Source organism: Pseudomonas sp. Root562 (assembly GCF_001427125.1).
GTDB lineage: Bacteria > Pseudomonadota > Gammaproteobacteria > Pseudomonadales > Pseudomonadaceae > Aquipseudomonas.
The window spans coordinates 56,665-281,773 of the sequence record NZ_LMGK01000024.1; the positions used below are offsets into that span (position 1 = coordinate 56,665).

General features: G+C 59.5%; 217 protein-coding genes, 6 tRNA genes, 1 pseudogene and 1 riboswitch (1 of these 225 cut by a window edge). Of the genes and pseudogenes, 104 read left to right on the forward strand and 120 right to left on the reverse strand.

Going from position 1 to position 225,109, the window contains the following annotated elements; translation table 11 throughout:
* The 3 genes from ASD60_RS21740 to ASD60_RS21750 all read right to left on the reverse strand — a co-directional run.
* Positions 1 to 355 carry the start of an ABC transporter ATP-binding protein gene (locus ASD60_RS21740; protein WP_056855954.1) on the reverse strand. It extends 578 nt beyond the left edge of the window, so the window shows 355 of its 933 coding nt (coding positions 1-355); it begins with the start codon at positions 353 to 355; its stop codon lies beyond the left edge, outside the window.
* Between the two features lie 132 nt (positions 356 to 487).
* Complete coding sequence (locus tag ASD60_RS21745; protein ID WP_056855955.1) at positions 488 to 1,111, reverse strand: glutathione S-transferase family protein; 624 nt, start codon at positions 1,109 to 1,111, stop codon at positions 488 to 490.
* 43 nt (positions 1,112 to 1,154) lie between these two features.
* Positions 1,155 to 1,814, reverse strand: a complete 660-nt coding sequence (locus tag ASD60_RS21750; RefSeq protein ID WP_056855956.1) for a transglutaminase-like domain-containing protein — start codon at positions 1,812 to 1,814, stop codon at positions 1,155 to 1,157.
* Between the two features lie 247 nt (positions 1,815 to 2,061).
* On the opposite strand from ASD60_RS21750, the gene ASD60_RS21755 reads away from it, so the two are divergent.
* Positions 2,062 to 4,509, forward strand: coding sequence for an acyl-CoA dehydrogenase (locus tag ASD60_RS21755; protein WP_056855957.1), 2,448 nt, complete (start codon positions 2,062 to 2,064; stop codon positions 4,507 to 4,509).
* An 83-nt stretch (positions 4,510 to 4,592) separates the two neighbouring features.
* Positions 4,593 to 5,000 (forward strand): PA2817 family protein, encoded by a 408-nt coding sequence (locus tag ASD60_RS21760; protein WP_007972361.1) that lies wholly within the window; start codon positions 4,593 to 4,595, stop codon positions 4,998 to 5,000.
* 78 nt (positions 5,001 to 5,078) lie between these two features.
* Here the strand turns inward: ASD60_RS21760 and ASD60_RS21765 are convergent, their stop codons facing one another.
* Positions 5,079 to 6,077, reverse strand: a complete 999-nt coding sequence (locus tag ASD60_RS21765; protein WP_056855958.1) for a LysR family transcriptional regulator — start codon at positions 6,075 to 6,077, stop codon at positions 5,079 to 5,081.
* 91 nt (positions 6,078 to 6,168) lie between these two features.
* On the opposite strand from ASD60_RS21765, the gene ASD60_RS21770 reads away from it, so the two are divergent.
* The 3 genes from ASD60_RS21770 to ASD60_RS21780 all read left to right on the forward strand — a co-directional run bounded on the left by ASD60_RS21770 (position 6,169) and on the right by ASD60_RS21780 (position 8,299).
* Complete coding sequence (locus tag ASD60_RS21770; protein ID WP_056855959.1) at positions 6,169 to 6,795, forward strand: hypothetical protein; 627 nt, start codon at positions 6,169 to 6,171, stop codon at positions 6,793 to 6,795.
* Positions 6,796 to 6,888: 93 nt separating this feature from the next.
* Positions 6,889 to 7,659, forward strand: a complete 771-nt coding sequence (locus ASD60_RS21775) for a 2OG-Fe(II) oxygenase (protein WP_056855960.1) — start codon at positions 6,889 to 6,891, stop codon at positions 7,657 to 7,659.
* A gap of 1 nt (position 7,660) precedes the next feature.
* The gene (locus ASD60_RS21780; RefSeq protein ID WP_056855961.1) at positions 7,661 to 8,299 is read left to right on the forward strand and encodes a LysE family translocator; all 639 of its coding nucleotides are present in this window, start codon (positions 7,661 to 7,663) and stop codon (positions 8,297 to 8,299) included.
* Positions 8,300 to 8,414: 115 nt separating this feature from the next.
* Here ASD60_RS21780 and ASD60_RS21785 read toward each other — a convergent pair whose 3' ends face one another.
* The 5 genes from ASD60_RS21785 to ASD60_RS21805 form a co-directional block, all read right to left on the reverse strand.
* A complete protein-coding gene (locus ASD60_RS21785; protein ID WP_056855962.1) occupies positions 8,415 to 9,314 on the reverse strand; it encodes a hypothetical protein in 900 nt (299 codons plus the stop codon).
* 329 nt (positions 9,315 to 9,643) lie between these two features.
* Positions 9,644 to 9,719: transfer RNA gene (locus tag ASD60_RS21790), tRNA-Gly, on the reverse strand.
* Between the two features lie 3 nt (positions 9,720 to 9,722).
* A tRNA-Glu gene (locus ASD60_RS21795) sits at positions 9,723 to 9,798 on the reverse strand.
* Between the two features lie 104 nt (positions 9,799 to 9,902).
* Positions 9,903 to 9,978 (reverse strand) — tRNA-Gly (locus tag ASD60_RS21800).
* Positions 9,979 to 9,980: 2 nt separating this feature from the next.
* Positions 9,981 to 10,056: transfer RNA gene (locus tag ASD60_RS21805), tRNA-Glu, on the reverse strand.
* Positions 10,057 to 10,442: 386 nt separating this feature from the next.
* Between ASD60_RS21805 and ASD60_RS21810 the strand changes: the two genes are divergently transcribed.
* Positions 10,443 to 11,201: a hypothetical protein gene (locus tag ASD60_RS21810; protein WP_056855963.1), complete on the forward strand. Its 759-nt coding sequence runs from the start codon at positions 10,443 to 10,445 to the stop codon at positions 11,199 to 11,201.
* 161 nt (positions 11,202 to 11,362) lie between these two features.
* Here ASD60_RS21810 and ASD60_RS29950 read toward each other — a convergent pair whose 3' ends face one another.
* The 4 genes and pseudogenes from ASD60_RS29950 to ASD60_RS21825 all read right to left on the reverse strand — a co-directional run bounded on the left by ASD60_RS29950 (position 11,363) and on the right by ASD60_RS21825 (position 15,760).
* Positions 11,363 to 12,244, reverse strand: a complete 882-nt coding sequence (locus ASD60_RS29950; protein ID WP_442966022.1) for a methyl-accepting chemotaxis protein — start codon at positions 12,242 to 12,244, stop codon at positions 11,363 to 11,365.
* A pseudogene (locus tag ASD60_RS29955) lies at positions 12,221 to 13,327 on the reverse strand (HAMP domain-containing protein); the annotation flags it as partial. The gene ASD60_RS29950 and the pseudogene ASD60_RS29955, both read right to left, overlap by 24 nt.
* A 108-nt stretch (positions 13,328 to 13,435) precedes the next feature.
* Positions 13,436 to 14,818, reverse strand: a complete 1,383-nt coding sequence (locus ASD60_RS21820; RefSeq protein WP_056855965.1) for an aminotransferase-like domain-containing protein — start codon at positions 14,816 to 14,818, stop codon at positions 13,436 to 13,438.
* A 180-nt stretch (positions 14,819 to 14,998) separates the two neighbouring features.
* Positions 14,999 to 15,760 (reverse strand): SDR family oxidoreductase, encoded by a 762-nt coding sequence (locus tag ASD60_RS21825; RefSeq protein WP_056855966.1) that lies wholly within the window; start codon positions 15,758 to 15,760, stop codon positions 14,999 to 15,001.
* Between the two features lie 235 nt (positions 15,761 to 15,995).
* On the opposite strand from ASD60_RS21825, the gene ASD60_RS21830 reads away from it, so the two are divergent.
* The gene (locus ASD60_RS21830) at positions 15,996 to 17,000 is read left to right on the forward strand and encodes an NADP-dependent oxidoreductase (protein ID WP_056855967.1); all 1,005 of its coding nucleotides are present in this window, start codon (positions 15,996 to 15,998) and stop codon (positions 16,998 to 17,000) included.
* 130 nt (positions 17,001 to 17,130) lie between these two features.
* Here ASD60_RS21830 and pyrF read toward each other — a convergent pair whose 3' ends face one another.
* The 4 genes from pyrF to aceK form a co-directional block, all read right to left on the reverse strand.
* Positions 17,131 to 17,829, reverse strand: a complete 699-nt coding sequence (pyrF, locus tag ASD60_RS21835; protein WP_130931720.1) for an orotidine-5'-phosphate decarboxylase — start codon at positions 17,827 to 17,829, stop codon at positions 17,131 to 17,133.
* Between the two features lie 265 nt (positions 17,830 to 18,094).
* Positions 18,095 to 19,216 carry a beta-ketoacyl-ACP synthase III gene (locus tag ASD60_RS21840; protein ID WP_056855968.1) on the reverse strand — a complete coding sequence of 374 codons (1,122 nt, stop codon included), beginning with the start codon at positions 19,214 to 19,216 and terminating at the stop codon, positions 18,095 to 18,097.
* Positions 19,217 to 19,577: 361 nt separating this feature from the next.
* The gene (gene hrpA / locus ASD60_RS21845; protein ID WP_056855969.1) at positions 19,578 to 23,489 is read right to left on the reverse strand and encodes an ATP-dependent RNA helicase HrpA; all 3,912 of its coding nucleotides are present in this window, start codon (positions 23,487 to 23,489) and stop codon (positions 19,578 to 19,580) included.
* Between the two features lie 230 nt (positions 23,490 to 23,719).
* Positions 23,720 to 25,438, reverse strand: coding sequence for a bifunctional isocitrate dehydrogenase kinase/phosphatase (gene aceK / locus ASD60_RS21850; protein ID WP_056855970.1), 1,719 nt, complete (start codon positions 25,436 to 25,438; stop codon positions 23,720 to 23,722).
* 179 nt (positions 25,439 to 25,617) lie between these two features.
* Here aceK and ASD60_RS21855 point away from each other — a divergent pair, with 179 nt between their 5' ends.
* Positions 25,618 to 26,526 (forward strand): DMT family transporter, encoded by a 909-nt coding sequence (locus tag ASD60_RS21855; protein WP_056855971.1) that lies wholly within the window; start codon positions 25,618 to 25,620, stop codon positions 26,524 to 26,526.
* 131 nt (positions 26,527 to 26,657) lie between these two features.
* On the opposite strand, the gene ASD60_RS21860 is transcribed toward ASD60_RS21855, so the two are convergent.
* The 4 genes from ASD60_RS21860 to ASD60_RS21875 form a co-directional block, all read right to left on the reverse strand.
* Positions 26,658 to 28,238: an aldehyde dehydrogenase (NADP(+)) gene (locus tag ASD60_RS21860; RefSeq protein ID WP_056855972.1), complete on the reverse strand. Its 1,581-nt coding sequence runs from the start codon at positions 28,236 to 28,238 to the stop codon at positions 26,658 to 26,660.
* Positions 28,239 to 28,388: 150 nt separating this feature from the next.
* Complete coding sequence (gene araD1, locus ASD60_RS21865) at positions 28,389 to 29,384, reverse strand: AraD1 family protein (RefSeq protein ID WP_056855973.1); 996 nt, start codon at positions 29,382 to 29,384, stop codon at positions 28,389 to 28,391.
* Between the two features lie 53 nt (positions 29,385 to 29,437).
* On the reverse strand, positions 29,438 to 30,613 hold the full coding sequence (locus ASD60_RS21870; RefSeq protein WP_056855974.1) for an L-rhamnonate dehydratase: 1,176 nt from the start codon (positions 30,611 to 30,613) through the stop codon (positions 29,438 to 29,440).
* 326 nt (positions 30,614 to 30,939) lie between these two features.
* A complete protein-coding gene (locus ASD60_RS21875; RefSeq protein WP_056855975.1) occupies positions 30,940 to 31,944 on the reverse strand; it encodes a 4-hydroxythreonine-4-phosphate dehydrogenase PdxA in 1,005 nt (334 codons plus the stop codon).
* Positions 31,945 to 32,321: 377 nt separating this feature from the next.
* Between ASD60_RS21875 and ASD60_RS21880 the strand changes: the two genes are divergently transcribed.
* From ASD60_RS21880 to ASD60_RS29205, 6 genes are all read left to right on the forward strand, one after another.
* Entirely contained in the window at positions 32,322 to 33,338 is a 1,017-nt protein-coding gene (locus tag ASD60_RS21880) for a Bug family tripartite tricarboxylate transporter substrate binding protein (RefSeq protein WP_056855976.1), read from the forward strand.
* A gap of 52 nt (positions 33,339 to 33,390) precedes the next feature.
* Positions 33,391 to 33,924: a tripartite tricarboxylate transporter TctB family protein gene (locus ASD60_RS21885; protein WP_056855977.1), complete on the forward strand. Its 534-nt coding sequence runs from the start codon at positions 33,391 to 33,393 to the stop codon at positions 33,922 to 33,924.
* Positions 33,921 to 35,450: a tripartite tricarboxylate transporter permease gene (locus ASD60_RS21890; RefSeq protein WP_056855978.1), complete on the forward strand. Its 1,530-nt coding sequence runs from the start codon at positions 33,921 to 33,923 to the stop codon at positions 35,448 to 35,450. Before ASD60_RS21885 ends, ASD60_RS21890 begins: the two co-directional genes overlap by 4 nt.
* 69 nt (positions 35,451 to 35,519) lie before the next feature.
* Positions 35,520 to 36,461 carry a LysR family transcriptional regulator gene (locus tag ASD60_RS21895; protein ID WP_056855979.1) on the forward strand — a complete coding sequence of 314 codons (942 nt, stop codon included), beginning with the start codon at positions 35,520 to 35,522 and terminating at the stop codon, positions 36,459 to 36,461.
* Positions 36,462 to 36,620: 159 nt separating this feature from the next.
* Positions 36,621 to 37,166, forward strand: coding sequence for a hypothetical protein (locus tag ASD60_RS21900; protein WP_056855980.1), 546 nt, complete (start codon positions 36,621 to 36,623; stop codon positions 37,164 to 37,166).
* Between the two features lie 35 nt (positions 37,167 to 37,201).
* Positions 37,202 to 37,378: a hypothetical protein gene (locus ASD60_RS29205; protein ID WP_177336597.1), complete on the forward strand. Its 177-nt coding sequence runs from the start codon at positions 37,202 to 37,204 to the stop codon at positions 37,376 to 37,378.
* 39 nt (positions 37,379 to 37,417) lie between these two features.
* On the opposite strand, the gene ASD60_RS21905 is transcribed toward ASD60_RS29205, so the two are convergent.
* A complete protein-coding gene (locus ASD60_RS21905; protein ID WP_056855981.1) occupies positions 37,418 to 38,356 on the reverse strand; it encodes an aspartyl/asparaginyl beta-hydroxylase domain-containing protein in 939 nt (312 codons plus the stop codon).
* A 231-nt stretch (positions 38,357 to 38,587) separates the two neighbouring features.
* Entirely contained in the window at positions 38,588 to 39,562 is a 975-nt protein-coding gene (gene cysK / locus ASD60_RS21910; protein WP_056855982.1) for a cysteine synthase A, read from the reverse strand.
* Positions 39,563 to 39,660: 98 nt separating this feature from the next.
* Here cysK and ASD60_RS21915 point away from each other — a divergent pair, with 98 nt between their 5' ends.
* The gene (locus ASD60_RS21915; RefSeq protein ID WP_442966017.1) at positions 39,661 to 40,767 is read left to right on the forward strand and encodes a DUF748 domain-containing protein; all 1,107 of its coding nucleotides are present in this window, start codon (positions 39,661 to 39,663) and stop codon (positions 40,765 to 40,767) included.
* On the opposite strand, the gene ASD60_RS21920 is transcribed toward ASD60_RS21915, so the two are convergent.
* On the reverse strand, positions 40,764 to 41,264 hold the full coding sequence (locus tag ASD60_RS21920; protein WP_056855984.1) for a DUF2442 domain-containing protein: 501 nt from the start codon (positions 41,262 to 41,264) through the stop codon (positions 40,764 to 40,766). The genes ASD60_RS21915 and ASD60_RS21920 overlap by 4 nt on opposite strands.
* Positions 41,252 to 41,482 (reverse strand): DUF4160 domain-containing protein, encoded by a 231-nt coding sequence (locus tag ASD60_RS21925; RefSeq protein WP_056855985.1) that lies wholly within the window; start codon positions 41,480 to 41,482, stop codon positions 41,252 to 41,254. The genes ASD60_RS21920 and ASD60_RS21925 overlap by 13 nt, the downstream gene beginning before the upstream one ends.
* 203 nt (positions 41,483 to 41,685) lie before the next feature.
* Here ASD60_RS21925 and ASD60_RS21930 point away from each other — a divergent pair, with 203 nt between their 5' ends.
* Together ASD60_RS21930 and ASD60_RS21935 are read left to right on the forward strand one after the other, a co-directional pair.
* Entirely contained in the window at positions 41,686 to 42,531 is an 846-nt protein-coding gene (locus tag ASD60_RS21930) for an AAA family ATPase (protein WP_056855986.1), read from the forward strand.
* Between the two features lie 24 nt (positions 42,532 to 42,555).
* The gene (locus tag ASD60_RS21935) at positions 42,556 to 43,734 is read left to right on the forward strand and encodes a vWA domain-containing protein (RefSeq protein ID WP_056855987.1); all 1,179 of its coding nucleotides are present in this window, start codon (positions 42,556 to 42,558) and stop codon (positions 43,732 to 43,734) included.
* Positions 43,735 to 43,852: 118 nt separating this feature from the next.
* On the opposite strand, the gene ASD60_RS21940 is transcribed toward ASD60_RS21935, so the two are convergent.
* The 4 genes from ASD60_RS21940 to ASD60_RS21955 all read right to left on the reverse strand — a co-directional run bounded on the left by ASD60_RS21940 (position 43,853) and on the right by ASD60_RS21955 (position 47,589).
* A complete protein-coding gene (locus ASD60_RS21940) occupies positions 43,853 to 44,779 on the reverse strand; it encodes a biotin-dependent carboxyltransferase family protein (protein ID WP_056855988.1) in 927 nt (308 codons plus the stop codon).
* Entirely contained in the window at positions 44,776 to 45,480 is a 705-nt protein-coding gene (locus ASD60_RS21945) for a 5-oxoprolinase subunit B family protein (protein ID WP_056855989.1), read from the reverse strand. Before ASD60_RS21945 ends, ASD60_RS21940 begins: the two co-directional genes overlap by 4 nt.
* Positions 45,477 to 46,229, reverse strand: coding sequence for a 5-oxoprolinase subunit PxpA (locus ASD60_RS21950; RefSeq protein WP_056855990.1), 753 nt, complete (start codon positions 46,227 to 46,229; stop codon positions 45,477 to 45,479). Before ASD60_RS21950 ends, ASD60_RS21945 begins: the two co-directional genes overlap by 4 nt.
* Positions 46,230 to 46,302: 73 nt before the next feature.
* Positions 46,303 to 47,589, reverse strand: a complete 1,287-nt coding sequence (locus ASD60_RS21955) for an MFS transporter (RefSeq protein ID WP_056855991.1) — start codon at positions 47,587 to 47,589, stop codon at positions 46,303 to 46,305.
* Positions 47,590 to 47,735: 146 nt separating this feature from the next.
* Here ASD60_RS21955 and ASD60_RS21960 point away from each other — a divergent pair, with 146 nt between their 5' ends.
* Positions 47,736 to 48,653 carry a LysR family transcriptional regulator gene (locus tag ASD60_RS21960; protein WP_056855992.1) on the forward strand — a complete coding sequence of 306 codons (918 nt, stop codon included), beginning with the start codon at positions 47,736 to 47,738 and terminating at the stop codon, positions 48,651 to 48,653.
* Positions 48,654 to 48,763: 110 nt separating this feature from the next.
* On the opposite strand, the gene ASD60_RS21965 is transcribed toward ASD60_RS21960, so the two are convergent.
* Genes ASD60_RS21965 through ASD60_RS21975 form a run of 3 tightly spaced genes read right to left on the reverse strand, consistent with a single transcriptional unit; the run spans position 48,764 to position 50,630 of the window.
* Entirely contained in the window at positions 48,764 to 49,306 is a 543-nt protein-coding gene (locus ASD60_RS21965; protein WP_056855993.1) for a DUF2937 family protein, read from the reverse strand.
* Between the two features lie 13 nt (positions 49,307 to 49,319).
* Positions 49,320 to 50,096 carry a class II glutamine amidotransferase gene (locus ASD60_RS21970; protein WP_056855994.1) on the reverse strand — a complete coding sequence of 259 codons (777 nt, stop codon included), beginning with the start codon at positions 50,094 to 50,096 and terminating at the stop codon, positions 49,320 to 49,322.
* A gap of 33 nt (positions 50,097 to 50,129) precedes the next feature.
* Positions 50,130 to 50,630 carry a hypothetical protein gene (locus tag ASD60_RS21975; protein ID WP_056855995.1) on the reverse strand — a complete coding sequence of 167 codons (501 nt, stop codon included), beginning with the start codon at positions 50,628 to 50,630 and terminating at the stop codon, positions 50,130 to 50,132.
* Positions 50,631 to 50,730: 100 nt separating this feature from the next.
* On the opposite strand from ASD60_RS21975, the gene ASD60_RS21980 reads away from it, so the two are divergent.
* Positions 50,731 to 52,785 (forward strand): S9 family peptidase, encoded by a 2,055-nt coding sequence (locus tag ASD60_RS21980; RefSeq protein WP_056855996.1) that lies wholly within the window; start codon positions 50,731 to 50,733, stop codon positions 52,783 to 52,785.
* A 202-nt stretch (positions 52,786 to 52,987) separates the two neighbouring features.
* Positions 52,988 to 53,461, forward strand: a complete 474-nt coding sequence (locus ASD60_RS21985; protein WP_056855997.1) for a cyclic nucleotide-binding domain-containing protein — start codon at positions 52,988 to 52,990, stop codon at positions 53,459 to 53,461.
* Here ASD60_RS21985 and ASD60_RS21990 read toward each other — a convergent pair.
* Positions 53,458 to 53,748 carry a hypothetical protein gene (locus tag ASD60_RS21990; protein WP_056855998.1) on the reverse strand — a complete coding sequence of 97 codons (291 nt, stop codon included), beginning with the start codon at positions 53,746 to 53,748 and terminating at the stop codon, positions 53,458 to 53,460. The genes ASD60_RS21985 and ASD60_RS21990 overlap by 4 nt on opposite strands.
* Positions 53,749 to 53,843: 95 nt before the next feature.
* Between ASD60_RS21990 and ASD60_RS21995 the strand changes: the two genes are divergently transcribed.
* The 4 genes from ASD60_RS21995 (at position 53,844) to ASD60_RS22010 (ending at position 56,072) form a co-directional block, all read left to right on the forward strand.
* Entirely contained in the window at positions 53,844 to 54,530 is a 687-nt protein-coding gene (locus ASD60_RS21995; RefSeq protein WP_056856304.1) for a spermidine synthase, read from the forward strand.
* Positions 54,531 to 54,579: 49 nt separating this feature from the next.
* A complete protein-coding gene (locus ASD60_RS22000) occupies positions 54,580 to 54,951 on the forward strand; it encodes a YajD family HNH nuclease (protein WP_007944009.1) in 372 nt (123 codons plus the stop codon).
* Between the two features lie 186 nt (positions 54,952 to 55,137).
* Positions 55,138 to 55,608: an RNA methyltransferase gene (locus ASD60_RS22005; RefSeq protein ID WP_056855999.1), complete on the forward strand. Its 471-nt coding sequence runs from the start codon at positions 55,138 to 55,140 to the stop codon at positions 55,606 to 55,608.
* A 92-nt stretch (positions 55,609 to 55,700) separates the two neighbouring features.
* On the forward strand, positions 55,701 to 56,072 hold the full coding sequence (locus ASD60_RS22010; protein ID WP_056856000.1) for a YgaP family membrane protein: 372 nt from the start codon (positions 55,701 to 55,703) through the stop codon (positions 56,070 to 56,072).
* A 78-nt stretch (positions 56,073 to 56,150) separates the two neighbouring features.
* Here ASD60_RS22010 and ASD60_RS22015 read toward each other — a convergent pair whose 3' ends face one another.
* The gene (locus ASD60_RS22015; protein ID WP_056856001.1) at positions 56,151 to 57,380 is read right to left on the reverse strand and encodes a hypothetical protein; all 1,230 of its coding nucleotides are present in this window, start codon (positions 57,378 to 57,380) and stop codon (positions 56,151 to 56,153) included.
* Between the two features lie 37 nt (positions 57,381 to 57,417).
* Positions 57,418 to 57,867: a YcgN family cysteine cluster protein gene (locus ASD60_RS22020; protein ID WP_056856002.1), complete on the reverse strand. Its 450-nt coding sequence runs from the start codon at positions 57,865 to 57,867 to the stop codon at positions 57,418 to 57,420.
* 164 nt (positions 57,868 to 58,031) lie between these two features.
* On the opposite strand from ASD60_RS22020, the gene ASD60_RS22025 reads away from it, so the two are divergent.
* A complete protein-coding gene (locus tag ASD60_RS22025; protein ID WP_056856003.1) occupies positions 58,032 to 58,625 on the forward strand; it encodes a nitroreductase family protein in 594 nt (197 codons plus the stop codon).
* A 137-nt stretch (positions 58,626 to 58,762) separates the two neighbouring features.
* Here the strand turns inward: ASD60_RS22025 and ASD60_RS22030 are convergent, their stop codons facing one another.
* The 12 genes from ASD60_RS22030 to dapA all read right to left on the reverse strand — a co-directional run bounded on the left by ASD60_RS22030 (position 58,763) and on the right by dapA (position 68,966).
* The gene (locus ASD60_RS22030; protein WP_056856004.1) at positions 58,763 to 59,695 is read right to left on the reverse strand and encodes a D-2-hydroxyacid dehydrogenase; all 933 of its coding nucleotides are present in this window, start codon (positions 59,693 to 59,695) and stop codon (positions 58,763 to 58,765) included.
* Between the two features lie 120 nt (positions 59,696 to 59,815).
* Positions 59,816 to 60,109, reverse strand: coding sequence for a YcgL domain-containing protein (locus ASD60_RS22035; RefSeq protein ID WP_053155806.1), 294 nt, complete (start codon positions 60,107 to 60,109; stop codon positions 59,816 to 59,818).
* Positions 60,106 to 61,239 carry a ribonuclease D gene (rnd, locus tag ASD60_RS22040; protein WP_056856005.1) on the reverse strand — a complete coding sequence of 378 codons (1,134 nt, stop codon included), beginning with the start codon at positions 61,237 to 61,239 and terminating at the stop codon, positions 60,106 to 60,108. Before rnd ends, ASD60_RS22035 begins: the two co-directional genes overlap by 4 nt.
* A gap of 175 nt (positions 61,240 to 61,414) precedes the next feature.
* Positions 61,415 to 63,064, reverse strand: a complete 1,650-nt coding sequence (locus ASD60_RS22045) for a phosphoethanolamine transferase (RefSeq protein WP_056856006.1) — start codon at positions 63,062 to 63,064, stop codon at positions 61,415 to 61,417.
* Between the two features lie 256 nt (positions 63,065 to 63,320).
* Positions 63,321 to 63,686: a 5-carboxymethyl-2-hydroxymuconate Delta-isomerase gene (locus tag ASD60_RS22050; RefSeq protein ID WP_056856007.1), complete on the reverse strand. Its 366-nt coding sequence runs from the start codon at positions 63,684 to 63,686 to the stop codon at positions 63,321 to 63,323.
* Positions 63,687 to 63,743: 57 nt separating this feature from the next.
* Positions 63,744 to 64,670 carry a LysR substrate-binding domain-containing protein gene (locus ASD60_RS22055; RefSeq protein WP_056856008.1) on the reverse strand — a complete coding sequence of 309 codons (927 nt, stop codon included), beginning with the start codon at positions 64,668 to 64,670 and terminating at the stop codon, positions 63,744 to 63,746.
* Positions 64,671 to 64,769: 99 nt separating this feature from the next.
* Positions 64,770 to 64,967 carry a YegP family protein gene (locus ASD60_RS22060; RefSeq protein ID WP_056856009.1) on the reverse strand — a complete coding sequence of 66 codons (198 nt, stop codon included), beginning with the start codon at positions 64,965 to 64,967 and terminating at the stop codon, positions 64,770 to 64,772.
* Between the two features lie 309 nt (positions 64,968 to 65,276).
* A tRNA-Ser gene (locus ASD60_RS22065) sits at positions 65,277 to 65,366 on the reverse strand.
* Positions 65,367 to 65,449: 83 nt separating this feature from the next.
* A complete protein-coding gene (gene purC, locus ASD60_RS22070) occupies positions 65,450 to 66,163 on the reverse strand; it encodes a phosphoribosylaminoimidazolesuccinocarboxamide synthase (RefSeq protein ID WP_047526793.1) in 714 nt (237 codons plus the stop codon).
* Positions 66,164 to 66,191: 28 nt separating this feature from the next.
* Positions 66,192 to 66,950 carry an MBL fold metallo-hydrolase gene (locus tag ASD60_RS22075; protein ID WP_056856010.1) on the reverse strand — a complete coding sequence of 253 codons (759 nt, stop codon included), beginning with the start codon at positions 66,948 to 66,950 and terminating at the stop codon, positions 66,192 to 66,194.
* A 4-nt stretch (positions 66,951 to 66,954) separates the two neighbouring features.
* A complete protein-coding gene (gene bamC, locus ASD60_RS22080) occupies positions 66,955 to 68,070 on the reverse strand; it encodes an outer membrane protein assembly factor BamC (protein ID WP_056856011.1) in 1,116 nt (371 codons plus the stop codon).
* 17 nt (positions 68,071 to 68,087) lie between these two features.
* Complete coding sequence (gene dapA, locus ASD60_RS22085; protein WP_056856012.1) at positions 68,088 to 68,966, reverse strand: 4-hydroxy-tetrahydrodipicolinate synthase; 879 nt, start codon at positions 68,964 to 68,966, stop codon at positions 68,088 to 68,090.
* Between the two features lie 328 nt (positions 68,967 to 69,294).
* Between dapA and ASD60_RS22090 the strand changes: the two genes are divergently transcribed.
* Together ASD60_RS22090 and ASD60_RS22095 are read left to right on the forward strand one after the other, a co-directional pair.
* Complete coding sequence (locus ASD60_RS22090) at positions 69,295 to 69,855, forward strand: glycine cleavage system protein R (RefSeq protein WP_056856013.1); 561 nt, start codon at positions 69,295 to 69,297, stop codon at positions 69,853 to 69,855.
* Positions 69,856 to 69,866: 11 nt separating this feature from the next.
* Entirely contained in the window at positions 69,867 to 70,340 is a 474-nt protein-coding gene (locus ASD60_RS22095; RefSeq protein ID WP_056856014.1) for a peroxiredoxin, read from the forward strand.
* Positions 70,341 to 70,447: 107 nt separating this feature from the next.
* Here the strand turns inward: ASD60_RS22095 and ASD60_RS22100 are convergent, their stop codons facing one another.
* Positions 70,448 to 71,518, reverse strand: a complete 1,071-nt coding sequence (locus tag ASD60_RS22100) for an AI-2E family transporter (protein ID WP_056856015.1) — start codon at positions 71,516 to 71,518, stop codon at positions 70,448 to 70,450.
* Between the two features lie 31 nt (positions 71,519 to 71,549).
* Positions 71,550 to 71,789 (reverse strand): sulfurtransferase TusA family protein, encoded by a 240-nt coding sequence (locus tag ASD60_RS22105; protein ID WP_056856016.1) that lies wholly within the window; start codon positions 71,787 to 71,789, stop codon positions 71,550 to 71,552.
* A 98-nt stretch (positions 71,790 to 71,887) separates the two neighbouring features.
* Here ASD60_RS22105 and ASD60_RS22110 point away from each other — a divergent pair, with 98 nt between their 5' ends.
* Positions 71,888 to 73,321, forward strand: a complete 1,434-nt coding sequence (locus tag ASD60_RS22110) for a M48 family metalloprotease (RefSeq protein ID WP_056856017.1) — start codon at positions 71,888 to 71,890, stop codon at positions 73,319 to 73,321.
* Between the two features lie 64 nt (positions 73,322 to 73,385).
* Here ASD60_RS22110 and ASD60_RS22115 read toward each other — a convergent pair whose 3' ends face one another.
* The 4 genes from ASD60_RS22115 to rpoE all read right to left on the reverse strand — a co-directional run bounded on the left by ASD60_RS22115 (position 73,386) and on the right by rpoE (position 77,160).
* Positions 73,386 to 74,813, reverse strand: a complete 1,428-nt coding sequence (locus tag ASD60_RS22115; protein WP_056856018.1) for a DegQ family serine endoprotease — start codon at positions 74,811 to 74,813, stop codon at positions 73,386 to 73,388.
* Between the two features lie 178 nt (positions 74,814 to 74,991).
* Positions 74,992 to 75,951, reverse strand: coding sequence for a MucB/RseB C-terminal domain-containing protein (locus tag ASD60_RS22120; RefSeq protein ID WP_056856019.1), 960 nt, complete (start codon positions 75,949 to 75,951; stop codon positions 74,992 to 74,994).
* Positions 75,952 to 75,959: 8 nt separating this feature from the next.
* Positions 75,960 to 76,547 carry a sigma-E factor negative regulatory protein gene (locus tag ASD60_RS22125; RefSeq protein ID WP_056856020.1) on the reverse strand — a complete coding sequence of 196 codons (588 nt, stop codon included), beginning with the start codon at positions 76,545 to 76,547 and terminating at the stop codon, positions 75,960 to 75,962.
* Between the two features lie 31 nt (positions 76,548 to 76,578).
* Positions 76,579 to 77,160 carry an RNA polymerase sigma factor RpoE gene (gene rpoE / locus ASD60_RS22130; protein ID WP_003172477.1) on the reverse strand — a complete coding sequence of 194 codons (582 nt, stop codon included), beginning with the start codon at positions 77,158 to 77,160 and terminating at the stop codon, positions 76,579 to 76,581.
* A 554-nt stretch (positions 77,161 to 77,714) separates the two neighbouring features.
* Between rpoE and nadB the strand changes: the two genes are divergently transcribed.
* On the forward strand, positions 77,715 to 79,331 hold the full coding sequence (nadB, locus tag ASD60_RS22135) for an L-aspartate oxidase (RefSeq protein ID WP_056856021.1): 1,617 nt from the start codon (positions 77,715 to 77,717) through the stop codon (positions 79,329 to 79,331).
* Here nadB and ASD60_RS28505 read toward each other — a convergent pair.
* Positions 79,300 to 79,752 (reverse strand): protein YgfX, encoded by a 453-nt coding sequence (locus ASD60_RS28505; RefSeq protein ID WP_082557647.1) that lies wholly within the window; start codon positions 79,750 to 79,752, stop codon positions 79,300 to 79,302. The two genes, nadB and ASD60_RS28505, sit on opposite strands and share 32 nt — an antisense overlap.
* Positions 79,736 to 79,990, reverse strand: coding sequence for an FAD assembly factor SdhE (locus ASD60_RS22140; protein WP_056856022.1), 255 nt, complete (start codon positions 79,988 to 79,990; stop codon positions 79,736 to 79,738). The genes ASD60_RS28505 and ASD60_RS22140 overlap by 17 nt, the downstream gene beginning before the upstream one ends.
* Before the next feature lie 150 nt (positions 79,991 to 80,140).
* Here ASD60_RS22140 and ygfZ point away from each other — a divergent pair, with 150 nt between their 5' ends.
* Positions 80,141 to 81,082 carry a CAF17-like 4Fe-4S cluster assembly/insertion protein YgfZ gene (gene ygfZ, locus ASD60_RS22145; protein WP_056856023.1) on the forward strand — a complete coding sequence of 314 codons (942 nt, stop codon included), beginning with the start codon at positions 80,141 to 80,143 and terminating at the stop codon, positions 81,080 to 81,082.
* A gap of 35 nt (positions 81,083 to 81,117) precedes the next feature.
* The gene (locus ASD60_RS22150; protein ID WP_056856024.1) at positions 81,118 to 81,939 is read left to right on the forward strand and encodes an HDOD domain-containing protein; all 822 of its coding nucleotides are present in this window, start codon (positions 81,118 to 81,120) and stop codon (positions 81,937 to 81,939) included.
* An 88-nt stretch (positions 81,940 to 82,027) separates the two neighbouring features.
* Here the strand turns inward: ASD60_RS22150 and ASD60_RS22155 are convergent, their stop codons facing one another.
* Both ASD60_RS22155 and ASD60_RS22160 read right to left on the reverse strand, forming a co-directional pair.
* Complete coding sequence (locus tag ASD60_RS22155; protein ID WP_056856025.1) at positions 82,028 to 83,416, reverse strand: sensor histidine kinase; 1,389 nt, start codon at positions 83,414 to 83,416, stop codon at positions 82,028 to 82,030.
* The gene (locus tag ASD60_RS22160) at positions 83,409 to 84,080 is read right to left on the reverse strand and encodes a response regulator (RefSeq protein ID WP_056856026.1); all 672 of its coding nucleotides are present in this window, start codon (positions 84,078 to 84,080) and stop codon (positions 83,409 to 83,411) included. The genes ASD60_RS22155 and ASD60_RS22160 overlap by 8 nt, the downstream gene beginning before the upstream one ends.
* A gap of 393 nt (positions 84,081 to 84,473) precedes the next feature.
* On the opposite strand from ASD60_RS22160, the gene ASD60_RS22165 reads away from it, so the two are divergent.
* From ASD60_RS22165 to ASD60_RS22180, 4 genes are read left to right on the forward strand one after another with little or no spacing between them, the layout of a single operon-like run.
* Positions 84,474 to 85,451: a Bug family tripartite tricarboxylate transporter substrate binding protein gene (locus ASD60_RS22165; protein ID WP_056856027.1), complete on the forward strand. Its 978-nt coding sequence runs from the start codon at positions 84,474 to 84,476 to the stop codon at positions 85,449 to 85,451.
* Between the two features lie 58 nt (positions 85,452 to 85,509).
* Complete coding sequence (locus ASD60_RS22170) at positions 85,510 to 85,968, forward strand: tripartite tricarboxylate transporter TctB family protein (RefSeq protein ID WP_056856028.1); 459 nt, start codon at positions 85,510 to 85,512, stop codon at positions 85,966 to 85,968.
* Between the two features lies 1 nt (position 85,969).
* Positions 85,970 to 87,484, forward strand: coding sequence for a tripartite tricarboxylate transporter permease (locus tag ASD60_RS22175; RefSeq protein WP_056856029.1), 1,515 nt, complete (start codon positions 85,970 to 85,972; stop codon positions 87,482 to 87,484).
* Positions 87,477 to 88,517: an AbrB family transcriptional regulator gene (locus ASD60_RS22180; protein ID WP_056856030.1), complete on the forward strand. Its 1,041-nt coding sequence runs from the start codon at positions 87,477 to 87,479 to the stop codon at positions 88,515 to 88,517. The genes ASD60_RS22175 and ASD60_RS22180 overlap by 8 nt, the downstream gene beginning before the upstream one ends.
* Positions 88,518 to 88,672: 155 nt before the next feature.
* On the opposite strand, the gene ung is transcribed toward ASD60_RS22180, so the two are convergent.
* Positions 88,673 to 89,365 (reverse strand): uracil-DNA glycosylase, encoded by a 693-nt coding sequence (gene ung, locus ASD60_RS22185; protein WP_056856031.1) that lies wholly within the window; start codon positions 89,363 to 89,365, stop codon positions 88,673 to 88,675.
* Between the two features lie 132 nt (positions 89,366 to 89,497).
* On the opposite strand from ung, the gene ASD60_RS22190 reads away from it, so the two are divergent.
* The gene (locus ASD60_RS22190; protein WP_056856032.1) at positions 89,498 to 90,610 is read left to right on the forward strand and encodes an enoyl-CoA hydratase/isomerase family protein; all 1,113 of its coding nucleotides are present in this window, start codon (positions 89,498 to 89,500) and stop codon (positions 90,608 to 90,610) included.
* Between the two features lie 53 nt (positions 90,611 to 90,663).
* Here ASD60_RS22190 and ASD60_RS22195 read toward each other — a convergent pair whose 3' ends face one another.
* Both ASD60_RS22195 and ASD60_RS22200 read right to left on the reverse strand, forming a co-directional pair.
* Positions 90,664 to 91,158 (reverse strand): hypothetical protein, encoded by a 495-nt coding sequence (locus ASD60_RS22195; protein ID WP_056856033.1) that lies wholly within the window; start codon positions 91,156 to 91,158, stop codon positions 90,664 to 90,666.
* 167 nt (positions 91,159 to 91,325) lie between these two features.
* A complete protein-coding gene (locus ASD60_RS22200) occupies positions 91,326 to 91,571 on the reverse strand; it encodes a hypothetical protein (RefSeq protein WP_056856034.1) in 246 nt (81 codons plus the stop codon).
* Between the two features lie 279 nt (positions 91,572 to 91,850).
* Positions 91,851 to 91,951: riboswitch (guanidine-I (ykkC/yxkD leader) on the forward strand.
* A gap of 61 nt (positions 91,952 to 92,012) precedes the next feature.
* On the opposite strand from ASD60_RS22200, the gene ASD60_RS22205 reads away from it, so the two are divergent.
* The 17 genes from ASD60_RS22205 (at position 92,013) to ASD60_RS22285 (ending at position 108,305) form a co-directional block, all read left to right on the forward strand.
* Positions 92,013 to 93,080, forward strand: a complete 1,068-nt coding sequence (locus ASD60_RS22205; protein ID WP_056856035.1) for a putative urea ABC transporter substrate-binding protein — start codon at positions 92,013 to 92,015, stop codon at positions 93,078 to 93,080.
* A gap of 15 nt (positions 93,081 to 93,095) precedes the next feature.
* Positions 93,096 to 93,911 carry an ABC transporter permease gene (locus ASD60_RS22210; RefSeq protein ID WP_056856036.1) on the forward strand — a complete coding sequence of 272 codons (816 nt, stop codon included), beginning with the start codon at positions 93,096 to 93,098 and terminating at the stop codon, positions 93,909 to 93,911.
* The gene (locus ASD60_RS22215) at positions 93,908 to 94,696 is read left to right on the forward strand and encodes an ABC transporter ATP-binding protein (protein ID WP_056856037.1); all 789 of its coding nucleotides are present in this window, start codon (positions 93,908 to 93,910) and stop codon (positions 94,694 to 94,696) included. The genes ASD60_RS22210 and ASD60_RS22215 overlap by 4 nt, the downstream gene beginning before the upstream one ends.
* Before the next feature lie 12 nt (positions 94,697 to 94,708).
* Positions 94,709 to 95,434: an urea amidolyase associated protein UAAP1 gene (locus tag ASD60_RS22220; protein ID WP_056856038.1), complete on the forward strand. Its 726-nt coding sequence runs from the start codon at positions 94,709 to 94,711 to the stop codon at positions 95,432 to 95,434.
* Between the two features lie 11 nt (positions 95,435 to 95,445).
* Positions 95,446 to 96,087, forward strand: coding sequence for an urea amidolyase associated protein UAAP2 (locus ASD60_RS22225; protein WP_056856039.1), 642 nt, complete (start codon positions 95,446 to 95,448; stop codon positions 96,085 to 96,087).
* Positions 96,088 to 96,367: 280 nt separating this feature from the next.
* Positions 96,368 to 99,967, forward strand: a complete 3,600-nt coding sequence (gene uca / locus ASD60_RS22230; RefSeq protein WP_056856040.1) for an urea carboxylase — start codon at positions 96,368 to 96,370, stop codon at positions 99,965 to 99,967.
* Between the two features lie 25 nt (positions 99,968 to 99,992).
* Positions 99,993 to 101,774 (forward strand): allophanate hydrolase, encoded by a 1,782-nt coding sequence (gene atzF / locus ASD60_RS22235; protein WP_056856041.1) that lies wholly within the window; start codon positions 99,993 to 99,995, stop codon positions 101,772 to 101,774.
* 189 nt (positions 101,775 to 101,963) lie between these two features.
* Positions 101,964 to 103,457 carry a sensor domain-containing diguanylate cyclase gene (locus tag ASD60_RS22240; RefSeq protein ID WP_056856042.1) on the forward strand — a complete coding sequence of 498 codons (1,494 nt, stop codon included), beginning with the start codon at positions 101,964 to 101,966 and terminating at the stop codon, positions 103,455 to 103,457.
* Positions 103,444 to 103,662: a cysteine-rich CWC family protein gene (locus ASD60_RS22245; RefSeq protein WP_056856043.1), complete on the forward strand. Its 219-nt coding sequence runs from the start codon at positions 103,444 to 103,446 to the stop codon at positions 103,660 to 103,662. The genes ASD60_RS22240 and ASD60_RS22245 overlap by 14 nt, the downstream gene beginning before the upstream one ends.
* 33 nt (positions 103,663 to 103,695) lie before the next feature.
* Positions 103,696 to 104,388, forward strand: coding sequence for a pseudouridine synthase (locus tag ASD60_RS22250; protein ID WP_056856044.1), 693 nt, complete (start codon positions 103,696 to 103,698; stop codon positions 104,386 to 104,388).
* A 313-nt stretch (positions 104,389 to 104,701) separates the two neighbouring features.
* A complete protein-coding gene (locus ASD60_RS22255; RefSeq protein ID WP_056856045.1) occupies positions 104,702 to 105,586 on the forward strand; it encodes an alpha/beta fold hydrolase in 885 nt (294 codons plus the stop codon).
* Between the two features lie 158 nt (positions 105,587 to 105,744).
* Positions 105,745 to 105,818 (forward strand) — tRNA-Gly (locus ASD60_RS22260).
* Positions 105,819 to 106,070: 252 nt separating this feature from the next.
* On the forward strand, positions 106,071 to 106,373 hold the full coding sequence (locus ASD60_RS22265) for a type II toxin-antitoxin system HigB family toxin (RefSeq protein WP_056856046.1): 303 nt from the start codon (positions 106,071 to 106,073) through the stop codon (positions 106,371 to 106,373).
* Entirely contained in the window at positions 106,373 to 106,732 is a 360-nt protein-coding gene (locus ASD60_RS22270; RefSeq protein WP_056856047.1) for a helix-turn-helix domain-containing protein, read from the forward strand. The genes ASD60_RS22265 and ASD60_RS22270 overlap by 1 nt, the downstream gene beginning before the upstream one ends.
* Positions 106,733 to 106,985: 253 nt before the next feature.
* Complete coding sequence (locus ASD60_RS22275; RefSeq protein ID WP_056856048.1) at positions 106,986 to 107,165, forward strand: type II toxin-antitoxin system HicA family toxin; 180 nt, start codon at positions 106,986 to 106,988, stop codon at positions 107,163 to 107,165.
* A gap of 38 nt (positions 107,166 to 107,203) precedes the next feature.
* Positions 107,204 to 107,611 carry a type II toxin-antitoxin system HicB family antitoxin gene (locus ASD60_RS22280; RefSeq protein WP_056856049.1) on the forward strand — a complete coding sequence of 136 codons (408 nt, stop codon included), beginning with the start codon at positions 107,204 to 107,206 and terminating at the stop codon, positions 107,609 to 107,611.
* A gap of 424 nt (positions 107,612 to 108,035) precedes the next feature.
* Complete coding sequence (locus tag ASD60_RS22285; protein ID WP_056856050.1) at positions 108,036 to 108,305, forward strand: hypothetical protein; 270 nt, start codon at positions 108,036 to 108,038, stop codon at positions 108,303 to 108,305.
* A gap of 444 nt (positions 108,306 to 108,749) precedes the next feature.
* Here ASD60_RS22285 and tam read toward each other — a convergent pair whose 3' ends face one another.
* The gene (gene tam / locus ASD60_RS22290; RefSeq protein ID WP_056856051.1) at positions 108,750 to 109,520 is read right to left on the reverse strand and encodes a trans-aconitate 2-methyltransferase; all 771 of its coding nucleotides are present in this window, start codon (positions 109,518 to 109,520) and stop codon (positions 108,750 to 108,752) included.
* A 183-nt stretch (positions 109,521 to 109,703) separates the two neighbouring features.
* Between tam and ASD60_RS22295 the strand changes: the two genes are divergently transcribed.
* Complete coding sequence (locus ASD60_RS22295) at positions 109,704 to 110,114, forward strand: low affinity iron permease family protein (RefSeq protein ID WP_056856052.1); 411 nt, start codon at positions 109,704 to 109,706, stop codon at positions 110,112 to 110,114.
* Positions 110,115 to 110,154: 40 nt separating this feature from the next.
* Here ASD60_RS22295 and ASD60_RS22300 read toward each other — a convergent pair whose 3' ends face one another.
* The 4 genes from ASD60_RS22300 to ASD60_RS22310 form a co-directional block, all read right to left on the reverse strand.
* A complete protein-coding gene (locus ASD60_RS22300) occupies positions 110,155 to 110,658 on the reverse strand; it encodes a DUF4142 domain-containing protein (RefSeq protein WP_056856053.1) in 504 nt (167 codons plus the stop codon).
* A gap of 72 nt (positions 110,659 to 110,730) precedes the next feature.
* Positions 110,731 to 110,886, reverse strand: coding sequence for a KGG domain-containing protein (locus tag ASD60_RS28515; protein ID WP_082557648.1), 156 nt, complete (start codon positions 110,884 to 110,886; stop codon positions 110,731 to 110,733).
* Between the two features lie 116 nt (positions 110,887 to 111,002).
* Positions 111,003 to 112,349 (reverse strand): sensor domain-containing protein, encoded by a 1,347-nt coding sequence (locus ASD60_RS22305; RefSeq protein ID WP_056856054.1) that lies wholly within the window; start codon positions 112,347 to 112,349, stop codon positions 111,003 to 111,005.
* 82 nt (positions 112,350 to 112,431) lie between these two features.
* Positions 112,432 to 113,070 (reverse strand): LysE family translocator, encoded by a 639-nt coding sequence (locus ASD60_RS22310; RefSeq protein WP_056856055.1) that lies wholly within the window; start codon positions 113,068 to 113,070, stop codon positions 112,432 to 112,434.
* A gap of 153 nt (positions 113,071 to 113,223) precedes the next feature.
* Here ASD60_RS22310 and ASD60_RS22315 point away from each other — a divergent pair, with 153 nt between their 5' ends.
* Complete coding sequence (locus ASD60_RS22315; protein ID WP_056856056.1) at positions 113,224 to 113,463, forward strand: CopG family ribbon-helix-helix protein; 240 nt, start codon at positions 113,224 to 113,226, stop codon at positions 113,461 to 113,463.
* Complete coding sequence (locus ASD60_RS28520) at positions 113,453 to 113,734, forward strand: type II toxin-antitoxin system RelE/ParE family toxin (protein WP_082557649.1); 282 nt, start codon at positions 113,453 to 113,455, stop codon at positions 113,732 to 113,734. The genes ASD60_RS22315 and ASD60_RS28520 overlap by 11 nt, the downstream gene beginning before the upstream one ends.
* Before the next feature lie 76 nt (positions 113,735 to 113,810).
* Here ASD60_RS28520 and ASD60_RS22320 read toward each other — a convergent pair whose 3' ends face one another.
* The 4 genes from ASD60_RS22320 to ASD60_RS22335 all read right to left on the reverse strand — a co-directional run bounded on the left by ASD60_RS22320 (position 113,811) and on the right by ASD60_RS22335 (position 118,465).
* Positions 113,811 to 115,142, reverse strand: coding sequence for an MFS transporter (locus ASD60_RS22320; RefSeq protein WP_056856057.1), 1,332 nt, complete (start codon positions 115,140 to 115,142; stop codon positions 113,811 to 113,813).
* 76 nt (positions 115,143 to 115,218) lie between these two features.
* A complete protein-coding gene (locus ASD60_RS22325; RefSeq protein ID WP_056856058.1) occupies positions 115,219 to 116,142 on the reverse strand; it encodes a hydroxymethylglutaryl-CoA lyase in 924 nt (307 codons plus the stop codon).
* Complete coding sequence (locus ASD60_RS22330; RefSeq protein ID WP_056856059.1) at positions 116,139 to 117,332, reverse strand: CaiB/BaiF CoA transferase family protein; 1,194 nt, start codon at positions 117,330 to 117,332, stop codon at positions 116,139 to 116,141. The genes ASD60_RS22325 and ASD60_RS22330 overlap by 4 nt, the downstream gene beginning before the upstream one ends.
* 224 nt (positions 117,333 to 117,556) lie before the next feature.
* Positions 117,557 to 118,465, reverse strand: a complete 909-nt coding sequence (locus ASD60_RS22335; RefSeq protein ID WP_056856060.1) for a LysR family transcriptional regulator — start codon at positions 118,463 to 118,465, stop codon at positions 117,557 to 117,559.
* Between the two features lie 154 nt (positions 118,466 to 118,619).
* Here ASD60_RS22335 and ASD60_RS22340 point away from each other — a divergent pair, with 154 nt between their 5' ends.
* A complete protein-coding gene (locus tag ASD60_RS22340; protein ID WP_056856061.1) occupies positions 118,620 to 119,639 on the forward strand; it encodes a DUF4917 family protein in 1,020 nt (339 codons plus the stop codon).
* 148 nt (positions 119,640 to 119,787) lie between these two features.
* Here the strand turns inward: ASD60_RS22340 and ASD60_RS22345 are convergent, their stop codons facing one another.
* Entirely contained in the window at positions 119,788 to 120,330 is a 543-nt protein-coding gene (locus ASD60_RS22345; protein ID WP_056856062.1) for a helix-turn-helix domain-containing protein, read from the reverse strand.
* A 111-nt stretch (positions 120,331 to 120,441) separates the two neighbouring features.
* Between ASD60_RS22345 and ASD60_RS22350 the strand changes: the two genes are divergently transcribed.
* Together ASD60_RS22350 and ASD60_RS22355 are read left to right on the forward strand one after the other, a co-directional pair.
* Positions 120,442 to 121,224, forward strand: a complete 783-nt coding sequence (locus tag ASD60_RS22350; protein ID WP_056856063.1) for an aldolase — start codon at positions 120,442 to 120,444, stop codon at positions 121,222 to 121,224.
* A gap of 31 nt (positions 121,225 to 121,255) precedes the next feature.
* Positions 121,256 to 122,143, forward strand: a complete 888-nt coding sequence (locus ASD60_RS22355) for a dihydrodipicolinate synthase family protein (RefSeq protein WP_056856064.1) — start codon at positions 121,256 to 121,258, stop codon at positions 122,141 to 122,143.
* Positions 122,144 to 122,253: 110 nt separating this feature from the next.
* Here the strand turns inward: ASD60_RS22355 and ASD60_RS22360 are convergent, their stop codons facing one another.
* The 3 genes from ASD60_RS22360 to ASD60_RS22370 form a co-directional block, all read right to left on the reverse strand.
* The gene (locus ASD60_RS22360; protein ID WP_056856065.1) at positions 122,254 to 122,598 is read right to left on the reverse strand and encodes a YegP family protein; all 345 of its coding nucleotides are present in this window, start codon (positions 122,596 to 122,598) and stop codon (positions 122,254 to 122,256) included.
* 177 nt (positions 122,599 to 122,775) lie between these two features.
* The gene (locus tag ASD60_RS22365) at positions 122,776 to 123,081 is read right to left on the reverse strand and encodes a ribbon-helix-helix domain-containing protein (RefSeq protein WP_056856066.1); all 306 of its coding nucleotides are present in this window, start codon (positions 123,079 to 123,081) and stop codon (positions 122,776 to 122,778) included.
* Positions 123,082 to 123,094: 13 nt separating this feature from the next.
* Positions 123,095 to 123,676 (reverse strand): DJ-1/PfpI family protein, encoded by a 582-nt coding sequence (locus ASD60_RS22370; RefSeq protein WP_056856067.1) that lies wholly within the window; start codon positions 123,674 to 123,676, stop codon positions 123,095 to 123,097.
* Positions 123,677 to 123,696: 20 nt separating this feature from the next.
* Between ASD60_RS22370 and ASD60_RS28980 the strand changes: the two genes are divergently transcribed.
* Positions 123,697 to 123,867: a hypothetical protein gene (locus ASD60_RS28980; RefSeq protein ID WP_156386292.1), complete on the forward strand. Its 171-nt coding sequence runs from the start codon at positions 123,697 to 123,699 to the stop codon at positions 123,865 to 123,867.
* A 79-nt stretch (positions 123,868 to 123,946) separates the two neighbouring features.
* Positions 123,947 to 124,837, forward strand: a complete 891-nt coding sequence (locus ASD60_RS22375) for a DMT family transporter (protein ID WP_056856068.1) — start codon at positions 123,947 to 123,949, stop codon at positions 124,835 to 124,837.
* 114 nt (positions 124,838 to 124,951) lie between these two features.
* On the opposite strand, the gene ASD60_RS22380 is transcribed toward ASD60_RS22375, so the two are convergent.
* The 4 genes from ASD60_RS22380 to ASD60_RS22395 form a co-directional block, all read right to left on the reverse strand.
* Positions 124,952 to 126,169 carry a class I SAM-dependent methyltransferase gene (locus ASD60_RS22380; RefSeq protein WP_056856069.1) on the reverse strand — a complete coding sequence of 406 codons (1,218 nt, stop codon included), beginning with the start codon at positions 126,167 to 126,169 and terminating at the stop codon, positions 124,952 to 124,954.
* 105 nt (positions 126,170 to 126,274) lie between these two features.
* Positions 126,275 to 126,892 carry a TPM domain-containing protein gene (locus ASD60_RS22385; RefSeq protein ID WP_056856070.1) on the reverse strand — a complete coding sequence of 206 codons (618 nt, stop codon included), beginning with the start codon at positions 126,890 to 126,892 and terminating at the stop codon, positions 126,275 to 126,277.
* 27 nt (positions 126,893 to 126,919) lie between these two features.
* Entirely contained in the window at positions 126,920 to 127,672 is a 753-nt protein-coding gene (locus tag ASD60_RS22390) for a TPM domain-containing protein (protein WP_056856071.1), read from the reverse strand.
* A 29-nt stretch (positions 127,673 to 127,701) separates the two neighbouring features.
* Complete coding sequence (locus ASD60_RS22395) at positions 127,702 to 128,307, reverse strand: LemA family protein (RefSeq protein WP_056856072.1); 606 nt, start codon at positions 128,305 to 128,307, stop codon at positions 127,702 to 127,704.
* A gap of 234 nt (positions 128,308 to 128,541) precedes the next feature.
* Between ASD60_RS22395 and bglX the strand changes: the two genes are divergently transcribed.
* Positions 128,542 to 130,833: a beta-glucosidase BglX gene (gene bglX / locus ASD60_RS22400; RefSeq protein WP_056856073.1), complete on the forward strand. Its 2,292-nt coding sequence runs from the start codon at positions 128,542 to 128,544 to the stop codon at positions 130,831 to 130,833.
* 501 nt (positions 130,834 to 131,334) lie between these two features.
* Here the strand turns inward: bglX and ASD60_RS22405 are convergent.
* From ASD60_RS22405 to ASD60_RS22445, 9 genes are all read right to left on the reverse strand, one after another.
* A complete protein-coding gene (locus ASD60_RS22405; RefSeq protein ID WP_056856074.1) occupies positions 131,335 to 132,492 on the reverse strand; it encodes a phospholipase D-like domain-containing protein in 1,158 nt (385 codons plus the stop codon).
* A 1-nt stretch (position 132,493) separates the two neighbouring features.
* Entirely contained in the window at positions 132,494 to 133,084 is a 591-nt protein-coding gene (locus ASD60_RS22410) for a YceI family protein (RefSeq protein WP_056856075.1), read from the reverse strand.
* 103 nt (positions 133,085 to 133,187) lie between these two features.
* Positions 133,188 to 133,958 (reverse strand): IclR family transcriptional regulator, encoded by a 771-nt coding sequence (locus ASD60_RS22415; protein ID WP_056856076.1) that lies wholly within the window; start codon positions 133,956 to 133,958, stop codon positions 133,188 to 133,190.
* Positions 133,959 to 134,031: 73 nt separating this feature from the next.
* Positions 134,032 to 135,480 (reverse strand): amidase, encoded by a 1,449-nt coding sequence (locus tag ASD60_RS22420; RefSeq protein WP_269083304.1) that lies wholly within the window; start codon positions 135,478 to 135,480, stop codon positions 134,032 to 134,034.
* A complete protein-coding gene (locus tag ASD60_RS22425) occupies positions 135,477 to 136,787 on the reverse strand; it encodes a citrate-proton symporter (RefSeq protein WP_056856077.1) in 1,311 nt (436 codons plus the stop codon). The genes ASD60_RS22420 and ASD60_RS22425 overlap by 4 nt, the downstream gene beginning before the upstream one ends.
* 81 nt (positions 136,788 to 136,868) lie before the next feature.
* Positions 136,869 to 138,044, reverse strand: coding sequence for a M20 aminoacylase family protein (locus tag ASD60_RS22430; protein ID WP_056856078.1), 1,176 nt, complete (start codon positions 138,042 to 138,044; stop codon positions 136,869 to 136,871).
* Positions 138,045 to 138,378: 334 nt separating this feature from the next.
* Positions 138,379 to 138,702 carry a hypothetical protein gene (locus tag ASD60_RS22435; RefSeq protein WP_056856079.1) on the reverse strand — a complete coding sequence of 108 codons (324 nt, stop codon included), beginning with the start codon at positions 138,700 to 138,702 and terminating at the stop codon, positions 138,379 to 138,381.
* Entirely contained in the window at positions 138,699 to 139,793 is a 1,095-nt protein-coding gene (locus ASD60_RS22440) for a serine hydrolase domain-containing protein (RefSeq protein WP_056856080.1), read from the reverse strand. Before ASD60_RS22440 ends, ASD60_RS22435 begins: the two co-directional genes overlap by 4 nt.
* A gap of 163 nt (positions 139,794 to 139,956) precedes the next feature.
* On the reverse strand, positions 139,957 to 140,835 hold the full coding sequence (locus tag ASD60_RS22445) for an acyl-CoA dehydrogenase family protein (protein ID WP_056856081.1): 879 nt from the start codon (positions 140,833 to 140,835) through the stop codon (positions 139,957 to 139,959).
* A 155-nt stretch (positions 140,836 to 140,990) separates the two neighbouring features.
* Between ASD60_RS22445 and olsB the strand changes: the two genes are divergently transcribed.
* Both olsB and ASD60_RS22455 read left to right on the forward strand, forming a co-directional pair.
* Positions 140,991 to 141,746: an L-ornithine N(alpha)-acyltransferase gene (gene olsB, locus ASD60_RS22450; protein WP_056856082.1), complete on the forward strand. Its 756-nt coding sequence runs from the start codon at positions 140,991 to 140,993 to the stop codon at positions 141,744 to 141,746.
* Entirely contained in the window at positions 141,746 to 142,540 is a 795-nt protein-coding gene (locus ASD60_RS22455) for a lysophospholipid acyltransferase family protein (protein ID WP_056856083.1), read from the forward strand. The genes olsB and ASD60_RS22455 overlap by 1 nt, the downstream gene beginning before the upstream one ends.
* Before the next feature lie 108 nt (positions 142,541 to 142,648).
* Here the strand turns inward: ASD60_RS22455 and ASD60_RS22460 are convergent, their stop codons facing one another.
* On the reverse strand, positions 142,649 to 143,218 hold the full coding sequence (locus ASD60_RS22460) for an acyl carrier protein phosphodiesterase (protein ID WP_056856084.1): 570 nt from the start codon (positions 143,216 to 143,218) through the stop codon (positions 142,649 to 142,651).
* Between the two features lie 169 nt (positions 143,219 to 143,387).
* Here ASD60_RS22460 and ASD60_RS22465 point away from each other — a divergent pair, with 169 nt between their 5' ends.
* The 5 genes from ASD60_RS22465 to ASD60_RS22485 all read left to right on the forward strand — a co-directional run bounded on the left by ASD60_RS22465 (position 143,388) and on the right by ASD60_RS22485 (position 147,727).
* A complete protein-coding gene (locus ASD60_RS22465) occupies positions 143,388 to 143,690 on the forward strand; it encodes an ArsR/SmtB family transcription factor (protein WP_008056907.1) in 303 nt (100 codons plus the stop codon).
* 28 nt (positions 143,691 to 143,718) lie between these two features.
* Positions 143,719 to 144,885, forward strand: a complete 1,167-nt coding sequence (locus ASD60_RS22470; RefSeq protein WP_056856085.1) for an MFS transporter — start codon at positions 143,719 to 143,721, stop codon at positions 144,883 to 144,885.
* A 21-nt stretch (positions 144,886 to 144,906) separates the two neighbouring features.
* Positions 144,907 to 145,956: an alkene reductase gene (locus tag ASD60_RS22475; RefSeq protein WP_056856086.1), complete on the forward strand. Its 1,050-nt coding sequence runs from the start codon at positions 144,907 to 144,909 to the stop codon at positions 145,954 to 145,956.
* Between the two features lie 206 nt (positions 145,957 to 146,162).
* On the forward strand, positions 146,163 to 147,236 hold the full coding sequence (locus tag ASD60_RS22480) for a hypothetical protein (RefSeq protein ID WP_056856087.1): 1,074 nt from the start codon (positions 146,163 to 146,165) through the stop codon (positions 147,234 to 147,236).
* Between the two features lie 50 nt (positions 147,237 to 147,286).
* Positions 147,287 to 147,727: a hypothetical protein gene (locus ASD60_RS22485; protein WP_056856088.1), complete on the forward strand. Its 441-nt coding sequence runs from the start codon at positions 147,287 to 147,289 to the stop codon at positions 147,725 to 147,727.
* 140 nt (positions 147,728 to 147,867) lie between these two features.
* Here ASD60_RS22485 and ASD60_RS22490 read toward each other — a convergent pair whose 3' ends face one another.
* Entirely contained in the window at positions 147,868 to 148,116 is a 249-nt protein-coding gene (locus ASD60_RS22490; RefSeq protein WP_056856306.1) for a hypothetical protein, read from the reverse strand.
* 260 nt (positions 148,117 to 148,376) lie between these two features.
* On the opposite strand from ASD60_RS22490, the gene ASD60_RS22495 reads away from it, so the two are divergent.
* Positions 148,377 to 149,411, forward strand: a complete 1,035-nt coding sequence (locus ASD60_RS22495) for a sensor domain-containing diguanylate cyclase (RefSeq protein ID WP_056856089.1) — start codon at positions 148,377 to 148,379, stop codon at positions 149,409 to 149,411.
* Positions 149,412 to 149,580: 169 nt separating this feature from the next.
* Here the strand turns inward: ASD60_RS22495 and emhR are convergent, their stop codons facing one another.
* On the reverse strand, positions 149,581 to 150,213 hold the full coding sequence (gene emhR, locus ASD60_RS22500; RefSeq protein WP_056856090.1) for an efflux system transcriptional repressor EmhR: 633 nt from the start codon (positions 150,211 to 150,213) through the stop codon (positions 149,581 to 149,583).
* A gap of 266 nt (positions 150,214 to 150,479) precedes the next feature.
* Between emhR and emhA the strand changes: the two genes are divergently transcribed.
* The 4 genes from emhA to ASD60_RS22520 all read left to right on the forward strand — a co-directional run bounded on the left by emhA (position 150,480) and on the right by ASD60_RS22520 (position 157,951).
* The gene (gene emhA, locus ASD60_RS22505; protein ID WP_056856091.1) at positions 150,480 to 151,637 is read left to right on the forward strand and encodes an efflux RND transporter periplasmic adaptor subunit EmhA; all 1,158 of its coding nucleotides are present in this window, start codon (positions 150,480 to 150,482) and stop codon (positions 151,635 to 151,637) included.
* 3 nt (positions 151,638 to 151,640) lie between these two features.
* The gene (gene emhB / locus ASD60_RS22510) at positions 151,641 to 154,802 is read left to right on the forward strand and encodes an efflux RND transporter permease subunit EmhB (RefSeq protein WP_056856092.1); all 3,162 of its coding nucleotides are present in this window, start codon (positions 151,641 to 151,643) and stop codon (positions 154,800 to 154,802) included.
* Complete coding sequence (emhC, locus tag ASD60_RS22515) at positions 154,802 to 156,262, forward strand: efflux RND transporter outer membrane subunit EmhC (RefSeq protein ID WP_056856093.1); 1,461 nt, start codon at positions 154,802 to 154,804, stop codon at positions 156,260 to 156,262. Before emhB ends, emhC begins: the two co-directional genes overlap by 1 nt.
* Before the next feature lie 429 nt (positions 156,263 to 156,691).
* Positions 156,692 to 157,951 carry an OprD family porin gene (locus ASD60_RS22520; protein WP_056856094.1) on the forward strand — a complete coding sequence of 420 codons (1,260 nt, stop codon included), beginning with the start codon at positions 156,692 to 156,694 and terminating at the stop codon, positions 157,949 to 157,951.
* 865 nt (positions 157,952 to 158,816) lie between these two features.
* Here the strand turns inward: ASD60_RS22520 and pcaC are convergent.
* The 9 genes from pcaC to pcaR all read right to left on the reverse strand — a co-directional run bounded on the left by pcaC (position 158,817) and on the right by pcaR (position 167,977).
* On the reverse strand, positions 158,817 to 159,209 hold the full coding sequence (pcaC, locus tag ASD60_RS22525) for a 4-carboxymuconolactone decarboxylase (protein ID WP_056856095.1): 393 nt from the start codon (positions 159,207 to 159,209) through the stop codon (positions 158,817 to 158,819).
* A 10-nt stretch (positions 159,210 to 159,219) separates the two neighbouring features.
* Positions 159,220 to 160,011, reverse strand: coding sequence for a 3-oxoadipate enol-lactonase (gene pcaD, locus ASD60_RS22530; RefSeq protein ID WP_056856096.1), 792 nt, complete (start codon positions 160,009 to 160,011; stop codon positions 159,220 to 159,222).
* A gap of 11 nt (positions 160,012 to 160,022) precedes the next feature.
* Positions 160,023 to 161,387 carry a 3-carboxy-cis,cis-muconate cycloisomerase gene (locus ASD60_RS22535; protein WP_056856097.1) on the reverse strand — a complete coding sequence of 455 codons (1,365 nt, stop codon included), beginning with the start codon at positions 161,385 to 161,387 and terminating at the stop codon, positions 160,023 to 160,025.
* 45 nt (positions 161,388 to 161,432) lie between these two features.
* The gene (locus tag ASD60_RS22540; RefSeq protein ID WP_056856098.1) at positions 161,433 to 162,737 is read right to left on the reverse strand and encodes an MFS family transporter; all 1,305 of its coding nucleotides are present in this window, start codon (positions 162,735 to 162,737) and stop codon (positions 161,433 to 161,435) included.
* 135 nt (positions 162,738 to 162,872) lie between these two features.
* The gene (gene pcaG / locus ASD60_RS22545) at positions 162,873 to 163,439 is read right to left on the reverse strand and encodes a protocatechuate 3,4-dioxygenase subunit alpha (RefSeq protein ID WP_056856099.1); all 567 of its coding nucleotides are present in this window, start codon (positions 163,437 to 163,439) and stop codon (positions 162,873 to 162,875) included.
* Between the two features lies 1 nt (position 163,440).
* Positions 163,441 to 164,145, reverse strand: a complete 705-nt coding sequence (pcaH, locus tag ASD60_RS22550; protein WP_056856100.1) for a protocatechuate 3,4-dioxygenase subunit beta — start codon at positions 164,143 to 164,145, stop codon at positions 163,441 to 163,443.
* Between the two features lie 37 nt (positions 164,146 to 164,182).
* Positions 164,183 to 165,388: a 3-oxoadipyl-CoA thiolase gene (pcaF, locus tag ASD60_RS22555; protein WP_177336598.1), complete on the reverse strand. Its 1,206-nt coding sequence runs from the start codon at positions 165,386 to 165,388 to the stop codon at positions 164,183 to 164,185.
* 274 nt (positions 165,389 to 165,662) lie between these two features.
* Entirely contained in the window at positions 165,663 to 167,009 is a 1,347-nt protein-coding gene (locus tag ASD60_RS22560) for an MFS transporter (RefSeq protein WP_056856102.1), read from the reverse strand.
* Positions 167,010 to 167,134: 125 nt separating this feature from the next.
* The gene (gene pcaR, locus ASD60_RS22565) at positions 167,135 to 167,977 is read right to left on the reverse strand and encodes a pca regulon transcriptional regulator PcaR (protein WP_056856103.1); all 843 of its coding nucleotides are present in this window, start codon (positions 167,975 to 167,977) and stop codon (positions 167,135 to 167,137) included.
* A 676-nt stretch (positions 167,978 to 168,653) separates the two neighbouring features.
* On the opposite strand from pcaR, the gene ASD60_RS22570 reads away from it, so the two are divergent.
* Both ASD60_RS22570 and ASD60_RS22575 read left to right on the forward strand, forming a co-directional pair.
* Positions 168,654 to 168,854: a hypothetical protein gene (locus tag ASD60_RS22570; protein WP_008056863.1), complete on the forward strand. Its 201-nt coding sequence runs from the start codon at positions 168,654 to 168,656 to the stop codon at positions 168,852 to 168,854.
* Positions 168,855 to 169,232: 378 nt separating this feature from the next.
* Positions 169,233 to 170,708 carry an inorganic phosphate transporter gene (locus ASD60_RS22575; RefSeq protein WP_056856104.1) on the forward strand — a complete coding sequence of 492 codons (1,476 nt, stop codon included), beginning with the start codon at positions 169,233 to 169,235 and terminating at the stop codon, positions 170,706 to 170,708.
* Positions 170,709 to 171,053: 345 nt separating this feature from the next.
* Here ASD60_RS22575 and ccoM read toward each other — a convergent pair whose 3' ends face one another.
* From ccoM to ASD60_RS22585, 3 genes are all read right to left on the reverse strand, one after another.
* Positions 171,054 to 171,170 carry a cytochrome c oxidase subunit CcoM gene (gene ccoM, locus ASD60_RS29675; RefSeq protein ID WP_056856105.1) on the reverse strand — a complete coding sequence of 39 codons (117 nt, stop codon included), beginning with the start codon at positions 171,168 to 171,170 and terminating at the stop codon, positions 171,054 to 171,056.
* Between the two features lie 143 nt (positions 171,171 to 171,313).
* A complete protein-coding gene (locus tag ASD60_RS29210) occupies positions 171,314 to 171,475 on the reverse strand; it encodes a hypothetical protein (RefSeq protein WP_008074569.1) in 162 nt (53 codons plus the stop codon).
* A 93-nt stretch (positions 171,476 to 171,568) separates the two neighbouring features.
* Positions 171,569 to 171,910 carry a hypothetical protein gene (locus ASD60_RS22585; protein WP_056856106.1) on the reverse strand — a complete coding sequence of 114 codons (342 nt, stop codon included), beginning with the start codon at positions 171,908 to 171,910 and terminating at the stop codon, positions 171,569 to 171,571.
* 231 nt (positions 171,911 to 172,141) lie between these two features.
* On the opposite strand from ASD60_RS22585, the gene rapA reads away from it, so the two are divergent.
* Complete coding sequence (rapA, locus tag ASD60_RS22590) at positions 172,142 to 174,988, forward strand: RNA polymerase-associated protein RapA (RefSeq protein WP_056856107.1); 2,847 nt, start codon at positions 172,142 to 172,144, stop codon at positions 174,986 to 174,988.
* Between the two features lie 223 nt (positions 174,989 to 175,211).
* Here rapA and ASD60_RS22595 read toward each other — a convergent pair whose 3' ends face one another.
* Complete coding sequence (locus ASD60_RS22595) at positions 175,212 to 176,561, reverse strand: spinster family MFS transporter (RefSeq protein WP_056856108.1); 1,350 nt, start codon at positions 176,559 to 176,561, stop codon at positions 175,212 to 175,214.
* Between the two features lie 292 nt (positions 176,562 to 176,853).
* Between ASD60_RS22595 and ASD60_RS22600 the strand changes: the two genes are divergently transcribed.
* Positions 176,854 to 179,070 carry a putative bifunctional diguanylate cyclase/phosphodiesterase gene (locus ASD60_RS22600; protein WP_330219579.1) on the forward strand — a complete coding sequence of 739 codons (2,217 nt, stop codon included), beginning with the start codon at positions 176,854 to 176,856 and terminating at the stop codon, positions 179,068 to 179,070.
* Here the strand turns inward: ASD60_RS22600 and ASD60_RS22605 are convergent.
* A complete protein-coding gene (locus ASD60_RS22605) occupies positions 179,027 to 179,923 on the reverse strand; it encodes an NAD(P)-dependent oxidoreductase (RefSeq protein WP_177336599.1) in 897 nt (298 codons plus the stop codon). The two genes, ASD60_RS22600 and ASD60_RS22605, sit on opposite strands and share 44 nt — an antisense overlap.
* A 198-nt stretch (positions 179,924 to 180,121) precedes the next feature.
* On the opposite strand from ASD60_RS22605, the gene ASD60_RS22610 reads away from it, so the two are divergent.
* Positions 180,122 to 182,320, forward strand: a complete 2,199-nt coding sequence (locus tag ASD60_RS22610; protein ID WP_056856110.1) for a hypothetical protein — start codon at positions 180,122 to 180,124, stop codon at positions 182,318 to 182,320.
* Between the two features lie 295 nt (positions 182,321 to 182,615).
* Here the strand turns inward: ASD60_RS22610 and ASD60_RS22615 are convergent, their stop codons facing one another.
* A complete protein-coding gene (locus ASD60_RS22615) occupies positions 182,616 to 182,921 on the reverse strand; it encodes a DUF2288 domain-containing protein (RefSeq protein ID WP_056856111.1) in 306 nt (101 codons plus the stop codon).
* Positions 182,922 to 183,271: 350 nt separating this feature from the next.
* Here ASD60_RS22615 and ASD60_RS22620 point away from each other — a divergent pair, with 350 nt between their 5' ends.
* The 5 genes from ASD60_RS22620 (at position 183,272) to ASD60_RS22640 (ending at position 188,275) form a co-directional block, all read left to right on the forward strand.
* On the forward strand, positions 183,272 to 184,399 hold the full coding sequence (locus ASD60_RS22620) for a branched-chain amino acid ABC transporter substrate-binding protein (RefSeq protein ID WP_056856112.1): 1,128 nt from the start codon (positions 183,272 to 183,274) through the stop codon (positions 184,397 to 184,399).
* A 233-nt stretch (positions 184,400 to 184,632) separates the two neighbouring features.
* Positions 184,633 to 185,556, forward strand: a complete 924-nt coding sequence (gene livH / locus ASD60_RS22625; protein ID WP_056856113.1) for a high-affinity branched-chain amino acid ABC transporter permease LivH — start codon at positions 184,633 to 184,635, stop codon at positions 185,554 to 185,556.
* Positions 185,553 to 186,809 carry a high-affinity branched-chain amino acid ABC transporter permease LivM gene (locus ASD60_RS22630; RefSeq protein WP_056856114.1) on the forward strand — a complete coding sequence of 419 codons (1,257 nt, stop codon included), beginning with the start codon at positions 185,553 to 185,555 and terminating at the stop codon, positions 186,807 to 186,809. The genes livH and ASD60_RS22630 overlap by 4 nt, the downstream gene beginning before the upstream one ends.
* On the forward strand, positions 186,806 to 187,573 hold the full coding sequence (livG, locus tag ASD60_RS22635; RefSeq protein ID WP_056856115.1) for a high-affinity branched-chain amino acid ABC transporter ATP-binding protein LivG: 768 nt from the start codon (positions 186,806 to 186,808) through the stop codon (positions 187,571 to 187,573). The genes ASD60_RS22630 and livG overlap by 4 nt, the downstream gene beginning before the upstream one ends.
* The gene (locus tag ASD60_RS22640) at positions 187,574 to 188,275 is read left to right on the forward strand and encodes an ABC transporter ATP-binding protein (RefSeq protein ID WP_034146751.1); all 702 of its coding nucleotides are present in this window, start codon (positions 187,574 to 187,576) and stop codon (positions 188,273 to 188,275) included.
* A 184-nt stretch (positions 188,276 to 188,459) separates the two neighbouring features.
* Here the strand turns inward: ASD60_RS22640 and ASD60_RS22645 are convergent, their stop codons facing one another.
* Complete coding sequence (locus ASD60_RS22645; protein ID WP_056856116.1) at positions 188,460 to 189,371, reverse strand: LysR family transcriptional regulator; 912 nt, start codon at positions 189,369 to 189,371, stop codon at positions 188,460 to 188,462.
* A 106-nt stretch (positions 189,372 to 189,477) separates the two neighbouring features.
* On the opposite strand from ASD60_RS22645, the gene ASD60_RS22650 reads away from it, so the two are divergent.
* On the forward strand, positions 189,478 to 190,077 hold the full coding sequence (locus ASD60_RS22650; RefSeq protein ID WP_056856117.1) for a short chain dehydrogenase: 600 nt from the start codon (positions 189,478 to 189,480) through the stop codon (positions 190,075 to 190,077).
* A gap of 12 nt (positions 190,078 to 190,089) precedes the next feature.
* Here ASD60_RS22650 and ASD60_RS22655 read toward each other — a convergent pair whose 3' ends face one another.
* The gene (locus ASD60_RS22655; protein ID WP_056856308.1) at positions 190,090 to 190,449 is read right to left on the reverse strand and encodes a hypothetical protein; all 360 of its coding nucleotides are present in this window, start codon (positions 190,447 to 190,449) and stop codon (positions 190,090 to 190,092) included.
* A 173-nt stretch (positions 190,450 to 190,622) separates the two neighbouring features.
* Between ASD60_RS22655 and ASD60_RS22660 the strand changes: the two genes are divergently transcribed.
* Both ASD60_RS22660 and ASD60_RS22665 read left to right on the forward strand, forming a co-directional pair.
* On the forward strand, positions 190,623 to 191,288 hold the full coding sequence (locus tag ASD60_RS22660) for a COG3650 family protein (RefSeq protein ID WP_056856118.1): 666 nt from the start codon (positions 190,623 to 190,625) through the stop codon (positions 191,286 to 191,288).
* Positions 191,289 to 191,383: 95 nt separating this feature from the next.
* Entirely contained in the window at positions 191,384 to 192,997 is a 1,614-nt protein-coding gene (locus tag ASD60_RS22665) for an NAD(P)/FAD-dependent oxidoreductase (RefSeq protein WP_056856119.1), read from the forward strand.
* Positions 192,998 to 193,195: 198 nt separating this feature from the next.
* Here ASD60_RS22665 and ASD60_RS22670 read toward each other — a convergent pair whose 3' ends face one another.
* Positions 193,196 to 194,290, reverse strand: a complete 1,095-nt coding sequence (locus ASD60_RS22670; protein WP_056856120.1) for a PLP-dependent cysteine synthase family protein — start codon at positions 194,288 to 194,290, stop codon at positions 193,196 to 193,198.
* A gap of 249 nt (positions 194,291 to 194,539) precedes the next feature.
* On the opposite strand from ASD60_RS22670, the gene nhaA reads away from it, so the two are divergent.
* On the forward strand, positions 194,540 to 195,727 hold the full coding sequence (gene nhaA / locus ASD60_RS22675; RefSeq protein ID WP_056856121.1) for a Na+/H+ antiporter NhaA: 1,188 nt from the start codon (positions 194,540 to 194,542) through the stop codon (positions 195,725 to 195,727).
* A 75-nt stretch (positions 195,728 to 195,802) separates the two neighbouring features.
* Here nhaA and ASD60_RS22680 read toward each other — a convergent pair whose 3' ends face one another.
* Complete coding sequence (locus tag ASD60_RS22680) at positions 195,803 to 196,267, reverse strand: glycine zipper 2TM domain-containing protein (protein WP_056856122.1); 465 nt, start codon at positions 196,265 to 196,267, stop codon at positions 195,803 to 195,805.
* Between the two features lie 169 nt (positions 196,268 to 196,436).
* Here ASD60_RS22680 and ASD60_RS22685 point away from each other — a divergent pair, with 169 nt between their 5' ends.
* Positions 196,437 to 196,673, forward strand: coding sequence for a hypothetical protein (locus ASD60_RS22685; protein ID WP_056856123.1), 237 nt, complete (start codon positions 196,437 to 196,439; stop codon positions 196,671 to 196,673).
* A gap of 5 nt (positions 196,674 to 196,678) precedes the next feature.
* Here ASD60_RS22685 and pdxH read toward each other — a convergent pair whose 3' ends face one another.
* The 5 genes from pdxH to dinG form a co-directional block, all read right to left on the reverse strand.
* Positions 196,679 to 197,326, reverse strand: a complete 648-nt coding sequence (gene pdxH / locus ASD60_RS22690; RefSeq protein ID WP_056856124.1) for a pyridoxamine 5'-phosphate oxidase — start codon at positions 197,324 to 197,326, stop codon at positions 196,679 to 196,681.
* A 24-nt stretch (positions 197,327 to 197,350) separates the two neighbouring features.
* Positions 197,351 to 198,442, reverse strand: a complete 1,092-nt coding sequence (locus ASD60_RS22695; RefSeq protein WP_056856125.1) for an OmpA family protein — start codon at positions 198,440 to 198,442, stop codon at positions 197,351 to 197,353.
* A 114-nt stretch (positions 198,443 to 198,556) separates the two neighbouring features.
* A complete protein-coding gene (locus tag ASD60_RS22700; RefSeq protein WP_056856126.1) occupies positions 198,557 to 199,702 on the reverse strand; it encodes a serine hydrolase domain-containing protein in 1,146 nt (381 codons plus the stop codon).
* Positions 199,703 to 199,934: 232 nt separating this feature from the next.
* Entirely contained in the window at positions 199,935 to 202,436 is a 2,502-nt protein-coding gene (locus ASD60_RS22705; protein WP_056856127.1) for a beta-galactosidase, read from the reverse strand.
* A gap of 95 nt (positions 202,437 to 202,531) precedes the next feature.
* A complete protein-coding gene (gene dinG / locus ASD60_RS22710; RefSeq protein ID WP_056856128.1) occupies positions 202,532 to 204,676 on the reverse strand; it encodes an ATP-dependent DNA helicase DinG in 2,145 nt (714 codons plus the stop codon).
* Between the two features lie 99 nt (positions 204,677 to 204,775).
* On the opposite strand from dinG, the gene ASD60_RS22715 reads away from it, so the two are divergent.
* Entirely contained in the window at positions 204,776 to 205,234 is a 459-nt protein-coding gene (locus ASD60_RS22715) for a CopD family protein (protein ID WP_056856129.1), read from the forward strand.
* A 34-nt stretch (positions 205,235 to 205,268) separates the two neighbouring features.
* Here the strand turns inward: ASD60_RS22715 and ASD60_RS22720 are convergent, their stop codons facing one another.
* The 4 genes from ASD60_RS22720 to ASD60_RS22735 form a co-directional block, all read right to left on the reverse strand.
* Complete coding sequence (locus ASD60_RS22720; RefSeq protein ID WP_056856130.1) at positions 205,269 to 206,027, reverse strand: collagen-like triple helix repeat-containing protein; 759 nt, start codon at positions 206,025 to 206,027, stop codon at positions 205,269 to 205,271.
* Positions 206,020 to 206,298 carry a DUF1145 domain-containing protein gene (locus ASD60_RS22725; RefSeq protein ID WP_056856131.1) on the reverse strand — a complete coding sequence of 93 codons (279 nt, stop codon included), beginning with the start codon at positions 206,296 to 206,298 and terminating at the stop codon, positions 206,020 to 206,022. The genes ASD60_RS22720 and ASD60_RS22725 overlap by 8 nt, the downstream gene beginning before the upstream one ends.
* Positions 206,299 to 206,445: 147 nt before the next feature.
* Positions 206,446 to 207,159: an OmpA family protein gene (locus ASD60_RS22730; protein ID WP_056856132.1), complete on the reverse strand. Its 714-nt coding sequence runs from the start codon at positions 207,157 to 207,159 to the stop codon at positions 206,446 to 206,448.
* An 89-nt stretch (positions 207,160 to 207,248) separates the two neighbouring features.
* Positions 207,249 to 207,944 carry an OmpA family protein gene (locus ASD60_RS22735; protein ID WP_056856133.1) on the reverse strand — a complete coding sequence of 232 codons (696 nt, stop codon included), beginning with the start codon at positions 207,942 to 207,944 and terminating at the stop codon, positions 207,249 to 207,251.
* Positions 207,945 to 208,134: 190 nt separating this feature from the next.
* Between ASD60_RS22735 and ASD60_RS22740 the strand changes: the two genes are divergently transcribed.
* From ASD60_RS22740 to ASD60_RS22755, 4 genes are all read left to right on the forward strand, one after another.
* Positions 208,135 to 208,632 (forward strand): DUF6231 family protein, encoded by a 498-nt coding sequence (locus tag ASD60_RS22740; RefSeq protein WP_056856134.1) that lies wholly within the window; start codon positions 208,135 to 208,137, stop codon positions 208,630 to 208,632.
* Positions 208,633 to 208,636: 4 nt separating this feature from the next.
* On the forward strand, positions 208,637 to 209,113 hold the full coding sequence (locus ASD60_RS22745) for a YchJ family protein (RefSeq protein ID WP_056856135.1): 477 nt from the start codon (positions 208,637 to 208,639) through the stop codon (positions 209,111 to 209,113).
* A 122-nt stretch (positions 209,114 to 209,235) separates the two neighbouring features.
* Complete coding sequence (locus ASD60_RS22750; RefSeq protein WP_056856136.1) at positions 209,236 to 209,730, forward strand: LEA type 2 family protein; 495 nt, start codon at positions 209,236 to 209,238, stop codon at positions 209,728 to 209,730.
* A complete protein-coding gene (locus ASD60_RS22755; protein WP_034146774.1) occupies positions 209,727 to 209,927 on the forward strand; it encodes an SEC-C metal-binding domain-containing protein in 201 nt (66 codons plus the stop codon). The genes ASD60_RS22750 and ASD60_RS22755 overlap by 4 nt, the downstream gene beginning before the upstream one ends.
* A 160-nt stretch (positions 209,928 to 210,087) precedes the next feature.
* Here ASD60_RS22755 and ASD60_RS22760 read toward each other — a convergent pair whose 3' ends face one another.
* A complete protein-coding gene (locus ASD60_RS22760; RefSeq protein ID WP_056856137.1) occupies positions 210,088 to 210,654 on the reverse strand; it encodes a cysteine hydrolase family protein in 567 nt (188 codons plus the stop codon).
* 137 nt (positions 210,655 to 210,791) lie between these two features.
* Between ASD60_RS22760 and ASD60_RS22765 the strand changes: the two genes are divergently transcribed.
* From ASD60_RS22765 to pdeM, 10 genes are all read left to right on the forward strand, one after another.
* The gene (locus ASD60_RS22765) at positions 210,792 to 213,242 is read left to right on the forward strand and encodes a penicillin acylase family protein (protein WP_056856138.1); all 2,451 of its coding nucleotides are present in this window, start codon (positions 210,792 to 210,794) and stop codon (positions 213,240 to 213,242) included.
* A 364-nt stretch (positions 213,243 to 213,606) separates the two neighbouring features.
* Positions 213,607 to 214,641 carry a ligase-associated DNA damage response exonuclease gene (locus tag ASD60_RS22775; RefSeq protein ID WP_056856140.1) on the forward strand — a complete coding sequence of 345 codons (1,035 nt, stop codon included), beginning with the start codon at positions 213,607 to 213,609 and terminating at the stop codon, positions 214,639 to 214,641.
* Entirely contained in the window at positions 214,638 to 216,326 is a 1,689-nt protein-coding gene (locus ASD60_RS22780; RefSeq protein ID WP_056856141.1) for an ATP-dependent DNA ligase, read from the forward strand. Before ASD60_RS22775 ends, ASD60_RS22780 begins: the two co-directional genes overlap by 4 nt.
* A gap of 205 nt (positions 216,327 to 216,531) precedes the next feature.
* Positions 216,532 to 217,314, forward strand: coding sequence for a transporter substrate-binding domain-containing protein (locus ASD60_RS22785; RefSeq protein WP_056856142.1), 783 nt, complete (start codon positions 216,532 to 216,534; stop codon positions 217,312 to 217,314).
* 56 nt (positions 217,315 to 217,370) lie between these two features.
* A complete protein-coding gene (locus tag ASD60_RS22790) occupies positions 217,371 to 218,099 on the forward strand; it encodes an ABC transporter permease (protein ID WP_056856143.1) in 729 nt (242 codons plus the stop codon).
* Positions 218,096 to 218,806 carry an ABC transporter permease gene (locus tag ASD60_RS22795; RefSeq protein WP_056856144.1) on the forward strand — a complete coding sequence of 237 codons (711 nt, stop codon included), beginning with the start codon at positions 218,096 to 218,098 and terminating at the stop codon, positions 218,804 to 218,806. Before ASD60_RS22790 ends, ASD60_RS22795 begins: the two co-directional genes overlap by 4 nt.
* 26 nt (positions 218,807 to 218,832) lie before the next feature.
* Positions 218,833 to 219,951, forward strand: a complete 1,119-nt coding sequence (locus tag ASD60_RS22800; protein WP_056856145.1) for a succinylglutamate desuccinylase/aspartoacylase family protein — start codon at positions 218,833 to 218,835, stop codon at positions 219,949 to 219,951.
* Between the two features lie 13 nt (positions 219,952 to 219,964).
* A complete protein-coding gene (locus ASD60_RS22805) occupies positions 219,965 to 220,729 on the forward strand; it encodes an ABC transporter ATP-binding protein (RefSeq protein WP_056856146.1) in 765 nt (254 codons plus the stop codon).
* A gap of 178 nt (positions 220,730 to 220,907) precedes the next feature.
* Positions 220,908 to 223,394, forward strand: coding sequence for a ligase-associated DNA damage response DEXH box helicase (locus tag ASD60_RS22810; RefSeq protein WP_056856147.1), 2,487 nt, complete (start codon positions 220,908 to 220,910; stop codon positions 223,392 to 223,394).
* Positions 223,394 to 224,053, forward strand: a complete 660-nt coding sequence (gene pdeM, locus ASD60_RS22815) for a ligase-associated DNA damage response endonuclease PdeM (RefSeq protein WP_056856148.1) — start codon at positions 223,394 to 223,396, stop codon at positions 224,051 to 224,053. Before ASD60_RS22810 ends, pdeM begins: the two co-directional genes overlap by 1 nt.
* Before the next feature lie 129 nt (positions 224,054 to 224,182).
* On the opposite strand, the gene ASD60_RS22820 is transcribed toward pdeM, so the two are convergent.
* Positions 224,183 to 224,392 (reverse strand): hypothetical protein, encoded by a 210-nt coding sequence (locus tag ASD60_RS22820; RefSeq protein ID WP_056856149.1) that lies wholly within the window; start codon positions 224,390 to 224,392, stop codon positions 224,183 to 224,185.
* A gap of 105 nt (positions 224,393 to 224,497) precedes the next feature.
* Positions 224,498 to 225,064: a dCTP deaminase gene (gene dcd, locus ASD60_RS22825; RefSeq protein ID WP_007940589.1), complete on the reverse strand. Its 567-nt coding sequence runs from the start codon at positions 225,062 to 225,064 to the stop codon at positions 224,498 to 224,500.
* Positions 225,065 to 225,109 lie beyond the last annotated feature (45 nt).

A 225,109-nucleotide genomic window follows, 5' to 3' on the forward strand; every position in this document is an offset into this window, starting at 1 on the left:
GCTCAGCGCGTTCCTTGGCGACTTTCGACGGGATGCCGTAGTAACCGGCCTGGGTCACGACGATGTCGAAGGTCTTTTCGAACTGGTTGAAGTTGAATTCCTGGGGCACGACGCCAATGCAGCGCTTGAGTTGCGCAGGGTTCTTGTCCAGGTCATGACCGAAGATATTCACCGTGCCACTGGTCTTGTTCACCAGGGTCGAAAGAATGCCGATGGTCGTGGATTTGCCGGCACCGTTGGGGCCGAGCAGAGCGAAAAAGTCACCTTCGGCGACATCCAGATCGATACCACTCAAGGCCTGGAAACCGTTGCCGTAGGTTTTGGTTAGCTGCCGGATGGACAGAGCGGAACTCATATCGGATTACGCACCAAGAAGGGAAGAAAAGGATAAATAAGGGCGAGCGGCGAACAACACAACCACAGTGCACCGCCGCAATGTTGCTTGTCCCCGCCGCACAAGTACAGTCAAGCGTGTCGATAGTAAGTATTAAGTCAACGCAGTCATGACCGCTTTCTGATAGGCCGGACGCTGCTTCAAACGGGCGTACCAGGCCTGAAGATGGGGCAGCGGCGCGCGCTCGATCGGCATCTCGAACCAGGCATAAATGAAACTGCCGAGGGGAATATCGCCCATGCCGATTTCATCGCCGGACAGGTATGGTTTGTTCGCCAGCGCCTGATCGGCCATTGCCAGCAAGCCTTCGCATTCGGTGATCGCCGCCTTGATGGCAGACCAATCCTGCTGCTCTGCGGGAGTGCGCAATACGCCCCAGAACACGGTGCGAAACGGCCCGGCGAAACTGGAGGTGGTCCAGTCCATCCACTTGTCAGCAGTGGCCCGCGCTCGCAGATCGGTTGGATACCACGCGGTGTCGGCCGCATGCCTGGCCATCAGATAACGCACGATGGCGTTCGATTCCCACAACACAAAACCATCGTCCTCAATCACCGGCACACGGCCGTTGGGGTTCATGGCGCGATACTCGGGCGTATCGACAACACCAAAGGCGCCGCCCGCATCGATGGCTTCATACGCCAGCCCCAACTCTTCGGCGGCCCACAACGGCTTTCTGACATTCGATGAATTTTTCCGACCCCAGATCTTCAGCATGACCGCCTCTCGATTGATGAATGCGCAGGCAGCATACGCCGGATCAGGTTCGACTCAAATCGCTCTGCATGTCACCCAGCAACGGCGACAGTTGTTCGCCGAACAGATGCGGATAACACTTTTCCAGGTGCTCGAAAAAGAATGCCTCAGGCACATCGGCAAACTGGCCGTGATCGACGAGGTACTCCATCAGTTTCTCGCCGTCGCGGTTGAACGGATGGAAAACACTGTCATTGATGCCATCGAATTCCAGCGGCGCCACATTGAACAACTCGCAGAGTTTCTGGTTGAACGCCGGGGTCGCCTTGACCCAGCGACCCTGCAGGTAGAACTCGGTGTAGCCGTGCATGGCGAACATGTCGCTCTTGAGCAGCTCGAGCAGGCGCGGCGTCGACAAATGATTGCGCACATCCGCCAGGCCGATCCGCGCCGCAATGCCGCAATGCCGCGCGGCACCGGCCAGCAGCGTGGCTTTGGGCACGCAATAACTCTCCCCGGCCGCCAGGGCGTAACTGCCGCACAAAGTCTGCGGATCGCGACTGAAGGTGTACGGGTTGTAGCGCACGGCCTCGCGCACCGCGTAATAAAGGCTGATCGCCTGCTCAAGCGGGTCGCGACTGCTGCCACGGTGTTTTTCGGCGAACTCCACCACCGAGGGATGGTCACTATCGATGAAGCGGCCGGGGCTTAGGTACTCATGCATGCGACGATCTCCTGGGGAAGCCCCGAGTCTATCGAGAGGTTCAGCACAGAGATAACGACGTTTCGGCCAAATATGAGCGCTTAGCCGCCCGTTAAATGAACGATTTACCAGGCCTGTTGCCAACCGGACCTACAGAAATCATCCGGGATTTCCCACGTTTTCAATCACCTCGCTCCGACCCCCCTGTTTTGCGGATGCCGTCTAAGCTCTGTGGGTTGGCTCGCCCTGGTTTCACGGAGGATTAAATATGCTGCTGTTGTGGATACTGGTTCTGGTTGTCGGGATCGCTTATTTAGCCCACCGTCGCATCGTCCCGCTGCCCGCCATGGGCATCGTGGCTGTCTACCTGCTGGCAATGGGCATCTTCAGCCGCGCGCCGGGCTGGCTGTTGCTGGTTTTCTGGCTTTTGCTCGCTGCGGTCGCTGCGCCGTTACTGCTGCCTGACCTGCGCCGCAAATTCTTCAGCGCGCCGATGTTCAACTGGTTCCAGAAAACCCTGCCGCCCATGTCGCAAACCGAACGCGACGCCATTGAAGCGGGTACGGTGTGGTGGGATGGCGAACTGTTCAGTGGTCGTCCGGACTGGAACAAACTGCTGTCCTACCCCAAGGTACAACTGAGCGAAGAGGAACAGGCCTTCATTGACGGCCCGACCGAAGAACTCTGCGCCATGGTCAGTGACTACCAGATCGGTCAAACCATGGACCTGCCAGCCGAGGCCTGGACGTACATCAAGGAAAACGGTTTCTTCGCCCTGATCATCCCCAAGGAATTTGGGGGCAAAGGCTTCTCGGCGTATGCCCACTCACAAGTGGCGATGAAACTGGCCAGCCACAGTGGCGACCTCGCCTCCACCGTGATGGTCCCCAACTCCCTCGGTCCCGCTGAGTTGCTGCTGCATTACGGCACCGACGAGCAACGTAACCACTACCTGCCACGCCTGGCACGGGGCGACGATATTCCGTGTTTCGCCCTCACCGGCCCAATGGCCGGCTCCGACGCCGGCGGCATGCCCGACACCGGGGTGATCTGCAAAGGTGAGTGGGAAGGCCAGGAAACCCTGGGCCTGCGTCTTAACTGGGAAAAGCGCTACATCACCCTGGGGCCTGTCGCCACCCTGCTCGGCCTCGCCTTCAAGGCTTACGACCCGGACCATCTGCTGGGCGACAAAGAAGACCTGGGCATCAGCCTCGCGCTGATTCCGACCGACATTCCCGGCGTAGAAATCGGTCGTCGTCACCTGCCACTGGGCGCAGCGTTCATGAACGGTCCGAACTCCGGCAAGGACGTTTTCATCCCGCTGGAGTTCCTCATCGGCGGCCAGGAAATGCTCGGCAAAGGCTGGATGATGCTGATGAATTGCCTGTCGGTCGGGCGTTCGATTTCCCTGCCGGCGGTGGGTACCGGCATGGCCAAGTTCACCAGCCTGGTGACAGGCCAGTACGCGCAGATTCGCGAACAGTTCAACGTGCCGATTGCGGCGTTCGAAGGCATTCAGGAATCCATGGCCCGCATCGGCGGCAACGCCTGGATGATGGATGCCGCGCGGATGCTGACGGCCAATGCGGTGGACCTGGGCGAGAAACCTTCGGTGCTGTCGGCGATTCTCAAGTATCACCTCACCGAACGGGGCCGTGAATGCATCAGCCACGCCATGGATGTACACGGCGGCAAGGCGATCATCCAGGGACCGAACAATTACCTCGCGCGCAAATGGTGTGGCGCGCCGATTTTCATTACCGTCGAGGGCGCGAACATTCTTTCGCGCAATCTGATGATCTTCGGTCAGGGGGCCATTCGCTGCCATCCTTTCGTCCTCAAGGAAATGGCCCTGGCCACCCGTGAAGACAAGGATCAGGCACTGGTTGAATTCGATGGCCTGTTGCTCAGGCACATCGGATTTGCCGTCAGCAATGCCGCGAGCACGCTGGTGCTGAATCTCGGGTTCGGCCACCTCGAACATATGCCGGGCGACAGGCTCAGCCAGGGTTATTTCCGCGCTCTCAACCGGCAGGCTGCTGCGTTCGCATTGCTGGCCGATCTCAGCATGATGCTGCTCGGTGGCGAATTGAAACGCCGCGAACGCCTGTCGGCACGCCTGGGCGATGTACTCAGCAACATGTACCTGGCCAGCGCCGCGCTCAAGCGCTACAACGACCTCGACGCGCCGGAACACATGGAGCCGCTGTTTGCCTGGGCCATGGAGGAAAGCCTCGGCCAGGCCGAACGGGCCATGGATGAATTGCTCAACAACTTCCCGAACAAAGTCCTGGCGTGTGTGCTGCGGGTGATCGTGTTCCCGTTCGGTCGTCGCCACAAAGGGCCTTCCGACAAGCTGGGCGCACAGGTTGCTGCGGTTATCGGTCGGGCCAAAGGTGACCCGGCGCTGGAGGAAGTGCTCCTGGGTTGCTACCGCCCGCAATCGCTGGAAGACCCGGTCGGCGCCCTGCAACATGCCTGCAACCTGTCGGGCGCTGCGCAATCCTTGCAGAAAAAACTGCATGTGGCGCTCAAGAGCGGTCAGGTCAAACCGGTCGCAGGCGAGCACGTGATCGATGCAGCGCTGGAGGCCGGCGTGTTGCAACCGGTGGAAGCGCAAGCCCTGCGTGACGCCGAGGCGGCGCGGCGCAAGGTGATCGATGTCGATGACTTCGACAAAGAGGAGCTGGCGATAGCCGCGGGGAAGGTCCGCTGATCAAACCGAGCCGCTACACCATGTAAAAACGGGCGCAGGAGCTTTATACTCCCGCGCCCGTTTTGCTCTTGAGGACTTATCTCGTGTCCAACATCGTTGCCGATCATCTCGTATTGCTCGACCACCTGCGCAGCATCCTGGTCGCCGTAGGTGAGGCCGAACAGGTTCCCGACGAAAGCCATGCCTTGTTCCTGGAGCGCTTCGACGAACTGCTTGCACTGCTGCCGGTCGACCCGATCGAAAGCCAATACCTGGGCCAGGACATCCTGTGCCAGGTGATCACCCGCTACCCGCAAATCGCTCACCTGGTCCCGCGCGACCTGCTGTGGTACTTCGCTGGCGACTGCCTGCACTACATGCCTGATGACGAAATCGATCTGTATCAGGCATTGGAAGAACGTCGCTTCGAAGCCGAACAGAACGACGAGCCGTTTGACTGGAACCAGGAAAAGCAGCTACTGGCGTTGTCCAACCAGGACAGCAAGCACTGATCTGAAAGACGCTGTATGAAAAGGCCCGCATGCTGAACATGCGGGCCTTTTTGTTTTGCCGACAGATCGAGTCTTTACTCAGAACAACCCGTCACTCTCGGGCAGTTCATACTCCGATACCGCCGTACTCAAGCTGCCCGACTTGCCCGGCTTGCCCAACGTCGGCTCTTTCTCCAGGCACTCCACCAGGTAATCGATCAACACCCGAAGCTTGGGCGGCAGGTATCGGGTTGGCGAATGCAGTAACCAGGCGCCGCCGTGGTAGGACGCCAGGAAGGTCCAGTCCGGCAGCACTTGCACCATCAACCCCTTCTCCAGGGCTCGGCGCGCCGTGAAGTAAGGCAGGCTGCCAATGCCGATGTGCTGCAATACCGCGCCAAACCGCACGCCCGTGTGATTGGCGGCATAGCGCCCGCGCACGCCGACAGTGACCAGCTTGTTGCCTTTCTTGAACTTCCACCGCGCATCGCTCGGGGTTTCCCCCAGATAAATGCAACTGTGGTTGAGCAAGTCATGGGGATGAGCCGGTGTTCCATGTTCGGCCAGATACTGCGGTGTCGCGCAGAGCATATGGTCGATCGTCAGCAACTGACGCCCCACCAACCCAGCAGGCGGCCGATCGGTAATGCGTATCGCCAGGTCGACGTGATCGTCGATCAAATCCACCTGACGATCCTCGAGCAACAACTCCACATCCACTTTCGGATAACGGCGCAAGAACTCCGGCATATGCGGATGGATCACGATCCGACCCACCGCTTTCGGCACACTGAGACGCACCACCCCCTCTGGCTCATCGGTGAACTGACCACTGATCTCCATCACTGAACGGGCAGCGTTGACCATCTCCTGGCACCGTTTGAACACCTCTTCCCCGCCGTCGCTCAAACGCAGCTTGCGCGTGGTGCGTTGCAGGAGTCGCGTCGCGAGCGCTTTCTCCAGTCGCGAAATACTGCGGCTGACCGCCGAGGGTGAAGAGCCCAATTGACGTGCCGCTTCGGAGAAGCTGCCGGTCTCGACAACCTTGACGAAAATCGCCATTTCACCAAGAAGAGGCAACGGTAGATTTATGCTCACAACGCAACAGTCCTTTGATGTTTGAACGGATTATCACGCTATTCCACCCTTCATATAATAAAAAACAGAATTTTTTATTCGAGCACGGAACATGACGCTTCGCCTGTTTTTCCATAGTGATGAGCTCAAGGCCAACGTGGAAGTCCTGGACTGCACGCCACACGAGAGCGAATTCGCCGTGGTACTGCGCGCAACACTGTTCCACCCGCAAGGCGGTGGGCAACCCTTCGATACCGGCTGGATTGGCGAAAGCCGAGTGCTGCGCGTAGTCCAGGACCCGGACCGGATCGTCCACTTCGTCGACAGTCCGGTAAAAATCGGTATGACCCAGATCCGGATCGACGAAGAGCGTCGCCATTTCAATACACGCATGCATTCAGCCGGCCACCTGATCGGTCATTTCGTCCAGGCCATGGGCTGGATGCCGATCAAGGCGCATCACTGGCCTGGCGAAGGGCGTGTGCAGTTCAAACCGACGGAATCGGCCCGGGAAGTTGAAGCGCAAACCCTGCAGGGAGGCATCGAGCAGTGGATCGCCCACGACCTGCCGCGCTTGATATCACTGCGCGAAGGCGCCCGGGAAATAGGTTTCGGTGAACTGCCCGCCTACGGTTGCGGCGGCACCCATGTACGTAGCCTCAAGGAATTGGGCACGGTCACGATCGAATCCCTTTCGCAAAAGAAAGGGACGTTATCCGTCCACTACCACGTGGACTGAGCCTTTGGGCGATGGCCCCCAAGCCATTGCCCGACGCCGGGAGGAGCCTGCACTCGCAGGCTTCGTCGACTCTCTGATAGATGGACCTGAGACATGATGCTAGACGTCGAGCGTCTCGATGAGACGTGCATAAAAAAACTGGCCAATGAAGAAGTCCTCGCCATACGCGTAAAAAATTGGCTACCCACGCCGTTGGCGATGCAGATTGGCGACAAGATCCTCGCACCCGGCTTTGAAGGCTATATCAACGCGCCCAGTATCGGCCGTATCGGCATGGCGTTTTACGAGGCGGAAAACCAGCCGCTGTTGATAGAGGATTATTTCGAACGCGCCACCCGCAACATCGCGGAATTACGCAACCGGTGTGCGCCCTACCCGTCGCCGGTCGACACCCTGCGCTGCATGCTCGACGAATCCTGGCCGGCGGGAGCGCACCTGGAAAACCTCTACGGACGCAAGATGTACGTCGGACTCTCCCGCGTGGTGAAACCCGGTGTGTGCTTTCTTGCCCATCACGACATCTTCGCCAAGGACGCCCCGGACAGCTTCCAGGCCAGAAGCCTGGAGGCGCAGTTCGCCTGCAACGTCTACCTGAACATGCCCACCGAAGGCGGTGCTCTGCAGATGTGGGACGACGACATTTCCCCGGAACAATTCGACGAAATGCGCGGCGACAGTTACGGCATCGAACCGGCTTTGCTTGGTACGCCAGCGCTGGAGATTCTCCCCGCTCCCGGGGATTTCATCATGTTCAACTCCCGCCGCATGCACTCAGTGACCCCGGGCGTGGCCGAACCACGCCTGAGTCTTTCATTTTTTGTCGGCTATCGCGGCACTGCTTCCCCCCTGACTTTCTGGAGTTGAGATGCTTTCAAATTACCTGGGTGAATTTCTGGCGCTGGCAATCGTGCACTTTCTCGCCGTGGTCGCCCCCGGTCCGGACTTCGCCGTAACCATCCGCCAAAGCGTACGTTTTGGCCGATGGGTGGGGATCTGCACCGCACTGGGCATCGGCGCCGGCATTTCCGTGCATGTGCTGTATACGGTGCTGGGCGTCGGCGCTTTGATGCACACCACGCCATGGCTGCTCACGGTGGCCAAGGTCGTGGGCGCCGCCTACATCCTGTATCTGGGCGTCAGCCTGATTCGCAGCCAGCCCAGATCCGTACTCGAGGGCGATAAAATCACTGATGAACCGGTTATCCAGCAGACATCGCTGAAGGCCTTCACCACCGGTTTTCTGACCAACGCCACCAACCCGAAGGCCACACTGTTTTTCCTGGCGATTTTCACCACGCTCATCAGCGCCACCACACCACTGAAGATTCAGGCGCTCTACGGGGTGTGGATGTGCCTGGTAAACGCCCTGTGGTTTGTGATCGTGGCGCTGTTCTTTTCCAGCTCCAAGGTCAGACTGCTGTTCATGCGCATGGGCCATTGGTTTGAACGCACCATGGGTGTGGTCCTGATTTTGTTTGCGGGGCGGTTGATGTTGTCGATGTAAACGCGCAGCAACTCCGATCTGGGCTTAGAAGAGTGGCGGCAAGATTCTGCCCCTCTTCGACTCCGTGAACCCTGGACCTCTGGCGAGAAGGCTTACGGTTCGATCCTTAAACTACTCACTCAATCGCAACTTTAGCCTGAGTAGTGGCAATCACCCTGTCGCCATAAGTAGCGTTGCAGACCACATCACAGAGTTTTCCGTCAGTAGACACGGAGGAGAAACAAGCACTGAACAGCAGTTGTTTATCGGCAGAAACCAGCTCGTCTGCCGCTAATGTCACATGTAAAAGCCTAAAGGGAGTAACCCGACCCACCTTATGATCCAGTAGCCGAGACATGACCTGACTCAGACCATACATGACAACTGCCACGGGCCACGTCGGGTAGTCAGGGAAGTGTCCTTCACACCTGGCTGCCGAGAACCCAACACTTTCAGCAGTGATCTCCTGCTCACTCAACGTAAGCACCGACAATGGGAACGCTTCAGCGTATGGAGAACTAACAGAGCTCGAGGTAGTGGGCACTAGATGGTTTGAGAAGAGCTTTTGAAATGTCTTTTCTGACAGCACTTGGTAATCCACGGACAACTCTGCGTACAACTGCCCCTCGATCAACAGCTCGGTTCTTGCGAGCACCCTTTTTCGTGACCTTTCAACGATCTTAGCCCGAGCGGTCATCAACGGAGTTCGTCCATACCTCATGGGGTTGTACCGCAAATCCCAGTGAGCTCGTGAGGCCAAGTAATACACACGCTCTCCTTCAACCTGCGCCAGCGCAGCAGCGCACGACCCCAGGATAGCCAAGTGGCGCCCGGCCTCGGCCGTAGCCAATGGTCCGAGCTCGCTCCCCAGCGGTTGCTCAGGCTTGAAATCCCCCCAGATATCCCACTCGCCAGAGACTTTGTAGAGCGAATCAAATGCAAAATATGGGCGCTGTACTGCAATGCTCGTGGCCATCTGCGCCATGTTGACCGCAGTTCGATCTTTCTGAGTTGGAATCTGGAACACCTGACTCATGGCTGCCTTTCTTCCTATCGGTGATGACAAGAACATTGCTTGACCCTGTGGCACATCTAAACAGTAGGGCAAAACCTACATGACCGAACCTGTCAAAAATTACAGTTCGACTGCAAAGACGACCGACGGCACCAGATTGCGGTCCACCCCTTCCGGGCAGCCCAGGTCTTCGAGCTTGGCCAGCCAACAAGAAATGGAAGTGTCATTGCTTGGCCCCGTTGGGGCCTAGAACAGCGCCAGCCCCCAAAATTTTGAGGGTGGAGTTCTTACCGGAAGAACACGCGCAAACAAAAACGCCGCTCATTGCTGAGCGGCGTTTTTGTTGAATATGGAGCGGGAAACGAGACTCGAACTCGCGACCCCGACCTTGGCAAGGTCGTGCTCTACCAACTGAGCTATTCCCGCAAATGGCGTCCCCTAGGGGACTCGAACCCCTGTTACCGCCGTGAAAGGGCGGTGTCCTAGGCCACTAGACGAAGGGGACACGCTGCCCGGAACACATGGTGTGTGTTTCGGTGCCCAGACCCGCATCCGAAGACTTGGTTCTGGTTTCACTCAGCCCTGCCCGAAAGCAACGCTGTTTAAAATTGGAGCGGGAAACGAGACTCGAACTCGCGACCCCGACCTTGGCAAGGTCGTGCTCTACCAACTGAGCTATTCCCGCATTGGCGTCCCCTAGGGGACTCGAACCCCTGTTACCGCCGTGAAAGGGCGGTGTCCTAGGCCACTAGACGAAGGGGACACACTACAACATTCACTCCCTGCTTCGTTTCGCTGTGTGCTTTACGCTGCAAGTGGCGCGCATTCTATGGATGGATTGAGAGGTCGTCAACCCCCTGATATAAATTTATTTAAATCAATGACTTCGCCCTGCTTTGCGGCACTAATCCGGATTTTCCGCCGCCCGGTGTTTGGCGCCTATATTCTGACACTCGCCAAGGCGTTATAGTCGGCGTCGTCAGTGATGGCAATCCGCCCTATCGATGCCAGCATTCATATAAGAAGACTGCGGCCGATACAGAATGAGCCACATCGACCCAACTCGTCGAGCGGCCCTAGGCGCCTATATGCCAAGCCACTACACTCGCACGCGAACCCTAAAAAGAGGTCTTACCGGTGACACCACTCATGATCACCCTGCTCGTCGTAGCCGGGATCGCATTATTGATCGCCATTGGCTACATCAACCATGTGGTGGAAAACAACAAGCTGGAAAGGGCCCGTACCAAGGTTGAGCTCAATGATCGCCTGCGTCGTTGCGGCGAAATCACCGAGACCTTCCCCGGCCAATTGATGACACCGGCACTCAAGCTGCTGCTGACCCGCCTGGAGCTGAACGTCTGCCAACGTCTGCTGAATCTGGAAAAGACCAGTTCCAACCTCAAGGCAAGGATTGGCGAGCTGGAAACCCTGGTCGCCCAGGGCGAATCGATTCCGGTCAACAACCCGCCGGCGCCGATCCAGACCGAGGCCAAGGCCAAGGACGTACGCTTCCTGCTCGAAGCCTTGCACGGCCAGATTACCCGCGCCGCACAAGACGGTTTCCTGCCGCCTAACGAAGCCAAGCGCTGGATCCGCGAGGTCCGCCATATTCTGGTGCTGCTGCACATCGAGTTCTTCAACAACCTCGGCCAGCACTCGCTGCAACAGAATCAGCCCGGTCAGGCGCGCCTGGCGTTCGAACGTGGCGTGCAGTACCTGCGAAAACAGCAGGAACCGCAGATCTACGCCGAGCAACTGGAATACCTGGAAAAACTCCTGGCCCGTGCCAATGCGCAAGTCATGGACCGCATTGCCCCGGTAGAAGGCGAAGTCAACCAACTGACCGAAGGCCTCAAAGACGTCGAGGCAGATGCGGACTGGAAAAAGAAAGTGATCTACGACTGATCACTCGTTAAAAAAAACAAGCCACCGGGAAGGTGGCTTTTTTTGGGCTGGATATGAGGTGGGCGTACCGCTGCGGGTAACAGGTCGGCTGGCAGGTCGCTATCGCTGCGATGCGGCGACCCGACAAGCCAGCTCCCACAGCGATTGAGGGCGACCAGAAATCAAAGCCTGAAATGCCCCACCATCCCTTTCAACTCAGTCCCCAACTGCGCCAGTTCGATACTGGATGCCGCATTCCCCTGCATCGCCAGCGAAGACTGATCGGCACTGGCACGAATACTCGTGACACTGCGATTGATCTCCTCAGCCACTGAGCTTTGCTCCTCGGCTGCCGCCGCAATCTGTTGGTTCATCTGCTGAATCAAAGAAACTGCCGCGGCAATGCTCCCCAGCGCGCTCTCAGTTTGCAGCGCATCGCTGACCGCCAGCTTCACCAATTCGCCGCTGCTCTGAATCTGCTGCACCGACGTCTGCGCCGCTGCCCGCAAGGCGCTGACCAGCCGCTCGATTTCCTCGGTGGATTGCTGGGTCCGCTTGGCCAGGGCGCGGACTTCGTCGGCCACCACCGCAAAGCCCCTGCCCTGCTCACCGGCACGGGCGGCTTCAATGGCGGCATTGAGCGCCAGCAGGTTGGTCTGTTCAGCCACACTTTTGATAACACTGAGTACCGTGCCGATATTCTGGATTTCCGCACTCAGGCTTTCGATGCTTGAACTGGCTGAATTGGCCGAATCGGCCAGTTGCTCAATCCGCACCATGCTTTGGCGCACCACTTGCTGGCCGCTCTCAACCTTGCCATCCGCCGTTTGCGCAGCCTGTGCCGCCTCCTCTGCGTTACGCGCGACATCGTGAACGGTGGCGGTCATCTGGTTCATCGCCGTGGCGACTTGTTCGGTTTCTTCCTTCTGACTGCTGACTTCAAGATTGGTCTGCTCAGTGACTGCCGACAGCGATTGCGCCGACGATGCCAACTGTTCGATGCCTGCCTGCAAACCGCTGACGATCTGGCTAAGACCCGCGCCCATCTGCTGCATCGCGTGCATCAGTTGGCCAATCTCGTCGCGACGGGTGACTTCGACAGTCCCGCTCAGATCCCCCGAGGCAATCTGCTGCGCCACACGGATAACGCTGCGCAGCGGCTCCACGATCAACCGGGTAATCGCCCAGGCGGCGATCAACCCGACCAGCAGCGCCAGAGCCGAAGAACCGATGATCAGCAGCGAATTCTTTTTCAGTTCCGTTTGCATCGATTGGTCTTCGGCGATGTACGCCTGGTCCACCCGTTCCACCACTTGGCCGGCACGCTCATGCAGTTGCTGATAAACGTTTTTTTCCTGCTCCAGTAAACCGGTGTACTCGGCGAGCTTGTCGTTGAAACTGGCGATATGGCCGGTCACTTCATTGAGAACCGTCTGATATCCCTCATCCTTGACCGTGGTTTTCAATTGCTCGGCCTGGGTCAGTGCTTGACTGGCCTGTTCGATCTTGCCCTGTCCTGCACTGTCGTCGCCCTTGCGGCTCTGGTCCAGGCGTACGCGCGCTTCATTCATGGCCTGGAGCATCAGGCGTGAAACCTGACTGACCTGATTGGCCTGCTCGATAAACTGCGCGCCGTCCTTGCCTTCGGAATCCTTGAGGGTGTAAGCGCCGTCATCGGCAAGCCCCGACTGCAACACATCAAGATTATTGGCAACGCTGGAGACCGACCAACTGGCCATTTCCAATGCCAGATCCTTGGCCTGGCTCAGCGAGACAAACTCGTCAAACGCCTTGCGATACGCCGCCAGGGACTGCTCGACGTCAGTCATCACCGGGACGTTCGCTGCCGACTCAGCCTTGAGCTGATTCGCCAGCGCGATCAGGCCGTCCACGCCTTCACGCAAAGCGTCGGCTGTTTTCGGGTTGCCGTGCAAGGCGTATTCCTGCTCCAGCAGCCGCACTTTGAGCAGACCACTGTTGAGTGATGACATCTGCTTGAGCCCATCGAAGCGCTGGCTGATGGTGTGCAAGGACCACACGCCAATGGCCGCCACCAAGGCAGTCAACAGCAGCACAAGCACAAACCCGCCACCCAGTTTCTTTGCCATACCGAGGTTGGCAAAACGTCCTTGCACGGCCGAAATCATTGCACGTAGTCCCCTGCCATAGTCTATGGATGCAGATTCGCAACGGGCCTGTGTCAACACAAGTCTCTGGCGCCTGAATAATGGCAAAAAGCTACGTCAACGTCGTTTTCAGAACGCTAGAGGTCGATTCACAGCGGTGGCCTGAAAGAATGCCCTGGCTCGCGGATCGCAAGCACAAGCCACATTGATGCGCTGCCAATCACTGGCTTCCCCCGTGGGACTGAATGCCGTCGCGCACGACAACACAACCCCGTGGCGTTGCGCCTCGGCTCGCACCCGGGCGCAGTCCATCGATCGTGAGCGCGCCCAGATGAACAAGCCGGCAGCGGGCTTGCCAAACACCTCCCACTCGGCGTCTTCAAGCAACTGCAAGGCAGCCTGTCGATCAGTGTTCAAGCGCTGTCTTTGGCGCTTCACCAACTTGCGATACGCGCCGCTGGCCAGCAGGCAGGCCAGCACCGATTCACAAAATCGGGATGCACCCATGCTGCTGATCATCTTGACTTCGGCCAGTCGTGCAATCACTTCGGCACTGGCCACCACGAAGCCGACACGCAAAGAACTGCTGAGGGTTTTAGAGTAGCTGCCGACATAAATCACACTGTCATCCATGGCGGCGAGACGCATGCCGGTACCGCTGTGAAGATCGGCGAAGACATCATCTTCGATCAGCATCACCTCCTGTTTTTTTGTCAGCTGCAGTACTCGTTGCGCCACCACAGGGACCAGGCTGCCGCCCGTAGGGTTGTGATGGAAGCTGTTGATGAACATTCCCTGCGGGCGGTGCTCGAGCAGTAGTTGTTCGAGAACGGCGACGTCTGGCCCATGCGGCGTTCGCGGTACCTCGAGCATGCGGATACCGTGCAGCCTGAGCAGATCGAACAACATCGGGTAGCCCGGACTCTCGACCACCACGCAATCCCCCGGCTTGAACAGCGTCCGCACGATCAGATCCAAACCCTGGCTGGCGCCTGCGGTGGTTACGATTCGATTGTCTTCAACATCGATGCCCAGCGGTTTCAGGCACTTGAGGATTTGTTCGCGCAGGGCGGGCAACCCCAAGGGTGAACTGTAGTTGAACAGGCCGGCCATATCGGTGCGGCTGACCTGGCGGATCGCATAACTCAAATCATCCGTCTCGCGCCAACTTTCGGGCAGCCCGCCGTAGCCCAGTTGCAGTTCAGACGAAGCTCCAGGTTTTACTACTGCGCCTTCAAACCACAAGTCATCCTGTCGACCCTGGGCTGCGGGGGCTGGGGCTGCCACAACGAAACCGGCGCCCTGGCGAGACTCCAGCACGCCTTGCACCACCAGACGTTCGCATGCCTCGACGACGCAGGATTGGCTGAGCAGGTTGATTCGCGCGATGCGTCGGACTGGCGGCAAGCGCGCGCCAGGCGCCAACTCATTGCAATGCAGCCAGCAGACCAGTGCGTCGACGATTTGCTGTACGACCGGCACCAATGCCTGTCGATCGATTCTCAATTCCATGAGCAAAAAAACTCCTGTGGATTCTGCCGAAAGCAGTTAATCACAGGAGCTCGTTGCGGGATGTGCGACAACGCCGCCAAAACCCCGGGTTTTAATCATTTGAAACACACTGCCCGGCGTATTCACCAAACGGAAAAAAATCTGTGGAAGTGAGTCTGCTCACTCCCGCAGATTGCGTTTTCAGAACGCCGTGACACCGCCATCCACCGCCAATGAATGCCCCGTGGTGAACGCAGCGCCATCGCTGCACAGGTACAGCACTGCGCTGGCGATTTCCTCAACCTTGCCGATGCGACCTACCGGGTGCATGGCGTTGGCAAACTCGCCTTTCTTCGGGTCGGCTTCGTAAGCGCGGCGGAACATGTCGGTATCGATCACCGCCGGGCATACCGCATTGACGCGGATCTTTTTCTTGGCGTATTCGATGGCGGCGGATTTGGTAAGACCGATCACCGCGTGCTTGGAGGCCGCGTAGATACTCATCTTCGGCGCGGCGCCGAGGCCAGCCACCGAAGCGGTGTTGACGATTGCGCCGCCGCCCTGTGCCAGCAACAACGGCAACTGATACTTCATGCACAGCCAAACGCCTTTGACATTGACGCCCATGATCGCGTCGAACTCCTCGACAGTGCCTTCGGCCAATTTGCCTTTTTCGATCTCGATGCCGGCGTTGTTGAAGGCATAGTCGAGACGGCCGTAGGTATTGATGACTTCATCCATCAGGTTTTTTACTTCGCTTTCAAGGGTGACGTTGCATCGCACGAAGCTCGCTTCACCGCCTGCCGTGCGAATCAGTGCCACCGTTCCTTCGCCGCCCGCCGTGTCCATGTCGGCGACAACCACCTTCAAGCCCTCGGCGGCGAACGCCTGGGCGGTGGCACGGCCGATACCATTGGCGGCGCCCGTCACTACGGCTACCTGACCGGAAAACGTCATGCTCATTGTTATGTCCTCGAAGAGAGTTGGCAGGGGATCGCGTTTTTCCAGTCTAGCCACAGCGGCCCCGGGCAAGGCAGCACTATCAGGTGGCCGGTTGCCTGCCCATGAGTTGCAGTGATGGAACTGCCGTACCAACTATCACTGCACTGGATAAACCTGCATTCGCCGCATCAGCCAAACTTGCGGCATCGCCCACGAAGGTCTATCAACAAGGCTTCATTCATCTTGAGTGCCTGTCATGACATCCCAGACCAATCGCCAGTTCCTGCTCGCCAAACGCCCGGTGGGCGCAGCAACCCGCGAGACATTCACCTATCAGCAAGTACCGGTCGGCGAACCGGCGGCAGGTCAGATCCTGGTCAAGAACGAATACCTGTCCCTGGATCCGGCCATGCGTGGCTGGATGAACGAGGGCAAGTCCTACATTCCGCCGGTGGGGCTCGGCGAGGTGATGCGCGCCTTGGGCGTCGGCAAGGTGGTTGCCTCGAACAATCCGCAGTTCGCCGTCGGCGACTATGTCAACGGCGCGCTGGGCGTGCAGGACTATTTCCTCGGTGAGCCGCGGGGTTTCTACAAGGTCGATCCGCAACTCGCGCCGCTGCCGCGTTACTTGTCGGCGCTGGGCATGACCGGCATGACGGCTTATTTCGCATTGCTGGATGTCGGTGCCCCGAAGGCCGGTGAAACCGTAGTGCTTTCGGGCGCGGCCGGAGCGGTGGGCAGCATTGCCGGGCAAATTGCCAAGATCAAGGGATGCCGTGTGGTCGGCATCGCCGGCGGCGCCGACAAGTGCAAATTTCTGATCGAGGAACTGGGCTTCGACGGCGCCATCGACTACAAGAGCGAAGACGTCGTCGCCGGCCTCAAGCGCGAGTGCCCGAAAGGCGTCGATGTGTATTTCGATAACGTCGGCGGCGATATCCTCGACGCAGTACTCAGTCGCCTGAACATGAAGGCACGCGTGGTGATCTGCGGCGCCATCAGCCAGTACAACAACAAGGAGGCGGTCAAGGGCCCGGCCAACTATCTATCGTTGCTGGTGAACCGCGCGCGCATGGAAGGCTTCGTGGTGATGGATTACGCCGCACAATTCGCCACGGCCGCGCAAGAAATGGCCGGTTGGATGGCCAAGGGGCAACTCAAGAGCAAGGAAGACATTGCCGAGGGACTGGAGACGTTCCCCGAGACGCTGATGAAATTGTTCAGCGGGGAGAATTTCGGCAAGTTGGTTCTGAAGGTTTGACGCTGTAACCGACTCAAAAAAAACCCTGTGGGAGCGGGCTTGCCCGCGATGAGGGTGTGTCAGTCGAAATCAATGTTGACTGACACGCCGCTATCGCGAGCAGGCTCACTCCTACAGGTTTTAGCGGTGTTTAGGCCAATTCAGCAACCACGGCTGCCAACGCCTTGGCCGGATCGGCTGCCTGGCTGATCGGACGGCCGATCACCAGATAGTCGGAGCCGGCGTCCAGCGCCTGACGCGGGGTCAGGATGCGGCGCTGGTCGTCCTGGGCGCTGCCCGCCGGACGAATCCCCGGGGTCACCAGTTGCAGCGACGGGTGCGCCGACTTCAGGGCCTGGGCTTCCAGGGCCGAACACACCAGACCGTCCATCCCGGCTTTTTCCGCCAGTGCGGCCAGGCGCAGCACCTGCTCTTGCGGTTCGATGTCCAGACCGATGCCCGCCAGGTCCTCGCGCTCCATGCTGGTCAACACGGTCACACCGATCAGCAGAGGCTGCGGGCCGCTGCGCTTGTCCAGCACTTCACGGCAGGCCGCCATCATGCGCAGGCCACCGGAGCAATGTACGTTGACCATCCACACGCCCATTTCCGCTGCCGCTTTCACAGCCATGGCTGTGGTGTTGGGAATGTCGTGGAACTTGAGGTCCAGGAACACTTCGAAACCCTTGTCACGCAGGGTGCCGACGATTTCCGAGGCGCAGCTGGTGAAGAGTTCTTTACCGACTTTGACCCGGCACAGTTTCGGGTCCAACTGATCGGCCAGCTTCAGTGCGGCGTCACGGGTAGGGAAATCCAGGGCGACGATGATAGGAGTCTGGCAGGCGGACATGAGTGGGCTCTCAGGCAAGTCGAAATCGGCGCGCATTGTAGCGGAACCAGCGGCGCTGCGGGACCCGATGATCGGTAAATCGTTGATCGCGTTCAGGCAAGCCAGCCATTTTTTGCACAACGCGGCCATGGCGGCGAGTCAATAACGCGTTGGGGTTGTCTTCGCCCCGCAAAAAAAGGCGCAGCGCGAAGACCAACCGAATTTCAGTTGAGGGTTTGTCCTCAACTCTGGATCTCCCCAGAGGTAATCCGGGCAGACCGCTGACTCAGCGTTTGCGCAAAATCACGCTACCGATCGAGTAACCGGCGCCGAACGAGCTGAGTACCGCCAGCGAGCCGGCCGGCAGGTCGTCCTGGTTCTTGTGGAACGAAATCACCGAACCGGCAGAACTGGTGTTGGCGTAGGTATCGAGAATCACCGGCGCTTCCTGTTCAGTGGCATCGCGTCCGAGCAGCTTCTTCACGATCAGGTGGTTCATGCTGAGGTTGGCCTGGTGTAGCCAGAAACGCTTCACATCGCTGACGTTGAGCTGGTTTTCCTGCAGATGCTCACCGATCAGCTCGGCCACCATCGGGCAGACTTCCTTGAATACCTTGCGGCCTTCCTGGACGAACAGTTTGTCCTTGGCACCGATACCCTCTTCCGCTGCGCGGTTGAGGAAGCCGAAGTTGTTGCGGATGTTGTTGGAGAACTTCGTCAGCAGCTTGGTGCTGACGATGTCGAACTGGTACTCGGACGTGGCCAGGTCAGCGCGTTCGATGATCACGGCGGTGGCCGCATCGCCGAAGATGAAGTGACTGTCGCGGTCGCGAAAGTTCAGGTGGCCGGTGCAGACTTCCGGGTTGACCATCAGGATCGCCCGGGCCTGGCCCAGTTGCACGCTGTTGGCGGCCGTCTGGATGCCGAAGGTCGCTGAGGAGCACGCCACGTTCATGTCGAAACCGAAACCCTGGATGCCCAGCGCTTCCTGAACTTCAATGGCAATGGCCGGGTAGGCGCGTTGCAGGTTGGAGCAGGCGACGATCACGCCGTCGATGTCCGCGGCGGTCTTGCCGGCGCGTTGCAAGGCTTGTTCGGCAGCGCCGATGGCCATCTGGCACAGCACCGACCATTCGTCATTGGAGCGTTCCGGCAGGCGTGGTGCCATGCGTTGCGGGTCGAGGATGCCTTCCTTGTCCATGACAAAGCGGCTCTTGATGCCGGAAGCCTTTTCGATGAACGCTGCGCTGGATTCGGTCAAGGCTTCGATTTCGCCGCGTTCGATAGCGTCGGCGTTGTCGGCATTGAATTGAGCCACATAGGTATTGAAAGACTGCACCAGCTCTTCGTTGGAGATGCTGTTGGCCGGGGTGTACAGGCCGGTGCCACTGATGACGACGTTATGCATGGTCGTGTCTCTAATCTGTTCAGGCAGAAAGCATTGGCACCGTCGTACCAATACACAAAGGGTCTATTCCCATCCCGGGGACGCAAACCTGGCATCGCTTTATTCAGGCCTGCCCGCAGCGGCGAAGGCTCAAAACCGCGGGGCCGGCGTTTATAGGCGCGAAGTTTGCCATAAACCTTGGATTTTGGCGCCTTTTTGCTGGATGAACCCTCTGTTACAGCCGCCAGAATAAACCTGTGGGAGCGGCGGTGCGACGTTTCGACTTGCCCGCGATGACGGTGTATCAGGGCACACCGTTGGCGACTGACACGCCTTCTTCGCTGGCAAGCCAGCTCCCACAAGGTATTGCATCCGCCCCGGCCTACGGCTCGACTTGCGCCCACTGCTTGTTCAGGCGTTTGTCGGAGATCGGCACCTTGGTCCCCAATTGCTGGGCGAACAGCGAAACCCGGTATTCCTCGAGCCACCAGCGATACAGCTCGAGCTGCGGATCGCGCTTGCCTTCCTGGGCGTGTTTGTTGGCGCGGGTCTGGTATTGCGTCCACAGGCCGGACAATTCGCCACTCCATACCCGGTCCCGTTGCACCTGGGCGCCGATTTTTTCGAAGCGCTGCTCAATCGCCTTGAGATAGCGCGGCAACTCTTTGAGCCATGGCATCGGTGTTTCGCGGACAAAGCCCGGATACACCAGATGACTCAACTGTTGCTTGATGTCGTTCAGGGCCACGGCCTGTGCCAGGTCGATCTTGCCCTTGAAGCGTTTTTGCAGGCCATGCCAGAGTTTGAGGATTTCCAGCGTCAGCTTCGCCACCCGCTCGGCATGCTCGGTCCAGGCGCCACGCTTGCGCTCGGCCAGCGACGCCAACCCCGCGCCGTCACGGGGCAACGGGTCTTCGCCCTCGAGAATGCAGCTGTCGAGGCTGGCCAGCAGAATGTCTTCCACCAGTGCGTCGACGCGGCCCATGTCGCGGTACAGCAGGCCCAGTTCAGTCAGGCCCGGCAACTTGCCGCGCAGGAACTTCGCCGGTTCGGCCAATTGCTGCAGCAACAACCGCTGCAGTGCGCGACGATGCTGGAACTCGGCTTCGGCCGGGGTCGAGAACCGCCCTTCCTTGACCGTGCCCGCCTCTTCCACCAGCGCCGGGTAGACCGTCATCGACAGCCCGGCGATCTTCTGCTGGGTTTTTTCGGCCACCGCGGCAAACACTTTCGGTTCCACCGGCTGCTGGCTCTTCGCGGTTTGCGGCACCGCCAACGCAGCCTGGCTCGCTTCGGCGAAACGCGCCGTCAGTTCAGCCAGATCGCGACCTTCGCCGAGGAACTTGCCCTGGGCGTCGACGATTTCCAGGTTCATCCGCAGATGGCTTTCGACCTGCTGCGCCGCCTCGCTCCAGGCTTCATCACTGACGCGGGCGCCGGTCATGCGCAGCAGCTCGCGCCCCAATGCCTGCGGCAATGAGCCCTCGGCAAACGTCATGCGCTGCAAGGCTGCCTTGACGAAGTCCGGCACCGGCACGAAATTCTTGCGCAAGGCCTTGGGCAGGTTGCGCACCAGGGCAATGCACTTGGCTTCGATCAGCCCCGGCACCAGCCATTCCAGGCGTTCCGGTGGCAGCATCGGCAACAGCGGCGCCGGTACGCGCAGGGTCACGCCGTCGCGCGGGTGATTCGGTTCGAAGTGGTAACTCAGGGCCAACTCCAGATCGCCGATGTGCAGCGTGTCCGGGTAATGCTGCGCGGTGACTTCACTGGCTTCGCGGGCCAGCACGTCTTCTTCGCGCATGATTAGCAGCTGCGGGTCTTTCTGGCTGTTGATCCGATACCAGCTGTCGAACGTCGCGGTCTGGTGAATTTCCGCCGGCAGCCGCGCATCGTAGAAGGCGTACAGGGTTTCTTCATCGGCGAGAATGTCGCGGCGACGGGCCTTGGCTTCCAGTTCGTCGAGCTGCTCCAGCAGCTGCTTGTTGGCGGTCAGGCACTTGGCTTTCGATTGGATTTCACCGCGCACCAGCGCTTCGCGGATAAACAGCTCACGCGACACCACCGGGTCGACCGGGCCGTAATGCACCGGCCGGCGACCGACCACAATCAGCCCGAACAGGGTGATCTGCTCGAACGCCACGACTTGCCCGCGCTTCTTCTCCCAATGGGGTTCGAAGTGGTTTTTCTTGATCAAATGCCCGGCCAGCGGTTCGATCCAGTCGGCATCGATCTTCGCCACCATTCGTGCGTAAAGCTTGGTGGTTTCCACCAGTTCGGCCGCCATCAGCCATTGCGGGCGTTTTTTGCCAATGCCCGACGACGGGTGAATCCAGAAGCGCCGCTGTCGGGCGCCAAGATAGTCGCCGTCCTCGGTTTTCTGGCCGATCTGGCTTAGCAGGCCAACCAGCACCGCTTTGTGCAGTTTGGGATAGTCCGCCGGCTCTTTGTTGAGACTCAGCTGCATGTCGCGGCAGATCAGGCTCAACTGGCGATGGGAATCTCGCCATTCGCGCAGGCGCAGGTAATTCAGGAAATTCTTGCGGCACCAGTTACGCAGCGGACTGGCGGTCAGCGCCTGGCGCTGTTCTTCGAAACCGCGCCACAGATTGACCAGCCCGGCGAAGTCCGAGTCGGCGTCCTTCCATTGTGCGTGGGCCTGGTCGGCCGCTTGTTGACGCTCTGGCGGCCGCTCGCGCGGGTCCTGGATCGACATGGCGCTGGCGACGATCAACACTTCCTGCAAGCTGCCGAGCTTGGCCGCTTCGAGCAACATGCGCCCCATGCGCGGGTCCACCGGCAATCGCGCCAGTTGACGACCGAGCGGGGTCAGTTGGCTGTTGCGGTCCACCGCCGAGAGCTCTTGCAGCAGGTTGTAGCCGTCGCTGATGGCCTTGCCATCCGGCGGCTCGATAAACGGAAACGCAGTGACCTCGCCGAGGCGCAGGTGCAGCATCTGCAAAATCACCGCCGCGAGGTTGGTACGCAGAATTTCCGGATCGGTAAATTCCGGACGCCCGAGGAAATCTTCTTCGCTGTAGAGCCGTACGCAGATGCCCGGCTCGACCCGTCCGCACCGGCCCTTGCGCTGGTTGGCGCTGGCCTGGGAGATCGCTTCGATGGGCAGACGCTGGACCTTGGCGCGATAACTGTAGCGGCTGATGCGCGCGGTGCCGCTGTCGATCACATAGCGAATGCCCGGCACAGTCAGCGAGGTTTCGGCGACGTTGGTCGCCAGCACCACGCGACGGCCTGGATGCGACTGGAAAATCCGTTGTTGCTCGGCTGGCGACAGCCGCGCGTACAACGGCAAAATCTCGGTGTGCTTGAGCTGGGCCTTGCGCAGCATGTCGGCGGCGTCGCGAATTTCGCGCTCGCCCGGCAGGAACACCAGCACGTCGCCGGGGCTGCGGCGTTCGCTGCGCTCGTAAGCGGCGATTTCGTCGAGAGTCGCGAGAATCGCCTGATCCACAGTCAAGTCGTCCTCGACGCGGTTGCCCTCTTCGTCCTGTTCCAGGGTCAGCGGGCGATACCAGGTGTCCACCGGGAACGTTCGGCCGGAGACTTCAACAATCGGCGCATCATCGAAATGCTTGGAGAAACGCTCAAGATCGATGGTCGCCGAGGTGATAATGACTTTCAGGTCCGGACGGCGCGGCAACAGGGTTTTCAGATAGCCGAGCAGGAAGTCGATGTTGAGGCTGCGTTCGTGGGCCTCGTCGACGATGATCGTGTCGTAGCGTTCCAGGTAGCGGTCGTTCTGGGTTTCCGCCAGCAGGATGCCGTCGGTCATCAGCTTGATCAGGGTATTGGAGTCGCTTTGATCCTCGAAGCGCACCTGATAGCCGACCAGCGCGCCCAACGGTGTGCCCAGTTCTTCGGCGACCCGACTGGCGACACTGCGCGCAGCGATCCGGCGCGGTTGGGTGTGGCCGATCAGGCCGTGTTGGCCGCGACCGATTTCCAGGCAGATTTTCGGCAACTGGGTGGTTTTGCCCGAGCCGGTTTCGCCGGCGATGATCAGCACCTGATGCTTGAGCAGTGCCTCTTTGATTTCGTCGCGTTTGGCGGCGATCGGCAGGCTGTCGTCGTAACGAATCACCGGCAGGCTGGCGCGGCGGGCCAGCACCTGATCACTGGACGCCTGCAGGCGCGCCACCCATTGGGCCAATTTGGCTTCGTCGGGTTTCTTGCGCAGCTCAAGCAACTGCCGCCGCAGCCGGTGGCGGTCGGCGAGCATGGCGTGATCGAGGTTTTTCAGCAGTTTGTCGATGGAGGGCGATTCGTCGGTCATCGGGGATGCAATTCAGTCTTCTAGTGGCGCAGGGCGCGATTGTCGCAGATTTGGCCACTTCTGTGGCGAGAGGGCCTTTGTGGCGAGGGAGCTTGCTCCCGTTCGGCTGCGCAGCAGTCGCTAACAGGCGATCTCGGTAAGTCTGACACTACGCGGCGCCTGGTTTTAGGGGTGCCTCGCACCCCAGCGGGAGCAAGCTCCCTCGCCACAGTGGTCCGAGCCAGCCTGATCTACTCGCTGTCCAGGCCTTTACGCCGATAAGGAAACACGTCGATCACCTTCCCCGCCCGAATGGCCTCTTGCAGGCTTTTCCAGTAATCGGCGTTGTACAACTCGCCATGCAAACGATCGAACAGCTTGCGTTGTCCGGAATCGGCAAACAGAAACGGCGGAAACTCTTCGGGGAAAACATCCAGCGGCCCGATCGAGTACCACGGTTCGGACGCCATTTCGTCTTCCGGGGTCCGCGGTTGCGGGATGTGGCGGAAATTGGCTTCGGTCAGGAAACAGATTTCGTCGTAGTCGTAGAACACCACGCGGCCGTGACGGGTGACGCCGAAGTTTTTCAGCAGCATGTCACCGGGAAAAATGTTCGCCGCCGCCAATTGCTTGATCGCCAGGCCGTAATCTTCCAATGCCTCGTGTACCTGCGCTTCGTTGGCGTTTTCCAGGTACAGGTTCAGCGGGGTCATGCGGCGTTCGGTCCAGCAGTGGCGGATCAGCACCGTGTCGCCTTCCACTGACACCGTCGATGGCGCGACTTCAAGCAACTCTTCCAGGCACGCCGGATCGAACTTGCTCAACGGGAAACGGAAGTCGGCAAACTCCTGGGTATCGGCCATGCGCCCGACGCGGTCGACGCTTTTCACCAGGCGGTACTTTTCGATCACCGTGGCGCGGTCGACGTTTTTCGACGGCGAAAACCGGTCCTTGATGATTTTGAACACGGTGTTGAACCCGGGCAGGGTAAACACGCTCATCACCATGCCGCGTACGCCGGGGGCCATGATGAATTGGTCGTCGGTGTTGGCCAGGTGATTGATCAACGCCCGGTAGAACTCGGACTTGCCGTGCTTGTAGAAACCGATCGAGGTGTACAGCTCGGCGATGTGCTTGCCCGGCAGGATGCGCTTGAGGAAGCCGATGAACTCCGCCGGAACCGGCACATCCACCATGAAGTACGAACGGGTGAACGAGAAGATGATCGACACGTCCGCTTCGTCGGTGATCAGCGCATCGATCTGGATGCCGCGCCCCTCAAGGTGCAGCAGCGGGATTGCCAGCGGCCATTGCTCATCGGCGGTGTAGATGCGCCCGACCAGGTAGGCGCCCTTGTTGCGGTACAGCACCGAGGAAAACAGTTCGACGCTCAGGTCCGGGTCCTTGCACACCCAGTCCGGGAGGTTCTCGCGCAGTTGTGCTTCGAGACGCTTCAGGTCGCCGGGCAAGTCGGCGTATTCCTCGCTGAAACGGTAGTCGGCAAAGATGCTCGCAAGCATCCCGGACAACTGTCCCTGAGGCTTGTAGGTGCGGGTTTGCGCAGCACGAGCCCGGCGCAGGCTTGGCCGGGTGGTGTGGATGAACATGCAGCCATCGCTGATCAGGTCATGGCTGAACAGGCCGCAGAAAATCGAGTTGTACCAGGTTTCGGACAGTTCATCGTCGAAGCGCAAGTCGATCAGACTGATGTAAGCGCTTTTCACCAGTGGCCAGCAACTGACGTCCAGTGTGTCGGGGTCAAAGGCAGTGCGCAGGCGGCCCACCGTTTCACTGACCTTTTCTTCGTACAGGTTGATCCGCGCGGCCGACGCCGCCTGCGCCTCCTGCCACTTGGCCTGTTCGAAGCGCGCCCGGGCGCCGTCGGTGATCTGGCGAAAATGCTCGCGGTAATCGTCAAAGCCATCGAGGATCAAGCGGGCGATGTCGGCGGCTGGCCATTGCTGCGGCATGGTGAGACCTCTGCGGGAATTCGTGAGCCCTGAGCTTAGCCAGTGAAGCGGGTGCAGGAGAAGCGTAATTTTCCGGGCGCCATGGGATTGAGGCGCTTGAGAGTTCTCTGCTCGTTTTCCGGTTGCCATCGATCAGGCGCTCGGCAACACTCTCGTCCCCAACAAGGAAGGAATGTGCTGTGAACCCTGTCGATTTGTTCCGATTACTGTCGCTTGCGGCCATTTGGGGTGCGAGCTTCCTGTTCATGCGCATCATTGCGCCGGTGATCGGCAGCCTTCCTACCGCTTTTTTCCGCGTCTCGATCGCCGCTGCCGGACTGCTGGTGATCCTCGGGCTGATGCGCATCAGTTGGGATTTCAAAGGCAAACTCAAAACCGTGATGCTGCTCGGGGTGATCAACTCCGGCATTCCGGCGACGCTCTATTCGGTGGCCGCGCAGGTGCTTCCGGCCGGCTATTCGTCGATTTTCAATGCCACCACACCGTTGATGGGCGTGCTGATCGGCGGCCTGTTTTTTCATGAAAGGCTCACTGGCGCCAAGCTCGGCGGCGTATTCCTCGGGTTGTTCGGCGTGGGCGTGCTGACCCGTGCCGGTCCAGTGGCGTTCGATATGGAACTGCTGATGGGAGCCGTCGCCTGCCTGCTCGCAACCACTTGCTACGGATTTGCCGGGTTTCTGGCCCGCCGTTGGCTGGATCAGGCCGGCGGTCTGGACAGCCGTTTGTCGGCGCTGGGCAGCATGCTGGGGGCGACGTTGTTCCTGCTGCCGCTATTTGGCTACAGCGTGATCAGCCAACCACCCGCCAGCTGGGGCGGTTGGAGTGTCTGGCTATCATTGCTGGGATTGGGCCTGGGATGCACGGCGTTTGCGTACATCATTTACTTCCGCCTCCTGAGTTCGGTTGGCCCGGTAAAGTCGATGACCACGACCTTCCTGATTCCGCTGTTCGGCGTGTTGTGGGGAGCGTTGTTCCTGGATGAGCCGCTGTCCATGGCGCATGTCTATGGCGGCTTGTTGATTGCGGTGGCGTTGTGGCTGGTGTTGAAGCCCACAGTGATGAAGGGCGCTGTGGTGGCGGCCAAGTAGATTTGTAGTGCGGCTGATGACGCCATCGCTGGCAAGCCAGCTCCCACAGGGTTCAGTGCCAAGCACAAATCATGTGCACGACACCCATCACTGTGGGAGCTGGCTTGCCAGCGATGGCGTCAGTTCAGACACTACAAGGCCGAAGCACTCACCTCCCCATCCACCAGCCGCCGAATCCCCAGCGGATTGCTGTTCTGCAACGCCTCGGGCAACAACGCATCCGGATAATTCTGGAAGCACACCGGTCGCAGGAAGCGGTCGATGGCCAGCGTGCCCACCGACGTGCCCCGCGAGTCGGAAGTCGCCGGATACGGCCCGCCATGCACCATCGCCTCACACACTTCGACCCCGGTCGGATAACCGTTAAGCAGGATCCGCCCGACTTTCTCTTGCAGCATTTCAGCCAGCCAACGGTACTCCAACAACTCGTCCGGCTCGCCGATCAACGTCGCCGTCAATTGCCCGCGCAGGCCGTGCAACGCTGCCGCCAACTGCGCGCGATCTTCAACTTCGATGACGATGGTGGTCGGCCCGAACACCTCCTCCTGCAACAATTCATCGCCCTTGAGCAACAGGCTGACATCGGCCTTGAACACTTGCGGCTGCGCCTGATTGCCCTGTTGCGGCTTGCCGGCCACATGCGTCAGGCCCGGATGTTCGTGCAATTCGCCAAGACCTCGACCGTAACTGGCCAGGGCACCGACGTTGAGCATGGTTTGTGGCGGTTGATGGTTCATGCTCGCGCAGAAGGTTTGCAGAAACAGGCTGAACTGCGGCGAGCGAAGGCCGATGACCAATCCTGGATTGGTGCAGAACTGGCCACAGCCCAGCGTCACTGAAGCGGCCAGTTGTGCGGCGATCTGTTCGCCGCGCACCGCCAATGCTTCGGGCAGCAGGAATACCGGGTTGATGCTCGACATTTCGGCAAACACCGGGATCGGCTGCGGCCGGGTGGCGGCCATATGGCTCAAGGCATTGCCACCCTTGAGCGAACCGGTGAAGCCCACCGCCTGGATCGCCGGATGCTTGACCAGCCATTCGCCGACGCCACCGCCATAAATCATGTTGAACACGCCCGCGGGCATTTCCGTGCGTTCGGCGGCACGGATGATCGCGTCCGCTACCCACTCGGCGGTTGCCATGTGCCCGCTGTGAGCCTTGAACACCACCGGGCAACCGGCGGCGAGCGCCGAAGCGGTGTCACCGCCAGCCGTGGAAAACGCCAGCGGAAAGTTGCTCGCGCCGAACACCGCTACCGGTCCCAGGGCGATGCGGTACTGACGCAGATCCGGGCGTGGCAAGGGCTGGCGATCAGGTAACGCGCGGTCGATGCGCGCGCCGTAGAAATCACCGCGTCGCAACACCTTGGCAAACAGGCGCAACTGGCCGCTGGTTCGCCCGCGCTCACCCTGGATACGTCCGACAGGCAAGGCGGTTTCTCGGCAGACGGTGGCGACGAAGTCATCGCCCAATGCATCGATTTCATCGGCGATTGCATCGAGAAACTTCGCGCGCTTTTCCGCGCTCAGGTTGCGGTAGATCGGGTACGCCGCCGCGGCGGCTTTGGCGGCGGCATCCACTTCGGCTTCCGATGCTTGAAAGAAATGGCCGGGCAAGGGCTCGCCGGTGGTCGCATCGAGGCTTTGCAGTTGCAAGGTGCCGTTGGCGCTGCGACGGCCGCCGATGTAGTTGTGTCCGAGAAGCGTGGTCATAAGAGATTTCCTGAACGATTTGCAGGAACGGGTACGCGACCTGTGGGAGCCGGCTTGCCGGCGATGGCATCCGAAAAATCGGTGCAGGGCTTGAGGGCCAATCGCTGGCAAGCCAGCTTCCGCAGGTTCGTCGGATTTTCCCGATCCTTGTCAGAGGGTGCGCACCTGCCCGATGCCCAACGGCTGGGCACTTTCGCCGATACCGTTGACCAGCGGCGCGCCGAACTCATCGAGGCTGATCTGAAAACGATCCCCGGGCTGGGTCTTCACACCGTCGGCGAATGACAGGGTAGCGGTGCCGAAGTAATGCACATGAACATCGCCGGGACGCAAAAACTGCGCGTATTTGAAGTGATGGAATTCGAGGTTGGCCAGGCTGTGGCACATGTTGTCTTCGCCGCTGAGAAATTCCTTCTCCCAGATCGTTTCGCCATTGCGTTTGATGCGGCTGGTGCCGACCAGGTGCTTGGGCAGCTCCCCAACGCGCAATTCCGGACCGTAGGAGCAACTGCGCAACTTCGAGTGGGCGAGGTACAGGTAATTGCGCCGTTCCATGACGTGGTCGGAGAACTCATTACCCAATGCATAACCGACCCGATACGGCAGGCCATCGTCGCCAATCACGTACAGGCCGGTCAGCTCCGGCTCTTCGCCGGCATCTTCGGCGAACGGCGGCACCGGGAAGTCCGCGCCGGGGCGCACGACAATACTTCCGTCGCCCTTGTAGAACCATTCCGGTTGCGCACCGACCTGCCCCGCTGCGGGCTTGCCGCCCTCAAGGCCCCACTTGAAGATGCGCATGGTGTCGGTCATGCCGGCTTCGACCGCACCGTCGTGCTGGTGCATTTTGTCCCGCGCCGAGGCGCTGCCCAGATGCGTCAGACCGGTGCCGCTGATCAGGCAATGCGCCGGGTCTTCATGGTCCAGTGGTGGCAGGACTTTTCCTTGTTGCAACAGCTGTGCGTAATCCGGGCCCGGCGCTGTACCGCGCGAGGCGACTTCTTCTTGCAGGCTGCGCTTGCCGCGGATCGCTGCAAGTGCCAGTTCACGGGTGTTGCGGGTGCCCTGAAGCACTTGGACTTGTGCCCCGTCGACGAGTCCGACCTGGCGTTCCCCGGCGGCGTTTTCGAATTGAATCAGGCGCATGGTGGCCCTCCAGAAAGTCAGGGTGGGCGCCGCTGAGTGACGGCGCCTGCAGGTCACTCGATGATGTTGAAGTCGCTCAGGTATTCATCGGAGATTTCCAGGCCCAGGCCCGGCTTGTGGTCATCGAGCTGGATGTAGCCGTTGACCGGTTGCGGCTCGCCTTTGAACACGTAGTAGAACAGTTCGTTGCCGACTTCGACGTCGAACACCGGGAAGAACTCGGCCATCGGCGAGGCGGTGGTAGACATGGTCAGGTGATAGTTGTGCATCTGCCCGGCGTGAGGGATCACCGGCACCGACCAGGCTTCGGCCATGGCGTTGATCTTGCGCGCAGCGGTGATGCCGCCGACGCGGTTGGTGTCGTACTGGATCACGTCGACGGCGCGGCGTTCCAGCAAGTCCTTGAAACCGTAGGAGGTGAATTCGTGCTCGCCGCCGGAGATCGGCATGATCCCCATTTTTTTCAGTTCGATGTAGCCTTCGATGTCATCGGCGATCACCGGCTCTTCCAGCCAGCGCGGTTCGAATTCGGCCAGCTTCGGCAACATGCGACGTGCGTATTCCAGGGTCCAGCCCATGTAGCATTCGAGCATGATGTCGACGTCAGGGCCGGCCAGTTGGCGCAGGGCACGCACTTGTTCGATGTTGCGACGCATGCCCGCCGGGCCGTCTTTCGGACCGTAGCCGAAGCGCATCTTCAGCGCGGTGAAACCCTGATTCAGATAGCCTTGGGCTTCTTCGAGGAACAGGTCGAGGTTGTCGTTGGCGTAGAGCTTGGAGGCGTAGGTCCAGATCTTTTCCTTGGTGCGCCCGCCAAGCAACTTGAACACCGGTTTGTTGACGGCTTTGCCCATGATGTCCCAGATGGCGATGTCGATCGCCGAGATCGCCGCCATGCCGATACCTTTGCGCCCCCAGGCGTGGCTCTGGCGGTACATTTTCTGCCAGATGTATTCGTTGTCGAACGGGTCTTCGCCGATGGCGATCGGGGCCAGGTAGGTGTCGATGATTTCCTTGGCCACACGGGGTGCCAGGGCGCAGTTACCGATGCCGACAAGACCGGTGTCGGTCTCGACTTCCACCACCAGCCAGCCGTGGAAACGGAACGAGCCCATGGCGTCGCCGCGCTCGAACAGGATGTCGCTGGCGTTGGTGCAGAAGTGCGCTTGCGGTGGAACGACTTTGCCTTTCCACTCGAATACGCGGGTACGGATCGCTTTGATTTTCATGAATACAGTTCCTTGGGCTGTCGGCTTCTTGTCATTGTCAGTCGTGTGCACAGCGCCTTTTCTGGGAGGGCTCCGGCATTCGATGGGGCGACTTTAGCCAGCGTGCGGGGACTGCGGATAATCACTTATGCGTATCCGGCGATAACCAGGGGTGATCACATAAAGGATTTTGTAGCGAGGAAGGGTTATCGAACCGGCACGCAAAAAACTATGGGAGCGGGCTTGCCCGCGATGGCGTCTGGTCAGTCACATGAGCTGTAACTGACAGACCGCTATCGCGGGCGAGCCCGCTCCCACAGGGAGTTCAGGTTGTTGGAAAAAGTGGATCAGTAGCTGTTGGCGCCCATCCGGCAAGCAATCTCGAACGCCTGGCGCGTGGCGCCGACATTGGCCTTGCCCTGCCCTGCAATATCAAACGCAGTGCCATGGGCCGGAGTGGTGATCGGGATTGGCAAGCCGCCCTGCACCGTCACGCCACGGGAGAAGCCCATCAACTTGATCGCGATCTGGCCCTGGTCGTGGTACATGGTGACAACCGCGTCGAAGGCACTGGCATCGCCCTGTACCTTCAAGAAAATCGTGTCCCCGGGATACGGCCCTTCCGCTGCAATGCCCAGTGCCTGCGCCGAGCGCACCGCCGGGCCGATGATGTCCAGTTCTTCGCGGCCGAACGAGCCGTTGTCGCCGTTGTGCGGGTTCAGGCCGCAAACGCCGATGCGCGGTTTCTCCAGGCCGTTGCGCTTGAGCGCGGTATCGATCAATTGAATCGCTTCCACCACCCGCTCCTGGCTGAGCAGGCCCGAGACCTCGGCCAGGGCCACGTGGGACGTCACCCGTGAAGTCCACAGATTGTCGAGCACGTTGAATTCGCAAAACGGTCCGTGGAAATCCAGCAACTCGGCAAACCAGTGCAATTCGTCGTTGTGCGCCATACCGGCCATGTGCAGTGAGGTCTTGTTCAGGGGGCCGAACAGGATCGCATCGGTAGTCCCCGCTTCGGTCAGGCGCAGGGCCTGTTCCAGCGTGTCGAGGCTGTAGCGACCGCCAATCACACTGGCTTCGCTGCGCGGAAATTCGCCGATCGCGTCGCCGCGAAAGTCGTAAAAAAGTGGCGTCTCATCAACGAACGATAGCTGCTCAAGTGACTCTACCCGGCGATAGGGGAATTCCACGGCGGCGATGCGCATGCCGCGACGCATTTCCGCTTCGTCGGCGATCAGGATCACGTTGGCCTTGTTGCGTACTTCCGGTTCGGCCAGCAGACGTGCAATCAACTCCGGGCCAATGCCCGCTGGGTCTCCGAGAACCATGGCAATTGTGGTTTTTTTCATGCTTCACTCCTCAAGGGTTCAGGCCACGCTGGGACGAGCCATGGCACGAACCTCTTTTATTGTTCTTGTATGGGACATCATTAGCCTCCCACATGCGGCATTGCTGAGTACTATCAAAGGCCTGGTGATAACCGTCTAATCAAAACTTGAAATAAGGCGATAGCCTCGGGTTATGTCATGTGCCGATTCCATTGCGAGCAGGCTCACCCCTGCAATAACTTCAGCCTCGTTTTACAAGCTATAACCCCAGGCTATCGGTGTATGTATTGTTTTGACTAGACGCGGCGACAACACCTTCCCACACTCAGGACCAGGCTTGCGGCTTCACTGCGCAGACAAGTCACTTATAACAAATACAAAAACGAGGCTCTTCCATCATGCGAAATGCATTCGTCCGTCGCACATCCCGTCTGTTTCTTGGCTGCACCCTGGTCGCCGCTGGCGCGCTTCCTGCTCTTGCTCAGGCCGCCTGGCAACCGGACAAGAACGTCGAAATCGTCGTTGCCGGTGGCCCCGGTGGCGGCACCGACCAACTCGGTCGCCTGATACAGTCGATCATCACCACCCACAAGCTGCTCGACGTCAACACCATCGTTCTCAACAAGGGCGGCGGCAACGGTGCCGAAGCGTTCCTCGACATGAAGATGAACAAAGGCGATGCCGAGAAACTGGTGATCGGTACCAACAACATTTACCTGCTGCCGCTGGTGTCCAAGCTCGGCTATCAATGGCAGGAACTGACCCCGATTGCCGCCGTGGCCGAAGATGACTTCATTCTCTGGAGCTACAAAGGCGCGCCGTGGAAAGACGCGAAAGGTTTCTACGAAGCGGCCAAGGCTGATCCATCGAAACTGCGCATGGGTGGCAGCCAGTCCAAGGACGTCGACCAGACCCTGACCCTGCTGCTCAATCAGACCAACAACAGCAAACTGGTGTACATCCCGTTCAAGAGCGGCAGTGAAGCCGCCACCCAACTGGCTGGCAAACACATCGCCGCCAACGTCAACAACCCCAGCGAAAGCATCAGCCAGTGGCGTGGCGATCAGGTAGAACCACTCTGCGTCTTCAGTAAGGAGCGCATGGGCTATACCGAAAAAGTCGCCGGCGACAAATCCTGGGCCGACGTACCGACCTGTCATGAGCAAGGCCTGGGTATCGACCAGTATCGCTTCCCACGCACCGTGTTCATGCCCGGCGATGTCAGCGCTGAACAACGGGCGTTCTATGTCGAGCTGATGCGCAAAGTCACCCAGACTGATGAGTTCAAGGCTTACGTCAAACAGAACGCGCTGGTGCCGACGTTCCTCGAAGGCGAACCGTTGACCGCCTACATCGAAAAAGACACCGCCCGCGTCACTCCGGTGTTCAAGGAAGCCGGCTGGCTGAAAAACTGAAGTTGCCAGGGCCGCTCGCTCAAGGGCGGCCGTCACCTGCTGGAGGTGTTTGATGTCCCATTCTTCGGATTCACCGGCGCTGGTCGGCACCCGTTGGGTCGAACTCGGCCTGACGCTGTTCACCACCCTGATCGGCGCCGTGGTGATGTTCGGCAGTGTCGAACAAGGCATCGGTTGGGGTGATGCCGGCCCCGAGCCGGGTTATTTCCCTTTCTACATCGGCCTGCTGCTGAGCGCCGCCAGCGTCGCCAATGGCGTGTTGACGCTGGTGCGCTGGCACGCCTTGAGCGTGGCCTTCGTCAATCGCGATGCCTTCAAGCAAGTGATGTCGGTGTTTGTACCGATTGCGCTGTTCGTGGCTGCCATGCCGTTCACCGGTATCTACCTGGCATCGGCGGCGTTCATTGCCTGGTTCATGTGGCGTGACAAAGTCCGTGCAAAACCGTACGGCAAATGGATGATCGCCAGCGTGTCCCTCGGCGCGGTACTTGCCAGCTATCTGATTTTCGCGCTGTGGTTCAAGGTCCCGCTGGATGCCGGTCCGATGGGCGACTGGATTGCCCTGGCCGGGAGAAACTTCAAATGAGCGAATTCGATTCCCTGTTGCAAGGCATGAACCTGATCCTGACCCCGGGCCACATTGGCCTGATGGTGGTCGGCGTTTTGCTGGGCATCCTGGTCGGTGTGTTGCCCGGTCTTGGCGCCCCCAACGGCGTGGCACTGTTGCTGCCATTGACCTTCACCATGTCGCCCGTGTCGGCGATCATTCTGCTGTCGTGCATGTATTGGGGCGCGCTGTTTGGCGGCTCGATCACCTCGATCCTGTTCAACATCCCCGGTGAACCCTCATCGGTGGCGACCACCTTCGACGGCTACCCGATGGCCCGTGAAGGCCGCGCTGCCGAAGCGTTGACCGCCGCGTTCAGTTCGGCCCTGATCGGTGCCTTGTGCGGCGTGTTGCTGCTGACGTTCCTGTCGACGAAAATCGCCGCGTTCGCCATGTCCTTCAGCTCACCGGAGTTCTTCGCGGTGTACCTGCTGGCGTTCTGCACTTTCATTGGCATGAGCAAGAACCCGCCACTGAAAACGGTGGTGGCGATGATGATCGGTTTCGCCATGGCGGCCGTGGGCATGGACACCGTTTCGGGCAACCTGCGCCTGACGTTCGACCAGCCGATCCTGATGACCGGGATCAGTTTTGAGGTGGCGGTGATCGGCCTGTTCGGCATCGGCGAAATCCTCTGCACCGTAGAGGAAGGTTTGGTGTTCCGCGGTGAACACGCACGTATTACGCCGATGGTGATCTTGCGCACCTGGGCGAAATTGCCACGCTACTGGTGGACTATTGTGCGCAGCACCCTGGTCGGTTGCTGGATGGGCATCACCCCCGGCGGCCCGACGGCGGCATCGTTCATGAGCTACAGCCTGGCACGGCGCTTTTCGAAGAACCGCGAGAACTTCGGCAAAGGCGAAGTCGAAGGCGTGATCGCCCCGGAAACCGCCGACCACGCCGCCGGCACCAGCGCGCTGCTGCCGATGCTGACCCTGGGGATTCCAGGTTCGGCCACGGCGGCGGTAATGCTCGGCGGCTTGATGATCTGGGGCCTGCACCCCGGGCCGACGCTGTTTGTCGAACAACATGACTTCGTCTGGGGCCTGATCGCCAGCATGTACCTGGGCAACGTGGTCAGCCTGATCGTGGTGTTGGCCACTGTGCCGCTGTTCGCCTCGATCCTGCGCATTCCGTTTTCGATCATCGCGCCGATCATCATCATGGTCTGTGCCATCGGCGCGTACTCGGTGCACAACTCGTTCTTCGACGTCGTACTGATGCTGGGCTTCGGTGCGCTGGGTTACCTGTTCAAGAAACTCGGCTACCCTATTGCGCCGCTGGTGCTGGCGGCGGTTTTGGGAGACAAGGCCGAAGATGCATTCCGTCAGTCGATGCTGTTCTCTGACGGGCAACTGGGGATTTTCTGGTCCAACCCATTGGTCGGCAGCCTGACCACTGCAGCGCTGCTGATGCTGTTCTGGCCGTTGATATCCAAGGCGCTGGGCACGCTGTTGGGCTTGCGCAAATCCCACGTCGCCAAGGCAAAATCGGTGCTGTGACACAGCAAAGCTGGCAACGCCTGACATTTGTTGTCAGGCTTGCCGCAGACTTTTCTGCGAGCGCAGCCCATGACCCGAATTCCTGTTGCCAATGTCATCCATAGTCGACTGCGTCTGCGCCAACTGCGCCTGATGCTGGCGTTACAGGAATTCGGTTCGCTGCGCCGCGCCGCCGATCACATCGGCATGACCCAACCCGCTGCCACCAAAATGCTCCACGAAGCCGAGGACTTGCTCGGTGTCGAGTTGTTCGAACGCCTGCCCCGCGGCATGCGCTCCACCCCGTTCGGGGAAACCGTCATTTACTACGCGCGCATGGTCTTCGCCGAACTCAGCGGCATGCGCGAAGAACTGGTCGCACTTGAATCCGGCAATCTGGGCCGGGTGGCAGTCGGCGCGATCCCGGCACTGGCTTCGGGATTGCTGACACGCACCATCGCGACCTTGAAACAAAGCCATCCACGCTTGTCGATGAGCATTCAGGTCGACACCAGCGACGTGCTGGTGCAGGCGCTGTTGCAGGATCAACTGGACGTCGTATTGGGGCGGATCCCGGTCGGCGCACGTGCCGAAGAACTGTTGTTCGACAGCCTTGGCGAAGAAGCCCTGTGCGTGATCGCCGGTGCGCAAAACCCATTGGCGAAGGAGACGCAACTGAGCTGGGCCGAGTTGCAGAACATGACCTGGGTCTTGCAACAGCACCCGAGCCCGATGCGCGCGATCATCAATCAGGTGTTCCACAATGCCCGGGTCGATATCCCGAGCAGCATCGTCGAAACCACCTCGATCATGACCTTGCTGTCGTTGATTCAACAAACCGACATGCTCGGCGTCACACCACTGTCGGTGGTCGAGGATTATCCCGGCCGCGACCTGCTGGCTGTGTTGCCGATCAAATTCGAAGCACGCTTGCCACCGTATGGATTGATCACACGACGTCATCGCATCCAGTCATCGGCGATGCAGGCGTTCATGAATTCGGTAAGGGCCGAGCATGCGTTGAGCAAATGACGGGCAGAGCAAATGGGGTTGAGCCTGCTCGTGTGAAATCATTGAAGGACACGGTTTGCAATGACTTGGTCAAAAGGCCAGTAACGACAGGTGGGAAGGTACTACCTAGGATTGGGAGCTGTAACGCCCAACGACGGGGAATGGAATGCAAGAGAGCACATGCCAAGGGAAAGGACTCATCTTCGGTATCAGCTGTACAAGTCGCAGGCCAGAAAGCTCGTTGGCGCCAGCATTGCCCAACTGCCACTCGAACTGGAACGGCTCAGCCCTTCCGCTCGCGACTTGTCAAAAGTGCGTTTTGAGCCAATTGACACATCAGCGCTGAAAGCTTTTGAGCAATGGGAAGATCCGCACTTTTCGTGGAATGAAGTCATTGGATGGAAGGCCCGAGAGCCGTTGGCTTTGGATATTGCCATCTGGTTCGGGGAAGAACTGTGCGGGATGTGTATCGCAAACCCGAACAAAAGCAGACATCGAATCCGGATCGTGCGACTGGAGGGACGCCCAGGCGTGTTGCACCCGTTGAAAAAACGTATTGCCGCTCTGTCCCTGACTGTTATCGAACAATATGCCCTGATAATCGGCAGCAGGATTATCGAGGTTCAGGAACCGTTGGCAGGTGCAGTATCGACCTATCAGCGGCTCGGTTTTGAGTTCGATGGCGAAGGGCGACTTGTCAAATCATTGGAGAGCCTTGTATTGTGAAATCTGCTCAAGAAACGACCAATACTGGAGGGTGCATGCGTAAAGTAGCAAAAAAATCCCCCACGCTGAAAAGCTCATCGTCAGCAAAGAACCGGCTCGCAGCTGTTGCACTGACAGCCAGCCAGCGCCAACTGCTGCAGCTCGTCGTTGCAGGTATCGAAGACGAACCGGACGGCGTCCTCGCTGGCGAGTCATTCAGGTTTTCGCAATAAAAAAACCGCTCAGAGAGAGCGGTTTTTTATTGCAGGCAATCACCCGAACAACCAGTACCCCAACACCATCAGCACCACCACCGCCAACACCGGGCGCAGGGCTCGGTAGGCCTTGGGATTACCGCGTTTCCACTGTTTGACTGCCCCGCTGAATGTGTCGCTGAAGCGCTTGCTCCAGGCATACGCCTGATTGATACCGCCTACCCGTTCGTCATCGAGGTTCTGCGGTGCGGTGGCGCGGCCCAGAAAAGCACTGATCGAACGGTTGATGCGGGTCATCAATCGGTTGCTTAACGGTCGCTCGATATCGCAGAACAGGATGACGCGAGTCTTGTCGGTCTCGTTCTTCACCCAATGCACATAAGTCTCGTCGAACATCACGTCCTCACCGTCGCGCCAGGCGTACTCCTGACCGTCGACGAAGATGCGGCAGTCATCGGAGTTCGGGGTGGACAGGCCCAGGTGATAACGCAGGGAACCGGCGAATGGATCACGGTGCGGGTTGAGGTGACTGCCGCCTGGCAGAAGCGCAAACATCGCGCCCTTGACGTTGGGAATGCTGCTGACCAGTTCCACTGTTTTCGGACATAGCAGCTCTGCCGAAGGTAATGGTTTGTCGTACCACTTGAGATAGAAACGCTTCCAGCCTTTCTTGAAGAACGATCCAAATCCGGCGTCGTTGTTTTTCTCCGCAGCGCGGATGTAACCCTCGTCGAACAGGTCCATCGCTTCGTCGCGAATGACTTCCCAGTTGTCCTTGAGACAATCCAGCTCGGGAAACCGGCTGCGGTCCAGATAAGGTTTCGAAGGCACGCTGGAAAACAGATACATCAGGGCGTTATAAGGGGCAAAGAGGGCCGAGTGGTTGACGAACTGGCGCAGGACCGGCAAACGCGCCTTGCCACGTAAATGCACATAGAGGGTACTGCCCAGAAACAGCAGCAACAACGACGCCTTCGCGGCAAAGGAAAAGGTCATCAACAGCTCCTTGGTGACAGACACGTTACACAACGCCATTTACCCGACGTTGCTGCTGGCATGATAAACATGACCAACCAAGGGAAAAACCCGCCGGCCCCGACATTCAGTGTTAACGATTACGCAACAAAGCACTTGTTAACACGCAGGGCCTGAACGCTGGCTGACGACCATCAGCCTCGATGGAGAAGGCCTATGCCCCTTCTCCATCCTCACCCGAACGAAAGCGGTTTACTGCTGGTTCTCCTGGTCGGTAAACAGATCGCTGAACAACATGCTCGACAAGTAGCGCTCCCCAGAGTCCGGCAGGATCACCACGATGGTTTTGCCCTGCATTTCCGGGGTTTCGGCCAACCTCACCGCTACCGCCATCGCCGCACCGCAGGAGATACCGCACAGAATGCCTTCCTCCTGCATCAGACGCAGGGCCATGGCCTTGGACTCTTCGTCGCTGACCAGCTCGACGCGATCAACCATCGACAAGTCGAGGTTCTTCGGCACGAAACCGGCACCAATTCCCTGGATCTTGTGCGGGCTCGGCTTGATTTCCTGACCGGCCATCAACTGAGTGATCACCGGCGAAACGACCGGTTCGACCGCCACCGAGAGAATCGGTTTGCCCTGGGTATTCTTGATATACCGCGACACACCGGTAATGGTTCCACCGGTTCCTACACCTGCCACCAGAACATCCACCGCGCCATCCGTGTCATTCCAGATTTCCGGACCGGTGGTTTTTTCATGGATGGCCGGGTTTGCCGGGTTATCGAATTGTGCCGGCATGAAATACGTGGACGGATCGCTCGCGACGATTTCCCCGGCCTTTTCAATGGCACCCTTCATGCCTTTGGCCGGCTCGGTCAGTACCAGTTCGGCCCCCAGTGCCTTGAGCACCTTGCGGCGTTCGATGCTCATGGATGCCGGCATGGTCAGCATCAGTTTGTAGCCCCGCGCGGCGGCGACAAATGCCAGGCCAATACCGGTGTTACCGGAAGTCGGTTCGACAATGGTCATGCCCGGCTTGAGTTTGCCGGTGCCTTCGGCATCCCAGATCATGTTGGCGCCAATCCGGCATTTGACCGAGTAACCGGGATTTCGCCCTTCGATCTTGGCCAGGATGGTCACACCGCGAGGGGCAATACGGTTGATTTGAACCAGCGGCGTATTGCCGATGGAATGGGCGTTGTCAGCAAAAATACGGCTCATGGCTGGGTCCTTACGACAGCATTGAAATAGGGCATCAAGGTAAGCCTCTTGCCGGTAGGCGTCCAGTCGGGTCGAACGTCCAGACGCCAGTGCAGTCAATGGCTTTAGATCGCCAGAGATTTGCCACTATGAAACGTCGATACAGCTGGCCGCTATGGACCCTCGCCGGCCTTGTTGTGCTGCTGATTGTCCTGCATTTCGCACTGCCCTACCTGGTGCGTGACTACTTGAACGACCGGTTGGCAGACATGGGTGATTATCGCGGCCAGATTACCGACGTGGACCTGGCCTTGTGGCGTGGCGCCTACAAAATCAACGGGCTGAAAATCGTCAAGGTCGATGGCAAGGTACCGGTACCCTTCGTCAATGCGCCGTTGATCGACCTCTCTGTCAGCTGGCACTCGCTCTGGCACGACCATGCGGTCGTCGCCGAAGTCCAGTTCATCAAACCCGAAGTGAACTTCGTCGACGGTGGCGCCAACAAGAAGAACTCTCAGACCGGCCAGGGCACCGACTGGCGGGCGCAGCTGGGCAAACTGTTGCCCATCACCTTGAACGAAGTGCGGATCCGGGACGGCAAAATCAGTTTCCGTAACTTCAATTCAAAACCTCCGGTGAACATGAATGCCACCAATGTCGACGCGAGCATTTTCAACCTGACCAACGTGGTCGACACCGAAGGCAAACGCGACGCACGGTTCGAAGGCAAGGCGTTGCTGCTGGGGCACGCACCGCTTGAAACCACTGCGACCTTCGATCCAATGAGCAATTTCGAGGAGTTTGAATTCCGCATGCGAGCCAGGAAAATCGAGCTCAAACGCATGAATGACTTTGCTTCTGCCTATGGCAAGTTCGACTTCAATGCCGGCCATGGCGATGTGGTGATCGAAGCCGAAGCGAACAAAGGCCGGCTCAAGGGCTACATAAAGCCGCTGTTGCGCGACGTCGATGTATTCAACTGGCAACAAGACGTGGAAAACGAAAAAAAAGGCCTGTTCCGATCAGTCTGGGAAGCGCTGGTGGGCGGTACCGAAACCGTGCTGAAGAATCAGGGTAAAAACCAGTTCGCCACCCGGGTCGAACTCAGCGGCAGCGTGCACCAGCAAGATATCAGCGCTTTCGAAGCGTTTTTGCAGATTTTGCGCAATGGTTTCATCCAGGCATTCAATGCGCGCTACGAGCGATCGAAGCCGGATAGCGATTAACGCTTACGCGTGACGATGTAGCGGCCGTTTTCCTCGGCTGCCCTGGGGCTTTTCGATTGCAGTTGCAAATAATCCCAGCCCAGACACGCCAAAGCCAGAGAACGTGGCACCGCCTCGCGACCGCTGCTGTAGCGGCTGATACTGCGGCTGCTAACTCCCAGTGCCTCGGCGGCCTGATTGAGTGACAAGCCGGTGCGTGCACGCCAGTCGATAAAAATGCGGGTATTTTCATCCGACGCATTTTGCGCGAGAGCATCCAGATACAAGGTATCGGCGCCAATCTGAATGTCCTGCTCGGGCCATTCGACGAACCAGCCGTCATCCCCCAGCACGACCTGTTCAAAAGCACTTCCCAACAGCGGTTGTAGCCCCGCAAAGGCTTGCAGGTCTTGGCTCAAATCCAGAATCAATTGCTGACCGTCAATGAAGGTCAGGGCCATCCGGTAATCCGGCAAAGCCTGAACCGCCGACAATCGTGGTCGTTTCATGGGTAACATTGTTTCCAATCCTCCAGCAATTGCGCCTGATGAGCCCTGACCCATTGCTGCGCCTCCTTGATAATCAGCGGCGGTGCCTTGCCCGCCATCACTTCGATGGTTTCCAGGCTCAACATCACATCCAGCCCGCCACCGACCAGGTGGACGTGAGGTGGCGGATGATCCTTTTCGCGCAACTGAATGCGATAGGTATCTCGAAACCGATATCTGGTAGACATGCATCGCAAGCTATCGCCATTGTGGCGATAGCTCAATACTGGCCAGCCGCCGAGACTGAGTCAAGATGTGACGCCCCATTCAGAGACTGAATAAGCCGTCTGCGTTCACAGTCGACCGGGCAGCGCGTTATAGTCGGGGCTGACTATTTTATTGCGCCCCGCCCTGCCTCTTCAGGTCGGCGTTACCGTTCGAGGATTAGCAGATGAAGTTCGAAGGCACCCAGGCCTACGTCGCCACCGATGACCTGAAGCTGGCGGTCAACGCCGCCATCACCCTGGAGCGGCCATTGCTGGTCAAGGGCGAACCGGGCACCGGCAAGACCATGCTCGCCGAACAACTGGCCGAATCCTTTGGCGCCAAGCTGATCACCTGGCACATCAAATCCACCACCAAGGCTCATCAAGGCCTTTACGAGTACGACGCGGTGAGCCGTCTGCGCGACTCGCAACTGGGCAACGAAAAGGTCCACGACGTCCGTAATTACCTGAAAAAAGGCAAGCTCTGGGAAGCCTTCGAGTCCGACGAACGGGTGATCCTGCTGATCGATGAAATTGACAAGGCCGACATCGAATTCCCTAACGATCTGCTGCAAGAACTCGACAAGATGGAGTTCTACGTTTACGAGATCGACGAGACCATCAAGGCGAAAAAGCGTCCGATCATCATCATTACCTCCAACAACGAAAAAGAGCTGCCGGACGCTTTCCTGCGTCGCTGCTTCTTCCACTACATCGCCTTCCCGGACCGCAGCACCCTGCAGAAAATCGTCGACGTGCACTACCCGGACATCAAGAAAGACCTGGTCAGCGAAGCGCTGGATGTGTTCTTCGATGTGCGCAAGGTGCCGGGGCTGAAGAAGAAGCCATCGACCTCCGAACTGGTGGACTGGTTGAAGCTGCTGATGGCCGACAACATCGGCGAAGCGGTGCTTCGCGAACGCGATCCGACCAAGGCTATCCCGCCGCTGGCCGGTGCCTTGGTAAAGAACGAACAAGACGTGCAATTGCTTGAACGTCTGGCGTTCATGAGTCGTCGCGGCAGCCGCTAAGCACTACTGAACAGGCGTCAACCCATGTTGCTCAATCTCTTCAATGAAATGCGCGCAGCCAAGGTGCCGGTCTCGGTACGCGAGCTGCTTGACTTGATCAACGCGCTGAAACAGCGCGTGACCTTCGCCGACATGGACGAGTTCTACTACTTGTCCCGGGCGATCCTGGTGAAGGACGAAAAGCATTTCGACAAGTTCGACCGGGCCTTCGGTGCTTACTTCAATGGCCTGGAAAAGCTCGACGACCACCTGCAGGCCTTGATTCCGGAAGACTGGCTGCGCAAGGAGTTCGAGCGCTCGCTGACCGATGAAGAGCGCGCCGCGATCCAGTCCCTCGGTGGCCTGGACAAGCTGATCGAAGAGTTCAAGAAACGCCTGGAAGAACAGAAGGAACGCCATGCCGGTGGCAACAAATGGATCGGCACCGGTGGCACCAGCCCGTTCGGTTCCGGTGGTTTCAACCCGGAAGGCATTCGGGTCGGCGACGCCGGCAAGCGCCAGGGCAAGGCGGCCAAGGTCTGGGACCAGCGTGAATACAAGAACCTGGACGATTCGGTCGAGTTGGGCACCCGCAACATCAAGGTCGCCCTGCGAAGGTTGCGCAAGTTCGCTCGCCAGGGCGCGGCAGAAGAGCTGGACATCGATGGCACCATCGACCACACCGCCAAGGACGCGGGGTTGCTGAACATCCAGATGCGACCGGAGCGGCGCAACACCGTCAAGTTGCTGCTGCTGTTCGATATCGGCGGTTCGATGGATGCGCACGTGAAGATCTGCGAAGAGCTGTTCTCGGCCTGCAAGACCGAGTTCAAGCATCTGGAGTACTTCTACTTCCACAACTTCATTTATGAATCGGTGTGGAAGAACAACATGCGCCGCACGTCCGAGCGCACCTCGACCATGGACCTGCTGCACAAGTACGGCGCCGACTACAAAGTGATCTTCATCGGCGACGCCGCCATGGCGCCGTATGAAATCACCCAGGCCGGTGGCAGTGTCGAGCACTGGAACGAAGAAGCCGGTTATGTGTGGATGCAGCGGTTCAAGGAAAAGTACAAGAAACTCATCTGGATCAACCCGTACCCGAAGGACACCTGGGGCTATACCTCATCGACCAATATTGTGCGGGACTTGATCGATGACCAGATGTATCCGCTGACCTTGCGCGGGTTGGAGGAAGGAATGCGGTTTCTTTCCAAGTGATTTGTGTTGCCTGGTCTGACGCCATCGCGGGCAAGCCCGCTCCCACAATGATTTGTGTTGTTCATAAATTTTGTGAACAACGTTCAACCCTGTGGGAGCGGGCTTGCCCGCGATGCTTTTAGCGGCTCAAAAACCGCTGTAAATACTCGACCTGTTCCCGATGCGCCACCTCCTGCACCACCGGCTTCAACCGCACCTGCCCCCCCGGCAGACACTGCGCCAATCGTGCCAGCGCCAACGGCGTCAACGCCCCCAATCGCGGATACCCACCAATGGTCTGCCGGTCATTGAGCAATACAATCGGCTGCCCGTCCGGCGGTACCTGGACCGCCCCCAGCGGAATGCCTTCGGAGATCATCGGTTTGCCCTGGTACTGCAACGCCGTGCCCAACAGGCGAATGCCCATGCGGTCGGCGCGGCTGTCGAGGCTCCATGCGTTGTTGAACGCATCGAACAGGCTTTGTCCGCTGAATTGGCCGATCTGCGCGCCGATGACCAGGTCCAAAGGAGCCTCGAGACTCAGGTCCGGCCGCTGGCCTGCGGTCAATTCCCGCAACAACATCACTGAATTGCCCGAATAGCTCAAACTCGCGCCTTTGGTCAGCGCGTGGCCCATGCCGTCCAGCCCGCCGAGCGCCTCACGGACCACTGTCGCGCTGCTGCCCAACACCTTCGGCGCATCGAACCCGCCCGGTGCGGCCAGATAGGCCCGCGCACCGAGCAATGGCTGAGCGAATTGCAAACGCTGACCTTTGTTCAGCCGGAAACTGCGCCAAGGGGCCAACGCCTCACCATTGATGCGTGCACCGAGGTCCGCTCCGGCCAACGCCAATACACAATCTTCTTCGGCCACAACAGTGAACCCGCCAAGGGTGATTTCAATCACCGCGGCATCCAGCGCGTTACCCAGCAACCAATTGGCCCAGGACATCGAACGCCAATCGGCGGCGCCACCCTGGGTCACGCCCAGATGCCTCACACCGAAACGGCCGGCGTCCTGCAACAGACACAACGGCGTACTCGCCTCAATCGTCAACTGGCTCATGCCTGGGCCTCCAGAGGCGTATCGTCCCCGCCCAGATTGATGAATTCGGCATGACCGACAGCTTCAAAGCGCACCGTATCTCCCGGTTGCATCAGGCTGTAGCCGTCACGGTTGCGGTCGAACAATCGGGCGGGCGTGCGGCCGATCAGATTCCAACCACCCGGCGACACCACCGGATAGGCTGCCGTTTGTCGCTCGGCAATGCCGACACTGCCGGCGGCGACTTTCTTGCGCGGGGTGTTCAGGCGCGGTGCGGCCAGCACCTCTTCCACCAGCCCCATGAAAGCGAAGCCGGGGGCAAAGCCCAAGGCGAACACCTGATACTCACGCTCGCTGTGACGCCGGATCACCTCCTCCACTGCCAAGCCGCTGCGTTGCGACAACAGCCTCAGCTCGGGGCCGACACTCAGGTCGTACCACACCGGCAACACGTGACAGGTGCCACGAGTGCGCGCGTTGGGCGACAGATCGATCAACGCTTCGGCGATCAATTCACGGGCCTGGGCCGGGCTCAATGCTGTCAGGTCGTAATGCACCATCAACGTTGTATAGGACGGCACAAGATCGATCAGATGCCCGGCAAACGCTGCCCGCAGACTTTCGCTGGCGGCGAGCATCCACGGCATGTTGGCTTCTGCGATCTCATCGAACAGACGCACCATCAGGCAATCCAGCGCGACCACTTCCACCCGCAGTTTCATGACGTGCTCTGCTGGTTCAGGGCTTGGCGGATCCGTTGCACCGCGGCCACCGAACTGGCGTTGTCGCCGTGCACGCAGAGGGTGTTGGCCTGCAGGTGCAAGGCGCTGCCGTCGCTGGCGGTGAGGTGTTCGCCACGGGCAATGGTCAGCGCCTGCCCGATGATTTTTTCCGGATCGTGATGCACCGCCCCCGGCAGTTGTCGCGAAACCAGCATGCCGGCGCTGTCGTAGGCACGGTCAGCGAAGGCTTCGAACCACAGGGTCACGCCATATTCATCACCCAGTTGCTGCGCGGCGCTATTGTCCCTGGTGGCCATCAACATCAACGGCAGGTCGCGGTCATAGGACGCCACAGCTTGCAGCACCGCACGCAATTGCGCCGGATTGGCCATCATGTCGTTGTACATCGCACCGTGGGGTTTGACGTAACTGACGCGTCCGCCCTGCGCCCGGCAGATACCATCAAGCGCACCGATCTGGTAATGCACAATATCCTGCAGTTCCTGGGTGGCGTAGGCCATGGAGCGCCGGCCGAACCCCACCAGGTCCTGATAGGCCGGATGGGCGCCGATCTGCACGCCATGGCTGAGCGCGAGGCTGACAGTCTTGCGCATGATGCTCGGATCACCGGCGTGAAAGCCGCAGGCGATGTTGGCGCAATCGATGAAAGGCATGACCTCGGCGTCCAGACCCATGGTCCAGTTACCGAAGCTCTCGCCGATGTCGCAGTTCAATAGCAGGCGGCTCACGGTGAACACTCCTGTAGGCTTTGTTCTTTTTGGCTGCGGGACATATCCGTATGACACGTCCGCAGATTATCAGTTACTGAGCGTCGAGTTGCTTGCCACGGGTTTCCGGCAGGCTCAAGGCTGCAAGGATCACCACGCCATAGGACACTGCCGCAAAGGCGCCGATGCCCACGCTCAGCGGCACGGTCTGGCTGAGCAGACCGATCAGCAGCGGGAACAACGCCGCCAGCGCCCGACCGATGTTGTAGCAAAAGCCCTGGCCGGAACCGCGAATGCGCGTAGGGAACAATTCGGTCAGGAACGCGCCCATGCCACTGAAAATCCCCGAGGCGAAGAACCCCAGCGGAAAGCCCAGCCACAGCATCACGCCGTTGCTGACCGGCAATTGGGTGTAAAGCAAAACGATGGTGAACGAGCCGACAGCGAACAGGATGAAGTTCTTTTTGCGGCCGAGGATGTCGGTCAGGTACGCGCTGATGACATAACCGACGTAGGACCCGACGATCACCATCGCCAGATACCCGCTGGTATTGAGCACGCTCAGACCGCGCTCGTTTTTCAGGAAGGTTGGCAGCCAGGACGTGATTGCGTAATAACCGCCCAGCGCGCCGGTGGTCAGTAACGAAGCGCGAATCGTGGTGAACAGTATGCCCGGAGCGAAGATCTCGTAGAACTTCGACGGATTGCTTGGCTCCTGCCTGGCTTTGGCTTCGCGGTAGATTTCCGGATCTTTCACCAGGCGACGGACGAAAATCACGAAAATCGCCGGCACGATGCCGAGGATGAACAGCGCGCGCCAGGCGTCTTCCGGCGGCAATACAGAGAACAGCAGCGCGTACAGGATCGCGGTCAGGCCCCAGCCCAGCGCCCAGCCCGATTGCACCATGCCCACGGCCTTGCCACGGTCCTTGGCGCGAATCACCTCGCCGATCAGCACCGCGCCCGCGGTCCATTCGCCACCGAAACCGAAGCCCATCAACGTACGGGCAATCAGCAGTTGTTCGTAGTTCTGCGCGAACCCGCAAAGGAAGGTGAAGAAGGCAAACCACAGGACGGTCAGTTGCAACGTTCGCACCCGGCCGATCCGATCGGAGAGAATCCCCGCGACCCAACCACCGATGGCGGACGCAATCAACGTGCTGGTGTGAATCAACCCGGCCTGGCCAGTTGTGATGCCCCACATGGCAATCAGGGTCGGCACCACGAAGCTGAGCATCTGGGTGTCCATGCCATCCAGGCCATAGCCGATCTTGCAGCTCCAGAAGGTGCGGCGTTCCTGCTGATTGATATTGCGATACCAGTCGAAAGGTCCCGGGCGAGCCGTGGCTTTCGCAATGGCGGGGGTGTCGGACGCACTCATGGCAAATCTCCGCGCTGATTTTATTGGTATTGTTCTGAGCCCCGACGACGCCTATCGTGGGAACCGGATGGCCAGATTTTTGTGCGCCCTGCCGTGCTGCGTCCAACTAATAAAAACCTGCCTTAGGCATAAGAAATCTTTATCCCATGAACCTGAAGTTCCTCGAGACCTTTGTCTGGGTCGCCCGACTCAAGAGTTTTCGCCTGACCGCCGACAAGTTGTTCACCACCCAGGCGTCGATTTCCAGTCGCATCGCCGTGCTGGAAAGCGAGCTGGGAGTGAAGTTGTTCCTGCGTGATTCACGCGGCGTGAGCCTGACGCCCGAAGGCTTGAAAGTGCTCGATTACGCCGAGCAAATGATGGACACCATGCAGGCACTCAAGCAGTCGATCGAGACCCGCTCGAGCAAGGCCGGGCGCGTGCGCATCGGCGTGATGGACACCGTGATCCACACGTGGCTCAGCCCGTTGGTGGCGCAGATGACCGATCACTATCCGCTGGTGGAAATCGAGCTGGTGGCCGATACCTCGCTGAACCTCTGCGATCAGCTGCAAAAAGGCTTCCTCGATGTGATCCTGCAGACCGACCTGTTGCGTCAGGAAAGCGTGCGCAGCCTAGAACTGGCGAGCCACCCGATGGGCTGGATCGCTGCCAGTAACTCCCTCTATAACCGCGCGTATTCGGGCATTGCCGACCTGGCGAATGAACGGATCATCACCTACTCGAAGAACTCCCACCCGCATCAGGAAGTGCTTGCCCTGATGCAGGCCAATGGCGTGGCCGCACCGCGACTGAACTGCGTGAATTCAGTGTCGGCAATTACCCGGTTGCTGCGGGACGGTTTTGGAATCGGCGCGTTGCCCCCGGTACTGGTGGCCGAGGAACTGGCGCGCGGAGAACTGACCTTGCTCGACATCGAGCAACGCCCACCGGACTTACAGGTGGTGGTGTCGTGGCGCGTGGGCGTGGAGTGGGCCGAAGAGATTGTGGCGCTGTGTCAGCAGGTGCTGGAGGGGTATGCACAGAAGGTGGGTGAGAATTACATCGTTTTGGCCAGCGGATGATCGTTCCCACGCTCCGCGTGGGAATGCAACCCGGGACGCTCCGCGTCCCATTAGAGCCGAACGCGGAGCGTCCGTTGAGGCATTCCCACGCAGAGCGTGGGAACGATCTGTCAAAGTCCGCGCAAATCCCGCTCTTCAATCGGCCGGCTCTGGCGCAGGCGTTTGCCGCCCAGCACCACCCAGTCGATCAGGCGAAACAGGCACTCGATGCCGAACGACAGCAGCAACGCACCGCTCATGCCCCAGATCATCGCTTCCGGGGTCAGCAGGATCTGGTAGCTGTAGCCATTCCAGGTTTCCTTGCGGATATCCGGATCGGCGGCCAGCACCACTTGCAGGAACCGGATGTACCACGGGCCTTGCATCGCCTGGAACTGTTTATCCAGCGCGACCTGACGGCTCAGCAGGTTGCTCAGGCTGTCGGCATCGCTGCGAAAGATCGGGTCTTCACTGGCGCGGTAATGCGCCACCAGCGCCTGCATATCGCCCTTGAAAAACTGATTGGCGGTGTTCTGGAAGCCGCTCAACCCGGCCTGAGCTTCAATCAGGTGCGCCTCGACCCGCTTGGCGTAATCGTTGATGAACCCCGGCACCTGGACACCGATCAACAGTCCCGCCGCGAACAACACCAGCCGTAGATAACTGAGCAACATGGGTATCGGATCCTTATGAGGTCTGGCCCTGACTGACGCATTCACCGCGTCGCCACAGGCTCCATTGACCCGGTTCGTAACGGGTCCAGGTTTCGTTTTCGGTCAACGGTTCGGTAGCGATCACCGTCACCACGTCGTTGGGAGTGGTTTCAGCCTGGAAGTCGACGATCACATCGACATCCTTCAAGCGTGCCGGGCCAAACGGGGCGCGCCGGGTGATCTGTGCCAGCTTGGTCGAGCAATAACAGAACAACCAGTCGCCATCGCTGAGCAGGCAGTTGAACACGCCTTTGCTACGGTATTCGGCGCACGCAGCCACCAGATCCGGCAGCAGTTCCTCGACCTCGACCGGCTCGGGGAACGCCGCACGCACGCGGTTGAGCAAATCGCAGAACGCCGCTTCGCTGTCGGTATCACCCACGGGGCGATAGAAACTGGCCGTCGGCTGAAAATCCGCCAGTTGGCCGTTATGCGCGAAACACCAGTTGCGGCCCCACAGTTCACGGACGAACGGATGCGTGTTGGACAGGCAGACCTTGCCGACGTTGGCCTGACGAATATGGCCGATCACCACTTCGCTCTTGATCGGGTAGCGCTGCACCAGATTCGCCACTTCCGACTCGCAACTTGCGGCCGGGTCCTGGAACACCCGCAAGCCGCGACCTTCATAGAAGGCGATGCCCCAGCCGTCACGGTGCGGACCGGTGCGCCCGCCGCGCTGCATCAGCCCGGTGAAGCTGAACACGATATCGGTCGGGACATTGGCGCTCATGCCCAATAACTCACACATGCTCGGACTCTCGCTCAATGGCAGGGGGCAAGGTTACAGGCGAGGTTCGACCCGCATGCGCTGGGGATTGCTCGGCACAGGTGGACGGCCGTAACGATCATCGCCAGCACCACCAAAAGGATGCTCCTCTTCTTCCGGATCATCGGCACCGGCGGCGGCTTTGGCGGCGGCAGCCTGTTCCTTGCGAGCGTTTGCTCCACGTTCGATGGCGAAGCGGATTGCCACGAAGACCAGGTAGAGACCGAAGGCGATCATGCCGTACATGAACAGATCGGAGATGGCCCGCCAGGCGTTGTTGCCGACCTTGAACAGCAGGTCCAGAGCGGTAATGGCGATGGCCGGGGCGACTTTTTCCTTCACCGGGTCAATAATCGTCGGGCTGAACAACAGCACCGCCACCAGCAACCGCAGCGGCTCACGCAGCCAGCGCCACATCCAGCGGGTAATGCGCATCCACACCAACAGGCAGCCCAAAGCGGCAAAGGCGTAGAGGCCCCAAGCGATCAGATAGTCGTTCTCGGTCATGGTGTCCATGGCAAGGCAGGCAAAGAGGCGCTTATGATAACGGCTTTTCGCCCGTCAGGCTGCCCCGCTGATGACGTCGACCATTTCGTACACTGTTCGAGAGCCCTTCATGCCCATATCCGCCAACATTTGCGACGCCCCGATCGCCCACAGGGCCGAAGGCGCCGACCCGTATGCCTGGCTGCAGGAGCGCGACACCGATGCGGTGCTCGACTACCTCAAGGCTGAAAACAGCTATCAGCAAGCGCAAACCGCCGATCAGGCCGAACTGCGTGAAACTCTGTTTGAAGAGATCAAGGGACGGATTCTTGAAACCGACCTGTCCCTGCCCTCGCCATGGGGACCATACCTGTATTACACGCGCACCACGGCGGGCGATGAATACGCCCGTCATTACCGCTGCCCACGTCCGGCCGACGACAGCCTGACCCTCGACGAAAGCCGGGAACAACTGCTGCTGGACCCGAACGTGCTGGCCAACGGCGGTTTCTTTTCCCTCGGCGCGTTCAGCATCAGCCCGGACCACCAACGCCTGGCCTACAGTGTCGACTCGACGGGCGATGAAATTTACACGCTGTTCGTGAAGGAATTGTCCGACGGACGTGTCAGCGAACTGGAGTTCCAGGACTGCGACGGCAGCATGACCTGGGCCAACGACAGCCTGACGCTGTTCTTCGGCGAACTGGACGACACCCACCGCCCGCACAAGCTGTACCGCTATCGCCTGGACGGCACGGCGGCCGAAGAAGTGTTCCATGAAACGGATGGCCGCTTCTTCATGCATTGCTACCGCGCCAGCTCTGAACAGCAGTTGCTGCTGTCCGTGGGCAGCAAGACCACCAGCGAAGTCTGGGTGCTCGACGCCAACCAGCCACAACAGGCCTTTGCCTGTATTGCGCCGAGGGTCGAAGACCACGAGTACGACGTCGACCATGGCGCACTCGATGGCCAATGGACCTGGTTCATCCGCACCAACCGCGACGGCATCAACTTCGCGTTGTACACCGCTGTCGATACCGGCGTGGCACCGATCGAGGCCCAATGGCAGCTCCTGATCCCCCACAGTGACACGGTGATGATCGACGGCATGAGCCTCAACGCGAGTGCCATGACCCTGAGCCTGCGTGAAGGTGGCCTGCCCATCATCGAAGTTCACCCGCAGGATTTGCCGAGCTACCGGGTGCAGCTGCCGGACGCGGCGTACAGCCTGCATGTGCAGAACAGCCTGGAGTTCGTCAGTGAACGGATTCGCCTGCGTTATGAAGCGCTGAACCGTCCGGCACAGATCCGCCAATTGCAATTGAGCAACGGCGAACAGCAAGTGCTCAAGCAAACCCCGGTGCTCGGTCCGTTCGATGCCGACGCCTACGTCAGCCAGCGTCTGTGGGCTACCGCCCCCGACGGCACGCAGGTACCGATCAGCCTGGTGATCAAGCGCGAAGCGCTGGGCAAACCGGTGCCACTGTATCTGTACGGCTACGGCGCCTATGGCGAAAGCCTCGACCCTTGGTTCTCCCACGCGCGCCTGAGCTTGCTCGATCGCGGCATGGCGTTTGCCATCGCCCACGTGCGCGGCGGTGGCGAATTGGGTGAAGCCTGGTATCGCGCAGGCAAACAGGAACACAAGCAAAACACCTTCAGCGACTTTATTGCCTGCGCCGAGCACTTGATCGCCAATGGATTCACCCGTGCACCGCAACTGGCGATCAGTGGCGGCAGCGCCGGTGGCCTGTTGATCGGCGCGGTGCTCAATCAACGCCCGGAGCTGTTCGGTGCGGCGATTGCAGAAGTGCCGTTCGTCGACGTGCTCAACACCATGCTCGACCCGGACCTGCCGCTGACCGTCACCGAATACGATGAGTGGGGCAACCCGCAGGAGCCGGATGTCTATGATCGACTCAAGGCCTACGCCCCGTACGAAAACGTCAAGGCGCAAGCCTATCCGGCCATGCTGGTCATCGCCGGGTACAACGACAGTCGCGTGCAATATTGGGAAGCGGCCAAGTGGGTGGCGAAATTGCGCACGATGAAAACCGACACCAACCCCCTGCTGCTCAAGACCGAACTGGGCGCCGGCCATGGTGGAATGAGTGGCCGATACCAGGGATTGCGTGACGTAGCACTCGAATATGCATTTTTGTTCAAGGTTTTGGGCGTTGCCTGAGGAACTTGGCCTGATGAACCGGTCTTAATTCGGGACACCGGAAGCCGACAGAACACCGTCCGCTGTAGGAGCACAGCTTGCTCGCGATGGCGGCGATTCATTCAACATTGATATTGAATGTGGCGGCCTCATCGCGAGCAAGCTTTGCTCCTACAGGGCAATGTGAAACCCGGAACAGACACAACAAAAAAGACCGCACGACATGTCAGAACCGACCTTACTGAACAACGAAATCCGCGACTGGCTGATGGACTGCGGCCTGTTCAATCAGCTGTTGCCAGCCGACTTCGCCGCGGCTTCGGGCTATTTCAGCATCAGCACCATTACCGAGGGCGAAGAGATATTCCACGAGGGTGATGCCGGCACGTTCATGTGCATCATCCACACCGGCCAGGTGGCCGTGCAGAAAACCACCAGTGACGGCCAGCAGGTGACCATCGCCACGTTGCGCAGCGGTCGTTCGTTCGGCGAAATGGCCGTACTTGACGGAGAGCGGCGCTCTGCCAGTTGTGTGGCCGCGAGCAACTGTCAGTTGCTGAACCTGGGCAAGGACTCGCTGGAAAAAATGCTCAACGACGCCCCGAAAATCGCCGCCAAGATCATCCGCGCCCTCGCCGTCTCCCTTTCCAAACGCCTGCGCATGGCTGACGGACAACTGCTTACACAGCAGATCTAACCACCGGGCGACTTGGCTTTCGGCGGGTTTGTCTCAATGCCAGGCAACGGCTGATCCTTGATCGGCGGGCTCGGCCTTTCGATCGGCACCAACGGCGGACCGCCGCTGCCCGGACCCACTTTGGGCAAAGGCGCCGGGCTGATTTGCGGATACGGCGTAGGCGTCGCGGTACCCGGTGAACCGGGCATGGGTGCAGGGCTGACAGGCAGAGATTGCAGCGGTTGGGCCTGCACTGCAGTAATCGAGAGCGCGGCCATGGCAATGACCGTTAGAATGGTGCGCTTCATCAATGGCTCCGTTGGCCTTGTTGTCATTTGCAGGCTACTCCCAACTGCGTCGGTTTGCCTTCCCCTGTGCTGCCATTTTTCCTCAAGTGAGCCCCATGAAACGTTTCGTTCTGCTCGATACCGCCCCCATTCCCGAGAACGGCGGCGCCCTGTGCCTGTTCGAGTATGGCGAGGATTTCGTCATCAAGATCCAGGGCGGCGACGGCGGGCAGTTGATGAACACGCGAATGCACGGATCTGAAGATGCTTTGGCCGAAATCCCTTGCCGCAAGGTCGCCGGTCGTCCGAATTCACGGGTATTGATCGGTGGCCTGGGCATGGGTTTCACCCTTGCCTCGGCACTCAAGCACCTGGGCAAGAGCGCTGAAGTGGTGGTCGCCGAATTGGTACCCGGCGTGGTGGAGTGGAACCGTGGCCCTTTGGGCGAGAAAGCCGGCAACCCGCTACTGGACCCGCGCACTGTCGTGCGCATGGAAGACGTGGCCAAAGTGCTGCAAGCCGAGCCGCAGGGCTTCGACGCGATCATGCTCGACGTCGACAACGGCCCCGAAGGCCTGACCCAGCGGGCCAATAGCTGGCTCTATTCCGCCGGCGGCCTCAGCGCCTGCGCCAAAGCCCTGCGCCCCAAAGGCGTGCTGGCAGTCTGGTCGGCCAGCGCCGACCGGCAGTTTTCCGACAAACTGAAAAAAGCCGGGTTCAAGGCCGAGGAAGTGCAAGTCTTTGCCCACGGCAACAAGGGCACCCGCCATACCATCTGGATTGCCGAGAAGCTCAAGGGCTGAGCTAAACTGGCTGCATAACCGTCATTAGTCTTTCTACAAAGGTGAACCCATGAGTTCGTCCACCCCAACCAACACGTCGAAGCTCGATCGCATCCTCGCCGACAATCAGCGCGACAAGGAAATGGGCTACCGTGACAAAGCCCTGAAGATGTATCCGCACGTGTGCGGGCGCTGCGCCCGTGAGTTCTCCGGCAAGCGCCTGAGCGAACTGACCGTGCACCACCGCGACCACAACCATGACAACAATCCACAGGACGGCTCGAACTGGGAGTTGCTGTGCCTGTACTGCCACGATAACGAGCACTCGCGTTATACCGACCAGCAATACTTCGGCGAAGGTTCGCTGAGCACGCCGAAAATCGCCAAGGCCACGCATAACCCGTTTGCCGCGCTGGCCGGCTTGATGAAGAAAGAAGACTGAAGGTCTTGCACTGATCGTTCCCACGCTCTGCGTGGGAATGCCGCCAGGGACGCTCCGCGTTCCGCTTTTGAATGTGACGCAGAGCGTCACGGGATGCATTCCCACGCGGAGCGTGGGAACGATCACTGACCACCCCTCCCCCAATCCCCGTATAATCGCGCTTTTTTCGCAAAAGGCACCCCGCTCGTGGCAGACAAACGGTACAGCTGCATTGGTTTGTTCAACCCCAAATCACCGGAGAATGTCGGCTCCGTGATGCGCGCCGCTGGCTGCTATGGCGTGGCGTCGGTGTTCTACACCGGCAAGCGTTATGAACGGGCCGCCGATTTCGTCACCGATACCAAGCGCGTCCATTACGACATCCCACTGATCGGCATCGATGACCTGAAGAAAATCCTGCCCCTCAATTGCGTTCCGGTCGCCGTGGAACTGGTCGAGGGCGCCCGTCCGCTGCCCGAGTACACCCACCCGGACCGCGCGCTGTACATCTTCGGCCCGGAAGACGGTTCGCTGGATAAGGAAATTCGCGACTGGTGCGAAGACGTGGTCTACATCCCGACCACCGGCTGCATGAACCTGGCCGCTACGGTCAACGTCGTGCTCTACGACCGCATGGCCAAGGGTCTCAATACTCGTTCGGGACCAAAATTCCGCTGAGTTGCCGCACATTCGATGGAACAAGCGGCACGCCTGCGCAGTCAGCTTAACTATCGATTACTGAAACAATCCTTGCTGCCTGGAGACAGATCATGAGCGAACTCAAACGCGTAGAGCGCATCGAATCCACCCCCTTCCAGAGCCCGTCCGATCAAAACGTTCAGGGCTGGGAACGCATCGGCTCGCTGGCCGGGGGCGTGGTAATGGTCGGCAAGGGACTGCGGCGCGGCGGCATCTTTGGCCTGATCCAGGTGGCTATCGGCGGCGTGGCCCTGGCCCGTGGCATCACCGGCCACAGCTCGGCCAAAAGCCTGCTGGAAAAAAGTCGTCAGGACATGGACAACGTGCGGGCAAGAATCCAGCGTGCCGGTGAAGAGTTGAAGACGCTGAAGGCCAATGCCGAAGCGGCGACCAAAACCGCTACGGTCACCGGCAATGATTCGTTGAAGTCGCCGAAAGCCTGAAAATCACAAGATCGCAGCCTGCCGGCGCACCTGCAAAGCTCATTTGCAGGTGCGCCGGCAGGCTGCGTCTTTTGATCTTTACCGAAGCAACTCGCTATCCAACACCCTGGAAGGCTCACCAAGCACGCTCTCACTGAGCTGCACGAACACCTTGGTATCGATGCTTTCCAGCCGCATCGCTCCGCGCACCACATCATCCAGCGAACGCTTGTTGCGCGTCTTCAGGCGAATCTCGCGGTCCAGATCCTGCAACAACACCACTGCCCTGGCCACTTGCGCCGGATTGACCTGCTCCCCGCGCAATGTCGTGACCTTCTGGCCAGACTTGAGCAGTTTTCCATGCAGGCTCTCGAACCGCTCATCGCTCATGCCGCCGGCGCGGCGCAGCAATTCAATGGCGTAGTACTCGGCAAATCCTTCGCTGATCCAGTCACTGCGCTGTGAGTCATTGATCCGACCGAACACCTGGGCCAGTTCACGCACCAGCGCGCTGCCGCCGCTTTCGCTGACCAGTGGCAGGCGACTGTTGAAGTAGATCGACTCATGCGCCGCCACGCTGCCGCGCCACATCGGATCGTTGGCACCCACAATCAATAACTTGGTGGGGTGCCGAGGAAACACAGCTTGGACTTGCGGCCAGACAAACGTCAGCAGCGTCAGTACATCCATTCGCCGCATGCCCTGGCCTTGCGGTGACGTCACCGTGACTTCGGTTTCACCGAGCCGGGTGCGGCGGCTGCCAAGGTTGCCCGCAAGCATCCAGCCCGTGGGCCGGTCGAACAGACGGGAAACGTTGTCGATGCGGAACTTGTTCTTGCCGATTCGCGGCCAGGCCGTCTCGACGCTTTTCCAGCCATTGGGCAACTCAAACTCAAGGCGTGAAACCAGTTCGATCCCGTCCTGCTGATCAAGCCTGGCGGCGGGCACCAGATCGTCGCCGCGCATCAACGCCCAACTCGGTGTCATGCGTGTATCGAAGCTGGCGCTTTTGCGGCCATGGCTGATACGCACGCGATAGGTCAGGCTGGCCTTGTCCGACGCCGGGCGCCAGATGCCGCGGGCCTGCTTGCCGGGTGTGAGCTGCCATTGACCGTCGGCCTTGAAATCGCTGTAACGGCTGCCGTCGCCGAGGGCGAAATCCAGGCTGCGTACCGCCGAACCCTGGGCCAGGGTCAAGCGCACTTGCGCCTGATCACTGTGCGGCAACAGCAGCACGTGGTAATCCAGATCGACCTTCTTCGCCGCCCACACCGGCGAACTCAATAGCCATATTCCTGCGATCAGCGCCCGCTGCCACCCCACAGCCATACACACTCCTTGGTGAAACCGTTGACTCGCAGTTCGCTTAACCCGCGCGGAAAATCAGGTGATCTTCCCAATCATCTTCCGGCACGCTGCCTTCGGCGAGCATGCGTCCGGACTGGGAAATACGCTCGTGGTGCACTGCGTCGCGATCACCACAGACCAGGTGATGCCAGAGTGGCAAATCCTTGCCTTCGCTGACCAGGCGATAACCGCAGGTCGGTGGCAGCCACTTGAACTCGTCAGCCTTGCCGGGCGTGAGCTGGATGCAATCGGGTACGGAGTCGCGACGGTTCGGGTAATCGGTGCACTGGCAGGTTTTCAAGTCCAGCAGTTTGCAGGCGATGCGCGTGTAATAGACGCTGTTGTCGTCTTCATCTTCAAGCTTTTGCAGGCAGCACAGGCCACAACCGTCGCACAGCGATTCCCATTCCTCTTGATCGAGTTGATCGAGGGTTTTGCGTTTCCAGAACGGTTCTACTTTGGCGGCCATGGTTCGAGCATCGACATCAGGTGATGAAAAGGCCGCCAGTCTAGTGCCCGCAGCCCTGCGGGCCAAGCATTGGCGACTGTCGGTAGAACGCGCTTGTCAGTTTTGGCGGCGCCAAGTAGGGTTTTGCGTCGCCCCGATGTTCAAATGTCACAAGGAATCTCTTGATGAGTGCAAATCCACGCGTTGCCGATTACGCCATTCACCCCCAGTTCACCGATCGCTGGTCGCCCCGCGCCTTTACCGGCGAGGCCATTCCAGAAGAAACCCTGCTGAGCTTCTTCGAAGCCGCCCGCTGGGCACCGTCGGCGTACAACTCGCAGCCTTGGCGCTTTCTTTACGCGCGTCGCGATACGCCAAACTGGGAACGCTATCTGGGCCTGTTGAACGAGTTCAACCGGAGCTGGGCGCAACACGCCTCGGCACTGGTCATCGTGATTTCGAAAACCACTTTCGCGGTACCTGGCGCCACTGAAGAAACCCCAGCGCTGTGGCACACCTTCGACACCGGTTCGGCCTGGGGCCACCTGGCGCTGCAAGCGAGCCTGAGTGGCTGGCACACTCACGGCATGGCCGGTTTCGACCAGGAACTGACCCGCAAGGAGCTGAACATTCCTGAAGGCTATGCCCTGCACGCGGCCGTGGCAGTCGGCAAGCTGGGCGACAAGGCCACCCTGGCCGAGTACCTGCAAGCCCGTGAAGAGCCAAGCCCGCGTCGTCCGTTGAGCGAACTGGCCACTGAAGGCGATTTCTCCCTCTAAATGAGGGCACCGTTGTACCTGTAGGAGCCAGCCTGCTGGCGAAGAATGCCCAGACGCCGCGATCATTCAGACAGGGCACGTTATCGTTCCCGTCCATCGCGAGCAGGCTCGCTCCTACAGTTTTGATCGCACTGGGCTCAATACCCGCGATTGAAATCCACTTCCCCGCGCAATGCCTCGCCCGCCTGATAGGCCCGCAGGTTCTCGACAAACAGTTTGACCATCAACGATGGCGAAGTCGGTGCCGAACTGTGTCCCGTCAGCAACAGACCCCAGGCTGTCCAGAACGGATGGCGCTGCGGCAGTGGCTCCTGGCGGCAGACGTCAATCACCGCACCTGCCAAATGACCTTCTTTCAAGGCTTCCACCAGATCAGCATCGACCACCGCAACGCCACGCCCGACATTGATGAACAGTCCGGTTGGCTTGAACTGCCTGAACAGCGCCGCATCGTAGATATCGTGGGTGTTTGGGGTGTTTGGCAGCAGATTGATTACATAATCCACTTCACCGACCAAGCGCGGCAAATCCGCCATCGTGCCGACTTCGACAAATGGCGCCTGCTCCCGGGCACTGCTGGCAATGCCATACAGTTCAACGCCAAACGGCATCAGGAACTGCGCAACGGTCTGGCCGATGTCACCCGTGCCGACAATCAGCACCTTGCGCCCCGCCAGGCTCTGACCATGGCGACTGTCCCATTTGCGTTCGACCTGGCTGACCAACCGCGCCAGCACTTCGCGCTCATGGCCCAGCATGTAGGTGAGCACATACTCGGCCATCACCTGGCCAAAAATCCCCACGGCGCGGGTCAGGCGGTAGTGCCGCGGCAGGCCGTCCGCCAGCAGCGGCGTAATGCCAGCCCATGTCGATTGCAGCCATTGTGGTTGGTGACCCTGGCGCAGCAAAGTCGCCAGTAAATCAGGCTGGCCGAGCCAGATCGGGCAATCGGCAGCCTGTCGGGCCAGTTCGGCAGAGTCGCCACTGGTCAAGACTTCCAGATCAGGCGCGGCCTCCCGCAACAGGCGGGCGTACACCGGGTGGTCGTGTTCAGCAATCAGAACGCGCATGCATCAAACCTTTCAAAAACAGTGCAGACGGCCGCCGACAGAGCTTCGCCCTGCCAGCGCGACCATCGCCAAAATCATTCCAGTGTTTCATCAAGACTCTGAACAGAGCCTGTCTACCGATCACATAGGGTCGTTGCGTCGCAACAACTCTTCCGGCAAATGTTCGATGTACTCGTCCTCGGCCGGTGGCATTTGCAGGTGGTAACCCTGCTTGTCGAGGTTCTCCAGCACCACCGTGATGTCCTCGCGCGACAGTTTGCGCTCCGGGCTCAACACCAGGTCGAAGGCGTGGATGGCTTTGCCGAAGGCGGCCATCAAGGTTTCCGGTACGCGTTCCAGAGCATCGCTTTTGAGTACATAAAGGTACATTTCATTGCGTTTGGTGCTGCGGTAGATGGAGCAAATACGTTTCAAGGCTGTTCTCCGGCGGTGGCCAGGCTGTCGAGCAGCGCCTGGCCCATCAATTCGCGGCGCCAGCCACGCAGCGAATCAGGCAATTGGTAGGGACCATTGGGGAAGCCGCTTTTGAGCAGCGCTTCCAGGGTTTTCTTGCGCAGCATCAGTTCCGGCGCAATGTTCAGACGCTCGGCTTCAACCTGGCCGATGGCTTTCAGCTGTTTGAGCAGTGCGGCGGCGTCCACTGGCAACGGCTCCGGCACGGCGGGCGGCCATTGATCGGGCGACACACTGCCAGAGCGCTTGATCAGATCAAGCAGAAACTCGCCGTCCTGACGCACGGTACGCGGATGCATGTCTTCGATCTTCGCCAACGCGCCAAGGTTGTCTGGCTGCGTGCGCGCCAGCGGCCACAGCGAATGCTCGCGGATGATGCGATTGCGCGGCAGGTCACGGGCACGGGCTTCTTTTTCGCGCCACGCGCAGAGTTCACGCAGTACCGCGAGTTGAGCGCGGGATAGTTTCCAGGCCAGTTTGGCGTCGCGATAGACCTCGTACGGGTCGATCTCGCGGCGCAGGTTGGCGACCAGTTCGGCACCGTCCTCCAACACCCAGGCATATTTGTCGTCGGAAAGCTTCGGGCGCAGTTTTACGAACACCTCTGCCAGATGTACGGCATCTTCCGCGGCGTAACTGATCTGTGTTTCGGAAAGCGGACGTTGCAACCAGTCGGAACGGGTCTCGCCCTTGGGCAGATCGATGCCGAGCACTTCCTGCACCAGTCGCGAATATCCCATCGAGAACCCAAGGTTCAGGTAAGCGGCGGCCAGTTGCGTATCGAACAGCGACGCCGGCAGGCTGCCGGTCAGGCGCAGCAAGACTTCAAGGTCTTCACTGCACGCATGCACGACTTTGACCACGGCTGAGTTTTCCAGCAACGCGGCCAGAGGTTGCCAGTTATCGATGGTCAGCGGATCAATCAGGTAAGCGCGTTCGCCATCGCCAATCTGCAGCAGACCTGCGATCGGATAAAAGGTGTCGACCCGCATGAATTCGGTGTCGAGGGCAACGAATGGCAACTTTTGCCACTCGGCGCAAAATTGACCGAGGCTATCGTTGTCGCGAATCCAGTGAATATCGATGGCCACACGGCTCTCCCTTGAAGAATGGCCCGCAGTATATATCGCCCCCGGCGATTTCCGCGCATCCACTGAACAAGAGCATCAACGAAAACACCTGGCGTACCCGAAGAATAGCCCGTCAACTCCCATTCGACCTGCCTTGCAGGACATGCAGGCCAAACCATCTCGGATCACGCAACACTCATTTATTCGCCAACACGCCATCGATCACTGCTGCGCGGCATCCGGCAAACATATCCAGATCCTGGTTATAGACTTTGCTGTTGACCTCCAGCAACCCCAGCATCGAGTGGAACAGGTTGTCCTGGCTAAGAGGCTTTTCACGGCTTAGCTGCAGACAATGGGTGTCGACGGAGAATGACTTTTGATAACTGTCGGAGAACCAGGCGAGCATCGCCACATGCTTTTGTTGGTCCGGCGCCAGCATGTACGGCGTGCCGTGGAGGAAAAGGTTGTACTCGCCCAGGGATTCGCCATGGTCCGACAGGTAAAGCATCGCCGTATCGACCTTGTCCTGATTGTTGCGCAGCAAATCGATCAGTGTCGACAGCACATGGTCGGTATACACCAGGGTATTGTCATAGCCATTGACGATACTTTCACGGCTGCAATTGTTCAGCGCATTACTCTCACAAACCGGCGTGAATCGTTCGTACTCTTTCGGGTAGCGCTTGAAGTATTCCGGGCCGTGACTGCCCATCTGGTGCAACACCAGTACCGTGTCTTTATCCAGGTTATCGATGAAATGCTGCAGGCCTTGGAGCAGGATCTCGTCGCGGCACTCACTGTTGGCGCACAACACCGGGTCCTTCAACTTGCTGACATCCTCGAGCGTGACCCGATCACAAGTGCCTTTGCAGCCCGACTGGTTGTCGCGCCAGATCACGTCCAGCCCCGCGCGCTTGAGCACGTCCAACAGCCCCTCTTCGTTCTTCGCCTTGCTCGCGCTGTAATCCTTGCGCCCCATATTGGAAAACATGCACGGCACCGAGACGGCGGTTTCAGTGCCACAGGAATGCACATCGGTAAAGGCGATCAAGCCGGCTTCTTTACTCAGCGTTGGCGTGGTGTCGCGGTCATAGCCGAGGATGCCAAAGTTCTCCGCCCGGGCGCTTTCACCCACCACCAGCACCGTCAGGGATTTGCGGCCATGGGTCTGCCAAACCGGATTTCGCTGGGCGTCTTCGCCCACAGTGGCAAAGGGTTGTCGGGCAGACGCGACCTGCTCACGCAAGTAGCCAAAAGATGCCCCGATGTAGTTGCTGGGCACCACCATCAGTCGCAATTCGTGGTGATTGCGAAACAATGAAGCAAGGCCCTGATAGTTGACCAGTGCCACACCGCCGATGACGGCTAGCGACGCCACACTCACCAGAACTTTACTCAACACTTCACGGTGCCAGCGACGGTAATTGATCGGTGTTTTCCACAACAGCAACGACGGCAATACACCCAACATCAGAATATAAACAAACAACTTTAGTGACAGTAAGTCACGAACTTCCGTGGCATTGGTTTCAGCAAAGTTACGAAACATGCCGGCATCGATCAGTACGCCGTACTGACTCATGAAATAGGCGACGCCAGCGCTAACCATGAACAACAGCATCAAAACCGGCTTCATGACTGGCCGGAACGCCAGCAGAGTCAAGACAATGTTGAAGGCTGCAACGATCATCGCCGCGAAAGCCAAACGCATGACGATGCCCGCACCATCGGCAGCGGTGATTTCAAAAAGATGTTTCCAGAGAACCAGGTTAAATCCGGTTAATAGAAAGGCGCTGGAAATCAGTGTGACCCATTCGGGGCGCACGGCTTTAATTTTCAACATAATGATCGGCGGTTCCTGAAAAGAAGTGCCTGCTGTAAATGTGAAAATTTCATTTACGGCGACAGCACTAACTTTAGGTACACGACTATCAATTTTTTGTGAAAAATTAGCCAACGATTAGTTGGCATGCATGATCATGTAAGAACTTTAAACTTGTTTGAGAATGATTCAGCTCGGGTTCAGGCCAAGGCTCGGCAAGGCAGCTTGTTGCGCGAACAGATCATCAAGGCCTGTGCCGAGCTGTACATCAGAAAACTCAGACGCCGATGGCGGCCTTGGCGTAGGACTCACGATCGATGTCGAGGATTTCCACGCACAGTTGCACTTCAACGCCCGCCGGCCACTCACACAGGTCCTTTACCACCGCCAACAAGCTTTCGGACAACTGTTGTTTGATCTGCGGCGAACGTCCACTCAACACCGCCAGTTTCACATGCACGAAGCCTCGCTCAGCCAGAGCCGTCCCGACCTTGTACGTTTCGACTTTTATTGCGCGACTCTTGATGTCAAATTCGGCACCGAATTGACCGGAAGCCACCAGCGTATTGTTGAGCCGCATCAGCGCCACATCGGCATTCAGATCAGGCAGATTGGCGGTATATTCCAGGTGCAGGTGAGGCATGGCGGGATTCCTGTAGATCAATGGCAAGTACGTACATATAGCACAGCGCTGCCGTGGTTATTGGGGTAGCGACATCAGATCGCGTTCACCCATGAATGCTTCAATTCGTGAGCGCAACCAGCGCTCGGCAGGATCGCTGTCGGCATGACTGAGCCAGACCATGGACAGTTCCAGGGTCGGGGTCTTGAACGGAAACGGCTCCATGAACAACTGACCCGAAGCCGCCATCGCTGCAGCGGTGTAATCCGGCAGGCTGGCAATCAGATCGGTCCCTGCAAGCAAAGCCGGCAACGAACTGTATTGAGGCACCGAGAGCACCACCTGACGCGACCGACCGATCTGCGCCAACCACTCATCTGCGAAACCGCTGACGTTGGCGATATGGGACACCAGCACATGTGGGCGCGAGCAGTATTCATCAACCGTCAATGGCGTATCGCATGCGTCGGCGCGCAATACGCTGGGAGAGATGTGACGCAGCAATTTACGCTTGGCATTGGCGGGCAGGCCGCGAGTCTGGCTGATACCCACCGTAATATCCCCCGACGCCAGCAGGTCTGGAATTCGCCAATAATCAACATTCTGCACAACGAAAACCACCTTCGGCGCCTCCTGGCGCAACGCGCGCAGCAGGGGCGGCAACAGACCGAACTCGACATCGTCGGACATCCCGATCCGAAAGGTCATGGTGCTGTTACCCGGGTCGAAATCGTGGGTCAGGCTCAACGCCACCGATAACGAATCCAGCGCCGGCGACAGATAGCGAAAGATCTCTTCGGCCCGCGCCGTCGGCTCCATGCGATGACCGACGCGAATGAACAAAGGATCATCGAACATCGTACGCAAGCGGTTGAGCGCCGAGCTGATGGTTGGCTGGCCGAGAAACAGCTTCTTCGCCACCTTGGTGACATTACGCTCAAGCATCAGCGACTCAAACACCACCATCAGGTTGATGTCGGCCTTGCGTAGTTCGTTGCGATTCATCCATTGCCCCGGCGCTAAAAAACTGCCGACAGTTTAGGGAGATGTCGCAATCGGCGTCTATATAACGAAGCTGCCCTGATATTGAGCAGCTTCGACACGTCATGCCTGGAGCTGCTTGACCGGCGTCAGGTCAGATGTCCCCTTGATCAAGCTGATTGCATGCACGCAATCAGCTTTGTTGACGTATGCCTCGCCACTGGCGATCGTTTCATGATTCCCTGCCCGCAAACGCCACCTCCACTGACCTTTGCCAGTCAGGATCGAGCCGCGGGTTTGCCTGTAAATCTCAAAATACATAGTTCGCTCCTTGCGATGGCTGATTACAACAGGTCGCTGACCTGTGCATGCCAGAGTAGATGAGGTTTTTTTCGAGGGAAGTCTGGGGGTGTCAGAGAATATTTCGGGAGAAAACGCTGAACCTCGGGGGCGGCCAATGGATTAAGGGAGCGGTAAATTCAGCGACAACAGAGAGTAATTTTTCTCGTAAATCGGCGTATTTTTCTTACATCGAAGCGATGCTCGGTCCGACGATCAATCATCGACAAAAAAACCGGACAAACAAAAAAGCCCCGCAGCTTGTTCAGCTACGGGGCTTTTTCTATGTAATGGCGGAGAGATAGGGATTCGAACCCTAGGTACCGGTGAAGGTACAACGGATTTCGAATCCGTCCCATTCGGCCACTCTGGCATCTCTCCAACGGCGCGCATCATAACAACACTTTTGCCGGAAGCGAACCCCCTGAGCGAAATATTTCTGTGCTATCAGATGCTTGCGTCGATTAAAGCGGTACGCCCAGACGGTTGGCGACTTCTTCGTAGGCTTCGATGACGTCACCCAGGCCCTGACGGAAGCGGTCCTTGTCCATTTTCTTGCCGGTGGCCTTGTCCCACAGGCGGCAGCCGTCCGGACTGAACTCGTCACCCAGGACGATGGTGCCGTCGTGGAAAACGCCGAATTCCAGTTTGAAGTCGACCAGCAGCAGGCCGGCGTCGTCGAACAGTTTGCTCAGGACTTCGTTGACCTTGAGCGACAGTTCTTTCATGCGAACCAGTTGCTCGGCGGTGCCCCAACCGAACGCCACGACGTGGGATTCGTTGATGAACGGGTCGCCCTTGGCGTCGTCTTTCAGGAACAGTTCGAAGGTGTAAGGGTTGAGCTTCATGCCCTCTTCAACACCCAGGCGCTTGACCAGGCTGCCAGCGGCGTAGTTACGCACAACGCATTCAACCGGGATCATGTCCAGTTTCTTCACCAGACACTCATTGTCGCCCAGCAGTTTGTCGAACTGGGTCGGCACACCGGCGGCTTCGAGTTTCTGCATGATGAAGGCATTGAACTTGTTGTTCACCATGCCTTTGCGGTCAAGCTGCTCGATGCGCTTGCCGTCGAACGCCGAAGTGTCGTTACGAAACAGCAGGATCAGACGGTTAGCGTCGTCGGTCTTGTAAACCGACTTGGCTTTGCCGCGGTAGAGTTCTTCACGTTTTTCCATGATGGGCTCCGCTTGCTAAGTAGATGGGCTAGGCGATATGTCGCCAGTCGAGCCCTGAATCTTGATCGGCCAATTGCAGCCAGTCCGGGTCGCACCCGAGGGTATCGACAAAACATTGCCGGGCCAGCTGCGGCAGGTTGTTCTTGCTGCTCAGATGGGCCAGGACCAGGTGTTGCAGGCCTTGCCAGCCCAACTCGGACACCAGGAATGCCGCCTGGTGGTTGTTCAAATGTCCCAGTTCACCGCCTACCCGTTGCTTGAGAAAATACGGGTAGTGACCGCGAGCCAGCATGTCACGGCAATGGTTGGCCTCGATCATCAACGCATCGAGGTCCCGATAACCGTCCAGCACCTTGTCGCAATACGAGCCGAGATCGGTCAACAGGCCGAAGCGCCGCTCACCATCACTGAAAACGTATTGCGTCGGTTCCTGCGCATCGTGGGCCACGGCAATGACACCAATGCTCAAGGCACCGATTTGCAGTTGCTCGCCACCGGCCAGAAGGCCTGCGGGTTCAATCGGTTTGCGCATCCCGCGCAAGGTCCCGCGACTGAGGTAGACAGGCAGATTGTAGCGCCGAGACAGCAAACCCACGCCATGCACGTGGTCGGCATGTTCGTGGGTCACTAGTATCGCGCTCAGCTGCGCAGGGTTCACACCCAGGCGCAGCAGGCGTTTTTCGGTTTCCCGCAGGGAGAAACCACAATCCACCAGCACATACGTTTCAGCGCTGGCTATCAGCGTGCCGTTCCCTTGGCTACCGCTGCCGAGAACGGCAAAACGCATTTGATCAGCCCAGGTTGTCCTGAATGACGCTCAACACTTTGCGCGCGACGTCAGCAGGCGCGACAGTGTTGATGTTTTTCTCGACGGTAACCTGAACGTTTTCGCCAACCTTGCTCAGGCGAACCTGATAACGCTCGGCGCGGGCTTCAACTTCTTCCTTGTTCGGCGCGCTGCCGAACAGGCTGCTGAAGAAGCCAGGCTTGTCGTCTTTCTTCTCGGCTTTTTCGGCCAGGTTGATGTAGTACAGGCCCAGGCTGCGGTTGATGTCCTCAACGCGCCACTCGCCTTGTTCCAGCGCACGACCGACGCTCGACCAGGCACGGTCCAGATCGGTACCGACGTTCAGCACCGGGTTGCCGCTACCGTCTTCGCTGAGGCTGACACGGCTTGGCGCATCGAAATCACGCGAAGCCAGCATGGAGACAGAACCGCCCTTCTCGGAGATGCGGCTCATGCTCGCCAGCATGTCGTCGACCAGTGCAGCATCGAGGCCTGTGTTGACCGAACGGTTGGTGAAAGCGACGTCGGCAGTGCTGCCGGCGGGACGCTCGGCGCTGACCACGTAGACTTCACTGGTATTACGCTGCACGCCCGGCTCGATACGTACCCGTACACGGGTTTCGCTGTCGGTGCTGACACCGGCAGCGCTCAGGCGCTTGGCCATGGCAGCAGACAGTTCGTCGGAACGCTGCCAGGTGGTGGTGAACTCACCGGTTTGCGGGCGCTGTTCATCCAGGCGGAAACCGTTGTCCTGGAAGAACTGAACAGCCACGGGCCAGATTTCGGCCGGAGGGTTCTGCGCCAGGATCGAGCGGGAGTCGCCGCTTTTTTGCAGCGAGTACGGGCTGGCATCGGCAGCGGCCGACAACGGCTGCGGACGAGGCACAACATACTCGCCCTTGGCGGTGTCGTCGGCGACGTTGCGCGGGATCGGCAACAGCGGATCCAGACGCTTGGCGGTGGTGATGTCGGGTGGCAGTTGCATCGGTGCAGTCTGTTGCGCTTCCAGGTAATCACTACCACGGTCACGGAAATAACCTTCCGGGCCCCAGATCCATCCGCAGCCACTGGTGCTGGAGATAATCAAGGCAAGTGCGGAAAGTCCGGCCATTCGCTTCATGCGTAGTACTTCCTCAATTAAACCAGGACGCTGCACTGGCGCAGGGCCGTGCGAAGCGTTTCATGACAAGGTGCGCTCAGCCAGGTCAGCGGCAGGCGAATGCCTTCCTGCATCAGGCCCATTTCAACCAAAGCCCACTTCACCGGAATCGGGTTGGCTTCAATGAACAGGTCTTTGTGCAGAGGCATCAGTTTTTCGTTGATTGCACGGGCGGTCGCGGCGTCGCCCTTGAGAGCGGCTTCGCACAGATCGGCCATTTCGCGCGGAGCGACGTTGGCGGTCACCGAGATGTTGCCCTTGCCGCCCAGCAGGATCAGCTCGACAGCGGTCGGATCATCACCGGACAGGACGATGAAATCCTTGCTGACGCCATCGAGGATGGCTTTGGCGCGTTTCAGATCGCCGGTCGCTTCCTTGATGCCGATGATGTTCGGCACGGTGGACAGGCGGATGACGGTCTCGGCCTGCATGTCGCAGGAAGTGCGGCCAGGAACGTTGTAGAGGATCTGAGGGATGTCGACGGCTTCGGCAATGTGCTTGAAGTGCTGGTACAGGCCTTCCTGGGTCGGCTTGTTGTAGTACGGCACGACCAGCAGGCAGGCGTCGGCGCCGGCCTCTTTGGCGTTACGGGTCAGCTCGACGGCTTCGCGAGTCGAGTTGGCGCCGGTACCGGCAATCACCGGAATGCGACCGTTGACCTGCTTGACCACGGCTTTGATGACGGCAATGTGTTCTTCGACATCAAGGGTTGCCGACTCGCCGGTAGTTCCGACTGCGACAATGGCATGGGTGCCGTTCTCGAGGTGGAAATCCACGAGCTTGCTGAGGCTGGCCCAGTCAAGACGCCCTTGTGCATCCATGGGTGTGACCAGTGCCACCATACTGCCCGCAATCATGAAACCGCTCCTGCCGGAAAAAGAGAGCGGTAATGGTACTGGCGCCAAGATGCTTGTACAAGCGAAGTACTGCGCTGCCGCCATTCCCCTTGGCGTCGCTTTTCGCTACCCTTCAGACTTTGATCGATACTGACAAGCTCGTACATCGGGTTTGAGCCTCCAATTTCGGCATCACAAGCCCCGTCCCAGCGTTGCCACCCTCCGCTCCTGCCATACTGGAGCACGTTGCAGCCTGCGCCCGGAGCTTTCTGAATCCGCATTCGCAGGCTCACTCCCGGCAGAACGAGCCGATAGAAGTACCGACCGCTCATCGCTTTAGGAATGCTGCATGTCCACCCCCACAGTTCGCGAACAATTCCTTGTCATCAGTGCCCTCGGCGCCAACCCCATGGAGCTGACCAACGTCCTGTGCCGTGCCAGCCATGAAAACCGCTGCGCCGTGGTCACCTCCCGCCTGACCCGTCATGGCGAGTGCAGTGCGCTGGTTCTCGAAGTCTCCGGCAGCTGGGATGCCCTGGCACGCCTGGAAGGCAGCCTGCCGGTATTGGCCAAACGGCACGCCTTTACCGTCAACGTGGTACGCAGCGCGGCTCTGGAGAATCGTCCCCAGGCCCTGCCTTATGTTGCTTATGTCAGTTCGGCCTACCGTTCCGACATCATCAACGAGTTGTGCCAGTTCTTCATGGATCACAACGTCGAGCTGGAAAACCTGACCTGCGACACGTATCAGGCACCGCAGACCGGCGGGACCATGCTCAATGCCACATTTACCGTGACGTTGCCGGCCGGCGTGCAAATCAGCTGGCTGCGCGATCAGTTCCTGGACTTCGCCGACGCGCTGAACCTGGATGCCCTGATCGAACCGTGGCGCCCACAGAACCCAATGTAAGGAAGCTTTTCATGGCCGTTGCCATCGACCAACCGGTTGCCGACTTCGAAGCACCCGCCACCAGCGGGCAGACCGTCAGCCTGGCGAACCTCAAAGGCAAGCAAGTGGTGATCTACTTCTATCCAAAGGACAGCACACCGGGCTGCACGACCCAGGGTCAGGGCTTTCGCGATCAACTGCAGGCTTTCAAAGCCGCCAATACCGAAGTGTTCGGGGTTTCTCGCGACAGCCTGAAGTCCCACGAGAACTTCAAGGCGAAGCAGGCGTTCACGTTCGAGCTGATCAGCGACAAGGAAGAAGCGCTTTGCCAGCTGTTCGACGTGATCAAGCTGAAGAAGCTTTACGGCAAGGAATACATGGGCGTGGATCGCAGTACATTCCTGATCGACAAGGATGGCGTCTTGCGTCAGGAATGGCGCGGCGTGAAAGTGCCGGGGCATGTTGATGCCGTGCTGGCTGCCGCTCAGGCGCTGAACAAGGCCTGATACCAAAAAGATCGCAGCCCATGGTCCTGCAAGAATAGAGTTCGTCGCCGTTTCTGCGCATCGAACCCAATCCCGCAGGCTGCGATCTTTTTTCGTTTCACCACAATTTACAGCAGTGGCGCCACGACCGGCTCCTTGCGCGGCCACGCGTCCAGCACCGCCTTGAACAGTGTCGCCAGGGGAATGGCAAAGAACACCCCCCAGAACCCCCACAGCCCGCCAAACAGCAGCACTGCACAGATGATCGCCACTGGGTGCAAGTTGACTGCCTCGGAGAACAGCAGCGGCACCAGTACGTTGCCATCCAGCGTCTGGATGATCCCGTACACCGCCATCAAGTAGATGAATTCATCGCTCCAGCCCCACTGGAACAGTGCAATCAGAAACACCGGCACGGTCACCACCACGGCGCCGACATAAGGCACCACTACCGAAATTCCCACCAGCAATGCCAACAGCGCCGCGTAGTTGAGTTCCAAAACAACGAAGGCGATGTAGGTCACGCCACCGCAAATGAAGATCTCGATGACCTTGCCGCGAATGTAGTTGGCGATCTGTCGGTTCATGTCATGGGCGACCCGGGTGATCAATGCCCGCTCGCGTGGCAAGTAGCCACGCACCCACTGGCCGATCATGGCTCTATCCTTCAGAAAGAAGAACACCAGGATCGGCACCAGGACCAGGTAGATCATGATATTCACGAGCAACGGCAGGCTCGATAGCGAGAACGTCAGTGCCCACTGGCCAAATTTTCCGATCTCGCCCCGCGCCGCTTCGATGGCCCGCAGCACCTGCTCGTCGGATACCAGATGCGGGTAACGCTCGGGCAACAACAACAATAGCGATTGCCACTTGGCGAGCATGCCCGGCAATTCATTGAACAACGTGATCAATTGATGCCAAAGCAGCGGCACGACCACCACGATGAATACCAGCAGCACCCCCATGAACAAGGCAAAAACCAGCCCCACCGCCACCCAGCCCGGCACGCGCATCCGTTCGAGCGCCACCACCAACCCTTGCATCAGGTAGGCCAGCACCATCCCGGCCAACACTGGCGCCAGCATGCCGCCCAGGGTGAGGACCGCGGTGAACGCAAGAAACAGCAGCACCGCCAACACCACTGCTTCTTCATCCGAGAAATAGCGCTGAATCCAGTCGCGTAACACTTTGAACATCAATAATCCTTAAGAACAAATGCCGCAGATTTCAGGCTTTTTTCAACCAGTAACGGTAAACGCCCGCCTCGTCTTCTTCACGAAGCAGCGTATGACCGGCCAATCGGGCAAAGGTGCGAAAGTCGCGCTGCGAGCCCGCATCGGTGGCAATGACCTTGAGTATCGCGCCACTGGCCATCCGATTGAGTTCCATCTTGGCCTTGAGCAACGGCAACGGACAATTCAGGCCGCTGGCGTCCAGCTCAACGTCATGGGCTACAGCATCGATCATTGCATCACTCCGGGTCGGGTAGTCGAGTTGCCTAGAATATCTGGTCGCAGGGCTGGTGTCCGGCTACAGTAAGCTCTTTGTCGACTAAGGCTTTGTGCATGACTTTTTTGCGCCCTACCCTGCTGACGCTCGCTTGCCTGCTCGCCTCACCGGGCTTCGCCGACGACCTGCCGTCACTCGGCGACGCCAGTTCTGCCATTGTCTCGCCGCAGCAGGAATACCAGCTGGGCCGTGCCTGGCTCGCGCTTTTGCGCAGCCAGGTGTCACAACTCAACGACCCGCAACTCAAGGACTACGTCGAATCCAGCGTTTATCGCCTGGTCGAAACCAGCCAGGTCAATGACCGGCGTCTTGAGTTCATCCTGATCAACAGTCCACAACTTAACGCTTTCGCAGCACCCGGCGGCATTGTCGGGGTCAACGGTGGTTTGTTCCTCAACGCCCAGAGCGAAGGCGAATACGCTTCGGTACTGGCGCACGAACTGGCTCACTTGTCGCAGCGCCACTTTGCCCGTGGCGTTGAAGCACAACAACGCATGCAAGTGCCGATGATGGCCGCGCTGCTGGCCGGTATCGTGATTGCCGCAGCCGGTGCCGGTGATGCCGGGATCGCGGCCATTGCGGGTACGCAGGCGGCGGCGATCCAGGAACAACGGCGCTTCTCTCGCCAGAACGAACAGGAAGCCGACCGTATCGGCATCCTCAACCTGGAAAAAGCCGGATACGATCCGCGCTCGATGCCCTCCATGTTTGAGCGCCTGGGGCGGCAGTACCGTTTTGATGCCAAGCCACCGGAATTCCTGCTGACTCACCCGGTTACTGAATCGCGGATCGCGGACACCCGCAACCGCGCCGAACAGGCGCCACAGGGTGGTATCGAAGACACCTTGCGTTATCAATTGATTCGCGCTCGCGTTCAATTGATCTATGAGGAAACGCCAGGTTTGGGTGCCAAGCGCTTCCGTGCCCAGCTGGATGAAAACCCGAAAAGCGATGTTGCTCGCTACGGCCTGGCCATCGCCCAGGTCAAGGGCGGCCAATTGAACGAGGCACGGGAAAATCTCAAGCTGTTGTTGGCCAAGGCGCCAAACGAGATCATCTACAACCTCGCGCAGATTGATCTGGATATCACCAACAATCGGCTGGCCGACGCGCAAACGCGGGTTGACCGGATGCTGACTCAATACCCCGGCAACTATCCACTGAACCAGGTGCGTGTCGATCTGCTGCTGAAACAAAACCGCGCCGCGGACGCCGAAAAAGCGCTGGAAGGCCTGCTCAAGTCACGCCCGGACGATCCGGACGTGTGGTATCAGGTGGCAGAAACGCGCGGCTTGTCGGGCAACATCATCGGCCTGCATCAGGCACGGGCCGAATACTTCGCGCTGGTCGGCGACTACCGCCAGGCCATCCAGCAACTGGACTTCGCCAAGCGCAAGGCTGGCACCAACTTCCCACTGTCGTCACGCATCGATGCCCGCCAGCGAGAGCTGATGGAGCAGGAGCGCATGATCAAGGACATGATGGGATAATTTGAAACCCGCATAAAAAAACCGCCTCTTTCGAGGCGGTTTTTTTGTTCAACCTGCAACCGGTTTATTCAGCCAGTTTGAAGGTGATGAAGCTGGCGCGCCCCTGACGCAATACACGCATCGACACCGAACGATTCTTCGGCAGCGCCTTGGCGATGTCAGTGAATTGCTTGGTGGACTCGATCGCCTGGTTGTTCAGGTGAGTAATGACATCACCCGGTTGCAGACCGATCATCGAGGCAGGACCTTCCTGCACTTCCTTGATCACCACGCCACTTTTGAGGTCGTAGGTTTTCTTCTGCTCCGCGGTCAACTCGACAACCGACACACCCAGGCGATTGCTGCTGCTCTCTGCACCAGACTTCGGCAATGCATCAAGTTCCTTGTCTTCATCAGGAATGGCTCCGACCGTCAGTTCGACGTTCTTGCGCTTACCCTCGCGGATCACTTCCAGATTAGCCTTGGACCCCGATTTCAGTGCACCCACCAGATGCGGCAGATCGGCGGACATGACGATCGGCTGACCGTTCATGCTCAGAATCACATCACCCACCTGCAGCCCACCCTTGGCAGCCGGACCGTCATCCTGGATCTGGGCAACCAGCGCACCGGCCGGTTTTTCCAGGCCGAACGACTCGGCCAGATCCTTGTTCACTTCCTGAATCACTACACCCAACCAGCCACGGCTGACTTTGCCGCCACTTTTGAGCTGATTGGAAACGTCCATGGCCACGTCGATTGGAATCGCGAACGACACGCCCATGAAACCACCGGAACGGGTGTAGATCTGTGAGTTGATGCCAACCACTTCCCCGTTGAGGTTGAACAACGGACCACCGGAGTTGCCCGGGTTGATCGGCACGTCGGTCTGAATGAACGGCACATAGTTTTCATTCGGCAGGCTACGACCGACGGCGCTGACGATGCCTTGAGTGACGGTGTGGTCAAAACCGAACGGCGAACCGATCGCCACAACCCATTGACCGGCCTTCAGATCCTGGGATTTGCCGAGTTTGAGAACCGGCAGATCCTTGCCCTCGATTTTCAGCAACGCCACGTCGGAGCGTGGATCAGTACCGACCAGTTTGGCTTTCATTTCACTGCGATCGGCAAGACGCACAAGAATTTCGTCAGCGTCAGCGATCACATGGTTGTTGGTCAGAATGTAGCCATCTGGCGAGATAATGAAACCCGAACCCAGGGATTGGGCTTCGCGCTGACGATCGCCGCGCGGCGATCGCGGTTGCGGCGGCATGCCGCGCTCGAAGAATTCGCGCAGCATTGGCGGCAAGCCTTCAAGGTCAGGCATCTGCTGGTTCACTTTACGATCCGGCAGCTTCTGCGTGGTACTGATGTTCACGACCGCGGGCGACGCCTGTTCAACCAGTTGCGTAAAGTCAGGCAATTCGACTGCTTGTGCAGCGACCGACTGACCGAGCACCAGCACGGTGGCAAAAATGGAAAGATAAGTCTTCAAGCGTGGTATCGACATACGGCTCCCGTTACGACGAGCATGGTTAAGCGATATGGATCAAGGAACACCGAGAAAGATACGCCGGTATTTTTGTTCCGGGAACAACAAACAAGGCCAGAGCCGAGGGGCTCTGACCTATAAAAAATTCTGGGGGGATTTGCAAACTGAAATGCTCACGAAACATTTCGACTGCAGCTCACTGCTTGGTTGCAGTGGCGTCGTTGCGCATGGACAAGGCTATCCGTTCAGCGGTGCCGACCGGAATTTCACCCACTACCGTAACCATCATTTCACCTTGCGCAGTGGTCAATCGCCGGGATACAGCCACCGTTGGCCCCAATTGAGTGCGGGTATCAGTGACGGCAGCGCCGTTCAATGGCTCAAGGAATACAGAAAAACGCGCCAGACCATCGTCATACATCAGGCTATTGACCTGGGTTTTGGTCTCGGGATCCTTGCGTACCGTGCTGCTGGTCAGCTCGAATCCGGGTGGCAACCAGTCTGAATGCCAGGCCTGGGCTGTCTTCACCGCCGAAGCCTTGTCACTGTCGAGGTTGACCGCCTTACAATCGCTGCCGGGCTGCAAATCGCGATCGGACGGAACATCAGCGGTGTCCAGTTGCGTGAACTGGAATCGCTCAAGCAGGCGCCCCTTGTCATCGAGCAACAACGACTTGAGTGGCAGCCCGGTTTCCTTGTCCAGGTGCAACTCAAAACCGTAGCGGTGCTGGTCGCGAGGCGTCAAAGACACAATTACCGCTGAACGCCCGGCAACACGCGACTTGCCGATAACAGCAAGGTCATACCAATTCTTGAGCTTTTGTGGATCAAGTGCACGAGCGGCGGAATTGGGAGAGTCCCCAAGCCCTGCTATCAGGGTGCCGCTGACACATTGTGTCTGACCATCAACGCGCACAACCTCCTGAGCCGATCCGTCGAGCTGGAGTAAACGCTCGCGGACTCTTCCATCATGGACGCGGTGCCAGATGTTATGGGTAGAAAAACTACCATTACGCTCATAGACGAAGGTACCGAAGAAGCTTTGCTGTTGCTCGGCCTGACCAAGACGGGTCAACCAGTCCTGGGCTTCATCGGCGTGGGCTGGAACAACGAACCAGCCACCGAGCAGAAGCGAAAGTAGAGGTTTGGCGCGCATGATCCTCCTTAACGGTTTTCCAGGCTTGCGGCACGAGCGTAAGGCAGAGCGCTCTCAGTGCCCTTCAATGCAGCCTGTTGAGCATGTTGGCGCAGGTAGCTTGGCAGACGCTGATCGTGCCAGCCTGGCTGACCCTGCAATACGCCGTTGGCCATTGGACCAGTGGCTTCCGAACTCTCATTGTAGCCTGCCAGAACAGCCGGGCCCTTGACTTGAGGAGCGGCCAGATTCTGTTGGCTGGACTGTTGAGCCAGTTCGACACCGGCGATCTCGTCCTGGTTGTACAGGCGAACGCCCGCCAGTACGGCAACCGTTACCGAAGCAGCGACAGCCAGACGACCCAGGCTGCGCCATGGACCACGAGTGGCTTTTGCCGGTACGGCTTCGTCAGCCAGGGCTGCCGAAACGGCCGCAGCAATGTCCAGACGTGGAAGCAGCAGATCCTTGTGCATTGCTGCCCGAGCGATCTGATAACGAGCCCACGTTTCACGAGTTTCAACATCGTCACAGGCACTGAGTACCCGACGCAATTCCAATTCGTCCGCTTCGTTATCCATCACTGCGGACAGCGATTCCTGCAGGGCTTCACGACTCATGGCGTTCCTCTCTTGGCTGTCGCCGCTGTCTTTAGTTTTCCTGCAACAACGGCTGCAGGGCTTTATCGATGGCCTCCCGGGCGCGGAAGATCCGGGAGCGCACGGTGCCCACCGGACATTGCATGACGCTCGCAATGTCCTCGTAACTCAGACCATCGAATTCACGTAAAGTTAAAGCCGTACGCAAATCTTCCGGCAGTTGCTGAATGGTTCGATGGACGGTGCCTTCGATCTCATCCCGCAGCAAAGCCCGTTCTGGCGACTCGAGATCCTTGAGGCCATGATCGCCATCGTAGAACTCTGCATCCTCGGAACTGACATCGCTATCCGGCGGCCGGCGGCCGCGTGAAACCAGATAGTTCTTCGCCGTGTTGATGGCGATGCGGTAAAGCCACGTATAAAACGCGCTGTCTCCGCGAAAATTTCCTAGTGCACGGTAGGCCTTGATAAAGGCTTCCTGTGCCACATCCTGGGCTTCATGGGTGTCGTGCACAAAACGCACGATCAACCCGAGAATTTTGTGCTGGTATTTCAGCACTAGCAGATCGAACGCTCGCTTGTCGCCGCGTTGAACGCGTTCGACCAGCTGCTGATCCTCTTCCTGGGTTAGCATGAACACTCCTCGATAAGCTCGAAGGAGGCTTGCACAACTAAACGTCCGGACTTGCAAACATAGACTCGGGCTTTTCGCAAAAGTTCTCCCCCTCCAGGCAAGTTTCCTGCGGGCTCTGATCGGCACGCACGAAAAACGCAGCGCGAGATTCCCCGGCTGCGCGAATAATCTTGTCATCGGTTTCGCCGGCAAGGATCCAAAGCAGATCCCGCGCTGAAGCCGACACTGTCCCTTGAATCAGGCAACCGTCTATTGATCTTGGGCCTTTGGCAAAAGTTCCAAATATTTATAGCTGCATGAACCGACATTGTGCGACCGTGCGGCGAAAAAGACTGTTAAATCCACGATACAGTTCAGTTGTCGCCAAATCGACCAAAAAAACATCCGACGAAGCGTCAGCTCTTTTCCATCACAGTAGTTTCACAATGCCATATAGGCTCGGCTATTGTGCCGATCCCCCCCTCTATATACTAGTGGGCTGTTCGCGAACCTGACTCGCCTGTCCAGTTGTCCAGCGCCTCCCTGACCCGGGTCGCTTTGAGCGGAATCCTGAAATGAGCCAACAGTTTCAACACGATGTTCTGGTAATTGGCAGCGGTGCTGCCGGCTTGAGCCTGGCGCTGACCTTGCCCGGTCATTTGCGCATCGCTGTCCTGAGCAAAGGCGACCTCGCCAATGGCTCGACATTCTGGGCGCAGGGCGGTGTCGCTGCGGTACTGGATGACACCGATACCGTCGAGTCCCATGTCGATGACACCCTGAATGCCGGCGGCGGCTTGTGTCACGAAGACGCCGTACGCTTCACTGTCGAGCACAGTAAAGAGGCGATTCAATGGCTGATCGACCAAGGCGTACCCTTTACTCGTGATGAGCAATCGACTGTTGAGGACGGCGGATTCGAGTTCCATCTGACCCGCGAAGGTGGACACAGTCATCGACGTATCATCCACGCCGCCGATGCTACCGGTGCGGCGATTTTCAGAACCTTGCTGACCCAGGCCAGGCAACGGCCGAACATTGAACTGCTGGAACAGCGCGTCGCCGTCGATCTGATCACCGAAAAACGCCTGGGCCTTGAAGGCGACCGTTGCCTGGGCGCTTACGTGCTCAATCGTGGTACCGGAGAAGTCGATACCTATGGCGCCCGTTTCGTGATCCTCGCGTCCGGTGGCGCAGCCAAGGTCTACCTCTATACCAGCAACCCCGATGGTGCCTGTGGTGATGGCATTGCCATGGCCTGGCGCTCGGGATGCCGGGTGGCGAACCTGGAGTTCAACCAGTTCCACCCGACTTGTCTGTACCACCCGCAGGCCAAGAGTTTCCTGATCACCGAAGCCCTTCGCGGCGAAGGCGCGCACTTGAAGCTGCCTAATGGCGAACGCTTCATGCAGCGATTCGATCCCCGCGCCGAATTGGCGCCCCGGGACATCGTCGCACGGGCCATCGACCATGAGATGAAACGCCTGGGCATTGACTGCGTATACCTGGACATCAGCCACAAATCAGAAGACTTCATCAAGACGCACTTCCCGACTGTCTACGAGCGTTGCCTGGAGTTTTCCATCGACATCACCAAGCAACCGATCCCGGTGGTTCCGGCCGCGCATTACACTTGCGGCGGCGTTATGGTCGACCAGCAAGGTCGCACCGACGTACCCGGGCTGTACGCGATTGGCGAAACCAGCTTCACCGGCCTGCATGGCGCCAACCGCATGGCCAGCAACTCGCTGCTGGAGTGCTTTGTCTACGCGCGCTCGGCGGCTGCGGACATCATTGAGCAGTTGCCGCAGATTTCTGCCCCCATCGCCCTGCCCGCCTGGGATGCGAGCCAGGTAACGGATTCCGATGAAGACGTGATCATTGCGCACAACTGGGATGAGTTGCGTCGGTTCATGTGGGACTACGTCGGCATTGTGCGCACCAACAAGCGTCTGCAACGGGCCCAGCACCGGGTGCGGTTGCTGCTCGATGAAATCGACGAGTTCTACAGCAACTATAAAGTCAGCCGCGACCTGATCGAGTTGCGCAACCTGGCTCAGGTGGCCGAATTGATGATTCTGTCAGCCATGGAGCGTAAAGAAAGTCGCGGTCTGCATTACACCCTCGACTATCCGAACATGTTGCCAGTGGCGCTGGACACTATTCTGGTGCCGCCCACCTACGCCGACTGAATTTGAGCCGAACCCGCAGGCGTCGGTGTATATCCGCCGCCTGCGAATCCCGGGGTACGCAAATGGCCCGGATCCGTCGCTCACCTTGCAGGCGAAAACGCAGCACCACCACCCAGGGCAGTGCCAAACTATCGGGCCGCAGCTGCACCGATTGCCACCCCGCCGCCCGATTCCATAACTGCCAGCCATCGGCATCGCGACGCAAGCCCAAAAACGCTTGTGGGTGTGTCAGCAGAATCTGGCGTGGCAGTACCCGAATGCCATGGAGCAGGCAGCACAAAGCACCCGACAGACTGGCCCAGAGCGGTAATTCAAGAAGAAGCAACGAACCCAGTGCGAACAACTGGGCAAAAACGTAAGCCGCCAGCAACTGCCGCGAGGCATGCCAGCGGCATTCGAAAGAATTACTTGGGCTGGACACGATCCAGGATCATGCGAACCATGCGCTGAAGCTCCGGATCTTCCGATTCGTTGCGCTCCATGAACCAGCCGAACATGTCCTGATCCTCGCATTCCAGCAAGCGGACGTACAACGCACGATCCACCTCGTTCAGACTTGCGTAAACCTCTTTCACAAACGGCACCAGCAACACGTCAAGTTCAAGCATGCCGCGGCGGCTGTGCCAGTAGAGGCGATTCAGTTCAACATCTTCGACCATGGAGCGCTCCTCAAATAGGCCGCAAGTATACAGCCCCGCGCTTCGCCGAACAGTCGGCTTTGGTCGGGCACCAGCGATCCTTTGTGAACTACCCATTTCGAAGGCGCCCCCTTATCATGTCCTCCAGACTCTTTAACCCTGCGATGACCCATGGCCGATTCTGCTTTTTTCTGCACGCTGTCTCATGAAGGTGTTCTGGCGGTCCGCGGCGCGGACGCCGGCAAGTTCCTGCAAGGCCAATTGACCTGCAACCTCAATTACCTGAGCGACACACAGTCCAGCCTCGGCGCGCGCTGTACCCAGAAAGGCCGGATGCAATCGAGCTTCCGTATCCTGCTCGAAGGTGACGGCGTGTTGCTGGCCATGGCCAGTGAATTGCTGGAACCTCAACTGGCGGACCTGAAAAAATACGCTGTGTTCTCCAAGTCCAAGCTGACTGACGAAAGTGCTGCCTGGATTCGTTTCGGCATCGAGCATGGCGATGCTGCAATAAAGAGCCTCGGACTTGACCTGCCGGCAGAAACCGACAGTGTTGTGCGTCACGACGGTTTGATCGCCATTCGCATTTCACCCGAGCGTGCCGAACTCTGGGTCGCTGCCGATCAAGCCGACAGCATCAAGGGCAAGCTGTCCGCCATGCTGGCCGAAAGCGACTTGAATCAGTGGCTGCTGGGCCAGGTCCGTGCAGGGATCGGCCAGGTCATGCCCGGTACCCGCGAGCTGTTCATTCCGCAGATGCTCAATCTGCAAGCTGTCGGTGGCGTGAGTTTCAAAAAAGGCTGTTACACCGGTCAGGAAATCGTTGCCCGGATGCAGTACCTGGGCAAACTCAAGCGTCGACTCTATCGCGTGAAACTGGATGCCAGCGACCTGCCTGAGCCCGGTACCCAACTGTTCTCCCCAAGTCACAACAGTTCAATCGGTGAAGTGGTGCTGGCAGCCCGTGGCGAAAACCACATTGAACTGTTGGCCGTATTGCAAGCCGAAGCTGCAGAAGGTGGCGATATTCATGTGGGTGCAATTGACGGCCCTGCGCTGCACTTGCTCGACCTGCCTTATCAACTGGACCGTGACCGCGAAATCCAGCGTTGAACGCAGTACTTTTTTGCGACACCTAGAGAAACTAAATGATTGAGCTGGCGGAAAAGGTCCAACAGGATTTGGTTGAGGCCATCGATAACGATGACCTGGTTCTGCCGACATTACCGGAAGTGGCGTTGCAGATTCGCAAGGCCGCTGAAGACCCGGAAATCAGTATCAGCAGTTTGAGCAAAGTCATCGGCCGTGATACGGCGCTGTCGGCGCGCCTGATCAAAGTGGTCAACAGCCCGCTGCTACGCGCAACCCAGGAAGTCACTGATCTGCACACGGCAATCACCCGCCTGGGCATCAACTACAGCAGCAATCTGGCGATTGGCCTGGTCATGGAGCAGATTTTCCATGCCCGCTCCGAGGTGGTGGAACAGAAAATGCGCGATGTCTGGCGCAAGAGCCTGGAAATCGCCGGCGTCAGCTATGCGCTGTGCCGCAGCTACACCCAGCTCAAACCCGATCAGGCAGCCCTTGGCGGACTGGTGCATCAAATCGGTGTGTTGCCGATCCTGACGTATGCCGAAGACCACTACGAACTCTTGTCCGATCCGGTCAGCCTCAACCATGTGATCGAGCGCATTCATCCGCTGCTCGGCGACAAACTTCTGAGGGTCTGGGAGTTTCCGGAATTGCTGGTACAGGTGCCACTGCTGTATCAGAACTTCAAGCGCCAATCAGCCCAGATCGATTATGTCGACTTGGTGCAAGTTGCCAGCCTGTATTGCCACAAAGATACCGATCACCCGATTTCACGCATCGATCCTTTCAGCGTTCCGGCCTTCGTCAAACTCGGGATCGATCCGGACAACAAGGCTATGTGCGCTGATTTGGAAGAAACGCGCTCGATGTTTTATTGAAAGCTGCGCGGGCAAGCCTCACTCCTACACGATTTCCACCGTCTTGCAGGAGCGAGGTTTGCCCGCGAACACTCCAGAACAGATGCCATCACTCCCCGGCAATGAAACTCACCCGAACTTTCAACCCTGCATGCTCACCATCATGCAGGCTGATCTGCGCCAGGTGTGCGCGACAGATCTCGCCGACAATCGCCAGTCCCAAACCTGATCCGGCCACTTGCTGGTTGCGTCGATAAAAACGTTCGAATACTCGCTCGCGCTCAGCCAGCGGTATTCCGGGGCCATCGTCCTCGACTTCCAGTACCGCTGGTGCCGAGACTCTCAAAATAACGTTGCCGCCCGGCGGCGTGTGGGCCAGTGCGTTGTCCACCAGATTGCTCAACAACTCGTTAAGCAGGGTCGGCTCCCCACGCAACCAGACCGGCTCGTCCGCCTCCAGCGCCAGCGCTACGCCGCGTTTGTGGGCCAGCGGCGCCATGGCCATGCCAAGCTCTCGCGCCAATTGACTGAGATCGAGCAATTGCGCGCCGCCCTCGGCAATCGCCCGGGCACCGTTTTCGACCCGCGCCAGCGAGAGCAGTTGGTTAGCCAGATGAGTCAGGCGATCTGTGCCCTGCGCCGCGGTTTCCAGTGTGCTGCGCCAGGTTTGTGGCTCGTCCGAACGCAAGCCCAGCTCAAGCCGCGCCTTGAGCGCCGCCAACGGGGTGCGCAGCTCATGGGCGGCATCGGCAATGAATTGCGCCTGACGCTCGAATTGTCCACGCAGACGTTCGGTAAAGTGATTGAGCGCACGCACCAACGGCCACAATTCGCGTTGCACTTCAACCAGCGGCAACGGCCGCAGATCATCGGGCTGACGCTCCTCGACCGCCGTGCGCAAGCGCTCCAGCGGACGCAGTGCGGCGCTCACCGCGAACCAGACGATCATCAGCGCCCCGACGGCCAACATGCCCAGACGCAGCAAAGTGTCTGCCGCCAGGCTGCGAGCCATGCTTACCCGCGCTTCATCGGTTTCCGCCACGCGGATTTCCGCCATGCCGTTCATGTTAGGTTCGCTGACAGCCTTGAGCAGGCTGACGACCCGCACGTTCTGCCCCCGATACGTCGCGTTATAGAACCGCGCCAGCGCCGGGTAATCATCGGTGCGCGGGGTTCCGGGCGGAGGAGCCGGAAGGTTTTCGTAGCCGGAAATCAGGTTTTGATGGATATCGTTGACCAAATAGAAAATCCGCCCGGCACTGTCGTAGGCGAAGGTGTCGAGGGCCACGTAGGGCACGTCGAGACTCAGAGAGCCATCGCGCTCGGAGAGACCCGCAGCGATGGTCCGCGCCGAGGCCAGCAGCGTTCGGTCATAGGCGGTATCGGCGGCCTCGCGACCGTTCCAGTACGCGCTCAAACCACTGGCCAGCATCAATACCACCAGCAGCAATGCCAGATTCCACAGCAACCGCCAGCGCAGACTGCTGGGTTTATGCATCGCGGCTTTCCAGCAAATAGCCGAGGCCGCGGAAGGTCACGATGGCAACCGGTTGGCCGTCGAGTTTTTTGCGCAAACGGTGCACATAGATTTCGATGGCGTCGGGGCTGGCCTCTTCGTCGAGGCCGAACACCTGGGAGGCCAGTTGCTCCTTGCTCATCACCCGCCCCGGACGGGCGATCAGTGCCTCAAGCACAGCTTGCTCGCGCGAGGTCAGGGTCAGCAGCTCCTCGGCGAGCGTGAAGCGCCGGGTCTCCAGATCGTAGGCCAGCACGCCGCAGCGTTGCAGGCGTTCACCACCCAGCACACTGCGGCGCAGCAGGGCCTTGACCCGCGCTTCGAGCTCGGTCAACTCGAACGGTTTGGCCAGGTAATCATCGGCGCCAAGGTTGAGGCCATGCACCCGATCCTTCACGTCGCTGCGCGCCGTCAGCATCAACACCGGCAGATTCTTGCCCCTTGCGCGCAAGCGTGCGAGGACTTCGAAGCCGTCCATGCGCGGCAATCCGACATCGAGGATCGCCATGGCGTATTCCTCGCTGCCCAACGCCAGATCGGCCGCCACGCCGTCGTGCAGCACATCCACGGTCAAACCGGTGCTCTTGAGCGCCTGGGCGACACTTTCGGCGAGCTGCAGATGGTCTTCGACGAGCAGAACACGCATGGATCTTTTCCTCATTCAGGGATGGTCGACACCATTCTTTGGCGCGGAGTTTACAGCGGCATCCGTCGCTGTGAAGCCTGAACAACCGTGAAAGTCTTCTGAAAGGTTAGCGAAAGGTTGGGCCGTTAGAGTCGGGCGACGGATGGTTTCGTCTGCCTGCCATCCAATCGTGCTTTGAAATGTAGCTCCCGAAAAACGCCTCGATGCGTTTTCGACAATAAGAACAATAACCGAGGTACCCAATCATGTTGTCGAACCAACATCAGGCTTGCACGCCCCGCCCCATCGCTCACTCCCCATCGTATACCTTCGCCAGCGTCGAACCCGGCTGCACGGCGCGTAACTGCCGCACCTGAATCATCCCCAAAAACAAAAACTCCTGTGGAGACAAAAATGAATCGATCAATGCGCCGTCTCGCCCTCGCCGCCAGCTGCATGCTGTTCGCCGGTCAACTGATGGCCGAACCCAAACGTCCGGAATGCATCGCTCCGGCCTCCCCGGGTGGTGGTTTCGACCTGACCTGCAAACTGGCACAGAGCGCGCTGGTCAATGAAAAATTGCTGACCAAGCCCATGCGTGTGACCTACATGCCCGGCGGTGTCGGCGCGGTGGCTTACAACGCGGTGGTCGCCCAACGCCCGGCCGATGCCGGCACGCTGGTGGCATGGTCCAGTGGTTCGCTATTGAACCTGGCACAAGGCAAGTTCGGGCGTTTCGATGAAACCAATGTGCGCTGGCTCGCCGCTGTCGGCACCAGCTACGGTGCCATCGCGGTGAAAAGCGATTCGCCCTACAAGACGCTCGACGATCTGGTGCAGGCTCTAAAGAAAGATCCGAGCAAAGTGGTGATCGGTTCCGGCGGCACCGTGGGCAGCCAGGACTGGATGCAAACCGCGCTGATCGCCAAAGCCGCCGGGATCAACCCGCGTGACCTGCGTTACGTCGCCCTCGAAGGCGGCGGAGAAATCGCCACCGCCCTGCTCGGTGGTCACATCCAGGTCGGCAGCACCGACATCTCCGACTCCATGCCACATATCCAGAGCGGCGACATGCGCCTGCTGGCGGTGTTCTCCGACAAGCGCCTGGACGAGCCGGAAATGAAAGACATTCCTACCGCTCGCGAACAAGGCTACGACATCGTCTGGCCAGTGGTTCGTGGTTTCTACCTGGGGCCGAAAGTCAGCGACGAAGACTACGCCTGGTGGAAGGACTCCTTCGACAAACTGCTCGCTTCACCCGAGTTCGCCAAGCTGCGCGATCAGCGTGAGCTGTTCCCGTTCGCCATGACCGGCCCGGAACTGGACACCTACGTGAAGAAGCAAGTTGCGGACTACAAAGTGCTGGCCAAAGAGTTCGGCCTGATCCAGTGATCGCCTCTGTCTAGTGGCCGCGACTCCGTTTGGCGGAGTCGCGGCACAGGAGTTCCTCATGCTCTTACAACGCATTTTTGCTTCGGTGCTGTTGCTGGTCTGCCTGAGCCTGGTGGCGATGGCCCTACCTTATCAGGCACCTTTTTCCTACGAGCCGATCGGCCCGCGGGCCTTTCCGCTGTTGATGCTCGGGCTGATGGGCCTGGCGCTGGTTTACATGGTGTATCGCCCCTCGCCAATCAAGCACACCGATGAAGATCCGCCGATGGATCGCGAGACCTTGACCAAGATTGCTGTCTGCGTGCTGTTGCTGCTGGTTTTCGCCGGGCTGTTCGAACCCTTGGGCTTCATCCTCAGCAGCATGCTGGTTGGGATTCCGCTGGCCCGCCTGTACGGCGGACGCTGGTTGCCGGGAGCAGTCATCATCAGCTTGATGAGCGTCGGCCTGTACCTGCTGTTCGACAAAGTCATGGACGTGCCACTGCCACTGGGCCTGCTCGACGTTCTGGAGAACTGATATGGATACGCTTGGTTATTTGAGTCACGGCTTCGGTGTCGCGCTAACCCCTTACAACCTGGTGACTGCACTGAGCGGCACATTGATTGGCACCGTTGTCGGTCTGCTTCCCGGCCTGGGTCCGATCAACGGGGTGGCGCTACTGATCCCGATCGCGTTTGCATTGGGTCTGCCACCAGAGTCGGCACTGATCCTTCTGGCGGCGGTTTACCTGGGTTGCGAATATGGCGGTCGGATCAGTTCGATCCTGTTGAACATTCCGGGCGAAGCCTCGACCGTCATGACCACCCTCGATGGCTATCCGATGGCCCGCCAGGGTCTGGCCGGAGTGGCGTTGTCTCTATCGGCATGGAGTTCGTTCATCGGCGCCTTCATCGCCACCTGCGGGATGGTGGTGTTCGCGCCGATGCTGGCGAAGTGGGCGATCGCCTTCGGCCCCGCGGAATACTTCGTGCTGATGGTGTTTGCGATTGTCTGCCTTGGCGGCATGGCGGGTGATCGGCCGCTCAAGACGTTTATCGCGGCGCTGATCGGCCTGTTCCTGTCGACCGTCGGCATTGATGCCAACAGCGGTGTGTACCGGTTCACCGGCGACAACATCCACCTCACCGACGGCATTCAATTCGTGGTGCTGGTGCTGGGTCTGTTCTCCATCAGCGAAATCCTGTTGCTGCTGGAAAAAACCCACCGTGGCCAGGAAGCCTTCCAGGCGACCGGCCGGATGCTGTTCAACTTCAAGGAAGCCGCTTCGGTGTTCTGGGTGAACATGCGTTGCGGGGTGCTCGGCTTCATCATGGGCGTGCTGCCGGGGGCTGGTGCGACGCTGGCCAGCGCCGTGGCCTACATGACCGAGAAACGCATCGCCGGCCCCGGCGGAAAATTCGGTCAAGGCGACAAGCGTGGCCTGGCTGCACCGGAAACCGCCATTGGCGCAGAGGCTTGCGGTGCTCTGGTGCCGATGCTGACGCTTGGCGTTCCCGGCTCGGGCACCACGGCAGTTATGATTGGCGCGCTATCGCTGTACAACATCACGCCCGGCCCGCTGCTGTTTCAGCAGCAACCGGACATCGTCTGGGGCCTGATTGCTTCTTTGTTCATCGCCAACATCATGCTGGTGATCCTGAACATCCCGATGATTCGCATCTTCACCAAAATCCTTGCCGTACCGAACTGGGCGCTGGTGCCGATGATCGCCATCATCACCGCCATTGGCGTGTACGCCGTACACGCCACGACCTTCGATCTGTTCCTGATGATCGGCATCGGTATTTTCGGTTACATCCTGCGCAAGCTGGACTTCCCGTTATCGCCGGTTTTGCTGGGTTTCATCCTCGGTGGTTTGATGGAGCAGAATCTTCGTCGGGCTTTGTCGATTTCCAACGGTTCGCTGGATATTCTCTGGTCGAGCGGTATCACCGTCGGTGTCTGGGGGTTGATCGTGGTCATGTTGCTGGTGCCGATTGTACGCATCTGGCGCAAGCGCTCCGTTGCGCAACGCGCTATCGCCGATGTCTGATCGGTCCCCCTTCAAGCTTTGGTGGGGAACCCCGCTGGTCGGCCTGCTGGGCGGTTATCTCGCCAGCCAGGTCGGCTGGCCTTTGCCGTGGATGGTCGGCTCGTTGCTGGCGATCATCCTCGTGCGCTGCCTGACGCCGTGGCAACTGGCCGAAATCCCTGGCGGACGCAAGTGCGGCCAGTGGATCGTCGGCATCGGTATTGGCCTGCACTTCACCCCGGTGGTGATGGAACAGGTACTGAGTCATTTCGGTTTGATTTTCTTTGGTGCGTTGGTGACCAGCCTGTCGGCCGTGGTCGGTGTCTGGTTGATGCGGCGTACCGGTGAAGATCGCGCCACCGCATTTTTCTCCAGCATGCCGGGCGGCTCCGGGGAGATGGTCAACCTCGGCGCCCGCAACGGCGCAGTGCTCAGCCGTGTTGCGGCGGGACAGAGCCTGCGCGTGCTGGTCGTCGTACTGTGTGTCCCGGCAGCGTTCAAATACCTGATGGGCGACGGTGCGCCGATTTCCCACGCTGGCAGCATCGATTGGCGCTGGCTGGCGACTCTGTTTCCCGCAGGAGCTTTGGCCGCCTGGATTTGGGAGCGCCTGCGTCAACCCAATCCGTGGCTGTTCGGACCGTTGCTGGTCAGTGCGGCGGTGAGTATCGGTTGGGATTTGCACATCGGCTTGCCCAACGGCGGCAGCCAGATCGGCCAATGGTTGATCGGCAGCGGTCTGGGCTGCCACTTCAACCGGCAGTTTTTCCGTCGCGCGCCTTCATTCATGGGCCGGACCTTGATCGGTACGGTGTTGACCATGTTGATCGCCACGGCAGCGGCACTGGGCTTGAGTGCGCTGACCCACCTGGATCTGCGTTCGCTGACGTTGGGCATGATGCCGGGCGGGATTGCCGAAATGAGCCTGACGGCGGAGACCCTGCAATTGTCGGTGCCGCTGGTGACGGCGATGCAGGTGATGCGGTTGTTGTTTGTGTTGTTTCTGGCGGAGCCGTTGTTCAAGTATTGGAACCGAAACCCGGATTCAGACTGATGGACCTGTGGCGAGGGAGCTTGCTCCCGCTGGGCTGCGCAGCAGCCGTAGATCCTGCTTATGCGGTGTGCATATAGAATCTGGATGTAGACAGGGGCTGCTGCGCAGCCCAGCGGGAGCAAGCTTCCTCGCCACAAGGGCCCGTGGGGCAATCATCAAATTGGCGGTAACCGCCACTCGATCGGCGTCTCGCCATTCTGCTCGAGAAACTTGTTGGTTCGGCTGAAGTGCCCGCAACCAAGAAACCCGCGATAGGCCGACAGCGGAGACGGGTGCACCGAGGTCAACACCAGATGTTTGGTGGCGTCGATCAGCTTCTGTTTGCTCTGCGCATGAGCGCCCCACAGCATGAACACCAGGTGCGGCTGCTGCTGGCTGACCACTTCGATGATCCGATCGGTGAAAAACTGCCAGCCCTTGTCCTTGTGCGCATTGGCGTTGGCGCGCTCGACAGTCATGGTGGTGTTGAGCATCAGTACGCCCTGCTCGGCCCAACTCTGTAGATAACCGTGGTTGGGGATGTCGATGTTCAGGTCACGCTTCAACTCTTTGTAGATGTTCACCAGCGAGGGCGGCGCCGGTACGCCCGGTTGCACCGAGAAACACAAACCATGGGCCTGGCCCGGGCCGTGGTACGGGTCCTGGCCGAGAATAACGACTTTGACCTTGTCCAGCGGCGTGGAATTGAGTGCGTTGAAAATCATCGGACCCGGTGGATAGATCTCCTTGCCGGCCGCCCGCTCCTGTTGCAGAAAGTTTCGCAACTCCGTCATGTAAGGCTGGTCGAATTCGGCACGCAGGGCCTCCTTCCAGCTCGGTTCGAGTTTGATACGGTCGTCAGCAGTCATGGTTACATCCGGCAAAAACAATGGGGCGAACCCTAGGAAAGCACACCTCGCTTGTCAATTGATCTGACACAGATCCGGCACTTTCCTACACAGCGATCATACTTAACCCTCAAATTCCCGATCGAGGTCACGATGAATCTGCACTTCGAAGAACTCACCGGCACCGACGGCGCCCGCATCGGCATTGCCACGCTGGATGCCGAAAAGTCGCTGAACGCACTGTCCTTGCCCATGATCAACGCCTTGCGCGACCGACTGGATGCCTGGGCCAAAGAGCCACAAATCGTTTGCGTGCTGCTGCGTGGCAACGGTGCCAAAGCCTTTTGCGCCGGCGGCGAGGTACGCAGCCTGGTAGATGCCTGCCGGGCCCATCCGGGCGAAGTGCCGCCTCTGGCCGCGAACTTCTTCTCAGCGGAATATCGCCTGGACTTCAGCCTGCACACCTATCCAAAACCGTTGATCTGTTGGGGCCATGGTTATGTGCTCGGCGGCGGCATGGGCCTGCTGCAGGGCGCGAGCATTCGTATTGTCACGCCGAGCAGTCGACTGGCCATGCCTGAAATCACCATCGGCCTGTACCCCGACGTAGGCGCCAGTTGGTTCCTGTCCCGCCTGCCGGGCAAGCTCGGATTGTTTCTCGGCCTGACCGGTGCCCACATGAACGCGCGCGATGCGATTGATCTGGACCTGGCCGATCGCTTCCTGCTCGATGAACAGCAGGCAGATTTGATTGAAGGACTGCTGCAATTGAACTGGCAGGAACAGACGCCGATGCAACTCAACAGTCTGCTCAAGGCCTTGCAGCAGGAAGCCGTTGCGCAAATGCCCGAGCCTCAGTGGCTGCCGCGGCGCCAGCGCATCGATGAATTATTGGATGTCAGTGATGTGCGCTGCGCATGGAAGGCGATCAGCCCATTGCGTGATGACGCCGATCCGTTGCTCAGTCGCGCCGCCCGGACCATGAGCGAAGGCTCACCTCTGACCGCTCACCTGGTCTGGGAACAGATCGCCCGCGCCCGACATCTGTCACTGGCCGAAGTCTTTCAGATGGAATACACGCTAAGCCTCAACTGCTGCCGGCATCCGGAGTTCAGCGAAGGCGTACGCGCGCGGTTGATCGACAAGGACCAGAAACCGCACTGGCACTGGCCGGACATCAATAACGTGCCTGAAACGGTGGTGGAAGCGCACTTCCACAAGGCTTGGGAGGGGCGGCATCCGTTGGCGGATCTTTCCCAGTTCTGAACGAACTGTGGGAGCGAACTTGCTCCCACAGATTTTCTCATTAGACGCAATGATCAGCGGTGATTGCCCCGGCCGTCCCGATCACCGCGCCCGTTATGGTCACCTCGACCGCGATAGTTGTCGTTACGCCCGCCATGGCCCCGGTTATTGCTGTCCCAGCCACCACGGTCACGACCGTCCCAACCACCACGGTTGCGGCCATCCCAGCCATGACTCTGATGCGCCCGGTAGTCGGGGCGCGACTGATAGTGGCGCGGCGCCGTCTGGTAGTAGCGCGGTGCGGGTTGGTAGATCCGCGGCTGCGAGTAATAGCGCGGCGTTGGTTTGTAATATCGCGCAGGAGGCGCGTAGTAACGGGCGGGTGGCGAGTAATAACCGCCATTGGAATAGTAACGATCGCCCCCGGCGTAGTAGCCCGGCGCTGGCGAGGTATACACCTCGGAACTGTAGTAGCTGACGCCTCCATCGGAATAAGGCACGCATGCACCCAGGGATAAGCCCGACACAGCAATCAAAAGCACTCGACGCAGCATTTTTAGACAGAGCATAGCGGCCTCCTGGACCGCGAGTGAGCCGCACCAGCGACGCTGGCGGGCGACAGTCAATGATTCGGCGACTGTCGAAAGATCAGACATCGAATTCCGAATCCGGTGCGTCCCAGCAACAAGTTGAAACATCTGCCCGATGAAAGGTTTTTCATCCATTCACGGGCTGATTAGTGGTGACCATGGCGATATCCACCGCCGTAATGCCGAGGCCCGTGCCCGCCCCAGTAGTAATAGCGGTAGCCACCATAGAAGCGCGGACCGCCGTAGTAATAGCGTGGGCCGTAATAGTAGGAATAAGGTGAATAACCAGGGTAGTAATAAGGCGAGGAGTACACGTCGTAGGAGCCGGTGTAGTAATAACAACCGGTCAACCCGAGCCCCAGAATTGCACCGAGCAACAGTCGACGAAACATGGCGGCCTCCTGAAAGACCCACAATCGGAGCAGGCCCGACTGACACCTGTTTTGACTGAAATTCCCTCACCGAGTGCCGGATTGCAGTGACCTTCGGATCAGCGGCCGCCCGCGCCACATCTCAGTGCATCGACGCACCATCTCAAAGCAGCCCGCCCCTCGCGCACTCACCGAAGATGTTGCACGCCCCTACGCTAGAGGCCTTCTACGGACTTGGCACGGGTCTCGCTTTAGCAATCGCGTGCAGGAGTCATCACAGGTTCGCGGCACCACAATTTGCAAATGGCTGACTAGGGTTCCGGCTCGCAAGTGCGAGTGACTGGTCCGAGAGTTGGCGACCTCCAGTTGAGGTTACACGGCGGGACAAAAGCCCGGGAGACAAGCCACCGTTCGCGGTGCCGCGTTGACTCCTGCCCGCCCTTATCAACTGGAGATTCCGAAATGTCCCGACTACGTTTCCCCGCCTTGCTCGCCGCCGCGTTTGCAGCGTTGCTCAGCAGCCAATCCCAGGCCGCCCAGAAAGACCACTTCAGCGTTTGCTGGACGATTTATGCCGGCTGGATGCCCTGGGAATACGCCGGCAGCCAAGGCATCGTCGATAAATGGGCGAAGAAGTACGGCATCAAGATCGATGTGGTGCAGCTCAACGACTACGTCGAATCCATCAACCAGTACACCGCCGGCCAGTTCGACGGCTGCACCATGACCAACATGGATGCGCTGACCATTCCGGCCGCTGGCGGCGTCGACAGCACCGCGCTGATCGTCAGCGATTTCTCCAACGGCAACGACGGCATCGTGCTTAAAGGCGAAGGCAAGAAAGTCGCCGACCTCAAGGGCATGGACGTCAATCTGGTCGAGCTCTCGGTGTCCCACTACCTGCTGGCCCGGGCCCTGGATTCGGTGGATCTCACCGAGAAAGACCTGAAAGTGGTCAACACCTCGGACGCCGATATCTCGGCGGCCTTCAACACCGATCAGGTCAACGCCGTCACCACCTGGAACCCGATGCTCTCGGACATCAAGGCCAAACCTGCGGTGACCGAAGTCTTCAACTCCAGTCAGATCCCCGGGGAAATCATGGACATGATGGTGGTCAACAGCACCACCCTCAAAGACAACCCGGCCTTGGGCAAAGCCCTGACCGGCGCCTGGTTCGAAGTGGTCGAGCTGATGAACGCGAAAAACGCCGCCGGCAAGGCTGCCCTTGAGCACATGGCCAAGGCTTCGGGCACCGACCTTGCGGGTTTCCAGGCGCAACTGGACACCACCAAATTGTTCGCCACCCCGCAAGAAGCCCTGGCCTTCAGCACCAGCAAGCAACTGCCGGAAACCATGCGCAAGGTCGCCGAGTTCTCCTTCCAGCACGGCTTGCTGGGTGAAGGCGCCAAGGACACCAGCGCGGTCGGCATGGCCTTCGCCAATGGCGTGACCAGCGGCGACAAGGGCAACCTCAAGCTGCGTTTCGACCCCAGCTACGTGCAGATGGCCGCCGACGCCAAGTTGTAAAAAGAGGACTTGGCCATGCGCCTGATCAATCGTCACCCGGATCGCCCGAGTCGCCTGTTGCTGGTGATCCTGCCATTCGCCCTGGTGCTGTTCGCCTACTTCATGGGGTCGGCCGAGCGACTGGCGGACAACCCCAATGACAAGCTGCTGCCCAGCGCCGTGCAAATGACCGACGCGGTAAAACGCCTGGCCTTCGCCGCTGACAGCCGCACCGGCGACTACCTGCTGTGGCAAGACACCGCCTCCAGCCTGAGACGACTGGCCATCGGCCTGGGCATCAGCGCCGTGGCCGCGCTGTGCCTGGGCATCGCGGCGGGCACCCTGCCGCTGTTCGGGGCGCCGTTGTCGCCATTGCTGACGGTGTTGTCGATGGTGCCACCGCTGGCGATCCTGCCGATCCTGTTCATCGTTTTCGGCTTGGGCGAGTTGTCGAAAGTGATGCTGATCGTGATCGGCATCACCCCGGCACTGGCCCGGGACCTGGAACAACGCGCCCGGGAAATCCCCGTGGAACTGCTGATCAAGGCCCAGACCCTCGGCGCTTCAACCTGGACCTTGATGCTGCGAGTGGTACTGCCGCAATTGCTGCCACGGCTGCTGATCTCGTTGCGCTTGATGCTCGGTTCGGCGTGGCTGTTCCTGATTGCGGCCGAAGCCATCGCTTCCACCGACGGTCTGGGCTACCGGATTTTCCTGGTGCGCCGCTACCTGGCAATGGACGTGATCCTGCCCTACGTGGTGTGGATTACCCTGCTCGCCTGGCTGATGGACTGGGCTCTGAAACGCCTGACCCAACGCGCTTTCCCCTGGTACGAAGGAGCGCGCGCATGAGCTTCATCACGGTGAAAAATGTCTGGCAGCAATACGCCGATCAGGTGGTGCTCGAAGGCCTGAACCTGAGCGTCAGTGAGGGTGAGTTCTGCACGTTGGTCGGCGCGTCCGGTTGCGGTAAATCGACGTTCCTGCGCTTGCTGCTCGGCCAGGAAAAAGCCAGTCGCGGCGAAATCCTGCTGGATGGCCAGGCCTTGGCCGGTGAGCCGGATGCCAGCCGTGGCGTGGTGTTCCAGCGCTACTCGGTGTTCCCACACTTGAGCGTGCTGGACAACGTCGCTCTCGGCCTCGAACTGCCCCGCTCGCCCTTGCTGGGGCGTTTGTTCGGCAGCGCCAAAAAGGCTGCCCGCGAGCAAGCCGCCGTGCTGTTGCACAAAGTTGGTCTCGGGCACTCGCTGGACAAGTACCCGGCGCAGCTCTCCGGGGGCATGCAGCAACGCCTGGCCATCGCCCAAGCGCTGATCATGAAGCCCCGGGTGTTGCTGCTCGACGAACCCTTCGGCGCACTCGATCCGGGCATCCGCAAAGACATGCACGCCTTGCTGCTGGAGCTGTGGCGGGAAACGCAACTGACCGTGTTCATGGTCACCCACGACCTGAGCGAAGGCTTCAGCCTCGGCACCCGCTTGCTGGTCTTCGACAAGGTCCGCCTCGATCCGCATGCCCCAGGGGCTTATGGCGCCCGCATCACCTACGACATCCCTTTGAACACTGACCGCCGCACCACCCGTGCCGCCGTCGATGCCTTGCCGGTGCAACTGGCAAGCGCGCTTCGAACCGCTTGAGAGGACTTCCGCATGACTGATTCGACCCAACTGTTCCCGCCCTTCGCCGAAGAAATGCTCCCCGGTGGAGGTCATCGCTCCTTCGTCCTGAAGCGCGGCCAACTGCTGCGCCTGACCGACCTTCGCGGCGGCGCCAACGTCAGCCTGACGCTGCTCAACGCCAACGAAAAAACCGAGCGCCTGAACCTGCCCGACAGCCTCAAATGCCAGCACACCACCAAGCTCACCGCCGGTCATTGCCTGTATTCGGACATGGGCCGCGTGCTGGCCGCCATCACCGCCGACACCTGCGGCTGGAGCGACAGTCTCGGCGGCGTCCTCTGTGCTGAAGAAGTCGCGGAAAAATACGGCGCCGGGCGCTACCAGGAACTGCGCAATGGCTTCTTCCGCAACGGCACCGACAACCTGTTGGTGGAACTGGGCAAATGGGGTCTGGGCCTGTCGGACTTGCTGATGACCCTCAACCTGTTCAGCCGCGTCAACGTCGATGACGCCGGGCGCTTCCACTTTGTCGAGGGCAATTCCAGGGCCGGCGATTACATCGAGTTGTACGCACCGATGGACACGCTGGTGGTGCTCACCGCGCTGCAACATCCGATGGACCCTTCGCCCGAGTACGCACCGAAACCACTGAAGCTGAGCTGGATGAACGCCGACGCCAGCGTCGCCGAACATTGCCGCACCTCGCGCCCGGAAAACGAGCGCGGCTTCATCAACACCGACCGTTTATTTGCCTGAGGATCGCTGCCATGTCACTCGCTCTCATCAACACTGAAAAGCAGCCGGAAAACGCGATCTACCGCGCCACCATCCCCGCCGGTGAACCCTGGCTGATGGAGGTCAAGGCCGGCCAGACCTTGCGCATTCTCGACCTCGAAGGCAACCAGGCGGTCGATACTCTGTTCTACAGCGTTGCCAACCCCAGGGAACGCTACGACGTACAGCGCACCCTGCGCCGGCAGAACAGCGTGTACCTGAGTACCGGCAGCGTGCTGTATTCCAACCTCGGCAAGCCGATGCTGACCATCGTCGCCGACACCTGCGGGCGTCATGACACCCTCGGCGGCGCGTGTGCACAAGAGAGCAACACCGTGCGTTACGCCCTGGAAAAACGCTACATGCACAGCTGCCGCGACAACTACCTGCGCGCCTGCGTTCACGATGGACGACTGGGCAAGGGCGACATCGGGCCGAACATCAATTTCTTCATGAATGTACCGGTCACCGCCGACGGCGGGCTGACCTTCGAAGACGGGATTTCCGCACCAGGCAAATACGTCGATCTGCATGCCGAGATGGACGTGATCGTGCTGATCTCCAACTGCCCGCAACTGAACAACCCGTGCAACGCCTACAACCCGACCCCTGCGGAGCTGCTGGTATGGAACTGAAATTTTCGCGGTTGCGCCGTTGGTTGTTTGCCCTGTGCCAGGCCCGTTCCGGGCAATGCCTGAAATCTCCAGACCACCGCTAACACTGTGGGAGCGGGCTTGCCCGCGATGAGGCCAACACACTGCACATTGATGGCGACTGACCCATCGCTATCGCTGGCAAGCCAGCTCCCACAGGAGTCGGTGCTGGTCTGAAGAGAATTGATTCTGCCGCTGGGGACGACCTCGGCGCTTATCGAAAAACTGCGGGACGGCCCGCATCCCCTTCAGGGGTTATGCCATGTTCGAAAAAGTCCTGATCGCCAACCGTGGCGCCATTGCCTGTCGCATCCTGCGTACCCTGCGCGAACTGCACGTCCAGGGCGTTGCCGTGTACTCCGAAGCCGATGCCGCCAGCCTGCACATCCTGCAAGCCGATGAGGCCCACAGCCTCGGCGAAGGTGCCGCCGCCGGCACGTATCTGGCGGTCGACAAAATCCTCGCCATCGCCAAATCCACGGGCGCCACGGCGATCCATCCCGGCTATGGCTTTCTGTCGGAAAACGCTGCGTTCGCCGAAGCCTGCGCAGCCGCCGACATCGCCTTCATCGGCCCGACGCCAGAGCAACTGCGGGTGTTCGGCCTCAAGCACACCGCCCGTGCACTGGCCAGACAACACGGCGTGCCGATGCTCGAAGGCACCGAACTGCTCGACAGCCTCGACGCCGCCCTGCTCGCCGGTGAACAGGTCGGCTACCCGGTGATGCTCAAAAGCACCGCCGGCGGTGGCGGCATCGGCATGCGGGTGTGCCGCAGTGCAGCCGAGTTGAGCGAGTCCTTCGAAGCGGTCAAACGCCTGGGGCAGAACAATTTCAGCGATGCCGGTGTGTTCATCGAGAAGTACATCCAGCGTGCCCGCCACTTGGAAGTGCAAGTGTTCGGCGATGGTTGTGGTGAAGTGATCGCCCTCGGTGTACGTGACTGCTCGGTACAGCGGCGCAACCAGAAAGTCCTCGAAGAAACCCCGGCACCGAACTTGCCGGACGGCATGGCCGATGAACTCTGTGCCGCCGCAATCAAACTGGCCAAAGCAGTGAGTTACCGCAGCGCCGGCACCGTGGAATTCGTCTTCGACAGCGACGCCCAACGCTTCTATTTCCTGGAAGTGAATACTCGCTTGCAGGTAGAGCATGGCGTCACTGAACAGGTGTGGGGCGTCGATCTGGTGCGTTGGATGGTGCAACTGGCGGCCGGTGATTTACCGCCGTTGAGCGAGCTGATGCGCGGCTTGAAACCTGAGGGTCACGCGATCCAGGCGCGGCTGTATGCGGAAGATCCGGGACGGGATTTCCAGCCGAGCCCGGGCTTGCTCACTGCGGTGGATTTCCCTTCGGCCAACGGCATACAACTGCGCATCGACACGTGGGTCGAGGCCGGGTGCGAGATCCCGCCCTACTTCGACCCGATGATCGCCAAGGTCATCAGTTGGGCGCCGACTCGCGAAGAAGCCCGTGCCGATTTGCATCAAGCCCTCGGCGAAAGCCAACTGTATGGCGTGGAGACCAACCGCGATTATCTGCGGCAGATTCTGCTCGATACCCCCTTCGCCAGCGGCCAGCCATGGACCCGTTGCCTGGAAGGCCTGGTTTATCAGGCCAACACTTTCGAAGTCATCAGCGCCGGCACCCAGACCAGTGTCCAGGACTATCCCGGCCGCCTCGGCTACTGGGCTGTCGGCGTACCGCCGTCGGGACCGATGGACAGTCGTGCATTGCGTCTGGGCAACCGCTTGCTGGGCAACGACGAAGGCGCGGCCGCACTGGAAATCACCATGACCGGGCCGCTGCTGCGCTTCAACTGCGAGGCGGTGATCGCCGTGACCGGGGCTGTGATTCCATTGGCGTTGAACGGCGAAAGCGTGCCGATGAACACGGCGTTGCTGATCCCCGCAGGGGCGACTTTGAGTCTCGGCATCATCGCCGGCGCCGGTGCCCGCAGCTACCTGTGCCTGCGCGGCGGCCTGCAAGTGCCGGATTACCTGGGCAGCAAAAGCACCTTCACCCTCGGCCAGTTCGGCGGCCATGGCGGTCGTGCGTTGCGTGCCGGCGACGTGCTGCATGTTCCGGCGCTGAGCGACTTCAGCGTCGGTCGGCAACTGACTGAGGAACTCGTCACCGCGTTGCCAGCCGTGCGACAGATCCGTGTGATCTACGGCCCCCACGGCGCCCCGGAATATTTCACCGAGAACTACATCGAGACCTTCTTCGCTACGCAGTGGGAAGTGCATTTCAATTCCAGCCGCACCGGCGTGCGCCTGATCGGGCCGAAGCCACAATGGGTGCGTGCCGACGGTGGCGAGGCGGGTCTGCACCCGTCGAACATTCACGACAATCCCTACGCCATCGGTGCGGTGGATTTCACCGGGGACATGCCGGTGATCCTCGGCCCGGATGGCCCGAGCCTCGGTGGGTTTGTTTGCCCGGTGACGGTGATCGAGGCCGATCTTTGGCAGTTGGGGCAATTGAAGGCTGGGGACAAGGTGCAGTTTCTACCCGTCGACCTCAAGACCGCCCGTCAATTGGCAACACAGAGCCTTTGTGGCGAGGGAGCAAGCTCGCTCGCCACAGGCCAAGTGCTCCCACAGGGTCTTGTGTCGCCAGTGGTGTTGGATCTTGGTCAGGACGATACCCGACTGGTCGCGCGTTTGTCGGGCGACACGCATTTGCTGCTTGAGATCGGCGCCCCCGAACTCGACCTCGTCCTGCGTTTCCGCGCCCACGCCTTGATGCAGGCGCTGGAAAGCCAAGACTTGCACGGTGTGATCGACCTGACACCCGGCATCCGTTCCCTGCAAATCCACTATCAACCCGAACAACTGCCGCTGTCCGACCTGCTCGGCATCGTCGCCGGTGAATGGGACGCGGTGTGCGCCGCCAAGGACCTGCAAGTGCCGTCACGCATCGTCCATCTGCCGCTGTCCTGGGACGACCCGGCGTGCCAGTTGGCGATCGAGAAGTACATGACCACCGTGCGCAAGGACGCGCCGTGGTGCCCGAGCAATCTGGAGTTCATCCGCCGTATCAACGACCTGCCGAACCTCGATGAAGTGCAACGCACGGTGTTCGACGCCAGCTATCTGGTGATGGGCCTGGGCGACGTTTACCTCGGCGCACCGGTCGCCACCCCGCTCGATCCGCGCCATCGCCTGGTTACCACCAAGTACAACCCGGCCCGTACCTGGACCGCGGAGAACTCGGTGGGTATCGGCGGCGCCTACATGTGCGTTTACGGCATGGAAGGCCCCGGTGGTTATCAGTTCGTCGGGCGCACGTTGCAGATGTGGAACCGCTACCGCGAGGTCGCCGCGTTCGACGGCAAACCGTGGCTGCTGCGCTTCTTCGACCAGATCCGTTTCTACCCGGTCAGCGCCGATGAATTGCTGCGCATTCGCCGGGATTTCCCTCTCGGGCGTTTCGATCTGAACATCGAGCACAGCCAGCTGAACCTGGCGGATTACCAGGCGTTTCTGGCACAGGAAGCCGAGACCATCAACGCTTTTCGCGACCAGCAACAAGCCGCCTTCAATGCCGAACGCGAGCGCTGGATCGCCAGCGGCCAGGCGCATTTCGATAGCGAGGAACTGGCCCCGCAAGTGGTCGAAGACGCACCGCTGGACGATGGCCAACTGAGCGTCGACAGCCACATCGCGGGCAACCTCTGGCAGGTTCAGGTGGAAACCGGCAGCCGTGTCGCAGCCGGCGATGTGCTGGTGATTCTGGAGTCGATGAAGATGGAAATCCCCCTGCTCGCCCCGATGGCCGGCGTGGTGCGCGAGATCCGCGTGCAACCGGGTTCGGCGGTGCGCGCCGGACAGCGCGTCGTGGTGCTGGCACTCGACTGAACCCATTTTGAAAAGGACGCACACCATGAACATCAATCTGCAACTCGACGCCCTGCGCAACGCCTACCGCGACGGCAGCACCACACCTCGGCAATTGCTGCTGAGCCTGCGGGACAAAGCCGCAGCGCTGAACCCGGACTACCACCTGTTCATCCACTTGCTGAGTGTCGAAGAACTGGAACCCTATCTAGCCGCGCTCGACGGTCGAGAAATCGACAGCCTGCCGCTGTACGGCGTGCCGTTCGCGATCAAAGACAATATTGATCTGGCGGGCGTTCCGACCACGGCGGCTTGCCCGGCCTTTGCCTACGTACCGCAACGTTCGGCCACTATCGTCGAACAACTGCTGGCGCTGGGCGCGGTGCCGCTGGGCAAGACCAATCTCGATCAATTCGCTACCGGCCTCAACGGCAGTCGTTCGCCCTATGGCGCGTGCCCGAACAGCGTGTTGCCGGAATATCCGTCGGGCGGTTCCAGTGCCGGTTCTTCGTTGGCAGTAGCGCTCGGTGTCGCGAGTTTTGCCTTGGGCACCGACACCGCAGGCTCCGGACGCGTCCCGGCGGCGCTGAACAATCTGGTCGGGATGAAAGCCACCAAGGGCCTGATCTCCACCGCCGGGGTAGTGCCGGCCTGTCGTACGCTGGACTGCGTGACCACGTTTACCGCGACCGCCCGCGAAGCCAGTCAGTTGCTGGCATTGACCGCCCGACTCGACCCAAGGGATGAGTACAGCCGCAGCAACCCGCTGTGGAATGACGGCTCGGCGTTTGGTGTCGTGCGTCCGTTCTGCTTTGGTGTGCCGCGGGCGCAAGACCTGGAGTTCTTCGGCTGCACCGAGGGGCCGGTGCTGTTCGCCGAGGCCATCGATCAGCTCAAGGCATTGGGCGGTGAAGCCGTTGAGCTCGACCTGTCGCCCTTCCTTGAAGCCGCGCGCCTGTTGTATGAAGGCCCCTGGGTGGCTGAGCGCTACAGCGTGGCCGGCGAGTTGATGGCGCAAAATCCCGAGGCCGTGTTGCCGGTGATCCGCGCCGTGCTGGCCAAGGCCCCGGCTGTCAGTGGCGTGCAAACCTTCCGCGCCCAATACCGTCTGCAAGCGTTGAAAGCCCTGTGCGACAAGGCGCTGGAAAATCTCGACTGCGTGATCACGCCAACCATCGGCCGCCCGGTCAAGCTGGCAGAACTCGCCGCCGAACCAGTCCAGCGTAATTCCGAATTGGGCTACTACACCAATTTCATGAACCTGTTGGACTACGCCGCTGTGGCCGTGCCCAGCGCTTTCATGGGCAACGGTTTGCCTTGGGGTGTGACGCTGTTTGGTCGGGCGTTTACCGATCAATACCTGTTGAGCGTGGCCGCTGGTTTGCAGCGCCAGCAGGGTTTGTCTGCCCCTGCTCCGACATCTGTGGCGCGCAATGATCGTGCGCGGCTGGTGGTCTGCGGTGCACACCTGGACGGGCTGGCGCTGAACTGGCAGCTCAAGCAGCGCGGCGCTCGATGGGTGGAAACGACAACCAGCTCACCCGACTATCAACTCTACGCCCTGGCCGGTGGCCCGCCGTTTCGTCCGGGCATGGTTCGGGTGAAGGAAGGTGGCGTGGCCATCGCCGTCGAAGTGTGGGAATTGCCGAGCAGTGAACTTGGCTCATTCCTGATCGGGATTCCCGCACCGCTGGGATTGGGCAAGGTGCAACTGGCGGATGGTCGCTGGGAGAGCGGGTTTATCTGCGAATCGTATGGACTGGAAGGGGCGGTGAATATCAGCCACCTGGGCGGCTGGCGTGCCTACCTGAAACCCTCGCCTGACTGATCATTCCCACGCTCTGCGTGGGAACGCTCCTGTGACGCTCCGCGTCACCGGGGCGAAGGGACGCGGAGCGTGGGAACGATCAAACCCTCCAACTGTGTGGGAACGACCATTCGCGGCGTACATGGAGCAGTTATTTTCGGCGACAGCCCTTAGAATGTCTGCCATCGGATTACTGACAATGGAATTGCCATGCCGCTCCGCTCGCCGCTGTATTCTCAACGCTGGTTGATACTCACGCTGATCGGGTTGCTGGGCGCAGGTTTCCTGGCCACGTCATTCCTCAGTTACTACGCCTCGCGGGCATCAATCCGCGACAACATCGTCAACACCGAACTGCCGCTGACTTCCGATACGGTGTACTCGGAAATCCAGAAAGACCTTGTCAGACCGATCCTGATTTCCTCGATGATGTCCCGTGACACCTTCATGCGCGACTGGGTGGTCAACGGTGAAAAAGACACCGATCAAATGACCCGTTATCTCAACGAGGTCATGACCCACTACGGCGCCTACACCGCGTTTTTCGTCTCCAACACCAGCCTGACTTACTACCACGCCAAAGGAGTGCTCAAGCAGGTCAAGGCCACCGAACCGCGAGATGCCTGGTATTTTCGGGTGCGTGACATGAAGGATCCCTACGAGATCAACGTCGACCCGGACCTCGCCAACAAGGACAACCTGACCGTCTTCATCAACTACAAAGTCTACGACTACAACAACCGTTTCATCGGTGCCGCCGGTGTCGGGCTCACGGTCGATGCAGTAATAAAACTGATCGACAAGTACCAACAGCATTATCAGCGCAGTGTGTACTTCGTCGACACCTTTGGGCGGCTGGTACTCACCGGTGCCGAAGGGGGTCCGCAAGGCGCCCAGGCCGGGCAGCCTCTGGGCGAACTTGAAAGCATGAAAAACCTGGTCAGCCAGTTGCCCAAGCCCCACAGCGGCAGCTACGAATATTCCGGCCAGGGCCAGGGCCATTTCCTCAACGTGCGGTTCATCCCGGAGCTGAACTGGTATTTGTTCGTCGACAAACTCGAAGACGGTGACCTCAGTGACATCCGTCGCTCGCTGTACCTCAACCTGCTGATTTGCCTGGTGGTCACCCTGAGCGTGCTGACCCTGCTCAACCGGGTGATCAAGCGCTATCAGAGCCGAATCCAGGCCCAGGCCACCCTAGACAGCCTGACCGAGTTGCCCAATCGACGAGGCTTCGATCTGCTGGCTGCACAAGCGATGCACGAAGCTCAGCGCGAACCGAAGCCGCTGACGACGTTGCTGCTGGATCTGGACCACTTCAAGGCACTGAACGACACCTACGGCCACCTTGCCGGCGATCAGGTGCTGATCGGCTTTGCGCGGGATCTGGAAAGCTGTCTGCGGCATTCCGACATTGTCTGCCGCTGGGGCGGTGAAGAATTCATCGTGATGCTCAAGGACACCGACGCTGAGACGGGTCTGAAAATCGCCGAGAAAATTCGCCGGCACGTGGAACAGCAACGTTATGCCTACAACGGCAACGTGCTGCATCTGACAGTCAGCATCGGCCTGACTACCCTGCAAGCCAACGACACCTTGCACACCCTGCTGTCGCGGGCCGATCATGCGATGTATCGGGCCAAACAAAGTGGCCGCAATCGAACCTGCGTGGAAAAGCCTCACCCCCGTTATGAACCAGCCTGATCTGTGCCCCGCTTGCGGCGCCCCCAACGACTGCACCCTGGCCGATCCGCGAACTGCCGATCGGGCGTGTTGGTGTTATGGCGTCAGTATCGACCCGGCGGTGCTCCAGGCACTGCCGGCCGAACTGCGCAACGCTTCATGCCTGTGCCCGCGCTGCGCTGAGGTCGAGGCGCAGTTGCAAGCAGCAGTGCGGCCGATCGAGTAAGATGCGCGGCCCTTTTCTTGCCGACTTTCAAACATGCGCGTCGACCGTTTCCTCAGCAACCTGTCGTGCTTCAACCGTAAGCAAGTGCGCCTGTTGCTGGTGGAAAAACGCGTGCGGGTCGACGGAAAAGTCGTCAGCGATCCACACAGTGAGGTCCGTGAATTCAGCCGCGTTGAAGTCGACAATGACGTACTGCAAGCCGGTAAACCGTTGCGTCACTTCATGCTGCACAAGCCTGCCGGTTGCGTCAGCGCCACCCGCGACTCGCAACACCCGACCGTTCTCGACCTGATCCACGAGCCGGACAAAGACGAGCTGCACATTGCCGGGCGCCTGGACTACAACACCACCGGCCTGATGCTGATCACCAACGACGGCAGCTGGTCACGACGCCTGACCCAACCGCAGACCAAACTGCCGAAGGTCTATTTCGTTGAAACCGAACAGGACATCGGCCCCGAATACGCAATCAAATTCCACGAAGGCCTGTACTTCGCCTTCGAAAACCTCACCACCCAACCCGCCGAACTGGAGCTGCTCGCACCAAAGTGCGCACGCTTGAGCATCGTCGAAGGCCGCTATCACCAAGTCAAGCGTATGTTCGGCCACTTCAACAACAAAGTGCTGCGCCTGCACCGCGAACGCATGGGCCCGCTGGCACTCGACACCTCGCTAAAACCGGGCGAATACCGCGCTTTAAGCGCCGAAGAGATCCAATCGATCTAAGCAGCCTACCGCTCAGCAGAAGTTGTCGAACAATTTACCAGCGGCACTTGCGCAAAGATGTGACCCCTGCTTGAATCAGGACGTCGGCCCGAATTGTGACCGACGAGTCACAACATACTTCTAAGAAACTTTTTGCCGGTAGGGACCCTTGGGTTCCGGCCTCACCCGGCAGACTGCCCGCCAATAACAATACCCGTCGACCGGACTGCACTGGATCGACATGGGCCTCCAAAATTCCAGGCATATGCCTACCTGTCACAAAGCTCGTGCAATCTCTTTTGCGCGCATACCCGCTTGCCAGGAGTCTTATGACATGAGGCCAGAAATCGCTGTGCTGGATATACAGGGTCAGTATCGGGTTTACACGGAGTTCTATCGCGCAGACGCCGCAGAGAAGACCATTATCTTGGTCAACGGCTCGATGGCCACGACTGCGTCGTTTGCACAAACCGTGAAAAACCTCCATCCGCAATTCAATGTGGTCTGCTACGACCAGCCCTACGCGGGCAAATCAAAAGCCCACAACCTGCATGAGAAATTGCTGACCAAGGAAGTCGAAGGGCAGATCCTCCTGGAGCTGATCGACCACTTCGCCGCCGAACACGTGCTGTCGTTTTCCTGGGGTGGCGCCGCGACCCTCGTCGCCCTCGCCCAACGGCCACGGCGCATCGAAAAAGCCGTGATCAGCTCGTTCTCGCCGGAGATCAACGCGCACATGCTCGACTACCTCGAGCGCGGCGTGGATTACCTCGGCAGCCGCGATGGCGACCGGGTCGGCAACCTGGTCAACAGCACCATCGGCAAACACCTGCCGACGTTGTTCAAGCGCTTCAACTACCGGCACGTCAGCAGCCTGGCCGATCACGAATACGGGCAGATGCATTTCCACATCAGCGATCTGTTGCACAGCGACCGCCAGTGCTTTTTCAAAGCGGCAGAGAAAATCAATGTGCCGGTGCTGTTCATGAACGGCGAATGGGACGAATACACCGCCGCCGATGGCGCCCGGTTGTTCGCCAACCACGTGCAACACGCCACCTTCACCACCCTTGAGGCCACCGGCCACTTTCTCGACATGGAACACAAAGCTGCCTGCCGAGACAGCCGCAACGCACTGATTGGGTTCCTGAAGCCGGCGCAGCACGAAAGCCGACCGCGTTACCACTACGTCCAGGACCACCATGCATTGGCCATCTGAAACAGCGTCATCGCGAGCAAGCCCGGTTCCGCAGGAACGAGGCTTGCCCGCGAATGACCGTCTCAGGTCCTTGTAGTGTTTCACCTGCGCTAAAGCCGTATCGCGCAAAGAAAAACTTCATTTCCACACGCACATCTGGTACAAAGTCACCGCTCTGAGCGGGTGTCGTATAATGGCATTACTCCAGCTTCCCAAGCTGATAACGAGGGTTCGATTCCCTTCACCCGCTCCAATCGAATTTTTGGTCTCACGTTGAGAGGGTTTTGACGGGGGATGTAGAGACGGAAAAAACCGGTCCTTTGTGACCGGTTTTTTTGTGGACGCGATTTGGTTCGATTTTCCATAGACGGAAAATTAGCGTTTTTGCGCAAGATCTAAGTTTTGTTAACGTTTTTTTTGTCTTCTAAACGGATTTGGTCCGGAAATCAGAGATTGCATCTCTTTAAAGCGACGACTACCATCTCCCAAAACGGGAGGAAATGCAGTGCGTGTGATTGCGAAAGGGACATTGCGCGAGTTCTGGGAAAGCAGCTCAGCTTATGCTGACTCCGAAACACCACTGGTTGAATGGTATCGGCACATGGAAAAGGCCGTTTACAGCACGCCGCAAGAAGTCAAAGCGGAGCTGAGGACAGCAAGCATCCTCAAAGGTGGCAGGGTTGTATTCAACATCGGCGGAAATAAGTACCGGGTGATCATGGCAATTGATTACCAGCGTCAACTCGGTTTCATACGATTCGTTGGCACCCACGCCCAGTACGATCAGATCAATGCGGAGACCGTATGATGAACATTAAACCCATTCGCAGCCAAGAGGACCTGACCGCGGCATTTGCCCGCGTTGAGCAGCTATGGGGCGCGGAAGTAGGCTCGTCCGATGGCGATGAGCTGGAAATTCTTGCGCTGCTCATCGAAAAGTACGAAGACGAGCATTACCCGATGCCGCCTTCCGATCCAATTGAGGCGATAAAATTTCGCATGGATCAGCAAGGCCTGACGCCTCGTGATCTGGAACCCTTCATCGGTACGAGCGGACGCGTGTCGGAAGTGCTGAATCGCAAGCGTAAACTGAGCCTGTCGATGATCAAGCGCCTTCATGACGGGTTGCGAATCCCTTATGAAAGTCTGCTTGCAGGTGTTGCGTGACAGGGGATGCAGCGCTCAAAACCGGTCCAAATGGCCGGTTTTTTTGTCTCTGGTTTCCCTGCGAGCGTGCCCGCAGTAAATCCTCGCAATACACAAAACACTTAAACCCAGCGTTGCATAATTCCCTTCCCGCAATGGCCTCTTAGACTCACCCTGTCGCCACACCGCCGAACCAGGAAGATTTGGTGGTTATAGTGTTGATTACTTCTTTTCAGTAGGTATAGCAACCACAAACACACCACAGGTAGGTGTTGTGAATAGCAGATTTTTGATAGGTCAGCTCGTTGCGGATGGCTGCTATCTGGTACGGATCAGGGGCAGTCATCATCACTTCAAGCGCCCGATCAAGCCGGGGTTGGTGACGGTTCCTCATGCGAAGAAAGATCTGCTCAAGAAAACGGCCATCAGTATTTTGCAACAGGCGCTGCTTTGATCGAACGGTAGGCGCCGAGTCCTCGGAGGACACTGAACATGCTTTACCCAATTGCCATCTCAATGGGCAACGACGAACACGCGTGGGGCGTTGAAGTCCCCGACATTCCGGGCTGTTTTTCCGCCGGGGAAGATCTGGATGACGCGATGGCGATGGCACGCGAAGCCATCGAAGGTCATTTCGACATACTCGCCGAAGACGGTTCACCCATTCCGCCCGCCAATAAAGTGACCTTGCATGCAGCCGATCCGAAATACGCGGGGTGTGCGTGGGCGCTGGTGGATATTGACGTGACCAAGTACCTGGGCAAGGCACAGAAGCTGAACATCACTCTGCCAGGTTATCTGCTCAACCGGATTGATGAATACGTGCTGCACCATCCGGAAGAGAAAAGCCGTTCGGGGTTTCTGGCGTCGGCAGCGCTCAAGGTGTTGCAGCAGGGCTGAGCTTGTTTCAGCGATGTATCGACCGGCCCTAAGGGCCGTTTTTTTTATGGGCGGGAGTTGCTGAAATCGTGCTTTGAGCAGGCGCTTGGCCGTCTGTTTTGCAGATAAAGCAACGTCCTACAATAGTCTGGGAAATGTCCGTACACTTGCGCATTGCTGTGCCTTTGTCATGAGACCTATAGTCGGTGCGCGCTCAAATGGCGTATCGGGTTTGGCGACTCGATGCAATGGCATAGAAACCTCCGAGGCTTACTCGGAGCGTTTCTTACCGCACTTGGCTGCCTTTTTTTCGGTAGCTGTGCGTGGGAGACCTTCGGGTCTGCCGGTTTGCCATTGTCCGGTTCGCCAACCCGCGTACAGCTACCACCCTTTTGTTTGGCGACGACAGAGTGGTAGGTCTTCCACCTACAATTGGTAATCACTCATGAACGAATTTATGGCTTTAACCAGCAACGCCGACGACCTCCCCACCTTTTACGTCAATACCACCCAACCCTTGCACTCCCTGCTCAGCAGTGCCCGTTATCGAATCGGCGCTGTAACTCAGGTTCTCGAAAACCTCGCAATGCGCGGTGAGATCAGCACCGACTCAGTCATCCTCAGCGATTTCGCATTGTTGTGCTGCATACCTTTGCGCGATGGCTGCGATGTGTTGGATGTCATTGCCCGTCGAATGGATGCAGAACCCTCCTGATTGCATAATGGCCCTGTGCAGGAGCCGGCTCGCTGGCGATAGCATCTTCACGATCGCCATCGCTGGCAAGCCAGCTCCCACAGGTATTGTGCAGACCGGCTCCTACGAAGAGCGATTCAAGCACCGATGATGATGTTGGTTCCGTGCAGCGCTGAAAGCCGCCCGTATATTTTGCGTAAGGATCTTCGTGCGCCAGTAAAGAAGGCGTAGCAAGGCGTTGAGACCGTAAATGGATGTCTTATCCTCTGGGCTCACCCTTCGCATCGAGATCAGCATGGAAAGTTCAGAGTTGGGGATCATGATCATTTCAATGATCGGGTTGTTCGGCTTTGCTTCATTTGTTTTTGAATACTTGAGCGCCAGGCGCTCAAGGAAAAGCAAACCGCAGTGATTTTCTCAGCGGTCAAAAATAGGGACAGATGACTCATCTGTCCCTATTTCGCTTCAGCGCGTCGCCACCATGAACAACCGTGGAAACGGCAACAGCACCGATCCGTCGCTCAACGCCGGGTAGGCCTTTTCGATAGCTGTCTGATATTGCTTGAGGTATTGCGCCCGCTCGGCCTCATTCAGCGGCTCGAGAAACGGCCGCAAACCGCTGCCCTTGAACCACTCGACGACGCCCGAGGCGCCGCCCGCGAGTGGATGATGGTAGGTGGTGCGCCACACATCGACGCGGGTGCAGCAGGCTTTCAGTATCGAGTAGTAACCGCTTGCACTTTCAATGTCGGTTCGCTGGCCGGCGGCGTTCGCCAATTTGCCTGTCCATGGCCCATCAGCAGCCACTTCGCGCATCAAGCGGTGAGAGTGCTCATTGATATTGTCCGGCATCTGGATTGCCAGGCTGCCACCGGGTGCAAGTTTATTCACCAGCGAAGGCAGCAACGTGGCGTGATCAGGCACCCACTGCAGCACCGCGTTGGCGAAGATCACATCGAACGGCCCGTTGTCGTTCCAGGTGTCGATGTCGGCAACATCAAACCGCACGTTGGGCAGGCGCTTGCGTGCGGCCTCGATCATGTCGGCCGAACTGTCCAGCCCTCGCACCGTGGCACCGGCGAAGCGCTCCACCAGCAACTCGGTCGAGTTGCCCGGGCCGCAGCCGATATCGATGGCCGAACGCACGTCCCCGGCGGGAATCGCCGCCAGCAGGTCACGGGCCGGACGGGTGCGTTCATCTTCAAAAGCGACGTATTGTTTGGCGGACCAACTCATTGCGTTCTCCTGTCGGTGCGTTGTCATGATCAGAGTCGACAACCGGTTAGCTACGATACCGCGATGCGCGCTGCCAGTGGATGCAGAACTACGTTTTTCCAGTTGTACGTCAACCCCGGCCGAATTTTCATCTGCCCCCCGATGTCTGAATTTCAGGTTCATCCTTAATAAGGAAACACGGCCATGAAATTCGCAAAAATCGCGCAGAAACTCGCCCTGTGGGCCGGTAGCCCCACCACGTTCCTGGGAGCGATCATTCTGATTTTTTTGTGGGCGGTGAGCGGTCCGTTTTTTGGTTACAACGACACCTGGCAACTGGTCATCAATACCTCGACCACCATCATTACGTTCCTGATGGTGTTCCTGATCCAGAACACGCAGAACCGTGACACCGACATTTTGCATCTGAAGGTCGACGAGTTGCTGCGGGTGACGAAGGAAGCGCAGAACGCGATGCTCGGGCTCGAAGCACTGGACCTCAAGGAACTGGAGGCGCTGAGAAAGCGCTATCGCAGCCTCGGCGAGGGGCAGACCATTGAACTGGAAGGCACGGTTGTCGAAGAAAAGGGCAAGTCTGGTTTGAAGGACTGCTGAAATGCGCAGGCGACCGATGTCGCCTGCGCAATACCAAAAGCTAGCGGCTGGCTTGCAGCGCCCTGGCCATTTGCAGATGGTTCTGCAGTTTGGGCAGGGTTTCTTCGGCGAATGCCTTTATTTGTGGCACGTCGGTGGTTTGCGCCGTTTGCTCAAGTTGCTCGATGGCTTCCTGAGTGGTCTTCACCTGGCTCGCCGCGTAGGCCTCATCGAACGTTTCGCCATCCATCACTTGCGGCATCAGGGCCTTGGCCTTTTCCACCACTTCTTCACGGGGAGCCACAGGCAGATCCAGCTGTTTGGCGATCTTCGCCAGGTGCTGATTGGCGGTGGTGCGGTCGTTGATCACGACGATGGTGTAATCCTTGACCTCTTTGGATTCGGATTTCTGGTGCGCCAGGCGGCTGGCTTCGATTTCTGCCACGCCTTTGGCCGAGGTATCGTTGATGAATTCGGTGGGTGTCTGGGCGAAGGCGCCAGTGGCACACAGGCCCAGTAACACGGCAAAACCGCTGTTGCGTAATCGGGTGGCCATCCGGTTCATGGTCGCGCCCTCCTCTTAAAATTCAAACGGGAGCTTTCGCTCCCGCTTCTCAATCAAAACTACCAACATCCATTACTTGGATTTCTGTGCGGGCTTACGACCCATGTCGGGTTTAGGCTCTTTGTCGACAGTCGTGGTGGTAGTTTTCCCACCTTTGCGACCGGCTTCAGACGCCTTCGTTCGATCGTTGGAGAAGTTTCCCGAGTTCGAGTTTCTTGAGTTAGGCATGATTCTCTACCTCTTGGTAATGATCGCGGCGAGCTGTAGCCCGCATAGAATCTGAATTTTCGCGATGCAAAAGGTTTAGAAAATCTGGAATCGCCACGACGAACGGTGAGATTTTTTCAGACGAGCCGCAGGTGATGTTCACGCTTGGCGGTGTACATCGCTTCGTCGGCATGCCGGAACAACTGCTTTTCTTCCGTACCATGTTCTGGGTATTGCGCCACCCCGATGCTTGGCTGGATGCTCAGGCTGTGGCCGTCCAGACGCAACGGCGCGGCCAGCACCTGACGGATTTTCCCGGCCACGCAGTCGGCATCGCCTGAGGCGTGGATGCTGTGCAGCAACACCACGAATTCGTCACCGCCAATGCGCGCCACGGTATCGGTTTCGCGCACGCAGCCCTTGAGTCGATTGGCCACGGTTTGCAGGAGCATGTCGCCCACCGCATGGCCGTGGGTGTCGTTGACCTGTTTGAATCGGTCGAGGTCGACATACAGCAGCGCCATGCGTCCGCAATCTGCGCGGGCCGCTTCGATTGACAGCTTTAACCGGTCACGCAGCAATTCGCGGTTAGGCAGTTGGGTCAATTGATCATATTGGGCCATGCGTTGCAGGCGTGCGTGCAATTGTTTGCGCTCGATCGCCGTCGCGACCTGGGCGCAGACGTACTGCAACAGCTCTTTATCCTGCTCGGTATAGCGCTCGCCACCGGGGATGCTTTTGACGATCAGTGCGCCGATGGTGCCGTTTTGCGAGTTCAGCGGCACACCCAGCCAGCACGGAGAATTCTGCCCGGTCACCAGTAATTCGAACCCTTCGGGTGGATTATCCTGGCCTGGGGTCAGCAGGATCGGCATGCCGCTGCGAATGACCTCGGCGCACAGACGCCCGGTCATTGTGCCGGGCTGTTCGGGTTGGGGTTCGTGATCGTCGACGTGATACGGGAAATTCAACTGCGCGCAATGCTCGTCATACAATGCCACGGAAAAGTTCAGCGCTGGCAACCATTCACCAATGATCAGGTGGATGCGTTTGAACAACGCCAGCAGGTCTTCCGCCGCATGGGCCGCTTCCGAAATCGCGTACAGCGCCGCTTGCCGGGACTCCGCCTGCTTGCGCTCGGTAATGTCGCGGGCCACGGCGATGCGCAACTGATCGACCTCCGACCAACGCGCCGACCAAAGAATGTGCACCACCTGGCCGTCCTTGCGCAGGTAGCGGTTTTCGAAATTGAGCTTGGGCTCGCCGCCCATGATTTCGCGTGCAGCGTCCAGGGTTCGCTGGCGATCGGCCGGGTGCACCAGATCGATCATCGACTGGCCGATCAGTTCGTCAGGGCTATAGCCGAAAATGCGCTCGCAGGCGGCACTGACAAAAACGAAGCGACCCTGTTTGTCGACCGCGCAAACGGCGTCCAGCAAGAGATCGATGTAGCTCGCCATCGGAGCGGAATTTCTGGAGGTCATGGTGCCGAGCGCGTGTCCGAACAATGCAACAATATGAAAACCATCCCGTACGTGTGCGACTGATGCATCCCGGCGATCAGCGTCAAGCCTTGTTCGCCACCAGCCCCGGCAGCGCATGAGCCAAGGCGTTGATGGCAAAACCGATGAACATCACCCCGCACAATCGGGTGATCGCCAATTCATGCCGTTGATACAACGTGCGTACCCGCTGCGCCCCGACGATGCCGATGAGGATAGCGTAAGCGACAAGGCCGCCGACGAAACTCAGGAAAATCAGCCAGGGCAACATCGACCAGGTCAGCAACTCGGCGCGGCTCGACAACAATGCCGTGAACGTGGCTACCGCTACCGGGTAGGCCTTGGGGTTGGTCAGGCCGAACAGGATGCCATGCCAGAACGGCTGACGCGCCGGGCCTTGCGGCGCTTGGGCACTTTGGCGGCGCACTCGTACTGCACGCCAGCCAAGCCAGAACAGATAGAGACCGCTGAGCACGCCCAGTACGTCAAACGCGGTGCTGCCGACTTCTCGCGCCCCGACAATCGCCACCAACGCGGTGCTGCACCAGATCACATCGCCCAGCAAATGCCCGCAAAGAAACCCCGCCCCTGCCCGTCGCCCATGCGCCGCGCCGATGCCAAACACAGCCAGTACGCCGGGCCCCGGAGTGATGCCGTAAATGAATCCCGAGGCGAGAACAGCCATCAGCAACGAGGGGGTCATGGGAAGTCCCTTTGAACTTTCTGGTGAATGGGCGCCAGTCTATATCAGGTCATTGCCTGTCGACCGAAACATCTCGACAGACGAACGGGATGGCAGCGTCCACAGGATGGCGGTGTAGTATGTTGTATTACAAACCACTACATCGAGACCATCATGTCCGTTATGTCTCTGCGCGTACCAGACGATATCGCCGATACGCTCGCCAGTCTTTCCAAAGCAACGGGACGCAGCAAATCCTTTTTGGCGGTCAACGCATTGCGTGAATACCTGGCCCGTGAAGCGTGGCAAATCGAGGAGATTCAGAACGCTTTGAAAGAAGCCGATGAAGGTGACTTCGCGACCCAAGAAGAAGTGGACGCTATCGCTGGTAAGTGGACGGCCAATGCGCGTTGAGTGGTTGCGTACGGCATTAAAGAATCTCGATGACGAAGCAGCGTACATCGCTATCGAGAATCCTGAGGCAGCAGCAGATTTTGTTCAGGCGATTATCGCCAGCGTGGATCACCTTGCCCGATTTCCAGCGACAGGTCGTGAGGGACGTTTACCCGGTACCAGAGAATGGGTGGTGCCTGATCGCCCTTATTTGATTCCCTACCGGGTTCGCCAAGGTCGGCTTCAGGTACTACGCGCTTTTCACACGCGCCGACTTCCACCTTCAAGTTAGTGAAGTCTGAATCGCAGCCTTCGGCAGCGCCTACAAGGATGCGTGGTCCTTGTGGGCTGCCGTAGCCTGCGAATCGTCAGATCTTGTCGAGCGTACGCAGCTTCTGCGGCAGCCCCCACATCAGCAGCGCCACGGCGATCAGCGCACAAACTCCAATCACATACAACGCCGGTGTGGTGCTGCCGGTCAGGTCCTTGATGCGTCCAACCATCACCGGGCTGACAATGCCGCCAAACTGACCCAGGGTGTTAATCACCGCAATCCCGCCCGCAGCTCCCGCGCCCGCACCAGCCAGCAATTTCGGTGGCAGGGTCCAGAAGCTTGGGATGGAAGCGATGATCCCGGCGCCGAGCAGGCCCAGCGCAACGATCAGGAAAGTCGTGTGGTTGGCGAAGATTCCCGCACAGAAGAAGCCGACTGCGCCCACCGCTACCAGACCCGCGACAAATTTGCGGCGCTCGCCTGAAGCATCAGACAAACGCCCAATCACCACCATGCTGATCGCACCGCAGATGTACGGTATCGCGGTCAGCAGACCAATCATCACCGGGCTCTCGGTCCCTGCGCTGCGGATCAGTTGAGGCGCCCAGAAGTTCAGGCCATAGGACGCCACTTGAATCAGGAAGTAGATCAGGCCGAGGGTCAGGAAGCCCGGAATCCGCAGCGCCGCGAGCAGCGAGCCGCCGCTCTTATGCGGTTCATGGTGAGCGATGCGACTGGCCAGCAGTGTCTTTTCCGACGGTGTCAGCCAATGGGCGTCTTCGATGCGGTCCTTGAGCAAGGTCAGTACCAACAGCCCGAGACCAATGCATGGCACGCCGCCGAGCAGGAACAACCAGTGCCAGCCACGCATTTCAAGAAAACCATCCAGGTGTTGCAACACCAGTCCGGAGAACGGTGCACCGACCAGACCGGCAAACGCCGACGCCAGGAACAACATCGACGTGATGCGACCACGATAGTGCTGGGGGAACCACAACGTCAGGTAATACAGCACACCCGGCGCAAATCCGGCCTCCATCGCACCGATCAGGAATCGCAGGACGTAAAACTGCCATTCGCTGTTGACGAACACCATCAATGCGGTGGCCAGGCCCCAGGACATCATGATCCGGGCGATCCAGCGCCGGGCGCCGACCTTGTACAACATCATGTTGCTCGGCACTTCGAAAATCACGTAACCGACCACGAACAACCCGGCGCCGAGGCCATACGCGGTATCGCTCAGGCTCAGATCGGCCTGTAGCTGGAACTTGGCGAAGCTGATGTTGATGCGATCGAAAAAAGCGAACAGATAGCAGACCATGATCAGCGGCATCAGGCGCCAGGCGACCTTGCTGACCAGGGCTTTTTCTTCATCGTGGGTAACGGCCGGGCTCGCGCCGGCCTCCAGTGCATTAAGGCTCATTGTTTTCTCCAGGCGGACTTCCCTTGGGTGTCCGATTGTTTTTGTTGTCTGGTTGGTTTTTACAGGTCACGCGTCATCAGGGGACTGGATGCAAATCGCAATTGCGTCCAGCCTTGGCCAGCTGGCCTGGCACTTCATGGCCCAGCAGTGCCGGCAATCCTCGGGAAAGCTTCAGCAACAACGGCAGATCGATACCGGTTGGAATCCCGACTTCATCGCACAGGTTGACCAGGTCCTCGGTGCAAATATTGCCCGACGCACCCGGCGCGAACGGACAGCCGCCGAGCCCGCCAAGTGCCGCGTCGAAACGTCGGGCACCCGCCTCGTAGGCGGCCAGCACGTTGCACAGGCCAAGGCCTCGGGTGTTATGAAAATGCAGGGTCAAATCCGCCGGCGATACCTGCTGCTGCACCCTGCGCACCAAGCGCTCGACCTGGCGCGGATTGGCCATGCCGGTGGTGTCGGCCAGGGTGATGCCCTGGATGCCGAGCTCCTGATAGGCCTCGACGATCTGCAGCACCCGGTCTTCATCGATCTTGCCTTCGAACGGGCAGCCGAACGTGGTAGCGATGCTGGCGTTGAGTCGCACCTTGGAGCCCTGCACGAAGTGCACAATCTCGCCGAACGCGGCCAAAGAGTCTTCGCAGCGCATGCGCATGTTCGCCAGGTTATGAGTCTGGCTGGCGGACATCACCAGGTTCAGTTCATCGGCAGTGCAGGCCAGTGCCCGTTGCGCGCCCTTCAGGTTGGGGATCAACGCGACGTAGATCACCCCCGGTTGGCGAGTGATGCCCTTGAACACCTGCTCACCATCGCGCAATGCGGGAATGGCCTTGGGCGACACGAACGAACCGGCCTCGATACGGCTGAATCCGGCTAGCGACAGTTGATCGATCAGGGCAATTTTGTCGATGGTTTCAACCCAGGTCGGCTCGATCTGCAAGCCGTCGCGCGGGGACACTTCCTGAACGATGAGGCGCTCGGAATAATCAGTGATCATTGCACCACTCCTTCAGTTTTCAGGCGTTTGATGTCCGCTTCGGTCAGGCCCAATTGCGCGAGGATGCAGTCGGTATGCTGACCCAGACCGGGGCCGGACCAGTTCACGCCGCCAGGGGTTTGCGAGAGTTTCGGCACGATGCCCGGCATCTTCACCGTGGCGCCACCCGGCAGTTCGGCGTTGAGCAGCATGTTCCGCGCCTGGTAGTGCGGATCGGCAACAATATCGGCCACTGAGTAGATGCGCCCGGCCGGGACTTCGGCGGCTTCCAGCGCGGCCAGAACGTCGTCGATCGGCAGGCTGCTGGTCCAGTGAGTGATCGCTGCGTCGAGCAGATTGCTTTGGGCCGCACGCCCGTCGTTGTGGGCAAACTCGGGGGCGTCGGCCAGATCGTGGCGGCCGATGGTTTGCATCAGGCGCTTGTAGATGGGATCGCTGTTGCCGGCGATCACCACATAGGCGCCATCGGCCGTGAGGTAGGTGTTGGAAGGCGCGATGCCGGGCAAGGCACCGCCACTGCGCTCACGCACGTGGCCGAGCATGTCGTACTCGGGCACCAGGCTTTCCATGACGTTGAACACGCTTTCGGCCAGCGACACATCGACGATTTGCCCGCCGCCCTGCCCGGTCTTGACTCGCAGCAACGACATCAGCGCGCCGATCACCGCATGCAGCGACGCCAGGGAATCGCCGAGGCTCACGCCGACGCGCGCCGGCGGGGAATCCGGGTTGCCGGTGGTGTAGCGAATCCCACCCATGGCCTCGCCGATGGCGCCGAAACCCGGACGGTCGCGGTACGGGCCGGTCTGGCCGTAGCCAGAGATCCGCACCAGGGTCAGGTTCGGGTTGAGGGCATGCAGCACGTCCCAACCGAGACCGAGTTTTTCCAGCGCGCCGGGGCGCAGGTTTTCGATCAGCACGTCGGCGCTGGTCGCCAGTTGCTTGACCAGTTCGATGCCTTCGGGGGATTTCAGGTTCAGCGCCAGGGATTTCTTGTTGCGTGATTGCAGATACCACCACAACGAAGTGCCTTCGTGCAGCTTGCGCCATTTGCGCAAGGGATCACCCTGGCCCATGGCTTCGATCTTGATCACTTCGGCGCCGAACTCGGCGAGCATGCGCGCGGCGAACGGCGCGGCGATCAGCGTGCCGATCTCGATCACTTTGATTGCACTCAAGGGGGCAGTCATCGCGGGTACCTCTTGTTCTTGGAATATGGGCCAAGGCTAGAGGACGACGGGGCCTGCAATCCAACCTTCAGTTGGCAACGGGCGTTCGCGAAATGCGAACGCTTCTGAATTTTTCGCGACCTCAAGGCCGCCATCGCGGGCAAGCCTGGCTCCTACATGGATTACGCTAGGCCTGTAGGATCGAGGCTTGCCCGCGAAGGGCCGGTACCTTCAACGCAGAACGATCAGACCTGACCACGCAAGTGTTCGAACAACATCCGGCTGACCGGCGACAGTGACGCCTCATCCCGCACCACCAGAATCAACGCCCGATCCGACCATTCATCCGTCAACGGCACCGCGTGTAACCCCAACGCTCGACCAAACAATTCATAGGCTCGCTGTGGCAGGATGCCGATGCCCATGTTGGCTTGCACCATGCGACACACCGCATCGAACCCCGGTACATGAATGCGGATGCGCAAGACTTTGCCAGCCTGCCTCGCGGCGGCGTGGGTGCGCATGTTGATCGAACTGGCGGCATGCAGGCCGACGTAATCGGAATCCAGGGTTTGCGCAAACGGCACCGATTCGCGTGATGCCAACGTGTGCTCGGGCAGCATCACCACCACCAGTTTGTCCTGACGGTACAACACGCTGTGCAGGCCTTTGATGTCGCTGTCGATGGAACAGATCCCGAGGTCCGCCACACCATCCAGAACCCCCTGAATCACCCCGGCGCTGGGACGTTCTTCGAGATCGGTCTTGACCTGCGGGTGCCGCTCGGAAAAATCCCGCAAGTCTTCCGGCAGAAACTGAATGATCGCCGACAGGTTGGCGAGCATCCGCACATAACCGCGCACCCCGTGGCTGTGCTCACCCAGTTCCAGGCCCATTTTCTCGACGTTGAACAGCATTTGCCGCGCATGATGCAGCAAGGTTTCACCGGCCGCCGTCAGCGTCATGCCCTTGGCCTGGCGCACGAATAGACTGATGCCCAGCGCCTCCTCCAACTCCATCAAGCGCTTGCTCGCCGCCGACACCGCAATCGCTTCGCGCGCGGCAGCACGGGTGAGCGTGCCCTCTTCATGTACAGCGACAAACAGTTGCAGGGTGATCAGGTCGAGGCGGCGGATCAGGCTTTTTTGCAGCATTGGGCACTCGGCAAAGTCGGCTCAGGCGAAGGCGCAGCATAACGTCCTTCGTCCGGGCTGTGCCGGGGATGCAGCGCGCGACGAAAAATCTCCCCGCCCGGCATGATAAAGTCGCCGCCCATCAGCCCCTTTTGCCGTGAGTCGAAAAAACGCAATGACCGATTTCCTGGATGTCGATGCCCAACTTGAAGACTGGAACGCCTTGCGCACGAGCGCTGCGTTCAGCGGCCTGCTGGTGGGCAACGGTGCCAGCCGCGCGGTGTGGGATGATTTCGGCTATGAGTCGCTGTTTGAAAACGCTCGCACAGTGGAAGAAAAACCGCTGAGCCCATCCGAGCTGAGCGTGTTCGATGCCATGCACACCCGCAGCTTCGAGCAGGTGCTGAGCGCGCTGAAAACCACCAGCCGGGTCAACAAGGCCCTGGCCGTCAGCTCCGCCGCGCCGCGCAATCGTTACTACGCGATCAAGGAAGCGCTGATCAACACCGTGCATGCCGCGCACATTCCGTGGCGGTTGGTCCAGGCATCGACGCTGGCGACGATCAACCAGGAACTGAGCACCTGGCGCACGGTGTTCACCACCAATTACGACCTGCTCAACTACTGGGCGGTGCAACACCTGCCCGAGACGATCACCGATCTGTTCCAGGGTGCCGAACCCGCCTTCGACCTCAGCACCACCGCCACCGATAAAACCCGCTTGCTGTACCTGCACGGCGGTCTGCACCTGGTGCGTAACCAGGACGGCACAGCGCGCAAGTTGATGTCGACCGAGGGCACGTTGCTGGGCAATTTCGCCATCAACAACACGATCAAGACCCTCGACGACGTACCGCTGTTCGTCAACGAAGGGCCGAGCGCGGACAAACTCAAGACCATCCGCAGCTCCGATTACCTGTCGTTCTGCTACGAGCAGCTACTCGGCCATGGCGATGGTTTGTGCATTTTCGGGCATGCGCTGGGCGAGCAGGACAAACACATCATCCATGCCTTGCGCCTGGCCAAACCGCAGGTGCTGGCGATTTCGATCTATCCGCGCAGCAAGGCGTTCATCCAGCATCAGAAGCGGCATTACGCGAAGGTGTTCGAGGGGACGGGGATTGAGTTGCGGTTTTTTGATTCGAAGACCCATGCGCTGGGTAGCCCGAAGTTGGCCGTACCCGTTGAGGTCTGAGGCAAACGCCTGACCTGTGGCGAGGGAGCTTGCTCCCGCTCAGCTGCGCAGCAGTCGTAATCCTGCCCCTGCATGTTCTTTAAAAAATGCAGGGGGCCGCTTCGCAGCCCAGCGGGAGCAAGCTCCCTCGCCACCAAAACCGACCCACTCAGTCTTCAGCGCTATGCACCACTACCAGCAACTGCGCCTGCACCTCGCCCACCGAGCGAATCCGGTGCGGTTTCTGTGAGTTGAAGTGCAGTGCATCGCCTCGATTGAGCAGCACGCGTTCGCTGACGAAATCCACTTCCACCTGCCCTTCGTGGACGAACAGGAACTCCTCGCCCAAGTGTTCCTTGAAGGCCTTGTCGATGAACTCGGTCGGCGGGTAAATGATGAACGGTAGCAGGCTGCGTTCACTGACCTGATGGGCCAGCACCGCATAGCCCGGGTTGTCCTCGCTGGAACCCAACGGTTGCCGCTCGTGGCTGCGCACCAGGCTGTAGCTGTCGACACTGACCTTGTCCTCCGAGAACAACTCCTCGACCTTCACGTTTAGCGCCTTGGCCAGTTTCAACGCAGCCGCAATCGACGGCGTGTTCAACCCGCGTTCGACCTTCGACAGATAACTCTTGGTCATGCCGGATTTTTCCGCCAATTCCTCAAGGGTTACGCCAAGTTTTTTTCTCAATAATTTCAAACGGATAGACATGTGGAGCGATTAATCCATCAAGAAGGTGACGAATTGTCCTTGCTCATGACACAAAGTGTCATATAGCATCTTTCGTGTCATCTGCATGACTCAGCCAAAGAGGACACCGATATGGCCAAGACATTAGCACTGCCCAAAGATCAACTGGTCAAGCAAGCGCTTAACCAGATGCAAAACACGTTGGCGGATAATACGTGGACCGACCGGCAAAAGCTGGCCCTGACCTGCCGCATTCTGTTCGAGAATGGCCACGACTCGGGTCTGGCCGGGCAAATCACCGCCCGCGGCCCACAACCTGGCACTTACTACACTCAACAACTGGGCCTGGGTTTCGACGAAATCACCGCGGGCAACCTGCTGCTGGTCAACGAAGACCTGGAAGTGCTCGAAGGCCACGGCATGCCGAATCCGGCCAATCGGTTCCACAGTTGGGTATACCGCGCACGACCGGATGTGAACTGCATCATTCACACCCATCCGACCCATATCGCCGCGTTATCGATGCTGGAAGTGCCGCTGCAGATTTCCCACATGGACCTCTGCCCGCTCTACGACGACTGCGCGTTCCTCGAAGGTTGGCCCGGCGTGCCGGTAGGCAACGAAGAAGGTGACCTGATTGCCGGCGCACTCGGCGACAAACGGGCGATTCTGCTTTCTCACCACGGCCAGTTGTCCACCGGCACCACCATCGAGGAGGCCTGTGTGATCGCACAATTGATCGAACGCGCCGCCAAACTGCAATTGCTGGCAATGAGCGCCGGGACCATCAAGCCGATCATTCCGGAACTGGGTCGCGAAGCCCACGACTGGATCGCCCGGCCCAAGCGCCATGCCGCTGCTTTCAACTACTACGCCCGGCAGAACCTGCGCCAACACGCCGATTGCCTGAACTGACACCCCTGCCCTTTTACAACGGAGCGACACCATGTCCACCGCAAACATTCACGGCATCATCGGCTACACCATCACCCCATTCACCGCCAACGGCGAAGGCGTTGATCTTGACGCGCTCGGGCGTTCCATCGACCGCTTGATCGACGGCGGCGTGCATTCCATCGCGCCACTGGGCAGCACCGGCGAAGGTGCCTACCTGAGCGACGCGGAGTGGGATCAGGTCGCCGAGTTCAGCATCAAGCACGTTGCCAAACGGGTGCCGACCATCGTCAGCGTGTCGGACCTGACCACTGCCAAAGCGGTACGCCGCGCACGTTTTGCCGAGGCCCATGGCGCCGATGTGGTGATGGTGCTGCCGACCTCCTACTGGAAGCTCAGCGAGGCAGAGATCCTCGCCCACTACCGCGCCATCGGCGACAGCATCGGCGTGCCAATCATGCTCTACAACAACCCGGCCACCAGCGGCACCGACATGTCGGTGGACTTGATTCTGCGCATCGTCAATGGCGTCGAAAACGTGACCATGGTCAAGGAGAGCACCGGCGACATCCAGCGCATGCATCAGCTGCAACGCTTGGGCGAAGGTCGGGTGCCGTTCTACAACGGCTGTAACCCGCTGGCGCTCGAAGCCTTCGCGGCAGGCGCGAAAGGCTGGTGCACGGCGGCACCGAACCTGATCCCACAGCTCAACCTGGACTTGTATGAAGCGGTAATGGCCAATGATCTGGGCAAGGCGCGCGAGTTGTTCTATCGCCAGTTGCCATTGCTCGACTTCATCCTCAAGGGTGGCTTGCCGGCGACGATCAAGGCCGGTTTGCGCGAAACCGGTCTGGAGGTGGGTGATCCGCGGTTGCCGGTGTTTGCGTTGGGTGAAGCGGGTCGTGCTCAGTTGCAAGGGTTGATCAAAACCTTGCGTTAAAACGCGGAACATGTGGGAGCGAGCCGGCTCGTGATGACGGTCTGTCAGTCAACATCACGGTTGAATGTGACGGTCTCATCGCGAGCAGGCTCGCTCGTACAGGGTTGGATTCAAAGCACCGGCAAGGTCTTGTCCTTGATCACCTTGGTCGGCCCGTTGGCCTTGACGCTGGCGATGCCTTTCTCCATCGCGGCGTCGGAGGCATAGGATTCGCTGCTGCCGATGATCTCGTGGTTACCGGCCTTGAGATTGAAATAGGGATGGCCATCCTTGGTGGTTTTCTTCTCGTAGCGCTCATCCTGAGGGCTGTTGGCCTGGACCGACGCGATGCCTTTGTCGGCCGCGGCGCGGGTGGTGTACAGCTCGCTGGTCAGAATGGTTTCGGCGTTCGCCGCCTTCAGCACAAACCTGAACTGACCGCTACTGTTTTTGCTCACTTCATACCATCCGGACATGCTGATTCTCCTTGGCGATTGAGAGATTGCGCGCTTCAGAGTAAAGACCAGCCTGCTATTTCTGTCGCCTATAAAGGCCCCATCGCCAGCAGGCTGGCTCCTACATTGGACTGTTTGTACGCAATCCACTGTAGGAGCCAGCCTGCTGGCGATAGGGCCAGTAAGCACGCCGCAAACCTACCTGACTGAACGCTTCACCATCGACAATTCCGGAGCGATTGTCCGCCGCTGACTCAAATACCGGGTACAGCTCACCCGCAAAAACGAGGCAAAGTTCACCACTTCGCCACGGTAGTCCATCACTTCTTCATACAGTTTGGCGATCAACTGGTTGGTGGTCATGCCGTCGACTTCGGCGATTTCGCTGAGAATGTCCCAGAACTGGTTTTCCAGGCGCAGAGTGGTCACCACCCCGCAAATGCGCAGCGAACGGGAGCGCGATTCGTAGAGAATCGGGTCAGCCTTGACGTACAGCTCGCACATGACGGCTTCCTCGTTACAGCGTGATTTTGGTGCCCAGCAAACCGAGGAAACCGGCGAGCCAGTTCGGGTGCGCTGGCCAGGCCGGCGCCGTGGCCAGATTGCCTTGAACATGGCCGTCCGTCACCGGGATATCGATAAACGTACCGCCGGCCAGACGCACTTCCGGTGCACAAGCCGGATAAGCGCTGCACTCGCGCCCTTCGAGAATCCCGGCCGCCGCCAGCAGTTGCGCGCCGTGGCACACAGCGGCGATCGGTTTGCCGGCCTTGTCGAAATCGCGCACCAGTTCCAGGACTTTTTCGTTCAGACGCAGGTACTCCGGCGCACGACCGCCCGGAATCAGCACCGCGTCGTAATCCGCCGCGTTGACCTTGGCAAAGTCGAAGTTAAGGGCAAACAGGTGACCGGGTTTTTCGCTGTAGGTCTGATCGCCTTCGAAGTCATGGATGGCCGTGCGCACGGTCTGGCCGGCGGTTTTGTCCGGACACACCGCGTGAACGGTGTGGCCGACCATCAGCAACGCTTGAAAGGGGACCATCACTTCGTAGTCTTCGACAAAATCGCCGACCAGCATCAGGATTTTTTTAGCGGCCATGTGTAGGACTCCTCTTGGAAATGCATAGGAATATTCAAGGTAGTCCTTATCTGGCGGACCGGGTAACAACCGGCTACTACCCGAAGACCGCGTTTTCGTTCTTCGCGGGCAAGCCTCGCTCCTACAAGGAACACGCCAAATCTGTAGGAGCGAGGCTTGCCCGCGAAGAAGCCCTCAAACTGTACGGATAACTCTTCACCCAGCTGTTACAGCGGCTTGGGACGCGATTATGGCTAGATAACCGCACCCTCCACGATTCTGGTTGCCATCATGTCCTCGCGCGAAAACACCGGTATGGCCCTGGGCCTGCTTGGCGTTGTGATTTTCAGCCTCACCCTGCCCTTCACACGAATTGTCGTGCAGGAACTGCACCCGCTGCTCAATGGCCTGGGCCGAGCGTTGTTCGCGGCGATCCCGGCGGCATTGCTGTTGCTGTGGCGCCGGGAAAAATGGCCGACCTGGAAACAGATCAAAGGCCTGAGCCTGGTAATTGCCGGGGTGATTCTTGGGTTTCCGGTGCTGTCGGCCTGGGCCATGCAAACCTTGCCGGCGTCCCACGGTGCACTGGTCAATGGTCTGCAGCCGCTGTGCGTGGCGCTGTATGCCGCGTGGTTGTCCCATGAACGGCCGTCGAAAGCCTTCTGGGCCTGCGCTGCGTTGGGCAGTGCGTTGGTGCTCGGTTACGCGCTGATCAGCGGTGCCGGCAGCATTCAGGCTGGCGACTTGCTGATGCTCGGCGCGATTGCGGTGGGTGGGCTGGGTTACGCCGAAGGTGGGCGATTGGCCAAGGAAATGGGCGGTTGGCAGGTGATCTGTTGGGCACTGGTGCTGTCGACGCCGCTGCTGATCGGCCCGGTGGTGTATCTGGCGCTGCAACACCAGGGCGAGATTTCGGCCAAGACCTGGTGGGCCTTCGGTTACGTCTCGCTGTTTTCGCAGTTCATCGGTTTCTTTGCCTGGTATGCCGGGCTGGCCATGGGCGGCATTGCCCGGGTCAGTCAGATCCAGTTGCTGCAGATTTTTTTCACCATCGCCTTTTCCGCGTTGTTCTTCGGTGAACACGTGGAACCGATTACCTGGGTGTTCGCGGCCGGGGTGATCGTGACCGTGATGCTCGGGCGCAAGACTGCGGTGCAGCCGGCTCGTGTAGCTAGTGCATAACCCTGTAGGAGCCAGGCTTGCCGGCGGATCGCCAAGCACGTGTAGGAGCAAAGCTTGCTCGCGATGGCGATTTTGAGGACGCCATCGCGAGCAAGCTGTGCTCCTACAGAGTCATCATTTAATAAAGCCGTCGGCTCGCAGCAGGGTTTCCAGGCAATGCTCGGTGATCTGGTAGAAATCCTTCAGTTCCTGGATCTTCGCCAACAGCTGAGCCGGCTCTACCGGTTCGGCGCGTTTGACTGCCAGGATCATCTTGTTCTTGTTGGTGTGGTCCAACGAAATGAACTCGAACACTTTGGTTTCGTAACCACAGGCTTCGAGGAACAGCGCACGCAAACTGTCGGTGACCATTTCCGCCTGCTGGCCCAGGTGCAATCCGTATTGCAGCATCGGCTTGAGCAACGCCGGGCTCTGGATTTGCAGGCGAATCTGTTTGTGGCAGCACGGCGAGCACATGATGATCGACGCCCCGGAACGGATGCCGGTGTGGATGGCATAGTCGGTGGCGATGTCGCAGGCATGCAAGGCGATCATCACGTCCAGTTCACTCGGTGCCACGCTGCGCACGTCGCCGCACTTGAACACCAGTCCCGGATGCTCAAGCTTGGCTGCCGCGGCGTTGCACAAGGTGACCATGTCCTCACGCAGTTCAACGCCGGTCACTTCGCCCTCGGCGTTCAAGGTATTGCGCAGGTAGTCGTGGATGGCGAACGTCAGGTATCCCTTGCCCGAACCGAAGTCTGCTACGCGCACCGGTTTGTCCAGCGCCAGCGGTGACGAGGTCAGCGCATGGCTGAACACTTCGATGAACTTGTTGATCTGTTTCCACTTGCGCGACATCGCCGGGATCAGCTCGTGCTTGCTGTTGGTCACACCGAGGTCGGAGAGGAACGGTCGGCTCAAATCCAGAAACCGGTTCTTCTCGCGGTTGTGTTCGGCGGACGGCACTTCACGCAATTGCTGGGGTTTGCTCTTGAACAGCGAACTCTTGCCCTTTTTGCTGTATTCGAGCTGGGCTTCATCGGTCAGCGACAGTAAATGCGCATTTTTGAACGATGCTGGCAGCAAACCGGCAATGCTTGCCACACCTTGGTCCAACGGCAGGTTCTTGGTGATGTCACGGGTTTTGTAGCGGTAGACGAAGGACAGGCACGGCTGCGTCTTGACCGTCACCGGTTTGACGATGATCCGCTGCAGATCGGTTTCATCGCCAACATATTTGGCCAGCACCAGTTTGATAAAGGCGTTTTGCTCCAAGCTGGTTTGCAGCAAGTGGATGAATTGGGTGTGATGATCCGGCGCGACGCTGGCGGGAGTGGCGGTGACAGACATGGAAAAACGGCCTCAGGCGGGGCGGATCGGGGGAATGGCAGGTATTTTAGGGGGGATGAACGTTCGGGACACGCAGTTATTTGCCGAACGGTGTGATATCGCCTGTTACCCCAACACCACCAAGCGATTCGGCAACTCATTGCGAACATGGGTCACCGGCACGTGCACCTTGAGCAATTCACCGCACGCCTCGACGCAACTGACAAAGCCTTGCAGCGTCTGCCCCTGTCGGACTTGCTGGGTGAATGCAGCGACTATTGCGTCCCAGTTCTTGTTGTCCAGACGCCTGGAAATGCCCTCGTCCACCAGGATTTCCACGTAGCGCTCGGCTTCAGAAACAAAAATCAGAATGCCGGTGCTGCCTTCGGTGTGGTGCAGGTTCTGCTCCAGAAACTGCCGACGGGCCAGGTTCGAAGCGCGCCAGTGACGCACCGAGCGCGGGACCAAATGGGTGGTGACTTTCGGTAGCCGGAACAGCAGGCACAACACGATGAAAGAAGTCCATTGCACCATGAGCAGGCTATGCAGGGTCAGCCAGCCGCTCAGGTAATGCACGATCCCCGGCACCACCAGCGCCAGCAGGCTGGCCCACAGCAGCGGGATGTACGCATAGTCGTCGGCGCGGGCCGCGAGCACTGTGACCAGTTCGGCGTCGGTGTCACGCTCGACCCGGGCGATCGCCTCGGCGACTTTGCGTTGTTCGTGTTCAGTCAGTAATGCCATGTCGTGAAGTGCCTGTTCATTTTATTGTTACCAGCCGCCGGACGAACCACCGCCGCCGAAGCTGCCACCGCCGCCACTGAAGCCCCCGCCGCCACCGCCGCCAAAACCGCCACCGCCGAAACCACCACCGGAGCCACCCGAACCACCCCGGCCGGCGGGGAGAATACCGAGCATCTGGCAAACAAACACAGTCAGGATGAACAACAACACCAAAAACACGAACAGCCCGGGATGCCGCGAGACAAGATCATCATTCGGATCGCCCGTGGACTCATATACCGTCGACGGCTCATCCAGTGGATTACCGCCCAACACCACCAGCATCGCCGCGACACCGTCGCTGATGCCCTTGCTGAAATTGCCGGTCTTGAAAGCGGGTGTGATCACCTGATGGATGATCACCGAACTCTGCGCATCGGTCAGGCGATCCTCCAGGCCATAGCCGACTTCAATACGCAGTTTTCGCTCATCCCGTGCGACGATCAGCAGCGCGCCGTTGTTCTTGTCCTTCTGGCCGATGCCCCAGTAGCGCCCCAATTGATAACCGAAGTCGGCAATGTCGGTGCCCTGCAAGTTCTCCAGGGTGACTACCACCAGTTGCTCACCGGTAGATTTTTCATGGGCCTGAAGCTGCTGCGTCAGTTGCTCACGCACCGCCGGTTCGATCATTCGGGCGTTATCCACCACCCGTCCGGTCAGCTCAGGAAACTTCAATTCGGCCTGGGCTGCCAGGGTCAACACCCACAGCATCAGCACCAGGCCTGCTTTCAAGACGCGCATGTGCAACCTCGTCCGTGGTGACGCACCGATCAGAATTTGACCTCGGGCGGTTTTTCCGAGCCTGGCGTGGCTTCGAAGGTTTCGCGCACAGGCAGGTCGCTGTACATCACGCTATGCCACAGGCGACCGGGGAAGGTGCGGATTTCGGTGTTGTACTTCTGCACCGCCAGAATGAAATCCCGTCGGGCCACGCTGATGCGGTTTTCGGTGCCTTCGAGCTGCGATTGCAGGGCGAGGAAGTTCTGGTTGGCCTTGAGGTCCGGATAGCGTTCGACCACCACCATCAAACGGCTCAAGGCACCGCTGAGCTGATCCTGGGCCTGTTGGTACTGCTTGAGCTTTTCCGGGTTATCGAGGGTGGAGGCGTCGACCTGGATCGACGTTGCCTTCGCCCGGGCCTCGATCACGGCAGTCAGGGTTTCCTTCTCATGGGCAGCGTAGCCCTTGACCGTTTCCACCAGGTTGGGAATCAGGTCGGCACGGCGCTGATACTGGTTCTGCACCTGGCCCCAGGCCGCCTTGGCCTGCTCGTCGAGGGTCGGGATGTTGTTGATGCCACAGGCTGTCAGTAGCGTGGCGAGTACCAATAACGTGGCCACTTGCAGGCTCGACCGGTAGGACTGTCGTACATTCATATCAGTGATGCTCCCTTCACATTCATGGAAAAAACAACCGAAGACCCTCTCGGCCGGCTCTTCGGGCATAATCGGCCGCGCATCTGGATTGCATCGGGGCAATGGGCTAAAAAATGCCCAGCGCAAAAAACGCATCCGGCTTTTTTGAACCGGTACCCGAACAACAATAGTCGCTCCCTAAATTTTGGCTGGCCGGCGTGTACATCGCCGTTTGGGCCCTTGAGAAAACTATTCATGAAGAAGCTGTGTTTGCTGGGCCTGTTCGTCAGCCTGGCCAGTCATAACGTATTGGCCGCCACGACGCCCGCACCTCTGGAGAACAAGGAAGCCTTCGTCAGCAACCTGATGAAGCAAATGACCCTCGATGAGAAAATCGGCCAGTTGCGCCTGATCAGCATCGGCCCGGAAATGCCTCGGGAGATGATCCGCAAGGAAATCGCCGCGGGCAACATCGGCGGTACGTTCAACTCGATCACCCGCCCGGAAAACCGTCCGATGCAGGACGCCGCCATGCGCAGCCGGTTGAAGATCCCGATGTTCTTCGCCTATGACGTGATCCACGGCCACCGTACCATTTTCCCGATCCCGCTGGCGTTGGCGTCGAGCTGGGACATGGACGCCATTGGCTTGTCCGGGCGCATCGCCGCCAAGGAAGCGGCGGCTGACAGCCTCGACATCACGTTCGCACCGATGGTTGATATTTCCCGCGACCCACGCTGGGGCCGTACCTCCGAAGGTTTCGGCGAAGACACCTACCTGGTGTCGCGCATTGCCGGGGTGATGGTCAAGGCATTCCAGGGCGCCGGCGCCAACGCCGCCGACAGCATCATGGCCAGCGTCAAGCATTTCGCGCTGTACGGCGCGGTCGAAGGTGGCCGCGACTACAACGTGGTCGACATGAGCCCGGTCAAGATGTACCAGGACTACCTGCCCCCCTATCGCGCAGCGATCGATGCCGGTGCCGGCGGGGTGATGGTGGCGCTGAACTCGATCAACGGCGTGCCGGCCACCGCCAACACCTGGCTGATGAACGACCTGTTGCGCAAGGAATGGGGCTTCAAGGGCCTGGCAGTCAGCGACCACGGGGCGATTTTCGAGCTGATCAAGCACGGCGTCGCCCGTGATGGCCGCGAAGCCGCGAAGCTGGCAATCAAGGCCGGCATCCACATGAGCATGAACGATACCTTGTACGGCAAGGAGCTGCCGGGTTTGCTGAAGTCCGGCGAGATCCAGCAGAGCGATATCGACAACGCCGTGCGTGCAGTGCTCGAAGCCAAATACGACATGGGCCTGTTCAAGGACCCGTACCTGCGCATCGGCAAGGCCGAGGATGATCCGGTCGACACTTACGCCGACAGCCGCTTGCACCGCGCCGAGGCCCGTGACGTCGCGCGTCGCAGCCTGGTATTGCTGAAAAACCAGAATCAGACCCTGCCGCTGAAGAAAACCGCGAAAGTCGCTCTGGTCGGCCCGCTGGCCAAGGCACCCATCGACATGATGGGCAGCTGGGCCGCCGCCGGTCGCCCGGCGCAATCGGTGACCCTGTTCGATGGCATGACCACCGCGCTGGGCAATAAATCGACGCTGATCTACGCCCGTGGCGCCAACATCACCAGCGACAAGAAGATCCTCGACTACCTGAACTTCCTCAACTTCGATGCCCCGGAAGTGGTCGATGACCCGCGCCCGGCCAACGTGTTGATCGACGAAGCGGTAAAAGCCGCCAAGGAGGCTGACGTGGTGGTGGCGGCCGTGGGCGAGTCCCGTGGCATGTCCCACGAATCGTCGAGCCGCACCGACCTGAACATCCCGGAAAACCAGCGTGAACTGATCCGCGCCTTGAAAGCCACCGGTAAGCCGCTGGTACTGGTGTTGATGAACGGTCGCCCGCTGTCGCTTCTTGAAGAGAAAGAACAGGCTGACGCGATCCTCGAAACCTGGTTCAGCGGCACCGAGGGCGGCAACGCCATTGCCGATGTGCTGTTCGGCGACTACAACCCGTCGGGCAAACTGCCGATCACCTTCCCGCGTTCGGTTGGCCAGATCCCCACTTACTACAACCACCTGAGCATCGGCCGGCCGTTCACGCCGGGCAAACCGGGCAACTACACCTCGCAGTATTTCGATGACACAACCGGCCCGCTGTTCCCGTTCGGCTACGGTTTGAGCTACACCGATTTCAGTCTGAGCGACATGGCCCTGTCGTCGACCACGCTGAACAAGACCGGCAAGCTCGACGCCAGCGTCACGGTGAAAAACACCGGCAAGCGTGACGGCGAAACCGTGGTGCAGTTGTACATCCAGGACGAAACCGGTTCGATGATCCGCCCGATCAAGGAACTGAAAAACTTCCAGAAGGTGCTGCTCAAGGCGGGCGAACAGAAAGTCCTGCACTTCACCATCACCGAGGACGACCTGAAGTTCTACAACAGCCAGCTCAAGTACGCCGCGGAACCGGGCAAATTCAACGTGCAGATCGGCCTGGATTCCCAGGATGTGACGCAGCAGAGTTTTGAGTTGCTGTAACCCCGTGTGGACTGATCGTTCCCACGCTCTGCGTGGGTTCCCACGCAGAGCGTGGGAACGATCTGGAATACGCTGCGGAACCGGGCGAGTTCAACGTGCAGATCGGCCTGGATTCCCAGGATGTGGCGCAGCAGAGTTTTGAGTTGCTGTAACCCCGTGTGGACTGATCGTTCCCACGCTCTGCGTGGGAATGCMGCCCGTGACGCTCCGCGTCACTGGACGCGGAGCGTCCCTAGAGGCGTTCCCACGCAGAGCGTGGGAACGATCTGGAATACGCTGCGGAACCGGGCRAGTTCAACGTGCAGATCGGCCTGGATTCCCAGGATGTGACGCAGCAGAGTTTTGAGTTGCTGTAACCCCGTGTGGACTGATCGTTCCCACGCTCTGCGTGGGAATGCAGCCCGTGACGCTCCGCGTCACTGGACGCGGAGCGTCCCTGGAGGCGGAGCGTCCCTGGAGGCGTTCCCACGCAGAGCGTGGGAACGATCTGGAATGTCAGGCTCAACCCCTTCGATCCAACAGATTCACCACCAACCGATCCACCCATCCCCAGGCCCGTTGCTTGATTCGCTTCCAGAGAGGACGGCGCTGCCATTCTTCCAGGCTGACTTGCTGGCTCAGGACAAAATCCTTTTCGAAACTCGCCGCCACGTCCCGGGTCAGTCCAGGGTCGAGCGCTTCGAGGTTGGCTTCCAGGTTGAAGCGCAAATTCCAGTGATCGAAGTTGCACGAACCGATGCTCACCCAATCGTCGATCAACACCATTTTCAGGTGCAGGAAGCACGGCTGGTACTCGAAAATCTTCACCCCGGCCTTGAGCAACCGCGGGTAGTAGCGATGCCCGGCATAGCGCACGGAAGGGTGATCGGTACGTGGCCCGGTCAGCAGCAGGCGTACGTCGACGCCACGGCCGGCGGCACGACGCAATGAGCGGCGGACCTTCCAAGTCGGCAGAAAGTACGGAGTGGCCAGCCAGATACGCTTCTGGCCGCTGTTCAGTGCGCGCGTCAAGGATTGCAGAATGTCGCGGTGCTGACGGGCGTCGGCGTAGGCGACGCGGCCCATGCCCTCCCCTGTGGCGGGCACTCGGGGCAGACGCGGCAAGCCGAAATGCGCCGCGGGTTTCCAGGCGCGGCGATGACGGTTGGCGATCCATTGGCGATCGAACAGCAGTTGCCAGTCGAGCACCAGCGGGCCGGTGATTTCCACCATCACTTCGTGCCATTCACTGACGTCCTCGCCCGGCGTCCAGAACTCATCGGTGACACCCGTGCCGCCGACCACAGCCAGGCTTTGATCCACCAGCAGCAACTTGCGGTGATCACGGTAGAAGTTACCGACCCAACGCCGCCAGTTCAGACGATTGTAGAAGCGCAATTCCACGCCGGCCGTCGTCAGGCGCTGACGCAAGGTCAGGGTGAACGCGAGGCTGCCGTAATCATCGAACAGGCAACGCACCCGCACACCGCGCTCGGCAGCCTGGACCAACGCTTGCACCATGGCCTCGGCACAGGCGCCCGCCTCCACCAGATACAACTCCAACTCGACCTGTTCCTCGGCACGGGCTATCGCCACCAGCATGCGCGGGAAAAACTGCGGGCCGTCGATCAGCAGTTCGAAGCGGTTGCCTTCACGCCACGGAAAAATTGCCCCGGCCATGTCAGCGCGCCGTGAAAATCAGCACCGCACCCACCGGCACCGACAGACTGATGGCCGATAAACCGGCGACCTTGCGCAGTGCTTCCAGCCCCGGCGCCAGATCAAAGTCTTCGGCGTTGATCACCAACGGCTCCAGCGTCACCACCTGGAAGCGCCGGTCATCCAGGCGCGTCGCCAGCAATTCGGCGTTGTAGGTGTGCTGTTTGCCATGCAGGTCGACCGTCAGCGGCAGACGCAATTCCAGTTGCGCGCCGGGGGCGAGGTCGTTGATCGGGCGCAGGTCGATTTGTGTGGAGATCAATGCTTCGGGAAATTTATCGATCTCGAACAGATTGTTGCGCATGCGCTCATCACGCAGCGGAATGCCGCTGTTGATCGAATCCAGTTCCACTTCAACCTGCGCCAGCCCTTTGGGATCGACTTTGCCATGCAGCACCAAAAAGCGCTGCACTTCGGAAACATTGGCGTTTTTGGTGCTGACGAATGACAGCCGCGAGGACTCGCCGTCCAGATACCAGTTGGCCTGGGCGGACAGCGAAGCGCCGGCCAACAGCACTGAAGCGAGGGTTTGGGTGACTGACCGCTTGGACATAAAGACTCGTGGGGGCAAGTAAACCTGTGCTGAACCTTAACCGGCCTGACACAGGTTGCAAGAAATGTGTTGCCTTGAGTCTCTAAACAGCCACAAGTTCCAATCAGGCCATCGCCTGCTGCACATCGCCAATGGTCGTGGCCAGGCTGTTGAGGTGCAGGCTCAGCACCCGTTCCACCGGCGCCTGATCCATCGGCCAGTGCAACGCCATGCTGCCGACCAGCCGGCCGTCGGTACGGATCGGTAAAGCCACCGCTCGAATCAGGAACGGCAGGCGCACCGGGTATTCCCAGTAACCTTCGGTGCGCTGGCCGAACCCCTGGTGCAACGCCGTTTGCGAAGCGTTGAACAGCGTGTCGTCATTCAACCGCTCACGCTCGGCCAGACGTTCTACTTCATGGCTGTCCAGTTCTCCCAGGCAGGCCCGGCCCATGGCCGAATGAAACAGGCTGGCGTGCTGGCCGACGATCTGGCAGTTGTTCGGATAACGCTTGCGTAGCACCGTCGGAATGGCGCTTTCCATGACCTCGATCCGCTCGCCGTCGAAACACGACAAGTCCGCCACCAGCCCGGTGCGTTCGCTCAATTCCAGCAACAGCGGCGCGGCGTTTTCCACCAGCCGCCGCTTGAAACGCTGCTGGCTGTCACCATACAGACGCTTGGCGCACAAGCGGTAACGCCGGTCGCTCAAGCCGCGGTAGATCCAGCCCTGCTCCTGCAGGGTCAGCAACATCCGTGACACTGTGGACTTGGGCAGGCTCGTCAGGTAATGCAATTCCTCCAACCCCAACGCCTGATGCTCACCCAGCAATTCGACGATCGCCAGAGCGCGCTCGACGGAACGTACATTGCCGGTTTCTGCCTTGCTCTCCATAGGTTCGAACTCCCTAAGCCCGTATCGCTGCTCTTTTACAAAGCACAGCAAGATGCGGGCCTGTCCGCCAGGCTCAAGAGTTTTGCAGACAACCGGGCGGTCGGCGCTTGACCCATTGGGTCAGTTGCTCGTGGGCATACGCCAGTTGCAGCACCGCCAAGTCAGCCTGGGCCGGGCCGATGATTTGCAGGCCCGTCGGCAGTCCGGCCGGGTTGAAACCCACCGGCACGTTCATGCTCGGCAATCCGGCCAACGTCGGCCCGATGACCACCTCCATCCAGCGGTGGTAAGTGTCCATGCTCTGCCCGCCGACGACGCGCGGCCACGGTGTTTGTGCATCAAAAGGAAACACTTGAGCAGTGGGCAGCAACAGAAAATCGTAACGTTCGAACAATTCGTTCAAGGCCCGAAACCAGTCGCTGCGACTGACCGAGGCCTGGTAGACATCCGCTGCCGTCAGACGCAGTCCGCCTTCGACTTCCCATTGCGCTTCGGGTTTGAGTTGCTCGCGTTTGCGTGGGTCGGCGTACAACGCACCGAGGCTGCCTTGCACCAGCCAATGGCGATGGGTCAACCAGGCTTGCCACAGGCGTTCCATGGCGTAGTCCGGCTGACAGGCTTCAACCTTGCAGCCCAGTGCCGCAAAGTCGTGCAATGCCGACTCGCACAGGCTCATCACGCCTGGGTCCATCGGCAGGTAACCGTTATAGTCGCCCAGCCATCCGACGCGAACATCGTTGAAATCCTGCGCCAGGGACTGATGGAAAACCTGCGGGTCCTGAGTCAGCGACAATGGCGCGCGCGAGTCGTAGCCGGCCTGCGTGCCGAGCAATCGAGCGACATCGGTAACGGTGCGGCCCATCGGCCCTTCGGTGGCCAATTGCTGGACGAACAGCTCCGGCGCCGGACCGTACGGCACGCGCCCCTGGGACGGACGAAAACCGAAGACGTTGTTGAACGCCGCCGGATTGCGCAGCGAGCCCATCATGTCGCTGCCATCGGCCACCGGCAGCATGCGCAACGCCAGCGCCACCGCCGCCCCGCCGCTGCTGCCACCGGCGACCCGTGTCGGGTCGTAGGCGTTGGTGGTGGTGCCGAATACGCTGTTGTAGGTTTGCGAGCCGAGGCCGAACTCCGGAACGTTGCTCTTGCCGATGATGATTGCGCCACTGTCGCGTACCCGCGCAACACTGATGGCATCGTGTTGCGGGACCTGTTCGGCGAACAGTGGCGAGCCCATGGTGGTGCGCAACCCGGCGGTGGCAGCCAGGTCTTTGACCGCTTGCGGCATGCCGTGCATCCAGCCACGGGACTGGCCTTGATCCAGCTGCCGGTCGCAGGCGTCGGCTTCGCTCAGCAGTTCATCGTCCGCTCGCAGCGACACCAGCGCATTGACCTGCGGATTGAAGCGTTCGATCTGCGCCAGATACGCTTGCATCACTTCACGGCAAGACACCAGCCGCCCGTGGATGGCCCGGGACAGCGTAGCGGCGTCCATTTCTACAATCGGATTGATGCTCAAGGTTTCACCTCAAGGTTGAGTTCGACAGATCGCTTTGCCCGTGGTGCTTCCTGCATGCAGTAAGTGCCCAATAGCGTCAGCAGGCAAGCGAACAACACATAGAACGATGGCGCCACCGGCGTCGCCAGGACTTTGCTCAGCCAGGTGACGATCAGCGGCGCGAAACCGCCGAAGACCATGACCGCAACGTTGTAGGCCACCGATACCCCGGTAGAGCGCACTTCAATCGGAAACTGTTCGGCCAGTGCGGTCGGCGCCGGGCCGAAAAAGCCGCCGATCGAACTGCACAGCAACAGTTGCATCACCAGCAAGCGCTCGATGGAGGGGGCTGCCGCCACCCACACGTACAACGGATAGACCATCAGGAAAAACGCCAGGGTGAAGGCCATCAAAACCGGGCGTCGGCCGAGGCGATCCGACAATGCGCCGGACAATGGAATGACCACGGTCATCAACGCCACGGCCAGCATCTGCACCAGCAGCACCTGGTCCAGCGGCAAGCCGAGATTCTTGTGAGCGAAGGTCGGCATGTTCACCAGGACCACGTAGAACGACACAGTCGCACCGCACGCCAGGCCCATCGATACAAGAATGGCGCGGCGGTGTTCGCGGATCACTTGCAGCAAGCTTGGACTGGCGCCCTTGGCCTGTTTGCGCGCCTCAAGAAACTCCTCCGGTTCTTCCATGTGCTTGCGAATCCACAGCCCGACCGGGCCGATCAGCAAGCCGATGATGAACGGAATGCGCCAGCCCCAAAGGTCCAATGCCTCGGGGGTCAGCAAATGGGTGAACAACGCCACCATGCCGGCCCCGGAAAACACCGCCAGGCATTGCCCGACCAATTGCCACGAGCCATACAAACCCTTGCGGTGCGCCGGTGCGCTCTCCACCAGGAACGCCGTGGCACTGGCGTACTCACCACCCGTGGCGAAGCCTTGCAGCATCCTTGCGACCACGATCAACAGCGGCGCCCCCATGCCGATGGCGGCGTAGTTGGGTGCAAAGGCGATCAGCGCGATGGACACGGTCATCAGGCGGATGATCATCTGCATCGCCGCCTTGCGTCCTTTGCGATCCGAATACATGCCCAGCAGAATGCCACCCACCGGGCGCATGAAAAAGCCGACGCCGAAGGTCGCCAGCGCCATCAGCAGCGAGGCGTACTCATCCTCGGACGGGAAAAATTGCCGGGCGATGATACTCGCCAGAAAGCCGTAAACAATGAAGTCATACCATTCCAGTGCGTTGCCGACAACGGCGGCGACCACCTGCCGGGTGCGCGAAACGCCTGTGCTCGAAGTGTGCATGGGCAACTCTCCAAAAACCTGATGGGTAACGGCGGGCACGACGGCGCGCGCCCGGTCCAGCGGCAGTAGAAAGTGAGGAAATCAGGCCGGCTTGAGCCAGCTCTCGGTCAGCGCGCCCCAATACGCCGCGCCGGTCAGCAGGATGTCGTCGTTAAAATCATACGCGGGGTTGTGCACCATCGGCCGCGATACGCCATTGCCGATAAACAGGTAGGCGCCCGGGCAACGCTGGAGCATCCAGGCGAAGTCTTCGCTGCCCATGAGTTTTGGCGTGTTGCCGTCCACCGCATCGGCGCCGAGCAACTCGACAGCGACCTGACGGGCGAATTCGGTTTCGTTGGCGTGGTTGACCAGCACCGGATAGGCCGGACGATGCTCGATGCGTGAACTGCAACCAAAACTCCTGGCCTGGGATTCGATGATCGCGCGCACCCGTTCGAGGGTCTGTTCACGCACTTGTGCATTGAGTGCGCGCAGGCTCAGGCGCAGGATCGCCTGCTGCGGTATCACGTTGGCGGCCTCCCCGGCCTGCAACGCACCGACCGTGACCACTGCCGCTTGCTGCGCATCGATGTTGCGCGCCACCACCGTCTGCAAAGCCATGACCACGCTGGCTGCCGCCACCAATGGGTCGACCGCCAGATGCGGCATCGAACCATGTCCGCCGACGCCTTCGATGGTTACGGTGAGCAAGTCCTGCGACGCCATCATCGGCCCTTCACGAAAGCCCAAATGTCCGGCAGGCAGACCCGGCATGTTGTGCATGCCGAACAGCGCATCGCAGGGGAAACGTTCGAGCAGGCCATCGGCGAGCATGGCCTCGGCACCACCCTGGCCTTCTTCGGCCGGCTGGAAAATCAGGGTCAGGGTGCCGTCGAACTGCCGGGTCGCCGCCAGATAACGCGCGGCGCCCAACAACATGGTGGTGTGGCCGTCATGCCCGCAAGCGTGCATGCAGCCCTGATGCTGACTGCTGTAGGTGGCGCCGGTGTTCTCGATGATCGGCAGCGCATCCATGTCGGCGCGCAATCCCAGTTTGCGCGAGCTGTTGCCGTTGCGCAGGACACCGACCACGCCGGTCTTGCCGATCCCGGTGTGAACCTCGTAGCCCCAGTCCACCAAGGATTTGGCCACCAGCGCCGAGGTGCGGTTTTCCTCGAAACCGAGTTCGGGGTGGGCATGGATGTCCTGGCGGGTGGCGTGCAGGTCGCTGGCCACGTCGCTGAGCCAGGCAAGGATGTGCTGATGTCGAGTCATGACGATTTCCTCAGGCCGAGTGAATTCCCGTTCTTGTTGTTCGCTGTTCTTTTGTGGAGCGCGAGACGCATCAAAGGCAGGGGCTCACCGCCAGATAACCGCGAGTCGCGCACGAGGACAATCGAATGTGGTTCCACAGAGTGGAACCTGAGGGGAAAAAGCTTTGATGACCAATGCAAAACCTTGTGGCGAGGGAGCTTGCTCCCGCTGCGCTGCGAAGAGCGGCGCTAGCACCTCAACCGTGTTGTATCTGACATACCGAGGTTGCTGAGTTTACGACTGCTGCGCAGCCGAGCGGGAGCAAGCTCCCTCGCCACAAAAAGCATCGCCGCACTCAGGGCGATAAGCGGCAACCCTGGCGTTCGCCGATCCACGCGGCGCTGTTGCTGCGGCCCATGCCGCTGACGGTGACGCGCTTGTCGAGGGTGTCATCGGTAAACCCGCTGGTGGGCAGCCACTGCTTCACATAACCACGGCAATAACCGGCGTCGTTGTTCATCACGTACCGGCACGAGCAATATTCCTTCGCGGTGTAGGCGCTGATGATGTCGGGGAATGCCCACAGAGCCACACGCTCGTGCCAGATCCAGCCCAGCAAGGCGAGCAGCAGGACCAATAGCAATGAACTGATCGGCCGGCGCCGGATGAAACCGCTCATGGTTGCACCTTCCCGGCAACGGCCTTCAGTGCGAGCTTGAGCAATTCGTTGTGACGATAGCTGCCGTCGCGGTCATCGCCGTAACGCACGATCACCAGTTTTTCGCTCGGAATCACGTACATCGCCTGGCCCCAATGGCCCAGCGCCGCGAACGTATCGACGGGCGCATCGGGCCAGGGTTGTGCCGCTCCGTCTGCTGCACGATTGAGCCACCAATGGCCACCGGGAACGGTTTCGTCCTGATGCGCGTGATAATTGGCGAACGGCTCGCGGTTGAAGGCGACCCAATCCCTGGGCAGCAATTGTCTGTCGCCCCAACGACCGTCGCGGGCCATCAGCAAGCCGACTCGCGCCAGATCCCGCGCGGTCAGGTAGGCGTAAGAAGACGCGACGAACGTGCCGCTGGCGTCGGTTTCCCAAATGGCGTGGCGAATACCCAGTGGCTCGAACAAGGCTGTCCATGGAAAGTCCGCATAGCGATTAGCACCGACGATGCTTTTCAGCGCGGTGGACAACAGATTGCTGTCGCCGCTGGAATAGCGAAACGTCTGGCCTGGCGCCGCGTACCGGCCATGATCGGCAGTGAACGCGGCCATGTCCGCGTGACCTCGGGTGTAGAGCATCGCCACCACCGAAGATTTCAACGGTGCGTATTCGTAGTCTTCCTGCCAGTCAATGCCTGAGGCCCAGTGCAACAGGTCGGCCATGCTCGTGTCCGGGTGTTTTTTCAGGGGCGGATAAAACCTCTGCACCGGGTCCTGGAGCTTGAACAGGCCTTCGCCGTACGCCACGCCCAGTACCGTGGCCATCAGGCTTTTGCTGATGGACCAGGTCAGGTGCGGCGTCTCGGAGGTGGTCGGCCAGGCGTAGCGTTCGTAGATCAACTGGCCATCGCGGATCACCAGCAAGGCATCGGTGCGCAGGCCTTTTCGGGTGCTGTCATCGCGCAGTGGGAAGGCATAGTTTTCCAGCGCCTCAAGTGCTGGGCCAGTCATCGCCGGACCGCTGGACCATTGCTCGGCGGGCCAGTTTTCGGCTTGAGCCGATAGGCCGAGCAACAATAGAAAAATCAGGGACAAGCCTTTGAACATGGCGGGGGCTCTTGGGAACGAACCCGCTGAGCCTAGTCGAGGTTGATGACAGTTCCGGGATTTGTGATGCCTGGAAGATTGCCATCGCGGGCAAGCCCGCTCCCACAGGAACCGCTGGCGAATACAAGACTTGTGGGAGCGGGCTTGCCCGCGATGAGGCCCGTCAGATCGCCGCCAATGCCTTGGCCAGCCGCTTACCCCTGGCCCCCGCCGCCAGATCCATCACCGCTTGATCCCTCTGCCACATCGCCGCCCATTCCGCTGGCCCATCGGCCAGTGCTTCATTTACCTCAACCTTGAGCGCCTCGAACTGCGCAAACAACCCGCCGAGCAACACGTGCCCGGCCGCATGACTCGGCGCCTGACGGCTGGTTTCCGCACACCCGGCCAGCAACGCCAACAATCGTAATTGCAAGCTCTGCGGCCAGTCACAGTCCTGCCCGACGCCATACAGCCACGCCGTCATGGCGCTCAACACATAGACATCTTCCAGGGTGCGGAACGGTTTGACGTAAGCGTCCCAGCCATCACCGGCGAGCAATTCGCACAGCGCGTTTTCCAAGAATAAACGGCCGTGGCTGATCTCCGGCATCAACGGGAGCGGCGGCAGCTTTTCCACACGCACGCCCGGCTCATCCGGATAAACCACCGCCAGACTCAGACGCGGCTCGTCGCCAGGTGGCTCGCTGCGGGCGGCGATCAGCAGCCAGTCGGCGGCATCGCCGGCGGTGACGAAATCCTTGCGCCCGCTCAGGCGCAAACCGCTCAGGCGGGTTTGCATGTCCGCCGGGCGCAGGCTGCGCTGTTCGGTGGCGCACAAGGCTCCGAGGCTCAACGGCGCGCTCGGCCAAAGCATGCGCAGTGCCGCTTGATAGCCCACCAGAAATGCCAGTCCCGGTGTTGCCATCAAACCTCCGCCCGCCACCGCCAACTCGAATGGGGAAACGGCGCCCAGGTGATCTAACAAGGTCGTGAACCCTTCTCCCAGGTCGGGGTTGGCGGGCAAGCGATCACGGCGTTTCAACAGGGTTTGCCAGGGCATAAGAGACTCCTTGTGGGCTGTCATATAAGCATCACCAAAGCTTCATGGCGATGACACCGGGGCTACATAGCCTGACTTTGCACAACAAGGCTGGATAAAGAAAGTCGATCCGCTGTAACCCAAAGACGGGTGAGCAGCCCGCACGGAGATTCGCCATGACTCAGATCGCCCGCATCAGCGATACCGGCAACGAACGCCGCCTGCAAGCCGAACGTCTGATAGGCGCCGAGGCTTTGCAGGAAGCTCAGGCCTTGCGTTTCAACGTGTTCAGCGGCGAGTTCAACGCCAAGCTCAAAGGCGCGGAACTGGGTCTGGACATGGATGACTATGATGTTCACTGCGCCCATATCGGCGTGCGTGACCTGAACACCGGGCGACTGGTGGCGACCACCCGCTTGCTCGACCACACCGCCGCCAGCAGCCTGGGCAAGTTCTATAGCGAAGAAGAATTCAGCCTGCATGGCCTGGTCCATCTTCAAGGCCCGATTCTGGAAATCGGCCGTACCTGCGTCGACCCGGCCTACCGCAACGGCGGCACCATCGCCGTGCTCTGGGGCGAACTGGCCGAAGTGCTGAACCAGGGCGGTTACAGCTACCTGATGGGTTGCGCCAGCATCCCGATGCAGGATGGCGGCATCCAGGCCCACGCGATCATGCAGCGTCTGCGGGAACGTTACCTGTGCACCGAACACCTGCGCGCCGAACCGAAAAAACCGCTGCCGACCCTGGATATTCCCTCCAACGTAATCGCTGAGATGCCACCGCTGCTCAAGGCCTACATGCGCCTGGGCGCGAAGATCTGTGGCGAGCCGTGCTGGGACGAAGACTTCCAGGTTGCCGACGTGTTCATCCTGCTCAAGCGCGACGAACTCTGCCCGCGCTACGCCAAACACTTCAAGGCGGCGGTGTAATGAGCCGGCTGCGGGTGTACGCGCGAATCGCGCGAGTGTTGCTGGTGGTGGCGCTGGGGCTGAGCATGGCCAGTGTGTTCGGCGTGTTCGAACGCTTGGGCCTGGCTCATTCGATGGAGCGCCGTCAGCGCTGGTCGCGATTTTTTATGGCACGCCTGAGCAACGCCCTGCCCTTCGACGTGACGGTCCACGGTCAATTGCCGACAGCGCCGATGCTGTGGGTCAGCAATCATGTGTCCTGGACTGACATCCCGTTGCTGGGCATGCTCACGCCGCTGTCGTTCCTGTCCAAGGCCGAAGTGCGTACCTGGCCTGTGGCCGGTTGGTTGGCGGCAAAGGCCGGCAGCCTGTTCATCCGCCGTGGTTCGGGTGACAGCCAGTTGATCCGCAAACAGATGACCCGTCATCTGCAGCATGCGCATCCGTTGCTGATGTTCCCGGAAGGCACCACCACCGATGGCCGCTCCCTGCGCACGTTCCACGGGCGGCTGCTGTCCGCCGCCATCGATTCGGACGTGGCATTGCAGCCGGTGGCGATTCGTTATGTGCGTGACGGTGAACTCGATACGCTTGCACCTTTCATTGGCGATGATGACTTGCTCTCGCACTTGATGCGCTTGTTTGCCAATGACCGCGGCGCTGTCGAGATCCACTTGCTCAAGCCAATCGTCTGCGAAGGTCGCGAGCGTGCGGCACTGGCGTTCGAGGCGCAGCAAGCGGTGCAGAAGGCGTTGTTTGGTGATGTGGTGAAACCTGCTGAACCGCGTCGTGCCGGCGAATTGATCGCCGCGTAAGCACTTTTCTGTAGGAGCAAAGCTTGCTCGCGATGGGATCGACGCGATTTGACTGATGACCGCGTTATCGTTCATCGCGAACAAGCTTTGCTCCTACAGGGGGTTGTGTCAGCGGTTCTGCGCAAAATCCTGCAACTGCGGATAGAACAACCGGAAATCTTCGCTCAACGGCTCGTACAACATCCGTAATTCCTGCATCGCGGCCGCCAGCTCTTCAGGCCGGGTCAAGCGCCGGGAAATCCCCCGCAGCACCTGTTCCAGCACTTCAAATTCCCGATACGAACCCAACCAGTCATTGGCCACCATGTGCGGGGCAATCTTCGCCAGGCGCTCTGGCAGTTGTCGTTCACGGGACAGCACGCGATACACATCCGAAGTGAACAGCTCCAGCGGCCGGTCGGCATACAGCCGCCAGTCCCGCGCCAGGCAATGATCGAAAAACACGTCGAGCACGATCCCGGCATAACGCCGGCGCGTCAGGGAAAACCGTGACAGTGCGGTATCGACCAAAGGATGGCGGTCGGTAAACACGTCGATGCTGCGATGCAGCTGGATGGCCGCTTCAATCTCCGGTTCGAACTGTCCTTGCAGCCTGCCTTTGACGAAATCGCCATACAGACTGCCGAGCAATTGACCGGGACGCTGGCCACCGAGGTGAAGATGTGCGAGATAGTTCATGGGCGCAGCTTAGCACCGCGCCCCGGTATCTACACCCAGCATATCGTTATAACCCGATATACCGATTTATTCGGTCGTCAGATCGAAATCATATTGGTATATCGCGAAATACCGATTTAAAGTTCGCTTCATCGCGATATAGCGTTTTACTGATCACGAGCCCCCAACCATGAACCTTGACCTCGACGAAATAATAAAAGCCCTGGCGCATCCGGTACGCAGAGACATCCTGCACTGGCTCAAAGACCCGACCGTCGAATTCCCAGACCAGTCCCACAGCAACGAGCACGGCGTTTGCGCCGGGCAGATCGATCAACGTTGCGGCCTGTCGCAATCCACGGTGTCCGCGCACCTGGCGACCTTGCAACGCGCCGGCCTGATCAGCAGCCGCAAAGTCGGCCAGTGGCACTTTTTCAAACGCAATGAGGAAACCATTCAGGAGTTCCTCAAAGTCTTCAGCAAAGAGCTCTGACCCCAAGTCAGAAAAAAGGATTCAGACGATGCCCCTCTCGCTACTCATATTGGCCTTGAGCGCCTTCGCCATCGGCACCACCGAGTTCGTCATCATGGGCTTGCTGCCTGATGTGGCGGCCGACCTCGGTGTGTCGATCCCCGGCGCCGGCTGGCTGGTGACCGGTTATGCCCTGGGCGTGGCCATCGGTGCGCCATTCATGGCCCTGGCCACCGCCAAACTGCCGCGCAAGGCTGCATTGGTGGCGTTGATGGGCATTTTCATCATCGGCAACCTGCTCTGCGCAGTGGCCAGTGACTACAACGTGCTGATGTTTGCCCGCGTGGTCACGGCGCTGTGTCACGGTGCGTTCTTCGGCATCGGTTCGGTGGTAGCTGCTGGTCTCGTGCCTGCGAACAAACGCGCATCAGCCGTGGCCCTGATGTTCACCGGCCTGACCCTGGCCAACGTGCTCGGCGTACCCCTGGGCACCGCTCTGGGCCAGGAAGCCGGCTGGCGTTCGACCTTCTGGGCCGTGACCGTGATTGGTGTGATCGCGCTGATCGGCCTGATCCGTTTCCTGCCGGCCAAGCGTGATGAAGAAAAACTCGACATGCGCGCCGAACTGCGAGCCCTCAAAGGCGCCGGCATCTGGTTGTCCCTGAGCATGACCGCGCTGTTCGCCGCGTCGGTGTTCACCCTGTTCACCTACGTCGCGCCGCTGTTGGGCGAAGTCACTGGCGTTTCGCCCCGGGGCGTGACCTGGAGCCTGATGCTCATCGGCCTGGGCCTGACCCTCGGCAACATCATCGGCGGCAAGATGGCCGACAAAGGCCTGGCCGCCACGCTGATCGGCGTTTTCATCGCCATGGCCGTGGTGTCGACCGTGCTGACCTGGACCAGCGTCGCCGTGATCCCGACCGAAATCACCCTGTTCCTTTGGGCCACTGCGTGTTTTGCCGCCGTGCCTGCCCTGCAGGTCAACGTGGTGACCTACGGCAAAGCCGCGCCGAACCTGGTCTCGACCCTCAACATCGGCGCATTCAACGTCGGTAACGCCTTGGGCGCCTGGGTCGGTGGCAGCGTGATTGCCCACGGCTTCGGCCTGACCAGCGTGCCGCTCGCAGCCGCAGCGCTGGCGGTGCTCGCCCTGCTGGTGACCCTGATTACTTTCCGTCAGAACGGCAATCCCGAACTGGCTCCTGCTACTAACTGATCTTCAAAAGAGAGCGATTAAATGACGACTATTTTCGATCCGATCAAACTGGGCGACCTCGAACTGTCCAACCGCATCATCATGGCGCCGCTGACCCGCTGCCGCGCTGACGAAGGCCGCGTGCCGAACGCGCTGATGGCCGAATACTACGTACAACGCGCCTCCGCCGGCCTGATCCTCAGCGAAGCGACTTCGGTCACGCCAATGGGCGTCGGCTACCCGGACACCCCGGGCATCTGGTCCAACGATCAGGTGCGTGGCTGGGCCAACGTGACTAAAGCAATCCATGGCGCGGGCGGCAAGATCTTCCTGCAACTGTGGCACGTCGGTCGTATTTCGCACCCGTCGTACCTGAACGGCGAAGCCCCGGTTGCACCGAGCGCCATCCAGCCTAAAGGTCATGTCAGCCTGGTTCGCCCACTGGCCGACTACCCAACCCCGCGTGCCCTGGAAACCGCTGAAATCGCCGACATCGTCGACGCCTACCGCACCGGTGCCGAAAACGCCAAGGCCGCAGGCTTCGACGGCGTGGAAATCCACGGCGCCAACGGTTACCTGCTGGACCAGTTCCTGCAAAGCAGCACCAACCAGCGCACCGACAACTACGGCGGCTCGGTGGAAAACCGTGCGCGCCTGCTGCTGGAAGTGACCGATGCCGCAATCGAAGTCTGGGGCGCCGGCCGCGTCGGCGTGCACCTCGCGCCACGTGCCGATTCCCATGACATGGGCGACGACAACCTGGCCGAAACCTTCACCTACGTCGCTCGCGAACTGGGCAAGCGTGGCATCGCCTTCATTTGCTCGCGCGAGAAAGAAGGCGCCGACAGCCTCGGCCCTCAAATCAAGGAAGCCTTCGGCGGCCCGTACATCATCAACGAACGCTTCACCAAGGACAGCGCCAACGCCTGGCTGGCCGCCGGTAAAGCCGACGCCGTCGCCTTCGGCGTGCCGTTCATCGCCAACCCGGACCTGCCGGCGCGTTTGAAAGCCGATGCGCCACTGAACGAAGCGCGTCCTGAACTGTTCTACGCCAAAGGCCCGGTTGGTTATATCGACTATCCAACGCTGTAATCTTCAGCTGTAGAAATGCAAAAAGCCCCGACTTGAAAGAGTTGGGGCTTTTTTTGTTTCTCACCATTCGTTAACAACAATAATTAGTGCCAAGCATTTACACACTCAGCAAACAATATCCAGCGTTAACATTTGCCAGCCCAATCACAAAAAATCATTATTGCCCCATCGACACACCATATTGTTTTCAATGGAGAGAAACAGCAATGGACTATGCACAAGAAGAAATGCTTCTGAAAGAAGAAAAGCTCAAAGCCCTCTACGAAGAACGAAAGAACACTCAATGGAAGGAATTCAACCAGGGTAAAAACTCGATAGAACTGCTTGTTTACATCCAGAACAACACCAATGAAACAATCCAGCTTATCGAGACGGACTTCGAAATCGAAGATTTGTCCGAATGCGATATCCCGCCCTACTCCATCGCAGTGATGGGCGCACAGAATGTTTTTGACCACAACAGACTCGGGGCGACACGGCCCGGTGACAACATCTTTATCAAGAAATTCTTGACGTACGCAGCAGGCGGCAAGCAATGTCGTCTTGATACACATCTGCTGGTGAAGTCCTCGTTCGGCTTCATTGCTCCCACCCGAACGCCGGTCTGGGAGCATCAAGCACGCTCCACAGGCCGAGAATTCCTGCACTGCTCATCTCAATTGAGAGATCATGACCCTCAAGCGCCCCATAGTTACTGGCTGGATGTGCATATCGGAAAGGAACAGCCCGGAACCCTGGTCGCAAATGCATTACAGGCCGACCTGGACGCCATCGAACTGGCAGAACAGACTTACCTGGACAATATGGAACACAGCTCATCAGCTGGAACCTATCCCTTTTTGGGGATGTATGTTGATCTTTTCAAAGATGCCATATTTCGCAGTCAGGACGACGCGGACAAGAACACCACCACTACAGTATTTTTTATTACCAACGAAACTTCCGAAAGGTTTGAGCTCATCGACAGCAACGTCCACCCACGGCATTTACACCCCATTGCAAAATCCCTGAAACCCAAAACGATTATCTACTTCTGCGAGAAAACCGTGTCCAACTCTGCCGGTACACGTGCACACAAGTTTTTTACCTTCAGCAATGAAAAGGGAGACAAAGTCTTTCGAATCAATACAGACATTACACCGGGTGATCCAACGCACCTCAAAACCTGGAATCATGAAGCCATTTCAATTGGCGCCACTCACGTAAGTTGCACGTCTACATTGAATAACTCACTGACCGAAGCGCCTTATAGCTATCTGGTAGATATCCGAGTCGAATAAACACCAACGCTCCAAGCCAATCCAAATATTCCACACAGGAAAACCAAGACATGGACGTCTCAAAAAAGCTTGTCTTCAGCGTAATCATCACCAACAACACTTCATCAATTTTTTGGCGCGACGATACAACTTTCGAGGATGCTCCGCCTGAATGTCCGGAAAAATTGATGCCTTACAGCAGCACTCCAGTGACGCTTGAAGCGTCCATCCCTGCGCATCTCAATCCAGCAATCAGACAATACAACATGCAAAGCCTGTTTACTTTTCAGGCCACCTACACCAACTATAGTCAAACGGTAGAGTTCGCGAGCAGCCTCAAGTACTTTTATCACTCAAACATCAGCCCTTTAGCTCCGATACTAAAGTTGGTGTGGGAACATGATGCGAAGTCGATAGGAGATATACCTGTACTGACGGCTTCCAGTTTAATCAAGAAAGAAACCCAACACCCTTACAGTTACTCTATGTCAGCCACTATTCTATCGACATAAAAACCAAAAAGTGGACAAACTAAAAAGAACTAAAAAGCACCTTTGACTCCAGAATAACCGACACCTTTTCCGCACAGCGACCTAATACTTCCGGTTGCCCCCTCGAAGCCAGGGCATAAAGCCCTGGCAGAGGATGGGTGTCACTTTTTCTTCTTCGTCGACGTTTCTGACTTGGCAGATTTCTTGGTTTTTTCTGGCTTGCTATCTGCTTTCTTTGCAGACTTCTTTGGTTCGGCATCTTTTTTCTTGTCCTTCTTTTCGGACGATTTCGAAAGCGCCGACGCTGCCGCTGATTTCTTGGTCGATGTTGATTTTTTGTCCTTCAAGTCCTTGCTGGCTTTTGAAGTGTCACCTTTGCTTTTCTTCTCGTCTTTAGCCACGTTGACCACCTCTCGAAGCATGCCGGTATTGGCACCTTGCCTGCGGGAATTTCCACAGGCTGATCATTAGGCGAGCGCGTCCAAACGCGGTTCCATTTATTTGATGCCTCGAGAAGGGCTTAGGTTGAAGCGCCACAGGTACCTGTCCACACCAGGCACCGGGACCTTCAGCTCAGCCTTCTCGCCCTCCTTATCCGGCCCCTGCAATGTTCAGTAATCCGCCAACTAGTCGATAATGGAATACCACTCAGCTATCGGCCTCCCAAAAAATGGATCAGGTTCTTTCTCTTCTCTCCGATACCATTCCCAATGCCCGAACCCTGGAGCAACTGACGCGCCCCTTGCTCACTCTGCTCAGCCAAGTCACCGGTATGGAGTCGACCTACCTGACGACCATTGATACCGACGAGGGCGTCCAGCGCATCGAGTTTGCACGCAACGTCGGTGACATGGTGATTCCGGAAGGGCTGGTGGTGCCTTGGGCAGATACTTTGTGCAAGCGGGCGCTGGACGAGAATCGCATGTACTCGGATAACGTTGCCGAATGTTGGGGCGACTCGCAGGCCGCCGCGGCGTTGGGTATCAGTACGTATGTAAGCGCGCCGATCAGGTCCCAGGATGGGCAAGTGTTGGGGACGGTGTGTGCCGCCAGCTCGAACCAGGTGCCTCGTCGTTCTGAAGTGGAGCCCTTGCTGAAGCTGCTTTCAGGGTTGCTCGGATATTCCCTTGAACGTGAGCAGCTGGTTAAGCAACTCCAGGCCGCCAACGTCGAGTTGACCAATCTGGCACTGACAGACCCACTCACCGGCCTGTCCAATCGACGCGCCGTACTCAACGATGCCGAGCGCCTGTTCGCCCTGGCCCAGCGTGAGAACAAGTACATACTTTTGGGTGTCATCGATCTGGATGGGTTCAAGCTCATCAACGATACCCACGGTCACTTGGCAGGAGACCAGCTACTGCGCGGCGTGGCCGCCCGATTGCAGCATGGCCTCAGAATCAGCGACATCATCGGGCGGACTGGAGGTGATGAATTCATCGTGATTGCCCTGGGCACGCCCTCTGAACACTCGGACCCGGCAAAAGACAGGGAACACGCGGCCGGGTTGCTGCAGGACCGCCTGTCCAAAGCGACAAAAGGGAAATATGAGCTGGGCCACGGTTTTGGTGAGGTTGACTACAGCGGCGCAAGCGTTGGGGTAGTGGCAGTGATACCGGGCAGCTTGACAGTGGACGAGGCCATCAAACTGGCAGACGGCGAGATGTACAAGGTGAAACAGCAACGAAACCGTCAAGGGATATAGGCGCTCGCCCACACAAGCGACACAAAATTCCTACAAATTACCGCGCCGACTATCTGTCACCGCGGCGAGCGGGCGTATATAAAAGCACCCGTCTGCCGCCGTGCGCGTGAAGAACTGTTCATTTGCGGCCTTGACCGTTGACACACGCGGCACCGATTAGCATGTTGTTTCACTTGCGCAGGCTGGGACTCAAACGCAGTGTGTCCAACGCGATGTCGACCCAACGCTCGGCCTCGGTGTGCAGCTGGAAGCTGTCCGGTGCCAGCAACCACTGATAAAGCAGGCCGTCGATCCAGGCATGAATACTGATGGCAGCGCGAACGGTATCGAGGTCTTCCGGCAATTGCCCACGGTTGACCGCATTACGCAGGGTCAGACCGATGCGCGTATTGCATTCGAGGCTGGCCGTTCGGCGCTGCTGACGCAGGTCGCACATTTCATCGGTGAATTCACACTTATGGAACAGAATTTCGTTGATGCGCCGGGTCTTGGGGTCCAGTGCAACTTCATGAAACAAATGGATCAACAGCCGCCGCATACAGCCCAGTGGATCGGGCTCGTCTTCACTCTCCGCGGCTTTGGCCAACTCATCCAGTGGTTCGTGCAGGCTGTCGAGCATGGCCTGCACCAGATCGGCCTTGTTACTGAAATGCCAATAGATGGCCCCACGAGTGACTCCGGCGAGGGTGGCGATATCCGCCAGGGTCGTACGGGCCACGCCCCGCTCGTAAAAGGCTTTTTCAGCCGCCTCGAGTATCTGGGCGCGGGTTTCTTGAGCTTCCTCTTTGGTACGACGGACCATGGCAGTACAACCTCAATCAGGATGCTTCAGCGATGTCTGAATATCAGCTGAATAAAAGTGGGGCGATCGCTCTTGGGTATCGTCCCCGGGCCTACAATTCCAACCTTTCGATGGCTGCTGTAACGGCGAAGATACACCGCCAAGGTATTTACAAACAGCCGTGAACGTAAGTATATTCCTTAGCATGCTACTTATCCACCCGGAACCCACTTTTTACCTTTCATCTTTTCTTGTGCGTTTTTTACGCGCCTGACCCGAGGATTTTCATGCAATTCAAGCCAGCTCTCACCGCTCTGGTCGCCGCCGTCGCCCTGGCATCGCTGCTCAGCGGATGCAAAAAGGAAGAAGCGGCGCCGGCCGCACCACCGCCTCAGGTCGGCGTTGTCACCCTGCAACCGCAAACGTTTACGCTGACCTCCGAACTGCCCGGCCGCACCAGTGCGTTCCGCATTGCTGAAGTGCGCCCGCAGGTCAATGGCATCATTCTCAAGCGTCTGTTCAAGGAAGGCAGCGACGTCAAGGCCGGCCAGCAGCTGTACCAGATCGATCCGTCGGTCTACGAAGCGACCTTGAAAAGCGCCGAAGCCAACCTGCGTTCGACCAAATCGATCTCCGATCGCTACAAGCAATTGGTCGACGAGCAAGCCGTGAGCCGTCAGGAATACGACACCGCCGTGGCCAATCGCCTGCAATCGGAAGCTGCGCTGCAATCGGCGCAAATCAATGTGCGCTACACCAAGGTCTATGCACCGCTGACCGGCCGTATCGGTCGCTCTTCGGTGACCGAGGGCGCACTGGTCAGCAATGCCCAGGTCGAAGCAATGGCCGTGATCCAGCAACTCGACCCGATCTACGTCGACGTCACCCAATCCTCGGTCGAATTGCTTGAGCTGCGCCGTGAACTGGAAAGCGGTCGCCTGCAAAAGGCCGGCGATAACTCGGCCAAGGTCAAGCTGACCCTCGAGGACGGCAGCCAGTACAAACTCGACGGCAAGCTGGAATTCTCCGAAGTCTCGGTTGACCAGACCACCGGTTCCGTGACCCTGCGCGCGGTGTTCCCCAACCCTGACCACACGCTGCTGCCAGGCATGTTCGTGCACGCCCAGTTGCAGGCCGGTGTGAACAGCGCGGCGATTCTGGCCCCGCAGCAAGGTGTGACCCGCGACCTCAAAGGCACACCGACCGCGATGGTCGTCGGCCCGGACAACAAGGTTGAACTGCGCCAGCTCAAGGCCAGCCGTACCGTCGGCAACCAATGGCTGATCGAAGACGGCCTGAAAGCCGGTGATCGGCTGATCACCGAAGGCCTGCAATACGTCAAGCCTGGCGTCGAAGTCAAAGCCAGCGAGGCGACCAACGTAACCGCAAAGAACCCGGCCCCCGCACAGGCAGCTAACAAAGCCGCTGGCGGCAAAGGGGAGTAAACCATGTCGAAATTTTTTATCGACCGTCCGATTTTCGCTTGGGTAATTGCCCTGGTGATCATGTTGGTCGGGGCACTGTCGATCCTCAAACTGCCGATCAACCAATACCCGAGCATTGCGCCGCCCGCTATCGCTATCTCCGTGGCCTACCCGGGTGCCTCCGCGCAAACCGTGCAGGACACCGTGGTTCAGGTGATCGAGCAGCAGCTCAACGGTATCGACAACTTGCGTTATGTATCGTCGGAAAGTAACTCCGACGGCACCATGACCATCACCGCGACCTTCGAGCAAGGCACCAACTCCGATACCGCGCAGGTCCAGGTCCAGAACAAGCTGAACCTGGCCACCCCGCTGCTGCCGCAAGAAGTGCAGCAACAGGGTATCCGCGTAACCAAGGCCGTGAAGAACTTCCTGTTGGTGATCGGTGTGGTGTCGCGTGACGGCAGCATGACCAAGGACGACCTGTCCAACTACATCGTGTCGAACATGCAGGACCCGATCTCGCGGACCGCCGGTGTCGGTGACTTCCAGGTGTTCGGTTCGCAGTACGCCATGCGTATCTGGCTCGACCCGGCCAAGTTGAACAACTTCAACCTGACCCCGATCGACGTCAAGACCGCCATCGCCGCCCAAAACGTACAGGTGTCTTCCGGTCAACTGGGCGGCTTGCCTGCCCTGCCCGGCACCCAGCTGAACGCGACGATCATCGGCAAGACCCGCCTGCAGACCGCCGAGCAATTCGACAAGATCCTGCTCAAGGTCAACAAGGACGGTTCTCAGGTTCGCCTCAAAGATGTCGCCGAGGTCGGTCTGGGTGGTGAGAACTACAGCATCAACGCCCAGTTCAACGGCGCTCCGGCTTCCGGTCTGGCGGTGAAACTGGCCACAGGCGCCAACGCGCTGGATACCGCCAAGGCACTGCGCACCACCATTGACAGCCTCAAGCCGTTCTTCCCGCAAGGCATGGAAGTGGTGTTCCCGTACGACACCACGCCGGTGGTGACCGAGTCGATCAAGGGCGTGGTTCACACCCTGGTTGAAGCGGTAGCGCTGGTGTTCCTGGTGATGTTCCTGTTCCTGCAGAACTTCCGCGCCACCATCATCACTACCATGACCGTTCCGGTGGTGTTGCTGGGTACGTTCGGGATCCTCGCGGCAGCCGGTTTCAGCATCAACACCCTGACCATGTTCGGTATGGTGCTGGCCATCGGCTTGCTGGTGGACGATGCCATCGTCGTGGTGGAAAACGTCGAACGGGTAATGAGCGAAGAAGGCCTGTCGCCCAAGGAAGCCACCAAGAAATCCATGGGGCAGATCCAGGGCGCCCTGGTGGGTATCGCCCTGGTTCTGTCGGCGGTACTGCTGCCGATGGCGTTCTTCAGCGGTTCCACCGGTGTGATCTACAAGCAGTTCTCGATCACCATCGTCTCGGCCATGGCCCTGTCGGTATTGGTTGCACTGATTTTCACTCCGGCGCTCTGCGCCACCATGCTCAAGCCGATTCGCAAAGGCGAGCATCACACGCCCAAACGCGGCTTCTTCGGCTGGTTCAACCGCAACTTCGACCGTGGCGTCAAAAGCTACGAGCGCGGCGTGGGCAACATGCTTACGCACAAGGCGCCGTATCTGCTGGCGTACCTGATCATCGTCGTCGGCATGATCTGGCTGTTCACCCGCATTCCAACGGCATTTCTGCCTGAAGAAGACCAAGGCGTATTGTTCGCCCAGGTACAGACGCCGGCCGGTTCGACCTCCCAGCGTACCCAAGTGGTCGTGGACCAAATGCGCGAATTCCTGCTGCGCCCGAGCAAGGACGGCGGTGAAGGCGATGCGGTGAACTCGGTGTTTACCGTGACCGGCTTCAACTTCGCCGGCCGTGGCCAAAGCTCCGGTATGGCGTTCATCATGCTCCGCCCGTGGGACGAGCGTAACGCCGACAACAGCGTGTTCAAGGTGGCGGCCCGTGCCCAACAGCACTTCTTCACCTTCCGTGACGCGATGGTGTTCGCCTTCGCCCCGCCAGCGGTACTGGAACTGGGTAACGCCACCGGTTTCGACGTATTCCTGCAGGATCGCGCCGGTATCGGTCACGAAAAGTTGATGGAAGCGCGCAACCAGTTCCTCGGTATGGCGGCGCAAAGCAAGATTCTGACGCAGGTCCGTCCGAACGGCTTGAACGACGAGCCGCAGTATCAGCTGGAAATCGATGACGAGAAGGCCAGTGCCCTGGGCATTACCATCGCGGACATCAACAACACCCTGTCGATCGCCCTGGGTAGTAGCTACGTCAACGACTTCATCGACCGCGGTCGAGTGAAGAAGGTTTACGTTCAAGGCCAGCCGGGCGCGCGCATGAGCCCCGAAGACCTGAAGAAGTGGTACGTACGCAACAGCGTCGGCACCATGGTTCCGTTCTCGGCGTTCGCCAAGGGCGAATGGATCTACGGTTCGCCGAAACTGGCCCGTTACAACGGTGTGGAAGCGATGGAAATCCTCGGTGCCCCGGCTCCGGGTTACTCCACCGGTGAAGCCATGGCCGAAGTCGAAGCCATCGCCAAGAAACTGCCGGCCGGTGTCGGTATTTCCTGGACCGGCCTGTCGTACGAGGAACGTTTGTCCGGCTCGCAAGCACCCGCGCTGTATGCCCTGTCGCTGCTGATGGTGTTCCTGTGTCTGGCGGCGTTGTATGAAAGCTGGTCGATTCCGATCGCGGTGATGCTGGTGGTGCCGCTGGGGATCATCGGTGCGCTGATGGCCACCAGCCTGCGCGGCTTGTCCAACGACGTGTACTTCCAGGTGGGCTTGTTGACGACCATCGGTCTGGCGGCGAAAAACGCCATTCTGATCGTCGAATTCGCCAAGGAACTGCACGAACAGGGACGCAGCCTGCGCGAGGCGGCTATCGAAGCCTGCCGGATGCGTCTGCGACCGATCATCATGACCTCGCTCGCCTTCGTTCTTGGTGTAGTCCCCCTGGCGATCTCCACGGGCGCAGGCTCGGGTAGCCAGCATGCCATCGGTACCGGGGTGATTGGCGGTATGATCACCGCAACCGTACTGGCGATCTTCTGGGTCCCACTGTTCTTCGTCACTGTGTCGGCTATGGGTCAGCGTAAAAACGTCGACGAGCAAGACGCACCTGAAACTCCTAAAGAGGCTGGCTAATGAGCAAGTCGCTACTCTCCCTGGCAGTCGCCGCCTTCGTGCTCGGTGGCTGCTCGCTGATACCTGATTATCAGCAACCGGATGCTCCGGTGGCGGGCCAATACCCTCAAGGGCCGGCGTATTCGCCGGCCCAGGCACCGGCACAGGCCGCTGCCGAGCAGGGCTGGAAGCAGTTTTTCCGTGACCCGGCATTGCAGCAATTGATTCAGGTTTCTCTGGAAAACAACCGTGACCTGCGTGTCGCGGCGCTGAACATCGACGCGTTTGCGGCTCAATACCGCATCTCCCGCGCCGACCTGTTCCCGGCTGTGTCGGCCAATGGCACCGGCAACCGTCAGCGGCTTCCGGCCGATGCATCGCAGACCGGTGAAGCGGGCATCAGCAGTTCCTACTCTGCCACCGTCGGCATCAGCGCCTATGAACTCGACCTGTTTGGCCGTATTCGCAGCCTGAACGAAGAAGCGCTGCAGCGTTACTTCGCAACTGAAGAAGGCCGTCGCAGTACACAGATCAGCCTGGTGGCCAGCGTGGCCAATGCCTACCTGACCTGGCAGGCCGACAAGGAACTGCTCAAAGTCACCCAAGACACCCTCGCCGCGTTCGAGGAGAGCTACAAGCTCACCGCGCGCAGCAATGAAGTGGGGGTCGCTTCGGCGCTGGACCTGGCGCAGTCGCGGACTTCGGTGGAGAACGCCCGTGCGCAATTGGCCCGTTACACGCGCCAGGTCGCCCAGGATGAAAACAGCCTGGTACTGCTGCTCGGCACCGGCATTCCAGCCAACCTGCCAGCGGCCAAACCGTTGAATGAGGACCTGTTGGCCGAAGTACCGGCCGGCCTGCCGTCGGACCTGCTGCAACGTCGTCCGGACATCCTCCAGGCCGAATACAACCTGAAAGCGGCCAACGCCAACATTGGCGCCGCACGCGCAGCGTTCTTTCCGAGCATCAGCCTGACCGCCAACGCCGGGACCCTGAGCCCGGACCTGTCCGGTCTGTTCAAGGGCGGCTCGGGCACCTGGCTGTTCCAGCCGCAGATCAATCTGCCGATCTTCAATGCCGGCAGCCTGCGTGCCAGCCTGGACTACTCGAAAATCCAGAAAGACATCGGCGTGGCGAACTACGAGAAGTCCATTCAAACGGCCTTCCAGGAAGTCGCCGACGGTTTGGCCGCACGCGGCACCTACACCGACCAGGTACAGGCGCAGCGTAATCTGGTCAGTGCAAACCAGGACTACTACCGTCTGGCCGAGCGGCGTTATCGCATCGGTGTCGACAGCAACCTGACGTTCCTCGATGCTCAGCGTCAGTTGTTCAACTCTGAACAGTCACTGATTACCGATCGGCTGGCGCAGCTGATCAGCCAGGTCAACCTGTACAAGGCCCTGGGCGGTGGCTGGAACGAACAGACGGCGAAGAACGAGCCGCTGAAAGAAGAAGCGCCGAAGTTGAAGTTGTTCTGATAGCGCTGTGAAAACACGAAGCCCACCGATTGGTGGGCTTTTTGTTGGCGGCGGGAAAGGTTGTGCTGACTTCATCGCTGGCAAGCCGGCTTCCACCTTGTGCGTCCCGTGCACAATTTTTGTGGGCGACCATGACCTTGTGGGAGCTGGCTTGCCAGCGATGAGGACCGCAAAAAAAATACAAAAACGACTGTTAATCTTATGTTCGATTATCGCCCAGAACCTGCTTTCCAAGATTGAACCACCCAGTACATTCCCCTCACCATCCGAGCCACAAAACCAATAACAACAGGTTCGATGCCATGCCCCCGCGCCCTGTCCCGTCCGGCTGATCCCGGTTCGTTCGCCCCTGATTTGCACTATTCGTCTGCAACCCCTGGTTGCGGCATCACACCCGCTTTGTCTACAAAAATTAGAGAGCCCCAGCCCATGACCTCTTCCACCGCGCAGTACTTCGTTCCCAGCCTGATCGCCGCCGCCCTCGCCAGTGCCGCCCTGCCCGCCTGCGCCGAAGAAGCGGGGTTTGTCGAAGGCGCCAAGGTCAACCTGAACCTGCGCAACTTCTACATCAACCGTAACTTCACCAACCCGACCAAGGCTCAAGGCAAGGCTGAAGAATGGACGCAAAGTTTCATTCTCGACGCCAAATCCGGGTTCACCCAAGGCACCGTCGGGTTTGGCATGGATGTGCTGGGGTTGTACTCGGTGAAGCTCGATGGCGGCAAAGGCACTGGCGGTACGCAACTGCTGCCGCTGGACAGCGACGGTCGCCCGGCGGACAACTTCGGCCGCACCTACGTCGCATTCAAGGCCAAGCTGTCGCAGACCGAAGTCAAGGTAGGCGAATGGATGCCGGTATTGCCGATCCTGCGTTCGGACGATGGGCGTTCGCTGCCGCAAACCTTCCGTGGCGGTCAGATCACGTCGAAGGAGATCAATGGCCTGACGCTCTACGGCGGCCAGTTCCGCCAGAACAGCCCCCGCGATGACAGCAGCATGGACGACATGTCGATGACCGGCAAAGCGGCGTTCACCTCCGACCGCTTCAACTTCCAGGGTGGCGAATACCTGTTCAATGAAAAACGCACGCAGATCGGTCTGTGGAACGCCGAACTCAAGGATATCTACAGCCAGCAGTTCATCAACCTGACCCACAGCCAACCGTTGGGTGATTGGACGCTGGGCGCCAACCTCGGGTTCTTCCATGGCAAGGACGATGGCAGTGCCCGGGCCGGCGAGCTGGACAACAAAACAATGTACGGCCTGCTCTCAGCCAAGTACGGCGGCCACACCTTCTACGTCGGCCTGCAAAAACTCACCGGTGACAGTCCCTGGATGCGAGTCAACGGCACCAGCGGCGGGACCCTGGCCAACGACAGCTACAACTCCAGCTATGACAATGCTCGGGAAAGATCCTGGCAGGTGCGCCACGATTACAACTTCGTTGCTCTCGGCGTCCCGGGCCTGACCTTGATGAACCGCTACATCAGCGGCGACAACGTGCACACCGGCACGGTCACCGATGGCAAGGAATGGGGTCGTGAAAGTGAACTGGGCTACACCGTGCAAAGCGGCGCACTGAAAGACCTGAACCTGAAATGGCGCAACTCGACCATGCGCCGGGATTACAGCAACAACGAGTTCGATGAAAACCGCCTGATCGTCAGCTATCCGATCAGCCTGCTCTAAACCTCATCACCGATCGTTCCCATGCTCTGCGTGGGAATGCAGCCAGGGACGCTCCGCGTCCAGGTTCCAAAGCCGAACGCGGAGCGTCCGTTGAGGCGTTCCCACGCAGAGCGTGGGAACGATCCAAATAACCGCCTGATCTCCGAACGCGGAGCGTCCGTTGAGGCGTTCCCACGCAGAGCGTGGGAACGATCCAAATAACCGCCTGATCGTCAGCTATCCGATCAGCCTGCTCTAAACACCACCACCGATCGTTCCCATGCTCTGCGTGGGCATGCAGCCAGGGACGCTCCGCGTCCAGGTTCCAAAGCCGAACGCGGAGCGTCCGTTGAGGCGTTCCCACGCAGAGCGTGGGAACGATCCAAATAACCGCCTGATCGAGGCGTTCCCAACGCGGAGCGTCCGTTGAGGCGTTCCCACGCAGAGCGTGGGAACGATCCAAATAACCGCCTGATCGTCAGCTATCCGATCAGCCTGCTCTAAACCTCACCACCGATCGTTCCCATGCTCTGCGTGGGAATGCAGCCCGAGACGCTCCGCGTCCCGTCCAAAGCCGAACGCGGAGCGTCCGTTGAGGCGTTCCCACGCAGAGCGTGGGAACGATCCAAATAACCGCCTGATCGTCAGCTATCCGATCAGCCTGCTCTAAACCTCACGTGCCGAACGCGGAGCGTCCGTTGAGGCGTTCCCACGCAGAGCGTGGGAACGATCCAAATAACCGCCTGATCGTCAGCTATCCGATCAGCCTGCTCTAAACCTCATCACCGCCATCGCGGGCAAGCTCGCTCCCACAGGATTTGCGCTAAACCTGTGGGAGCGGGCTTGCCCGCGATGGCGTCAGCTCAGGCACCGAAAATCGCCGGGATCACTCCCGAGATTCAGTCCCCAACTCATCCCACACCGACTCGGCCAGGTGGAACGTTGCGTTGGCGGCGGGGATGCCGCAGTAAATCGCGCTCTGCATGATCACTTCCTTGATCTCGCCGCGGCTCACACCATTGTTGGCGGCGGCACGCAGGTGCAGTTTGAGTTCACCTTCGCGGTTCATGCCGATCAACATGGCAATGGTGATCAGGCTGCGGGTGTGGCGCGGCAGACCCGGGCGGGTCCAGATGTCGCCCCAGGCGTGGCGGGTGATCATTTCCTGGAATTCCGAGTTGAACTCGCTCAGGGTTGTCAGGCTGCGGTCGACATGGGCGTCGCCCAGTACCGCGCGACGCACCTTCATTCCTTCGTCGTAACGCTGTTTCTCGTCCACAACAATCCCCTCAATGAGCCGACAAAAACGCCAGGACCCGCTCGCTGAACGCAGCGCCGGCCTGGACGTTGGACAAGTGCGCGGCGTAGAACTCGGCGTATTCGGCGCCCGGCACATGCTCCTGAATGAAATGCCCGCCAGACGGTGGCGTCACTGCATCCTGAGCGCCAGCAATCACCAGCAGCGGCGCCTTGATCGACGACAACTGATCACGGAAATCGGCATCACGCACCGCTGCGCAATTGGCCGCGTAACCTTCTGGCGAAGTCGCCGCGAGCATGTCGGTAATCTGCTTGGCCGCCGCCGGGTTGGCTTCGGAGAAGTCCGGGGTGAACCAGCGTGCAATCGAGGCGTCACGCAGCGCAACCATGGCGGCCTGACCATCGCGCAGGACCATGTCGATGCGTGGATTCCAGATCGAAGGATCGCCGATTTTCGCCGCCGTATTGCACACGATCAGTTTGTTCAAGCGCTCGCCGGCATTGATGCCCAGCCACTGGCCAATCAACCCGCCCATGGACAGACCACAGAAATGCGCACGCTCAATGTGCAAGGCATCGAGCAGCGACAACACGTCACGACCCAGTTGCTCGATGCTGTACGGTCCCGGCGTTACCAGCGATTTGCCGTGGCCTCGGGTATCGAAACGCAGCACGCGAAAATGCTCGGTGAACGCCGGGATTTGCACCTCCCACATGTGCAGGTCAGTGCCCAGAGAGTTGGATAGCACCAGCACCGGTGCATCGACCGGTCCATCGAGTTGGTAATGTAGTTCGCCATCGGCGAGTTGAACGAAAGCCACAGCAGTCTCCTTCAGGCAGTCAATGCACAATGGTCAGCCACCGCGCGCTCGACCCAGGTTTTCGCCTGGCCGAGGTAGTGAGCGGGGTCCAGCAGATGATCGAGTTCGGCGGCCGTCAGTTCGGCGGTCACCTGCGGTTCGTCGCCAAGCACCGCACGCAGGTGGCGCTGTTCGGCCACGGCGCGTTTACAGCATTGTTCCAGCAGATGGTGCGCAGCATCGCGGCCGACCCGTTGCGCCAGGACGATGCTCACCGCTTCGGCAAGCACCAGGCCTTGGGTGAGGTCGAGGTTGCGGGCCATGCGCTCGGCGTCCACCTCCAGCCCTTGAGCGATCAACAACGCTTGTTGCAGGCTGCCGGACACCAGGCAGCAGATTTCCGGCAGGGTTTCCCACTCGGCATGCCACAAGCCGAGGCTGCGTTCATGTTCTTGTGGCATGGCGCTGAACAGCGTCGACAGCAAGCCCGGCACACGCGTCGCCGCGCCGATCAATACCGCTGCGCCTACCGGATTGCGCTTGTGCGGCATGGTCGAGGAACCGCCCTTGCCCGGCGCCGATGGCTCGAACACTTCAGCGGCTTCGGTTTGCATCAACAGGCTGATGTCGCGACCGAGTTTACCCAGGCTGCCGGCGATCAGACCCAGCACCGCGCCGAACTCCACCACGCGATCTCGCTGGGTGTGCCACGGCTGGTCAGGCAAGCTCAGTTGCAGCTCTTCGGCCAACGCTTGAGCAATCGGCAGCGCTTGCTCGCCGAGGGCCGCGAGGGTGCCGGAAGCGCCGCCGAACTGCAGCACCAGCAAACGCGGCTTGAGTTCGGCCAAACGTTGACGACTGCGGGTCACCGCCCCCAGCCAACCGGCGATTTTCATGCCGAGGGTGACGGGTGTGGCGTGCTGCAACCAGGTGCGTCCGGCCAATGGCGTGGCTGCATGACGCTGGGCCTGGCTCGCGAGGATTTGCCCCAATTGCGCCAGATCGTTTTCGATCAGTTCCAACCCCCGGCGCAGTTGCAACACCAGGCCGCTGTCCATCACGTCCTGACTGGTCGCACCCAGGTGCACGTAACGTTCAGCCTCGGCATTCTGCGCAGCGATCTGCTTGCCTAACGCCTTGACCAACGGAATCGCCGAGTTGCCGGCGACGGCAATCGCCTCGCCGAGGGCAGCGAAATCGTAAAGCCCGGCCTCGCACGCACTCTCGATTGGCCCGACAGCACTCATCGGAATCAACCCGACCCGTGCTTCGGCCCGGGCCAATGCCGCTTCGAAATCGAGCATCGCCTGCACCCGCCCCTGATCGCAGAACACCTCACGCATATCGCGGGCAGTGAAGTAGGCATCGAACAACTGATTGCCCGGTCGCTGGTTCATAAACAGTCCCTGAAGGCGCGGGCCTTTGTAGACCGCGCGTGAAGATCAAAGGTCGTGATGCAGATACTTCGCCTGTTTCGGCAGACGCAAGCTGAACAGGAAGGCAATCGCCATCATCACCGTTACGTACCAGTAGAAGGCGTTTTCCATGCCGACGTTCTTGAGGCTCAAGGCCACAAATTCCGCCGAACCGCCGAAGATCGCATTGGCCACCGCATATGCCAGGCCGACACCCAGTGCGCGCACTTCCGGCGGGAACATCTCGGCTTTCACCAGACCGCTGATCGAGGTGTAAAAACTGACGATCGACAGTGCCAGGGTAATCAGCACAAAAGCCAGGAACGGGCTGCTGACGCTTTTCAGGCTCAGCAGGATCGGCACAGTGCACAAGGTGCCCAGGGCACCGAACCAGAGCATCGAGTTACGTCGACCGATCTTGTCGGCGAGCATGCCGAACACAGGCTGCATGCACATGTACAGGAACAGCGCGCCGGTCATGATGTAGCTGGCGGTCTTGGCGTGCATGCCGGCGGTGTTCACCAGGTATTTCTGCATGTACGTGGTAAAGGTGTAGAAAATCAGCGAGCCACCGGCGGTGTAGCCCAGCACGGTAATAAACGCCGCCTTATGGTCGCGGAACAGCGCCCTGATGCTGCCGGCGTCTTTGTTCTCGCGCATTTCCTTGCTGGTGGTTTCTTTCAGCGAGCGACGCAGGAACAGCGAAATCAACGCCGCTACCGCACCGACCACGAACGGAATCCGCCAGCCGTAGGCCCGCAGGTCTTCTTCAGTAAGAAACTGTTGCAGGATCACCACCAGCGACACCGCCAGCAACTGCCCACCGATCAGGGTCACGTACTGGAACGACGCAAAGAAACCGCGCTGGCCCTTGAGCGCCACTTCGCTCATGTAGGTCGCGGTGGTGCCGTACTCCCCGCCTACTGACAAACCTTGCAGCAAGCGCGCGAACAGCAACAGGATCGGCGCCCAGACGCCTATGTCTTTATAGGTCGGCAGGCAAGCGATGAGCAGCGAGCCGAAGCACATCATCAGAATCGAGATCAGCATCGAGTTCTTGCGCCCGTGCTTGTCCGCGACACGGCCGAAGATCCAGCCGCCAATCGGCCGCATCAGGAACCCGGCAGCGAACACGCCCGCGGTGTTTACCAACTGCACCGTGGGGTTGTCGGACGGAAAGAACGCGGGGGCGAAATAAATCGCACAGAACGCGTAGACGTAGAAGTCGAACCATTCGACGAGGTTGCCGGACGAAGCGCCGACAATGGCGAAGATCCGCTTGCTGCGTTCTTCACCCGTATAAAGAGCTGTAGGAGCCGTGGGAGTCGTCATCGTTTTTCACTCAATAGGGACAGTAGAGTCTAGACACACTTTGCAACAGTCCCGTTCCGCAGAAGCATTACCTGAGGCCAAAACACGCACTTGTGGCGAGGGAGCTTGCTCCCTCACCACAAGTTTTGAGTCCATTCAATAATCGAAGAACACCGTCTCGGCATCGGTGCCCTGCAGAATCACATTCCACTGATACACGCCCGATGCATCCTTCTTCGCCAGCAACGTGCTGCGGCGCTCGGCCGGCACGCACTCCAGCAACGGATCGTCGACGTTGGCCGGTTCACCCTCGAAGTAGATCCGCGTCAGCAGGTGCTTGACCAAGCCACGGGCGAACACCAGAACCACAAGGTGCGGCGCCTGGGTCGTGCCCTTGAGGCCTTCGACCGTGCCCGGCTTGATGGTGGTGAAACGAAAACGCCCTTCGGCATCCACCGGCACCCGGCCGAAACCTTCGAAATTCGGGTCCAGGGGTTTGTCCTGGTCATCTTCGGGGTGGTCGTACTTGCCGGCGGCGTTTGCTTGCCAGACTTCCAGCATGGCGTCGTTGACGACATCGCCGTTGCCATCGACCACTTGCCCGGTGATCGCCACGCGCTCGCCCAGGGTTTGTTCGACGGTCAGGTTTTCGCGGTTCAGCCAGGTCAGGCCGATGTGATAGTACGGCCCTACGGTGTGGGACGTGGTCGCAGTCAGCGTCATCTTATTTCTCCATCGGCGTGGCGTCGCGGCCGCGCAAAACGATGTCCCAGCGATAACCGAGGGCATAGGAAGGGATGGTTTTTTCCAGATCGAACGTCGCGATCAAGCGCTCTTTGGCACTGGTATCGGGCACGCAGTTGTAGATCGGGTCATAAGCCAGCAGCGGGTCGCCCGGGAAATACATTTGCGTGACCAGGCGCGTCAGGATGCTCGGCCCGAACAGCGAGAAATGGATGTGCGCCGGGCGCCAGGCGTTGTGATGGTTGCCCCATGGGTACGCGCCGGGCTTGATGGTCTGGAACTGGTACCAGCCATCGGCGTCGGTCACGGTGCGGCCGGTGCCGGTAAAGTTCGGGTCCAGCGGCGCGTCGTGCAGGTCACGGGCGTGGGCGTAACGACCGGCGGCGTTGGCCTGCCAGATCTCCACCAGAATCCCCGGCACCGGCAGACCGTTTTCATCCAGCACGCGGCCATGAATGATGATGCGCTCACCCTGCGGCTGACCTTCGTGCTGAGCGGTCAGGTCATTGTCTTTTTCGTTGACGCGCTCGGCGCCGACGGTCGGACCGGTGATTTCCGACAGCGAATGGGGCAGAAACACCAACGGCTTCGATGGCGAGCGCAGGTTGGTGGATTGATAGCTCGGGTGCAGGTACTCCGGCTGAGTACCCTCCTGCGGGCGACGATAACCAGGCTTGTCAGTCATTACACTTTCCTCAGTTCTTATTAGTCGACAGGGCGTGTCAGACCCGTTCGATTGCCAAAGCCAGACCCTGGCCGACACCGACGCACATGGTCGCCAGGCCTTTCTTGCCACCGGTCTTTTCCAGCTGATGCAACGCCGTCAGGACCAGACGCGCACCGCTCATGCCCAACGGATGCCCCAGGGCAATGGCGCCGCCGTTTGGATTGACCTGCGGCGCGTCGTCGGCAATTCCCAGCTCACGCAACACCGCCAGACCCTGGCTGGCGAAGGCTTCGTTGAGTTCGATCACGTCGAAATCGCTGACCGCCACACCAAGGCGCTCGATCAGTTTACGTACCGCCGGCACCGGGCCAATGCCCATCACACGCGGTGCCACACCGGCGCTAGCCATGCCCAGCACTTTGGCGCGGGCAGTCAGACCGTGTTTTTTCACCGCTTCGGCCGAGGCGAGGATCAGCGCCGCGGCGCCGTCGTTCACGCCCGAGGCGTTGCCGGCTGTGACGGTTTTGTCGGGACCGTTGACCGGTTTGAGTTTGGCCAGGGCTTCCAGGGTGGTGTCGGCGCGAGGATGTTCGTCCTGGCTGACGATGGTTTCACCCTTCTTGTGGGCAATGCGCACTTCGACGATTTCTTCGGCGAAAAAACCTGCGGCCTGGGCGGCAGCGGTGCGTTGCTGACTGCGCAAGGCGAATGCGTCCTGATCGGCGCGGGACACCTTGTAATCATCAGCAACGTTATCGGCGGTCTGCGGCATCGCGTCCACACCGTACTGGGCTTTCATCAGTGGATTGATGAAACGCCAGCCGATGGTGGTGTCCTCCAGTTTCATGTTGCGCGAAAACCCGGCGTCCGCCTTGCCCATCACGAACGGCGCACGGGACATCGACTCCACGCCACCGGCAATCGCCAGCTCCATTTCACCGCTGGCGATGGCGCGGAACGCCGTGCCGATGGCGTCCATGCCCGAGGCGCACAGGCGATTGAGAGTCACGCCGGGAATGGTCTGCGGCAAACCGGCCAGCAGCAGCGCCATGCGCGCCACGTTGCGGTTGTCTTCACCCGCCTGGTTGGCGCAACCGAGGAACACCTCGTCGACGGCATTCCAGTCCACCGATGGATTGCGCTCCATCAAGGCCTTGAGCGGCACGGCGGCCAGGTCGTCGGCGCGAACCGCAGACAAACCACCACCAAAACGGCCGATGGGGGTGCGAATCGCGTCGCAGATGTAAACGTCACGCATCATGCTTCTCCAGGTGCTTCAGATGGGTAAAGCCTTCCGACTTTGAAAAAAGGCGCCGATGCGCAGCGCCGGAGTGGCTGAAGAGTAAGCCCGTGAAAAACGTCAAACAATCCGATAATCGACTGAGTGTTCGCTTATCGAACACATTGTTATCCGGCTATTGGTACCCGAAAGCTTCGCGGGCAAGACTCGCCCCTACAAATCCAGGTGCCTCTGTAGGAGCGAGGCTTGCCCGCGAAGATGCCATCAACCACGATGAAGATTCAGACGCCTGAAATCAGGTTGCATCCGCATGGCTGACCAAACCCTTGATCACCACCGCGGCGGTCGCCAATGCTGCCGGAATCACCAACGCCGTCAGCACCTGCTCGAAGTTCCAGCCCAGGCCCAAGAGCGTGGCGCCCATCCAGGCTCCGAGGATCGCACCGAAACGGCCGATACCCAGCATCCACGAAACACCGGTGGCACGTCCCTGAGTCGGATAGAAGCGCGCGGCCAGCGATGGCATCGCCGATTGCGCGCCGTTGACACACATCCCCGCCACCAGCACCAGGGTCGCCAACAACGTGATGTTGCCCAGGCTCTGCCCTACCGCGTAGGCAAATACCCCGGCCAGCAGGTAGAAAGTACCGATCACCTTGTGCGGATTGAACCGATCCATTGCCCAACCCACACCCACCGCGCTCAATACGCCACCGAACTGGAACAATGCGCCGATGAACGCCGCCTGTTCCATGCTCGCGCCGCTATCGCGCATGAGGGTCGGCAGCCAACTGGTCAATAGGTAAACAATCACCAGCCCCATAAAGTAGGTCAGCCACAGCAACAATGTGCCAACGCTGTAGGTGCCCGAGAAGATCACCGCGAACACGTTGCGCGCCTTCACGGTTTTCTGTTCCGGCACACTGAAGCTGGAGGCTTGGGCCACCACAGTCGGATCAATCGGCGCCAGCGCCTGGCGCACCTTGTCGGTACCGCGATTGCGCACGACCAGGTAGCGTGCCGATTCCGGCAACCAGAACAGCAAAACGACAGCAAGGATCAGTGGCAGAATCCCGCCGATCAGCAGCAGGCTGTGCCACCCGAACGCCGGAATCAACTTGGCGGAAATGAATCCGCCACCGGCCATGCCCAGGTTGAAACCGCAGAACATGCTGGTCACCAACAGGGATTTCTTGCGCTCCGGGGTGTATTCCGACAGCAGCGTCGTGGCGTTGGGCATACCGGCGCCCAGGCCCAAGCCGGTCAGAAAGCGCAACACCAACAGTTGCTCGACGTTGGTGCTGTAAGCCGAGGCCAGGCTGAACGCACCGAACAGCAGCACTGCACCGACCAGTACGACTTTTCGTCCAAAGCGGTCAGCCAGCGGGCCGGAACCCAGTGCGCCAAAGACCATGCCGATGAGCGCGGCACTCATCACCGGGCCGAGACTCGCGCGATCGATCCCCCAGTCCTGAGAAAGCGCAGGCGCAATGAAACCCATGGCCGCCGTGTCGAGGCCATCGAGGAAGACAATCAGGAAACACAGAATCACCACTCGCCACTGATAACGCGAAATGGGTTGAGCATTGATGAAGGACTGCACGTCGAGGCAGTTCCCTACAGCAGACTGAGGCTGGTTCATTATTTTTATTCCGTGGATCACAGTCGAACGGGGAGCCAGCCAATGCTGGCGCAGCCGCGACATTAATGATCCGGAGGAAACAGCGTCAATTCACCCGAAGCAACTCTGTGCGATTATCGAACACCTTAGGCAAACAGTTGAGCGCTGAGATCGCGGCTGGCGCTTAACAAACCAGGGAGGAAGCGTTGTTCCAGCTCATTACGGCTGACCCGACCCGCATGGGTACTGACGTTGAGGGCCGCCACCACTTGACCGGACGCGTCGTACACCGGTACCGCAATCGAGCGCAGCCCCTGCTCCAGTTCCTGATCGACGATGCACCAGCCTTGCTGCCGGACTTCCTTCAAGCATTCGAGCAATGCCTCTGGGGTGTGGATCGTGCGACTGGTCTTGGCCTGCAAATCGGCGTGATCGAGGTATTCACCCAGGGACGAGTCATCCAGCGCCGCCAGCAGGATCCTGCCCATCGACGTGCAATAGGCCGGCAAGCGCCCACCCACCGACAGATCGACCGAAATCAGCCGCTGGGTCGTTGCCGAGCGGGCGATGTACAGAATGTCGTCGCCTTCCAGGGTCGCCATGTTGCAGGCTTCGTGCAGTTGCTCGCTCATGCGGTCCAGATACGGCTGGGCCGACACCGCCAGCGGTGTCGAGGATACGTAGGCATGGCCGAGGGTCAGCACTTTGGGCAGCAGGGAATACGTGCGGCCGTCGGTAGTGGCGTAGCCAAGTTTGATCAGGGTGTGCAGGCAACGTCTTACTGCAGCGCGGGGAATTTCCGTGCGGTGACTGATCTGCGCAATGGTCAGGTGCCGTTTGCGCTCCTGAAACGCTTGCACGACAGCCAGCCCCCTCGCCAGCGAGGTCATGAAGTCCGGATCACCTGTGAGTGCCTGGATTCGCTTGGCGGGCGACGCGACGATGGGCGGTGCCACAGAGGCAAAGGAATTGCGCAGTTGATCGTTCATTACAGATTCTCTTCCCACACGGATCAGCGAGTATTACAAGTGGCTATCGGTCCGGCGCACAAGCCGTGCCGGTCCCAGATTGGGCGATTATCGAACCATTGACCGATAATCGCAATCGCCGTACATCATCCGAATCAATCAAAGAGCGTGTTTCAAGCATTCACCACGGTGACAATGCAGACTTGCCAAGGTCGATGTAATTGCCAAAAAGTTGTTCGACTTAATGGCGCCAGAAAGCTATCACTGAACAGTGATAGCATTCAGCGCTCTAGTTGGCCGTGAAAGTAACGAGTAACAAAACGATCACACATCGCGACCTACTTTTAACTCTGTAGAGATAGAGTTCTGTGAATCGCTCGCTATAATGCAAATCAGTAGCCAGACGGTTTTCTACTTGCCGACTCCGCTACAAGGTGGCGCGATGTTCCATCGCTGCCGCCCCCGGCAAGCGCCCGACGCTGACTGCATTGCATCGTCAACGCGCTCGCTGAAAACAGGAAGCTGATGCTGCGTCAGCTATTTATCTCTGGTGCCGTGGTCGCCTGCAACATGGACGTATTGATCGCCCTGCCGTAAAACAATGCCCTCACCGGCCTTGTCGATGCGTCGAGAATGATCGATACATTGGATGCAGCGCGTTTCACCAGAATTTATCTCAACTCAATCAGGTAGCACTGTGACGAAAGACGAACTGCGCGCGGAACTTGAGCGCCAGGAACAACGTTACAAGGAAGTTTACGGCGGGGAAGTCACCACCTACGCCGCCCAACCCGAACCGGAGCGCAAACCCTGGCGTAAACGCGCCACCGTTCAGGATCAGGTTTTCAAGCAAGAACTTGAAAAAATGGAAAAGGAACTCAAAGCCGAAGAGCCTTGATGGTCCCGGCTTTAATCCTTACAAGGGTCTGCGATTGCACCCGTTAAAAGCGGGATGCATGGATGTTGCCTTTTGCGCCCGCTACAAGCGGGCAGCGGCCACCTTGCTCATCCGACAAGGTAAAGGGCGCATATCCGACCCTCTTCTCAGAAATTTCACACAAGCGTTCAGGCCCCTCCTCCGAGCGCGCGAAACCCTTTTGCCATGGGTTTTTTCAAATAAATTCAATGACTTGCAAGGCCCGTAAAATCACCGACACGCAGGACTGCGGCTCAAATTAATTCGTTGAAGAATGTTACCAACGAGCAGCTAGTGCATTGATTGGCACGCTTTTCTGGCATAATCCCGCCCCCCTTATGACCGGGTCAGAAAACCTTCATGATCGATTTATTCAGCGGACTGGATGCTTGGGTGCTAGTGAGCCTCCTGCTCGCCCTGACTTTTGTCCTCGCCTTCGAGTTCATCAACGGATTTCATGACACCGCTAACGCGGTAGCCACTGTTATCTACACCAAAGCGATGCCGCCTCATCTGGCGGTGTTCTTTTCCGGTGTGTTCAATTTCCTCGGCGTGTTGCTGGGCGGCGTTGGCGTGGCGTATGCCATCGTCCACTTGCTGCCGGTGGAGCTGCTGATCAATGTGAACACCGGTCATGGACTGGCCATGGTGTTTTCGTTGCTCGCCGCCGCCATCGCCTGGAACCTGGGCACCTGGTACTTCGGTATCCCCGCTTCCAGCTCCCATACGCTGATCGGCTCGATTCTCGGTGTAGGCCTGGCCAACGCCCTGATCAACGAGATTCCGTTGGCCGATGGCGTGAACTGGCAGAAGGCAATCGATATCGCCATGTCGCTGGTGTTCTCGCCGATGGCAGGTTTCCTGATTGCAGCGCTGATTCTGATCGGCCTGAAATGGTGGCGTCCGCTGTCGAAGATGCACAAGACGCCGGAACAGCGCCGCAAGATCGATGACAAAAAGCACCCACCGTTCTGGAATCGCCTGGTCTTGGTGATCTCCGCCATGGCCGTGAGTTTCGTGCACGGTTCCAACGATGGCCAGAAAGGTATCGGCCTGATCATGCTGGTGCTGATCGGTATCGTGCCGGCGCAGTTCGTCCTTGATCTGAACAGCACCACCTACCAGATCGAACGCACCCGCGATGCCACCTTGCATCTGAATCAGTTCTACCAGCGCAACGCCGAAACCCTCGGCGAGTTCCTGGCATTGGGCAAAAGCGTGGAAGGTGATCTGCCGGAGAAATTCCGCTGCAACCCGCAGCAGACCGAACCGACCATCAACGCGTTGCTGGGCACCCTCAAGGGCGTAGCCGACTACCGCTCGCTGTCGGCGGAAAGCCGCATCGAAGTGCGCCGCTACCTGCTCTGCCTGGATGACACCGCGAAGAAAGTCAGCAAGCTGCCAGGCCTGCCCGCCCGTGAAAAGGCTGACCTGGACAAGCTGCGCAAGGACTTGACCACCACCACCGAATACGCGCCGTTCTGGGTGATTCTGGCGGTGGCCCTGGCCCTCGGCCTGGGCACCATGGTGGGCTGGAAACGCGTGGTTCTGACCATCGGTGAGAAAATCGGCAAGCAGGGCATGACTTATTCCCAGGGCATGTCGGCGCAGATCACCACTGCCAGCCTGATCGGCATGGCCAACATCTTCAGCTTGCCGGTGTCCACTACCCACGTGCTGTCTTCAGGCGTGGCCGGTACCATGGTCGCCAACAAAAGCGGTCTGCAAGGCGGCACCGTCAAAACCATCCTGCTGGCCTGGGTGCTGACCCTGCCAGCCACGGTTGCCCTGTCGGCCGGATTGTTCTGGCTGGCCTCGAAGGCACTCGGCAGCTGATCAGCTGCCGAACGAAAAAGGCGCGCTCCGCAAGGACCGCGCCTTTTTTATTACCGGATGATCGTTCCCACGCTCTGCGTGGGAATGAATCCCGTGACGCTCCGCGTCAGAATTGGACGCAGAGCGTCCATGGCGGCATTCCCACGCAGAGCGTGGGAACGATCAAGAACGCAGAGCGTGGGAACGATCAAGAACGCAGAGCGTGGGAACGATCAAGAACGCAGAGCGTGGGAACGATCAAGAACGCAGAGCGAGGGAACGATCAACTTCAAGGAATCGCAGGCAAAAAAAAGGGCAACCGAAGTTGCCCAAAATGCCTTGCGTGCTCATTGCATCCAGAAAGACCTACGGTTTTTTCCGCTTGTGCGAATCCTTCCAGATAAAAAATCCGAATCCTGCAAAAAAAACGAACATGAGGCTGACGGTCAGCACTCCGGCGATCACCACGTTGTCGAAAAACATGACGCGTCTCCTGCTGTTGCCCTGTTGCGATAGGGCTAAGTTACCCAAACGGGCAGGAGAAAGAATTGACCGGGATCAATGTTGCCCGAGACCGGGCTCAAAGGAGGGGAAAAACTGACCTGCATCAACCGATGACGGGGGATTCAACGTTTTTTCGGTTTGTTCTTCGGTTTTTTCTTCGCCTTGCCCAGCGGCATGGCTTGCTCGAACGCCTGACGCACTTCATTAAGGCGTTTTTCGTTGAGGTCATGGACACGCTTGGCGCGTTCGGCGTTGAGGTCGATCAGTTTGTCGTCTTGGCTCATGGCGTTCAGTGCATCACTGGCAAATGAATTCAGCTGCCGAGGCAGGTTTGCGCCAATAATGCGGTCTGGCGACAGCGCTGACCAGCCACTCGCTCAAATCTCGATGTCGACCCACAATCCCTGGCGGGGCTGATCTTCCATCAATGGCGCCACCGGTACGGTGTTGTCGGCATTGAGTTCGTCCCCTGGGATGGCCAGATGCGCTTCAGGGTCTTCGTCGGCTTCACGGCGACGTCTTTCCTGCTCCTGCTTGCGCCGCTGTTCTTCGCGCAGCAGCAAGGCGGTTTCTTCAGGGTCACGCTTTTTCAGGTCGATGGTGCTGTCCGTGGAGCTTTCCTGCACGGGCACCACAGGTGCTATGTCCGGGCGCGGGCGGACCGGGTCGTGCTGAGAGGTGATCGGCACGGCACTCAAGGGAAGCATCGGTGGCAGCATATTTTTTGGTCTCCTGTCAGCAGGCTGTCGGCTGCGCAAATGGCGACTTGAGCCATCGGTCGCAAACTGTGACTCAATCGACACTGCCTTAACGGTCGCAAGCTAGGATTTGTTCAGGCCACGCGGATCAAAAAAACGCAGCCTACGGCACCTCCCACACAGGTATTCCTTTGGTCTGGAGACCTGATTCCGTTAAGATAGCCCGCTTTTTCAAGGTGGGAGTCAGGCAGCATGGCGCAGCAGTATCAACCGGGGCAACGCTGGATCAGTGACAGCGAAGCCGAGCTGGGTTTGGGCACCGTTCTGGCACAGGACGGCCGCTTGTTGACCGTGCTCTATCCGGCCACTGGCGACACCCGCCAGTACGCGCTAAGGAATGCGCCCCTCACCCGCGTACGGTTTTCGCCGGGTGACTCGATTACTCACTTCGAAGGCTGGAAACTGACCGTTCGCGAAGTCGACGACGTCGATGGCCTGCTGGTCTACCACGGCCTCAACGCGCAGAACGAAGTGGTTACCCTGCCGGAAACCCAGCTGTCGAACTTCATTCAGTTCCGCCTGGCCAGCGACCGTTTGTTCGCCGGGCAAATCGACCCGCTTGCCTGGTTCTCCCTGCGTTACCACACCCTCGAACACACCAGCCGCCAGTTGCAGTCCTCCCTCTGGGGCTTGGGTGGCGTACGTGCGCAGCCGATCGCGCACCAATTGCACATCGCCCGTGAAGTGGCTGACCGTATTGCACCGCGGGTATTGCTGGCTGACGAAGTAGGCCTGGGCAAGACCATCGAAGCCGGTCTGGTGATCCATCGCCAACTGCTCTCGGGCCGCGCCAATCGCGTGCTGATCCTGGTGCCGGAAAATCTCCAGCACCAGTGGCTGGTGGAAATGCGCCGGCGCTTCAATCTGCAAGTCGCACTGTTCGACGAAGAGCGCTTCATTGAAAGCGATGCCTCCAACCCGTTCGAAGACACCCAGCTCGCGCTGGTGGCCCTGGAATGGCTGGTGGAAGACGAGAAGGCCCAGGACGCACTGTTCGCCGCCGGCTGGGACTTGCTGGTGGTCGACGAAGCGCACCACCTGGTATGGCACGAAGATCAGGTCAGCCCTGAATACTCGCTGGTCGAGCAACTCGCCGAAACCATTCCCGGCGTACTGTTGTTGACCGCGACGCCGGAACAACTCGGCCAGGACAGCCACTTCGCCCGTCTGCGCCTGCTCGATCCGAACCGCTTCCATGACCTGCACGCCTTCCGCGCCGAGAGCGAGAACTATCGCCCGGTGGCCGAAGCCGTTCAGGAATTGCTCGACCAGGGCCGCCTGTCGCCGCAAGCGCACAAGACCATTCAAGGTTTCCTCGGCAACGAAGGCGAAGCCCTGCTGACCGCCGTCAACGATGGCGACACCGAAGCCAGCGCCCGTCTCGTGCGTGAGCTGCTGGACCGTCACGGTACCGGTCGCGTGCTGTTCCGTAATACCCGCGCCGCCGTGCAAGGTTTCCCGGAGCGCAAACTGCACCCGTACCCGCTGCCATGCCCGGACGAATACCTCGAACTGCCGTTGGGCGATCACGCCGAGCTGTACCCGGAAGTCAGCTTCCAGGCCCAGCCGGACGCCAATGAAGAAGAACGCTGGTGGAAATTCGACCCACGCGTCGAGTGGCTGATCGATCAACTGAAGATGCTCAAGCGCACCAAAGTGCTGGTGATCTGCGCCCACGCCGAAACCGCCATGGACCTGGAAGACGCCTTGCGCGTGCGCTCCGGCATTCCGGCCACGGTGTTCCACGAAGGTATGAACATCCTCGAGCGTGACCGCGCCGCCGCCTACTTCGCCGACGAAGAGTTTGGCGCGCAAGTGCTGATCTGCTCGGAAATCGGCAGTGAAGGTCGCAACTTCCAGTTCTCCCACCACCTGGTGCTGTTCGATCTGCCGTCCCACCCGGACCTGCTGGAGCAACGTATCGGTCGTCTGGACCGGATCGGCCAGAAACACACCATCGAACTGCACGTGCCGTACCTGGAAACCAGCCCACAGGAGCGCCTGTTCCAGTGGTACCACGAAGCTCTGAACGCGTTCCTCAACACCTGCCCGACCGGCAATGCCTTGCAGCACCAGTTCGGCCCTCGCCTGCTGCCGCTGCTGGAAGAAGCCGACGACGGTGAGTGGCAAGCGCTGATCGACGAGGCCCGCACTGAGCGTGAGCGTCTGGAAGCCGAATTGCACACCGGCCGTGACCGCTTGCTGGAGCTCAACTCCGGTGGCGCTGGCGAAGGCGACGCGCTGGTCGAAGCCATTCTTGAACAGGACGACCAGTTCGCCCTGCCGATCTATATGGAAACCCTGTTCGACGCCTTTGGCATCGACAGCGAAGACCATTCGGAAAACGCACTGATCCTCAAGCCGAGTGAAAAAATGCTCGACGCCAGCTTCCCGCTGGGCGACGACGAAGGCGTGACCATCACATACGACCGCAACCAGGCGCTGTCCCGCGAAGACATGCAGTTCATCACCTGGGAACACCCGATGGTCCAGGGTGGCATGGATCTGGTGCTGTCCGGCTCCATGGGCAACACCGCGGTGGCGCTGATCAAGAACAAGGCGCTCAAACCTGGCACGGTACTGCTGGAACTGCTCTACGTCAGCGAAGTGGTCGCCCCGCGCTCGTTGCAACTGGGCCGCTACCTGCCGCCCGCTGCACTGCGCTGCCTGCTCGATGCCAATGGCAACGACCTGTCGCCCCGGGTGTCGTTCGAGACCCTGAACGACCAACTCGAAAGCGTCCCGCGCGCCAGCGCCAACAAGTTCATCCAGGCCCAGCGCGATCAACTGACCCCGCGGATCAATGCCGGCGAAGACAAAATCTTCCCGCGTCATGCCGAGCGCGTGGCAGAGGCACAACGCCGCCTGGCCGCCGACACCGACGAAGAACTGGCACGCCTGACCGCGTTGCAAGCGGTCAACCCGACCGTTCGTGACAGTGAACTGGTTGCGTTGCGCAAACAACGCGAGCAAGGCCTGGCGATGCTCGACAAGGCGGCTCTGCGACTGGAAGCGATCCGGGTGTTGGTGGCGGGTTAAGTCCCCTGCTCCACCGCTGAAAACAAGAAGGCCCGCAATACTGCGTAAGCTGTTCACTTAAGAGAACGTTAGCATCCTGTGGCGAGGGAGCTTGCTCCCGCTGGGCTGCGCAGCAGCCCCCTTCAGGGCCGCTTCGCGCCCCAGCGGGAGCAAGCTCCCTCGCCACAAGTACAGTGGTCGTCCTTAAGTGAACAGCAATACTGCGGACCTTCTTTTTTGGATCTTATGCCGTCGCCACAGCACCCTCAGGCAAAACCACCCCTCCCAATCCATCCTTCATCCGCTTGGCATCGCGCACAAAACACCGCGACGCCAACACCAGAAACACCATGGTGAAAAACAGCGCTACCGGAATCAGGTACATCGCGTCGTGCAGGCCGACGGCCTTGAACGCTTCGGTCATTTGCCCGGCGCCCGCGGCGAGCATCGCCGTGTGGGCGAAGTGGTCGGACAGTGCGCCGACAACCACCGGCCCCAACCCGCCGCCCAGCAGATACAACCCGGCAAAGAACAGCGCCATTGCCGTTGCCCGCAGACGCGGTTCGACCACGTCCTGAATCGCCGTGTACACGCAGGTATAGAAGTTGTAGGCAAACAACCAGCCCAGGCTGAATACCGCCACGAATACACCGATCTCGATCCGCCCCGAATGCAGCGCCCACGCCGTGCAGACCGTGGAGATGATCAGGCTGAACGCCGCAAACAGCAGGCGACCATTGGCGATTCGCTGATGAATCTTGTCGGCGACCCAGCCCCCCAGCGTCAGGCCGAACAAACCGGTCACGCCGACGATGATACCGGTCGCGACTGCGGCTTCCTGCAATGGCATCAGGAAGTAACGCTGCAGCATCGGCACCAGGAACGAGTTGCAGGCATAGGTGGCGAAGTTGAAGCACAGTCCGGCCATGACCAGCCAGAGGAAGGTGGGTACTGCCAGCACCCGACGGATTGGCCGATCAACCTTTTCCTGGGAAACCTGCACGGTTTCCGCGGCGCCGCGCTTGGGCTCCTTGATGAAAAACATGAAGACGGCGAGGATCAGTCCCGGTACGGCGGCAATGAAGAACGGTGCGCGCCAACTGTCGAAGGCCTTGACCATCGCACCGATGGTGAAAAACGCCAACAGCAGGCCCAATGGCAGGCCAAGCATGAAAATGCCCATGGCCCGCGCCCGACGGTGAGCCGGGAACAGATCGCCAATCAGCGAATTCGCCGCGGGCGCATAGCTGGCCTCGCCGATGCCGATGCCCATGCGCACGATCAGGAAACTCCAGAAACTTCCCACCATGCCGTTGACCGCCGTCAGCCCGCTCCAGGCTGCCAGCCCCCAACCCATCAGTTTTGCGCGCGAGCCGGTGTCGGCCATTCGCCCCAGAGGCAGGCCGGCAATGGCGTAGACGATTGTGAACGCGGTGCCGATGATCCCCAGTTGAAAGTCGCTGAGGTGCCATTCCATGCGGATCGGTTCGATGATGATGGCCGGAATGGTGCGGTCGAAAAAGTTGAACAGGTTGGCCAGGAACAGCAGGAACAGAATGCGCCAGGCATTCGCCGCTTGGGTCGAGTTCTGCATGGGTCCGTCTCTTTTATTGTTATGGGGCTTCACTGCCAGTGCATCCGAGCCCGGAACCTGCAATCTAGTCAGGCGCCCCACCGCTGTCTGTAATTATTCGTAAAGCTGATACCCAGCCATCGTCTCCGGCGCGGCCTGTGCAACATTTTATTTCCAAACAATCTAGGGTTCATTCCAAAAGGATTGCAGGACAATGTGCCACTATCGCTTGCGTTCCGTATGTGACCTCTATACTCCATGACATTCGCTGGCGTTGATTGCGCCAGCCAGGAAGTAATCGATGGGGCATGCTATGGAGTGGCTTGGTCTGCATTTCATTACCGAGCTGCCAGAGAGTGGGCAGGTCATACTCAACTGCATACATGACCCTTTTCTGGTGCTTTTGGCTTATCTGGTTGCCTGTGCTGGCAGTTTTGCCACGCTGGACATGGCCGAGCGGGTGGCTCATGCAGAAAAGAAGGCGTCACAGCGACTCTGGCGCTGGGTCGGCGCCGGATGCCTCGCGGGCGGAATCTGGGCCATGCACTTCATCGGCATGCTGGCGTTCCAGGCACCGATAGATATCCACTACCAGTTGCCCATTACCCTCGCCTCTCTGCTGATCGCCCTGCTCGCTTCGTGGCTGGCGATGCACACCCTCAGCCTTGCGCAGTTGAGCTTCTGGCAATGTTTCAGGTCAGCCATCGGTGTCGGCCTGGGCATCGCCGCCATGCATTACGTGGGCATGTCTGCACTGAGTTCGCCGGCGCAGGCCTACTATCAACCGCTGTTGTTCGGCCTGTCGATCGTGATCGCTATCGGCGCCAGCATGGCGGCCCTGTTGCTGTCGAGTTACTTGCGCAACGAAACAGGGACGTTTCATCAACTGCTCAAGTACGGTGCCAGCCTGGTACTCGGGGCGGGGATCATCAGCATGCATTTCACCGGCATGGCTGCCTTCAATCTGGTGCTGCCCAGCGACAGCCTCCTGGCTCAGCCCGGAGAAAACAATCACTTTCAACTCGGCCTGACCGTAGCGATCATGACGCTGCTGATCATCGGTAGCAGTATCAGCGCGGCGCTGGCGGACAAAAAGTTGCAACACAAGGAACTCGATTTGCAACGGGTCAACTCGTTGCTCAGCCAACTGGACCAGGCGCGCATGTCCCTGCAACAGGTGGCGCACTACGATCCATTGACCAACCTGATCAACCGTCGCGGTTTCAACCAGCTGTTCGCCGAGAAACTCAGCGAGAAAATCCACGAGGGCGGCAGGCTCGCGGTCCTGTTCCTCGATATCGACCACTTCAAGCGGATCAACGACAGCCTTGGCCACGATGCCGGCGATGAGTTGCTCAAGGTCATTGCCGGGCACATCAGAAGCTCCATACGCAGTCACGCCGATGTGGTTGCGCGCTTCGGTGGCGATGAGTTCTGCATCCTCATCGACCTGCATGATCGAGAAGAAGCGCGGCACATGGCCCAGCGCATCATGCAAAAAATGAAAGAGCCCATTGAACTTGCCGGACGGCGCATGGTGATGACCACCAGCATCGGCATCAGCGTGTTTCCGGAAGACGGCAAATCCTGCGAAGAGCTGTTGAAAAACGCCGACCTGGCGCTGTATCAGTCCAAGGGCAGCGGTCGCAACGGTCTGAATTTTTTCAGCGCCAACCTCAAGGCCCGCGCCACGCTGGAACTGCAACTGGAAGAAGAACTGCGTTACGCCCTGCGTGAAGACACCGGCCTGATGCTCTATTACCAACCGATCTACGACCTGAAAACCGGCCAGGTCAGCAAACTCGAAGCGTTGATTCGCTGGCAACACCCGACCCACGGCTTCCTCGCCCCGGACCGTTTCATCACCATTGCCGAAGCCAACGGCCTGATCACCGAACTGGACCATTGGGTATTGCGCAAGGCGTGTGAAGACTTGGGCGAGCTATCGCGGCAAGGCTGCGAGGTGCTGAGGATCGCCGTCAATTGTTCGCCCTTGAGCCTGGCCCGCGAAGAGTTGTCCTCCGAAATCGAACGGGCGCTGCGTGACGCCGGGGTCGCGCCGCAACGGCTGGAACTGGAAGTGACCGAGAACGCACTGATGGGCAACATCGCCGATACGCTGGTGCAGTTGCGGCAGATTCGCACCCTCGGCGTGTCACTGTCGATCGATGATTTCGGCACCGGTTATTCGTCCCTGGCGTATCTCAAGCGCTTGCCGTTGAACACTCTGAAAATCGACCGTTCGTTCATCCAGGACATTCCCAACTCGACTCAGGACATGGAAATTGTCCAGGCGATCATCGCCATGGCCCACACCCTGCACCTGGAAGTGGTGACCGAGGGCGTGGAAACCTTCGAGCAGTACCAGTTTCTTGAAGGTGCCAGTTGCGATTACGTTCAGGGTTACCTGCTCAGCCGTCCGGTACCGCTCGCCGAATTGCTCCCGGTGCTGTATGAAATCAATCAGCGCAAACACTCCTACTCAGTCACGACGCTGAGTCTGGTGCACGGTACATCTGCACTAATGTAGACGGGTCTTTTTCCAGATTCCCCTGGGCGCCGTGCAGGCGCATCAATTGCGCCGCCAGACCGCTGACCGGAGTTGCCGAGCCCTGTTCGCGGGAAAACTTCACCGCCGTGTCCAGGTCCTTGAGCAAGGTCCGCACGTGCCACTTCACCGGTTCGAAACGACTGTCGGCCATTTGAGGAGCCAGGATCTGCAGCGGCTTTGAATCGGCAAAGCCACCGGCCAGCGCTTCGGCGATCAAATTGGCATCGACACCCGAACGCTCTGCCAGGGCCACCACTTCGGCAATCACCAGCGCATTGCAGGCAACGATCATCTGATTGCAGGCCTTGGTCACCTGCCCCGCTCCGACCGCCCCCATGTGCGTCACGCGCTGGCCGAGGCTCAGCAAAACCGGTTTAACCCGCTCAAGCGCCGTCCCGTCGCCACCGACCATGATCGCCAGGCTGCCAGCCTGCGCCCCGACGACACCGCCAGACACAGGCGCATCGAGCCAGCCCATGCCGGTTTTGCTGACGAGCTCAGCTGCCATTTCACGCGTTGCCGTCGGTTCCAGGCTGGAAAAGTCCACCAGCAACTGGCCATTTTTCGCACCCTCGATCACTCCCGCGGTGCCGAATACCACACCGCGCACCACCGCCGTGTCCGCCAGGCACAGCATCACCACGTCGGCGTGCTGGCACAGTTCGGCCGGGGTCGCGACCTGACGTGCCCCGGCCTCGACCAGCGGCGCGCACTTGGCCGGATTGCGATTCCACACCGTCAGCGGGTAACCCGCCGCGAGCAATCGCCGGCACATCGGCAACCCCATCAAGCCAATTCCGGCAAAACCCAGCGAAGGTAGCATTGACATCATTTTGCCTCCTTTTGATTAAAGATCGCCAAATCTTGGCCGATTTATCATGACTTAGGAAAGGATTCCCCCGAGCGACGTTCAGGCCACGGCACTGACGCTTGGGCCAAATACGCGCTGATAAAAGACGCGAGATCTTATTCCGTGACGGTTTGACGACAGCCTGTCGCCCGACCAACCAGCCCAGGTACATGGCGAACAATGACTTCTAAAAATAACCCGGCCACCGCGATTTCCGACCTGACGCTGAGCCCGGCGGCGAACAGCCCCGCACCGTCGAAGCCATTGCCGCCATCGCGCCCGCTGGCGAGCCAGCAATACCTGTACTTCACCGAAACCAATACCGACCGCATCCTCGACAACCTCGACGGCCTGCGCGACATGGTGTTCCCGCGTCCGCCCCACCTGGAAGGCGACAACGAACAGTACAGCGATCAGGAATTCCCGTCGGTGTGCCTGATCGGCCTGGGCCGCTGCGGTTCGAACATTGCGCTGGATGTCGCGGAGCTGGTGTACAACGCCCGCAAGTTCTACCTCAACGAATTCAACAGCGAAGATCGCCTGTCGCCGGACAAACGTTTTGCCGAAAAGGGCTACAGTCCGGCCCAGTGGATCCGCAACAACCTGCGCCTGGGCCAGAACAAAAACACCAAGCCGGTATTTCTGGTCGAGCCACTGGTGATGCTCGGCGACCTGGACAAAGACATCGCCGGTCGCATCCGCTTCTCGCGCAAAGGCGAAAAAAGCGGCTTCCTGCGCGATTACAGCAAAATGAAAATCATGGACTTGTCGGAAGTCCATGCCGGTGGCGCCGGTAACGCGCCGATTCTCGGCCAGTACCTGGCCAAGATCATCCTGAACAAGGACACCCAGCGTTTCTCCAGCCCTGACTGGAAAATGATTCACTCGTACCTGATCGACAGCTGTGGCATCAAGGCCAACCAGTCGCGCCTGTATTTCTCGATCTTCAGTGCTGGCGGCGGTACCGGTTCGGGCATGGCCTCGGAATTCGGCCTGGCCCAGCAGCACTCGTACATGAACAAGACGTTCGACACCAAACCGATGGACGAGCACGACAGCAAGAGCGGCCACTCCTTCGTCTTCGAACCGATCTTCACCAGCGGCATCTGCGTACTGCCGAACATTTCCGATCATCGCAGCGAAATGTCCGAAGCACTGCACATCAACGCCGGTCGCTTGCTGTGCAAATACCTGTCGGAAGAATGGGACTTCTCCTACAACTTCGCCAATGAAGACAGCAGCGAAGCGAGCGTCATGGGCCGTATCCGCCCATGGAACGCAATGATGCTGATCTCCAACGACATCATGCGTTATGCCGAGGAAAACGATGACGGCAACATCCAGAACATTGATGTCAATGCGATGGAAAAGCACGCCAATCAATACATTTCGCAGCAGATCTTCAACATTCTGACAGCGCAGGCGGTTACGACTGACTACGATCAGAACTATTTCCGCCGCGCCGGCATCGACATCGGTGAAACCATCCGCCTGGACGCCAACGACCTGTTCATGAGCCTGGCCGGCCCCGTGGCGATTGCCTATGCCGAATCCGTGGTGCCGGAAACCCCGCCGCCAAGCAGCGACAAATTCAAGGTCTTCGAGAAAGAGCCGCAGCGCCTGAACATCGACGACCTGTTCTTCCGCTCGATCGACCTGCCGCACTTCAACAAAGTCACCCAGGCCATCGAAGGCATCAGTCTGTTGCCGATCGAGTCCAAGCGTTATCGCGCATCGCTGGAGCAGTACAAGAATTCGGGTTATGACGCCGCCGCGCTGCACGACCTGCACTTCTTCAAGAACTGCTCGTCGGTGGTGTCGATCGTTTCCCTGCCGAAGGATTACAAGCTGTCGTACATGGACCTGAACCGGTTGAAGACGCACCTCAACAGCCTGTTCCCCAACACCACACTCAAGCGTTACGCGCTGGTGATCGGCGCCTCGGCCAACCTGTCGCTGACCACCCTGATCGCCAAGAGCCCGTGCCTGTCGGACGACTTCCTGACCCTGATCGTGGCGTTCATCAAACGTTGCTTCGCGAAAAACCCGTACCGCTTCGACGAGACGCTGGACAACTCGATCCTGGACTTCATCATCAATGAACACTTTGACGAGGACCTGATCGACGACCTGCTCAACGAATTCGAGAACCCGGCGAAGATCCTCGATACCAACTGGTACGCGATCAAACCGATGTACGAGAAGAAATACCGCGAGCTGATCAACGACAAGGACAAGTTCGTTTCGATCAACGATATCCGCCTGTCCCGGGATTGCGTGAAGAAGGCAATCAAGTACCTGCGCGAGATCTACCGTCATCGCATAGGCAAGACCAAGGTTATTTCGTTGAATAACCATACGGGTAAAACTGCCTACTAAGCGTCTCCAGATCGTTCCCATGCTCGGCGTGGGAATGCCTCATCCGACGCACTGCGTCCGCTTGGGACGCTCTGCGTCCCTGGCTGCGTTCCCACGCAGAGCGTGGGAACGATCACAATTCACCACTTTCCAACATCCAGAAACAATTAAGCAGCCCTCAGGCTGCTCTCTCAACTGTTCCCGTTACGTTTACGTCACCGTGAGGCTGTGGCCTTTCTCTACGGCAACCTGCCATCACGCTACTCGGCTACACACTTTCGGGCGGTCACACCACGCACCATAAAGGTGCGCACCATCAGGACTGCGCCCTTTCCTGAATCATAATCCACGGCGAAACCACCACCGCCCACAGCTGCGGATCACGTTCAAAAAGATCCAGCGCCCGCGTTTCAGACAGCTTGGCGAGCTGGTCTTCGGCCAGCCAGGCAGCCACTTTCTCGCCTTCATCACTCGCTACGGCCTCTGCCGCGGCGATCAGATCCAGGCTCGCGTCGACCCATAATAGGGCACCCTTGGCAAAGAACGGCTCCAGTTCCTTCCAGGTAATAGATGCGGTTTCACCAAGCAGTTTGGCATAGAGGGTGCTAGGTTCTTCAGTCATGGGTCCGGTCCGGAAAAGAAATCGACGCAATGATAACGTCGGTGGTCTGGCAGAAAAACCCAGATGCAATTTGTGTCACTGAACGAAAAGAGCAGGAAGGCCAAGGAATGCACGGAATCTGGCTATAAGCCTTTCAACGCCCCGCCGCAATTCTGTCTTTTTCTTTCAAAATGGCGACACCCCCAAGTTTTGCCCCCTGGCGCCAGCTTCCCAGGCTGACAATCGGCGCTCTACACTGTACCGGTACAGTTGCCGGGGGGCATTTCCGGGGGATGTCGTAGATATCTGACCCGGTTCTGCTGCCAACGGCGCCAGGACTATAAAAACTACAACAGTAAGAGTGGAGCACTATGACTAAGGCTACTAAGCAGATTTCCAAACTGTTTGCCGCTATGGTTCTGGCCGGGGTTGCCAGCCATTCGTTCGCAGCTGACACCATCAAGATCGGCATCGCCGGCCCCAAGACCGGCCCTGTAGCCCAATACGGCGACATGCAGTTCAGTGGCGCCAAAATGGCCATCGAACAGATCAACGCCAAAGGCGGCGTAGACGGCAAGAAACTCGAAGCCGTTGAATACGATGACGCCTGTGATCCAAAACAAGCCGTGGCCGTAGCGAACAAAGTCGTCAACGACGGCGTCAAGTTCGTGGTGGGTCACCTGTGCTCCAGCTCCACTCAACCGGCTTCGGACATCTACGAAGACGAAGGCGTGATCATGATCACCCCGGCTGCCACCAGCCCGGACATCACCGCCCGTGGTTACAAAATGGTCTTCCGTACCATCGGTCTGGACAGCGCCCAGGGCCCTGCCGCCGGTAACTACATCGCCGACTACGTCAAACCGAAGATCGTTGCTGTTTTGCATGACAAACAGCAATACGGCGAAGGCATCGCCACCGCCGTCAAAACCACTCTTGAGAAGAAAGGCGTGAAAGTCGCCGTGTTCGAAGGCGTCAACGCCGGCGACAAGGACTTCTCTTCGATGATCGCCAAGCTCAAGCAAGCCAACGTCGACTTCGTCTACTACGGCGGCTACCACCCGGAGCTGGGCCTGATCCTGCGTCAATCCCAGGAAAAAGGCCTGAAAGCCAAGTTCATGGGTCCGGAAGGCGTGGGTAACGACTCCATTTCGCAGATCGCCAAAGACGCTTCCGAAGGCCTGCTGGTGACCCTGCCGAAATCCTTCGACCAGGATCCGGCCAACGTTGCCCTGGCTGATGCGTTCAAAGCCAAGAAAGAAGACCCGAGCGGTCCATTCGTGTTCCCGGCCTACTCGGCTGTGACCGTGATTGCCGACGGTATCAAGGCTGCCAAGTCCGAAGACTCCGCCAAAGTGGCTGAAGCCATCCACAAAGGCACCTTCAAGACCCCGACCGGCGACCTGAGCTTCGACGAGAAAGGCGACCTGAAAGACTTCAAATTCGTGGTTTACGAGTGGCACTTCGGCAAACCAAAAACTGAAGCCAAGCCTCAGTAAGGCGCTGCCTGACTGACTGCCAACAAAGCCCACGGCGTGCCGTGGGCTTTGTTTTACGAATGTATCTGGGCCGCGCTGGCGTGATCCGCCAGTCTCCCCACCTGAAAATCTCAAAACCGTCATCAGCGGTTCGCTGGCAAACCCCGAATTCGAAGTGGATGCAGATCCACGGGGCTCGGGCGGGAAAATGACTCCACCAGTGAAATGCGTATCAGGTTTTTAGGAGCGCTGTAATGCCTGACATCTATCACTTCTTCCAACAGCTGGTTAATGGCCTGACCATTGGCAGCACGTATGCCCTGATTGCCATCGGCTATACGATGGTTTACGGCATCATTGGAATGATCAACTTCGCCCACGGCGAGGTGTACATGATCGGTTCCTACGTGGCGTTCATCGCCATCGCCGGGCTGGCCATGATGGGACTCGACAGTGTTCCGCTGTTGATGACCGCCGCTTTCATCGCCACCATCGTGGTGACCAGTGCCTACGGTTACAGCATCGAACGGATCGCCTACCGCCCCTTGCGCGGCAGCAACCGTCTGATCCCGCTGATCTCCGCCATCGGTATGTCGATCTTCCTGCAGAACACGGTTCTGCTGGCGCAGGACTCCAAGGACAAATCCATCCCCAACCTGATTCCGGGCAACTTTGCCTTCGGGCCAGGTGGCGCACATGAAGTGCTGATTTCCTACATGCAAATCGTGGTGTTCGTGGTGACCCTGGTCGCCATGCTCGGCCTGACCCTGTTCATCTCCCGCTCTCGCCTGGGCCGCGCCTGCCGCGCCTGCGCCGAAGACATCAAGATGGCCAACCTGCTAGGTATCAACACCAACAACATCATCGCCCTGACCTTCGTCATCGGTGCCGCGCTGGCGGCCATCGCCGCCGTGCTGCTGAGCATGCAATACGGCGTGATCAACCCGAACGCCGGTTTCCTGGTCGGCCTCAAGGCCTTTACCGCAGCGGTACTGGGCGGTATCGGCAGCATTCCGGGCGCCATGCTCGGCGGGCTCGTTTTGGGTGTGGCGGAAGCCTTTGGTGCCGATATCTTCGGCGACCAGTACAAGGACGTCGTGGCGTTCGGCCTGCTGGTTCTGGTGCTGTTGTTCCGGCCAACCGGCCTGCTGGGCCGTCCGGAGGTTGAGAAGGTATGACTAGGAATCTTAAACAGGCGCTGTTCAGCGCCTTGCTGGTGTGGGCCGTGGCCTACCCGGTACTCGGTCTGAAGCTGACCATCGTCGGCATCAACCTCGAAGTGCATGGCACCAGCACCGCTACCCTGATCACCATCGCCGTGTGTTCGGTGCTGATGTTCCTGCGTGTGCTGTTCGACCAGCAGATCAGTTCGGCCTGGCGTTCTTCGCCAAGCATGCCGCTGATTCCGGCCAAGGCCAGCAACTTCCTGACCCTGCCGACCACCCAGCGCTGGATCATCATTGCGTTGATCGCCGGTGCACTGGTCTGGCCGTTCTTCGGCTCCCGCGGTGCGGTGGATATCGCCACGCTGGTGTTGATCTACGTGATGCTCGGTCTCGGCCTGAACATCGTGGTCGGCCTGGCTGGCCTGCTCGACCTCGGATACGTCGGTTTCTATGCCGTCGGCGCCTACAGCTACGCGCTGCTGTCGCACTACTACGGTCTGAGCTTCTGGATCTGCCTGCCGATTGCCGGCCTGATGGCGGCCACCTTCGGCTTCCTGCTCGGTTTCCCGGTACTGCGCTTGCGCGGCGATTACCTGGCGATCGTGACCCTGGGCTTCGGTGAAATCATCCGTCTGTTCCTGCGTAACCTGACCGATATCACCGGCGGCCCGAACGGCATCAGCAACATCGAGAAGCCAACGTTCTTCGGCCTGACCTTCGAACGTAAAGCCGCGGAGGGTCTGCAAACCTTCCACGAGTACTTCGGTCTGGAATACAACTCGATCAACAAGGTGATTTTCCTCTACCTGGTCGCGCTGTTCCTGGCACTGGCTGCACTGTTCGTCATCAACCGCTTGCTGCGCATGCCTCTGGGCCGTGCCTGGGAAGCGTTGCGCGAAGACGAAATCGCCTGCCGTGCGCTCGGTCTGAACCCGACGGTGATCAAGCTTTCCGCGTTCACTCTCGGCGCAGCATTCGCCGGTTTTGCCGGCAGCTTCTTCGCTGCCCGTCAGGGCCTGGTAACGCCGGAATCCTTCACCTTCATCGAGTCGGCGATCATCCTCGCCATCGTGGTGCTCGGTGGCATGGGCTCGCAGCTGGGCGTCATCCTCGCTGCCGTGGTGATGATCCTGTTGCCGGAAATGATGCGTGAGTTCAGTGAATACCGCATGTTGATGTTCGGTGCCTTGATGGTACTGATGATGATCTGGCGCCCTCAGGGTCTGCTGCCCATGCAACGTCCTCACATGGAGCTGCGCAAATGAGCCGCGAGATCCTTAAAGTAGAAAACCTGAGCATGCGCTTCGGCGGCTTGCTGGCGGTCAATGGCGTGGCCTTGAGCGTGAAAGAGAAACAAGTGGTTGCCCTGATCGGCCCCAACGGCGCCGGCAAGACCACCGTGTTCAACTGCCTGACCGGCTTCTACAAGCCGAGCGGTGGCAGCATCCTGCTGGACGGCGAGCCGATCGAAGGCCTGCCGGGTCACAAGATCGCCCTCAAAGGCGTGGTGCGTACTTTCCAGAACGTGCGGTTGTTCAAGGACATGACCGCGGTCGAGAACCTCTTGATCGCCCAGCACCGTCACCTGAACACCAACTTCCTGTCCGGCCTGTTCAAGACCCCGTCGTTCCGCAAGAGCGAACGCGAGGCCATGGACTTCGCCGAGTACTGGCTGGAAAAGGTCAACCTGAAAGAGTTCGCCAACCGTCCGGCCGGCACCCTGGCCTACGGTCAGCAACGTCGCCTGGAAATCGCCCGCTGCATGATGACCCGCCCGCGGATCCTCATGCTCGACGAACCGGCCGCCGGCCTGAACCCAAAGGAAACCGAAGACCTGAAGGCGCTGATCAGCGTGTTGCGTGAAGAGCACAATGTCACCGTGCTGCTGATCGAACACGACATGAAACTGGTCATGAGCATTTCCGACCACATCGTCGTGATCAACCAGGGTACCCCTCTGGCCGACGGTACGCCGGAACAGATCCGCGACAATCCTGAAGTGATCAAAGCCTACCTGGGGGAAGCGTAAATGCTGCAGTTCGAAAACGTTTCCACCTTCTACGGCAAGATCCAGGCCCTGCACAGTGTCAACGTCGAAGTCCGTCAGGGCGAAATCGTGACCCTGATCGGCGCCAACGGTGCCGGCAAGTCCACGTTGCTGATGACCCTGTGCGGTTCGCCGCGCGCCCACAGCGGCAGCATCCGCTACATGGGTGAAGAACTGGTCGGTCAGGACTCCTCGCAGATCATGCGCAAGAGCATTGCCGTGGTGCCGGAAGGTCGTCGGGTGTTTTCTCGTCTGACCGTCGAAGAGAACCTGTCCATGGGCGGGTTCTTCACCGCCAAGGGCGACTACCAGGAGCAAATGGACAAGGTCCTCGGACTTTTCCCACGCCTGAAAGAACGCTTCAGCCAGCGCGGCGGCACCATGTCCGGCGGCGAACAGCAAATGCTCGCCATCGGCCGTGCGCTGATGAGCAAGCCCAAGCTGCTGCTGCTCGACGAGCCATCGCTGGGCCTGGCCCCGATCATCATCCAGCAGATCTTCGACATCATCGAACAGCTGCGCAAGGACGGCGTGACGGTGTTTCTGGTCGAGCAAAACGCCAACCAGGCGCTGAAAATCGCTGACCGCGCCTACGTTCTCGAGAACGGCCGGGTAGTGATGCAAGGCACTGGTGAAGCGCTGCTGACTGACCCGAAAGTGCGCGAAGCGTACCTCGGCGGCTAACCTCAGCGGTAAACAGAAAACGGCCTTCGGGCCGTTTTTCTTATCCTGCCAAACTCCCTTTACCGATCGTTCCCACGCTCTGCGTGGGAATGCAGCCTTGGACGCTCCGCGTCCCAAGCGGACGCAGAGCGTCCGGCGAGGCATTCCCACGCAGAGCGTGGGAACGATCATCGACAGTCATCGACTAGCGAAGTCGATCCAGCGCTTCACCGCTGCGCTTGAACCAGCCAATCAAATAGTCCGCCAACACCTGCGTACGCTTTGGCAATCCGCCCTGATACGGATGCACCAGATACATCGGCATAATTCGTGTCTGATAATCACGCAAAAGCCAATGCAAACGGCCGTCAGCCAATTCCGCCGACAGCAAGTAGGACGGCAGGCGCGCAATGCCGGCGCCAGTGAGTACGGCTTTCTTCAACAGGCTGTAATGATTGCTGGCAAACGGCCCCGAAACCCGCACTCGCAACAGTTCGTGCTGTTGGTGATACAACCATTCTTCACGACCACTGTAATGGCTGTTGAGCAGGCAACGATGTTCGGCCAGTGCCTGGGGGGTCTGCGGTTCGCCGTATTGCTCCAGATAGGCCGGGCTGGCACAGGTCATTTCATGCCAGGCCAGCAGCGGACGTGCCACCAGCCGCTGGTCGATGGCCACGTCGGCGCGGATCGCCAGATCGAAGCCATCGCGAGACAAGTCACGGTAATTGTTGTTGAGCTCCAGTTCGATCTGCACTTCGGGGTATTTGGCCGAAAACTCCAACAGCAACCCATCAAAGAAGGTTTCCCCCAACGACACCGGCACCGTCATGCGCACCGGGCCGGCCATGTCGTCCTTCAACCGCGCCAGGGCCTGGCGTGCGCGCTCGACCTGGGTCACCAGTGCCTGCGCCTGCGGCAACAACGCCGCGCCGGCAGCTGTCAGGCTCAAGCGCCGCGTGGTGCGCTGCAACAAAACCACAGAGAACTGTGCCTCCAATTGACTGATGCGTTTGGACAATTGGCCCTTGCTGCAACCCAGTTGCTGCGCAGCCAAGGTAAAACTGCCCGCTTCTACCAATACCGCGAACGCCGCCAGATCATCCATCTCACTCATTGATTGTTTCCAATTGAAAACCAAAGGTTGCCTATTAGTGCGCTTATCCAGATAAAAAACCACTCTAGACTGAGCACTCATTCAATCCACTTGAGGATCAGTACCCATGAAAATTCTTTTGATCGGCGCAGGCGGCACCATTGGTTCGGCAGTCGACAAGGAGCTGTCCCAGCGCCACGAGATCGTGCGCATCGGCCGCAACAGCGGCAATTTTCAGGTGGATATCAGTGACGGTGCTTCGATTCGCAAACTGTTCGAGCAGACCGGAAAATTCGATGCGCTGATCTGCGCCGCCGGCAACGTGACCTTCGCACCACTGGCAGAAATGAGTGAGGAAAGTTTCGCCCTGGGCCTGAAAGACAAGTTGATGGGCCAGGTCAACCTGCTGCTGATCGGCCGCGAGTTCGCCAATGACGGCGCCTCGTTCACCTTCACCACGGGTGTGCTGAGCCACGATCCGATTCGCAGTGGTGCCTCCGCAGCGCTGGTCAACGGTGCGCTGGACAGCTTCGTCCGCGCCGCCGCTATCGAACTGCCACGTGGCCTGCGCGTGAACTCGATCAGTCCGAACGTGCTGGTCGAAGCCATGGGCAAATACGCCCCGTACTTCCGTGGCTTCAAACCGGTTCCGGCAGCGGATGTGGCATTGGCCTACGCCAAAAGCGTGGAAGGCCTGCAAACCGGCCAGACCTTTCACGTAGGCTGACCCGGTTCAAGCTCAATCGACCAATGTGGGCAAAAGGTCTTTGGCGACGGCTTTCGGGATGGAAACCCTGAACTGTGAGCCCAGGACCGTTTGCACTTTCGCGGTAGAGACCTTCCAGCCATTGATCGACAGCGTCAATTGTTGGCCCAGGGAAGCACGAGAAATGTTCTGCATTCTCTCGGTGGCTTCAGGACTGAGCGTGACATTCATTTCAAACGTCGATTGAAGTCTGTCGTCATCCTTCAACAGCACATCCATCCGGGTGAAATCGGTTGCCGAAGACAAATTGATCTCGGCAGCCTGGCTGGCCGTGGCCGCCCCCATCATCACCGGCAACAACAACCCGATCTTCCAGCCCACTGCCTTCTTCACATCCACCCCCTGCAAAAAAGTGACAGCTTACCGTTGGCATCCTGGTATTCGGCTTTGGATTTACCTCAAGTTGTTGCCGATAAATCGACCTCAGATTTGCCGCAGACAAACTCCAGTCTTGTGATGAACGGTCAGCCTGAGTAACGTGGCGGCACTTGTCAGGAGACCCCAAGATGCGCGCTGCCCGTTCCTTAGTTCTCGTTGCCCTGCTTCCTCTATTCGCCGCTTGCCAATTGTTCGATGGCGAGCGTGAGAGTGCTACCCACGTCGGCCAGACCCGCATGCAAGGCCAGTTGAGTGCAGCCGACGGCAAGCTGTTGTTCCAGCCGTGCGGTGAGCAGCGGCGTTATGTGGTCAACGACACGGGCGGCACCAGCGTATTGCAACAGGCCGCTACGCTGGCCGATGCCAAAGGCAAGCTGTTCGCCGATGTGCGCGGGCGGATCGTTGCGGGTGATGGCGACGGCCAGCTCGACCTGCAGCAGTTGTACCGCGTCGAGCGCTCGGGCAATGGATGCGAGGATGCCAATTTCAAATTGCTGATTCTGCGCGCCGCCGGTCACACCCCGGAGTGGAACGTGAAAGTCAGCGGCAAGGGCATGGTCATCGACCGCGCCGGCCAGCCGCCATTGGCAGTGCCTTACGTTGAAGAGCAATTGGGCGATGGCCGCTTCAACCTCAGCACCGAAGCCAATAACCAGCACATCGAATTGTGGGTCGCGCCGCAACGCTGCGTCGACAGCAGCACTGGCAGCATTCAACACATGAGCGCCGAACTGCGCGTCGATGGTCAGGTGCAGCGCGGTTGCGGGTATTTCGGCGGCTCGCGCGACGACTGATCGTTTAAGCCTCACGGGACCGGGCTTTTGGAGCTTATAATCGCCGGCTTCAAACGCCCTGGCGCAGTTGTGCGCCCCGCGAACCGGATCCCGCCATGTTACGAATCACCGAACTCAAGTTGCCGATCGACCATCCCGAAGAAGACCTGCGCCCTGCCATCGTGCAGCGCTTAGGCCTTGCCAGCGATGATTTGCTCGATTTCACCTTGTTCAAGCGCAGCTACGATGCGCGCAAAAAGTCCTCCGAATTGTGCTTCATCTACACCATCGACCTCAACGTTCGCGATGAGGCGGCGGTGCTGCACAAGTTCGCCGATGACCGTAACGTCAACGTGGCACCGGATGTCAGCTACAAAGAGGTTGGCCAGGCGCCGGCCGACCTGAGCGTGCGCCCGATCGTCGTCGGTTTCGGCCCGTGCGGGATTTTCGCCGGCCTGCTGCTTGCGCAAATGGGCTTCAAGCCGATCATTCTCGAACGCGGCACCGAAGTGCGCCAGCGCACCAAGGACACCTGGGGCCTGTGGCGCAAAAGCGTGCTCAACCCTGAGTCCAACGTGCAGTTCGGCGAAGGCGGCGCGGGGACGTTCTCCGACGGCAAGCTCTACAGCCAGATCAAGGACCCGAAATTCCTCGGTCGCAAAGTCCTGCACGAATTCGTCAAGGCCGGCGCGCCGGAAGAAATCCTTTACGTCAGCAAGCCGCACATCGGTACGTTCCGTCTGACCGGTGTCGTGGAAAACATGCGTGAGCAGATTCGTGCATTGGGCGGCGAAGTTCGATTCCAGCAGCGGGTTACCGACGTGCTGATCGAAGACGGCCAACTGGTCGGCGTAGAACTCGATGGCGGCGAACAGATTCATTCCAAACACGTGATCCTGGCCCTCGGCCACAGTGCCCGCGATACCTTCCGCATGCTCCACGGTCGCGGCGTGTACATGGAAGCCAAACCGTTCTCGGTGGGTTTCCGTATTGAGCATCCGCAATCGCTGATCGACCGTGCGCGCCTGGGCAAGTACGCCGGCCACCCGAAGCTTGGCGCCGCCGACTACAAACTGGTGCACCACGCCAGGAACGGCCGTTCGGTCTACAGCTTCTGCATGTGCCCGGGCGGCACGGTGGTGGCGGCGACTTCCGAGCCGAACCGCGTGGTCACCAATGGCATGAGCCAGTACTCGCGCAACGAACGCAATGCCAACTCCGGGATCGTCGTCGGCATTACGCCGGAAGTCGATTACCCGGGCGGCCCGCTGGCCGGGATTGAGTTGCAGGAGCGTCTGGAATCCCACGCTTTTGTATTGGGCGGCAGCAATTACGAAGCGCCAGCGCAACTGGTCGGCGACTTTATTGCGGGCAAGCCGTCCACCGAGCTGGGTAGCGTTGAACCGTCCTACAAACCGGGTGTTGCGTTGGGCGATCTGGCCCTGGCATTACCGGACTTCGCCATTGAGGCCATTCGCGAAGCACTGCCAGCGTTCGAGAAACAAATTCGCGGTTACTCGCTGCACGATGCCGTGTTGACCGGCATCGAGACCCGCACCTCGTCGCCGCTGCGTATTACCCGCAATGAGTCGATGCAGAGCCTGAACGTAAAAGGCCTGTTCCCGGCGGGCGAAGGCGCAGGTTATGCGGGCGGGATTCTGTCGGCCGGTGTGGACGGGATTCGCATTGCCGAGGCAGTGGCGCGGGATATCCTGGGCCTGGAGGCCTGATACGAAATCTTTGAAACAAACACTGTGCCCGTGGCGAGGAAGCTTGTCGGATCGCCGCACCGTCCCGCTGGGCTGCGCAGCAGTCCTTTTTAGGGCCGCTTCGCGCCCCAGCGGGACGGTGCGGCGATCCGACAAGCTCCCTCGCCACGGGTACAGTGTTCTTCCCTTAAGTGAACAGCATTATCTGTAGGAGCGAGGCTAAATATTGGCGCGTAACACGCTCGCCGGCAGCGGTTCACCTCGCTCCGCACTGGCGGCAACCGCCGCCTTCAATCCGCTCAACTCATACCCTTGGTCCTTGAGCCATTTCTGATCGTAATAGGTGTCGGCATAACGCTCGCCACTGTCACACAGAATCGCCACCATCGACCCCGACTCCCCTGCCGCCTTCATATGCTGCGCAGCCATCAACGCGCCGATCAGGTTAGTGCCGCTCGACCCGCCGACATGCCGCCCCAACCGCTCGGCCAGGTAATGCATCGCCGCCAGCGACAGTGCATCCGGCACCTTGACCATTGCATCAATGACCTTGGGCAGGAACGATGCTTCTACCCGTGGCCGGCCAATACCTTCGATCCGCGAACCGTGGTCCAGGCGCAGGCTGGCATCGCCGGTCTGGTAGTAATCGAAAAATACCGAGCGCTCGGCATCGGCGCACAACACCCGGGTGCAATGCTGGCGATAGCGAACATAGCGGCCCAGGGTGGCAGTGGTTCCCCCGGTGCCAGGACTGGAAATCAGCCAGCTCGGTTCCGGGTGCTGCTCGAAGCGCATTTGTTGAAAAATCGATTCGGCAATGTTGTTGTTCGCCCGCCAGTCGGTCGCGCGCTCGGCGTAGGTGAACTGATCGAGGAAGTGCCCGTCGTGCTCGCGCGCCAGTCGCTCTGATTCGGCGTAGATCTGCGTCGGATCGTCAACCAGATGGCTTTGGCCACCATAAAAGGCGATCTGCGCGATCTTTTCCCTGGAAGTGGTCGCGGGCATTACTGCAATGAACGGCAAGCCCAGCATGCGCGCAAAGTACGCTTCGGAAATCGCCGTCGAACCGCTGGAGGCTTCGATGACCGGTGCCCCGGGCTTGAGCCAGCCGTTACACAGCGCATACAGGAACAGCGATCGCGCCAGCCGGTGCTTGAGGCTGCCGGTGGGATGACTGGATTCATCCTTGAAGTACAACTCGATGCCCGGAAAACCCGGCAGCGGCAAAGGGATCAGATGGGTATCGGCGCTGCGCTGAAAGTCGGCTTCAATGATCCGGATGGCTTCGCGGGCCCACTGTCGGTTGTCGCTCATGGTGGTTTTCTCGTTGTATCGGGCAGGAATTGGCCTTGCAACAGGGCTCAATCAGCAAGCTTAGGAAAAAACCTACATTCAGCACAGATACAGCTGCGCTCCAATACGTCGGGCAACTGCTAGGCTCAGTCCTCAGCACGGGAGTGCCTTGTAACGACATATAACAAAAAAGAATATAACTTTTGTTTTAACAACTAACGGGAATTGTTAGGGTGTAACACCTTTTGAATTCACAGATGGAGAGCAACCTTGCCTCTGCGTAGCACTTTCACGCGTTTCTTTCAGTTGGAAGCTGCCAGCGGTCTGTTATTGATCGCCGCTGCCGTTCTGGCTTTGATCATCAACAATTCGCCGCTGTCATGGCTTTACAACGGCCTGTTGGAAACCCCCGTGGTGGCCCAGATCGGCGCGCTGAAAATCGCCAAACCGTTGCTGCTGTGGATCAACGATGGCCTGATGGCGCTGTTCTTCCTGCTGATCGGCCTGGAAGTGAAGCGCGAAGTCCTCGACGGTCAACTGTCCAAGCCGTCACAGATCGTCCTGCCCGGCGCGGCAGCAATTGGCGGCATGGTCGTACCGGCGCTGATCTACTGGTTTCTCAACCGTGACAACCCGCCAGCCCTCAGCGGTTGGGCGATCCCGACCGCCACCGATATCGCCTTCGCCCTTGGCGTGCTGGCGCTGTTGGGCAAACGGGTTCCGGTGTCGCTGAAACTGTTCCTCATGACCCTGGCCATCATTGATGACCTCGGTGCAATCATCATCATTGCGATTTTCTACTCCGGCGCACTGTCGACCCTGTCGCTGGCACTGGCAGCGGCCTGCATCGCGGCGCTGATCGGCATGAACCGGCTCGGGGTGGTCAAGCTCGGGCCGTACATGATTATTGGTCTGATCCTCTGGGTCTGCGTACTCAAGAGCGGCGTGCACGCCACGCTGGCCGGTGTCACCCTGGCCTTCTGCATTCCGTTGCGCACGAAAAACGCCGAGCCTTCGCCACTGCTGACGCTCGAACACGCCCTGCACCCTTGGGTGGCCTACGGCATCCTGCCGTTGTTCGCCTTCGCCAATGCGGGGCTTTCCCTGAGCGGCGTTACCGCCGAAAACTTCACCCACGATGTGCCAATGGGCATCGCCATCGGCCTGCTGTTGGGCAAGACCGTCGGCGTGTTCGGCCTGACCTGGCTGGCGGTAAAAATCGGCATCGCCGCCCTGCCCCAAGGCGCCAATTGGGGCCAGGTGCTGGGCGTGGCGATTCTCTGCGGGATAGGTTTCACCATGAGCCTTTTCGTCGGTTCCCTGGCCTTCGAGCCGGGCGTCAGCGACTACGCCGGTATGGACCGCATGGGAATTTTGACCGGTTCGATTCTGGCGGCACTGATCGGTTATGCGGTCACGGCCATGGCGAGTCGCAAGCGTGATCCTCAGAGCGCATAGCCCTGAGTGTTAAGGCACGTTCATAAAAAACCCCGACCAGTTACCTGATCGGGGTTTTCTTTTACCCAACTACGCTTAGTGAGTAACGCGGCTCGTGCCGTCAACGGTTGCGATTCGAACACGTTCACCCACGCGGAACACTTCGTTTTCCTGAACCTGTTGCACGTAGGCACGCATGCTGCCGTCGTCTTCGCGGACGGTGATTTCCACGCCTTGGGTGCGGGTCAGGCCTTCTTCGGCCGCCGAACCCACCAGGCCACCGGCAACTGCACCGATGACCGCTGCAACGATACTGCCGCGACCGCCACCGATGGCACTGCCACCAACACCGCCAACGGCTGCGCCGGCGAGACCGCCGATCGGGGTTTTGGTGCCTTCGATTTTTACCGGGCGCAATGCTTCGATCGTACCCATGCGAACCGTCTGCACGCGACGCGCTTCGTCACGGGAGTAGGAGTCACCGGTCAGGCTCGATTGGCAACCAGTGAGCAACATCGCCATCGTGGAAAAGGAAGCAACCAGCAGAACAGACTTACGCATAGCATCAACTCCAAAGGACAGGTATTCATTAAACTCCGCAGCTTGACGCCTGTCACGGCATCGCCCGGATAAAAATGATTTCATTCAGTTCCGGTACAGGGCCTGTGCGCGATTTTCATCACACAGTAGCGACCATTTCGGCAATCTGCGCCGCTGCCCGAGGATTTTCATGGATTACTTTATCATCGTCGTGACGACCGTTGCCGGTCTGTACTTCCACTATTGGCTGTACGTACGGATCAAACGCTGGATGGACCGCGACCTGGCACTGGCGTTAGCCGGGAATGACGAACGCAAAAAAGCGTTCATGCTCCAGCAACTGGCGAACGCTCAGGCGCAAAAGATCAAGCGTCGAGACTTGCCGCAATGGCTGGAGGCCGCTGCGGCAGGCTATCTCGAGCGGTAGACTGCTTAGGGTGCCAGGCGTTCAAGAATCCAGCCGGAGCCCTGCAAGCGATAGTTGAGACGGTCATGGAGACGGCTCGGACGGCCCTGCCAGAACTCGATGCGCTCCGGCAGCAGGCGATAACCACCCCAATGTTCAGGGCAGTGTGGCTGGCTATCGCTGAAACGCTGCTCGGTATCCTTGAGCAGTTTTTCCAGTTCAGCACGGTCGGCGATCACCCGGCTTTGCGGTGATGCCCACGCGCCAAGGCGGCTGCCCAAAGGTCGAACCTGGTAGTAGGCATCGGATTCTTGTGGCGTAACTTTCACCACCCGCCCTTCGATCCGAACCTGACGTTCCAGGGTCGGCCAGAAAAACGTCATGGCCCCGAACGGATTCGCCGCCAGCTGTTGGCCCTTGGCGCTGTCGTAGTTGGTGAAGAAAGTGAAGCCCTTGTCGTCCAGGCCTTTGAGCAGGAGGATGCGGCAATGCGGCCGACCATCCGGGTCGACCGTGGCCAAAGTCATGGCGTTCGCTTCCACCGGTGCCTGTTCGGTTTTCACCGCATCGGCGAACCATTGGTGGAACAGCGCAAACGGCTCGGCCGGGGCTTGCGCCTCGGTCAGGCCATCACGGGTGTAATCGCGGCGCATATCAGCCAGAGCCTTGGTCATGGCGCACTCCTTGTGGTCAACGAATCACTTCTTGGTGCTATCGGCGGCGGCGACTTTCTTGGTATCGGTAGCCGCTTTGGCCGGTGCAGTCTTTTTCGCTGGCGTCGCAGTTTTAGCCGGCGCCTTCTTGGCGGCCGCTTTCTTGGCCGGTGCTTTTTTCGTCGCAGGCACGGCGGCCTTCTTGGCGGCTGGGGCCGGGGTCACAGGCTTGGCCACCGGTTTGATGTCCTGCGCTGCCACCAGGGTGACCGGCGCCGGAGCCGGCATATTGTACTTGCTCAGCAAGGCAACCATGGTGTTTTGCGGGGTCACCAGCAGTTCCACGCGACGGTTCAAGGCGCGTCCTTCAACGCTGTCGTTGGCGGCACGCGGGGCTTCGCCACCCATGCCGCGCAGCATCAGGCGATCACGTTGCAGACCACTGAGACGGAAAATCGCCGCAACAGCCTGGGCACGCTCCTGGCTCAACTTGACGTTGGCGGGCGCTGCACCCGAGGTGTCGCTGTGACCGAGTACCAACACGGCAGTCTTGGGATCGACTTCGAGAATTTTCGCGACCCGGGTGAACGGGCCGAGGGTCACCGGCAGCAACATCGCCGGACGATCCGGGTTGAACGAGCCTTCGACAGGCGCCGTCACTACCAGCACGTTTTCACGGCGCTCGAGTTGCAGGTTGCTGTCCTTGATCGCGGTACGCAGACGCGGCTCGTACTCGTCGAGCCAGGCCTGGGTGACTTTCGGATCCGGCATTGGCACGACTTTGGCGGCGCTCTGCTCTTTGCCGCCGAACGGCCACCACCATTTGCCGCCTGCATCGGCATCGGCCTTGGCTACTGCGGCAGGTTTGGCTTCAGGCTTTGATTCCGGCTTGGCAGCAGACTTGCTCGCGTCGTCATCGGAACCGAACGGCCAGTACCAGGGGCTGGTGCTTTCAGTCTTGGCTACCGCCGCGCTGGCGGCAGGCTTCACGGGAGTTGGGGCAGGTTCTTTTGCGGCGACTTTGTCGGAAGATCCGAACGGCCACCAGCTGCCGCCATCCGCATCATTTTTAGGATTCTGTGCGCAACCGGTAATAGCGAAGCACAGTGCCAAAGCGAGGGTTGGTTTGGTTGACATTGGATATCCACAAAAATGAAGTCATAAAAAATCAGGCCGGATCGGCCCGCATAAACAGACGCTTTGAAACTGAAAAGGCTTTCGGGTTCCAGCTCCGGGAACCTTCAGCGGGTTTTACAGACAAGTGGCCAGTACCCGCACAAGCTTTTGTGCGCGCGGATCCATCAAGACGTACGGCCCCAGTGTATTTGTCACAAAACCGAAAGCCACATCGTGCTCCGGGTCAGCAAAACCAATGGAGCCACCTGCGCCCGGATGCCCGAACGCTCGTGGACCCAGACCGAATGTCGCGTTGGGCACATCCGGTTGATCGAGCATGCAACCCAGACCGAATCGGGTCCGGGTCAGTAGTGTCTTGTCCTCGCCGAGGCTGTGCTCGCGGGTCAACTCGTCGAGCATCTCGCCTTCGAGCAAGCTGCCGTCCAGCAAACCGGCGTAAAAACCGGCCAGGCTTCGGGCATTGCCGTGACCATTGGCTGCGGGTTGCTGCATGCGCCGCCATTCCGGTTTGTTGGTGCTGGTGAGGACCGACGGCGGGTTGGTGAACGCGCGCGTGGTCATGGCCGTGGGTTCGCGCATGGTCACTTGCAACAGGCGTTGGGCAGCGGCGTCGCCGACATTGCCTTTGCCGCGAGCGATATGCGCCACGCGATGGAACTCTTCGTCCGCCAGACCGACGTGGAAATCCAGGCCCAATGGCTTGGCGACCCGCGCCACGATCGATTCACCTGGCCCACGACCATCGGCGCGTCGCAGCAATTCGCCGATCAGCCAGCCATAGGTGATTGCCGCATATCCGTGACCTTCACCCGGCGTCCACCACGGTGCTTCGGCGGCCAGGGCGCCGACCATGGTTGGCCAATCGTAAAGGGCTTCGGGCGCCAGCAACTCGCGCAATGCCGGCAAACCGGCCTGATGACAGAGCAGTTGGCGCAGGGTCACGGCTTCTTTGCCAGCCGCGGCAAATTCAGGCCAATAACGGGCAACGGGTGCGTCCAGTTGCAGCTTGCCTTCGGCGACCAGCTGCAACGCAGTGACGGCGGTGAAGGTTTTGGTGCAAGAAAACAGGTTGGCGATGGTGTCGCTGTGCCAGGCCTCGGCGCCATCCTTGTCGGCGGTGCCGGACCAGAGGTCGAGCACGGTTTCGCCACCGATCTTGATGCACAACGCCGCGCCACGCTCCTGGGGATCGTCGAACAGTGCCGCGAATGCCTCACGCACTGCCTCGAACTTAAGCTCGTAATGACCCTGAATCTGCACCCGCAACTCCCCGGATAAACGCTCTACAAAGTGGCCCGCATTGTTCCAGCCCTTGACGGTTTTGGGAACAGGGTCGGGCCGGGCGGTCAATCACCCCTGGAAGTGATCGACAAATTGGCGTCGGCACTGATGCCTTCGCGGGCAAGCCTCGCTCCTGCGGTCATCGCGACCTTCACAAAACCTGTAGGCGCGAGGCTTGCCCGCGAAAAACGATAACGCGGTGCATCTGGACTCAATGCCCCTTGCCGGAATGCCCACCGGCGCCCTTCCCCGGGCCTTTGCCGGCGTTGGCCTCTCTTCCGCCCTCGGCATCATGACTGACCTTGTCCGCCTCGGCTGCGGCTTTCTCGGCCTCCTTGGCCAGCTGATCGACCGCCGCCAGATTGCTTTTGCGCACGCTATCGACAAAACCCTGGAATGGCAGATCAGTGATCCCTACCAGACCAAAATGGCCATTTTCGCCATCCAGCAGACGCCCGGTCACGGGTTGATCGAGGTATTGGAACCAGTGCACCCCAACGATGGACGGTTCGTTCAGAGCCTTTTTGAGGAAGTTCGCATAGGCCGGGCCGCGATCGTCTTCCTTCGCCAATTGCGTCACGCCGCCCCAGAACGGGCCGCGATCAGTCGAGCCGAAGTTGAATTCAGTGATTAACACCGGCTTGTCGAGGCTGCGCAGTTTGGTGAAGTCGTAACCGTCTTGCGGTTGCAAGGTGTACATGTTGAAGCTCAGGACGTCGCAATACTGGGCACAGGACTCAACGGCTTCCGGGGTGGTGATGGCAAATCGACCACCGAGCAACAGCTGGTTCGGGGCGTGCCACTTGAGCGAGTCGGAAATGGTCTTGAAGTAGGTATCGGCGAAGACTTTCTGGAAGTATTTGAAATCGGCCTCGATTTCCGGGTGCTCGGCGCTCGGCAGCGGTGGCACGAACCCAGGGTCTTCCATCAGCTCCCAGGCTGGCAGATCAATGCCCCAGGCTTTCGACAATCCGGCCTGATTGCGGTACTTGTCGCGCAGTTGCTTGAGGAACGCGCGTTTGGCCGGCACGTCGGTGGTCATTTTCAAGGTGCCGTAGGCCAAGGCATATCGGGCTTTCGGGTCGTCGCCGGGACCGGCCCAGGCCAGTTCGTTGTCGGCGTAGTAACCGATCAGCCACGGATCGTCGCGATGATCACGGGTGGCAATCGCTACGGCGCGTTCGGTGGCCATGGCGAAGCGTGGATCGAACGGGTCAGGCATGCCGCCCCACCAGTCGCTACCGGTACTGATGCTGGCGTAATCACCGACGATCGACAGCGGTAAGGTGTATGGCACGCGGTCCGCGTTGGCCAGTGATGGCGCGCTCCAGTTGCCTACGGTGTTGAAGCCCCAGGCTTGCAGACGGTCGAGGGTGTGGCCGGTCCAGCGCTTTTCGTCGAATGCCACTTTGCAGGGTTCGGCGGGTGCCAGCTCGGCTGTTTTAGCGGCGGTCGCGTCGACGGCATCAGTTTTGGCCGCTTCGGCAATACCGGATCCAGCACTTGAAAGCGCTACGGCTGGCTCGACGGCTTTTTCTGCCGTTGCTTCTACCGCGTCTGCCTTGGCGGCTGCCGCAACACCGGCCTTGGTGTCGCTGCCCAGCGCGCAAGGGTCGCCGTACAAACGCTGCAAGTTGGCGCCGTAAAAATCGTACCAGCGACCGGAGTTGTAGCCTCGTCCCTGGTCGACACCATTGCCGCCGCGGTTATCCCCTTCGCCGAAATGGCTGGCCAAAGGCTCCTCAGGCTTGGGCAGGGATTCGAACATCCACTCGCGACCGGCGACATACGTCTGGCTGACGTCCGCAGCGACCGAGTTGACTCCCAACGAATAAAACGGGTGCCCTTCAGGGGTCACCAGATACCAGCGACCATCACGCTTCTCGGTACGGAAAAAACCGCTGGCCTTGAACGCAGGACCTTTGTTCCAGCCGCCGAACTTGTCCAGCGGAGCCTTCTCGCGCTCGGCCAACCAGGTTTTCAGCTGTTGTTGTTCCTTGGCCGCGGCGCTTTTCAGTTGTTCATCGCCAGCGACCTTCTCCGGCCATTTGGCCCGGGTCGATTGACCATAAGCGTCCACCAGGCCGCCATACACCGCTTGGGTAACGGACTCGCCATCCTGCACGCCAAAGCGCTCGAGCAAGATGCTCTGGGCGACTTGCGGTTGATCCATCGACACAGTGACCGACACCACCTGGCGGCGATCCAGCTCGCCGACGCTGCTGGCCAACAGGATGCGCTGACCGTCGACGGACATCGGCATTGGCGGGCCGGCTTTCATCCCCTGATTCAGCGGCGACGTCGGCTGCAGCGGCACCAGCAGAGTTTGCGCCGGACCGGCCGGCAAATCGACACGGCTGACCAGTGTCTTGCCATCGTTGCTCTGAATAGTCACGTACAGGGTCACGGCCCAGTTCATCGCACTCTGGATTCGCAGGCTCATCACGCCCGATTGCGACCAGTCCCAAGCGCCGGTTTGCGGGCTCAGGCGCAGGGTTGGCCTGGCCACCGGGTTGAATGTCACCCGGCGCAGCACCTCGCCCTCGGGGGTTTGCTCGGCGTTGGATTGCGGCAGGCTGGCGTCCTGAGTCGCCACCTGGACCACGTCGGCGGGGCGTACAAAGTTGAACAGCGTCTGTTGTCCGGCGGGAGCCGCCAGCAAGGGCGATGCGAACAACAAGGCAAAAACGGCAGGCAACGAACGGCGAATCATGAGAACGAAATTCTCCCTAAGACCTTCAATGGGCCAATGGAAAAGCGATGGCTGAAAGATAGACAACGCGGCGGGCAAAACTGCCCACCGGTGTTTCAGGAAATTTCACGCCGGAAAGGCGGCAACGCATTGAGGATCGCTTTGCCATAGCGCTGGGTCACCAGACGCCGGTCGAGCAAAGTGATGGTGCCGCGGTCTTCTTCGGTGCGCAGCAAGCGCCCGCAGGCCTGGACCAGTTTCAGCGAGGCATCCGGCACGGAGATTTCCATGAACGGATTGCCGCCACGGGCTTCGATCCATTCCGCCAGTGCCGCTTCGACAGGGTCATCCGGCACCGAGAACGGAATTTTGGCGATGACCACGTGCTCGCAATAGGCACCCGGCAGGTCGACCCCTTCGGCAAAGCTTGCCAGGCCGAACAACACGCTGGAATCACCGCCATCGACCCTCGCCTTGTGCTTGTTCAGGGTTTCCTGTTTCGACAGGTTGCCTTGAATGAACACCTGCTTGCGCCAGTCGCGGTCGAGGCCGTCGAACACGTCCTGCATCTGCTTGCGCGAAGAGAACAGCACCAGTGTGCCGCGCGAACCTTCGACCAGGTCCGGCAGATCGCGGATGATCGCCGCGGTGTGCGCCGCCGCATCACGTGGGTCGGCGTTCAGGTTCGGCACTCGCAACACACCGGCATCGGCATGATGAAACGGGCTCGGTACCACGGCGGTGACCGCTTTTTTCGGCAGGCCGGCGCGCATGCGGAAGCGGTCGAAGGTGCCGAGGGCCGTCAGGGTCGCCGAAGTGACCAAGCAGCCATGGGCTACGTTCCACAGGTTGCGTCGGAGCATTTCCGCCGCGAGGATCGGGCTGGCGTTGACCTCGATGTCGAACAGCGAGCCGCTTTCGGCCAGGGTCAACCAACGGGCCATGGGCGGGTTGTCTTCAGGGTCTTCAGCGGTAAACGCCACCCACAACTCCCAGTTGCCGGAAGAACGGGACAACAGGCTGCCGAACAGCGGATACCACTCTTCGGCCTGGTTGCTGGCGATGCCGATGTTGACCTCGCCGTCCATACCTTCCTTGAGCAGTTCGGTGAGGCGCGTGAACAGGTCGGTCAGGCGGGCAAAGCCTTTCTTCAACTCGATGCCCATCTCACGCATGTGCTCGGGAATCACTCCGCCGACGAAGCGATGACGCGGGCGTTCGCGACCTTCGACATCTTCGCCGGGCTTGAAATCGGCGGCCTGTTCGCAGGCGGTGAACATGAATTGTTGCTGGGTCTTGATCTCCCGAGCCAGCTCCGGCACCTGCTCGATCAACTTGCCCAGATCCCCGGGCAACGGGTGTTGCGCCAGCAGTTTGGTCAGGTTCTTTGCCGTGGTTTCCAGCCAGTCGGCGGTGGAGCGCAGGCGCGTGTAGTGGGCGAAGTGGCCGATGGCCTTGTCTGGCAGGTGGTGGCCTTCGTCGAACACGTAGATGGTGTCGCGCGGGTCCGGCAGCACAGCGCCGCCGCCCAACGCCAGGTCAGCCAGCACCATGTCGTGGTTGGTGACGATCACGTCTACCTTGCCCATGCCTTCGCGGGCCTTGTAGAAGGCGCACTGGCCGAAGTTCGGGCAATGACGGTTGGTGCATTGGCTGTGATCGGTGGTCAAGCGTGCCCAATCGGCGTCTTCGAGCGCGGTGGACCAGCTGTCGCGGTCGCCGTCCCACTTATTGCCGGCGAGCTTCTCGATCATGCTGGTGAACAGCTTCTGGCTGGCCTCATCGACCTCGATCTTGAAACCTTCTTCTTCGAACAACTGCGCCGTGGCGGTTTGCGCGTGGCCTTCCTGGAGCAACATGTCGAGCTTGGACAGGCACATGTAGCGCCCGCGCCCCTTGGCCAGGGCGAAGCTGAAATTCAGCCCGCTGTTGCGCATCAGATCGGGCAGATCCTTGTAGACGATCTGCTCCTGCAGGGCGACGGTGGCCGTGGCGATCACCAGGCGCTTGCCAGCGGCCTTGGCGGTGGGGATCGCCGCCAGGCTGTAGGCCACGGTCTTGCCAGTACCGGTGCCGGCTTCCACCGCGACAATCGCGGGGTCGCCACTGCGCCGGCCTTCGTCGTCGGTGTCGATATCACCGAGGACTTTGGCAACTTCGGCGATCATCAGGCGTTGGCCGTAGCGCGGCTTGAGGCTCTTGGCTTCGAGAAAACGCGAGTAGGCGCCCTGGATCGTGGTTTTGAGTTCAGTGCTGATCATGAATTGTCGGGCGCAAAAAACGCTGGATAAATTTTCAGTAGTTTGATTCGGCCGCTATCATACCCCGCTAATGAATCCCGCGCAGAACGGAGTACCCGAATGACACCTTTTAGCCTTGTTTATAGCCTGCATGTCCTCGCCGCACTGGTGTGGGTGGGCGGCATGTTTTTCGCCTGGATGGTCTTGCGTCCCGCGGCGATGACAGCGCTTGAGGGTCCTGCCCGCTTGAAGCTGTGGATTGAAGTGTTTCAAGGTTTTTTCCGCTGGGTCTGGGGGGCGGTCGTGCTGTTGCCAGTCAGTGGCGTGGTCATGCTGAATCTGAATTTCAGCGGTTTTGAACACGCGCCGCGCTATGTGCAGGTGATGATGGGGTTGTTTGTGGTGATGACGGCATTGTTCATCAGGATTCAGGCGTTGATGCTGCCGGAGTTGCGCGTGGCTGTGCTGGCGCAGGACTGGCCGGCGGGGGCTGCAGTGCTGGGGCGGATTCGTCGGTTGGTGGGGATCAACTTGATTGTCGGGTTGGTCGTGGTAGTTGTTGCTGCCGCTCGACCATGATCGTTCCCACGCAGAGCGTGGGAACGATCAATGCTTACAACCGCTGCACGACCACCGAGCCTGCCGCCCCGGCAGGTCCCGGTTGCCCATCGGCACCTGGTTTGCCGCTCTTGCCGCCATCGGCTTTATAGATCAGGCAGCCCTTGGCCTTGCCTCCGGCGCCAGGTTTTCCACCGGGTCCGGCCAGGCCACCCGCACCGCCGGCCACTTGAACCTTGATCTGTTCTGCCGGGTAATCACGCGGCACCACCAGTTTGACCAATGCCCCCGGTGCGCCTGGCTGGCCGTCACTGCCATTGCTGCCATCGGCACCGCGTCCGGCCTGGCCCCAGGTACAGCCCGGGGCTTGACCGTTGGCCCCGTCGAGACCGACAAACCCCGGAGCCCCCGCACCACCGCGCGCGTCGACGATCAGTTGCGGGGCATTGAGCGTCTTGATTTGCAGATTCAGGTTGCGCCCGGAGCGCGCGGCCTTCTGAAAAGTGCCCGGTGCGCCGCGAGCGGTGATCTGGCTGCCCTCGGACAATTGAGCACGGCTGACTTTCAATTCCAGCGCCTGCTCGCTGGGTACAATCGCGATCCGCGCATCACGTCCCAGATGCAGCTCGCCGACGGTGACTTCAGTCACGTTCGACGGAATCAGTAACGTGCCGTAATCGGCGACCTCCAGACGTTCCAGTTGCAAGGTGCTGGCGGTGTTGGGCAGACGCATCAGCGAGTTGGTTTCGACGCTCACCACCTGAGCGCAGGCCAGTGGACTGATGAGTACGGCGAGCAGACAGAATTTACGCATGGGAAGCCTTGGATGCGGAGGGAGCGGGAATGGTTTGCAGGTGGAAAACGCCGAAAATGACAATCTTCAGTCGATCACGCCAAGGGTGCGCGCGGCCTCTGAGGCTGCGGTAGCACAACAGCGCTTCCAGTAGATGAAGGATCGCCAGAATACCGCCGGCCAGATTGACCAGCAGATGCAGCGGATAGACAAATGGCGTGAACAGGTTGACCAGCACCACCAGCCAGAACAGCAGGGTCAACAGCTTCCCCAGCCCCCAAATCACCTTCATACGCCCCTCGATGGGAATTATTCTTTGAGCGCACAGTAACGGCTTCCACGCGGGATAAGCCAGAGGGCAAGCGAAAATTCTTGTTGAAGATCGCCGAATGGCCGTCGAAACGCAGGAAATCTGCGTTCGACAGCTCTAACCCGCGGTTCAGCGATTGATGTGCAGTTCCACGCGACGATTTTTCGCGCGGCCTTCCTCGGTTTCGTTATCGGCCACCGGCTGGCTTTCGCCCTTGCCCTCGCTGGTGAGTTTGTTGGGTGCCACACCCTGGCTCAGCAGATATTCCGCCACGCTGCTGGCGCGGCGCTCCGAAAGGGCCTGGTTGTAGCTGTCCGAGCCAACGCTGTCGGTATGGCCGATCACCTTGATGTTCACCACATCGGCGTCCAGCAATTTGCTCATGATCGCATCGAGCTCGCTTTGCGCGGTCGGGGTCAGGTCGGATTGATTGAAACCGAAGAACACGTCGTTGCTCAACGTGATGACTTCAGGCGCAGCAGGTTCTGCAGGTTTCACGCTGGCCGGGTATTGCGGCAGCGGGCAACCGTGATGTTCCACAGGCGTGTTGGCCGGTGTGTCGGGGCAGCGATCGCGGCGGTCGAACACACCGTCGTCGTCTTCGTCACCGTCCTGGGCGTAACAGATCAAACCACCGGTCAATATACCGAGCGCCGCTCCACCCGCCGCCCAACCGCCACTTTCGATAGCGCCCAGGCCTCCACCGACCAGTCCGCCAATGACGCTGCAGATCGGCCAGGTACGTTGATTGAGGGGGGCAGTGCCATCACTGTGAGTCGCGCAACCGGTCAACAGGCTGCCCAGCAGCAGAACCGGCAAGACGGTCCGTGTGAGATTGCTCATTTCCAAAGCTCCTGTGTCACCGGCCGATGCCGGTTACACAGGAGTAAAGACCCGCATCCGCGACTGCACAAGCCGGGGATCCGAGGGGCTTAGCGCTCGATTTTGATTTCCGTACGACGGTTTTGTGCACGACCGTCGGCAGTTTTGTTTTCGGCTACCGGCTGGCTCTCACCGGCACCGGTAACAGACACAAAGTTGCTGCGCGGCACGCCTTGCTGGATGAGGTACTCAACCACCGAATGAGCGCGTTTATCCGACAGTTTCTGGTTGTAGGAATCGCTGCCCACGCTGTCGGTATGACCGGTTACGGTCAATCGGGCAGTAGGGGCTTCTGCTTTCAAACGAGTGGCAATCTTGTCGAGTACCAGTTTGTCGGACGTCGTGAGCGTTGCTTTATCGAACTGGAAGTGGACATCACGAATGACAATGGTTTCTTCCTTGACCACTACAACTTCTTCAACCACTGGAGCAGGTGCTGGTGGTGGGCAACCATCGGCATCGACCTGAACGCCTCTAGGTGTGCCCGGGCACTTGTCGCGACTGTCCGGAACACCATCGCCGTCTTCGTCGCCGTCACCGTGAACCCAGCAATAAGCGGCCGCCGTACCACCGACAACCAACGCGCCCCAACCTGCCCACGACGAGCTCTCGGTCGCGCCGAGACCCGCACCTACGACACCACCGACCGCCGCACAGGTCGGCCAGTCGGTTTTCTGCAAACCTGCGCAACCAGTCAACACACTGGTTAGCAGAACCAGGGGTAATGCTGTCCGAACTATGCTCATCTAGTTTTCTCCTGAAGGATCGGCTTAGAACCGATTCAGGGAGTAAAGACCGGAGTTTTAATCTCCGCCAGCAATAGGCCATTGCAGTTTTGTCCCCTGTTCACGGCAGATCATCTCTTTTCAGGGAAAGCCGCTCTAGGCTCGAACTTGCGGGCAGGCTAGTCTTGGCAGACCTGACTGAGGAACTTCGATGATTGCAGCTATTTCTTCGCGCACGCCACAACAGGCGTTGGCCGCTTTGCTGGATCGTTACGCCCCTGCACGCCTGCTGCTGATCGGCGCCAGCGAATTCCCGGCGCTTGAAGCCTTCAAGCTCGCCCACCCCGACAGCTGCGTGGCGCATGCTGCGCCGGGAGCATTGCCGGCCGAACTGGCGGCGCGCCGGTTTGACCTGGCGCTGGTGGTCGATTGCCTCGAACACTTGCCCAAGCGCGATGGCCTGAATTTGCTCGGCGGCATCCGCAATCTCAACGCCAGCCGCATCGCCGTCCTCGCCGACTTACCGGCCAGCGGCTGGCAGGAGACGGACTTTTTCTCCCTGGCCCTGCAAGCCAGCGAACGCTTTCAGCGCGACGAACAGGTGCTGACCCTCTTCACCTATGATCTGCTTGACTACAAACAAGTCCCGGACTGGCTCAATTCGCGCTTTTGGGCCAATCCGGAAAACTTCGGGAAATATTGGTGGTAACGCAATGAGTACATCCATTTGCCCTTGCGGTAGCGGCACCCTGCTCGACGCCTGCTGCGGTCCTTACCATGCCGGCCACCCGGCCCCTTGCGCCGAAGCCCTGATGCGCTCGCGCTATAGCGCCTATGTGCTGGGCCTGATCGACTATCTGGTGGCGACCACCCTGCCCGCCCAGCAATCAGGACTCGACCGGCAATCGATCAGCGACTGGAGTGCCCAAAGCACCTGGCTGGGCCTTGAGGTGGAAAGCTCCGAAGTGCTCGGCGGCCAGCCGGAACACGCGTTCGTGACCTTTACCGCGCGCTGGCACGACGGCAGTGGCGAGCACAGTCATCGTGAACGCTCGTCATTCGTCCAGAACGCTGGACATTGGTACTTCATCGATCCCACCGTACCACTGGACATCGGTCGCAACGATCCATGCCCTTGCGCCAGCGGGCAGAAGTTCAAGAAATGCTGCTCGGGCTATTTCGGCGCGTGAGTTGACCGCAAAAAATCGCAGCCTTCGCCAGCTCCTGCACGGGATTGCCTGCACACTGCAGGAGTGGCCGAAGGCTGCGATCCTTTAACGACTAGACTGGGGTTCAAGGGAGAAGAACGACCATGATCACCCGGCGATTCGCACAATGTCTGCTCATGCTTGCCCTTTGTCTGGGGCTCGGCGGCTGTGCGTCCTGGTTCGCCAGCGATGAGCCAGACCCCGAAGTGCACCTGACCCGGGTGGAAGTGGTGCGCGCCAAACTGCTGGAGCAACGCTTCGTGTTGCACTTTCGCATTGATAACCGTAGCGAAAACGAGCTGACCGTACGCGGTATGGAATACCGCATTCATTTGGGCGACATCCTGCTGGTCGATGGCGAGCATGAACACTGGATCAGCATCGGCCCCAAGGCCAGCCGTTTTTACAAAGTGCCGATCCGCACCAACCTGTGGCCCAAGGTCAGAGACCTGGTCAAACAGTTGAAAAACTCCGAGCAAGGCATTCCCTATCGCCTCGAAGGTGAAATGGAAACCGGTTTATTCATCGCCCACTACGTGCACCTGGAGCGTAATGGCGTGATAATCCCCGCCGATCTAATTCCGGAGCAACCTCGATGACCCAGCAACCCCATGTCCATGGCCCTGACTGCAACCACGATCATGACCACCATGATCACGACCATGGCCATGTCCACGGCCCGAACTGCGGCCACGCCCACCAGGAACCGGTGCGCAATGCCTTGAAAGACGTTGGCCGCAACGACCCTTGCCCATGCGGCAACGGCAAGAAATTCAAGAAGTGCCACGGCGCTTGAGGCTTCAGGTGAAAACCTGCCTCGTCTGGTAGGCCGGTTTCGCGAGCAGGCCCACTCTCACAGTGTTTCGAGACCTGTAGGAGCAAGGCTTGCCCGCGATTGCCGCGCCTCGGTACTTCATACTCTTTGCATCATCGTTCATCGCGGGCAAGCCTTGCTCCTACAGATGTTCACCCGCCTTCAGAATGTGTTCGGTACTGACCACGGTCGCGTACTCACCATGCAGATTCCCCAGCGACATACCGTGCACCTCTTCGGCTGAACGGGGGTTACCGAAAAAATCGGCCTTGTCGAAGGTAAAGCACGCATCCTCCACCACCCACGCCTCGAACCCCAGGTTGCCCGCCGTGCGCGCCGTGGACTCCACCGAGTTGTGGGTCGCCACGCCGACGATGATCAACTGTGCGATCCCCGCCTCGCGCAACAGTCTCTCCAGCCCCGTTGAACAAAATGCGTCCGGCACCTGCTTCTGAATCAGTTGCTCACCCGGCAGTGGCTGAAATCGTTGCTGAATCTCCACGCCCGATTGCAGCGGCCAGAACACCGAGTCCTCTGATCGGGACAAGTGCTGGACGTGAATCACCGGCCGTTCGCTGCGCCGCCAATGCGCCAACAGTTCCAGCATGCGGTCCTCGGCCTGGGGATTGTTCCGGCGACCCAGCCTGGGGTGCAGAATGCCCTTCTGTTGATCGATGATGATCAATCCTGCATTTGCCTTTAATTCCATGTCGACACACCTCCCGGACCATTGGTCGCTGAACTTATCAGACAAATCCTGAAATAACCTTGTACCCCGCTTGCGCGCCCTCCTCCCGCTCACTAACGTAGCGGCTTTACTGACGCTACCCCCGCAGGAGCTTTGCCATGGCCTCGCCAGCCCTCACACATTTTCTACCCCGGTTCGGCGTTGCCGCAGCAGTCACGGGGGTTTTGAGCCTGACAGGGTGTCAGAGCTTCAATGCCCAGGACACCCTCCCGCCGACCTCCGGCGTGCAGCCCCTCAAGGGGCTGGCGCAGAATGTCTCGGTGCGCCGCAACGCGATGGGCATGCCGTTGATCGAAAGCAGCACGTTCCACGACGCGCTGTTCGCCCTCGGCTATGTGCACGCCAGCGACCGCATCACCCAAATGGTCACCCTGCGCTTGCTGGCCCAGGGCCGTCTGGCGGAAATGCACGGTGCGGATTTGCTGGACGCCGACCGCTACATGCGCGCGGTCAACCTGAAGAAAAGCGCCGGGGAGTTGTACAAAGCGTCTTCGCCGCGGCTCAAACGCTTCTTTGAAGTCTATGCCCGCGGGGTCAACGCCTACCTGTTCCGCTATCGCGACAAGCTGCCGGCGGATCTGGTCGCCAGCGGCTACAAGCCTGAGTACTGGAAACCGGAAGATTCAGCGCTGATTTTCTGTCTGCTGAACTTCAGCCAGTCGGCCAACCTGCCGGAAGAAATTTCTGCGCTGGTACTCGCGCAAACCGTCACCACCGACAAACTGCCGTGGTTGACGCCGTCCGCTCCCGACGAAAAGCTGCCCTTGGCTGAAAGCGAGAAGCTGCATGGCATCAAGCTTAACGGGCAGGTACCGGGGCTGACTGAAATCAGTAAGGCCACCCGCCAACTGTCTGAGTTGAATCTGCTGGGCGCCATTTCCTCGAACAATTGGGCGATAGCGCCGCAACGCAGCCGCAGCGGCAAAAGCCTGCTGGCCAGCGACAGCCATGGCCCGATGGGTGTGCCGTCGCTCTACAGCTACGTACAGATTCGCGCGCCGAAATATCAGGCCTCCGGTGTGACCATCGCCGGTTTGCCGATGGTGCTGGGCGGTTTCAACGGCAAAGTGGCGTGGAGCACGACCACCGTCATGGGTGACAACCAGGACCTGTTCCTGGAAAAAATCCGCCGCCAGGGCAACGGCCTTGCCTACGAAACCAATGGCAAGTGGCAGCCGGCGACCGCGCGCAACGAAACCTACTTCGTCAAAGGCCAGCGGCCGATTCGCGAAACCGTGTACGAAACCCGCCACGGCCCGCTACTCAACAGCGCCCAAGGCCTGGCGCAAGGCAACGGCTTCGGCCTGGCCCTGCAGACACCGAACTTCTCCGACGACAAATCCCTGGACGCGTTTTTTGACCTGTCCCGCGCGCAGAACGTCGAGAAGGCGTCCGATGCCAGCCGCGAAATTCGCGCCATTGCCTTGAACCTGGTGTTTGCCGATGCCAGCAACATAGGCTGGCAAGTCACCGGCCGTTACCCTAACCGCCGCGAAGGCGAAGGCCTGTTGCCCTCGCCGGGCTGGGAAGATCGCTACGATTGGGACGGCTACGCCGACCCGATGCTGCACCCTTACGACCAGGACCCGGCGCAAGGCTGGCTCGGCACGGCCAACCAGCGGGTCATTCCCCATGGCTACGGCATGCAACTGTCCAATTCCTGGTCGGCACCGGAGCGTGGCGAGCGTTTGGCAGAACTGGCCGGTGTGGGCAAACATGACACTCGCAGCCTGATTGCCATGCAGTACGACCAGACCACCACGTTCGCCGCCAAACTGAAGAAAATGTTCGAAGCGCCGGGCATGGCCCAGCCACTCAAACAAGCCATCGAAGCCCTGCCGGTGGCCGATCGCGGCAAGGCACGCGAAGCATTGACCCGCTTGATGGCATTCGACGGCAAACTGGCCCCGACGTCCGCCGATGCAGCGATCTACGAACTGTTTTTGCAGGAAAGCATGAAACAGATTTTCCTCGATGAGTTGGGACCGGACAGCAGCCCGGCCTGGAAAGCCTTCGTCGCCAACGGCAAGTTGTCCTACGCAGCACAGGCCGATCATTTGCTGGGCCGCGAAGACAGTCCATTCTGGGATGACGCGCGCAGCGCGCAGAAAGAAGATAAACCCGCGATTCTCGCCCGCAGTCTCGCCGCGGCAATCACGGCCGGCGACAGTCAGTTGGGCGGCGATCACAAAGCCTGGCAGTGGGGCAAGCTGCACCGCTACGAATGGAAGAACGTCAGTGGCCAGACCGTGCGCGGCCCCGTGCCGGCCGGTGGCGATCACACCACGCTCAACACCGCCGCTTTCGCCTGGGGCCAGGACTTCAACACCACGCTGGCACCGGCCATGCGCTTTATCGTCGATTTCGGCCAGGCCGAACCGTTGATGGGCCAGATCGCCAGCGGCCAATCCGGCAACCCGGCCAGCCCGAACTACCTCAACAGCATCGATCCGTGGCTCAAAGGGCAGTATCAGACCCTGCCGATGCAGTCGCAGAACTATGACAGGGTTTATGGCAGCAAGCGCTTGACCCTGACACCGGGCAAGTAACGCCCCCCCTGTAGGAGCGAGCCTGTCGAATCGTCGCACCGTCGCGATGGATGTCAATGATAACGCGGGGCACCTGATGCCCCGCGGCGTTCTTGGATTCATCGCCAGCAGGCTGGCGCCTACAGGGGATTTGTGCCAAATACTTGAACCGCGGCCACTTCAAAGCCTGTAGGAGCATGGCTTGCCCGCGATGACGCCGGCACATTCAACATTATCGGTGACTGACATTCCGCTATCGCGAGCAAGCTGTGCTCCTACAAGGAATGAGCTGTACCTCGTGTAAAGCGCGCCCATCAAACCCCGATAGAACTTCTCGCCGCGCGCCAGCCTCATAGCTAACAAGTCCCCCCACTTGGGTAGCATCGTGGATCTTGTTATCGCGCGTCCCGAAGGCTTGTACTGCCCCGCTGGCGATTTCTATATCGATCCCTGGCGACCGGTCGAGCGATCAGTCATTACCCACGCCCATGGCGACCATGCGCGCACCGGCAACCAGCATTACCTGGCAGCGGCGCCGGGTGAAGGCATTCTGCGAGCGCGGCTGGGGCAAGACATCAACCTGCAGACGCTGGCCTACGGCGAGCGCTTGTTGCATCACGGCGTCACCCTGAGTTTTCATCCGGCTGGGCATGTTCTGGGATCGGCGCAGGTTCGCCTGCAATACCGCGGCGAAGTCTGGGTCGCTTCCGGCGATTACAAAATCGAGCCCGACGGCACTTGTGCCCCGTTCGAACCGGTGCGCTGCCATACCTTTATCACCGAATCGACCTTCGGCCTGCCAATTTATCGCTGGCAACCCCAGGCGCAGGTCTTCGCAGAAATCAATCAATGGTGGCAGGCCAACGCGGCACAGGACAAAACCAGCGTGCTGCTGTGCTATTCGTTCGGCAAAGCCCAACGCATTCTCCACGGCATCGATGCCGGACTCGGCCCGATCCTTGTCCATGGCGCGGTCGAACCGCTGAACCGGGTTTACCGCGAAGCGGGTGTTCACCTGCCTGCGACGATCTATGCCGGCGATGTGCAAAAAAACGACCCGCTGATGCGCAAAGCCCTGGTCATTGCCCCTCCCTCCGCCGGTGGCAGCACCTGGATGCGCCGCTTCGGCGACTTCAGCGATGGCTTCGCCAGCGGCTGGATGCGCCTGCGCGGTACTCGCCGGCGCCGCGGTGTGGATCGCGGCTTCGTGCTCTCCGATCACGCGGACTGGCCTGGCCTGCTCTGGGCCATCGAACAGAGTGATGCGCAACGGGTGATGGTCACCCACGGTTCGGTCGCCGTGCTGGTGCGTCACCTGCGCGAGCAAGGCCTCGACGCCCAGGCTTTCGATACCGAATACGGTGACGATGAAGAAGAACCTGTAGCCGTCGAGCACGAGCCCACCGAGGCGACGTCATGAGAGCGTTTGCCCAGTTGTATGCCGAGCTCGATGCGACGACTTCAAGCAATGCCAAACTGTTGGCGATGCAACGCTACTTTGCCCAGGCCGCCCCTGAAGATGCTGCATGGGCGGTGTATTTCCTGTCCGGAGGACGGCCCCGGCAATTGGTGCCGGCGCGGCTTCTGCATGATCTGGCGATTGAGCAATCGGGCCTGTCGACGTGGTTGTTCGAAGAGAGTTATCAGGCCGTGGGCGATCTGGCCGAAACCATCTCGCTGATCCTGCCTGAGACTCCTCACGTGTCCAGCGATGGCCTGGCCGTGTGGGTCGAAAAAAAGCTGCTGCCTTTGCGCGGCGAATCCCCCGAGGTGCTCGCCCGGCAACTGCCCGAACTCTGGTCGCAACTGGACCGCACCAGCTTGATGCTCTGTATCAAGCTCATCACCGGCAGCTTTCGTGTTGGCGTCTCCAAACTGTTGGTCACCCGGGCGCTCGCCGCCATGGCCCATCTCGACAGCAAACGCGTGGCGCAACGCCTGGTGGGCTATACCGACCTGTCCAATCGCCCGAGCGCCGCCAGTTACCTGAAACTGATCGCCGCCGAATCGGCCGATGAACATGCCCAGCGAGGCGGCCAGCCCTATCCGTTTTTTCTCGCCCACGCACTGTCCCAACCAGTCGAACAATTCGACGCATTGCTCGGCCCTGCCAGCCAATGGCAAGTGGAATGGAAGTGGGATGGCATCCGCGCCCAAGTGGTCAAGCGCGACGCAAAGTTGTGGGTCTGGTCACGGGGTGAAGAGTTGGTGACCGAGCGGTTTCCCGAGCTGGCCAACCTGAACCACGTCTTGCCCGACGGCACGGTGATCGACGGTGAAATCGTGGTCTGGAAAGCTGATCAACCCGACACCGCCGACGCCTTCGACCCGCAATCGCCGACCGCCCCCGCCGTGCAACCTTTCGCCCTGCTGCAACAGCGCATCGGGCGCAAAACCCTGAGCAAGAAAATGCTTGGCGACATTCCAGTGGTCATCCTCGCGTACGACTTGCTGGAATGGGCCGGCGAAGACTGGCGCAATCAACCGCAGGCGCAGCGGCGGGCGCAACTGGAGCAAGTCATTGCCCGTTGCAATCATCCGGCGCTGCTGGCGTCGCCACTGTTGACCGGCGAAGACTGGTTCGACCTCGCCCGCCAGCGCGAAGATTCTCGCCGGCTCGGCGTCGAAGGGATGATGCTCAAGGCTCAAGACGCGCTCTACGGCGTGGGCCGAACCAAGGATGTGGGCGTCTGGTGGAAATGGAAGGTAGACCCGTTCAGTGTCGACGCCGTGCTGATATATGCGCAACGCGGTCATGGCCGCCGGGCGAGTCTTTTCAGCGACTACACCTTCGCGGTCTGGGACGGCCCACCCGACGCCAGCGAGCGCACGTTGGTGCCCTTTGCCAAGGCCTACTCAGGGCTGACCGATGCAGAAATGCGCCAGGTCGACAACATCGTGCGTAAAACCACCGTGGAAAAATTCGGCCCGGTGATCAGCGTCAAACCGAGCCTGGTGTTTGAGCTGGGCTTCGAAGGGATTGCGCTGTCCAAGCGGCACAAAAGCGGGATCGCCGTGCGGTTTCCGCGGATGCTGCGCTGGCGTCAGGACAAGTCCGTCGATGAGGCGGATCACTTGGGAACACTGCAGGATTTGCTCCAGTAATTCGCCTGCCGAAGAACCAAAAGAGTGCGGGTCTTCCACGCCGCCCGTTTTCGTGCACTAATCCCATCCCGGCGATTTCCTGAATGCCTGTTAAACGCTTGTTCGGCACTCTGGTTCGGAAATTGCTACTTTCATTAGGTCTTACGCTTACCAGTAACAATAATTCTGCGCCACAAGCGCTCATATTGGTTTTAGGGAATAAATAATGAAAAAAGCATTGCTGACCCTCTCTGCACTGGCGTTGTGCATGGCCGCTGGCTCCGCCATGGCAAAGGAATACAAGGAACTGCGTTTTGGTGTTGACCCTTCCTACGCACCGTTCGAGTCGAAAGCGGCTGACGGCAACCTGGTGGGCTTCGACATCGATCTGGGCAACGCAATCTGCGCCGAGCTGAAGGTCAAGTGCAAATGGGTCGAAAGCGATTTCGACGGGATGATTCCTGGCCTCAAGGCCAATAAATTCGACGGTGTGATCTCTTCGATGACCGTCACCCCGGCCCGTGAAAAAGTCATCGACTTCTCCAGCGAGCTGTTTTCCGGTCCAACCGCCTACGTGTTCAAGAAAGGCTCTGGCCTGACCGAAGACGTCGCTTCGCTCAAGGGCAAGACCGTCGGCTACGAGCAAGGCACCATCCAGGAAGCCTACGCCAAAGCCGTTCTGGACAAGGCTGGGGTAAAAACCCAGGCCTATCAGAACCAGGACCAGGTGTATTCCGACCTGACTTCCGGCCGTCTCGACGCCGCGATCCAGGACATGCTGCAAGCCGAACTGGGCTTCCTGAAGTCGCCAAAAGGCGAGGGCTACGAAGTCAGCAAGCCAGTCGACAGCGAACTGCTGCCTGCTAAAACGGCTATCGGTATTAAGAAAGGTAACACCGAGCTGAAAGCACTTTTGGACAAAGGTATCAAAGCGTTACACGATGATGGCACCTACGCCACCATTCAGAAGAAACACTTTGGCGATCTGAATCTGTACAGCGGCAAGTAATGCCCGGCGCCCATCTCGCGATGGGCGCTTTTTTCATCCGATCAGGTTGCTGATTTATGTTCGAAAACCTCCTGCAAAATCTGGGGCTCTCCGCCTTCAGCCTCAAGGGCTTCGGTCCTTTGCTGATGGAAGGCACCTGGATGACTATCAAATTATCGGCGATGTCGCTGCTGGTGGCCGTGTTGCTCGGCCTGCTCGGCGCCAGCGCCAAACTGTCCAAAGTCAAACTGCTGCGCCTGGTTGCCCAGTGCTACACCACGTTGATTCGCGGGGTGCCGGACCTGGTGCTGATGCTGCTGATCTTCTACAGCCTGCAAACCTGGCTGACGTCGCTTACCGACTACATGGAATGGGAATACATCGAGATCAACCCTTTCAGCGCCGGGGTACTGACCCTGGGCTTCATTTACGGCGCGTATTTCACCGAAACGTTCCGCGGCGCCATCCTTGCCGTGCCGCGCGGCCAGGTCGAAGCGGCCACCGCCTATGGTCTCAAGCGCGGTCAGCGCTTTCGTATCGTGGTGTTCCCGCAAATGATGCGCTTTGCCCTGCCGGGTATCGGCAACAACTGGATGGTGATGCTCAAGGCCACCGCGCTGGTGTCGATCATCGGCCTTGCCGACCTGGTCAAGGCAGCCCAGGACGCGGGTAAAAGCAGCTATCAACTGTTCTACTTCCTGGTGCTCGCTGCGCTGATCTATCTGTTGATCACCAGTGCCTCCAACATCATTCTGCGCTGGCTCGAACGCCGCTACGCCGCCGGGACCCGGGAGGCCGTACGATGATCGAACTCCTGCAGGAATACTGGAGGGCTTTCCTCTACACCGACGGCCAGAACATCACCGGCCTGGCCATGACCCTGTGGCTGCTCAGCGCGTCGATTTTCATCGGTTTCATCGTCTCGATTCCGCTGTCCATCGCCCGGGTTTCACCGCACTTCTACATTCGCTGGCCGGTGCAGTTCTACACCTACCTGTTCCGCGGTACGCCGCTCTATATCCAGTTGCTGATCTGCTACACCGGCATTTACAGCCTCGCCGCCGTGCGGGCGCAACCGGTGCTCGACAGCTTCTTCCGCGATGCGATGAACTGCACCATCCTGGCGTTCGCCCTGAACACCTGCGCCTATACCACGGAAATTTTCGCCGGGGCCATCCGCAGCATGGCCCACGGTGAAGTCGAAGCCGCCAAGGCCTATGGCCTGACAGGGTGGAAGCTGTATGCCTACGTGATCATGCCTTCGGCTCTGCGCCGCTCGTTGCCCTACTACAGCAACGAAGTGATCCTGATGCTGCACTCGACCACCGTGGCCTTCACCGCAACCATCCCGGACATCCTGAAAGTCGCGCGGGACGCCAACTCGGCGACCTTCCTGACCTTCCAGTCGTTCGGCATCGCCGCGCTGATTTACCTGACCGTCACCTTTGCGCTGGTTGGCCTGTTCCGTCTCGCCGAACGCCGATGGCTGGCCTTCCTCGGGCCGACTCACTAGGGCCCAAGTTTCCTGGAATAAGACAAATGCGCCACCAGATACATGACTTGCTGGCCCCGCTGCCGGGGACAGCACGACAGATCCACAGCTTTCACTTCGGCCCTCAGCCGGCCAAAGGCAAGATCTACATCCAGTCATCCCTGCACGCCGATGAAATGCCCGGCATGCTGGTCGCCTGGCATCTCAAGCAACGCCTGACGGAGCTCGAAGCGGCCGGGCGGCTGCGCAGTGAAATCGTTCTGGTTCCGGTAGCCAATCCGGTTGGCCTGGAACAAGTGCTGATGGATGTGCCGCTGGGTCGATACGAGCTGGAAAGCGGACAGAACTTCAACCGCTGGTTCGTCGATTTGAGCGAGGAAGTCGGCAATGAGATCGAAGGCCAGCTCGGTGACGACCCCCAGCGTAATCGCGAACTGATCCGCAGCAGCCTGCGCAATGCGCTGGCCCGGCAGACCGCCGGCACCCAGTTGCAATCCCAACGCCTGACCCTGCAAAGGCTGGCCTGCGACGCCGACATGGTGCTGGACCTGCATTGCGATTTCGAAGCCGTCGCGCACTTGTACACCACGCCCGAAGCCTGGCCGCAGGTCGAGCCGCTGGCGCGCTACATCGGTTCCGAAGCCAGTTTGCTGGCCACTGATTCCGGCGGGCAGTCGTTCGATGAATGCTTCACCCTACTCTGGTGGCAGTTGAAAGAACGCTTCGGCGAACAGTTCGACATTGCGCCGGGCAGCTTTTCGGTCACGGTCGAATTGCGCGGCCAGGGCGACGTCAATCACCCGCTGGCCAGCCTCGACAGCCAGGCACTGATCGATTACCTGATTCACTTCGGTGCAATTGCCGGCGAACCGGCGCCATTGCCCGACCTGCCCTACCCGGCTACGCCCCTGGCCGGCGTCGAACCGGTGGCGACCCCCGTCGGCGGTTTGCTGGTGTTCACTGCATTGCCAGGTGAGTACCTGGAAGCCGGGCAACTGATCGCCGAAATCATCGACCCGATCACCGATCGCGTCACTGCGGTCCATTGCACTGCCGCCGGCCTGATGTATGCGCGCTCGCTGCGCCGCATGGCCACTGCCGGCATGGTCATCGCCCATGTCGCGGGCACCGAAGCCTATCGCAGCGGCTACCTACTTTCGCCTTGAGGATGCTTGTTCCATGTACAAACTGACCATCGAAGGCCTGCACAAGAGCTATGGCGATCACGAGGTGCTCAAAGGCGTTTCGCTCAAGGCCAACACCGGCGACGTCATCAGCCTGATCGGCGCCAGCGGCTCGGGCAAAAGTACCTTTTTGCGCTGCATCAACTTTCTCGAACAACCCAATGACGGCGCCATGAGCCTGGACGGCCAGGCGATCCGCATGGTCAAGGATCGCCACGGCATGCACGTCGCCGATCCCGACGAACTGCAACGGATCCGCACCCGCCTGGCCATGGTGTTCCAACACTTCAACCTGTGGAGCCACATGACCGTGCTGGAAAACATCACCATGGCCCCGCGCCGGGTGTTGGGTTGCAGCAAGCAGGAAGCCGAAGACCGTGCCCGTCGCTACCTGGACAAAGTCGGCTTGCCGGCGCGGGTGGCGGACCAATACCCGGCATTTCTTTCCGGCGGCCAGCAGCAACGGGTGGCGATTGCCCGAGCGTTGGCCATGGAGCCGGAGGTCATGCTGTTTGACGAACCGACGTCAGCACTGGACCCGGAGCTGGTGGGTGAAGTGCTCAAGGTGATCCAGGGCCTGGCCGAAGAAGGCCGGACCATGATCATGGTCACCCACGAAATGAGCTTCGCCCGTAAAGTGTCGAGCCAGGTGCTGTTCCTGCATCAGGGCCTGGTAGAGGAAGAAGGCGCGCCGGAAGACGTGCTGGGCAATCCGAAAAGCGAACGCCTCAAGCAATTCCTCAGCGGTAACCTCAAGTAAAACCAGCCCCATGTAGGAGCAAAGCTTGCTCGCGATAGCGGTATTTCAGTCGATATTATCCTCGCCTGAAGCACCGCTATCGCGAGCAAGCTTTGCTCCTACAGCAGACATCGCAATAAAACTTGTTGTGTTGCGTCGTGGTCACTGAAGGAACACTTTCAGAGCGCAAACCGCCGGCATGGGAACCTCCTCCAACTTTGCAAAGCAATGGTTCACCGCTCGCGGCTGGAAGCCGTTCGCCTTTCAAAAGGAAGTGTGGTCAGCGGTAAAACAGGGACACAGCGGATTGCTGCACGCCAGCACCGGCGCCGGTAAAACCTACGCGGTCTGGTTCGGCGCGCTCAATCGCTTCGCCCGCTCTTCACCTGCGGTTGAAACAACTCGCAAACGTAAACCCGTGGCCGAGCCCCTCACGGTGCTGTGGATAACCCCCATGCGCGCCCTGGCCGCCGACACCGCCCGCGCACTTGAAGCGCCGCTGCAGGCTTTGCAGATTCCGTGGAGCGTCGGCCTGCGCACCGGCGACACCAGCAGCAGTGAACGAGCGCGCCAGAGCCGGCGCCTGCCGAGCACGCTGATCACCACACCAGAAAGCCTGACCCTGATGCTTGCCCGTGCCGACGCGCAAACAGCACTTTCGACCTTGCGCATGGTGGTGGTCGATGAATGGCACGAATTGCTTGGCAACAAGCGCGGCGTGCAACTGCAATTGGCCTTGGCCCGTTTGCGTCGCTGGCGCCCCGAACTGATCGTCTGGGGCGTTTCCGCGACGCTGGGTAATCAGTCTCACGCCGAGCAGGTGCTGATCCCCAACGGAGGCGGCATCAGTGTGCAAGGGCAAACCCGCAAAGTGCTGCGGGTCGACACGCTGCTGCCCCCGGCGATCGAGCGTTTTCCCTGGGCCGGGCACATCGGGTTGAAGATGCTGCCGCAGGTGGTGGGCGAACTCGAATCCAGCGCCAGCAGCCTGGTGTTTACCAACACCCGTGCCCAGTCGGAGATCTGGTACCAGGCCCTCCTCGACGCCCGGCCGGACTGGGCCGGATTGATCGCGCTGCACCACAGCTCGTTGTCCCGCGACACCCGAGACTGGGTCGAACGCGCGCTCAAGGATGGCCAACTCAAAGCGGTGGTCTGCACCTCCAGCCTCGATCTTGGTGTGGATTTCCTGCCGGTGGAGCGGGTTCTGCAAATCGGCTCCGCCAAAGGTGTGGCGCGGCTCATGCAGCGTGCCGGGCGCTCCGGCCATGCACCGGGACGTGAATCACGGGTCACGCTGGTGCCAACCCACAGCCTTGAATTGATCGAGGCCGCCGCGGCGCAGGATGCTGTCGCGGCACGCTGCATCGAACCGCGGCTATCCCCGGTCAAGCCACTGGATGTATTGGTGCAGCACTTGGTCAGCATCGCTCTGGGCGGCGGTTTTCTCCCCGATGAGTTGTACGAAGAAGTCCGCGGAGCCTGGGCATATCGTGACCTGAACCCGGCCGAATGGGCATGGGCGCTGGCGTTCGTGCGTCATGGCGGACTCTCCCTGACAGCCTATCCGGATTACCGCCGGGTCGAGCCCGATGAACACGGTGTGTGGCGCGTGCCGGATGCACGGCTGGCCCGCAGGCATCGCATGAGCATCGGTACCATCGTCAGCGATGCGAGCATTCAGTTGAAATTCTGGAGCAAGGGCGGCGGTGGCAAACAGTTGGGCAGTGTCGAGGAGGGCTTTATTGCGCGCCTCAAACCCGGTGATGGTTTTCTGTTCGCCGGGCGCTTGCTGGAACTGGTGCGGGTAGAAAACATGACCGCGTACGTCAAACGCAGCACGGTGAAAAAAGCCGCGGTCCCGCGCTGGAATGGCGGACGCATGCCCCTATCCAATGAACTGGCAAAAGCGGTGGTCGCCCGATTCAGTGCCGCGGCGAAGGGTCATTATGTCGGCCCGCAAATGCAGGCGATGCGCCCCTTACTGCAAGTGCAACAACGGTGGTCGGGATTACCGACCGAAAACAGTCTGCTGGCCGAAGCCCTGAAGTCTCGCGAGGGCTGGCACCTTTTTCTTTTTCCCTTTGCCGGTCGCCAGGTGCATCTGGGGCTGGCCAGCCTGTTGGCGTGGCGGGCCAGTCAACGCCAGCCGCTGACCTTCTCGATCGCAGTCAATGATTACGGCCTGGAACTGCTCAGCGCCACGCCCGTCGATTGGTCGCGGCAACTCGATGCCGCCCTGTTCAGCGCCGAGAATCTGTTGCAGGACGTACTGGCCAGTCTTAATGCCGGTGAACTGGCCCTGCGCCGTTTCCGCGAAATCGCTCGAATTGCCGGGCTGGTGTTCGCCGGCTACCCCGGCGCGCCGAAAAGCACGCGGCAGGTTCAGGCGTCCAGCGGCCTGTTCTTCGAAGTGTTCAAACAATACGACGCGGGCAATTTATTGCTGGCTCAGGCCGGGGAAGAAGTGTTGCGGGAAGAGTTGGATATTCGTCGCCTGGAACAAACACTGGAGCGAATCAACCGGATGACATTGGACCTGCATCAGATCAAGCAACCAACGCCCCTTGGCTTTCCACTGCTGGTGGAACGGATGCGCGAAAGCATGAGCTCGGAAAAACTTGCCGACCGCATCCGACGCATGGTCAGCGATCTGGAAACAACCGCCGACACCGGGAAAACCTGATGAGTGCGCCCTATCCGATAAGCCTTTGTGGAGAAGAGCTCTGGCTGCTGCCGGAAAAAGCCGTCTATTGGCCGGCTCAACAAGCACTGTTGGTGGCCGATGTGCATTTTGGCAAGGCCGCGGCCTATCGAAGCCTGGGTCAACCTGTACCGCAGGGAACGACCCAGCAGAACATTGCCGTGCTCGATGCCCTGTTGAAGGCACTTCCCTGCCGGCAATTGATTTTTCTCGGTGACTTTCTCCACGGCCCCGGCTCTCACGCGACAGCTACGCTCCAGGCGTTGGCCCAGTGGCGAGCGCGGCATCGTGACTTGCCCATGACGCTGATCCGCGGCAACCACGATAAACGTGCCGGCGACCCACCCGCCACACTGAACATTGGGGTGGTGCCTGAACCCATGTTACTGGGGCCTTTCGCTTTGCAGCACGAGCCGAACCCGTATCCTGGGCGGCATGTGCTGGCCGGGCACGTGCACCCGGTGTTTCGACTCAACGGTCGAGGCCGGCAGCGTTTGCGCCTGGCGTGTTTCAGGATTGGCGAGACGGTCAGCCTGTTACCGGCCTTCGGCGCGTTCACCGGGGGATATCAGGTTGAACGGGACGACAATTGCAGGATTTTTGTAATCGGCGACAACGAAATCTGGCCGGTGACCCTGTAGGAGCGAGCCTGTCGAATCGTCGCACCGTCGCGATGGACGTCAACGATGACGCGTGACAACTGACACTGCGCGGCGTTCTCGGGTTCATCGCGAGCAGGCTCGCTCCTACAGACAACGGTCCGGTGTTGATCAGGCCACAGGCGCGGGAGGCGGTTCGTCCGGAAGAGTCGGCTCACCTGGCTCGGTAGGTTGTTCGTTGGGGGTATCAGGATCAGGCTGGCCGGGAATGCCCCCTGCCATGCTGATCGTCGGGTGTGCCAGCAAGGACCAGGCTAAAACGCCAACCTGATTGGGCTCGAGCCTTGCCAGTTCGGCACTTATTTGCGGGTCGATCTTCATAAAGCACTCCTGAGCGATGGCCCGATCTGCCTTGCGCGGATCGGAAGTACACTCCATAGAGTGTACGCTCGCTCAGGAATTCCCACGGTTTGTCGGACGGTTGACTCAGGTTCGTGGCAGGGTCACGCCACGCTGGCCCTGATACTTGCCGCCACGGTCCTTGTAGGACACTTCGCACTCTTCGTCGGATTCGAGGAACAGCATCTGCGCCACGCCCTCGTTGGCGTAGATTTTCGCCGGCAGATTGGTGGTGTTGGAAAACTCCAGGGTCACGTGGCCTTCCCACTCCGGCTCCAGCGGCGTGACGTTGACGATGATGCCGCAACGCGCGTAGGTGCTTTTACCCAGGCAGATGGTCAATACATTGCGCGGGATGCGGAAGTACTCGACGGTGCTGGCCAGGGCAAAGGAGTTCGGCGGGATGATGCACACGTCGCTGTGGATATCGACGAAGCTGCCGGCATCGAAGTTTTTCGGGTCGACGATGGCGGAGTTGATGTTGGTGAACACCTTGAAATGATTGGTGCAACGCACATCGTAGCCGTAGCTGGACACGCCGTAGGAGATCACACGGCTATCGTCGCTGCCACGCATCTGGCGCTCTACGAACGGCTCGATCATGCCGTGCTCTTGCGCCATGCGGCGAATCCACTTGTCCGATTTGATGCTCATGGCGGTGTCCTGAATAGCGAGGTGGAAAAAATCTGTCCGGCATCT

Excerpts from the sequence above, each read along its gene's own strand:
- ASD60_RS21745 (WP_056855955.1), bottom strand. The coding sequence starts at position 1,111 with ATGCTGAAGATCTGGGGTCGGAAAAATTCATCGAATGTCAGAAAGCCG.
- ASD60_RS21750 (WP_056855956.1), bottom strand. The coding sequence starts at position 1,814 with ATGCATGAGTACCTAAGCCCCGGCCGCTTCATCGATAGTGACCATCCC.
- ASD60_RS21755 (WP_056855957.1), top strand. The coding sequence starts at position 2,062 with ATGCTGCTGTTGTGGATACTGGTTCTGGTTGTCGGGATCGCTTATTTA.
- ASD60_RS21770 (WP_056855959.1), top strand. The coding sequence starts at position 6,169 with ATGACGCTTCGCCTGTTTTTCCATAGTGATGAGCTCAAGGCCAACGTG.
- ASD60_RS21775 (WP_056855960.1), top strand. The coding sequence starts at position 6,889 with ATGATGCTAGACGTCGAGCGTCTCGATGAGACGTGCATAAAAAAACTG.
- ASD60_RS21780 (WP_056855961.1), top strand. The coding sequence starts at position 7,661 with ATGCTTTCAAATTACCTGGGTGAATTTCTGGCGCTGGCAATCGTGCAC.
- ASD60_RS21785 (WP_056855962.1), bottom strand. The coding sequence starts at position 9,314 with ATGAGTCAGGTGTTCCAGATTCCAACTCAGAAAGATCGAACTGCGGTC.
- ASD60_RS21810 (WP_056855963.1), top strand. The coding sequence starts at position 10,443 with ATGATCACCCTGCTCGTCGTAGCCGGGATCGCATTATTGATCGCCATT.
- ASD60_RS29950 (WP_442966022.1), bottom strand. The coding sequence starts at position 12,244 with ATGCACGCGATGCAGCAGATGGGCGCGGGTCTTAGCCAGATCGTCAGC.
- ASD60_RS21820 (WP_056855965.1), bottom strand. The coding sequence starts at position 14,818 with ATGGAATTGAGAATCGATCGACAGGCATTGGTGCCGGTCGTACAGCAA.
- ASD60_RS21825 (WP_056855966.1), bottom strand. The coding sequence starts at position 15,760 with ATGAGCATGACGTTTTCCGGTCAGGTAGCCGTAGTGACGGGCGCCGCC.
- ASD60_RS21830 (WP_056855967.1), top strand. The coding sequence starts at position 15,996 with ATGACATCCCAGACCAATCGCCAGTTCCTGCTCGCCAAACGCCCGGTG.
- pyrF (WP_130931720.1), bottom strand. The coding sequence starts at position 17,829 with ATGTCCGCCTGCCAGACTCCTATCATCGTCGCCCTGGATTTCCCTACC.
- ASD60_RS21840 (WP_056855968.1), bottom strand. The coding sequence starts at position 19,216 with ATGCATAACGTCGTCATCAGTGGCACCGGCCTGTACACCCCGGCCAAC.
- hrpA (WP_056855969.1), bottom strand. The coding sequence starts at position 23,489 with ATGACCGACGAATCGCCCTCCATCGACAAACTGCTGAAAAACCTCGAT.
- aceK (WP_056855970.1), bottom strand. The coding sequence starts at position 25,438 with ATGCCGCAGCAATGGCCAGCCGCCGACATCGCCCGCTTGATCCTCGAT.
- ASD60_RS21860 (WP_056855972.1), bottom strand. The coding sequence starts at position 28,238 with ATGACCACGCTTCTCGGACACAACTACATCGGCGGCCGTCGCAGCGCC.
- araD1 (WP_056855973.1), bottom strand. The coding sequence starts at position 29,384 with ATGCGCCTGATTCAATTCGAAAACGCCGCCGGGGAACGCCAGGTCGGA.
- ASD60_RS21870 (WP_056855974.1), bottom strand. The coding sequence starts at position 30,613 with ATGAAAATCAAAGCGATCCGTACCCGCGTATTCGAGTGGAAAGGCAAA.
- ASD60_RS21875 (WP_056855975.1), bottom strand. The coding sequence starts at position 31,944 with ATGAAAAAAACCACAATTGCCATGGTTCTCGGAGACCCAGCGGGCATT.
- ASD60_RS21880 (WP_056855976.1), top strand. The coding sequence starts at position 32,322 with ATGCGAAATGCATTCGTCCGTCGCACATCCCGTCTGTTTCTTGGCTGC.
- ASD60_RS21885 (WP_056855977.1), top strand. The coding sequence starts at position 33,391 with ATGTCCCATTCTTCGGATTCACCGGCGCTGGTCGGCACCCGTTGGGTC.
- ASD60_RS21890 (WP_056855978.1), top strand. The coding sequence starts at position 33,921 with ATGAGCGAATTCGATTCCCTGTTGCAAGGCATGAACCTGATCCTGACC.
- ASD60_RS21895 (WP_056855979.1), top strand. The coding sequence starts at position 35,520 with ATGACCCGAATTCCTGTTGCCAATGTCATCCATAGTCGACTGCGTCTG.
- ASD60_RS21900 (WP_056855980.1), top strand. The coding sequence starts at position 36,621 with ATGCCAAGGGAAAGGACTCATCTTCGGTATCAGCTGTACAAGTCGCAG.
- ASD60_RS29205 (WP_177336597.1), top strand. The coding sequence starts at position 37,202 with ATGCGTAAAGTAGCAAAAAAATCCCCCACGCTGAAAAGCTCATCGTCA.
- ASD60_RS21905 (WP_056855981.1), bottom strand. The coding sequence starts at position 38,356 with ATGACCTTTTCCTTTGCCGCGAAGGCGTCGTTGTTGCTGCTGTTTCTG.
- cysK (WP_056855982.1), bottom strand. The coding sequence starts at position 39,562 with ATGAGCCGTATTTTTGCTGACAACGCCCATTCCATCGGCAATACGCCG.
- ASD60_RS21915 (WP_442966017.1), top strand. The coding sequence starts at position 39,661 with ATGGCTTTAGATCGCCAGAGATTTGCCACTATGAAACGTCGATACAGC.
- ASD60_RS21920 (WP_056855984.1), bottom strand. The coding sequence starts at position 41,264 with ATGTTACCCATGAAACGACCACGATTGTCGGCGGTTCAGGCTTTGCCG.
- ASD60_RS21925 (WP_056855985.1), bottom strand. The coding sequence starts at position 41,482 with ATGTCTACCAGATATCGGTTTCGAGATACCTATCGCATTCAGTTGCGC.
- ASD60_RS21930 (WP_056855986.1), top strand. The coding sequence starts at position 41,686 with ATGAAGTTCGAAGGCACCCAGGCCTACGTCGCCACCGATGACCTGAAG.
- ASD60_RS21935 (WP_056855987.1), top strand. The coding sequence starts at position 42,556 with ATGTTGCTCAATCTCTTCAATGAAATGCGCGCAGCCAAGGTGCCGGTC.
- ASD60_RS21940 (WP_056855988.1), bottom strand. The coding sequence starts at position 44,779 with ATGAGCCAGTTGACGATTGAGGCGAGTACGCCGTTGTGTCTGTTGCAG.
- ASD60_RS21945 (WP_056855989.1), bottom strand. The coding sequence starts at position 45,480 with ATGAAACTGCGGGTGGAAGTGGTCGCGCTGGATTGCCTGATGGTGCGT.
- ASD60_RS21955 (WP_056855991.1), bottom strand. The coding sequence starts at position 47,589 with ATGAGTGCGTCCGACACCCCCGCCATTGCGAAAGCCACGGCTCGCCCG.
- ASD60_RS21960 (WP_056855992.1), top strand. The coding sequence starts at position 47,736 with ATGAACCTGAAGTTCCTCGAGACCTTTGTCTGGGTCGCCCGACTCAAG.
- ASD60_RS21965 (WP_056855993.1), bottom strand. The coding sequence starts at position 49,306 with ATGTTGCTCAGTTATCTACGGCTGGTGTTGTTCGCGGCGGGACTGTTG.
- ASD60_RS21970 (WP_056855994.1), bottom strand. The coding sequence starts at position 50,096 with ATGTGTGAGTTATTGGGCATGAGCGCCAATGTCCCGACCGATATCGTG.
- ASD60_RS21975 (WP_056855995.1), bottom strand. The coding sequence starts at position 50,630 with ATGGACACCATGACCGAGAACGACTATCTGATCGCTTGGGGCCTCTAC.
- ASD60_RS21980 (WP_056855996.1), top strand. The coding sequence starts at position 50,731 with ATGCCCATATCCGCCAACATTTGCGACGCCCCGATCGCCCACAGGGCC.
- ASD60_RS21985 (WP_056855997.1), top strand. The coding sequence starts at position 52,988 with ATGTCAGAACCGACCTTACTGAACAACGAAATCCGCGACTGGCTGATG.
- ASD60_RS21990 (WP_056855998.1), bottom strand. The coding sequence starts at position 53,748 with ATGAAGCGCACCATTCTAACGGTCATTGCCATGGCCGCGCTCTCGATT.
- ASD60_RS21995 (WP_056856304.1), top strand. The coding sequence starts at position 53,844 with ATGAAACGTTTCGTTCTGCTCGATACCGCCCCCATTCCCGAGAACGGC.
- ASD60_RS22000 (WP_007944009.1), top strand. The coding sequence starts at position 54,580 with ATGAGTTCGTCCACCCCAACCAACACGTCGAAGCTCGATCGCATCCTC.
- ASD60_RS22010 (WP_056856000.1), top strand. The coding sequence starts at position 55,701 with ATGAGCGAACTCAAACGCGTAGAGCGCATCGAATCCACCCCCTTCCAG.
- ASD60_RS22015 (WP_056856001.1), bottom strand. The coding sequence starts at position 57,380 with ATGGCTGTGGGGTGGCAGCGGGCGCTGATCGCAGGAATATGGCTATTG.
- ASD60_RS22020 (WP_056856002.1), bottom strand. The coding sequence starts at position 57,867 with ATGGCCGCCAAAGTAGAACCGTTCTGGAAACGCAAAACCCTCGATCAA.
- ASD60_RS22025 (WP_056856003.1), top strand. The coding sequence starts at position 58,032 with ATGAGTGCAAATCCACGCGTTGCCGATTACGCCATTCACCCCCAGTTC.
- ASD60_RS22030 (WP_056856004.1), bottom strand. The coding sequence starts at position 59,695 with ATGCGCGTTCTGATTGCTGAACACGACCACCCGGTGTACGCCCGCCTG.
- ASD60_RS22045 (WP_056856006.1), bottom strand. The coding sequence starts at position 63,064 with ATGTTGAAAATTAAAGCCGTGCGCCCCGAATGGGTCACACTGATTTCC.
- ASD60_RS22050 (WP_056856007.1), bottom strand. The coding sequence starts at position 63,686 with ATGCCTCACCTGCACCTGGAATATACCGCCAATCTGCCTGATCTGAAT.
- ASD60_RS22055 (WP_056856008.1), bottom strand. The coding sequence starts at position 64,670 with ATGAATCGCAACGAACTACGCAAGGCCGACATCAACCTGATGGTGGTG.
- ASD60_RS22060 (WP_056856009.1), bottom strand. The coding sequence starts at position 64,967 with ATGTATTTTGAGATTTACAGGCAAACCCGCGGCTCGATCCTGACTGGC.
- purC (WP_047526793.1), bottom strand. The coding sequence starts at position 66,163 with ATGGAAAAACGTGAAGAACTCTACCGCGGCAAAGCCAAGTCGGTTTAC.
- ASD60_RS22075 (WP_056856010.1), bottom strand. The coding sequence starts at position 66,950 with ATGCGTTTTGCCGTTCTCGGCAGCGGTAGCCAAGGGAACGGCACGCTG.
- bamC (WP_056856011.1), bottom strand. The coding sequence starts at position 68,070 with ATGAAGCGAATGGCCGGACTTTCCGCACTTGCCTTGATTATCTCCAGC.
- dapA (WP_056856012.1), bottom strand. The coding sequence starts at position 68,966 with ATGATTGCGGGCAGTATGGTGGCACTGGTCACACCCATGGATGCACAA.
- ASD60_RS22090 (WP_056856013.1), top strand. The coding sequence starts at position 69,295 with ATGTCCACCCCCACAGTTCGCGAACAATTCCTTGTCATCAGTGCCCTC.
- ASD60_RS22095 (WP_056856014.1), top strand. The coding sequence starts at position 69,867 with ATGGCCGTTGCCATCGACCAACCGGTTGCCGACTTCGAAGCACCCGCC.
- ASD60_RS22100 (WP_056856015.1), bottom strand. The coding sequence starts at position 71,518 with ATGTTCAAAGTGTTACGCGACTGGATTCAGCGCTATTTCTCGGATGAA.
- ASD60_RS22105 (WP_056856016.1), bottom strand. The coding sequence starts at position 71,789 with ATGATCGATGCTGTAGCCCATGACGTTGAGCTGGACGCCAGCGGCCTG.
- ASD60_RS22110 (WP_056856017.1), top strand. The coding sequence starts at position 71,888 with ATGACTTTTTTGCGCCCTACCCTGCTGACGCTCGCTTGCCTGCTCGCC.
- ASD60_RS22115 (WP_056856018.1), bottom strand. The coding sequence starts at position 74,813 with ATGTCGATACCACGCTTGAAGACTTATCTTTCCATTTTTGCCACCGTG.
- ASD60_RS22120 (WP_056856019.1), bottom strand. The coding sequence starts at position 75,951 with ATGCGCGCCAAACCTCTACTTTCGCTTCTGCTCGGTGGCTGGTTCGTT.
- ASD60_RS22125 (WP_056856020.1), bottom strand. The coding sequence starts at position 76,547 with ATGAGTCGTGAAGCCCTGCAGGAATCGCTGTCCGCAGTGATGGATAAC.
- rpoE (WP_003172477.1), bottom strand. The coding sequence starts at position 77,160 with ATGCTAACCCAGGAAGAGGATCAGCAGCTGGTCGAACGCGTTCAACGC.
- nadB (WP_056856021.1), top strand. The coding sequence starts at position 77,715 with ATGAGCCAACAGTTTCAACACGATGTTCTGGTAATTGGCAGCGGTGCT.
- ASD60_RS22140 (WP_056856022.1), bottom strand. The coding sequence starts at position 79,990 with ATGGTCGAAGATGTTGAACTGAATCGCCTCTACTGGCACAGCCGCCGC.
- ygfZ (WP_056856023.1), top strand. The coding sequence starts at position 80,141 with ATGGCCGATTCTGCTTTTTTCTGCACGCTGTCTCATGAAGGTGTTCTG.
- ASD60_RS22150 (WP_056856024.1), top strand. The coding sequence starts at position 81,118 with ATGATTGAGCTGGCGGAAAAGGTCCAACAGGATTTGGTTGAGGCCATC.
- ASD60_RS22155 (WP_056856025.1), bottom strand. The coding sequence starts at position 83,416 with ATGCATAAACCCAGCAGTCTGCGCTGGCGGTTGCTGTGGAATCTGGCA.
- ASD60_RS22160 (WP_056856026.1), bottom strand. The coding sequence starts at position 84,080 with ATGCGTGTTCTGCTCGTCGAAGACCATCTGCAGCTCGCCGAAAGTGTC.
- ASD60_RS22165 (WP_056856027.1), top strand. The coding sequence starts at position 84,474 with ATGAATCGATCAATGCGCCGTCTCGCCCTCGCCGCCAGCTGCATGCTG.
- ASD60_RS22170 (WP_056856028.1), top strand. The coding sequence starts at position 85,510 with ATGCTCTTACAACGCATTTTTGCTTCGGTGCTGTTGCTGGTCTGCCTG.
- ASD60_RS22175 (WP_056856029.1), top strand. The coding sequence starts at position 85,970 with ATGGATACGCTTGGTTATTTGAGTCACGGCTTCGGTGTCGCGCTAACC.
- ASD60_RS22180 (WP_056856030.1), top strand. The coding sequence starts at position 87,477 with ATGTCTGATCGGTCCCCCTTCAAGCTTTGGTGGGGAACCCCGCTGGTC.
- ung (WP_056856031.1), bottom strand. The coding sequence starts at position 89,365 with ATGACTGCTGACGACCGTATCAAACTCGAACCGAGCTGGAAGGAGGCC.
- ASD60_RS22190 (WP_056856032.1), top strand. The coding sequence starts at position 89,498 with ATGAATCTGCACTTCGAAGAACTCACCGGCACCGACGGCGCCCGCATC.
- ASD60_RS22195 (WP_056856033.1), bottom strand. The coding sequence starts at position 91,158 with ATGCTCTGTCTAAAAATGCTGCGTCGAGTGCTTTTGATTGCTGTGTCG.
- ASD60_RS22200 (WP_056856034.1), bottom strand. The coding sequence starts at position 91,571 with ATGTTTCGTCGACTGTTGCTCGGTGCAATTCTGGGGCTCGGGTTGACC.
- ASD60_RS22205 (WP_056856035.1), top strand. The coding sequence starts at position 92,013 with ATGTCCCGACTACGTTTCCCCGCCTTGCTCGCCGCCGCGTTTGCAGCG.
- ASD60_RS22210 (WP_056856036.1), top strand. The coding sequence starts at position 93,096 with ATGCGCCTGATCAATCGTCACCCGGATCGCCCGAGTCGCCTGTTGCTG.
- ASD60_RS22215 (WP_056856037.1), top strand. The coding sequence starts at position 93,908 with ATGAGCTTCATCACGGTGAAAAATGTCTGGCAGCAATACGCCGATCAG.
- ASD60_RS22220 (WP_056856038.1), top strand. The coding sequence starts at position 94,709 with ATGACTGATTCGACCCAACTGTTCCCGCCCTTCGCCGAAGAAATGCTC.
- ASD60_RS22225 (WP_056856039.1), top strand. The coding sequence starts at position 95,446 with ATGTCACTCGCTCTCATCAACACTGAAAAGCAGCCGGAAAACGCGATC.
- uca (WP_056856040.1), top strand. The coding sequence starts at position 96,368 with ATGTTCGAAAAAGTCCTGATCGCCAACCGTGGCGCCATTGCCTGTCGC.
- atzF (WP_056856041.1), top strand. The coding sequence starts at position 99,993 with ATGAACATCAATCTGCAACTCGACGCCCTGCGCAACGCCTACCGCGAC.
- ASD60_RS22240 (WP_056856042.1), top strand. The coding sequence starts at position 101,964 with ATGCCGCTCCGCTCGCCGCTGTATTCTCAACGCTGGTTGATACTCACG.
- ASD60_RS22245 (WP_056856043.1), top strand. The coding sequence starts at position 103,444 with ATGAACCAGCCTGATCTGTGCCCCGCTTGCGGCGCCCCCAACGACTGC.
- ASD60_RS22250 (WP_056856044.1), top strand. The coding sequence starts at position 103,696 with ATGCGCGTCGACCGTTTCCTCAGCAACCTGTCGTGCTTCAACCGTAAG.
- ASD60_RS22255 (WP_056856045.1), top strand. The coding sequence starts at position 104,702 with ATGAGGCCAGAAATCGCTGTGCTGGATATACAGGGTCAGTATCGGGTT.
- ASD60_RS22270 (WP_056856047.1), top strand. The coding sequence starts at position 106,373 with ATGAACATTAAACCCATTCGCAGCCAAGAGGACCTGACCGCGGCATTT.
- ASD60_RS22280 (WP_056856049.1), top strand. The coding sequence starts at position 107,204 with ATGCTTTACCCAATTGCCATCTCAATGGGCAACGACGAACACGCGTGG.
- ASD60_RS22285 (WP_056856050.1), top strand. The coding sequence starts at position 108,036 with ATGAACGAATTTATGGCTTTAACCAGCAACGCCGACGACCTCCCCACC.
- tam (WP_056856051.1), bottom strand. The coding sequence starts at position 109,520 with ATGAGTTGGTCCGCCAAACAATACGTCGCTTTTGAAGATGAACGCACC.
- ASD60_RS22295 (WP_056856052.1), top strand. The coding sequence starts at position 109,704 with ATGAAATTCGCAAAAATCGCGCAGAAACTCGCCCTGTGGGCCGGTAGC.
- ASD60_RS22300 (WP_056856053.1), bottom strand. The coding sequence starts at position 110,658 with ATGAACCGGATGGCCACCCGATTACGCAACAGCGGTTTTGCCGTGTTA.
- ASD60_RS28515 (WP_082557648.1), bottom strand. The coding sequence starts at position 110,886 with ATGCCTAACTCAAGAAACTCGAACTCGGGAAACTTCTCCAACGATCGA.
- ASD60_RS22305 (WP_056856054.1), bottom strand. The coding sequence starts at position 112,349 with ATGACCTCCAGAAATTCCGCTCCGATGGCGAGCTACATCGATCTCTTG.
- ASD60_RS22310 (WP_056856055.1), bottom strand. The coding sequence starts at position 113,070 with ATGACCCCCTCGTTGCTGATGGCTGTTCTCGCCTCGGGATTCATTTAC.
- ASD60_RS22315 (WP_056856056.1), top strand. The coding sequence starts at position 113,224 with ATGTCCGTTATGTCTCTGCGCGTACCAGACGATATCGCCGATACGCTC.
- ASD60_RS28520 (WP_082557649.1), top strand. The coding sequence starts at position 113,453 with ATGCGCGTTGAGTGGTTGCGTACGGCATTAAAGAATCTCGATGACGAA.
- ASD60_RS22320 (WP_056856057.1), bottom strand. The coding sequence starts at position 115,142 with ATGAGCCTTAATGCACTGGAGGCCGGCGCGAGCCCGGCCGTTACCCAC.
- ASD60_RS22325 (WP_056856058.1), bottom strand. The coding sequence starts at position 116,142 with ATGATCACTGATTATTCCGAGCGCCTCATCGTTCAGGAAGTGTCCCCG.
- ASD60_RS22330 (WP_056856059.1), bottom strand. The coding sequence starts at position 117,332 with ATGACTGCCCCCTTGAGTGCAATCAAAGTGATCGAGATCGGCACGCTG.
- ASD60_RS22335 (WP_056856060.1), bottom strand. The coding sequence starts at position 118,465 with ATGCTGCAAAAAAGCCTGATCCGCCGCCTCGACCTGATCACCCTGCAA.
- ASD60_RS22340 (WP_056856061.1), top strand. The coding sequence starts at position 118,620 with ATGACCGATTTCCTGGATGTCGATGCCCAACTTGAAGACTGGAACGCC.
- ASD60_RS22345 (WP_056856062.1), bottom strand. The coding sequence starts at position 120,330 with ATGTCTATCCGTTTGAAATTATTGAGAAAAAAACTTGGCGTAACCCTT.
- ASD60_RS22350 (WP_056856063.1), top strand. The coding sequence starts at position 120,442 with ATGGCCAAGACATTAGCACTGCCCAAAGATCAACTGGTCAAGCAAGCG.
- ASD60_RS22355 (WP_056856064.1), top strand. The coding sequence starts at position 121,256 with ATGTCCACCGCAAACATTCACGGCATCATCGGCTACACCATCACCCCA.
- ASD60_RS22360 (WP_056856065.1), bottom strand. The coding sequence starts at position 122,598 with ATGTCCGGATGGTATGAAGTGAGCAAAAACAGTAGCGGTCAGTTCAGG.
- ASD60_RS22365 (WP_056856066.1), bottom strand. The coding sequence starts at position 123,081 with ATGTGCGAGCTGTACGTCAAGGCTGACCCGATTCTCTACGAATCGCGC.
- ASD60_RS22370 (WP_056856067.1), bottom strand. The coding sequence starts at position 123,676 with ATGGCCGCTAAAAAAATCCTGATGCTGGTCGGCGATTTTGTCGAAGAC.
- ASD60_RS28980 (WP_156386292.1), top strand. The coding sequence starts at position 123,697 with ATGCATAGGAATATTCAAGGTAGTCCTTATCTGGCGGACCGGGTAACA.
- ASD60_RS22375 (WP_056856068.1), top strand. The coding sequence starts at position 123,947 with ATGTCCTCGCGCGAAAACACCGGTATGGCCCTGGGCCTGCTTGGCGTT.
- ASD60_RS22380 (WP_056856069.1), bottom strand. The coding sequence starts at position 126,169 with ATGTCTGTCACCGCCACTCCCGCCAGCGTCGCGCCGGATCATCACACC.
- ASD60_RS22385 (WP_056856070.1), bottom strand. The coding sequence starts at position 126,892 with ATGGCATTACTGACTGAACACGAACAACGCAAAGTCGCCGAGGCGATC.
- ASD60_RS22390 (WP_056856071.1), bottom strand. The coding sequence starts at position 127,672 with ATGCGCGTCTTGAAAGCAGGCCTGGTGCTGATGCTGTGGGTGTTGACC.
- ASD60_RS22395 (WP_056856072.1), bottom strand. The coding sequence starts at position 128,307 with ATGAATGTACGACAGTCCTACCGGTCGAGCCTGCAAGTGGCCACGTTA.
- bglX (WP_056856073.1), top strand. The coding sequence starts at position 128,542 with ATGAAGAAGCTGTGTTTGCTGGGCCTGTTCGTCAGCCTGGCCAGTCAT.
- ASD60_RS22405 (WP_056856074.1), bottom strand. The coding sequence starts at position 132,492 with ATGGCCGGGGCAATTTTTCCGTGGCGTGAAGGCAACCGCTTCGAACTG.
- ASD60_RS22410 (WP_056856075.1), bottom strand. The coding sequence starts at position 133,084 with ATGTCCAAGCGGTCAGTCACCCAAACCCTCGCTTCAGTGCTGTTGGCC.
- ASD60_RS22415 (WP_056856076.1), bottom strand. The coding sequence starts at position 133,958 with ATGGAGAGCAAGGCAGAAACCGGCAATGTACGTTCCGTCGAGCGCGCT.
- ASD60_RS22425 (WP_056856077.1), bottom strand. The coding sequence starts at position 136,787 with ATGCACACTTCGAGCACAGGCGTTTCGCGCACCCGGCAGGTGGTCGCC.
- ASD60_RS22430 (WP_056856078.1), bottom strand. The coding sequence starts at position 138,044 with ATGACTCGACATCAGCACATCCTTGCCTGGCTCAGCGACGTGGCCAGC.
- ASD60_RS22435 (WP_056856079.1), bottom strand. The coding sequence starts at position 138,702 with ATGAGCGGTTTCATCCGGCGCCGGCCGATCAGTTCATTGCTATTGGTC.
- ASD60_RS22440 (WP_056856080.1), bottom strand. The coding sequence starts at position 139,793 with ATGTTCAAAGGCTTGTCCCTGATTTTTCTATTGTTGCTCGGCCTATCG.
- ASD60_RS22445 (WP_056856081.1), bottom strand. The coding sequence starts at position 140,835 with ATGCCCTGGCAAACCCTGTTGAAACGCCGTGATCGCTTGCCCGCCAAC.
- olsB (WP_056856082.1), top strand. The coding sequence starts at position 140,991 with ATGACTCAGATCGCCCGCATCAGCGATACCGGCAACGAACGCCGCCTG.
- ASD60_RS22455 (WP_056856083.1), top strand. The coding sequence starts at position 141,746 with ATGAGCCGGCTGCGGGTGTACGCGCGAATCGCGCGAGTGTTGCTGGTG.
- ASD60_RS22460 (WP_056856084.1), bottom strand. The coding sequence starts at position 143,218 with ATGAACTATCTCGCACATCTTCACCTCGGTGGCCAGCGTCCCGGTCAA.
- ASD60_RS22465 (WP_008056907.1), top strand. The coding sequence starts at position 143,388 with ATGAACCTTGACCTCGACGAAATAATAAAAGCCCTGGCGCATCCGGTA.
- ASD60_RS22470 (WP_056856085.1), top strand. The coding sequence starts at position 143,719 with ATGCCCCTCTCGCTACTCATATTGGCCTTGAGCGCCTTCGCCATCGGC.
- ASD60_RS22475 (WP_056856086.1), top strand. The coding sequence starts at position 144,907 with ATGACGACTATTTTCGATCCGATCAAACTGGGCGACCTCGAACTGTCC.
- ASD60_RS22480 (WP_056856087.1), top strand. The coding sequence starts at position 146,163 with ATGGACTATGCACAAGAAGAAATGCTTCTGAAAGAAGAAAAGCTCAAA.
- ASD60_RS22485 (WP_056856088.1), top strand. The coding sequence starts at position 147,287 with ATGGACGTCTCAAAAAAGCTTGTCTTCAGCGTAATCATCACCAACAAC.
- ASD60_RS22495 (WP_056856089.1), top strand. The coding sequence starts at position 148,377 with ATGGATCAGGTTCTTTCTCTTCTCTCCGATACCATTCCCAATGCCCGA.
- emhR (WP_056856090.1), bottom strand. The coding sequence starts at position 150,213 with ATGGTCCGTCGTACCAAAGAGGAAGCTCAAGAAACCCGCGCCCAGATA.
- emhA (WP_056856091.1), top strand. The coding sequence starts at position 150,480 with ATGCAATTCAAGCCAGCTCTCACCGCTCTGGTCGCCGCCGTCGCCCTG.
- emhB (WP_056856092.1), top strand. The coding sequence starts at position 151,641 with ATGTCGAAATTTTTTATCGACCGTCCGATTTTCGCTTGGGTAATTGCC.
- emhC (WP_056856093.1), top strand. The coding sequence starts at position 154,802 with ATGAGCAAGTCGCTACTCTCCCTGGCAGTCGCCGCCTTCGTGCTCGGT.
- ASD60_RS22520 (WP_056856094.1), top strand. The coding sequence starts at position 156,692 with ATGACCTCTTCCACCGCGCAGTACTTCGTTCCCAGCCTGATCGCCGCC.
- ASD60_RS22535 (WP_056856097.1), bottom strand. The coding sequence starts at position 161,387 with ATGAACCAGCGACCGGGCAATCAGTTGTTCGATGCCTACTTCACTGCC.
- ASD60_RS22540 (WP_056856098.1), bottom strand. The coding sequence starts at position 162,737 with ATGACGACTCCCACGGCTCCTACAGCTCTTTATACGGGTGAAGAACGC.
- pcaG (WP_056856099.1), bottom strand. The coding sequence starts at position 163,439 with ATGACGCTGACTGCGACCACGTCCCACACCGTAGGGCCGTACTATCAC.
- pcaH (WP_056856100.1), bottom strand. The coding sequence starts at position 164,145 with ATGACTGACAAGCCTGGTTATCGTCGCCCGCAGGAGGGTACTCAGCCG.
- pcaF (WP_177336598.1), bottom strand. The coding sequence starts at position 165,388 with ATGATGCGTGACGTTTACATCTGCGACGCGATTCGCACCCCCATCGGC.
- ASD60_RS22560 (WP_056856102.1), bottom strand. The coding sequence starts at position 167,009 with ATGAACCAGCCTCAGTCTGCTGTAGGGAACTGCCTCGACGTGCAGTCC.
- pcaR (WP_056856103.1), bottom strand. The coding sequence starts at position 167,977 with ATGAACGATCAACTGCGCAATTCCTTTGCCTCTGTGGCACCGCCCATC.
- ASD60_RS22575 (WP_056856104.1), top strand. The coding sequence starts at position 169,233 with ATGATCGATTTATTCAGCGGACTGGATGCTTGGGTGCTAGTGAGCCTC.
- ccoM (WP_056856105.1), bottom strand. The coding sequence starts at position 171,170 with ATGTTTTTCGACAACGTGGTGATCGCCGGAGTGCTGACCGTCAGCCTC.
- ASD60_RS29210 (WP_008074569.1), bottom strand. The coding sequence starts at position 171,475 with ATGAGCCAAGACGACAAACTGATCGACCTCAACGCCGAACGCGCCAAG.
- ASD60_RS22585 (WP_056856106.1), bottom strand. The coding sequence starts at position 171,910 with ATGCTGCCACCGATGCTTCCCTTGAGTGCCGTGCCGATCACCTCTCAG.
- rapA (WP_056856107.1), top strand. The coding sequence starts at position 172,142 with ATGGCGCAGCAGTATCAACCGGGGCAACGCTGGATCAGTGACAGCGAA.
- ASD60_RS22595 (WP_056856108.1), bottom strand. The coding sequence starts at position 176,561 with ATGCAGAACTCGACCCAAGCGGCGAATGCCTGGCGCATTCTGTTCCTG.
- ASD60_RS22600 (WP_330219579.1), top strand. The coding sequence starts at position 176,854 with ATGGAGTGGCTTGGTCTGCATTTCATTACCGAGCTGCCAGAGAGTGGG.
- ASD60_RS22605 (WP_177336599.1), bottom strand. The coding sequence starts at position 179,923 with ATGATGTCAATGCTACCTTCGCTGGGTTTTGCCGGAATTGGCTTGATG.
- ASD60_RS22610 (WP_056856110.1), top strand. The coding sequence starts at position 180,122 with ATGACTTCTAAAAATAACCCGGCCACCGCGATTTCCGACCTGACGCTG.
- ASD60_RS22615 (WP_056856111.1), bottom strand. The coding sequence starts at position 182,921 with ATGACTGAAGAACCTAGCACCCTCTATGCCAAACTGCTTGGTGAAACC.
- ASD60_RS22620 (WP_056856112.1), top strand. The coding sequence starts at position 183,272 with ATGACTAAGGCTACTAAGCAGATTTCCAAACTGTTTGCCGCTATGGTT.
- livH (WP_056856113.1), top strand. The coding sequence starts at position 184,633 with ATGCCTGACATCTATCACTTCTTCCAACAGCTGGTTAATGGCCTGACC.
- ASD60_RS22630 (WP_056856114.1), top strand. The coding sequence starts at position 185,553 with ATGACTAGGAATCTTAAACAGGCGCTGTTCAGCGCCTTGCTGGTGTGG.
- livG (WP_056856115.1), top strand. The coding sequence starts at position 186,806 with ATGAGCCGCGAGATCCTTAAAGTAGAAAACCTGAGCATGCGCTTCGGC.
- ASD60_RS22640 (WP_034146751.1), top strand. The coding sequence starts at position 187,574 with ATGCTGCAGTTCGAAAACGTTTCCACCTTCTACGGCAAGATCCAGGCC.
- ASD60_RS22645 (WP_056856116.1), bottom strand. The coding sequence starts at position 189,371 with ATGAGTGAGATGGATGATCTGGCGGCGTTCGCGGTATTGGTAGAAGCG.
- ASD60_RS22650 (WP_056856117.1), top strand. The coding sequence starts at position 189,478 with ATGAAAATTCTTTTGATCGGCGCAGGCGGCACCATTGGTTCGGCAGTC.
- ASD60_RS22660 (WP_056856118.1), top strand. The coding sequence starts at position 190,623 with ATGCGCGCTGCCCGTTCCTTAGTTCTCGTTGCCCTGCTTCCTCTATTC.
- ASD60_RS22665 (WP_056856119.1), top strand. The coding sequence starts at position 191,384 with ATGTTACGAATCACCGAACTCAAGTTGCCGATCGACCATCCCGAAGAA.
- ASD60_RS22670 (WP_056856120.1), bottom strand. The coding sequence starts at position 194,290 with ATGAGCGACAACCGACAGTGGGCCCGCGAAGCCATCCGGATCATTGAA.
- ASD60_RS22680 (WP_056856122.1), bottom strand. The coding sequence starts at position 196,267 with ATGCGTAAGTCTGTTCTGCTGGTTGCTTCCTTTTCCACGATGGCGATG.
- ASD60_RS22685 (WP_056856123.1), top strand. The coding sequence starts at position 196,437 with ATGGATTACTTTATCATCGTCGTGACGACCGTTGCCGGTCTGTACTTC.
- pdxH (WP_056856124.1), bottom strand. The coding sequence starts at position 197,326 with ATGACCAAGGCTCTGGCTGATATGCGCCGCGATTACACCCGTGATGGC.
- ASD60_RS22695 (WP_056856125.1), bottom strand. The coding sequence starts at position 198,442 with ATGTCAACCAAACCAACCCTCGCTTTGGCACTGTGCTTCGCTATTACC.
- ASD60_RS22705 (WP_056856127.1), bottom strand. The coding sequence starts at position 202,436 with ATGATTCGCCGTTCGTTGCCTGCCGTTTTTGCCTTGTTGTTCGCATCG.
- dinG (WP_056856128.1), bottom strand. The coding sequence starts at position 204,676 with ATGATCAGCACTGAACTCAAAACCACGATCCAGGGCGCCTACTCGCGT.
- ASD60_RS22715 (WP_056856129.1), top strand. The coding sequence starts at position 204,776 with ATGACACCTTTTAGCCTTGTTTATAGCCTGCATGTCCTCGCCGCACTG.
- ASD60_RS22720 (WP_056856130.1), bottom strand. The coding sequence starts at position 206,027 with ATGCGTAAATTCTGTCTGCTCGCCGTACTCATCAGTCCACTGGCCTGC.
- ASD60_RS22725 (WP_056856131.1), bottom strand. The coding sequence starts at position 206,298 with ATGAAGGTGATTTGGGGGCTGGGGAAGCTGTTGACCCTGCTGTTCTGG.
- ASD60_RS22730 (WP_056856132.1), bottom strand. The coding sequence starts at position 207,159 with ATGAGCAATCTCACACGGACCGTCTTGCCGGTTCTGCTGCTGGGCAGC.
- ASD60_RS22735 (WP_056856133.1), bottom strand. The coding sequence starts at position 207,944 with ATGAGCATAGTTCGGACAGCATTACCCCTGGTTCTGCTAACCAGTGTG.
- ASD60_RS22740 (WP_056856134.1), top strand. The coding sequence starts at position 208,135 with ATGATTGCAGCTATTTCTTCGCGCACGCCACAACAGGCGTTGGCCGCT.
- ASD60_RS22745 (WP_056856135.1), top strand. The coding sequence starts at position 208,637 with ATGAGTACATCCATTTGCCCTTGCGGTAGCGGCACCCTGCTCGACGCC.
- ASD60_RS22750 (WP_056856136.1), top strand. The coding sequence starts at position 209,236 with ATGATCACCCGGCGATTCGCACAATGTCTGCTCATGCTTGCCCTTTGT.
- ASD60_RS22755 (WP_034146774.1), top strand. The coding sequence starts at position 209,727 with ATGACCCAGCAACCCCATGTCCATGGCCCTGACTGCAACCACGATCAT.
- ASD60_RS22760 (WP_056856137.1), bottom strand. The coding sequence starts at position 210,654 with ATGGAATTAAAGGCAAATGCAGGATTGATCATCATCGATCAACAGAAG.
- ASD60_RS22765 (WP_056856138.1), top strand. The coding sequence starts at position 210,792 with ATGGCCTCGCCAGCCCTCACACATTTTCTACCCCGGTTCGGCGTTGCC.
- ASD60_RS22780 (WP_056856141.1), top strand. The coding sequence starts at position 214,638 with ATGAGAGCGTTTGCCCAGTTGTATGCCGAGCTCGATGCGACGACTTCA.
- ASD60_RS22785 (WP_056856142.1), top strand. The coding sequence starts at position 216,532 with ATGAAAAAAGCATTGCTGACCCTCTCTGCACTGGCGTTGTGCATGGCC.
- ASD60_RS22790 (WP_056856143.1), top strand. The coding sequence starts at position 217,371 with ATGTTCGAAAACCTCCTGCAAAATCTGGGGCTCTCCGCCTTCAGCCTC.
- ASD60_RS22795 (WP_056856144.1), top strand. The coding sequence starts at position 218,096 with ATGATCGAACTCCTGCAGGAATACTGGAGGGCTTTCCTCTACACCGAC.
- ASD60_RS22800 (WP_056856145.1), top strand. The coding sequence starts at position 218,833 with ATGCGCCACCAGATACATGACTTGCTGGCCCCGCTGCCGGGGACAGCA.
- ASD60_RS22805 (WP_056856146.1), top strand. The coding sequence starts at position 219,965 with ATGTACAAACTGACCATCGAAGGCCTGCACAAGAGCTATGGCGATCAC.
- ASD60_RS22810 (WP_056856147.1), top strand. The coding sequence starts at position 220,908 with ATGGGAACCTCCTCCAACTTTGCAAAGCAATGGTTCACCGCTCGCGGC.
- pdeM (WP_056856148.1), top strand. The coding sequence starts at position 223,394 with ATGAGTGCGCCCTATCCGATAAGCCTTTGTGGAGAAGAGCTCTGGCTG.
- ASD60_RS22820 (WP_056856149.1), bottom strand. The coding sequence starts at position 224,392 with ATGAAGATCGACCCGCAAATAAGTGCCGAACTGGCAAGGCTCGAGCCC.
- dcd (WP_007940589.1), bottom strand. The coding sequence starts at position 225,064 with ATGAGCATCAAATCGGACAAGTGGATTCGCCGCATGGCGCAAGAGCAC.